This is a genomic window from Sorangium sp. So ce385 (assembly GCF_051474135.1).
Classification (GTDB): domain Bacteria; phylum Myxococcota_A; class Polyangia; order Polyangiales; family Polyangiaceae; genus Sorangium; species Sorangium cellulosum_D.
Map to the genome: position 1 here is coordinate 8,018,733 of NZ_CP150337.1, position 230,686 is coordinate 8,249,418.

Genomic DNA, 230,686 nt, shown 5'->3' on the forward strand with positions numbered 1-230,686 from the left:
GGGGCCGGCCCGGGCCGCTCGGCCCAGAGAGAGTTCGACGCAGCGGTCATTGATAGAAGAGCAGGAAAGTCGGACTCTCGCTGAGCGCCCGGGGCGGCACCGCGCTTGCCTCCTGCCATGGCGGCGCGCGCGGTCTCGCGCGATTCCCGCATCATTCTCGCAGGATTCCCGCACCACCCCGCACGATTCCCGCAGGAGAGGAGCATTCGATGGGCAGCAAGGCGAAGAAGACGACCGCGGTCGCTCGGTCGATCGATGATGTCTCCGAGCAGATCTTCCGGCAGGTCGAGCAGAGCGGCGCGCTGCCGCCGCACCTGGGGGCGCCCGAGGCCGTCGGCGCGGCGCTGTGCACGCTGTCGCGCCGGCTGAGCGGTGGAGAGGCGCGGGACCTCGCCTCGGCCCTGCCCTCGACGATCCAGGCGATCGTCCAGCCATGCGCCACCCACCGCGACGACGATCCGGAGGTCTTCGGTCGTCGAGAGTTCCTCGAGACGCTCGCGGAGCACCTGCACATCGATACCGACCAGGCGAGGGCGGTGTCCCATGCGGTCTTCGCCGCCGTGGAGCGCGAGATCCCCACGAAGGAGGTCACGGACATCGAGAGCCAGCTCCCGGCCGATCTGAAGGAGCTCTGGGGGCGCCACCGCGTCGCGGGCAGCTCCCACGCGGAGCGGCCGGCGGACACGTCGCTGGCGGAGCCTCCCGCGCGGGCGTCCGTGGACACGCCCGCGCCGGATCGACGCAGCGACGACGTGGGCGCGGACGGCACGGCGGCGACCTCGTCCGGCGACGCCCCCGCCGTCCGGCGCGCGAGCTGACGGCGGCGCGGGGCGGCGCTCCGGGGCGCTGGACGGCCTGGCGGGACGAGCCAGCCCCGGAGGGCCACCTTGACGCGCTCCGCCAGCGCCACCGGGGCGGGGCGCGCGAACGACGGGAGCACCTCGGCCAAGAGGAGCGGCGGTCGAGGTCCCGCAGGCGCTCGCGTCCATCCCGGCGTCCTGCTGCGCCCGGCGTCCTGCTGCGCCGCGCCACGCTGCCCGAGGTGACGCGCGGGAGGCCCCCGCGCAGCGCAGCCCGCGCGCGAAGCGACTGCCGTCGAGGTAGTCCGGCAGCCGCCAGGTACTGACACCCTCCCCACAATTCCAGCGTCTGTGCAGAATTACGCGAAGGCTCGGTGTTGATTGTTGATTCGGCGCGGGCGTAACCTGCCCTCACCGGAGGCCGACCGGCCGCCGCCGAACCATGGCCACCCAACCATGAGGCCGCCCAGCGGCCCGTGGAGAGCACAGCGAGGAGGAGCGAGGTAGATGACAATCTTCGCGTCAGCGCCTGAAGCAGACGAGCCCCGGCTCGCCGGCCTCGCCGCGGAGTGGCGCGCCATCGTGGCAAGGGAGCAGGAGAACCGCGTGGCGCAGATCGCCGCATGGGATGCGAGGCTCGCCGAGCTCCGCGCCGAGCAAGAGGCGCTCGTGAGGGGTGGCCGCTGGGTGGGCGGACCGGACGATCTCCTGAGCATCCTCGGGCAGGGCCGGCAGGAGCGGTATCACTCTGCGCTGCTGGCATGGCTGCTCGATCCCCAGGGTCGACATGGCCTCGGCTCCGGCTTCCTCGAGGCGCTGCTCCGCCGCTGCACCGCCGATCCGCCGACGGCCGAGCTGAACCGCGCCCGGCCCGCGCTCGAGGTGAGCCTGGGCGACGCCCGCGCCGATGTCGTCGTCGCTGGGCCTGGGCTCTACCTCGTGATCGAGAACAAGGTCGACGCCCGTGAACAGCCCCTGCAATGCGATCGCCTTTACGAGAGCTTCTGTCGCGAGCCAGGCGCGCTGTTCATCTTCCTGTCGCCCTCCGGACGAGCGCCCCTGACGGCCACGGGCGCCGCGCGGGAGGCGTTCACGCCGATGGGCTACGCCGACATCGCGGCGATGCTCCGCGAGGCGCTCGCCGCGGCGCCGGGCAAGGGCGCGACGGCGCATGGGCGCGAGGCCGCCTCCAACTATCTCGTCACCCTGGAGAGGGAGTTCCGATGAACCGCATCGACGATCCGCGTGCCGTATTCTACCTCCGGAACCAGCCGCTCATCGAGGAGTGGGCCGCCCTCGGCGAGTCCGTCGCCGACCTCGCGCACGCGTTTCTATGCTCGTGCGCAGATGGGATCGCCGATCTCGCCTCCGAGCTCTCTCCAGAGGTCGACGTTTACAAATTCCTGGAGCAAGACGAAGACTGGCCGAAGATCCTGCTGGTCTTGCCAGGATGGTTCCCGTCGAGCCAAGCCGGGCTCGTCCCCGGCGTCGACGTCGCCCCCAGGGTCGGGGTCGGCCTGGAATGGAACAAGTCGAGACGCCTGAACTTCACCACCTCTCCTGCTTGCGCGTTCACGGGCGTATGGGTGGATATCGACATCGCCGGCGGCAAGGAGCTGTCGAGGAAGCTCCGCGCGGCCTTCGGAGAGGCGGGCGTCCTCAAGCAGCACAAGCTCACCTCCAGCGCCTGGTGGCCCGCATACCGCTACGAGACCGCGACAGGCGACTACTGGAACGATCTCACCCCCTACCGCGAACAGCTCATCCAGTCGGTGCGGTCCCACTGGATGGAGTTCGCGCCGCGGATCCGGGACGTGCTGGCGGGCTGAGCGCCTGGCGCCGTGCTGGCGCGCGGCTCCTTCCGCCCGAGCGACGAGCCTCGCGACGGGGCCACGCTTGCCCGGGGTGACATCGCCGGCACGCCGAACCGTTCCGGTGGACCCGCCACCCGGCGTGGTGGTCGGACACCCCTGGCAAGACTTCCGACGGGCGCGTCGGCCTGCCCCGAGCCACCGTCGGTGCTTTCTTTCATGACGGACGAACCGTCCGTTATAGTAGACAGAACCTCCCGAGCCGTGGTAGTGGACGGCTGGCTTCCGAGCTCCGCACGCGACGGCGCGAAGGTCGACGATGCGCGGCGCTGCCTGCGGCGCTGGTCGCGACATTCGGACCGCGCCGCCGCCGCGCACCCCGGAATCTCGAAGCATCTCTTCACGTGAAAGGATGATCATGAAGCTCTACTACACCCCTGGCGCCTGCTCCCTCTCGCCGCACATCGCGCTGCGCGAGTCCGGCCTCTCCTTCGAGCTGGAGCAGGTGGATCTCAAGGCGAAGAAGCTCAAGGACGGCGGCGACTACCTCGCCGTCAACCCGAAGGGGTATGTCCCTGCCCTCGCGCTCGACGGCGGCGAGGTGCTCACCGAGGGGGCGATCATCGTCCAGTACATCGCGGACAAGGTCCCTTCCTCGAAGCTCGCGCCGGCGGCGGGGACGACGGCGCGGCTGCGGCTGCAGGAGTGGCTGCACTTCATCGCCACCGAGCTGCACAAGGGGTTCGGGCCCATCAACCACCCCAAGTCGAACGACGAGCTGAAGCAGGCGTTCCGGGAGCGGCTCGAGGCGCGCTTCGCGATCCTCGCGAAGGGCGTCGAAGGGAAGAGCTTCCTCCTCGGCGACACGTTCACGGTGGCCGACGGGTACGCGTTCTACACGCTCCGCAACCTCCGCCGCCTCGACGAGCAGGCGCTCGATCGCTCGCCCGCGCTCAAGGCGTATTTCGAGCGCGTGGGCGCGCGCCCGGCGGTGAAGGCGGCGCTCGCCGCCGAGGGGCTCTCGTAGCGGAGGGATGTCGAAGCCGAGGGGCGCTCGTCGCCGAGAGGGGCGCTCGTCGCCTCGTCCGCGGCGGCCGCGCGCGGCGGCCGCGCGCCCTGTCCCGGGGGGCCCGGCGGGGTGACCGCCCGACCATCGGCCGGCCGAGTGGATCGGGGTCGAATCGAGCCGTTCAACGGGGAGCCGTACGCGCGCCACGAGCTGGCCACTCCGCGCACGTGACGATTTCCGCGCCCCTGCCGCGAAAGACGGTGTTGACGAGGAGCTCGTGCACCGCCGGGTCCGGGTCGGCGCACCCGTCGCGGAGCACGGTCAGCCCGTAGCCCCGGTCCGACGCGTCGTAGAACGTGGCCGCGACCATGGCGCTCGTCGCGACGCCGGTGAGCGCGATCGAGTCCACGCCGCGGGCGCGGAGCACCAGATCGAGATCCGTTCCCGCGAACGCGCTCGTGCGCCGCTTGAGCACGACGACATCGTCCGCGGTGACCTCCAGCGCGACCTCCGTACCCGGCGACCCCTCGTGGAACAGGTCACCGGCCCGGTGGAAGGCCGCGAAGACCTCACCCGCCAGGTCCGCGCCGTTGGCCCGAAACGCGGTACGCACGAACACCACCAGCACCCCGGCTGCGCGGGCTCGCGGCAGCAGCTCGGTCACCGGCGGCACCACGGCCTTCGCGAACGGGTAGTTGTTGAGGATCCCGACCTGGAGGTCACCCACGATCAGAGCGCTACGCATGGTGCGAGCTTCCCCATCCAGCGGTTCACCGTCAACAGCATCCCGACGGACGAGCACCGCGCACGCCGTCGCGATGCCCATTCTTCTCTCCCCTCGGTGCTCTCTGTGCCTCTGTGGTTCGAATCTCTTCATTCTCGGGTGTTTCAAGCTGATCGGTGCTCAAGGTTGCCGATGGAAGCCTCTGGTGAATGCAAGAGGCACCGCGGGTACGCTCGGTGCTACCAGGCCAGGGGGCGCTCGGGGGCTCAGGGAGCCTGGTGCAGAGGGGACCGGCCGCCAGGAGGCGTTCCCGAGGGCCGGACGGCGTTCCGCAGTACGGCCGGGAGGCGGGTCGACCCTCGTCGAGCGCTGGTCTCTGCGGCCCCGGCATGCCGCTCGCAACCCAACTCCGCGCGCGACGTACCGCGTCGCGGGGAGGTGGACTGTGCACACCAGAATCGGCGTCGCCCTGGCCGCGCTCATGGGAGCGCCGGCTTGCGGAGCGGCAGACGAACCGAGCGCGGCGGGAGACGAGGGCGGAGCGGACGAGGCCGGCCTTCCGCCGCGTCAGTTCGAGCTGAGCCTCGACCCGGAGGAGCCCGCAATCCCGCAGATCGTGGCGGCCGGGCGGCATGAGCTCGCCGCGGCGTGCGCCGACGACCCCGAGGTGTCGATCCCCATCTGACGGGGACCTATGCAGGGCCAGTTCCGAGCTCTCGGCATGCTCGTCTCTGGGGGCGTCATCGTCGCCTCGAACGTGCTCGCCTACACGAGCGTCCCCCGGGGCGGCCGCTTCGGGTTGGTCGATCTGCTGCACTTCGCGCTCCCCGTGGCCATCTACTGCCTGGTGAATTTCGCGAGGGACGAAGGCCGAGCCCGCGAGCGCCGGGCCCGCGGGCTCAGGGACGAGGAGTAGCCGCGCCCGCGCGGATCGCCGGACGACTCGCCGCGCCAGGCGCACGACCAGCGACCGGAGATCCGCCCCTCGGCCAGGAAGCCCCAGGCGAGCCCCCGGCGGCGCTGCGCCTCGACCAGGCCCGGCGGGCACCCCGTCACCCGCACCTGACGCGCACGTCCTGCCGGACAGCGCATCGAGCAGGCAAAGTTGAGCACTCAGGGCCACGTTGAGCATTCCCCTCCGCGGTGCGCTCCGGAGGGGTTCCGACGTTGCTGGTGCGCTTCTGCTTTGGTGGTGGCTGGTTTTGCCTGAGTTGAGAGCGCCACGCCGACCGCTTCGACGGTGTCCCTACCAGTTGTCCGAAAACAGACAATCGTAAAGCGTGGCCTCTCCCAAGGAGCGGCTGTCGGTTGCCACGTCAGGTACGATGAGCTCTCCGACGAGTGGCGGCATACGTTCGTATCCCCAGGTTAGCTCGATGTCTCGTGCGATCCAAGTCGCGTACGACTGTTCATCGGGCGACAGATCGAAACTGAGAACTCGACGTGTTGCTTCCAGCGGCAGCGGCGGCTCGAGAAGTTTGGGTTTGACCAACCTGACCAGCTTGCCCACCCAGGCAGGTAGGACGTAATGAGTGTCATGAACGAAGATGCTTACGTAACAAGACGGCGCTGCGTTCAGCATCTTTATCCTCTCAATTTCTTCGAAATCATCAACAGTGCGCAAGCCGTAAACAATGTAATATGGAACCAAAAGACTCACCATGAACCCTATCACACGATCACACTCACCCGGAAAACCTGCTCCGACCGAGAGGTAACCGGCGTAGCAGGCATCGTAGTTCCCCGTGGGAAGATGAATAGAACGGTCAATTGAGACACGGCCCAAAAACTTACTATCGATCCGACGCAACATACCTTGCCAACGGTCACGATCGGCTCCGGCTCGACGACGGGCGTCCACCAGCCGACCATATTCCTCTGTTCGCTTGTAGCGCGGGTCCTCACGCGAGACCCCACGCGGATAGTAGCGATACACCACATCGATCAATTCTTCATTTGAATGCCTCATGGCTTCGTAACCCTGGCACCGCCAATGGCCTCGGGCATCCTTACCGTCATTTCATCCTTAAATTTGATACAGTAGATCCCCTGTGGCATACGCAGGTTGGATTTCATTATCTTGCGAGAGGCCGCAGACGCCACTTTTGCGCTTACAGCAGCAGCCAACTCTGCCGAGATCTTCCCCTGCTGCTCATTTCGCAATGGCACACCAATCGTCATATAACACGACCAGAATTCAGGATATGTATCAACCCACCGCTTGATCTTGAATTCCACCGAGGCTTCCTGCCAGCCTCCGGGAGTTCGAGTTCCATCATCTTCGACTGTCGTAACGAACTTGAATATCGTTGACGAGAAGCCGTTTACTCCTGACGTTGGACATTTCGAGCTGCACGCATCGCTACAGATCACATAAGTCTGTCCGTCTCCTGCGGTATCACCGGGCCCTGAGCATGCGCTTCCTGTCGGGCTCTCCGGGTTGCCCCTGGGGCCCTCTTCTGAGCCCTCCGTTCTGTTACACTGGATCTCACGCTCGTTCGCGTCTTGCGGCTCTCTTGGCGGCGCAGCCCAGGAGTCACCCGATGCGCTAGAACTGAAGACGGGGACGGGCCCCCAATGTGGACTTCCACCTGTGCCCTCACCCCACTCCTCGCGCGGATAGCATTCTCCCACTGTCCAGTTGCACGCCGTCAGCGCCACCATGGCAATGGTCACAATGAACATCAGACTCATACCATGTCTCATTTGGCACTCCATCGAAGCACGGGACCAACGACAATAGTCACTGACGCGTAGCCTGGAAGCACAAGACTGCTCCCGCCAACCCAATCGACGTTGGCGCCCACCGACACGCCCAGCGGTCCAGCAACATACGTGTTAGCTTGCGCGTGCGCTCCTATCCCCATTCCGGCGACATGTCCGCACAAGGTGTTGCCGCACGCCGGCACGAAGTAGATCGCAACCGATGGGCCCGCGCTGATATCGCCATTCCTCCACGCATATCCGACGGCAAGCGAGACATGGTTGTAAACGCCGGCCCCACCTATCTGGATTGGGGGCACAACACTGCATAAGTCGTGAAATTTGAATATAAGATCGTCATTGATGTGCCACGACATCCCCACTTGCGGGCCAACAGCGACGCGCGGAGCGGTGCCAGCCCGGAGCCACCCGAGGCTTACACCGGCGCTCAGTTCGGATGCCGCAGCCTGCGTCGGAACAACAAGGATCGAGAGGACCAATCTTGCCGCGCATAGGGCCCATCGCGCTGTTGTTCTCACCGCCTTCTCCCCCCATGATTCGCTTTGGTCAGACTTTCATCGATGCTCCCAGTCCAATCATGTGCAAGACGGAAGCTTGACAAATTCGAGCTGAGCGCGCGAGAAGGCGAACCATTCTTCTGACCATGGGATTCATCGTCAAACAGAAATATGAGGGAAACGCCACGGTTGACCTGGGTCAAACGTCCAGGGCAGGCAGTGTAGCGGCGATGATGTCACGTAACCGCCCGACGGGCGCCATCTTGCGCCGTCGGGTTCCCGCGGACATGTTCGGCCGTTCGCCGCGGGCCGAGCGTGCGCGCTTACTGGCGGTGAGCTCGCCGCGGAGGGACCCCGGGGCGCAGCCGCGGCCGTCCGCGGACAGACGCGACCGTTTCGCCGAGCGCAGCGGACGCCGGCTCTCGCGCTCCGCCGTTCCGTTCGACACGTTGTCTAGACGGGTGATCGCGTGGCGCGTCGGGCGTCGCGGCCAGGAGACGACAGACGCCTTCATGGCCGATGTCCGCGCCAGGCTGCTCGTGATGCCGCAGATCACGAATGAAGGTTCGCGCCGCACATCTCTACCGTGGGCGCGCACTTCGGCCCGAGCGTCGACTTCATGCAAACGGCTGTGCTGGGCGGTCAATACGCTCCGCGTGACCCCGGCGATGCAGGCCGGCATCACCGACCACGTGTGGACCGTGGACGAGCTCGCGGAGGCGCAGCTGACCGAGCCGGCCAGCGAGGCCCCGAAGGCACAGCCGCTCCGTCATCGCGAGCCCTGGGCGCCAGCGCGCAAGCTTCCGAGCGGCAGGGGCTTCCTGCGCCTCGTGACGGAGCCGACGCCCGCGCAGCGGCGTCCGCAGCGCGCTCCGGAACGCCCGCCGTCGGCGCCTCCGGTCCCGGCTGTCAGAGCCCGGCCTCATGGACCACGACCCGATCGGCAGAACGGATCACGACTGGAGCGGTCAAGAATTCCCGCCCGGACCTCGTGCCTGCCCTTCCACCGCGCGGCGCGCAGCTCACGTTAAGGGCCCGAATCTGTTAGGATTTCCGCGGAGCGGACCCTTGACGTGAGCGAGCACCGCGTCCCGCTCCTCGCGGGGTCCGAGCGGGGCTTGCCTGCGATCCACTTGGCCGGTCCGGGCGCGATCCGATGGGGCGGTCCGTGACACCCGGCTGCTCCGCCGCCTCCTCCGGTGGCGCCGGCCGGTCCGGTCCAGCTCAACCTGTTCTCCTGGAAGCCCGGCCCGACGGACACGCCGGGGGGTAGGAGAGCGCTCTGCTTTGCGCTGCCGAGGGCTTCCGACCCCGCCGGTGCGCTCTGCTTTGCGCTTCGGAGGGGTCTGGACCCCCCTTCTGGCACAAGGTCACGCGGTTTTACTGGGATCCTGGCACACAATTTCGGTGTGCGATGCGTTTTCTGGCACAATTCTGCCCAGAAAGACGCTCCGCGCAGCGATCTCGAGGGGTCCGGACCCCGGTGTGTCGCAATGCATTGCGTTTGTGCCGGTGCCGGACCCCCCTCCCCTGGCACATGCCAAGGCGGCTTGGCACAGATCGTACGGCGCGCGTGGGCTCGCTCTGCCACGAGCGCGGCTCGCCCCGTCACGAGGCGCTGCGCGCTCGCGACGGGCAGAGGAAAACGAGACCGGACGCCGGGATGCCCGCCGCGCGGCGCCGGAGGACGCCATCGGCAGATGCCGGGGGCATGATCTCCGGGCGGGCGGTGATGGGTGGAGGACGAATCGGCGGGAGGTCGGAGCGCCGCCAGCGGGCGCGCGCGGCGCGAGCGCGCCTCAGAGGTCGGCGGCCACCGGCTCGGCGCTCGGCGGGTCGGCCGGAGGTGGCGCTGCCGCCTCGTCCTCGGGCTTGCCGCTCTTCCGCGCCGCGCCCCGGCCGCTCGGCCCGACGCTCCAGCCCGCGAGCGGCGCGAGCAGCTTGTCGGCGAGCTCCTGCGTCTCCGGCTCGTCCGGCTCGACAGCGCCCATCACCTTGATCACGTACGCGCGGAGCGCCTCGGTGAACGCGTCGAGCGCCTCGCGCACGCTCGGCGGCGCCGTCGCGGCCGCGGCCGCGGGCGCCGTGACGCCGAGCGCCTTGCCGTACGCGGCGTGCGCGGCCTCGAGGGCGGCGAGGAAGCGCTTGCCGCCGAGCGCCTCGATGCGCGCGTCGAGGCCGTTCTTGCGGATCCGCTGCAACCGGAGCTCGCTCTCGGACCATTCCAGGAGGTACGTGAGCTGAAGGAACTTGAGGCCTCCGGTGAAGATCGCCGCCTTGAGCGAGCTCGCCTCCGCGGCCTCGGGCGCGCCCGGGGGCAGCTTGGTGAACGCGGTCAGGAAGTCGTGGAGACCGCTCCAGCACCCGTCGAGGACACGGTCGCACTGGACCGTATCCTCGCTCGCCTCCCCTCCCTCGGAGAGCGACACCTGATCGCGCAGCGCCGACGCGAGCTCGGCGTGGCTCGACGAGAGCGCGACGAGCGCCCGCGCGATACCCTTCGCGAGCTGCCTCTTCACGGGCTTCGCCACCGTGACGAGCTGCTCGCCGAGCGCCATGGCCCCCACCGCGGTGAGCCGGGGGAGCTGGACAACTTCAGAAGCGGTGTATTTGCTCATGAGATCACCCTCGTCCGTGCAGGAGCGCGGGATTGCGCTGCTATGCCGGACGGGCCGGCTTCCTCTATTCATGATGCGAAGAGAGGTGTCCAGAGCGAAGTGGACGGGAAGATGGGTTATAGAAGAAGCTCGGGTGTCGAATTCCTGCCGTGCGCGGGGGCGCGCGGGGAACGCGCGGGGAAAGAGATGGGTGAGAAGAATGAGGGATGTTGAGGAGATAGCGGGGTTGGCACCGATCTGGCCACGAGGGGAGCTGGAGGCGCGCTGTCCGGCGTGGGGAGGGCCCGTCGGAAGATTGCTTTCGTCGGGGGCGACGTTCTCGTGATGTTGATGGCGCCATTCTCGACGTACAGATCCGGCGGCGGTGAATCTGCGGCTGCCGAGATCCGGACGGGTTAGCGGGAGGACCCAGCCCGGAAGACGGAGGCGAAGCGGCCGGCGGGCGTCACGATGACGTGGTCCTGGAGGGGAACGCCGATCAGGTGGGCGGCGTGCTCGATGGCATGGGTCAGCTCGACGTCGTCCTCGGACGGCGCGGGGTCGCCGCTCGGGTGGTTGTGGGCCATCACGAACGCGACGGCGCCCAGCTCGAGGGCGGCGCGCAGGACATCGGCGGCGCGCATAGATCCGCTCAGGAGGCCGCCGCGGCAGACCATGCGCGCGCCGCGGACGCGATCGTGGGCGTCGAGCGCCGCGATCCAGACCTCCTCGTGGACGAGCGGCGCGAGCGTCGCGTGGAAGAAGCGGGCGACGTCGCGCGGGCGCCGCAGGCGCTTGGGCCGGCGCATGCGCGCGGCGTGCAGCCGCCGGCCGAGCTCGAAGGCGGCCGCGAGGCGGGTCGCCGCCTGGAGGGCCACCTCGGCGCGCTCCGCAAGCACCGCCGGGGAGAGGCGCGCGAGCGATGGGAGATCGTCGGCCAGGAAGAGGGGGCGGCCGAGGGCGGGGAGGCCGAGCACCAGCTCCAGGAGGGCCGCGTCGGGCATCGCGGGACGTCGGTGGGGGCGGGGTTCATCGGGCGCCTCCGCGTGGAGGAAGGCCTCCAGCCGGCGCGAGGGCGTCGGGGGCGCGGCGGTGACGGGGCCGGGGTGGACGGGGACTTTGCCCGGGATCGGGGAGTATGCGAACGATCTGCACGTCGGACCTCGCTTTGCTCGGGGTTCGGCCACGCAGCCCGGGGCGTTGGCGCGCCCGCGGGCTGCACTTCTTTGTGCGGCCCAGAGCTTACCCGGCGCGATCCGGTGCAGTCAATGGAACGTGACTTATAAGCTGTGTTTCCGCGGAGCGCCCGAAGGTAGGCCCCGCGCATGGAGCGCGATCATGTGGATGTGGTGCTCGAATCCATCGGAGCCAACGTGCACCGCCTCCGCGTGCGGCTCGGCCTGACCCAGGAAGCGCTCGCCGAGGCGGCCAACATCAGCACGGGCTTCCTGCAACGCCTCGAGAGGGGGAAGACGAACGTCGGCGTCGTGGTGCTGGTCCGGCTTGCCGATGCGCTCGCTGTCGAGCCCGGCGCTCTGCTGCGCCGCGCCGAGCTGCCAGAGGCGACGCCCGGGAGACCGCGGAAGGCGCGGACGAAGCGACAGCCGCAGGGGTAGGCCGACAGCGGCCATGCGCTGACACCCTCGCCAGGACCCCGGCGCCCTCGCGCGTTACCTGGAGCGCTCGGCGTTGATTGTTGATTCGGCGCGGGCGTAATCTTGTCGACCTCCTCGACCTCGTGCGCCACTTCGTCGTGTTCGAGGAAGACCGCGACGAGGTCGTGAAGAAGATCGCCGGCTACCACCAGTTCCACGCCGTGCGCACGGCCGTGGAGGAGACGGTCCGCGCCACCCGCCCCGGCGGCGACCGCAAGGTCGGCGTCGTCTGGCACACGCAGGGCTCGGGCAAGTCGCTGACCATGACCTTCTACGCGGGCAAGGTCGTGCTCGAGCCGGCCATGGGAAACACCACGATCGTGGTCATCACGGACCGCAACGACCTCGACGACCAGCTCTTCGGGACCTTCGGGCGCTGCCACGAGCTGCTCCGACAGAAGCCGGTCCAGGCGCGCGACCGGAGCCACCTGCGCGAGCTGCTCCAGGTCGCGGCCGGCGGCGTCGTCTTCACCACGGTCCAGAAGTTCCTGCCCGAGGAGAAGGGCGACAAATTCCCCCAGCTCTCCGAGCGACGGAACGTGGTCGTCATCGCCGACGAGGCGCACCGCAGCCAGTACGGCTTCAGAGCAAGCTCGTCAAGACGAAGGACGGTGGCTACCTCGTGCCCGGATTCGCGCAGCACATGCGCGACGCCCTGCCGAACGCATCGTTCATCGGCTTTACCGGCACCCCCATCGAAGCGGTCGACAAGGACACGCGCGCCGTCTTCGGCGACTACATCTCGGTCTACGACATCCAGCGCGCCGTGGAGGACGGGGCGACCGTCCCCATCTACTACGAGAGCCGCGTCGCGAAGCTCGACCTGAACGACAACCTCAAGAAGGTCATCGACGACGAGTTCGAGGAGGTCACCGAACAAGAAGAGGAGTCGAGGAAGGAAAAGCTCAAGTCGAAGTGGACCGCGCTGGAGGCCGTCGTCGGCGCGGAGCAGCGCGTGAACATGATCGCCGAGGACCTGATCCGGCACTTCGAGGCTCGTGTCGAGGCGATGGAGGGCAAGGCGATGGTCGTCTGCATGTCGCGCCGCATCTGCGTGGACCTGTACGCCCAGGAGCACATCTTCGGGCTCGAGGACGGGCGCGACCGGCTCGTGCAGGCCGTGACGGAGCTGAGCAGGAGCTTCGCGCTCGCGGTGCCGCACGACGACGCGCTGGCCGTCCGCGACGAGGTCGCGTTCTATCAGGCGGTGAAGGCCGCCGTCGTGAAGACGTCGCTGTCGGCGTCGGGCAAGTCGGAGGCCGAGGTCGAGCTGGCGATCCGTCAGATCGTGTCCAAGGCCATCTCGACCGACGGCGTGATGGACGTGTTCGCGGCCGCCGGGCTGAAGCGGCCGGACCTCTCCATCCTGTCGGAGGAGTTCCTCGCCGACGTGAAGGCGATGCAGCACAAGAACGTCGCCGTGGAGTTGCTGCGGAAGCTCCTGCACGACGAGCTGAAGGTCCGGAGGCGCACGAACCTCGTCCAGTCGGAGGCGTTCTCCGACAAGCTGGAGAAGACCATCGCGCGGTACCGCAACCGCGGTGTCGAGACGGCGCAGGTCATCGAGGAGCTGATCCGGATGGCCAGGGATGTGAAGGTCGCGCAGAAGCGCGGCGAGGACCTGAAGCTCAACGACGCGGAGCTGGCCTTCTACGACGCCCTCGGGGCGAACGACTCGGCCGTGCAGGTGCTCGGCGACGCGGTGCTCGCGCAGATCGCCCGCGAGCTGACCGAGACCATCCGCAGCTCGGTGACGATCGACTGGGCCGTGAAGGAGACGGTGCGGGCGAAGCTCCGCACCCTCGTGCGCCGCAGGCTGAAGAAGCACGGGTATCCGCCGGACAAGACGGACGATGCGGTCAAGAAGGTGCTGGATCAGGCCGAGCTGCTCGCGCTGGAGTGGGCGGCGCCGCCCGGGTGACGGGACAGCTACCCGACGGGGTGGAGCTCCGCCTCGACGGGACACGCGTGCTCCTCTGGGGTGTCGTAAGGCTGCCCCGGGATCGCGTCGTTCGACGACAGGTCGGGCGCCGGGCGCGGCGGGGGTCGTGCGCCAGCGCGGACGCGGCTAGTTGGCGGGCGATGGTGTGGATGTACCGTCCGATCGAGCTTGGCTTGCTGCGCCTCCAGCGCGGACGGCCGAAGGCGTTTTCGACACAGCGCCATCCCTGTTGCTGCATGGACGCCAGCCGGGCACAGACACCCTGATGAATGCCTTGAGCTCAGCATCGGGAAGGGTATCGACTCCAGAACAACCCTTGACTCGGGCCGCCGCGCCGTGGCCTCCTCGGTGCGAGGGAGGCTGCGATGGCGCTCGCTCTTCGACGCGTTCTCCGGGCGTTTATCCCGCTCGTGATGTTTCTCGCATGCGTGCTCGCGCAGGCGGGATGCCAGTGCATCTCCGGCGACCCGCCCATGGATCCGCGTCAGGGCGTCGTCGCCTGCCGGACCCAGAGCGCACGCAGCCCTGCCACCTCCCTTCCCGCGCCACAGGTCGAGACCGTCGCCGCCGGCACCATCCCGGGGACGTTCTCCATCACGAGCACCGGAGAGGCCGTGTACACCTTGGAGCTGGCCTCCCCGCCCTCGCGCGCGGGCATGGGGCCTCGGATCGAGCTCGTCTATCGCAGCGACGGCGGCGACGGCGTGCTCGGCGCCGGATTCGCCATCGCCGGGCTGTCCGCGATCACGCGATGTCCGAAGAGCCTCGCGCAAGACGGCGAGGTCCGCGGCGTGCGGTACGACGGCGACGACGCGCTCTGCCTCGACGGCCAGCGCCTCGTCCGCGTGGGAGAGGGGCCGGGAACCATCGGGTACCGGACGTTCCCGGATACCTTCGTCAAGGTGGTCGGGCACTACGATCCGGAAGGTGGTGCGCCCGCCGAGGCGCTCTTCTTCGAGGCCACCCTGCCCACCGGCCGCGTCGTCGAGTACGGGCGCACCGACGGCAGCAAGCCCCTCGCGCGCGGCGGCGTCCCGCGCGCGTGGCTCGCGAGCAAGGCCCGCGACGGCCGCGGCAACGCCATGACGTATGCGTATTGCATCGCCGAGGCGGAGGACGGCCATGCCGCCGAGTACGCCGTGGACGAGATCCGCTACACGGCTTTCGAGGGAACGCCTTCGCTCGAGCCTTCGCGTGCGGTGCGCTTCGTGTATGGGACCAAGGATCCGGCCGCCATTCGCACCGGGTACTCGGGCGGCATGGCGCTCCAGCGCTCGCTTCGCTTGGAAGAGATCCAGATGCTCGGTCCGGGCGACGCGCTGGTCCGGAGCTACGGGTTCCGCTATGAGCTCAGCCCGACGACGAGCCGCACGCTCCTGACCCAGGTCGAGGAGTGCGCGAGCGACCGGGTCTGCAAGCCTCCCACACGCTTTCAGTACAGCCACGCGAAGCCCGGATTCGAGCGGGTGACGACGGAGATCGACGAGCCGGTCTCCGAGAGGGCGAGCCCGATGGTGTTCGACCTCGACGCCGACGGGCTCGACGACCTCGTGATCCCGGACATGGCCGCGGGGCTCAGCACGCCGGGGAATCCGATCACCGCGTGGCGGGTGGCGCGCAACGTCGGGCCGCGCGCCTCGCCGTCCTTTCTCGCACCGGCGGAGCTCGCCTTCCTCGAAGAGTGGCCCACGGTCGCCGATCCGATGGGGTCCTCCGATCCGGCCCTTCTTCAGCCCGAGCTCGGCACGGTGCTGGACTACGACGACGATGGGCGGGCGGACGTGCTGCTCCATGACGTCTACGATGCCAAGACGACGTGGCATGTGCTCCTGTCCCGGCCGGACTGGACCTTCGCGCTCCATGACACGGGGATCCGCCGGCCCTTCCCGCTCGGAGTCACGCCCGCGCCGCCGAGCCTGAGCAGCCCCGGCGCGTCGATGCACCTCGCCGACCTGGACGGCGACGGCGTGCCGGATCTCCTCCAGTGCGAGGACCATGACCGCCTGGGACAGTCGCTGATCCCGGCGTCTTCCGTGTGGACCGTCCACGTCTGGAGGCCTGCAAGCGGCGCGACGCCCGCGGGCTTCGAGCCCGTAGGCGAATCGATCGAGCTGCTCATCGGCTATCCCTGCGATACGGAGCTCCACACGCTCGATGTCGACACCGACGGCAAGATCGATCTCGTCGTGCCGGCGCTGCGGCGGTTCGGTGACGGGACGGTCCTCCTCGGATCGAGCTACGATGCGATCATGCGCCGGGGCGATGGGCGCTGGGAGGTGCTCGACACCGAGCTGCCCGTCGTGTGGCCCGGGGGCCGCGTCGTCTTCCTCGACGCGAACGGAGACGGCCTGCCCGATGCCGTCGAGTCCGGCCCGGGTGACCACCAGCTTTATACCTACTTCAACACGGGGCCGACCTTCGTGGCCTCGCCGTTCCGGACCGTCGATGCGTTCAGCTTCGGCGATCTGTTCGGTCTTCCCGATCAGGACGTGTTCTTCCGGTTCGCCGTGCCGCTCGACGTCAACGGCGACGGGCGGCAGGATCTCCTCATGCCGGTTCCACCAGGCATGCTGCTGGGCGGCTCCGACGCGCTCCCTTCGTGGGCCGTCCTGCTCGCGACGGGCGACCGCGCCGGGCCGCCCTTCAGGCTCGTCGACCCGGGGCTGCCGTTCGAGGCCAGCCTCGGCGACGCGGTCACCCTGGCGGATCCGCGCGGGCCGCGCGCCGGCGATGTCGACGGGGACGGCGCGCAGGACGTGATCCTGTCGCTCGGCGGCGTGTTCAACGTGTTCCGGAACCTCTCGGCCGATCAGGATCTCCTGGTCGCGGTCTCCGACGGGATGAACGCACACGACCCGACCGAGCCGGGCTTCGTGCCCAATGTGAGCATCTCGTACGGGCATCTGACCGACGCGTCGGCGGCGACGGGCGACGGAGCGGAGGATCCGGCGCGGGAGAGCCCGCTGTACCTCGCGCGTTCCGGCGCGGCGGACGACTGCGGCTATCCGCGCCGTTGCGTGGTCGGGCCGCGGCGGGTGGTCAGCGCGTACGCCCTCAACAACGGTGCCGATCGACCGCGGCGCTTCGAGGTCAGCTACCGCGACGGGCGCTATCACCGGCTGGGCCGCGGATTTCTCGGGTTCGGCGAGCGGACCGTCACCGACCTGGATACGGGCGCCGCGACGCTCGACGCGTACGATCACGTCTCCTTTGACGACGAGCTCCAGGTCTTCCCCTTCGCGGGGAGCGTCCAGCGGAGTTGGCGCTGGGCTCCTGGGCTGCCGAGCCAGCCCAGGCCGGAGCAGATCGAGCTCTCGTTCGTCGACGTGAAGCGGACGCTCGTACCCACGAACGACGGCGCGACGTACTTCACGCTGCCGATCGAGCGCCGGGTGAGGCGAGCGCAAGGGGTCTATCCGCCTCCGAACGGCGCGACGCCGACCATCGAGGCGTACGTGCGGGAGGTCGAGGCAGGAGGCGACGGCGCGATGCTGCTGCGCGACTCCGTGTCGACGGTGACGGACTTCGACACGTTCGGCAATGTGCGCGCCGAGGAGAGCTCGACGAGCGGCGTCGACCTGACGTTCAAGGTCACGCGGACGTTCAAGAACGACACCGAGCGCTGGGTCCTCGGCCAGCTCCAGACGCAGAAGGAGTGCAGCGCGGCGGCGGGGATGTCGCAGTGCCGGACCCTCACGCGAACGAACACCATCCACGGCGAGGTGGAGACCGAGTCCACCGAGAGCGACGACGGCCTGCCGGACACGAAGCTGACGATCGCCTGCGAGCGCGACGACTTCGGGAACATCACCGGCGTCACGGCGGAGGACGCCTTCGGGCACCAGCGGACCTCCAGCACGGACTTCGACGAAGAGGGCATGTTCCCCGAGAAGTACGTGAACGCGGCCGGGCATACCACGCTCGTGGAGTTCGACGACGCGCTCGGCGTGCTCCTCAAGCGGGTCGATCCGAATCAGCTCGTGACGACGTGGGCGTACGACGGCTTCGGGCGCCTCGGCGTCGAGGCGCGCCCGGATGGCACGACGACGACGGTCACGCTCTCCCGCACCAGGGACGGCGGCCCGGCGCAGGACGCGTGGCGGGTGAGGCAGCGGAGCACCACGACCGGCGGGGCCGACGACACGGTCGAGCTCGATGGCCTCGGCCGGCCGATCCGGTGGTGGTGGCACGGGCCCGAGCCGGAGCCGGCGCAGGGATCGGGCGATGCGAAGCGCATCCTGCAAGAGATCGGCTACGACGCGCTGGGCGAGCACATCGCTCGGCGCTCGGTGCCGGTCCGCGAAGATACCCCTGACAGCGAGAGGCTGTACGATCGCTTCGAGTACGACGCGGTAGGCCGCGAGGTGCGGCATACGGCGCCGTGGAATGCGGTCACGACGACCGAGTACGACGGCTGGCGCGTGCGCGTCGTCGACCCGCTCGATCACGTGACGGTGACCGAGCAGGATCCGCTGGGGCGAACCGAGTCGATCACCGACGCCGCCGGCGGGATCACCCGCTACAGTTATGGCCCGTTCGGCATGCTGCACACGGTCACGGATCCAGGCGGGGCGGTGACGCGCACGGCGCGCGACGCGTTCGGCCGCGTCCGACAGCTCGACGACCCCGATCGGGGCACGACGGTCTCGATCCATGACGGCTTCGGCGACCTGATCTCGTCGGCCGATGCGCTCGGGCGAGAAAGCACGTGGACCTACGACGCGCTCGGGCGACCGCGCTCGCGCGTGGACCGGGACGGCGCCCAGCGCGTGACGACCACGTGGACCTGGGACACCGCGGCGCACGGGATCGGAAAGCTCCACGCGCTCGCGAGCCCTGACGCGGAGAAGACGTACGGGTACACCGACCGCGGCCAGCTCGACACGATCGCGCTCCGCATCGACGGCGAGCGCGCTCCCCTGGAGGCGAGGCTCGGCTACGACGAGCTCGGTCGCGTCGAGGCGGTCACGTATCCGGCGCCGGCCGGCGCGGCGCCGTTCGTCGTGGACCACGACCACGACGCGCATGGCCACGTGATCGCCGTGCGCGACCGCGGAACGGGCTCCGCCTACTGGCGCTTGACGGACGTGGACGACGCGGGGCGCTTCCGGGAGGAGGTGTTCGGCAACGGCGTCATCACGGAGCAGAGCTATTTCGCCGACAAGCAGCGCCTGAGGCACGTGGCGACGCGGAGCGGCGCGGGTGAGGTGCAGGACCTCGACTATGGCTTCGACGATCTCCTCAATCTCACGCGCCGTACGGACGCGCTCCAGCCCGAGAACACGACGGAGCGCTTCCGCTTAGATCCGCTCCAGCGGCTGACCTGCGCGTACTTCGGCGACGTCGAGAGCGCGTCGGCGCCCTGCGCGCTCCGCTACGATTACCACCCGAACGGCAATCTCACCTTCAAGTCGGACATCGGAACGCTCTCCTACGACGACCCGCTGCACCCGCACGCGGTCACCGGCGCGGGCGCGGACACGGGCAGCTTCGCCTACGACGCCTTCGGCAATCAGATCGCGCGGCCCGGCGGCACGACCGTGCGTTACACGCCGTTCGACCTGCCGGAGCGCATCACGCAGGGCGCGACCACCATCACGTTCGGCTACGACGGCGACCAGCAGCGGATCCGCAAGACCACGCCGGAAAAAGAGACGCTCTACTTCGGCGATCTGTACGAGCGGGTCACCGAGGCGGCATCGGGCACCGTGCAGCATCGGTACCACGTCCACTCGCCGGAGCGCGTTGTGGCGATCGTGACCCGCGGAGGCTCGGACGGCGGCACGCGGTACGTGCATGTCGATCACCTCGGCTCGGTCGATGCGCTCACCGACGAGGACGGCGACGTGATCGAGCGGCGGAGCTACGACCCGTTCGGGCAGCGCAGGAGCCCCGTGTGGGGAGAGCGCGCGCCAGCGTCCTTCTCCAGCGAGACGACGCAGGGGTTCACCGGCCACGAGAGCGACGACGAGCTCGGGCTCGTGAATATGAAGGGGAGGATGTTCGATCCCAGGATCGGGCGGTTCTTGACCACGGACCCGGTCGTTTCAATTCCATCCTTCGGCCAGAGCTGGAATCCGTATAGCTACGCGCTCAATAGTCCGCTCAACCTCGTGGACCCGAGCGGGTTCGAGCCGGGGTACCCGCTTCCGGTCGACGAGAATTACACAGGCTACCTCAATGATCCCGAGGTGCAGCGTATCCTGACTTGCAGCGGGCTCGAATGCCTCAAGACGGTGCCCAAAGAGGTAGGAGGTTCGCGCGAAGTGGCTGAGGTCGGCGCGGCGGCGCCGCCGGTCGATGTCAGCACGACCGGGAGCGCCTCGGGGCATGTGCCGCAGCCGGTGACCACGGCGCCGATTGACTGGTCGCAGAACCCCTATGTTCAGATCGAGGGAGGGTTCGTCGCCGGGTTGCTGCTCGGGGCGGTTCCTTTCGCCGGCGTGGGTCACGGGCTGCTGGACGCCGCGGGCGTGCTGGCCCATGGGACGCCGCAAGCCAGAATGGGCCTGGCAATCGGGCAGATCGTCGGCGGGATTGCCCTCACGGTTGGCGGCTTCACGGGGGAGGTCTTCGGGGGCATCACGAGCGCCACAGGCATCGGCGCGGCGATCGGTGTGCCTGCGATCGCCGTGTCGACCGGGCTCGTCGTTGGTGGAGTCGGCAACATCGCGGCGGGGATCCAAGGGCTGACGCAGGCGCTCATGTCGAGCGGGCCGGGGGCAGCAGGCCCGAAGGGCACGGCGCCAGTTGCGGGAAGCGTTCCTGCTGCGGGCAGAAATGTAGGTGCCGCGGCGGCGCAAGGACATACGAGCTTTGACTCGTTCAAACGGGCAATGGGATCGGCTGGGGCGGGTAAGGAATGGCACCACGTCGTTGAGCAAACCCCCGGCAACATATCGCGGTTCGGAGCCCATGCCATTCATACCCCTGATAATTTGCTGCGAATACCTGAAGCTGCTCATCGCCAGATCAGCGGCTTCTACTCGTCCGCCCAGCCGTTCACAAATGGCCTGACCGTGCGGCAGTGGCTAAGCACCCAGAGTTTTCAATTTCAGCACCACTTCGGAATGCAGTTGATTACTCGGTTTGGTGGACCTTGGCCGGGGATGTAGCTGCTATGAAAATCGACAAGTATATCGCTGGGTACGCCGCTGCGGCCAGCAGACACGGGAAAGCGACAACGGCCGGAGACTCAGACTCTGCCAATGCGGCTTACCGTGAAATCGATTGGTATTGGAAAAGGATTCAGCTGAGCGACAATAATTGGCAACCCGTGTTCTTTGGACTCCTCGCAGACAAAGACCCCTGGGTGCGACTTTGGGCTGCGAGCCACAGTGTCAACGTAGACCCAGGTCGCGCCGTTCCGGTTCTAAAGGCTCTATCTGGAGAGCCGGGTTTCTTGGGGTTCAGTGCTCAGATGACGCTTGAGACCTGGCAAAGTGGCCAACTCGGTGGACGCAACTGAGAATCACCGCTCCGTGCGGTCCCGCTCCAACAAAGGACAGGCTATGAGGTGACAGAGTGCTCAGAATCCTCGGAACAGGAAGGCCTGCTCGGGACAGATCCTATTCCGGGAAGCGAAGCGTCTCGACGGCGATGCCGCTCTCCCCTGTGATCTCCTCGCCATACCCATCCCAACTCACGCCACCCTTTCCCGGGGATCCCAGCTCGTACGTCACGCCGTCGAGCGTGAGCTGGTCCTCGTCGAGGTAGGCGATGCCGATCGAGTCGCCGCCGCGCCCCGGGCCGCCGTAGCCTCCGTCGCCCCCTAGTACTACAGCCGCGGTTAGGGAGCCCGGGCGCTCGGCCGGTTGCGGCGGCGCCGGTAGCAGCAAGCGCGAGCCTGAGCACGCTTTCGGCGTAAGCAGCGCACCGATCAGGCAACGTTCAGCGCTCGAGGCCAAAGTCGAGCAACTCCCCTCTGTGATGCGCCCCGGAGCGGTTCCGACCCCGCCGATGCACTCTGCCTTGCGCTGCGGAGGGCTTCCGACCCCGGCCGAGCGCTCTGCTTTGCGCTTCGGAGGGGTCCGGACCCCCCGTCTGGCACAAGATCACGCGGTTTTGCGGGGATTTTGGCACAGAATTTCGGTTTAAAGTGCGTTTTCTGGCACAATCCTGCCCAGAAAGACGCTCCGTGCAGCGATCTCGAGGGGTCCGGACCCCGGTGTGTCGCAATGCATTGCGTTTGTGCCGGTGCCGGACCCCCCTCCCCTGGCACATGCCATGGCGGCTTGGCACAGATCGCACGAGGCGTGGGGAGCTCGCTCTGCCACGAGCGCGGCTCGCCCCGTCACGAGGCGCTGCGCGCTCGCGACGGGCAGAGGAGCACGGGACCGGGCGCCGGGATGCTCGCCGCGCCGCGCCGGAGGCCGCCATCGGCGGATGCCGGGGGCATGATCTCCGGGCGGGCGGTGATGGGTGGAGGACGAATCGGCGGGAGATCGGAGCGCCGCCAGCGGGCGCGCGCGGCGCAAGCGCGCCTCAGAGGTCGGCGGGCACCGGCGCGGCGGTCGGCGCGTCGGCCGGAGGCGGCGCTGTCGCCTCGTCCTCGGGCTTGCCGCTCTTCCGCGCCGCGCCCCGGCCGCTCGGCCCGACGCTCCAGCCCGCGAGCGGCGCGAGCAGCTTGTCGGCGAGCTCCTGCGTCTCCGGCTCGTCCGGCTCGACAGCGCCCATCACCTTGATCACGTACGCGCGCAGCGCCTCGGTGAAGGCGTCGAGCGCCTCGCGCACGCTCGGCGGCGCCGCCGCGGCCGCGGCCGCGGCCGCGGGCGCCGTGACGCCGAGCGCCTTGCCGTACGCGGCGTGCGCGGCCTCGAGGGCGGCGAGGAAGCGCTTGCCGCCGAGCGCCTCGATGCGCGCGTCGAGGCCGTTCTTGCGGATCCGCTGCAACCGGAGCTCGCTCTCGGACCATTCCAGGAGGTACGTGAGCTGAAGGAACTTGAGGCCTCCGGTGAAGATCGCCGCCTTGAGCGAGCTCGCCTCCGCGGCCTCGGGCGCGCCCGGGGGCAGCTTGGTGAACGCGGTCAGGAAGTCGTGGAGACCGCTCCAGCACCCGTCGAGGACACGGTCGCACTGGACCGTATCCTCGCTCGCCTCCCCTCCCTCGGAGAGCGACACCTGATCGCGCAGCGCCGACGCGAGCTCGGCGTGGCTCGACGAGAGCGCGACGAGCGCCCGCGCGATACCCTTCGCGAGCTGCCTCTTCACGGGCTTCGCCACCGTGACGAGCTGCTCGCCGAGCGCCATGGCCCCGACCGCGGTGAACCGGGGGACCTGGACAACTTCAGAAGCGGTGTATTTGCTCATGAGATCACCCTCGTCCGTGCAGGAGCGCGGGATTGCGCTGCAATGCCGGACGGGCCGGCTTCCTCTATTCATGATGCGAAGAGAGGTGTCCAGAGCGAAGTGGAGGAGAAGATGGGTTATAGAAGAAGCTCAGGTGTCGAATTCCTGCCGTGCGCGGGGGCGCGCGGGGAACGCGCGGGGAAAGAGATGGGTTAGAAGGATGAGGGATGTTGAGGAGATAGCTGGGCTGGCACCGAGCTGGCCAGGAGGGGAGCAGGAGGCGCGCTGTCCGGCCTGGAGAGGGCCCGTCGGAAGATTGCTTTCGTCGGGGGCGACGTTCTGGGGAGGGTGCTCGCGCCTGCTCGACGCGCGGACCGACCGGGCGGCGGTGAGGTCTGCGGCTGCCGAGCAGCTTATCCATCCATCGACAGAGCGTCACCCCAGCCAGGCCTGGGCGAGCTCTAGAAGTCGCACGTGGGCGGGCACGGCCTCGAGGAAGCCGCGCCGGAGATCAGGATCCGGGATCTCGTCCGCCTGTTCGAGCAGCCTGTCGCGCGTCGGCGCCAGGATCGCCCGCGCTTCGTCCTTGGCCCCCGCGGCGTGGAGCGCTTCGACGTGGACGAGCGCCGCGTCCAGGTTCACGTGCTGCCTCCCGTAGGTGCGAGCGCACGTCGAGGCAGCGTCCCGCGCGATCGCGGCCGCCTCGGCGGCCCGGCCCTGCGCGAGCCGGATCCGGGCGAGCTCCGAGAGGGCCCACGTACCGTCCATCGCGCTCGTCTTGGCCCGCTCGACCCCCTCGATGGCCTCGCGCTCTGCCGCGGCGATATCGCCGAGACCGCAGAGGACCCTCGCGAGCAGCACGTGGACCTCCGCTCCGAGGCCCGGCCCGGCCAGCGTCTTCAGCTCGCGGAGATCCGCGAGCGCCTCGCGGTGCGCGCCGCGCGAAGCGCGCATCGACGCGCGCAGCAGGAGGGCGAACTGGCCGCCGATGCTCCCCGGGGGGACGCCTTCGCGCAAGAGGGAGCGAAACATCTCCTCGGCGCCGTCATAGGCGCCGAGGCTGCCGTAGGACGCGGCCCTGTACGTGCGCATGATCTCCGCGTGCGGGCGGTCTCCCGCCGCCTCGAACGCAGCGAAGGCTTTCCCCTGAAGCGTGTACGTCTCCCAAGGGGCCAGGCGCCGCAGGCCAGCCTCCCACGCCATGGCGAAGAAGCGCCAGCCGGACACCGCCGGATCTCGGCCGCCGAGCGCGTCGTCGAGCTGCCCGAGACGCCTGAGATACGCGTCGGATCGGTCGAGCTGCGCCATGCGCATCAGCAGGATCGAGTATCCATAGAAGAGCATGCAGGCAAACGAGGCGGCCGCCTCCGGATCGGGCTCGACGGCGAGGAGCTCGTCGCCATGCAGCAGGTCGAACGCCTCGACCGGACGGTCCAGCATCCGCGAGGTCATGAGGTATCCAGCGGTCGCGTGGCAGAAGACCCGGCTACCCGGCCGGGAGAGGCGCCGCGCCTCGTCGATGAGGGCGACCGAGCCCTCGAGGTCGCCCGACCAGACCGTCGCCTCGCCTTGCGTCGTGCGCAGGGCCGCGAGGAGCTCGCCCTCGGCGCCGCAGCGCACGCCGCGCTCGGCGAGGCGGATGGCTCCGGGGGGATCGCCGCCGCGCAGCAGGCGCTCGGCCGCCTGCGCATAGCAAGCGGCGGCGCGGGCGCGCTCACCGCCGCGCTCCAGGTGCTCGGCGAGCACCGCCGGATCGGTCTCGCCGGCCTCCTCCAGCCACGCCGCCGCAAGCCTGTGCCCGCGCCCGCGGTCCGCGTCGGTCAGGGTCGCATACGCGCCCTCGCGCAGCAGCGCGTGGCGGAACGCGAGCTCCTCCTCGCCCGGGAAGCGGCTCTGATCGCGGCGCACGAGCAGCTCCTGATCCACGAGCAGCGCCAGCGCCGAGGCCGAATGCCCGCCGGCCGGATCGCCGCCGAGCACCCTGCGCACCCCGCCCCACCAGAACACTTCTCCGAACAGGCTGGCGGCGCGCAGCACCCGCCGCGCCGTCGGGTCGAGCGCCGCGAGCCGGGCCTGCACCATGGCCAGCACCGTCTCGGGGAGCACCTCGCCCCGCCCCTCGGCCACGGCCCGGATCAGCTCCTCCAGATAGAACGCATTGCCGGCGGCGCGCTCGACGAGCGCGGCGACCTGCGCCGCGCTCGCGGCGCCGCCCAGCGCATGCCGGACGAGGCGCTCGGCGGCGCGAGGCGTCAGCGTGCCGAGCCGCATCTCTTGCGCGCCGCGCTCGGCCCAGAGCCGAGGGAAGCGCTCGTGCACATCGGGGCGCGCCAGCGCGAACACGAAGAGCGGCCGGTCCGCGAGCCGTCCGAGCGCCTGGTCGACGAGGCGCACCGAGGGGGCGTCGCCCCAGTGCAGGTCCTCCATCACCAGGCAGAGCGGCCGGGTCTCGACCTCGGCGGCCACGAAGTCCACGAACGCCCGCCCGATCTGCTCGCCCATGAGGAGCGCGCTCTGGCGGGCGGCGCGGAGCGGCGGGCTCTCGTCGTCCGGAAAGGGAGCGCCCGCGATCTCGCCGAGGAACGCCGCGACGCGGCGCTGCTCCGGCCCGGCCACGCGCCGCGCGACCCGCGCCGCGAGCAGCGCCCTCCGCTCGGGCAGCGGCGCTCCCGCCGGCGCGCCGGCCGCGCCACGAACGGCCGAGCCGAGCACGCCGAAGGGGGCTCCGTCGCCGACCACGTCGCCGCGGCCGATCCAGATCTCCATGTCCGGCCTGAGCGCGCGGAGGCGCTGGAGCGCCTCGTGGCGCAGCCGCGATTTGCCGATGCCCGGGGGGCCGGTGACGACCACCGCGCGGGCGAGGCCCTCTGCAGCGCACTCCTCGAAGAGGTCGAGGATCGTCCGGAGCTCGCGGTCGCGGCCGACGCATGGGCTCGGGTGGCCGAGCAGGGGGCGCGCGCCCTCGCCGATCTCGCGCTCTCCCAGGAGCTCCCAGCCGGCGGGGCCGCGCGCCACCTCGAAGCGCGGGTCGAGCAGCGACCGGGTGGCATCGTCGAGGTGGGCGGCGCCCGCCGCGGGCGGCCCGCCGGCGAGCAGGGTGGCGGCGCCATCGAGCAGCGTGCCCACCGGCAGCCGGCCGCTGATCTCGAGGGGGCCCGTGGCGACCGCGATGCTGCCGGCCCTGGCCTCCTGCCGCTCCTGCGTCCCGGCGAGCAGCGGGCCGAGCAGGAGGGCGCAGCGCGCCGCGCGCGCCGCCTGGTCGGTCGCGCTCCCGGCCCCCTGCAGGGTCAGGAGCATCGCCCCGTTCGCCAGCGGATCGAGGCGGGCCCCGAGGTGAAGGAGCGCGGCCTGGATCCGCGCGCGCAGATCGGCGGAGCGGCGCGCGGGCGGGGTGTCGTCGAGCGTCAGGTCCGAGCTTGCCCCGGGCATGGCGACGACGACCGAGAGCACGCGCTGCTCGCCGCCGGTGATGGGCCCGTCGGCGGCGCGCCGGGTGATCGCCTCGCTGAGGGCCGGCGGCGCTGCTGGGCCTGTCCCGAGCTCCCCGAGGGCCCGGAGGGCGGCCGCCGCTTCGGCCGCGCCTCCGGGCCGCGTCGCTGGATCCTTGGCGAGCATGCGCGCGATCAGGGCATCGAGCGCGGGCGGCACGTCGCCCCGGAGCTCGCGGACGCGCGGCACCTCGGCGAGCAGCAGCTGTGCGAGCACCGCCATCGGGTGCCGGCCCATGAACGCGGGCCGCCCCGTGAGGCACTCGAAGAGCACGGCGCCGAGCGCGAAGACGTCGGAGCGCGCGTCCGCCTGCTCCCCCGTGGCCTGCTCCGGGGCCATGTACCCCGGCGTCCCGAGGATCGCGCCCGACTGGGTGAACACGCGCGTCGCGCCGCTGAGGCGCGCGATGCCGAAGTCGAGCAGCTTGATCGTTCGCGGGTCGCCGCCGACGAGGAAGAGGTTGGCCGGCTTGATGTCGCGGTGGACGACGCCGCGCGCGTGCGCGGCGGCGAGCGCCTCGGCCGCCGCGATCACGGCCGCGACGCTCTCGCCGACGCTGAGGCCGGCGCGGCCGAGCCGCTCCCCGAGGTCCTCGCCCTCGAGCCACTCCATGGCGAGCCAGCGCTGCCCGACAGCGGTCACGCCGTGCGCGATGAAGCGGACAATCCCGGGGTGCTCGAGCTCGGCGAGGATCCGGGCCTCGTGGGCGAAGCGAGCGTCGCCGCGGGGGTGGGGCTCGGTGAGGAGCTTGAGCGCGACCGGAGCGTCCTGCGCGCGGTCGAGGGCCCTGTACACGGTCCCCATGCCGCCGGCCCCAGCCAATCGCTCGATAACGAAGCGGTTCGCGAGCACTTCGCCGGGTTTCACGGCGGCAGTATGCCCGAACGTCGCGACGAGCGGGAGAGAGTCGCCCCGGGGCCGGGGCGGCGTACGCAACGGATTGCCGGAGCGCGCCGGTGGCTTTCGAGGAGTCGGGAACAGCGCGCAAGCGCCTACCGGATGACTTCAGAAACGATATATCGATGCGTGAGATCACGCTCGCCTGTGGCAGGAGCGCGGGGTTGAGCTGGAACTCCAGAAGGGTCAGCGTCCGCGCTCCATGAAGTGAAGATGGACGCCCAGAGCGGAACGGGGCGGAGATGATCAAACCTTGCTGTGTCGCAGAGAGCGCAGGCCCCCTCCGCGAAGCTCCCGACAGATTCGACCCCCCTCGCGCCCCCTCTCCTACGGCGCGGCGAGCGCCGCGATCTCCTCGGCCGAGAGCGCGCCGTCGTAGATCCGGAAGTCGTCGATATACGCCTTGAGCAAGGCGTCCGGGAACTGCGACTTGCCGATGTAGTTGCTCGCCGTGGGCGCGATCCGCGACGGCGTGACGTCGTGCGGAGGCGCCGGCGTGGTCGATGCGACGGAGACACCGTCGACCCACAGCTGGTACGTGCCGCTCGAGATCGTGACCGCCACGTGCTTCCAGACATCGACGGTCAGCGGGTTCGCGACCCGGACGATCGCCTCGTTACCCACCGTGTCGACCTGCGTGTAGACCGAGAGGCGCAAGGCCCCGGTGTCGTCGAGCGGGGTGAGGAACATGAACCCGTTGCCGCCGAAATCGAAGATGCGAGACCAGATGTCGATCCTCTTCAGCTGGACCCAGGTCGCGATGGTGACATCGTCGAGCTCGTCGGTGAGCCCGTCGGGGAGATCGACGTGGGGGTCGGCGCCCTGCAGGTTGAGCGCGCCGCCGATGCGCCCCTCCGCGAGCCATCCGGCGCTCCCGACGAGCGTGGCGTCATTCCCGTTGCCCGACGCGTCGTGGGCCACGAGGCCGCTCTCCTCGTCGAACGTGTAGTGCACGACGAGCCTCGGCCCCGGCCCGGCGCCGCCGCTGCCGCCCGCGCCACCGTCGCCGCCAGCTCCGCCGTCTCCACCCGCACCGCCGGTGCCGATCGCACCGCCGTCCCCACCCGTGCCGCCGGTGCCGGTCGCGCCGCCGTCCCCACCCGCGCCGCCGGTGCCGGTCGCTCCGCCGTCTCCACCCGCGCCGCCGGTGCCGGTCGCTCCGCCGTCTCCACCCGCGCCGCCGGTGCCGGTCGCGCCGCCGTCCCCACCCGCGCCGCCGCTGCCGGTCGCGCCGCCGTCTCCACCCGCGCCGCCGCCGCCCGCGGCGCCGCTGCCGCCATCGCCGCCCGCGCCCCCCGTGCCCGTCGCGCCCCCACCCTCGCCCCCGGAGCCGCTCGTCGTCGAGCCTCCACCCGACGTCGTCGTCGTCGTCGACGTCGTCCCGCTGCCGCCGCCCCCCGCGTTGTCATCGCTGCTCGAGCCGCATCCGCCAGCCGCCGTTCCCAGCATCGCGGCCGTGAGCAACGCAGCCCTGAGACCACCCGACAAGATCGATGTCTCTCTCATCGCATCCTCCAATAAGGCCAATACCCCGAGCATCCGGGAACGCTCCGGCGGTGCTCGACGGGGTTGTTGGGGTTCTGCACATCGCGACGGCGATGACGGCCGTCGTCAAGAATCAAGCATCCGGTCGAGAGATGAAATCACCTCACATACCGCGGAGCAACACCGAACCCACCACGCCGGTCCGGCTCGGCTCCACCGACACGGCGATCGGCCGCTCCTTCGTGGGGCGCAGCAGATACGTCAACGCCGCGCCCGCGAGCGCCGCTGCGCCTACACCGAGAGAGATGTCGGCGATCAGGTACCGCGTGCGCACGGCGTCCAGATCGCTGTCGGCGCAGCTCGGACTGCACGTCTTCTCCAGGTGGTCCCGCTCGGACCGACCCATGAGCCCCCACACCGCAAAGCTCGCCCCGCCCGCGACCCCCAGGCCCGCCAGCACGTAGGTGAGCGCCGGCACCGGACGGTAGGTCTCCGTGACGCTGGCCTGCGCCGGCGGGACCCGCGCCTCCGCGACGGGCTCGAGCGCGACGTTCAGCTGCTGGAAGCGCTGCCCCTCGAAGAGGATGAGCTCCTTGGACACCGGCTTGTGCCCGGCGAGCTCGACACGGTAGGTGTGCTTCCCGGGATCGAGCTTGAGCGGCGCGCCGCTCGACGACAGCTCGACCGGCTGGCCGTCGACCAGGATCGTCGAGCCGGTGACCTGCTCGCCGCCGCTCGTCACGTTGAACACGACCGACGGCGTCGCCCGCTCGATCTCGTCGACCCACGCCCCGCAATCGCGGAGGACCGGAGCCGGGCAGTCCGACCGCGCGCAGCCCTTCAGCGCGCGCCCCGCCTCGAGCAGCTGGTGCTCCTTCCGGAGCCGCTGCACCTCGGCGTGCGCGGCGACACATTGCGTGACCCCGGAGGCCGCTCCCGCCGCCGGCGCGGCAGGCGCGTCCGCCGGCGCCGCAGGCTCGTCCGCCGAGGCCGAGAGCGGCCAGAGCGCGGTCGCCGCCAGCGCGAGCGCCGCCCACCCGCCGCGCCCCGTTCCGAAAGGCTTCCCCCGTCGCAGCATCCCTGTCTCTCCAGCCATCACGCCGAGCTCCTCGTGTCCAGCAGACTCGCACCCGACTGCCTGTCGAGCAAACTTCCGACCGCCCGCCGAGCGGGCCGACCGTGGCCGGGTCACCCGCTCATTGCGCCGCGAGGGCCGCCACCTCGGCCGCCGAGAGCGCGCGATCGTAGATCCTGAAATCGTCCACGCTCCCGATGAGGTAGGGATCGACCGCGAACTGAGAGCGGCCGATGAAATTCTGCGTCGTGTTCCCCAGATCCGAGGGCCGGGTGACGATCTTATCGCTGCTCGTCACCTCGACCCCGTCGATGTACATCGACGAGCGGCTCGGGTTGTAGCTCAGCGTCACCGCGAGGTGCGTCCACGTGTTGAGCGGCAAGCTTCCATTCATGGTGTATTCCTCGACGCCCGCAGGGGAGTTCAACGAGAGGCGGACGCCGGTCGGATTCGCCGCCTTCGGGCACACGTAGAGCCACGCCGCCTCTCCGGATCCGAAGTCGAAGATCCGCTGCCACCACTGCTGCTCGCCGAGCGAGATCCAGAAGGACACCGTGAGCTCGTTGAGCGTCTGCAAGACGCCGGGCGGGAGCTCCACGTATTCTTCCTCCCCCGAGAGGGACAGCGCATTGCCGATGTGCCCCTCCACCGACGTCCCCCCCAGGAGGGTCCCGTCGCGCATGCCGCCGGTGGCGTCCACCGCGATGCCCTCGTCGAGCGCGTCGAACGTGTAATGCAAGAAGAGCCCCGTCTCGAGGTCGATGAGCGGACCGCCCCCGTCGCCGCCCGCGCCCCCGCGGCCCCCGGCGCCGCCGTCGCCCCCCTCACCTCCGGCGCCCCCGACGCTGGCGGCGCCGCCGTCGCCGCCGATCCCCCCGGCGCCCCCGTCGCCGCCACCGCCGCCGGTGGCACCGGTGCCGTCGCGGCCTCCAGAACCGGCGCTGCTCTGGCTGGAGCTCTGCGTCGCCGAGCCGCCTCCGGCGCCCGTCGCGCCCCCTTGGAGGTAGGACAGGTCCTCGAGCGAACAAGCCCCGAGGCACAAGGGAGCGAGCGCCAGGAGCGCACGCGCCGCCGGACGAAGCGCCGCAGGGCCGGCCAGCACCCTTCCACGAGCTGCCATGTTCATGTCACCTCCCAACCACGATGGACGCCCCGCGGACGCCTGCGATGCCGCTGCCGTGGCCCGAGGACCACGACCCCCACGGGAACAGAGAAGAAAGGGCCGACTCCCCGCCTCGAACCGACGCATCGGCCACCCTTGCATGCCGGCTCACGGCCCGCCGGACTCCGGCCAGCCGTCGGCGCTCCAGCTCAGCTCGGCGACGCGAAGGGCGAACATGCCGTCCGCGTCGGCGTCGTACGAATGGTAGATATGATACCAGGACTCACCGGCCTGGAGCAAGCCGTTGCTGCCAGGCCCTCGCCACCTCGAGCTGCTCGTCAGCACGCGCGAGCCGCCGCCGCTCAGCATGCGATTCCCGAGCCTGTCCACGTAAGGACCGGCGAGCGCCCGCGACCGGCCGACCATGATCTTGTACGTGCTGCTCGCGCCGACGCAGCAGGTGTCGAACGAGGCGAACAGGTAATAATAATCGCCTCGCCGCACGACGAACGGCGCCTCGATCGCGGTGCTCGGCCGCGCGGCGATCGACGTGAGCGTCCCGTCGACGGGAGCGCCGGCGAGGTCGAGCTGCATCAGCTTGAGCCCCGACCAGAAGCTCCCGAACACGAGCCACGGCGTGCCCCGCTCGTCGATCACGACGCTCGGGTCGATGGCGTTGTAATCGGTGCCCTCGCTGCAGACGACGGCGCCGTGATCCAGCCAGCGGGTCTCCGGGGCGTCGAGCGAGCCCCTCGTCGCGTGGCCGATGCAGGAGCGGTTCGTCCCGAAGAACGACGCCGCGTAATACAGATGATAGAGCCCGCCCCAATGGGAGATGTCCGGGGCCCAGAGCGCGTCGACGTCACCCACCGCGCTCGCGACCCAGTCGGGATTGTCGCTGAACACCGAGCCGGCGGCGTCCCAGCGCACGAGGTCGGCCGAGGTCCGGATCGCGATCCCGGGGCCCGTGGAGAAGACGTAATAGCGATCCCCCGCCCGGATGATCGACGGGTCGTGCACTCCCTGGACGTCGCCGCTGAGGTCGAGCGCGACCGGACGCTCCGGCTCCCCGGGGCCACCGCCACTGCCTGCTCCGCCGGTGCCCGCGCCCGTGCTCGCTCCCCCGGAGCCGACTCCCGCGCTCGCCACCCCGGAGCCTCCGCCACGGCCTGTGTCCCCGGCGCCCGCTCCGCCATTGCCCGCGCCCCCGGAGCCCGCTCCGCCGGCGCCCGCCCCTCCGGTGCCTGCGGCGGTGCTCGTTCCGCCGGCGCCCGCCCCTCCGGCGCCCACGCCAGGTTCGGCGCCTCCGGTGCCCGCCGCGGCGCCGGACGCCACGCTCGCCGTCGCCGGCCCGCCGGCCCCGCCCTGGGCTCCGGTGTCGCCGCAGGCCCCACAGCCACCCATCACGGCCAGGGCCAGCGCGGAGAGCGCTCCCGTACCCGACGTGGTGTCGACACGCGATCTCACATGCACTCGACCTTGAATCGCTTGATCCCCTCGGCATCGATGGTGTACGGCGGGTCGCAATTCGCGCTGGGCGTGCTCGCCGGCGCAGCGGGCGTGGGCTTGTCCGCCGGCGCCGCGGCTGAATCCCCGCGCTCGGCCGGCTCCTTCGCCGGCGGCTCGGGCTGCTTCGCCGACGGCCTTGGCTGCTTCGCGAACCCCCTGGGCTGCTTCGCGGACCGGTCGGCCGGCTTCGCGGACGCCTCGGCCAGCGTCTCGGACAGCTCGGCCGGCGCGATGGTCGGCTCTGCCGACCCCGCCGACGGCTCGCCCGATCTCGCGGCCGCGGGCGCGGCGGCCGCCGCGACGACGCCGGAGCCCGACGGCGCCCCGGACGCCGGGACGACGGCGGGCGCGAGCGACGGCTGCGGCGACGCCGACAACGAAGCGGCGTCCAGGGACACAGGCGAGGAGCGCGGGGACCGGGTGGTGGCGGCCGCCAGGACGATGCCGCAGCCGATCCCCAGCACGGCCGTGGCGAGGAGCGAGCGGGACGCCCGCTTCAGCCACGGGCGCGGCGCCGGCTCCTGCCCGTCCGTGAGCTTCGTGTCCGAGCCCGTCATCGTGCCGTAGCCGGCGCGCGCGAGCGATTGATCGAGCGGCGGCGGCGACAGGGTGTCGACCGGCATGGACGCGCGCGCCGTCGCGCCCCGGCGCATCATCTCACGGCCGATGATGCGCTTCGTCTCCGCGCGCACGTCCTCGAACTCGCGCGAGACGAACCTGCCGATGTCGCGGTTCGTCACGGGGGCCATGCCCGCGACGAACGCCTCGAGATCGGCCTCGAGCTCCGCCGCGGTGGCATAACGCTGCTCCGGCGCGACCGAGAGGGCCTTGAGGATGATGCGCTCGAGCTCCTCGGGCACGTCGGGCTTGACGTCGCGCGGCCTCGGGAGCTCCCCGTTCAGCACGCGATGCATGATCGCGATGTCGGTCATGCCCTTCCACATCCGCTCGCCCGTCGCGGCCTCCCAGAGCATCACCCCCACCGCGTACAGATCCGCGCGCCGATCGATGGGGCCCCCCTCGATCTGCTCGGCCGGCATGTACCCGATCTTGCCCTTGATCACCCCCGTCGCCGTCTCGACGCTCCCGCCCGTGAGCTTGGCGATGCCGAAATCGATGAGCTTGACCTGGCCATCGTAGGTCACGAAGACGTTGTGCGGCGAGACGTCGCGGTGGACCACGTTGAGCGGCTCGCCGTCGAAGCCGGTGAGCTCGTGGGCGTAATGAAGGCCGCGGAGCGCGTCGATGATGATCCGGAGGTGCATCTCCAGCGGGAGCTTGGTGCGCGCCCGCGACCGGACGATCGAGAGCGACTGGCCCTCGAGGTACTCCATCACGATGGCGGCCCCCCGCGTCGTCTGGACGATCGCGCTCGTCTGGACGATGTTCGCGTGGTTCAAGCGCGCGGAGAACCGCGCCTCGTTGATGAACATCTCCCGCATCTCGAGGTTGTCCAGGAGGTCGGGCCTGAGAAACTTCAGGACGACGAGCTTGTCCACGCCCTCCGCGCCGCTCTGCACGGCAAGGAAGACCTGCGCAGTTCCCCCACGCCCGAGCTCGAGCAGGAGGTGATGCCCCGGGTCGGGCGGTGTGCTGGACGGCCCCACGTTCACTGGGCGATGATGGCACGAAAAAAACGAGCGCGACCAGAAGCTTTCAGGGGGATCCCGAGCCTTCTTCCGCAATGCACTGCATTGTGCCGCCTCCCGTGAGAAGACGCGGGTGCGATAGTGTCGCAGTGTTGTCGGGCCAGGAAGGCGCACACCCGAGCTCCGGCGTCCGCGCGGCGCGCGGGATCGGGCGCCGGGCCACGCATGCGCCGCACGGCGGCCCGAGCCCTCAGAGGCGCGCCTCGAGGGAGAGCGAGACGGCGAGGAGCAGGCGGCCATAGCGGGTGCCGTCGCCAGCGGGGATCGAGCTGCCGACATTGCGCTCGGGGTACGCGATATCGATGCTGGGAAGCGCGGCGCCGGCGAGGCCGCCGAGGCGAAAGCCCGCGTGATCATGGATGAACCAGCGCGCGGCCGCCTCGAGGTGCGGGACGGCCGCCCACGAGGTGCCGGAGGCGCCGACGAACACCGGCGACGCGACGGGCGTCTCGTAATGGAGGCGCAGCGCGGACACGCCAGCCCCGAGCGTCGCGAGGCCGTGCCCGCTCGCGAAGGAGAGCGCTCCGCCCGCCGTGACGCCGACGAGGGAGACGCCGTGCTCGATCCGCCCGCCGGGGACGTCCCAGGAGGTACCGCCGAGCGTCGTGGTCCCGCCCGCCGCGACGTACCAGCCGCGGAAGAGCGCGGTGCCGCCGATCGAGAGCGCCGGCGTCTCGGGGACGTCGCCGAAGGCGAAGAGCAGCGTCGGGCCGACCGAGGCGACAAGGCGCGCGCTCGGCCTCGCGCCGTCGGCTTGCCGGGAGAGCGCGGGGGAGCGCGACGCGGGCGCGCGGACCTCGGAGGGCGCGGGGGAGGTCGCCGTCGTGGTCGTCGCGGAGGCCGCCGGGCTGGCGGAGGCGCCGCTCGTGGGGCCGGCCTTCGAGGGCGGAGGGGCCTGGCTGGCGGCGGCGGCGCCGGTCGGAGGAGGAGCGGCGGGGGCGTCGCGGTGCAGGAGGCGGGCGCGGAGCAGCTCGACGGCGGCCAGGGCGAGGACCTCGGGGCCATCGCCGCGGCGCACGGAGACCTCGAGCTCGCCGCCGCCGTGCCGCGCGGCGAGGGCGATCGTCGCGCGCCTGCGGGCGACGACGACGCGCGCGTCGGCGCCCTCGCGCGCGTCGGCGCCCTCGCGCGCGTCGGCCTCCCCGGGGCCGGCGGTGGTGATGCGCACGCCGAGCGCGCGGAGCTCGTCGCGAACCCGCTGGAACGTCGCGTCCGCCGGGTCGCCGGAGAGGGCCACCGTGGCCCGCGCGGGCGCGCTGGCGCTGGCGAGGGCTCCCTCCGCGGCCGGCGGGGGCGCCGCGCGCGCGACGCCGAGGACGGCCGGCAGCGCGCCGAGCATCGCCGCGAGGCGGAGGCCGGCGCGGGCGGCGGCGCGGCGCGCGGGGTGGAGCTCAGGGCGCATCCGCGATCGAGCGCGCGAGGGGCGCGTAGGCGCCGCGGGGGTACTCGGCGAGGTAGCGGAGCGCCGCGCGGCGCGCGGCCTCCCGATCGCGCCGCTGCTGGAGCTCGAGGCTGCGCCCGAGCGCCTGCTCGCGCAGGGCGCCGCCCGGCGCCTCGCGGAGGTAAGTGTCGAACCAGGACAGCGCGTCGCCGGGATCGCCGAGCTGATCGGCGGTGAGCTTGCCGAGGAGGAACGCCGAGTCGCCGCGCGCGCCGTGCCGCTGGCGCAGCGCGAGGAGCGCGGCGCGCGCGGCGTGCGGGCGGCCCGCGTAGCGGGCGGCGTCGGCGAGCAGCCGGAGCTCGTCGGGCGCGGCCCGCGCGAGCACGGCGTCGAGCCCCAGCCGCTCGACGGCCGCGAGCGCCTCCTCGTGGCGCCGCGCGCTCGCCAGCGCCTGCCAGCGCGGCGCGGCGTCCGTCGCGCCGGCCGCCGGCGCGGTGTCCGCCGCGCCGGGCGCCGGCGCGCGCGCGTCGCGATCCCCGGGCGGCGCCGCGACCGCCGCGGGCGCGCCGGACGCGGGGGCCGCGGCGGCGCCGCTCGGCGCGGGCTCGCTCGGCGCGGTGAGGTCGAGCCGATCGCCCGCCGAGAGCCGCGCCGTCCCGAGCTCCGGGCCCGTCACCTCGACGCTCCCCTCGGCGAGCGCGAGCGTGAAGCGCCGCGCCTCGGGGGCCCAGCGCGCCTCGAAGCGCGTCCCGGTCACGCGCACCGCGTAGGGCCCGGCGTGGACGACCCAGCGCGTGTCGCTGCGGTGGACGACGTGGAAGTCCGCGCCGCCCCGCTCCACGCGCAGCTCCGCGCCGCGCGCGTCGGTCGCGAGGACCTCCAGCGCGGACGCCGCGTCGAGCCGCACGGAGGTCCCCTCGGCGAAGGTGAAGGCGAGGGGCGCGTCGCGCGCCTCGACCCGCGCGCCCGCGCCCGGCGCAGACGCGGGCGCGGTGGCCGCGGCGGGGCCGCCCTCGGGCGCCCAGGCCGTGCGGAAGAGCGCGGCGCCGCCCGCCGCGAGCAGCACCGCGGCGGCCGCGGCGGCCCAGACGGCGGGGCGCGCCCGGCGCGGCCGGGCCTCGGCCTCGGCGGCGAAGAGCCGCGCGCGCGCCGCGGCGAGCGTCTCGCCCGGCCTGGCGCGCTGGTCGGACGTGCGGGCCACCTCGGCCCCGAGGGTCTCGATGCGTCGTGTCACGGGTTCCATCGGGTGCCCTCCTCGATCCAGGTCGCGAGCACGGGGTCTCGCCGGGCGGCGCTCACGAAGCGCGCCTCGGCCCGGGCGATCCGCCGCTTGATCGTCGCCAGCGACACGCCGCAGGCGGCCGCCGCCTCGGTGAGCTCCATGCCCTCGATGTAGCGCAGCGCGAAGGCGACGCGCTCGTCGAGCGGGAAGGACTCGAGCAGCCGGTAGGTCCGATCGTGGGCCTCCCGGAGCTCCGCGTCGGCGCCGCGCGCCGGGGGCTCGGGGATGTCCTCGGGCGAGAAGAAGCGCAGCCAGCTCCGGGCCTTGTGGTGGCGGATGCTCTTGCACGCGGTGTGGACCGCGACCGACCTCATCCACGACGTCAGCGCCGCCGCGTCGCTCAGCTGGTGAACGCTCGCGTAGGCGGACACGAAGGCGTCGTGGACGACGTCCGCGAAGGTCGTGTGCCGCTCGGTCCCGAGGACGCGGCGCGCGATGCGCTCGACGAGGGCGCCGTAGCGCTCGAAGAGGACCGCCTTGGCCCAGGGATCGCCGCGCTGGAGGCGGCGGAGCAGCTCGGCGTCGTCGCGCTCCACCGGCAGCGCGACGAGCTGCCCGCCGCCCGGCGAGGGGCCGGCGCGGCTCACGGCGTGCGGGAGCGGCGAGCGGGATCCGCTAGGCATGGCGGTCTCCGCGGCGGGAGGCGGCGAGGTCGCCGAGCCGAGGCTCGGCGCTGCGGGACGGGGCGGCTTGGATGCGGTCGGGCACAGCGCTGCACCAAAGGACCGGCAGGGGCCCGAGACGGCTCACGATCCTTTTCGTGCGCTCCGGTGAGCCGTCCGGCGGCGGAGGCGGCCCCTTGGGGGCGACCGGGACGCGATGTCCCGCTTCCTTGCCATGCGCCTCTCGTCCTTCGTTCCCTGCTTCCTTGTCGCCGCCGCCCTCGCGGGCGCGGGCGCCGCCGGCGCCACGCCGCGCCCGCTGCCCGGCGACTGGCGTTACGTCGCCGAGGCGCAGGAGCGGCTTGCCATCGCCGATTACGCGGCGGCGGAGGCCCTCCTCGCGCGGGTCCCCGCGCAGAGCGAGGCGGCGCGCGACGCCGGCATCCTGCGCGCCCAGCTCGACGCGGCGCTCGCCCCGCGCCTCGAGCTCGAGACCCGCGCCTTCTTCGACACGCAGCCGCTCGATCGCTGGTCGCAGAGCGCCGGGGTGTCGCTCTGGCCGGCGGCGAGCCTCCAGCTGCGGCTCCGCGCCATCGGCCTCTGGTACCCGCGCGCCCCGCGCGAGACGACGGAGCTCGGCAGCAGCGCGACACCGGCCTACGCGGTGGGCGGGCTCGTGGGGCTCCTCTTCCGCCCGGCCCGGGCCGACCTCGACGTCATCGCGACGGGCCTCGGGCGGATCTGGGCGGACGGCAGCGCGCAGCTGTCGGGGAGCGCCGAGATCGAGGGGCGGTGGCTGTCGCCCGTGCGGCTCCGCGCCTCGGCGCGCCGCGACGAGCTCCTCGACACCCACGCGGCGATCCGCGAGCACGTCTTCGTCACCGCGGCGGGCGGCGCGCTCGCCGTCGACGACTGGAACGGCTGGAGCGGAGAGCTCCGCGGCGAGGGGCGCTGGTACTCCGACAGCAACCGCGGCCTCACGGCCTACGGCTGGGCCGTGGCGCCGCTGCTGCGCGGCGCGCTGAGCCTCAAGGCCGGGTGGGGGGCGGCCTGGGCCGACACCTCGCGCTCGCGCTGGTCGCTCGCGGCGCAGGCCTACACGCCGTACTTCACCCCCCTCGGCGCGCGCCGCCACGGGCCCATCGTCGTCGCGGCGCTCTCGCTCGGCAAGCTCCGCGTCGACGCGAGCGGCGACGTCGCCGTGCAGGGGAGCGAGCTCGACCCGACCGCGCTCGCCTGGGGCGTCACCTCGCGCGTCGACGGCGCCTACGTCGACCTCCGCGCGGGGGCCTCGCTCGACCTCGGGGGCGCCCGCGTGGGCGTCACCTACCACCACAACCACCAACTCTATTACCGGTTCCATGACGCGGCGTTTCGTCTCGAGCTCCCGCTTTGATCCGGAGCTCTTCCGGTGGTCGTCGGCCGCGCCCGTGCGGCTCGTCGATCGCATGATCGTCTGGGCGATCGCGGCCTTCGGGCTCGCGGGGGTCGCCGGCTTCGCGAGCTTCTGGTTCCAGGAGCGCCACGTCGCCCACCTCCCGGCCTTCGTCGCGCTGTCGATCGCGGTCTGGTACGGCATCGGCCGCATCGTCCTCGCCTGGATCGGCTACCTCGCGGTGGACCGCGTCGAGCACCGCCCGGCGCCCGAAGGGCTCTCCGTCGCGGTCTTCACCACGGCCGCGCCGGGCGAGCCCATCGCGATGTTCGAGGCGACCCTCGCGGCGCTCGCCCGCGTCCGCTACCCGCACCGCACGTACCTCCTCGACGGCACGGGCGACCCGCGCTTCCGCGCGCTCGCCGAGCGGCACGGCGCGGTGTGGCTCGACTCGAGCGGCGTCCCGGGCGCCAAGGCCGGCAAGATCAACGCGGCCCTCGCGCGGACCACCGAGGACTTCGTCCTGGTCCTCGACCCGGACCACCTGCCGTTCCCGGAGTTCCTCGACCGCGTCCTCGGGCACTTCGACGACCCGCGCGTGGGCTTCGTGCAGGTCTCGCAGGGCTACTACAACCAGGCCGACTCCCCGATCGCCCGCGGCGCGGCCGAGCAGACCTACGGGTTCTACGGGCCGATGCAGCTCGGGCTCCACGGGCTCGGCTGCGCGGTCGCCATCGGCGCCAACTGCACCTTCCGCCGCGCCGCGCTCGCGTCCATCCGCGGGCACGCCGTGGGGCTCGCGGAGGACCTCATGACCTCCATCCGGCTGCACGCGGCGGGGTGGACGTCGGTCTACGTCCCGGAGATCGTCAGCCGCGGGCTCGTCCCCGACGACCTCGGCGGGTACTTCGGCCAGCAGCTCAAGTGGGCGACCGGCGCGGTCGACGCGCTCTTCGCCGAGGTCGTGCCGCGCTTCTTCCTGCTCAGCGCGCGCCAGCGGCTCTCCTACGTGGCCATCGGCACGTACTACCTCACGGGCCCCGCCACGCTGACCTACCTCGTCCTGACGCTCGTCGCGCTCTGGGGCGATCGCTGGCCCATGCACGCGGATCCGGCGGGGTTCGTCGCCGCGGGCGCCCCCATCGTCGCGGCCGCGGTCGCGCTCCACGTCTACGGGCAGCGGTGGTTCTGCGACCGCGCCACGGAGCGCGGCCTCCACTGGCGCGCCCTCCTCCTCAAGCTCGCCGCCTTTCCCATCTACACGCTCGGGGTGGTCCTGGCGGTCGTGAAGCGCCTCGTCCGCTACGTGCCCACGCCCAAGCGCGGGCTCGGCGGCCGGCTCCTGCCGCTCGCGTGGCCGCACCTCCTCGTCGTCGTTTCGTTCCTCGTCACGATCGGCGCGAGCCTCTGGCTCCGCACCTCCGCGCACGGGCTCGCCGAGCGCTGGAGCGACGCGGAGGCCTACTGGGCGATGGTCCTCTTCGGCGCGCTCGGGGCCGCGTCGATGAGCGGGGCGATCGCCTGGGCCGCGCGCCCGCCGCGCCGCGCGCCGGGCGTCGATCCCTGGGACCGGCTCCCCGCGCTCGAAGCCACGACCACCACGACCCCCACGACCCCCTTCGGAGGATCACGATGAAGCGCTCCCACCGCGTCGCCTTGACAGCCGCCGCCACGACCGGCGCCGCCCTCGCGGTGCTCTTCTCGACCTACGGGCGCGCGCCCGCCGAGACCTACCTCTCGTCGCTCTTCGGCACGGCGAGCGCCGCCGTGGCCACGGCGGATCTCTCCTGGACCGCCGGCCCCGAGCGCGACGCGCGGCTCGCCCGCCTCTCCGCGGAGCTCGCGTCGCGGAAGCTGGACGACCTCCGCGCCCCGGCGCGCCTGCTCTACGGCGCGCACGACGGCGGGCTGCCGCGCGACGTCGGCGGGTACCTCGCGCTCGAGGAGGCGGTGGGCCAGACGCTCCTCCTCACGCAGATCTACGCGGCCTGGGGGGACGGCGCGGACCAGGCTTTCCCGAGCCGGGCGGCGCGGGCCATCTGGGCCGTGGGCTCGGTGCCGGTGATCACGTGGGAGCCCTGGCTCAGCGCGTTCCAGCACCTGGACGCGTCGCTCCGCCCGGCGGCGACGCGGGACCACGGCGGCCTCACCGACGTCGCCGACGGCAAGTACGACGCCTACGTCGACCGCTGGGCGCATGCGGCGGCGGAGCACGGGCACCCGATCCTCCTCCGCTTCGCGCACGAGATGAACGACGGCTACCGCTACCCGTGGGGGCCGGTGAACAACCCGAACCCGCAGGAGTTCATCCGCGCGTGGCGGCACGTCGTCGAGCGCTTCCGCGCCGCGGGGGCGGCGAACGTCCTCTGGGTGTGGTCGCCGAGCGTCTCGTACGAGAACTACTGGGAGTACTACCCGGGCAATGAGTGGACCGACTGGGTCGCGACGGGCGTCCTCAACTACGGGACCGCCGTCCGCTGGTCCAAGTGGGCCTCCTTCCAGGAGCTCTTCGCGCGCCACTACGAGCGCCTCGCGCCGCTCGGCAAGCCGCTGATGATCGCCGAGCTCGGCTCGCTCGCCGCCGGCGGGGACCGCGCCCGCTGGTACGAGGAGGCGCTGACGGGCTTCGCCGAGCGCCACCCCGCGGTGAAGGCGCTCTTGTTCTTCCACGTCGCGAGCGACGCGACCGTGACCCACGAGCCGCTCTCGTGGGCCTTTGCCGACGACCCCGCGGTCGCCGGCGCCGTGCGCCGCGCGCTCGCGGCACAGACCAGCCATGCACAGGAGGTTCAGCGATGAAGACCGTATTGCTCGCCGGCGGCCTCGGCACCCGGCTCAGCGAAGAGACCGCCGACAGGCCGAAGCCGATGGTCGAGATCGGGGGCCAGCCCATCCTCTGGCACATCATGCAGATGTACGCCGCGCACGGCTTCGACGACTTCGTCGTGGCCTGCGGCTACAAGGGCGACGTCATCAAGGACTGGTTCGCGGGGCTCCGGACGCGCCGCGCGGACTTCACGGTGGACCTGCGGAGCGGCGAGGTCGACGCGCTCGGCGTCCACTGCCCGAGCTGGCGGGTGACGCTCATCGACACGGGGCTCCACACCCAGACGGGCGGGCGCATCCGCCGGCTCGACCGCGTGCTCGGGCGGGAGCCGTTCATGGTCACCTACGGCGACGGGGTCGGGGACATCGACATCGCGAAGCTCGTCGCCTTCCACCGGTCCCACGGCAAGCTCGCGACGATCACCGCGGTCCGCCCGCCGGCGCGGTTCGGCGTCCTCGATCTCCGGGGCAGCGAGGTCGCGGCGTTCGCCGAGAAGCCGCAGGCCGAGGCGGGGTGGATCAACGGGGGCTTCTTCGTCTTCGAGCCCGGCGCCCTCGAGTACCTCGACTGCGACGACGCGACGCCCCTCGAGCGCGAGCCGCTCGAGCGGCTCGCCGCCCATGGGCAGCTCATGGCCTACCAGCACGAGGGCTTCTGGCAGCCGATGGATACCCTGCGCGACAAGCGCCTCCTCGAGCGGCTCTGGGACGAGGGGCGCGCGCCCTGGAGGACGTGGTCATGAGCGAGCACCTCGACTTCTACGCGGGCCGCCGCGTGTTCGTCACCGGGCACACGGGGTTCAAGGGCTCCTGGCTCACCGCGTGGCTGCGCCTGCTCGGCGCGCAGGTCACCGGGTACGCGCTCCCGCCGGAGGGCGCGCCGAGCCTCTTCGCCGACGCGCGGATCGGCGACGGGGTCACCTCGATCCTCGGCGACATCTGCGACGAGGAGCACCTCGCGCGGGCGATGGCCGAGGCCCGGCCGGAGATCGTGCTGCACCTCGCGGCGCAGGCGCTCGTCCGGCGATCGTACGCGCGGCCGCTGGAGACCTTCGCGACGAACGTCCTCGGGACGGCGCGCGTGCTCGAGGCGGCGCGGCGCCTGCCGTCGGTGCGGGTCGTCGTCGTGGTGACGACGGACAAGTGCTACGAGAACCACGAGTGGGTCTGGGGCTACCGCGAGACCGACGCCCTCGGCGGCCACGACACGTACAGCGCGAGCAAGGCCTGCGCCGAGCTCGTCGCCGCGGCCTACCGGCGGTCGTTCTACGGGCGCGAGGTGGCGCTCGCGACCGCGCGCGCCGGGAACGTCATCGGCGGCGGCGACTGGGCCGAGGACCGCATCGTGCCGGACATCGTCCGGAGCGTCGCCGCGGGCGAGCCCGCGCGCATCCGGCACCCGCGCGCCGTGCGCCCCTGGCAGCACGTCCTCGATCCGCTCTCGGGGTACCTCCTCCTCGCGCGCCGGCTCTGGGACGATCCGGCGGGGTACGGCGGCGCCTGGAACTTCGGCCCGGACGACGCCGAGCCGACGACGGTGCACCGGCTCGCGGAGGCCATCGTCCGCGAGCTCGGGCGGGGCTCGCTCGATCTGGCCGAGCCCTCGGACGGCGAGCGGCTCCACGAGGCGGGCGCGCTGCGCCTCGACTGCAGCAAGGCGCGGTCCCGGCTCGGCTGGCGTCCGCTCCTCGACACCGATCGCGCCATCCAGCTCACGAGCGCGTGGTACGCGCGCTACCTCGAGGATCGCGGGCGCGCGCGCTCCCTCGTCGAGGAGCAGCTCCGCTTCGCCACGGGGCTCGCGTGAGGCTCGGCAGGGCGGTGGTCACGGGCGCGACCGGCTTCATCGGCTCCGCGCTGGTCCGGCGGCTCCTCGCGGGCGGGTGCGAGGTCGTCGCGGCGGCGCCCGCGCGGCCTTCGGGGTGGGCGCGCCTCTCGCGCCCCTCGCCGGGCCCGCGTCTCCGGCAGCTCCCGCTCGAGCGCCTGACGCGGGACGCGCTCCTCGATGCGGTCGGCGACGCGCCGCCGGATGCGGTCTTCCACCTGGCGTCGGCCGGGGTGAACCCGAGGGAGCGCGCGCCGGACGCGCTCCTTGAGGGCAACGTGGGGGCGCTCGTCGCGACGCTGGAGGCCGCCGCCCGCTGGGGCGGGGCGCGCGTGGTCTTCACGGGCTCGTGCTCGGAGTACAGCGCGGTCGTCGAGGGGCAGCTCGTCGGCGAGGGCGCGCCGCGGGCGCCCGCCGACCTCTACGGCGTCGCCAAGGCCGCCGCTCACGACTACGGGCGCGCCGTGGCGCGGGCGCTCTCGGTGCCGCTCGTGACGCTCCGCCTCTTCGGCGTCTACGGCCCTGGCGAGGCGCCCCATCGCCTGATCCCGTACCTCGCGGCCCGGCTCCGCGCGCGGGAGCGCGTCGACCTCACCCCCGGCACGCAGCTCCGCGATCTCACCTTCGTGGACGACGTCGTGGAGGCGCTGCTGCTCGGCGCGACGACGGCGGGGCTCGAGCTCGGCGCGGCCTACAACGTCTGCTCGGGGCGCCCCACGAGCGTGCGCGAGGTCTGCCTCGAGGTCGCGCGGCAGCTCGGCGCGCCGGAGTCCCTCCTCGACTTCGGCGCCCGTCCGCCGCGCGCCGACGAGCTCCCGTGGCTCGTCGGCGATCCCGGCCGCTTCTGCGCCGCGACGAGCTGGCGACCGCGCATGCCGCTCTCCTCCGGCGTCGCCGCCGCGCTCGCCGCCTCGTGAGGGCGGTGGTCCGAACGGTCCCTGAAGGCGGGAAGGCGGGATCAACCGCCTTCCTGCGTTCCCGCCCTGATGCCACAGCGCCAGAGAGGCGCCTCACTGTCGGGCGCACTCCACCTACAGCGCCACCCTTGCTTGGAGTGCGGTGTCGGGATTGACAAGTCACGGTGGCTCTTCCCAGCGTCGTGTTTCGATGGGCGGTGCCTGAAGAGCAGCGTGCTCCTCACTCCTGCCACCCAACGCCCTGGCGATCATCAGCGGGCGAAGCCTGTCTGATTCATCGACCTGTTGGGCCGCATCCGTCAACCGTCAGGAGAGCACTTCGGCGGCCGTCTTCGCCCCGAGGACGTTATCGATCCAGCGGCGCCAGCACCGTCTTGGTCTTGGCCGGCATTGTCGGGGATGGCGGCCGAGGTGGCACAGGACCGGAACAGGCGAGAACCAGCGCCAGCAGGCCGAAAGCGAGCCAGAAGATGAGAGGATAGTCCGCGCAAAGCCATTTCGATTTGTCAAGAACTTTCTGCCACCGACCGGCCGCTGGCTTCGGGGAACGGTGAAGACGGTGGACCAGGGCGTCGGCGTTCAGACTGCGGTAGAGTCGGGCCATGTACATCGAGCTACCGTTCCTCGCATCGATCCCGGTCGGAAACGAAGTCGTCGTTCAGCTGCTCGAGCGACCGACGTTCTTCGGCGGCTGGGAAGAGTCGGACTGGATCGTGCTCGATCGGACGACCGGCATCGTCTGGTCGCCGTGGGGGGTTCCGATGGGACTGACGCGGGAGAACTTTCACAGCCATCACCTCGGTGAGCATCGACGACGCAGGCCGAACGTCGCGCCCACGCTCGGACGCGTGGTGGCTTGCCAGGTGTCGACCAAGGGGATCGGTGAATCCAATCACGTGATCACCGGGCTGACGCTCGCGCCGCTCGAAGCCACCGCCTACCGCTGAGCCCGGGCGCTCTCCAGAATCGAAACGCGGTCTCGCGCGAGACGCAAGGGGCGCTTGCCACCAGATGCGGTCAGTGACTGTCGACCGCGCCAGGCTAAGCGAGGAATTCAGCTACTACCTCAGCGACGAGAAGCTCCGCGGCGCAGCCGCGCGAATCAAGGCGCTCGGCGAGCCCGAGGACGTGGTCGTCGAGAGCGTCACCGAGCGCGGGGGAATGGATCACGCGGTGATCACCTTCGTGTTCGAGGGTGTCACGGCCCGGGGCGTCCTCTACCGGACGCCCGACGGAAAGATCCAGCAGTTCCTGCTCGGTCGAGGTGAGCCGATGAGGCCCCCCCGAAAGCCAGAGCATCTTGATAATTCATGAACTCCATACTTCGCTTTCGGCCATAGTGACCCATGCAGGTGGTTTCAGAACCTGTATTGGTTGAATTTTCCGCTGCCCTCGCGCTGTTATGGCCGCTACGCTGGGCCGGTTCGCGGTACCCTCGTTTCACTCATTCATGCGCAGGGAGTCCGATTCATGAAGAAGCTCATCGCGGGCGCGGTTTGCGTCCTCGCGCTCGTCGGCTGCGACAGCACGCAGGCCGAGCCGCCCGAGCCGCTGGTTTCGGGCATTATCAAGGAGAACTTCGACCCGGCGGTGCGCCCGCAGGACGACCTGTTCCGGCACGTCAACGGCGGCTGGCTGGCCAGGACCGAGATCCCGGCCGACAAGTCGAGCTACGGCGCCTTCACCAAGCTCGACGACGACGCTGAAGCGGAGCTCAAGGCGATCATCGAGGAATCGGCCGCCCAGAAGAACAAGGCGGACGGCTCGGACGAGCAGAAGATCGGCGATTTCTACACGGCCTTCATGGATGAGGCCAAGGCCGAGGAGCTGGGCTTGAAGCCGCTGGAGGCGGAGCTCGCCCGCATCGATGCCGTCAAGGACACGGCCGAGTTGCCGGCGCTTCTCGCGCACCTGGGCAAGATCGGCGCGCGCCACCCGTTCTCCGGCTACATCGCCCAAGACGCCAAGGACTCGACGCAGTACACGGTGTACTTCTTTCAGTCCGCGCAGCTCGGCTTGCCGGACCGCGATTACTACCTGTCCCAGGATGAGAATTTCTCCAAGCTGCGCGCCGCCTACCGCGCGCACGTCGAGAAGATGCTGGGTATGATCGGCGACGAGAGGGCCGCCGCCAACGCCGAGGCGATCCTGGCGATGGAGACCCAGCTGGCGCAGAAGCACTGGACGAGAGTCGAGTCGCGCGACGACGACAAGACCTACAACAAGTACGAAGTGGCGAGGCTCAACGAGCTGACCCCCGGCTTCGACTTCGCCGCCTTCGCCAGGGAGGCCGGCGTCACCACGAGGGCCGTGATCGTGATGCAGCCCAGCGCCTTCACCGCGATGGCGGAGCAGCTGAACGGCCATAGCCTGGACACGATCAAGGCTTACCTGAAGTTCGGCCTGGTATCGTCGTTTGCGCCGTACCTGTCCAAAGCCTACGTCAACGAGAACTTCGCCTTCTATTCCAAGACCCTTCGCGGAATCCCGGAAGACCGTCCGCGCTGGAAGCGCGCGGTCGAGAGCACGGAAGGCGCGCTCGGCGAGGTGGTGGGGAAGATCTATGTCGCCAAGCACTTCCCGCCGGAAGCCAAGGCGCGCATGGAGGTGCTGGTCAAGAACCTGCTGAAGGCCTACGAGGCGAGCATCAAGAGCCTCGACTGGATGAGCGAGGACACCAAGGCCAGGGCGCTGGAGAAGCTGTCCAAGTTCACGGCCAAGATCGGCTATCCGAGAAAGTGGAAGGACTACTCGAAGCTTACCGTCAAGGGCGACGACCTGGTCGGCAATGTCATGCGCTCCAACGAGGTCGAGTACGAGCGCCAAGCCGAGAAGCTCGGCAAGCCGGTGGACCGCGAGGAGTGGATGATGACGCCGCAGACGGTCAACGCCTACTACAACGCGAGCCTGAACGAGATCGTGTTCCCCGCCGCGATCCTGCGGCCGCCGTTCTTCAACATGGCGGCGGACGATGCGGTGAACTACGGCGGCATCGGCGGCGTGATCGGCCACGAGATCGGCCACGGCTTCGACGATCAGGGCTCCAAGTACAACGGCGACGGGAACCTGCTGTCATGGTGGACGGACGCCGATCGCAAGGCCTTCGAGGACCGCACCCAGGCGCTGATCGCGCAGTACGACAAGTTCTGCCCCCTGCCCGACCAGTGCGTGCAGGGTGCGCTGACCATCGGCGAGAACATCGGCGACCTCGGCGGCCTGTCGATCGCATACAAGGCCTGGCAGCTCGCGCAGGGCGGCGAGCCGGCCGTGGAAATCGACGGCCTGACCGGCGACCAGCGCTTCTTCATGGGCTGGGCGCAGGTGTGGGCGCGCAAGTACCGCGACGAGGAGCTGCTGAACCGTCTGAAGACGGATCCGCACTCGCCCAGCGAGTACCGCTGCAATGGTATCGTCTCCAACGTGCCGGAGTTCTACACCGCATTCGGCGTCAAGGAGGGCGACAAGCTGTACCTGGCGCCGGAGAGCCGCGTGAAGATCTGGTGAGGCGCCGGAGCTAGGTACCCAAGACGCAGCGTTGCCTGGTAGCGGCTCTCGCATCGGCTCGCCGTCGCTACGGCCATGGCCGGCAGGAGGTCCTCCTGCCGGATGTCCGGCTCGTGGATCGAGCTCGGCACGTCGTCCTCGGCGGGGACGCCGTGGATGAGGCGCTCGAGCTCCCACTCGTTGATATCGAGGGCCTCCGAGGCGAATGGGAGGCACGCCGTTCATGCTCACGCAACGACCATAGCGGACAAAGAAAGCGGTCTCCGCGACGCGGTAGACCCTTCGCCGACACGATCCTCGTCCGAGCTCACAGCGCGCGGAAGCGCTGCCACGGCTGCGAAGCATTGAACGTCGCGTTGCGCAGGCGCGGGCGTACGGTCCGGCTCCATCCGTAGCGCTCACTGAATCCGTTCGGGGCCGGGTCGAACGTGATGAAGGGGACCGCGCCCGCCGCCGACGAGCGCACCGAGCCGCCCCAGCTGGATCCAGTGGTACCCTTCACGCAGTAGAGATCGCTTCGGCCGTCCGCGTCAGCGTCCATGATGAAGAGCTTGTCGCCGGCCTGGCATGCGTCGGAGGGAATGCCCGGACTCTCACCAACATAGATGTGAGAGTTGATGTTGGTGAACGGAAATCCGCTCGTCGCGGCGAAGTCGACCTGGAGATCTCCATTGCTTCGCGTCACACAGAGCAGGTCGGTGCGGCGGTCGCCGTTGAAATCGCCGACATAGAGCTTCGCGCCCGTGTGCGTGCAGTACACGGTGTCGTAATATTCGTTCGAGTACGTGACGAAATCGAACGTTCCGTCGGCTGCCGCGTAATCGATCCAGATCCGGCCCGGATCTTTGCACAGCAGGTCGGTGCGCCCGTCGCCGTTGAAGTCGCCGGTGTAGAGCTGCGCGTTCGCATGCGTGCAAAAGACGGCGTCGTTTCGCAGCCACCCGCCGGAGTAGGTGCCATCCGTCTGCCCGAACAGGACCTGGAAACCTGTCACCGACGGACGGCGGCACGCGATGTCGGAACGATCATCGTTGTTGAAGTCTCCGACGTAGAGCTCGCTGTCCGAGGAGGCGCAATACGTCTGAGAGACGGTTCCCATCGCGACGACTCGCCGGTTCGTGTTCCGCGCGATGCGCACCACGCCGGCGGACTGATCGGCGCAGATGGCGTCAAGATCGCCATCACCGTCCGGGTCCGCCCAGTACAGCTGGGTCGCGATCGGGCACCACGAGTTCGAGAAGGAGATGTCGCTCGTCGACGTGCCCCACGTCGTCATGATGTTCTGGATCTGCGCGCGGACCTGCACGACGTTGCCGAAGACGTCACCGAGGCCGCTATTGACGCCCCAGATCGCGCCTCCCGCGCTCGCAGTCCCGAGGCGGGCTGGTCCGCCCGAGTCGCCCCGACAGAGCGCCTGCGTGCTGCCGAACGAGCCCTGGAAGAAGCGCATCGTGCCGCCCCCGGCGCCCGTATTCCAATTGGTGCATCCCTTCCCCCAGAGCGTCACGGTCGTGCCTGTCGTCGGCATCGCGGTCGCGATCGTCGGGAACGTGCTTATGAAGCTCGAAGGGACCGACGTCTCCAGTCGCGCGAGCGCCACGTCGGGAGCACCGAGATCCGTATCGGAGCTGAAGTTAAAGATGCGATCCACGACGAAGGTGCCGCCACCGTTGGTGCCCCAACTGACGCCGTCGGTCGAAGTCCTCACCAAAAATCCGGTGTCCCGGTTCAACGGGTCGTTGACCGCTTCCTGGTGATTCCAGCAGTGCGCCGCGGCGAGCACCCAATTGGGCCCGATGAGGGTCCCGGTGCAGCCACCGAGAAAATCGACCAGCTCGGGCCGGTGGTCCACGGTCCCGCCGATGATCGCCTCGGAAGCCAGGCCGATACTTTCATCGTCGTCGTCGAACGGCGCAGTATCATCGGGCTCGGCATCGCCTTGTATGCACCCGCATAGCCCGATTGCAACGGCACACGCCAGCATCCTCTGTCGGCTTCGATCTGTTGCAATCATGTAAAACCACCTTTGGGCTACATTGAACAATGAGCTCATTGCCAGTGTATCGTGCTCCCTCCGGTGCTCTCGTCGGGGGCCAACTCGCGTTTGCCGTTAGGATAGCGATCCCCCGAGCGCTGTCACTTCCCTAAGATTAGGGTATCTTATAGCGTGCGCTGGAGGTTGCCGGTCGAACCGCGGCCGAGCAGACGGGCGAGCAGCATGGACCGCGAACCGACGCCGAAACGGCGATAAATCGACTTGGTGTACTGATTCACGGTATATCGGCTGATCCCGAGGCGCTCGGCGATCTCCTTGTCCGTGCGCCCGCCGAGCAGCAGATCCAGGGTCTGGCGCTCGCGCCGCGGGAGCTGGGCGCGCAGCACGTCGTCAATCATGGGCGTGGGCGCGCGGAGCATCGACTCGCACTCGAGGTGAAAGAGGTGCAGGAGGCTGCGGTCCTCCTCGTCGAAGGGGCGCTCGTTCTTCGCCCGATACATTCCGAGCCCGTGGACCACCGATGGCGTTGCTCCGCGCCTGGTCGAATACAGGGCGTGATCGAGGTGCGCCGGCCCGAGGTGGTGTTCGACGTACGGCGATCCATACCACAGCCGATCATCGATCAGCTCCTGGCGCATCGCTGTGGTGGTGGCCGAGATACGCGCTGGAGACACGCGCATCAGCTCGCGGAGGCCGGGATTGAACGCGCTTCCACTCTGCGCAAGGACCTCGAGGGCCGGCAGCGTCGTGCTGTCCCACCCCTCGAGGACGATGGCCGTGAAGGCTCCGCGCCCCCCGGGGCGGAAGTCGCAATCGACGACGCTACCGCCTACGACGGCGCCGAGGATGCGCAAAAGACCCGAGATTAGGTGCTTCTGTCGCTCGGGATGGTTCGCCGGGATCTCCTGTGCTTCGGCGATGAGGCGGATCAACTGGCGCACCTGGCCAGTACGCAGCCTCCCCGCCATCGTCAGACCCGGCAAGTCTTCCGTGTGAGCCACCATGGCTCCGCAATAACGTGGGCCGGGATTCGTGTCTAGCTTCGCCGATTGCAGCTCTTGCGAGAGCGCGGGGCAGGCCACAGGGTCGATCTCCGATGGGGGAAGGCTCGACCGGTTGCTCGGTCAAGGCGCCCGACGTGGGCAGGGTTGTCACGGACGCAAGCTCGCGGGACGCGACGACATCCCGCGGTCCGCGCGATCCGTGCCGCCCTCGAGCGCCGCCCGCCGCAGGTAGGCGGTAGCATCCCCGAGCTCTTCGCGGCGCGACGCCCGCCCACCGCCGCTGTTGCCGCTGTTGTCGGGTAGCCCGCCGCCACGAGGTGCCGCCCCATCGCCGGTTCCAGTCCGCGGAGCACTGGCGCTCGCCCAACTCGGCAAGCCGGTGACGTGACTTGCATTTGCGGGTCCGCGGCAGGTAGCTTCGTGGAGCCGCACGCCCCGACCAGGGCAGGGCGCCAACCCGGGTTGGTCGCCCGCGGCGCCAACCTGGGTCGGTCGCCCCCGGCTCGTACCCAGGAATCGCCTTTCTCAAGCGTGGCACCGGGTTTGCTCCGGGGGGGACGGTCGCCCGGCCGGGCGGGCGAGGAGGTCTTGGACGATGCGCAAGCTGTGGGCGGCTACGGTAATGGCGACGGCGGCGCTGACGACAGCGCCGCGACCCGTCGAGGCGTGCGGCGGATTCTTTTGCGGACGACAGCCGGTGGACCAGACCGCGGAGCGGATCTTGTTCGCGACGAACCAGGACGGCTCCGTCACGATGGTGACGCAGATCCAGTACGCGGGCGCGGCGCCGGACTTCGCCTGGGTGATTCCGCTCGCCGAGGTGCCGGCGGTGGACAGCCTTGCCGTGTTCCCGCAGCTCGCGCTCACCGCCCTCGATGCAGCGACGGGCCCGCAGTTTCAGTGGCCCGACGACCCGTCCTGCTATCCCCCCGTGTTCGAGGCCGGTGGGGGCGTGGACTCGCCCACCGCGGGCGGGTCCGACGACGGCGACGTCACGGTGCACATCCGGGAAGAGGTCGGGCCGTACGACGTGGCCGTGATCGAGTCGACCGATCCCGCGGCGCTCATCGACTGGCTTCGCCGTAACAACTTCCGCGTCAACGACGCGATGGCGCCGTACATCCGCATCTATACGAGCGAGGGGATGAAGTTCCTCGCGCTGCGGCTCCAGCCGGACGCCGAGGTCAGCGACATCCAGCCGTTCCGCTTCACGCTTCCGTCGGGGTCGCCGTCGATTCCGATCCGGCTGACGGCGATCGCGGCCGAGCCGGAGATGGGCATCACCGTGCTGGTCCTCGGCGACCGGCGCTATGGGCCGGCGAACTGGCCAGACGTCGAGATCGACGACAACCAGATCGTCTGGAGCCCGTACGCGTGGCCAATGCAGACGAACTGGACGGCGCTCGTCGCGCGCGGCGTCGACGAGGTCGGCGGTCGCGGCTTCGTCACGGAGATGAGCGGACCGACGGCCGACATCGCCGAGCAGGTCCGCAACACGATGAGCTCGGACGAGGCGCAGGTGGCCGCGCGCGACGCGCTGCTGCCGCTGCTGGAGAGCAACGCGACCATCACCCGGCTCTACACCCGCCTGTCGCCCGAGGAGATGACCGTCGATCCGATCTTCCGGCGCACCGACGGTCCCGAGGTATCAAACGTCCGCGTGCTCCCGCGCTACGTCGACGGCCGCGACCTGTGCGGGGACGCTCCGGGCGCCGAGCCTGCCGCCGCGTCGCCGTGCGACTTCGCGGCGTGCGGCGCAGGCGGCCTGTGCCGCGTGGTCGAGGTCGCAGGCGGCGCCCAGCCGGTGGCCGGCTGCGCGTGCGTGCCCGGGACGACCGCGCGCACCACGTTCGATCCGTCGGGTCGGCCGACGGTGACCTGCCAGGACCTCCGCATGTCGTTCCTCAACCCGGGTGACCGGGCGCTTCCCGACGCGCCGCCGCTCGCGGACCCTTGTGCGACGTTCGATTGCGGCCCGCACGGCGAGTGCGTGCCCATGAACATGACGCCGACCTGCCGCTGCTCGACGGGTTATGTGGCGGTAGGCGCCATCGCCGCCGACGGCAGCCGGGAGACGACCTGCGTGCTTCCCGACGAGCCCGTCCCCGCGTCCTTCTATGACCGGCGCGTGCCGAACCTGCCCGATTCGCTGCCGGGTGGGCGACCGGTCGACGTGCCGCCGCCCGCCGTCGAGGCCACGTCTGGAGGCTGCAACGCCGGCAGTCATGCAGGCAGCGCCGGCGGCCTCGGCGGCGCGCTGATCGGGCTGCTGCTGGCCGTGCGCCGTCGCCGGCGCTCCTAGGAGCCCACGCCGTGACCTGCTCGACCTCCGCCGCCGGTTTCGTCGTGCTCCTCGCGCTCGCCCCTGGCTGCGTCGGTGGGGACGAGCCGCCGGCGCAGGGCATCGCCGAGCTCGGCACCGGCGAGTGGCAGTTCGAGCCGCTGGCCGACGGCCAGGAGGTCGAGCTCGCCCACGGCGCGCAGGGCGGCTGGCACCTGTGGACCAGCGTCCGGACGCTCGGCCTGGAGCCCGAGGGCGTCCTGCTCGAGGTCACGACGACGGTGATCGGCGACCCCTCCTCGGCGACGACCAGCCGGGGGAGGATCGAGCTCACGGAGCGCGAGGACGGCCGGTGCGAGTTCATCGGATGGCCGGCCGTGCTCGGCGAGCCCGCTTGTGCCATCGGCCGTACGCTCCAGGTCAGGGGGATGGTGACCGACGCGCGAGGCACGGTTGCGAGCGGCGAGCGGCTGGTGCGCCCCCGATGGAACAGCGACGAAGCATGTGCCGGACAGCCATAGCGCCCGCAGGCTGTGGCGGGAAACGCGCAATCGAAGACGACGGCGAAGGCGAAGGCGGCGGCGGCGACGGTCGTCCAGGGATCCTGCGTCAGCTCAATCTTGATGGGCACGACGCGGGGCGCGCTCGCCGTGAGGTCGACCCGCCACGCGTACGCCGTGAGGGCGGGGTTCTCCTTTTGATCTAGGTGTACTCCATCGCGTCAACCGCCCACGTCCAGGGACGGAAACCGCTTGCCGCGCGCCCATGAACTGTGTATGTGCACAGATCGGGTCCTTAGGGGGACTTTGGGGGGGTAACAGCGACCGCTGGACGGCGGTGCGCCGGGTCACCATCCCTGGGGTTTGGCGGCATCCGACGACGCTCCGTCGCAGCGTCACGCGCTGAAGAGACACCATGCGGAACCTGATGATCCTCGTGTTCGCTGCCGCCCTGGCAGGATGCTCGGGCGAGGAGCCCGGGGCGAAGAACGTCCTCCAGCTCGGAGGGATCGTCGACCGGACCGGCGACATCGCCAACCCGAACTGGTACTCGGCGATCGCGATGGCGCAGGACCAGATGAACGTCGCGCTGGAGCGCGCGGGCTACAAGGACCTGGCCTTCGACTTCGCGCTGCGGGACTCCAAGAACACGAGATCGCTGGCCATCTCGCTGGCGCAGGAGCTCGTTGCGGGCGGGGCGAAGGCGCTCGTGCTCGACTCCAGCCCGAACACCGAGGGCGTGGCGAGCCTGATCTACGACCCCGATCCCGCGAAGCGGATCGGCGTCCCCACCGTGTCGATGGCGGCCTCGTCGCCCTTCCTGAACAACCCGGACGACCAGAGCGACGACCCGCTCGTGCGGGCAGCGCGCCGCGACGAGGAGGGGTGGGTGTTCCGCACCTCCATGAGCGCCTTGCCCCAGACGCGGGTGGTCATGAACATCCTCCTGAGGAAGGGCATCGCCGACAAGGACCACCTCAAGATCTCCGTCCTCGGAACGAAGAACGCCTTCGGCGTCGGCTACGTGTCTGCCCTCGCCACCGCCGCCGAGGCCGTGCGCCCCCGCGGCGCGCCCGCGCCGGTCATCGAGGGCATCTTCTACGTGCCGAGCGGCCCCGGGGGCGTGCCCACCGACTACAACTTCGCGGACGAGCTCAATCGCCTCGTCGATGACGTCACCGAGCTGACCGACGAGGAAGGCAACACGATCGGCGAGGCCGCGCGCCGGAGCCCACCGGACGTCATCGTCGACGCGTCCAACTCCGGTCACAACATCAACGTGACGAAGAACTACAGCGCCCCCATTCCGCTGCTGCACCACGACACGTTCCGGCGCGCGCAGGTCATCGAGGGGCTCGGGGGAGCCGCCGACGGGCAGGAGGGGACGTCGCCGGTCCTGTTCGAGCCGGGGCCGTCGGGCGAGGCGTTCGCCCACGCGCTGGGGGTGGCCGGCGCGGTCGAGATCGGGGCCTTCGACGCGGTCGCTTACGACGCTGCGGCCGTGCTCATGCTGGCGTCGCTGGTCGCGTCCGCGAAGCTCGATGACCCGACCGGCGTGGCGCCGGCGCAGATCCGCGATGCGCTGAGGGAGATCAACGAGCCCGCCGGGGCCGTCGTCCGCCCCGGCGAGGCCGGGTTCGCGGAGGCGATCGCGCGGGTCGCGCGGGGCGAGCCCATCAACTACGAGGGCGCCTCCGGCAGCTGTGATTTCAATCCCCAGGGCGATGTGCTCATGAAGGTCGCGTACTGGACGATCGAGCAGCGGTCGTTCCGGGATATCGCCATCTTCGATTGCGTGCAGCCCAGGTGTCCGCTCCTCCGGAACCGGTGACCCGAGCTCGTGGGGTGGGATCATGACGCGTCGCGCGGTTCCGGTTCGAGTCGCGGTGGGGGTGGCGGCGCTCGTGGGCGGCGCGGCGAGCGGCGCGGGCGCGCAGCCGGCCGGCGGTCCGCCTTCGCGGGCGGCGGCGACCTCAATCCAGGGGACGGACGCCCTGGCGCAGATGTCGCTGGAGGAGCTGCTCAACGTCCAGGTGGTCACCGCGAGCGGCGGTGAGGCGGAGGATCGCTCGATCGCCGCCGCCAACCTGGTGGTCATCGGCAAGGAAGAGATCAGGACGCGCGGGTGGCGCTCGCTCGCCGAGGTGCTCGCGAACACCCCGGGGCTGTACGTGATCGAGGACCTGGTGCTCCCCTCGGTCGGCGTGCGGGGCGTGACCGGCGGGCTCCGCGCGGGCTCGCGGATCGTCAAGGTGATGATCAACGGCCACTCCGTGATCTTCCAGCCCGATCTGACGGCGCTCCTCGGGCCGGAGTACATTCCGATCGAGTGCGTCGAGCGCGTCGAGATCGCCAAGGGGCCGTTATCGGCGCTGTACGGGGCCAACGCCTTCCTCGCCACGGTGAACGTCATCACGCGAGACGCCCGCGGCGGCGCCTCGGGGGCGGAGCTGTCGGCGCGAGGCAACTGGATCTCGGAGCAGCCTGGTTACGGCGGGACCCTCCTGGCGCAGCAGGCGACGGACTGGATCGGCGTCCTCGCCGCGTACAGCTTCGACCGCACGGATCGCTCGGGGCTCCGGATCGAGCGTACGTTCCCCGGGCAGCGCCCGGAGCTCCCGGCGTACGCGCCGCTGTTCGCCGGCGAGAGCCGGGACGACATCGCGGCGCCCTCGAGCTTTTACGCCCAGCTGAGCGTCGAGGCCGGCGCCCTGGGCAGCGTGAAGGTCCAGGGGGGCGTCCAGCGGCTCGATTCCATGGGGGAGTTCCAGCTCAACTCCGCGCTCACCCACGCCTCTCGGCATTCGCTCCAGAACGCGTGGGCGAGCGTCCATCACGACAAGGCGTGGACGCCGCGCCTCGCGACGCAGCTCTCGGCCGGCGTCTCGCGCGGCGCGCCGACCCGGGAGGATGAGCTGTTCCTCACGGGCGTCCGCGCGACCTCGTTCCGCCGCAACTTCGCGTCGACAACGTTCCAGATGGGGGCGCGCGTCGACGCGTCGCTGTCCGAGGCGATCACCGTGAGCGGCGGGGCGGACTCCATCGTCGATGTCGCCGACGTGCTGTATTACACGGAGATCTACCGGGCCGAGGTCGGCGGCCACGCGAGCGGCGACGAGGTCGACCTGGTCTCCGGCGCGGATCTGCGCGCCGCGATGCTCTCGACGAGCGGCGCCTTCGCGCAGCTCCAGGTGAGCCGGCCTCCGTGGCTGGAGGGGCTCCACCTCTCGGCGAACGTCCGGCTCGACAAGCCCAACCACTGGGATGCGCAGGCGTCGTGGCGGGCCTCCGCGGCGTACCGCTGGCACGACAACCTGGTGACCAAGCTCATCGTGGGGCGCTCGTATCAGGCGCCGTCGGCCGTCCTCCTCTACGGCTTGACGGGCTTCGGGCGGAGCAACAACGTGATCGGCAGCGAGACGCTGCCGTCCGCGCCGCCGCTACAGCCGCAGAAGGTTCGATCCGCCGAGGTCGTGGTGAGCGGCGGGCTCTCGATCGTCCTGTTCGAGGCCGCCGCCTACGTGCAGGAGATCAAGGATCGTATCGAGTTCACGTCGCACGGCGCGAACTTCGTGGGGCGCAACCAGGGCGACGAGGTGCACGCGGGCGCCGAGCTGAGCCTGCGGCTGGCGCACGAGCGGATCGCCCCTTACGTGAGCGTCGCGGCGAACGGCCGCGTCGCCCACGCCGAGCAGGATGGGGAGCTGGTCTACGAGATGGACACGGAGCTCCCGCTGGTTCCGTTCGTCTTCGCGCTGGGCGGCCTGGACGTCCGGATCCCCGAGGCCCGCGTCAACATCAATGTTCACGCGAAGCTCGTGAGCGCGCGGGGCGCCGCCCAGGGCAATGTTTTGCTCAACGACAGCGAGCCGTACGCGTTGCCGAGCTATGCCACGTTCGACGCCACGATCTCGAGCGTGCGCGCGGACCTGCTCGGCGATGGTTCGGAGACGGGTGCGAGCGTGTCGGTCAAGAACCTCCTCGACCAGCGGCGGTCGGAGCCGGGCTTCGGGGGCTTCGACGTTCCCGTCGTGGGGCGGAGCGTGGCCGTGAACGTGACGCACGCGTTTTAGGTGACGGATCGGGATCCGGAGCCGACGGCTGTTCAGCGCGCGAGAACGCTGAGCAAGAAATCCGCGCCGATCTCCGCCGGCGCGCGGCGCGATTCACGTTAGCCTCGTCTCCGTCGCACCCTAGACTTCATCGCTCGTTGCTGGAGTTGATGAACCATGAACGATCGACGACCGCGATGGCCGCTCTTGCTGAGCGCGCTCTTGATCTTCGAGCGCCGGGCGCGGCTCCTCTGGCTGAGCACCCTGGTGCTGGCCTTCTTCGCCGGAAGGGCGTCGTCGACGTGCGGCGGCGCGGAGCATGCCCCCGTGGCCCCGACCCGGCCCCTGCCGGACGGCGGGGTCGCGAGCGACTCCCCGGATGCGGGGCGGCCAGCGGTGGCCGACGGCGGGTCCCGCGCCGAGGCGATCCCGCTCGACGCGGGCTGGCCGGGCCATGACGGCAGCCTCCGCGCTGTCTATCGCATCGTAGCGCGCCGGAACGTCGCCCCCGCGATGGGCAACTCGGCGGGCGTCACGCACGACGGGCGCAGGCTCTGGCTCCTCTCGAGCAACGACGTCCAGCACGTGCTCTACGAGCTCGACGAGGCGACGAGCACGCCGCTCCGCTCCCACCCGCTGCCGGCGCTGATCGGCACGCGGGGCACGTCCGCGCACGGCATCGCCTGGGTCGACGGCGCGATCTGGATCGCGGTCGCCGGCAACACGAACGAGCTCGTGCAGGTCGACCCGGACACCGGCCGCATCCTCCGCAGGCGCGCGGCGCCCACCGAGCTCGGCCCCACCGGGCTGTCCTTCGATGGCCAGCACCTGTGGCTGTCGAGCACCAGCGGGCACGTCTATCGCATGTCGACGCAGAACGGCGGCATCGAGGAGCGGTTCGTCGCCGGGAGCGCCGAGGTGCGCAGCCAGGGCGTCGCGCACCGCGCCGGGGAGATCTGGGTCGCCGGGCTCTTCGAGCAGATGGTCGTCTACTCGTCGCGCGACGGCGCGCTGCTCGGCGCCGTGACGACCGAAGACGGCGCGCACCTCCCCCGGGAAGACCTCGGGCAGCTGTGCTTCGTGGGGGACGAGCTCGTGGTCCTGAGTCAGCGCGGGCTGACGTACTACCGTCCTGAGCGCGTGGCGCAGTAGCCGCCTCGGCCGTATGGCGGCGCATCATCGCTTTGGCGAGATGAGCGCCATTCCATGCCGACCGAAGCTCACATCGTGAGCCGCTGCCATGGCCTCATGCGCAGCGTCAATCGCCTATCGAGGCACAAGCAAATCTCGCCGTCAAGGTGCCGTTGCTCGCTGTCGTCCGCCAGTGCGCGCGGCCCAGGCGCAACTTCCGAAGAACCTCTCGCGCTTTGTGCATGCCCGGTCACACGAAGGTGTAGTTGGTGATGTGGAGCTCCAGGGTGGCGGACGTCAGGCCGCTCAGGTCGAGCCCTACGTTGTTCTCCTCGGGGATTTCAATCTGCCACCACGTGAAGGGCCCCAGCAGCGCATAGCTCTGCTGGGTGCCGGCGGGCTGGTAGTTGAAGTCCCCATCCTCGATGGGTGTCTTGTCCGCGAGCCCGTAGATGAAGAGCAGCGTCACCGGGTCATGGCTGAACCGGTAGCCCTGGTTGTGCTGGCTCACCACCGTCTCGTTGCCGGTGTGGGTGATGCGAATGTGGAGCTGGCCGTCCGACGTGGTGACGCCATCGGCCCACAGGCGCACCTTGGTGACGCGCACGTTGGCGAAGTCGGCGAAGGGGTTATCTTGCTTCAGACTGTTCTTGTATGCGGCGGGTATGGAGAGGAGCAGCCGCCCGGAGCGCCGGAGCTGGTCGAGCTGGAGGCCCGTGAGCTGCACCTGCACGCCCGGCTGGGACGGCTGCCGCGGGTCTGGGTAGGGCTGCGCGCCGTGCCCGAAGGACTCCACGGCCGTCTGGTATCGCCGCAGGATGGCGATTCGTGCCGCCTGCAGCACGCCCGCGTCGATGGCGGGCACCGCGTTGCCGTCCAGCGCCTCCGTGAGGAGGTTGTCATCCGTCACCGCCCAGAACTGGAAGGCACGGGTCGTCAGGTACAGCGTCTCCAAGATCTGCTCGCGGGACTGCTGGTACAGCCGGGACATGAAGGACGTCATCAGCGGCAGGTTGGGCTGGTAGCCCTGGAGGAGCTGCTGGCCGATCGTGTCGATGCGCCCCTCAAGCTCCTCGACGACCTGCTGCTTGCGCGCCAGCAACAGCACGATGGCGTTGTAGTCGAGGATCTGGTTGTTACGCGCCACCACGGAGTCCACGTAGGTCTGGAAGGCCGTCTTCAGCGCGTCCGCTTCGTCGGGAAACTTCGAGTAGACCGAGTCGAGCGTCTTGGACAGCGCCTGCTGGTTGGCGATGAGGAGGGCGGCACCATCGTCGTCCTCGGACAGGGTGCCATCGGGCAGCGCCTTGTAGCCCTCGACGATGGACTGGAGCGAGCCGTCTACGCTGGCAACGTGGCTGACCAGGTAGTCCTTGGGGATCGACTGCCCGTCGTCGGTGACAATCTCCGTGTCGAACTTGTATAGGGTGGAGGCGCCCTGGGTGGCCCACATCCAGGGGGACTCGGGGGCGAAGGCCACCGTGGCGATGGCGGAGAACAGGTCCTTGAGCTCCAGGTCGAAATGCTTCTCCAGCTTCTCCTTGAAGCGCTCCAGCTTGCGGACCACCTCGTCGCGCTGGGCCTGGAGGGTGGGCTCGTAGGAGCGGATGACGGTGAGGACCCTGGTCGCCTGGCCGAAGAGCTGGTCGATGTCGTTCCGGGCGCTCTCCCGGGCCTGCTTCGCCGAGGTGAGCGACTGCTGGAGCGCGGCCTCACGCTCCTTCGTCTCCTCCTCAGCGGTGAAGTAGGCCTGGTAGCTCGATTCCACGGACTGGAAGGCATCCATCATCTGCTCGAGCTGGCTGCTGTAGAAGTCATACGAGGCCAGCGGCGCGAAGTCGTACGGGTGACCGAAGGAGTCCAGGCCCTGGCGGAGCTGCTGCCGGAGCACCGAGGCGCTCCTGAACACATTGATCAGCGTGCCCACGCAGTCCCCGGAGCCGAGCGCCCGCTGGTTGTCGAGGTCGTTGTAGGCCTGGAGCAGGGGTGCGTCGCCGGTGAGCGAGGGAAAGTCCCCGGTCCGCTCGATGAGCCGGTCCAGCATCGCGGCCGTGTCGCGGATAGCGTCCGGGTTCTGCACCGGGTGCGCCGTGAAGTACCGCAGTTGCGCCTTTTGCAGGAGCATCGTGCACTGCTCGGGGTGGGCGAACAGCAGGTCGTCGAGCCCCAGCGAGGGGAGCTGCCCGGCGTCGCTGAAGGTGGTGACGGTACGCACGCCTGGGCTCCCGGCGAGGCCGTTATCGCCGTTCGCCAGGCCGGCGCCGTACGGCCCGTAGTCTCCCGCCGACACGTCCACCTTCCCGATGATGCCCGTCTGCCACGCCAGCACCCGCGACTGCAGGAGCAGAGCGACGGGTTCCGCCAGCAGGCGGGCCTCGGCCATCGAGCTGTCGTCCCAGGTCGCGACGAGCGCCCCCAACTGGCCGGCGACGTCCTTCAGCGTCGCCCCGTTCGCGACGGGGATGGCCTGCGCCGCGTCGGGCCGGGCGTTGACGAGGTCGGCGAAGGTGGCGACCGCGGACCGGGCATCCGTCGACGCCCTGGCGCGGAAGATCTGCCGCAGCCCATCCAGCCAGACGCGGAAGATCTGGCGGGCGGCGACGAAGACGGTGCCGCCATTCCCCGCGTCGCCGCCCCGGCCGCCCGCCGAGCCCGCCGTGGAGGAGAGGTTGTCCTGGCCCTTGCCCCCATCGCCGCCCGTTGCCGTCAACATCAAGGGCGGGGGCGCCGCGTCGGCCGAGCCCAGGAGCACGACGAGCGCGTTCCCGTGCAGCCCGGGCTGGCCCTCCGCGGCGGGCTTCCCGGGCACTTCCGTCGCGGGGCCGCCCGGCTTGCCCTCCGCGCCCGAGACGTCGATGCCCGCGCCCGCCACGGCGGTGAGCGCGTGGAGCGACAGATAGCAGTCCTGGGCCTTGAGCGTCGTGGCCAGCACGGTGTCCTCGGCGTAGACGCGGGCCTCGGTGTACCTCGTCAGGTCGGCCGGGACGGGCCCCTCGTCGCGAATCGTGAGGCTGTCCTCGACGGTCAGCACCACGAGCCGCCCGTCCTGCTCGACGGATTGGAAGGATTCGTCCGGGAACCGGAACAGGCCCTGCCCGGAGCTGCCACCGCGTGTAGACGTGCTCATGGGAGCCTCCCTATTTTCCGCCGCGCTGGGCGACCTTGCCGACGATGAGGAAGTCACAAGGCGTCTTCACGCCTGCCTTCGTCGCGATGTCGATGACGTGCTGGCCGGGGGACAGCAGGTTGGTGGTGGCGAAGAAGTCCAGGCCGGGCAGGGCGAGGTTGATGGATGGAATCCGCAGCTTCATGTCCCGCTCGTAGAACTCCGGGACGGACTCGGAGCAGCCACCGAGGCGCTCCCAGAAGCTGCAGCTGTGAGAATCGGTCTTGACGGTGAAGTCCGAGGCGCCCAGCGTGATGCTGGCCAGGGTGAGGTCCGAGTCCGACAGGGTGCCCAGGGCCACCGCCGGCTCGTTGAGGGTGATCGTGATGTCAATCTTCCCGTACCGGGGCGACGTGTGCCCCATTCCGGCCGTCACCTCGCTCCATTCCGAGGTCGCCCGTCCCTCCCACTGGAGCTGCAGCTTGGAGTCCTGGAGCAGCATCGTCAGCGGGAAGTCATTGAGGCTGATGTTCAGGCCGCCGTAGTCCCAATTGCTGAAGATGACGTGCCCCTCGTTCGAGTCGGCCACCACGGACTGGTCGGACTTCAGCTGGACCCGGATGCCGTTGGTGGTGGTGACGAAAGAGACCTTGAACCCGTTCTTCTCGAGCTGTGGCTTCAAGTAGCTGCGGGTGAGCAGGTCGTAGGACAGGATGATGGAGGCGGAGTAGCCGTCCGGCACCGGCACGGTCTCCTGGCCGCCCGGCTTGAACGACGGGTCGGGGTTGCCGGGGAGGCTGCCTTCGCGGTCCGTCTGGATGTAGAGGCTCAGCACGCCGGTGGTGGCGTCCCCGGAGGACGTGAAGACGAAGGCCTTCGGCGTCAGCACGATGGATCCGTCCTTAGGCTTGCTGTTGTTGAGGCCGGTGAGGGCGTAGTCGATTTCGCTCACCTGCGTCTGGAAGTAGTTGAGCAGCACCGGCATCAGCCAGATGTTGAGCGGCAGGTTGTCCGTGCCGGTGGCCTGCGGCACGAGCTGGAAGGTGGCGCCCTTCTCGTTCTTGAAGTGGACGATGACGTGGGCGCTCTCGTTGCTGCCGTCGGAGAAGGTGACGACGTTGCCCGCCGGGGACACCGTGCCGGTGTCGCCCTTGATGGCGGCCAGCGGCACAGTGGCCTCGATGCTGTACTTGTCCCCGGGAATGGGCGTGACCTTGGGGGGCCGGCCCGGAACGTTGATGGTGTAGGAGCCGCCGTCCTTCAGCCGCATCGTCAGCGTGGCGTAGCCGGAGCGCCCGGCGACGAAGGCCAGGGTCGGCGAGGCGAACTTCAGGTCGAACTCGATGTCCAATGGGTCGCCTGTCACCGGATCCTCCACCTGGGTGGTGATTCTCACCTCCCGGGCCAGCTTGCCGGCGTCGTACTGCGCGCCCAGGAACCGGTTGAGCTGGTCGACCGAGTACGAGCAGACGACGTCCCACTGGTCCGTGGACTGGGAGCCCTTCATCCAGTTGACAAGGGAGTCCAGGGCGGGAGGTGCGTAGGGATTGGCGGAGAATGCGGTGGTGGTGCTCACGTCAAGCATCGGTGTCTCCTCGATGGAAGGGGATGGAAGGGGACGGGCTCACGCCCTGAAGCGGAAGACGTCGGCGGAGCGCTCGGAGGTGCGCCGCTGGGCGTCCTCGCGCCTGCGCTCCGTGGCGTCCTGCTCCGCTTCATTGCTCGTCACGTCCCGCTGACGGTCCGCGTTCTCCTTCTCCTTCTGGCGCAGCGTCTCCCGCAGCGTGCCCAGTTCCTGCTCCAGGCTGCGCTTCTGTTCGAGGAGGTCCGTGTTGGTGGGGTCGCTCTCGAGCCGCTCCTCCACCGCGCTCAGGCTGGCGGCGCGCGCGGCGACCTCGCCGGAGGTGGCCTCCACGGCCCGGGAGGCGCTGGCGAGCTCCGCCTGGAGCCGGCTCGCGTCCTGCTTGAGGGCGTGCAGCCGCCTGTCCGTCAGCGTGAGCTCGATGGTCGCGCGCAGGAAGCTGGTCCCGTCCGAGGCCGCGTCCATGTTGCGCACCAGGCGGTCGCCGAAAGCCGATGTGACGAGGCCCGTGGCGACGTCCTGCCCCAACGGGGTGACAAGCTCCTTGACGAAGTCCGCGTTGCCGCCGACGCTCGACATGACCAGCTCCGTCGTCGTTTCGCGGACGACCTGCCGGATGGCGTCCAGGTCGAGCTTGCCGAAGAGGTCGTCCGTGTTGGAGGTCGGGTCCAGGCCGCCTTCCTTGAGCTGGCGCTCGACCTCCTCGGAGATGGCGTCGTTGATCTGCCCCTTGAAGAAGTCCCACGGCAGGTCGCGCGTCATCTCCGTGAGGGTCTGGACGTAGCGGGCGACCTCCGTCTCGCCGATGCCGCCCGTGACGAGGCTCCCCTGGTCATGGGCCACCGCGTCGGCGACCTGGGTGAGCCGCTCTTCCGAGATTTCCTCGACCAGGGCGCGCTCGCCGGTGTCCACCGCCTTCTCCAGGCCGAAATCCACGACGGAGTAGGGCTGCAAGCTCATGACCTTGTAGGGCTTCACGTACTCGGCCCACCGGGGCGACTCGAGCAGGGTCATCTGCAAGCCCGTCAGGAACGGCGTGGCCACGGGGAAGGCGTCCTTCAGCCGGGCAAGGGCCTTGCTGAGGACGGGGTCCCTCTCCACCGGCTTCCACTCTCCCGTCTGGCTGAAGTACTTCGTGTCCGAGAAGGGGTTGAATTTGGCGTCATTGACGATGACGGCGACGTCATCCGGCGAGTTGCGCTTGGGCCAGCCGGCGGAGGGCGACAGGATGATGTCGGGCCGGATGGGGAAGCGCACCCGCCCGCTCGTCAGCTCCTGCGTGTAGTCGAAGCAGACGGCGACCGCGATCCACGCGTCCTGGCCGCCGAGCACGTCCTTGGCGCGGTAAAGAACAGGACCGTCTCCACCGACGTGGAAGCACTCCTCCCAACCATCAATCGGGTGCTGATTGGCCTTGGTGAACTCGACGATGTCGGACTCCTTGCCCGACGAGATGAGGAAGCCGCGGTTCTCGCCCACCTGCTTGCCGTTGAGCGTGGTCTCGACATCGAGCGCCAGGGTGCCGGGGCAGTAGACGATTCCTTCGGGCAGCTTGCTCAGGCGGTCTTGGACCGCGATGACCATGTCGATGTACCAGCTCTTCGGGATGGGGTGGCGTGCGGAGAACTCGAAGTCGCCGGTCTCCGGGTCCTGCGCGCCGTTGAAGCCGAACTCGAAGCCCGAGACGATGTTGAGCACGCCCGGCTTGGGATCGAAGTACCCTGACGTCTTCACCAGGTCGAGCTGCCGGACGATGGAGTCGACCGCTTCGGAGCGAGACTTGGGCAGCCGCTTTCCTGGCAACAGCAGCGACCTGTAGCTGTGGTACTGCCGGTTCAATGAGCGGAACCCTGTGAAGCCTTTGTTGGATACGGACCTGGCACTCGACAACAGAAATCTCATTGATGCTCTCCTTGCGCGGGTCGTCCAGTTGAAGCGGAACGGCGTCTCCGCCGGGTTCGTCCCGGAACGCGGAACGTTCACCTGGGCGGGGATCCGTGAGTTGATCCAGGCCACGCTCAACGGGGTACTCCGTGCTGGTTCCCCACGGTTGACCTCCCGTTGCAATCTCTTGCAATCTCTTGCAATCTCTTGCAATCCCTTGCAATCCCTTGCAATGCATGTTCCATGCAGGCCGAAGGAGCGATGAAAGCGCAGATCCCGTCGAAAGGAGGTGAGAACAGGCTCCGCCCGCCACGCGCTCAGCGAAGCCACGGAGCCCGGCAAGTTCTTGCCGACGGCAAAGCAAATCTTTGCCGCCGTGGGGGCGTCGGGTCGTGAGCGCCCGACCCCTGCTTTGCTGGCGCTCCCGAATCAGGATCGGCGATGTAGGAGCGAGCTGTGCTCCAGCAGTGTGGCTGCACCTGCCGGGCGGCAAGCGACGGTGCGCACGGTAGGGGGCGAGCTCTACTGCCTCACCGGCAGCTCCACCACGAACGTCGCCCCCTCCCCCGGCGCGCTCTCCACGCTCACCGCCCCGCCGTGCGCCTCGACAACGCTCTTCACGATGGCGAGCCCGAGCCCCGTCCCGTTCCGGCTCTCGTCGGTCGTGAAGAACCGATCGAAGATCCGCGCCCGATGCTGCGCCGGCACCCCGGGCCCCCGGTCGCGCACCGAGATCCTCGCGGTCCTCCCGCCCTCCCCGCCCTCCACGGTCACCACCACCGCCTCCCCCGGCGGCGAGAACCTCACCGCGTTGTCCAGGAGGTTCAGCAGCGCCGTCTCCAGGTCCGTCTGCCGCGCCCGCAGCAGCCGCCTCGACATCTCGTACCGCAGCACCACCGGCCTCTCGCGGGCCCTGCACCGCTCCACCACCCGCGCCACCAGCGCCTCCAGGTCGAGCACCGTCATCGCCTCGCTCGAGGCCTCGATGCGGCTCAGCTCCAGGAGCCGCGACACGAGCCGATCGAGCCGCGCCACGTCGAGCTCGATGTTCCGCAGGAAGCGCCGCCGCGCCTCGGGATCGTCCGCCGCCCCCTCGTCGAGCAGCTCGGCCGCCCCACGGATCGACGTCAGCGGCGACTTGAACTCGTGCGCCACGTCGGCCGCGAAATCCGAGATGTACCGCAGGCGCGCCCCCAGCCGCTCGTTCATCGCCGCGAACGACGCGCCGAGCTCGCGGATCTCGCCGCTCCCCGAGACCGGCACCTCGATGTCGCGCTCGCCGGCCGCGATGCGCTTGGCCGCGCGCGAGAGCTTGCCCAGAGGCCTCGAGATCGACCACGCGAGCGCCAGCGTGACGAGGCCCGTGAACAGGCTCGCGCTCAAGAGGACCTGGATCAGGCCCGATCGGATCCGGTGCAGCTCCACGAGCACCGGCTGCGTCGATCGCACCACGTAGACGGCGCCCAGCACCTCGCCGCCCCACCGGATCGGCTCGGCCAGGAACAGGAAGACCGCCGGCTGCCGCTCCCGGACGCGCGTCCTCGCGCCGCGGCGCCCCGAGAGCGCGTCGCGCACCTCCGGGCGGTCCGCGACCTCGGGCCAGCGCTCGCGCGCGTCCCTGCCGAAGGGCCGCACCCCGCCTTCGAGATCGCCGAGCCCGACGCCAGAACCGCCCCGGGCGCGCGCCGGGAGCAGCGCGGGCGCCGCCGGCTCCGGCCCCTCGGGCGGGCCGTTCTCGTGCGAGTCGACGACCACCGCGCCCGCCCGGTCGAGGATCCGCACGCGCGTGCGCGTGCGCCGCGCGGCCTGGGTCAGCACGTCGCCGTGCTCGGGCGCGTCGAGCTCAAGCCCCCGGTCGAGATCCGACGCGAGCATCGCCGCCACCAGCGCCGCCTGGTTCGCCATGTCGCGCTCCAGCGAGCCGAGCAGCTGCCGCTCGTAGATCCGCGCGAACTCGAGCCCCGCCGCCGGCACGAGCAGCACCACCAGGTTGACGACGAGCAGCCGGACGCGGATCCGGCCGAGCTCCCGGCGCAGGCGCTCGATCATCGCGCGCATCGGTCGACCCGGCTACGCGCCCTGCACCTTGTAGCCGACGCCGTGGACGGTCGCGATCGGATCGCCGCCAACCGCGCGGAACTTCGCGCGAATTCGGCGAACGTGGGTGTCGATGGTGCGCTCGGTGATGAGGTTGTCGTACCGGTAGGCGCGCTGCATGAGCTGGCCGCGCGAGAGCACGACGCCCGGCCGCTCGAGCAGCGCGCCGAGCACGCCGAGCTCGGTCGCGGTGAGCGACACGGGCTGCCCGAGGTAGCGGGCCTCGTGGCGGTCGGTGTCGACCTCGATCGGGCCGTGGCGGAGGACCGCGGCGCGCGCTTCGGAGAGCGCCGGCGCGGGCGGCGGCGCCTCGGCCCGCCGGAGCAGCGCGCGCACCCGCGCCACGAGCTCGCGCGGCGAGAACGGCTTGGTGAGGTAATCGTCGCCGCCGAGCTCGAGGCCGACGATCCGGTCGACCTCGTCGCCGCGCGCCGACAGGAAGAGGATCGGCGTCCTGCTCGCGGCGCGCAGGCGCCGGCACACCTCCAGGCCGTCGAGCTCGGGGAGCATCACGTCGAGCACCACGAGGTCCACGTTCCCCGCCCCCGCCGCCTCGATCGCGGCGCGCCCGTCGGCGACCGCCGTGACGGTATAGCCCTCCTTCTGCAGGGCGTAGAGCAGGACCTCGCGGATGCGCGCCTCATCGTCGACGACCAGGATGTGCTTGCTCACGTCGCGATCGGTCCCTCTGATCCGGCGCCGCCGTGCGCGTCGATCGCCGCGCCGAGGCCCTCCACGCGCGCCCAGACCTCGGTCACGATACCACCGACGCCCTCGACCGAGGATCCGGCGAAGCGCGCCAGGACGAGCTGCGTGCGCAGCGCCTGGACGAGATCTGCGAGCTCCTCGAGGGCGCGGGCGTCGCGGTCGCGCATCGCCCGGAGGCGCCGGATGTTCTCGAGGTGGAGGTGCGCCGTCGCCAGCGCGCGCCCCCCCGCGCCGCCGCGCTCGATCTCGGCGACGCGCGCCGCGGCGGCGGCCTCGTCGAAGCCGCTCTGGCGGAGCAGCGCGTCGAGCTCGGCGTGGCGGGCGGCGGCGCGCGCCACCTCGGCCTCGATGCGCGCGGCGGCCTCGCGCGACAGGAGCGCCTCGAACGACGTGCCGGCGCAGGCGCTGACCCCCTCGCGCAGCGCGCCCTGGACGCGCGCGGCGGCGGTGCCGGCACCGCCGTCCGGCCGCTCGCCGGCCGCCCCGCGGCCCGCGGTGAGCGCGACCGGGGCCCAGATGGGCCAGAGCGGCACGCAGAGCGCCGCGGAGAGGGCGGCGCGGCGGCGCGCGTCCCCGCGATCGCGCGAGGCGCGGTACACCGCGACGGCGCACGCGAGGCCCGCGAGCAAGTACAGGACCGAGAGGTCGCGGAGGCTCATCGCGCCGCCTCCGTCGGGCCGACGCTCGCGGCGTCGTCGTCCACCGGGATGGAGCCGTCCAGCGGCGCGGGGGTGCGCTCGCGGAGCCGCTCGAGCGCGCGCGGATCCTCGTCGTAGATCCCGAGCGCGGAGCGGCAGCTCCTGACGAGCGCGTCGGAGAAGCTCCCCTCGCGGGCGCGCACGAACGGGATCTCCTTCTGGCTCGGCCGGCCGAGGTACGGCCGGAGCATCCACGCGGCCTGCCCGCCGACCGCGAAGAACACGGCCATGAAGGCGACCGCGGTGAGGCCGCGGCCCTGGCCCGCGCCGATGCCGCGCACGAGCACGCCGAGCGCGGCGAGGCCCGCGACGGCGTAGGCGAGCCAGGCGGCGACCGAGGAGGCGTGGTAGCCGAGCCCCAGGTCGATGAGCAGCCAGAGCACGGGCGCGAACGCGAGCAGCACGAGCGAGGAGCGGCCCGCCGACGCGAGGACGAGGGCGATGATCGACCGCATCGGCCAGGGGCGGCCGAGGACCGCCGCGAGCGCGTGGAACGCCGGGGCGCAGAGCGCGAGCGTGATCAGCATGGCGAGCGGCACCTTGGCGGCCGCGTAGAGGATCTGCTCCTTGCCGCGGAAGCTCCCGATCACGCCGCCGAACACGGCGGAGCCGAGGGCGATGGCGCCGAGCGACGCGAGCGCGATGGCGCGGATGTCCCTGTCTTCACGGCAGCTGGCGGCGACCTCGGCGGGCGCCCGGAGCAGGCGGCTCACGACGGCGGCGCTCACAGGGCACCCCCTTTCAGGATCGGGAGCGTCCCCCACCAGACGCGCAGGGCGAGCGCGACCGCGAACCCGGCGAACCCGAGGAGCGCCGCGGTGGTGCCGGACCAGGTGAGCGGGCCCCGATCGGGCCGAAGCACGGCGCCGAGATCGTGCAGCAGGACGCGCACGCCGATGACGCCACCGACCGCGAGGCCGATCAGCCCCATGATCGCCGCCGTCTCGTGCGCCCCGCTCGTGACGACGAAGAGCGCGGCGGCGGGCGCGAGGCCGCCGAGCACGAGGCCGGTCGCCGCGGCGGCGCGCGCCGTGGCCGACAGGGCGCGCGAGGGGTCGAGCGGCGCGTCGAAGAGGGTCAGGACGATCGTCAGCGCGGGGACGCCGAGGCAAGCGACGGCGACCATGGCCGCGGGGACGCCGGCGGCGTGCTGGACGAGCGACACGCCGCCCTGCCGCGCGCCGAGCGCGAGCCCGTACAGCGCGGCGAGGCCGACGCCGACGCCGAACCTGGCCAGGTCCTGGCGGAGATCCGCGGCCTGCCGCTCGGCGAGGAGAGAGGCCGTCCAGCCGGGGTGTGCGGCGCGCGCCACCGGCTCGGCGATCGGGCTGGTCGCACGCTCGGCGGCTGCGCTGACCGCGGGCTCGGCGGCCGCGCCGGCCGCGGGCGGCGCTGGCGTGTCGACCCGGAACGCCGCTGGCTCGGGAGCGCCGGCGTCCGAGCCGGGCTCCGTCGAGGATGAGGGGATGAGGAGACAGGGAGCTTGCGCCTGCACAGGACCTCCGTGGGGGTGAGCGCTGCGCGGCACGCGCGACCGAGGCTCCGCTGGCGATCGCGCTCGGACGATCGCCAGCGGAGCCTCGGTCTGCTGGGCGCCGCCGCACGCCTCGCTGGGAGTACCCCCCGCGCGAGGCGCGGCCGCGCCCGCGACGAGGAACGAACGCGGAGAGGTTGTGGCGAAGTTGTGGCAGCCCGCCCGCTGCGGCCAGAGCCCCCCGCGCGCGCAGGGGCCTCGCTGGTGCCATGCCAGGCGCCTGCCGCAGCCGGCCTGCAAGCCGGCGGCGTCGCGCGGTATGCTGGCGGGATGTCGGTCGCCGTCCAGCTCGGGCCCCGGGCCAGCCTCGCCGATCTGCTGGCCATCCCGGAGGAGCAGCGCTTTCACGAGATCGTCGACGGCGAGCTCGTGCGCAAGGCCATGCCCAGCGGCCCGCACGGGAGGGCGCAGCGCGTCCTCGGAGGCCGCATCGGCGATCCGTACGACCGGCGGCCGGGCGGGCGGCTCCCGGGCGGGTGGTGGATAACGACCGAGACCGAGGTGCAGTTCGCCGAGGATCAGGTCTACCGCCCCGACGTGGTCGGATGGCTGCGCGAGAGATTGCCCGAGCTGCCCAGGACGACGCCTATCCCCGTACGGCCCGATTGGGTGTGCGAGGTGCAGTCGCCCTCCACCGCGCGCCTCGATCGGGTGAAGAAGATGCGCGTCTACCAGCGATGCGGGGTACCGCACTACTGGATGGTGGATCCGGAGGACCAGACGTTGACCGTCTACCGGTGGACGCCCGAAGGCTACTTGCTGATCCTCACCGCCGAGCGCGGAGAGCGGGTCAGGGCAGAGCCGTTCGGGGAAGTGGAGCTGGAGATGGACGCGCTCTTCGGGGACGAGGCAACCTGATCTCCCGTCCCTGAAGGGCGCGAGCGACGTCCTCTCGCCGAGGACACCGAGCGTGCGCTGCGCGAGCCGGGCGATGTTGACGAGGATGTCGTCCGCCGTCTCGGTCCCCAGGAGCGGCTTCGGGTCCTCGCCGTGTGCGTCGAGGAGCTCTTCTTCACAGCGCGCTCCGACGCCGTGCCAAGCGCGCGTCGAGGGACCAGCGCCCCGCGCCGACGAGGACGAGGAAGAGCGCGCCCAGCAGCATCGCCCAGTCCGTCCTCGCCTCGTGGGCCATGCTCCAGAAGCCGTATTGCGGCAGCTTGCGCACGTGGAAGCCGAGGATGTCTCGGCCGAGCAGGATCGGGAGCTTCGTCGAGACCAGCGCCACGACCATGTCGATGACGAGCAGAGCGGCGGCGAACCGGGTCAGGAGCCCCGCGAGCACGAGCGCCCCGCAGACGATCTCGACCACCCCGACGAAAGGTCCCATGACTTCCGGCCAGGGAATGCCGATCTTGGCGAACCGTCCGGCGCCGATCTCCGCTGGATAGATGAACTTCTGGATCCCTTCGGACAAGAAGACGGCCCCGACCGAGAGGCGGACGAGGAGCGTTGCCGCGGGCGCCTCGGAATCGAGCATCTTGCGCAGGTGTTTCATCATTTCCTCCGCCCTTCGTCGAGAGCCTATCGAAGCGCGTAGACGGTCCTCGCAATCTCGTCAAGCGCGACCCCTGCCGTGGAACACGGCCGGCGAGCCGACAATCCTGAAGCGCGCCCTGACGGTCCCCCGGCCGCCGATGCCCCAGCCGCCGACGAGCGACCCGACGTGTGCGCCGAAGCCGAGCGACAGACCGACGCAGGCGATCGCCGCGCAGCGATGTGGCCGGCGACGTGATTGTCGGCCAGAATGTCCTCGTGTTGTATGTCCGCCACGTGCCGGGTCCGCCGCTCTCGGCGCACGTCGCCGAGCTCTGGTACCTTTCGGCTGCGCCGCCCCACGCGGCCGAGCGCATCCTGCCCTCCGGTACCCTCCAGCTGGTCGTCAACCTCGACGAGGACGAGCTTCGCGTCTACGACGGCCCCACCCTTCGCCGCCACTCCGGTGCCGCCGTGTCGGGCGCGTACCAGGCCTCCTTCGGCGTCGACACACGCGAGCACGCGTCGATGGTCGGGGTCCAGTTCCGCCCCGGCGGCGCGTGGCCGTTCCTCGGCGCGCCGCCCGGCGTGCTGACCGACATGCACGCCGACCTCGCGGACCTGTGGGGGCGACGAGCGGCGGAGCTCCGCGAGCGCCTGTGCGCGGCCCCGGATCCGCGCGCTCGCTTCGCGCTGCTCGAGCGCGCGTTGCTCGACCGCCTTTCGGGTGCGCGCCCCGGTCATCCCCTGGTGCCGCACGCGATCGCGGCGCTCGAGGGAGGCGAAAGGCGCGTCGCCGACGTCGCGGCCACGCTCGGCATCAGCCACCGCCGCCTCATCGACGTGTTCACCGCCGAGACCGGCCTCGCCCCGAAGGCCTTCGCTCGGATCACACGCTTTCGGCGTGCGCTTTCGCGGGCCGAGAGGGAGCGCGATCCGGACTGGGCCCGGCTCGCCGCCGAGTCAGGGTTCTGCGATCAGTCGCACCTGATCCGCGAGTTCGTGGCCCTCTCCGGCAATTCGCCGACCGCGCTCATCGCCCAGTCCTCCGGCGAGCACGTCAAGCTGCACCACATCGCCATCGCCGCGTTGGCCGCGCCGGATGGGGCGCGCGGAAGGGACCGGCAACGCGCGCGACCTCGAGGTGCCCTGACCCGGTGACTGTGAAGGATCGGCGCGACGCCGGGACGCACCGCAGCGCGACCGGCGACGAGCCCGGCCACTTCCAATTCGTCCAAGACCGGGTTGCCCGCCGGCGGTAGACGTGGGTCATGACGCAACGCTTGGTCCAAGTTGACACAGAGGTCGGCGATCCTGGGAATCCGCAGGCGGACGCACGGCCGCGCGAGACCGTTAGGGTGATCGGGGCCCGATCGCGGAGCCGAGTCGCCGCCGCAGCAGCCGCCCTGCTCGGCGGGGTCGGGCTTGCCGCACCGGCGGCCGCGCAAGGTGTTATCGGCCCCGGCTCCGGGCGAGCCGGGGCCACCGTGGCCGCGGTGGTGGGGCTGATCGGCGTGGTCATCGGCGGGCTGGCGCTGGCCCGCTCCGTCGGTCGTACCGGCACCGGCAACGGGCGAGACGGGGCCATCGTGGCCCTGGTGCTGGGGCTGATGGGCATCGTCCTCGCTGGGCTGCACCTGGCCACCTCCACCGGTGGCATCGGCACCGGCAACGGGCGAGCCGGGGCCATCGTGGCCCTGGCGCTGGGGCTGATCGGCGCGGTCCTCGGTCGGCTGACGCTGGCCCGCTCCAACCGCAGCCGCTGACCGGCTGACCCGGCCGTGATGCCGGGTCAGCGCCCGTGTTGTGGAGCGGCTAGCCCGCCGACGCCTCGTGAAGCTCGACCGCGTTGCCGTCCGGATCTTCGATCTGAATCTGCGCGCCCCCCACGCCGCGCTCGATGTCGTTCCGGAAGGGTGTCTCGGCCGCGCGGAGTCGTTCGATGAGCGCGGCGAAGTCGTCGACGTAGAGGACGACGCGGTTCCAGCCGCCGGCGACCTGAGCGCGGCCGTCGGGCATCGGGCGCGCGCCGGAGCTGCCGGGTCCGCTCAGGAGCAAGCGCAGGTCACCGCGCGAGACCGCCGCGAACTCCGTGCCGGACTGCATGTCGAGCGCGAAGCCGAGCCGCTCGGTGTAGAAGAGAACGGCGCGATCGACGTCCGTGACCTGGTAGCGGACGACAGCCGAGGTGGCATTGGGACCTCCCGCGGTCGAGGCCGATTCCGCCGATGCCTCGTGGAGCTCGACCGGGTTGCCGTCCGGATCTTCGATCTGAATCTGCGCGCCCCCCACGCCGCGCTCGATGTCGTTCCGGAAGGGTGTCTCGGCAGCGCGGAGTCGTTCGATGAGCGCGGCGAAGTCGTCGACGTAGAGGACGACGCGGTTCCAGCCGCCGGCGACCTGAGCGCGGCCGTCGGGCATCGGGCGCGCGCCGGAGCTGCCGGGTCCGCTCAGGAGCAAACGGAGGTCGCCGCGCGAGACCGCCGCGAACTCCGTGCCGGACTGCATGTCGAGCGCGAAGCCGAGCCGCTCGGTGTAGAAGAGAACGGCGCGATCGACGTCCGTGACCTGGTAGCGGACGACGGCCAAGGTGGCGCTGGGGACTCCCGTGTCCGGGGTCGATTCCGTGGTTTGGGACATACAACCTCCGAGGGAGAGGATGAACAGGATGAGGATGATCTTGCGGATGATCTTCATGCGCCGATCCTGTCGTCCGCGCGCGCCGCCGTATTGGACAAATTGGAAGGTCGGGTGGTCCTCGGCGACCCTCGCGAGAACAGCCATGGAAGCGTGAGCGGCGGCGGCACCGGGGTCCTCAACGACCGACGCGCGGCGAGCCCCCCCGCCGCGCGCCTCAGGCGTGGCTGGCCACGGTGAGCCGCTCGCGCTCCGCCCACATGCCGATGATCCGCCGTGGATGCCCGTCGGCGCGGCAGTTCGCGAACCCCCGTATCTGAACGATGGCCCGCGCGCGCGGATCGACCTCGATCGTGAAGCGCCGCACCGGTGCCCCCTCCCCGGCCTGACGGCGCAACGACCAGATGCTCGACACGCCGCGCACGCAGCGATCCTCGTAGCTCGCGACGCAGTGCCTGAGCGCGCGCCCCTCGGCCAGGAGCTCACCGCTGCTCAGGAGCTCCGCGATCGACCACTCGGTCGGCCCCTCCTCCGCCTCCGGCCTCGGCGGCTCGGCGTAGCGGAAGCCGTGTAGCCTGGACGCCGGCCAGGTCCGGCCGGTGCCGCGGCGAACCGCGAGCTCGGCGTGCCAGGCGTCGACGATGCGCAGGAGCGACGGAGGCGTCCGCCCGGCCAGCGAGAAATCGGGCTCCGGAGGCCCCTTGATCAAGAGCCCCGCGTCGGTGGCGATCTCGGTCGGGCGGACGCACCGCGCGTAGAGGAAATCGATGATGGTCGTGACGCGGATCGGGCCGAGCGCGTCCCAGTAGCGAGCAAAGAAGCGCAAGGCCTCGCGCCACAGGCCCCCGTGGCCGAGATCGGCGGCGAGGTCCGTCGTCAGAATGGTGTCGACGAGCTCCGGCGGGCCGTCGAGGGCGAGGATCTCCGCGCGCCGCATCGCCGCCTGCAGCGGGAGGTGCGGCGGCGAGGTCAAGAGGATGTGCTCCATGCGCCGGGTCATCCGCACCGGCAGCCCGGCGATCTCGCGGAACGGCCGGCCATTCGCGTGCTCGATGAACCAGCGCTGCGGCTCCGGGTCGTCGGCGAGCCACACGGAGACGAAGCCGCGCGGGACGGCGTAGCGGCCGACGACGTGCTGCGCGAGCGCGTGAATCAGATCGTTCACGCCGGCATCGCCGCCCGCCCAGGTGGCCGCCGAGGCGACGTGCGCCGCGTGGTGGCGCGCGAGGTTCTTGAGCGCCCGGACGGCCGCGGCGCGCGAGGCATGATCGCGGCCGGCGCTCAGCAGCTTCGAGCGCTCGCGGGCGTGACCGAGCAAAGAGGCGAAGGCGGAGCGCGCCGCGAGGTCGCCCGCGAGCTCCGAAAAGGCGCCACGGACGGCCCGATCGACCTCGCGCCGGGCATGGCGATGGAAGCTGATGGTGTTCGACACGAGCCGTTCTCCTCGCGTGGACCGGGACGTCGGCCACGCCGTGCGGATGGGGAGGCGCCGAACGCCGAGGGCCCTGCAGTGGGCCGCTCGCCGCACACCGGCGCCCGTTCAGCACGCACACGCACGCCGCGCGAGGCCTCGCTCGCCCGGGGGCGAGGGGCAGCTCACACGGCGAGTCGCTCAGGAGAAACGGAAGAAACGCACGTGGGCACTATGCCGGCCCCCGGCGCGAGGGTCAAGCTGGCTCCGCCGCCAAGGCGACTCCACGCATTCGAGCGCCGTTCACAAGAACGCTTCGAAAGCCGTTCACAAGAACGCTTCGAAACATGCTCTACGGAGGGCCGACGTGCGGCGTGCGCGCGTCGTTTCCTCGTGACGCGTCGCCTCGGGCTGCCGTTGTTGCCGTGCTCGCCAGCGCCCCGAGGTCGACACGCCGCTAACCGCCCCGATGCCGGTGGTAGTGAGCGGCCACCTTCATCCGGTTGCCGCACAGCTCCATGCTGCACCAGCGCCGGGCGTGGTTCCTCGACGTGTCGTGGAAGTAGAGGACGCAATCCGGGTTCCCGCAGCGCTTCACGAGCTCGGGATCGACATCGCAAAGGAGCCCCGCAGCCGCCTCGGCGATGGGGCCGAGGAGCTGCGCCGGCTCGTCGATCCGCGCATGGCCCCGGCGCGCGAACCCGGCGCGCGCCCGCACAACCTCGGTGTACCCCGCGTCGAGGCGCAGGGCCCGGTTGAGCACGTCGAGCGCGTCCTCTGCCGCCGCTCCGCGCTCGCGCGGCCGCTCGATCAGCGCGCGCAGCGCCGCCCGGAGCCGATGCGCCTGCCCGACGGCGCTCGCCCCTTCGCTCGACCCCTCCCAGCGATCGAGGACGCCCGCCGCGGTCGCGCCATCGAGGAAGCCCGCCTCCCTGGACCAGTCGACAAGGCCGCGCAGATCGGGGAGCAGCTCCACCCGGCCCCCGCGCTGCACCGGCTCGGTGTTGAGGAAATCGAGCGCCCGATGATGGCCGACCCAGAGGAAACGCGACGCGCCGCTAACCATCGATCACCCACTTGACTGGTTAGCATACCGGCCACATAACCGTCAAAACATAAAAACGGAGGTTAGTATGAGCGGCGAGGAGAACGTGGACGTGGGGCCGGGGCGATCGGCGGTGCGAGCTCGGGAGGTCGAGCCGGCGAGATCCGTGGGCACGCCCGCCGCGAAGGGCGCGGCCGGTCCCACGGAGGCCGCGGCCGGGCGGCGCTCCGGGCTCGCGCGGCTCGGCCGGGCCGCGGGCGGGCTGGCCTCCGCCGCGCTCGTCGCCGCGCTCGTGGGCTGCGCCGGTCCGTCGCTCGCGCCGAGCCGCCACGCCGGCGCCCCGGCCGACGCGCCGGCAGGCGACCGGACCCCAGCGGCAGCGCCCGAGGCGGTCTGGCCGGAGAAGACGTTGTATCGCACCGTCGAGGTGCGAGGCCGCAGGCTCTTCTACCGCGAAGCCGGACGCCGCGACCGCCCCGCGCTGCTCCTGCTCCACGGCTTCCCGTCGTCGTCCCACGAATACCGAGAGCTGCTCTCCCTCCTCTCGGGCCGATACCGCGTCGTGGCGCCGGACTACCTGGGATCGGGTTATAGCGATCGCCCTTCACCCTCCGAGATCACCTACACGTTCGACCTCCTCGCGGAGCACATCACCGGCTTCACCGAGGCGCTCGGGCTCACGCGGTACGTGATCTACATGCACGACTTCGGCGGGCCGGTCGGGTTCCGTGTCGCGCTCGCCCACCCCGAGCGGCTGCGCGGGCTCATCGTGCAGAACGCCAACGCGTACGTCGAAGGCCTTTCCGATGCGCTGCGGGTGGGCATTCGCCACGCCCACGACGACCGATCCCCGGCGAGCACCGCCGCGGTCGCCCAGCTCGTCAGCGCCGAGGGGGTCAAGCAGGAGCAATATCTCCGGCATGTGCCGGTGGCGCACCGCGAGCGCGTGAGCCCCGATGCCTGGACCCACGACCTCGCGTTCCTGGCCACCCCGGAGGAGCGCGCGATCCAGGTCCAGCTCATCCAGGACTACCAGACGAACGTCGATCGCTATCCGTCGTGGCAGGCGTTCCTGCGCGCCCGGAAGCCGCCGACCCTCATCGTGTGGGGGCGCAACGACGCGGACTTCATCAGCGCCGGCGCGAAGGCGTATCTCCGCGATCTCCCCGACGCGGAGCTCCACTGGCTCGACGCGGGGCACTTCGCCGTGGAGGAGCGGCCGGTCGAGATCGCCCAGCACATCACGCGCTTCATGGAGCGGCTCCCCCGCTGAGCCCGAGCGACACCGCGCCGCCCGCTCCGGGGACGAGCTGAGGCGACGCGGAGCTACCGCGGGACCGGCGGGGCCACGACGTCGTTGATGCTCTCGACGTTGCCGCCGGCGGGGTAGCCGTACGAAGCGTAGAAGTCCGTCCCCCAGACGGTGACGCCGAAGGCGCCCGCGCTGCGCGCCTCGTGAAGGCTCGTCTCGCACGCGGCGCTCGCCCCCACGAAGCCGCGGCTCAGATCGACGTGCGCCACCTCGAACACGCCCGCGGCCCCGACCCGGCGCCACCCGGTCACCGGACCGAGACAGCTCAGCTCCACGTCCGCGAAGCCGTTCGGGCCCTTGACGCGGGTGATCACCAGGCTCGTCGTGGCGTAGGTCGGATCGGTGAAGAACACGTACCGCTCGAGGAACTGCGCGGGCGGCAGCTGGATGACCCACTCCTCGTCCCCGAGCATGCACGGGGAGCCGGCGACCGGGATCTCCGCCACGCAGCCGGGGCGCGTCCAGGCGGGGGCGCCGGGCATGTATTGCGTGAGCATGAAGGGGTGATCGCCGTCCTGGGACCGCACCGAGAACAGCGAGGTCGCCTCGAACTCGGCGACCTCGCCCGCCTTCAAGGCGGCCGGCGCGCCCGGAGGCGGCGCCGGATCCCACGAGAGCGCCGTGCCGTCGGCCACGCCGAGCAGGCGGTAGGCGACGCTCTCCGGCTCCTGCGAGGCCAGCCGTGAGACCACGCCGGCGCCGACATACTCGCTGCCGAGGGCGCTGATCGGCGCGATCTGCTGGTGGGCGGCGTCCTGACCGCCGCCGGCCGGAGAGGTGTCGGTGGCCACCTGCAGGTAGGTGTTGCCGGTCCACACGCCGATGGGCTTGCTCGACTGGAGCACGGCGCCGCTCGGGTCGGCGCCCATCCATTGCATCACGTCGCCGGCGCCGAGCGTCACCTGCGTGGCGGCGTTGGCCGGCGCGCCCGGGGCCCCGCCGCCGCCGGGGAGCCTCGACGGGGGCACGAGGGCCACCGTGGTGTCGTCCTCGGCGGCGACGATCATCATCCACGGGTTGCCGAGGCCGCGAGCGTGCGGCGCCAGGGCGACGTAGTTCTTGCCCCACGTGCTGCGCGGGAACAGGAGCGAGGCGCTGGGGAGGAAGCTGAGCGCCCCGCCGTACGGCAGGATGTCGTACGCCGACACGGGCATGTCCGACGCGACCTCGAACGCGGCGCCGATGCCGCTGTCGTGCACCGCGACGTCGGCGAGGACGGCGGGAGCCCGCGGGCACTCGAGCGATCCAAAGGAGCTCGCCGCACCCGGCCGGTGAGAGAGGAACAGCACCGCCACCTCGCCCGGCGGGATGCCGCTTTCGGGCAAGCGCGTGTACGTGGTGCTCGGTCCGATGCCGCGCGGGAGGTAGGTGAACGCGCGCGCGTCGAGCGGCTCGCCGCCGTAGGCAACGCGGAGCCCGGCGTGGCGAGGCCAGGTGTTCGCGAGGAAGACCGCATGGCACGCGCCGCTGTAAACGGAGGCGTCGAGCTCGTTCTGGAAGAACGGCGGCGACGGCGCGAGGTAATCGCACCCGATGGATCCGCCCGCCTTCTCCGCGGCCTCGCACGCGGGGACGCACTGCCCCTGGAAACACCCCAGCTCGGGCGGGCACACCGCGACGACGTTCCCCTCGGCGTCCACGACGTCTCTCATGTCCGCGGAGCATCCGCTGCCCGTGCCGCCGCCGGTGACGTCGCCGAAACTCAGGTCGCCCCCGGCCCCCGAGCCGGCGTCGCCCGCCCCGGACGACCCGCCCGCGTCCGACCCTCTCGGCGGGCCGAGGGGTGGGTCCGCCGTCGGGGTGCAGGCAGCGGCGACAAGGGACGAGGCCAATCCCGCGCACAGAAGATAAGTGGAGAAGAACCTCACCTCCCGAAGTCATCGTGTCGACGGAGACCTGTCAAGCGCGGTCCGGCCGAGGGCGCGTGGAGCGCCCCGCAGCGACGCGAACTCCCTCGGCAAATCCCCGTCGCGCGCCCCGGCGGAGCAACAAACCGACGCCTCGACGAGGCGGCGAACGGCAGGGAGGCGCGCCGTGCCCGCGCGGCGCCGGGGCGGGCGACGCGCGGGCGCGCGAGGCTCACCTCAGTTCGATCGGGTCGGCGGGTACTTGTAGAACTTCTGCGCCCACTCGATGGTCCAGATCGCGGGCTCGACGTACACGTTCTTGTCGACGCCCACGATCATCTCCCGCTTGATCTTCGACATCGCCGCCAGGAAGACGCGGCGATCGTCCTCCATCCGCGGCCGCATCACGGTCGAGGGCGGGTACAGCTCCTTGACCTGCGCCACGACCTGCTCGTCGTCGATCCACCCGTCGACCCCGCGCTCGCCCTTCGGGAGGCGCGCGCCGCCCTCGTCGAGCCAGTCGCGCAGGTCGTTGTCGCCGCGGTTCATGCCGTCCGCGTGGCAGCCGATGCACGCGCTGCCGGTGTTCAGGCGGCGATCCGTGCTGGCGAAGCCGACCCGGCTCGTGATCACGGCGTCCGCGTCCTCGCGGGTGATGCGCGGATCACGCACGATGTTGACGAAGGCGTCGACGCGGCGCTGGTTGAAGCCGCCCCACAGCGAGTACCCCTGCAGGCCGTTCGGCAGATCCCAGATGACCTCCTCCGCCGACTGCTGGAGGCCCTCGGTCCCGGTGTAATAGCGGCAGTTCAGGAACTGCGCGCCGCCGTAGTTCGGCTGCCCGTCGCACCCCGGCGGCTCCGTGCCGTACGGCTGCGCCAGCGTCGCGACGAAGCTGAGGGTGGCCGCCGTCACGCCGCCGCCGGTCCCGGCGATGAACTTCGGGATCGGGTGCGCCCAGAACGGGAACCGGATCTGCCCCTGATCGTAGGCCTGCTCGATCGTCTGCACGTTGCCCTCGAGCTGCCCGGTGAAGACGTCCCACGTCTTCCAGTAGTACCCGCCCTTCGTCGTCCTCGCCCGCCAGTACATGCGGGAGTCGATGGTGATGGCCTGCTTGGTGACCATGTACTCGTAGGACTTCATCCCCTGGTCCTTGATGACGCCGAGCTCGCTCTCGAGGTCCTGGGCGTACCAGGGGATCGCCATGATCGCGTTGTACACGTCGGGGCGGGTGAGCGTGTAGACGAGCTGGCTCGCCTCGATGTAGTCCGTCTTGAACCCGTCGACGTAGGGCGGCAGCACCTTGTCGTCCGTCGCGCCCTCGACGTTGCCGGCGAGGACGCGCCCCCAGACGAGCTTCGCGAAGCTCGGGTCCTCCTGGACCTCCGCCGTGTAACGGTACTTCTCCTTGGTGGTGACGTCGCTGCCGACCGGCTCGCCGAGGTAGTTGACGCTGGTCCGGCCGAAGAACACGTCGTCGTCCGATCCGCCGAAGTGGAGCTTCGTGACGCCCTTGTTGTAGCCCCAGTAATTGCGGGTATCGAAGCGGTAGACGATGCCCTTGCCGTTGATGTCGACCGGGTTCACGATCTCGGGCGCCCACCGGGCGGTCGAGTTCAGGGCCTTCGAGATCCCCACGCGGGCCACGTTGAGCTCGTCCGCGGTGACGCCCGCGTTGTGGACCTCGTGCAGCGAGGTGTACTTGACGAACTCCGCGTCGCCCGCGGCGACGGTCGCCTTGTCCGCCGCGATCCACGCCTTGACCTGCGCCTCGGTGACCTTCTCGCCCGCCGGGACGGTGCGCGGCGTCTCCGGCAGGGTCGGCACGACCGCGGCCGCCCACGCCTCGACGGCGGCGAGCATCTGCGCGTTCGCGTCCTTGCAGCTCGAGCCGAAGCAGTTGTGCCGGTCGATGCCCATCCGGACCACGAGCTTCGAGTCCGCCGGCTTCTTGAAGTTCACGCGGGTGAGCGCGTACTCGTGCGCCAGCGCCGGGTCGACGTCCGCGTGGATGGGCGCCTGCGCCCGGCTCGTCGTGCTGTGACAGCCGGAGCAGTTCTGGGTCAGCAGCGGGTAGACGGTCGTCTTGAAGGCCTCCAGCGACTTGGCCTCGTCGAAGCCGATCTCGTCGTCGAGACAGACGGCCTCGACGTTCACGCCGCCCTTGCCGTTCGGGAGCTCGCTGTATCCCAGCGCGCATCCCGCCACGGGCTCCTGGCCGGAGCCGGTGGACGGCGCGCCGGAGCCGCTGGAGCTGCCGGAGCCGCCAGAGCCGCTGGCGGTGTCGTTTCCACCGGAAGAGCCGGCGCCCGGCCCCGCTCCTGGGGTGGAGTCGTCGTCGGCGCCTGCCCCCTCTCCGATCATCGCGGTGCAGCCGGTGGCGAGCGCGCCCGCGACCACAGCTGCCGAACTCAATGCGAGCCAATCAGCGATCTTGCGCATCGGCGGACCTCTCGAGCGACTGTCGTCGCGGTTCTCGATTCGCGGGTGAGGTCGTCATCCCCGAGGACGACCTGGATTTTCTTTGAAAGGAAATTTATTCAGTTCCAGCGACGGCCTGCCTGGCCGTCGCGGTACGGGTAAGTAATTCCCGCCGGCCTGGTCAATGATCATGCGTGTGGCGAGAACTCGACCATCCCATCGCAAAAAGCGACCGACCTCGCCAAGGCGCGCTGCGGCGTGCGCGTCAATCCACAGGGTCACCGAAGTTACAGGAGGTTCGAGACTGGGCGCGATGCCCCCGCACGACCGGACGAACAGCGGGTCGGCCGCGAGGGCTTCAAGCTCGCAATTGTGAAGCTCGCCCACGACGAACAGATTCGATCGGAGGCGGAGCTGGATGCCCATGACGTAGACCGTCCCGTTGTCGGCCTTGAGATGGTTGAAGAGCTCGTGGAGCACGCGGTCGATGCCCAGCCTGTACAACTTTCACGCTTTGGTCACCTCTGTGTCGCCGGGAGGCGACCGATACCTACTTGCCGCGCCAAACGTCGTGCACAAGAGGCTCGATGATGGGTTCGCGAATACGGAAATCGTTGGGCCTCGGGCTCCTCGCGGCGCTCCTCGCCCTGGGCACACACCTCGTCGGGCGGCGCGTAGGCGCCGGAGCCAGTTCCGTAGTCACGGTGACGTATGCCTGGGTGCAGTGGCTGGGGCCTCAGGGGCCGAACGTCAGCGTCGACCTCTACGCGCCGCCGGTGGCGGGCAAGCGCGGCCCGCTGGTCGTCTTCTTGCAGGGGAACGAGCCCTCGCAGCCCGACGAGCGACTCGCCTTCGCCGCGAATGTCGGCGACGCCCTGCAGCGAAAGGGGGTCGCCGTCGCCGCCGTCTCGTTCAACATCCACACGGGCTACACGCTGCGCGCGTGCGCGGCGGATGTCGCCCGGGTCTTGCAAGAGGTGACCGGCGCGCGCAACCCGACGCGCCTGATCCTCGTCGGTCGCGGCCTCGGCGCGTGGATGGCGTCCATCCTCGCGCTCGATCGGCGGCTCCTCGAGGGGGCCGGCATGGCTCCCGAACGCGTCGATGGTGTCATCGTCTTGCGTGGCACCTACGACCTCGGCCGGGCGGTGCTCGAGGGGGACCCCGACGCGGCGTTCTTCGCGGGCTCGGTCGAAGATCTCAGGGAGTCCTCGCCCATCACGTACGCGCGGTCCGATGCGCCACCGTTCTTGATGCTGTTCGGCGAGGAGGACGACGTCGGCTGGGCGCGTAAGGCTCGCCCCTTCGCGCGCGCGCTCCTGAATGCGGGCGCGCGCGACATCGACTACTTCATCGTGCCCATGCGCGACGCGCACAGCATCTTGGACTGGGGCGGGAGGGGAAACCCGGTTGGCGATCTGGTGCTCACCTTCATCACCTCGAGCCTCGACGTGCTCTCCATCGACGACCCCTTCGGCGTGCTCCACCGCTGGGGTGCACGGCCGCCGCTCGACGCGTCGGAGTTCCGCAAGGATCCTCGGGCCATCACCACCTACCCGGTCGACGACGCGCTGCGCGAGACGATGATGGTTCTCCTCGGCGAGGGGGGTCTCGAGCGCTCCCCCTTGCCCGGCAAGACCTATCAGGCCATCGATCTGCTCGGCTACCTGGCCCAGCGGCCGAGGTCCGAGGTCGGCGAAGGGGACTGGCTGGTGGTCTCGAACCTCCGGGGCGAGCAGCTGTACTTCCCGCGCGAGGTGCTGGAGAGGACTCAGCCGGTTATCGTGGTCGGGCTCGACGACGAGGACAATCTCTACCGCTTCGTCGACTTCTACCGGATGAAGCGCGCCTACTCGTGGATCAAGAGCGACGAGCGATTGCCGATGATGATCCGGCCGCTCGGCGCGTTCCTGCACTTCCGGAGGCCGCTGCCGGCGGACCTGCGGAGCGGGACGCTCGCGGCATTCGGGCTCGACGCGGAGAGCTTTCACTGGGTAAGAGGCGATCCGCTCGCGCCGTTGCGCTCGCTCACCGGCGGACTGCGCGAGGCGTTGATCGGCGAACAAGGGTGCATCACGTGCCACGAATTCCGTGGCGTCGGCGCACGGTCGCACCACGCGCTGGCGCTCGACGGCAGTCCGTACGGAGCGTTTGCGCTGCCGTTCGAGGACTATCCGATCGACGTGCTGCGGCGCTTCTTGTTCGAGCAGGACGCGGTGGCAGAGAGCTTCGGGGTCATGCCGCTCCGGGTGGACAAGGCCGTCGCCGTGCAGCTCCTCGACCTGGTGAACCGCGAGAAGAACGGGAAGCGGTAGCGGCCCGCGACCTCAGGGCTCCACTTGTTCGTAGAGCGCCGCCGCCCACTCGGCGTGCGCACGCGCCGAGGGGTGCAGGCCGTCGCTGGCGAGCATGTTCGCCTCCGCCTGCTTGTGCATGAGCGGATACAGGTCGACGTAACGCGCGCCGGCGGCTCGCGCCTCGTCGCGCAGGATGGTGTTGAAGGCGACGATGTCCGCGCCGATCTGCCGCGGATCTCCGAACGAAGCGGCGACCGGAGAGAGCGACCAATCCGGCTGCGGGAGCGCCACGATCCGACTCGGCGCGACGCCGGCATCCATGATCGCCCGGAAGAGCACCCGCAACTGCGATCGGTAGACGTCCGCGCTCCAGCCGCGCAGGTAGTCGTTGGCGCCCACCGCGAGCGTCACCAACGTGGGGCGAAATGGCGCCACCTCCGGGAGCTCCTGCTCTTTCACGTCTTCGGTGGTGTAGCCGTTGACCGCCACGTTCTTGAGCGTCACCCGGCGGCCGTCCGCGCGCCAAAGCGAGGCGAGACGCGAGGGGAACGCGTCGTCCGGCTGGTTCCCGGTCCCTGCCGTGAACGAGTCGCCGAGCGCCAGATAGCGGATCTCCTCGCCCCCGCGCGTCTGTGCGGCATCCTCGCTGGCACCGTCGGGCGCGCTCCGTTGACAGCCACCGAGCAGAGGCAAGACGAGCAGGAGAAGCCCGCCGAGCAGGAGCGAGACGAGCAGGAGAAATGAGCGGATCGAGCGCATCACGAAGGATAGCACTCGATCGCCGAGTCGGATCTCCTTCGAGTCGCTCCTCGCGGGCTGACCCTGGGCTCCGCCGAGAGTCATGATGACGTGGACGACTCGTCGATTCACGACGCGCCATCGATCCGAACCTGGCTGCGACGTCACCCGCGGTTTCACGCACGCTTCGCCCCGACTTACTCGTCCTGGCCAAACCGGGTCGCGCGATGGCTCGCGAACCGGCGGCGATGGCGGCAGCGGACTTCTTGCAGCATGCACGTGATGCCGACGCGGCGCCGCTCCCGAAGTACGGGCTCGGACCTGTACGGCGCGCAATACGTCGAGCGACCCCTGGAGCCTTGCCCGGCGGGTCGTCGACCTGCTCAGGGAGACCTCCCGGCCTGCCGGACGGGTCGCCGACGCGCCGAGGGATACCTCCCGGCCTGCCGGACCGGGCGGCTCAGAAGCGACCGACGAGCCCGAGGCCGGCGCTGCTCGGACCGAACGCCATGGGCGCCGGGAGCACGATGGGCTTGCTGACGTCGTCGCGGACCAGCACCGTTTTCGGCACGAAGAGGCCGGGCAGGAGCAAGGCGGCGCCCGTGATCTGGACGAGCCCGTCGAGGACGAGGCCCATGGTCTCGAGATCGTCCTGGTTGGTCGTGGCCAGGGTGAGGAACGGGCCCGCGCACGGCACGAACAGCGCCGCATAGCCCGGGGAGCCGCGGTAAACGGCGTCGCCGCCGCCGATCGCGGTGAACAGGTAGACGGTCCCGAAGACGATCGCGCCGCTGATCACGAGCCCCTTGCGGACGCGCGTCTCCGGGTGATAGCCGGGCGGCACCGGCTCCCCCTCCCTCCAGGGGAGCACCTTCGGGCCCGCTGCCGGAGCGGCGGGGCCGCCGTAGAAGCCGGGCGGCGGAAGCGCCTGCGGCGCAGGCGGGGCCTGCTCCTGCGCGAGCGGCGGAGCGGGCGGCGAGGCGTCGTCGGCCCATGCCTGGCCAGAGCCGGAGACGGCCATGGTCGTCCCGGCCGCGACAGCCAGCGACCATCGTTCAAGCGACCGCCGATTCGAACCTTCCGCCCGTCCTCGCGCGCGCTCTCGCATGCTCCATCCCCTCGTGCCTGGAGTGCCCGACTGGCGATCGTACACGAGGAGCTTGGTTCGCAGCGCCCGACGTGCGCAACGGCACCCGCATCGCGCGCACGGCGTGTTGCAGCGCACATGTGCGCGTCCACGTACACGCGCTGTCCATGTCCGTCGCGCGGGCGCGCACCGACGTCCCCGTGGGCGCTCCGGGAGCGCGCGGGCTCAGGCCCACCGGAGCTTCACAGATCACCTAACCTCACCGCCGATCGCTCGAGTCCGAAGGAAGCGTCACGCTCTCGTAGCCCAGGGTGGTGCTATCCTCGTCGAACAAGGGGGGCCTTCTGACCGGCTCATAGAACGGCTCGCCCTCGCCGAGGCGGACCAAGGAGCGCAGGTAAGGATCGAGCTCGCCGGGCTCGAAGCGGCAGAGCCCGATCGCGTACCAGAACGCGCGCCCCGTGTCGCCTCCGAGCTTGTAGCGACCGTCGCCTGTGAACGCGACCCAGCCCTCCGGCATGCACAGGAGGACAACGAGGCACGCCCCCGTCGCCACGTCCCAGAGCCGCACCGTGGAGTCGGCCGATCCGGAGACGAGAATGCGCCCATCCGCGCTGAAGGCGACGCTGGTGACGCCGCTCTGATGTCCTTTGAGGACACGGCGGCAGGCGCCCGTCGCCGGATCCCATAGCCGCACCGTGCAGTCGCCCGAGCCGGAGGCGAGCAGCGCGCCGTCGGGGCTGAAGGCCACGCTCATGACCCAGCCATGATGCTGCGTGATGACGAGCAAACAAGCCCCGCTCGACGCATCCCACAGCCGGACGGTCGAGTCGAAAGAGCCGGACGCGAGCGTCGCTCCGTCAGGGCTCCATGCGACGCTGCGGACGAGGTTGGTGTGCTCCGCGAGCACGTGCCGTACAGCGGCGGTCGCGGCGTCCCATAACCGAATGGTCGCGTCGCTCGAGCCGGAGGCGAGCGTCGCGCCGTCGCGGCTGAAGGCCACGCTCCAGATCTCGGCCTTGTGGCCCTTGAAGGTCAGCCGGCGCTCCCCGGTGACTGTGTCCCACAGCCAGAGGTCCGATCCCTGCCAGCCGGTGGCGAGCGTCGCTCCATCGGGGCTGAAGGCCATGCTCAAGGCGATGCTGCCGCCGCCTTGGAGGGTAAGCCGCGTGGCGCCAGTAGCGACGTCCCACAGCCGGACCGTGGCGGCCTCGGAGCGCGAGGCGAGCGTCGCGCCGTCCGGGCTGAAGGCGAGGCTCCAGAGGCGCGTGGGCACCTCGATCCGGCGACGGACCGTGCCGGCCACCGGGTCGAACAGCCAGATACCCGACGCCTGCGAGCCCGCAGCGAGCGTCGCCCCCGCCGGGTCGAGCGCGACACACCAGACGACGTCCGAGAGGCTCTTCAGCGTGAGCCGGCTCGCGCCGGTCGAGGCATCCCACAGCCGAATCGTCCCGTCGCGTGACGTGGAGGCGAGCGTCGCGCCGTCGACGCTCCACGTCACTCCCGCGACGAGCCCCCCGTGGCCCCGCAGCACGAGCCGAGCAGCGCCGGTGGATACATCCCACAACCGGACCGTCGAGTCGTACGAGCCCGAGGCGAGCGTCGCCCCGTCCGGACGCCATGCGAGCGTCACTACCCAGCTCCGGTGGTCCCTAAGGACGAGCCGGACAGCGCCGGTCGCGACATCCCAAAGCCGGATCGTCGAGTCGTACGAGCCCGAGGCGAGCGTCGCGCCGTCGGGGCTCCACGCGACGCTCTGCGCGCGACGCTGGTGGCCGGCGAGCATTCCCCGAGCGGCGCCGCTCACCGCGTCCCAGAGCCGGACCGAGCCGTCCTCGTGCGCCGACGCGAGGGTCGTTCCGTCAGGGCTCCATGCGACGCCCGGCACGATGCCCGGTTGGCACTCGATGACGTGACGGACGCCGCCGCTGGCCGCATCCCAGAGCCGGAGGGTCGCATCTTCCGAGCCCGAGGCGAGCATCGACCCATCCGGGCTGAACGCGACGCTGGTCACCGTGTTCCCGTGACCCCGGAGCACGCGCCGAACGGCGCCGCGCGCGATGTCCCACAGGCGCACCGTGGCGTCGCCGGAGCCCGAGGCGAGCGTCCCGCTGTCCGCGCTCCATGCCAGGCTGTGAACGTTCCCCTCGTGGCCGACCAGGACCACCCGCACGACGCCGGTCGCGAGGTCCCAGATCCGGACCGAGCCGTTGGCGTGACCCGAGGCCAGGAACTCGCCGTCCGGGCTGAAGGCCACGGCGTGGCCGTCGGAGGCCGGCGCGATCACCGGCTCGACGTGCTCCGGCTCCGGCATGGCAGCGCCGGTCGTGAGGCAGCCGTCCAGCGCGCCCGGGCTGATCTCGGCGCCGACGAGCTCCGCGGCGCGCAGGCGCGCGCCCGCCAGCGAGGCGTCGCGGAGATCGGCGCCGAGCAGGCGAGCGAACGACAGCTCGGCGCCGCGGAGGTTCGCGCCCCCGAGGCGCGCCCGCGAGAGGTCCGCCCTGAGGAGCACCGCGCGCTCGAGCGATGCGCCCCGCAGATCGGCCTCGACCAGCCGCGCGCCCGTCAGGTCGGCGCCCGTCAGGTCGGCGCCCCGCAGGTCCTGCCGCGATAGATCGCGCCCCCTGAGGTCGTGACCCGCCAGGTTCACCCCCACGCGCGCCTCGACCCCGAGCCGCTTGAGCACGAGCAGCGCGTTCTTCTTCGCGGCCTCGTTCGAGCCCGAGGCGAGCGCCGCCCGGGCCCACCTCACCGCCGCGTCCGCGCCGGCCAGCGCCGCGAAGAAGTCGGCCATCAGCTCCGACATTTCTCGCGCGCCGAGCGGCGTGGGCTCACCCTCGGCCGCGACCTCGTCCGCCGCGCGCCGCGCGACGAGCCACTCCGGCACCGATTGATGGATGAACGAGAAGCTCCCCTCCTCGTCCCGAACGAGCAGCGTCCCCGCGCCGACCTCGTGCGCGACAACGCCCGGCTCGAGCTTGCTCTTCGCGAGCTCCTGCGCGGCCGCCAGGATCTCGGAGGGCAGCGCGCTCACGTCCGCCGCGCGCTCGCCCCGCTGCCAGAGCTGCACGGCGAGCTCGGTGACGGCCCTCCACCGCTGCTCCAGCGTGAGGCCGACCTGCGCGCCCCTCGGATGCGCCCGCTCGTCCTCCTTGCGCAGCCACTGATCGAGCAGCAGCCGGTAGAGCTCCGCCGACGTGACCTCCCCCTCGCTGGCCCCGGCCTCCTTCAGCTTGCCCTCATCGATGCCCGCGATGAAGCCCAGCATGCGCGGGTTCCGCGAGAGCCCGAGCAGGTCCTTCACCCCGCCGAGCAGCGAGAAGCGCCGCTCCGCGACGGCCTCGCCGCCGAGCCGGTTCAGGAGGAAGCGGCGGATCTGGTCCTCGGTGAACGGCGAGAGCTTCGCGATCCGGTAGCCGGGGATCGAGCCCGCGCGCCGGGCGAGCGCCGTCTCGACGCGCCGGTCCGACAGGAAGTGCTGGGTGCGGCTCGTGACGACGACCTTCGCGTTCCCGCTCGCCGCCTGGAGGAGCGTGTCGAAGTGCTCCTCGGCCCGGTCGAAGCTCACGCGCAGCGCGAGCTCGTCGAAGCCGTCGAACAGGAGCGCGATCCGCCCCTCGGACAGCATGTAGAGGAACGACTCCATCTGGAACCGCTCGAAACGCGCCCTCGCGAAATGCTGCGCCAGGAGCTCCTCGAGCGTGCGGCCCTTCTCGAGGGAGCGCATCTCGACGAGCACCGGCACGACCGGTCCGCCCGCGCCCCCCATGCGCCGCGCGAGCTCGTGGAGCAGGAACGTCTTGCCGGTGCCGAAGTCGCCCAGGATGACGATGAAGCGACCGCGCGGCGAATCCAGCCACTCCGAGACCGTCGAGAGCGCGTCGCCCTCCTCGGCCTCGTCGATCCCCACCTTGAAGGTGAGGCGCTGATCGACGTAGAGCGAGGGCGGATAGACCGGATCGCTCGCGAGCCGCTGCGTCTGCCGCTCGAGGTAGTGCGTGAAGTCGAGCAGCCCCTGATACTCGATGAAGCTCTCCACGCTGACCCGGGCCCGCTCCGCCGCGCGGACGAGCGCCTCCGGCGCGCTGCTGCCGCGGTAGACGAGCGTGGAGATCAGCCCCGGGTCGTCCCGCCGGTACGGCGCGTCGACGCGCTCCAGAAAGGCCTTCAGGATGTCGTCGGTCACCCGCTGCTCGATGGCGGCGACAGGGTAGGTCCGCACGATGCGCCCGCGGCGCGCCGACACGCGCAGGAGCGCGCCGAAGGGCGAGGGCGCAGGCAGCCGCTCGATCGTCGCGTCCTCCGGCTCCTTCAGACGACAGACGCGCTCCACGCGCGCGAGGAAGTCGCTCTGCTCGATGCCGCGGGCGCCGATCGCCACGGCCGCGCTGTCGCCTTCGCCCCGGGCGACCCAGCGCAAGATCGCGGGCACGCGGGCGTGCGCGCCGTCCGGGTTCTCGTAGGGAATGACCCTGATCCCCGCGGCCTCGAGCTTGCGCAGCCTGAACGGCGTCAGGGCGTCGTCCACGAGGAGCGCGAAGTGCGGCGGAGGCTGCTCGCCGGCCAGGGCGCGGACCTCGCCGAGCGCCCGATCGAGGTCGTCGTCGTCGAAGCCGAAGCCGACGAACAGGATCGGGCACGCGTGAAAGAGCGCCTTCACGGCGGACCGGAGGCCCGGCGAGGCGAAGATCGCGCGGTCGTACTGCTCGCGGGTGAACACCCACGTGTCGCGCTCGCGGAGCGCGCCGTGGAGCTTGAGGATGTACCTGCGGCGCGAGGCGATGTCGGCCGGCGCCCGCGCGAGGACGTCCCACTCCCCTTCGAACGCCCGGTCGAGGAGGCGATCGAGGTTCGTCGTGAGCACGGCCCGCAGCCTGGGCCTCATCGAGGCGATGACGCGCGCGACCTCGGGCACGTCGCGGCCGCCGTCGTCGAGGGCCTGCTCGACGGCGGCGCAGAACTCCGGCGCTCCGAGCGCGAGCTTCACCGCCGAGAGCGCCTCGATGTACTGGCCTTTTTGCGCGAGCTCTTTGATCTCGGCGAGGGTGCCCGCCCCTGCCCCTCGCGCCCTGAGGTGCGCCGTCATCTGCTCGGTGAGGCTCCGCCAGTCGGGGAGCCCGGCCGCGGCCGAGACGCCGGCTCCCACGAACACGACGAGCTGCCCGCTCTCGTAGGCCTTGCGAAGGTCGTGGAGCGCCGGATCGTCCGGCGCGTCGAGCTCACGATTCCCTGGCTCCGGAAGCATCGTCATCGATGCCACCACCATCGCTCGCGCCGCCCCGCTGGACAAGCAGGAGAACGTTCGCTAGATTGCTCCGCGATGTCTGTCCTGCCCGCGCGCGCCCTTCGCCCCTGCCTAGGCCTACGGCCTCGGGGGCTCTGCGCGCGCTGCTGACGACGTCCATCTTCGCAGCTTGGCCCCCGTCGGTTCCTTGTCCCGGTGGGGGTCCTCGCATCGTCGTCGCGACGACTCCCATCTTCAGCTTTCAGGGAGTCCTGTCATGTCCACGATGCCCGTCCACAAGTACAAGCCGTTTCAGCCCATCCACCTGCCCGATCGGCGCTGGCCCAGCCGCGTGATCGAGAGCGCGCCGCGCTGGTGCAGCGTGGACCTGCGCGACGGCAACCAGGCCCTCGTCGAGCCCATGGGCCCCGAGCGCAAGCTCCGCATGTGGCACGAGCTCCTGCGGATGGGGTTCAAGGAGATCGAGGTCGGCTTCCCCAGCGCGTCGCAGCCCGACTTCGACTTCGTGCGCCGCATCATCGACGAGCGGCTCATCCCGGACGACGTGACCATCCAGGTGCTGACGCAGGCGCGCACCGAGCTGATCGAGCGGACCTTCGAGGCCATCCGCGGGGCCCGGCGCGCCGTCGTGCACCTCTACAACTCCACGTCGACGCTCCAGCGACGCGTGGTGTTCGGCCTGGACCGCGCGGGCATCGTCGACATCGCCGTGCGCGGGGCGAGGCTCGTGAAGGAGCTCGCGGCGCGCATGCCCGAGACCGAGGTCGTGCTCGAGTACTCGCCCGAGAGCTTCACGGGGACAGAGCTCGACTTCGCCAAGGAGATCTGCGAGGCCGTGATGGACGTGTGGCAGCCCAGCCCGTCACGGAAGATCATCCTGAACCTGCCGGCCACCGTGGAGATGGCCACGCCCAACGTCTACGCAGATCAGATCGAGTGGATGCACCGGAACCTGAAGCAGCGCGACTGCATCGTGCTGAGCGTTCACCCGCACAACGACCGCGGGACGGCGGTGGCCGCGGCGGAGCTCGCCGTCATGGCGGGCGCCGACCGCGTCGAGGGCACGCTGTTCGGGAACGGCGAGCGCACCGGGAACGTGGATCTCATCACGCTGGCGCTCAACCTGTTCTCCCAGGGGGTCGATCCGGAGCTCGAGATCCACGACGTCCAGGCGATCAAGGAGACGGCAGAGCACTGCAACCGGCTGCCAGTCCACCCGCGCCACCCCTACGTCGGAGAGCTCGTGTACACCGCCTTCTCGGGCTCGCACCAGGACGCGATCAAGAAGGGGTTCAAGGCGCTGCGCGAGGGCGGGGGCGCGACGTGGGAGGTGCCGTATCTCCCCATCGATCCGCAAGACGTGGGGCGCAGCTACGAGGCGGTGATCCGCGTGAACAGCCAGTCGGGCAAGAGCGGCGTGGCCTACCTGCTCGAGCGCGAGTACGGCTATGCGGTGCCGAAGGATCTCGCGATCGAGCTGAGCCAGGCGGTGCAGCGGAGGGCGGAGCGGACCGAGGGCGAGGTGCAAAAGGCCGAGATCCTCGGGATCTTCGAGCGCGAGTACGTGAACCGCGGCGGGCCGCTCCGGGTCGTCGGGCACAGGACGAGCGGCCAGGGCGCGGGGGAACGACACGAGTTCCAGGTGCAGATACGCGGGGTCCCCCACGCGATGAGCGCCGCCGGCCAGAGCCCCGCCCACGCCTTCGCGAGCGCGCTCTCGCGCCACGCGGGGATCGCGATCGCGGTGGAGGAGCACGCGGCGCACGCGATCGACCGGAGCGCAGGCGCCGAGTCCGCGGCGTACGTGGCCCTCTCGATCGGGCGCAAGCGCAGCTTCGGGGCGGGGACGCACCCGGACGCCGTCATGGCGTCGCTCGCGGCGGTCGCCTCCGCGTGGAACCGCGCGCGGCCGGCGGAGCCGGCGCGGCTCGCGCTCTCGGCCGAGTGAGCGGGCGCGGCCTGCGCCCCTTCGTGAGGCGGAGCGCGCCGGGCCTTCGCGCTCCGCCGATCGAGCGGGCGAGGTCCCCCGCCGGACACGAGGCGAGCCGCCCGATCGCCGGTCACGGCGCCGGGCGGTCGTCGCTGTGGAGCAGCGCGGCGGCGTGGCGCTCGATCTCCGCCGCCGTGAGCGCCCTCGCGTAGAGCGCCGCGTAATACAGGGCGCCCGAGAAGGTGCGCCCGCCGAGCTCGCGGTTGCCGAGGACGAGGTGGCGCCCGTCGGGGAAATCGAGCGTCGCGCCCAGCGGGGGCACGCTCACGTGCATCCCGCAATAGCCGCCGACCGAATTGCGCCGTCGGGCCGGTACCCCGTTGATGTAGAGCCGGACCCGATCCGCCGCGGGCTCCTGGACGGTCGAATCGAACACGCCGTGCATCACCGCGCGCTCCGGGAGCTCTGCATCCCAGGCGCCGCCGCAAAAGTCGCCGTTCCACCAGAGCACGATCTGGCCGGGCGCCTCCGATCGGAGCGTGAGGCGGCCGCCCTCCGCGTCCATGCCGATATGCACGATGCGCGAGCCCCCCTCGACCACCTCCGCGATGCGGAGCACGGCCTCGATCGTGCCGGCGGTGGTCCCTTGCAGCGCGCTCTGGATCTTGGTGCCGTCGATCAGGGCGGAGGCCCGGCCGTCGCCGCCGGCCGCCGTCCAGGAGAGCCCGCGGTGCGCCGCGCCGTCGGCGGCGAAGCTCATCTCCGGCCCGTACGTCACCGCGAGCGGCATCGGCGCCGCTGCGGCGTCCTCGACCTGCGCGGGCGCGGTCCCGGTCGCCGCCTCGTCGAGGAAATACCGCACGACCAGGCCGTCGTCGGCGAGGCAGGACGCGTCGAGCGCGCAATCGAGCCCTCCGGCACCTCCGCCGGCCGAGCCGCCCTCCCCGCCGCCAGCCGCCGGGCCGGCGCCGGCGGTCCCTCCGCCCGCCGCGCCCTCCCCGCCCGAGCCGGAGCGAGCGCCGCCGCCCGCTGCGCTGCTCCCGCCGCCGGCGCCCGTGGCCGAGCCGGGGAGCTCGCCGAGCCGCAGCTCGGGGGCGCACGCCACGACGAGCGAGAGCAAGACAATCCGAAGGCGCGCCCTCATGTGCGCCGCATCCTATCGCCACGCGCGCACCTGGAGGAAGGCGCGCCGGCACGCCGGGAGGGCGGCAGATCACCGTCGTCCGAGCCTGAGCCAGCGCACGCGCGCGCGCCGCCGCCCCGGGCCGCCGCGCCTCGCCGGCAGCGCGCCCGCGCGGACGCTCACGCCGTCTCGGGCAAAGGCGCGAGCTCGGCGAGGAGCCGCTCCAGCATGGCCTGGGCCACCGGCTTCGTCAGGTGCGCGTCGAACCCCGCCGCGCGGGCGAGCTTCCGATCGTCGTCCTGGCCATAGCCGGTGAGCGCGACCAGGAGCGTCTTTCTCATGGCGCTCTCGGCGCGCAGGAGCCGCGCCACGCCATAGCCGTTCATCGCCCCCGGGAGGCCGATATCGCAGAGGATCACGTCCGGCGGCGCCATGCGCGCGGCCGCCACGCCGTCGTCGCCGCTGTGCGCCACGGCGACGGTGTGGCCGCGGCGCTCGAGCAGCATGCGCAGGCTGTCGGCCGCGTCGACGTTGTCCTCGATGATCAGGATGCGCCGCGAGCTCGCGCTCGCCGCCGCGCGCCGCGCGTCCGCTGCGCGCCGCGCGTCCGCCGCGCGCGAGGCCGCCGCGCCCAGCGGCAGCGTGATCGTGATCGCCGCGCCCCGGCCGAGGCCAGCGCTCGCGGCGCGCACGCTGCCGCCGTGGAGCTCGACCACCCCCTTGACCAGCGCGAGCCCGAGCCCGAGGCCCCCGCGGCTGCGGGCGAGGCTCTGGTCGGCCTGGGCGAACGGCTCGAAGATCCGCTCCAGGACCGCCGATTCCATGCCGATGCCGGTGTCCGCGACCTCGACGGACACGACCCCGCACGCGGGATGGTGCGGCGCGATCGAGAGTCGGACCGAGCCGCCGTCGTCCGTGAACTTGTTCGCGTTCTGGAGCAGGTTCCCGATCGCCTGGGCGAGCCGCGTCGGGTCGGCGTGCAGCCATACCGGCGCGGACGGCAGCGCGAGCTCGAAGCGCACGCCGCGCGCGTCGAGCAGCGATCGGTAATCGAGCGCCGTGGCGCGGGCGAGCTCGACCAGATCGACGCGCTCGATGGACAGCGTGATCTTGCCCCGGGAGATGCGCGAGATGTCGAGCAGATCGTCGACCATCCGGGACATGTGCCCGATCTGGCGATCCATGATGGTGCGCGCGCGCTCGACGATCGGCGTCGGCGGGCCCGCCGCCTTGATCAGCTCGACGGCGTTCAGGAGGGGCGCGAGCGGGTTGCGCAGCTCGTGGGCGAGCATCGCCAGGAAATCGTCCTTGCGCCGATCCGCCTCCCGGAGCGCCTCCTGGGTCTGCCGGAGCTCGGCCACGAGGGCCGTGAGCTCCCGCTCGCGCGCGCGCAGCGCCTCCTCGGACGCCCGGCGGTGCGCGATCTCCTGCTCGGCGACCTCGTGCCAGCGCACCCGCTCGACCGCGAGCGCGCATTGCTGGGCAATGGAGAGGATAAATGCGTAATCGTCGTCGTCGAACGCGCGCGAGGCGGGAAAGCAGAACCCGAGCGAGCCGACCGTCCTCGACTCGAGGACGAGCGGGAACGCGGCCACGGCGCCCCCGTGCTCCACGCCGTGGACGCGGGCGAGGACCGGATAGCGCGCGTTCCGCTCCTCGCGCGTGGGCACGATGATGGGCGCGCCCGTGCGCGCCGCCTCGGCGACCGGCACGGGCGAATCGACCGGAACCTCGGCCCAGGCCTCCTCGGTGTCGACAGGGACCCCCTTGAAGCCGAGATTGCGGAGCGAGGCGCCGTCCGCGGACAGGATCGCGACGACGCCCACCTCGGCGTCGAGCGCGGGCATGCCTTGATCGATGATGGTGCTCGCGATCTCGGTCAGGGTGCGGGACCCCGCGAGCGCCGCGGTGATGCGCTGCAAGCGCAGGAGCCGCTCGACCACCCGCTCGTGGCGGTGCGCGGCCGACTCGGAGACGGACCCTGCGGAGGTGGGCTGCCCATCGAAGAATTGCATGGAGGCTCCGGGCGCCGACGAGCGTAGCGCAGGCCGGACCGCAAGCACGCCGCTCCGGTCGGCGCCGCGCATGAAAAAGGATCTGCGGCGCGCTGCCCCCCGGCGACGCAGGCGGCGCGGTCCGCCCGGCACGCCGGCGTTGCCCGGCAGCGCGCGATTCGGCGCTGCGAAATCCGCGCGCGAGGATTTCTGGATTTCTCCACGGCACGAACCGCAAGGCGGACGCCAGACCGCACGAACGGCAAGGCGGACGCCAGCGCCGCGCCGGGGCTCGCTAGAGCGTGAGCAAATAGGACGCCACCACCGCCGCCCGCTCGCTCTTTCGCTCGTCGAGGAACGCGCCGACCTCCTCGGCGAGGCCGGCGCGCTGCCCGTGCTCGCCGAGCGCCCGGAGGCGGGCCTTCACCACCTCGCCCGCGAGAGCGTCGGTCACGCGCCGCTGGGCCTCCGCCCCGCGGACCGATTCCATCCACGCGCGCAAAATCGCGCGCGCGATCTCCGGCCGCGCCTCCGGGCCGCCGGATGCGTGCAGGGCGACCACGCGCTCGAAGGCGGGCTGGAGGAGGGGCCACCGCGCGGCGGCCGACCCGCCGGGCGGGACCGGCGCGAGGGCCTCCGCCTCGAGCCATGCGCGCAGGTCCGCGTGGCGGTCGATCCAGCCGAGGTTCCGCGCGAGCGCGCGCGCGGCCTCCGCGGCGACGGACGCCGCGTCGAGGGGCGTCGCGAGCGCGGGGTGCGGATCGTCGCCGCGCGCGTTGGGCGGGCCGACCTGCGCGGGCGTCGCGGAGAGCAGCCGGAGCAGGAGCTTCACCCGCCGCGCCTCGTCCACGCCGTCGAGGCGGAGCGCCACGCGCAGCCGGCAGAGGGCCTCGGTGCTCAGGCGGACGCGCTCGCCGTCGAAGGCGGGGGCGACGAGCGCGTCGAAGCGCCGGGACGCCTCGTTCGGCGGGAGCCACAGCCCGAGCTCCTCGAGCACGCGGCACCGCGACGGGTCGAAGCGCAGGGTCGCGAGCTCGCCGTCGAGGTCGCGCACGCGCGCGAGCGCGTCGGCGGCCGCGACCTTCCCGCCCGCGGGCTCGGCGTCGAGCCAGTCCCCGAAGACCCGGAAGCGGTCGCGCCGGGGCGGCGGGAGGTCGGTGGGCGCGGCGGATCCCCGCGGGATCTCGAGGTCGTGGAGCGCCCCGCGCGCCACCTCGGCGAGGTCGCGGGCCGCCCCGGCGATCCCGCGCGCGATCGGGAGCTCGCCGCGCGCTGCGAGGACCCGGTCCACGAGCGCCCTGGCCTCGGGCCCGACGCCGAAGCGCGATCCGTAGGCCCCCACGTCGGCGAGCCGGCGGATCGCGAGCTCCAGGGAGGCCGGCTCCGCCGGGCCCTCCAGGCGCCGCGCGAGGTCGGGCAGCCAGGCGCGCAGCAGCGACGGCCCCGCGCCGCCCTGCGCGCGCGCCGGATCGCCCCGCGCCGCCTCCTGGAACAGCGCCGCCGCGGCGCCGTGGAGGAGGAGCTGCTCGCGGGCGTCGCCGCCGTCGCGGAGCCGGTCGAGCAGGAGCTGGCAGCCCTCCGGGTGGTGGCGCATGAGCCACGGCGCGGGGAGGCTCGCCAGGGCGAGCGACCTGACGAGCGATCGCGGCGGCGCCGGCCCCGGCTCCTCCGGGCCGAGCTGGTACGCGGTGATGCTCTCCTCGCGGCGCGTGACGAGCGGCAGGAGGGCGCCGGGGTCGCGCGCGGTGCGGATGCGGGCGACGAGGAGGCGCGAGAACACGAGGGGATCGCCGCGGAGCGCGGCCGCGCTCTCGTCCGCGAGCTCGTCGCTGCAGCGGGGCGCGTGGGCGAGGCCGCTCATGTCCGGGAAGAGCCCGGGGATGGCCTCGAGGATGCGGGCGCGGACGAGCGGAGAGGGGGCCCGCTCGGCCCGCTCCCGCTCGCGCCGCATCAGCGCGAGCATCTCATCCGCCGCCGGCCGCCCCACCCTCGGCGCGGGGCCGGTGAGGCAGCGGGGCGCGCCGGCGGTCGAGCTCGCCGCGCACGAGCACAGCGAGAGGGCGAGGGCGGCGAGCGGGGCGAGGCGTCTCACGACGACCGTTGTACCAGCGGCGAGGTCGTCCTGCGCCCTGCGGCGCAACCCGGGTCGGGTCGCGCAGCGTCACGGCGGCGCGACGAGCCGCGGTCCGCCGCGGCCCGACCCAGGTCGTTCGCCGCGCCTCGAACCGACGGCCCGCGTGGACCCGACCTACGACGGCTGGCCGGTCGGCATGATCGTGACCTGCTGGAGGTTGACGCGCTTCGGCAGGCTCACGGTGAACGCGATGGCCTCGGCCACGTCCTCGGGGGTGAGCCACTCCATCTGCGACTTCGACCCCTCGAGCCAATCGCGCGCGCCATGGAAGTCGACGTGGCTCTGCAGCTCCGTGCCGACGATGCCTGGCTCGATGGATGTCACGCGCACCCCCTTGGAGCCCAGCTCGGCGCGGAGGTGGATCGACAGGTGGGTCACGAACGCCTTCGTCCCGCTGTACACCGCGAAGGCCGGGAAGATGTTCTTGGCGGCGATCGACGAGATGTTCACGAGATCCGCCGGCCCCGGGCCGGAGCCAGCCTGCACGAGCGCCGACGTGAACGCGCCGATGACGTTCATGAGGCCCGTGACGTTGAGATCGATCTGCTGCTGCCACTGCTCGACGCGCCTGGCCTCGATCGGGTTCGGCAGCATGACGCCGGCGTTGTTCACGACGATGTCCACGCGCCCGTGCCTCTCGATGACCTCGGAGGCCACGCGCTCGACGGCGCTCCGATCGGTGACGTCGACCTGCCATTCGGCGGACTGACCACCGCCCTTCCGGATGGCGTCGCCGAGCGCGTCGAGCCGCTCCTTCCGGCGGGCGAGCAACGCCACGCGCGCGCCGCGGGCGGCGAGCGCCTTCGCCGTCGCTTCGCCGATCCCGCTCGATGCTCCTGTGATGACGGCGACGCGCCCCGCGAGCGCGCCCTGGGCCTGCTGAACCATGTCTCACTCCTCTCGCTGGGGCCGGCTCACCTGCGCGGCCCGTCGATGCGACAATAGATAGCCGTGACGGCCGGAAACGGAAGACACGGAACTATCAAAGGCATGCTCGATCCTATGAGCGAGGCGACGAAGCGCCTGGCGCCGTCTCGGCCGAGTGGGTAGGATGACGGGGATGTCGAGAGCCGCTCGATCGGGCAACTCGTTGGCTGCTGGGATCGCCGCGCTGGCGCGCCACGAGGGCTGCAACAGCACGCGCCATCCAGGCGTCGTCGTCTACCGCATCACCGCCGCGGAGCCGCCCACGCCCACCCTCTACCCGTCCAGCTTGATCCTCGTGGGCGCGGGAGAGAAACAGGCAATTCTGGGCGACAAGACGTTCGCGTACAACGCCGGCCACTACCTCGTGGTCACCTCACCGCTGCCGATGCTCTGCAGGACCATCGCGTCGGCCGCCGCGCCCGTGCTCACCGTGGTCGTCGAGATCGAGCTCGCCCTCCTGCGCGAGCTGCTCCTCGAGGAGGACGCGCCGCCCGCGCCCCAGCCGGCGCGCCCCTCCCGCAGCGTGTTCCGCGCGCCGCTCCGGCGCGACCTCGAGGACGCCGGCGCCCGCTTGCTGGCTTGCTTGACCGATGAACGGCGCACGCGAGCGCTCGCGCGGCAGACCATCCGCGAGATGCTCTTTCTCGTGCTCGACGGGCCCTATGGCGATTCGCTCCGGGCGCTCGCGGAGGGCCCGGTGAGCCAGCTCGCCCACGTCCTCCGCCATATGAATGCGCGATTCGCAGAGCGAATGAGCATCGGCGATCTCGCGCAGCTGGCGCACATGAGCGTCCCGACGTTCCATCAACGCTTCAAGGCGATGACCGGATCCTCGCCGCTGCAGTACATGAAGGCGCTCCGGTTGACGCGCGCACGCCAGATGCTCCATGCAGGGGGCATGGTGAAGACGGTCGCGCACGACGTGGGTTACGAGAGCGAGTCACAGTTCAGCCGGGAGTACCGTCGGTTCTTCGGCTGGCCGCCGTCTGCGGACTCGCACGTCGCGCCGCGCGCGCGTCGCGCCCTGCGAGAGGCGGACGGGGCGGGAGGACAGCTCGTCCTGGATCCGTCGTGAGCGCTGCGCTGGTCCGGCGCCAGGACCGGAGCGGCGCGCGGGCGCCCGGCGTGGCACACCCGCGACCGTGGTGTCGCGACGCGCCGGCCGCCGCAGCGCGAAATCGCTGCTGCGCTCGCTGGTACGCGCGTTGCGTCGATCGCTCGCCGGAGGGACGAGATGCGGAACATGATGATGGGAGCCGGCATGCTCCTGGCGGTCGGATGCGGGGCGGACCTGCCCGAGGGCTGGGAGGACGCGGAGGCGATCGAGGGGCTCACCCAGAGCGAGTGCACGGCGAGCGCGTACGACACGACGGTGAAGGAGACGCTCGCGGCGACGCCCGAGCGCGGAGCCGTTCACATCGATTACGGCGCCGCCCATTTCCGCTGCGCGCAGGAGGTCGAGGGGTTCGTCCGGATCGCTGGAGGCAAGGTCGACGTGCTCGTGCAGCCGGCCGACATGGACCCGAGCGGCGTCGCCGGATGCGACTGTCGGTATGACATCGGCATGACGGTCAAGGGCCTGGGCAAGGGAGCCGTCGCGGTCGATCTCTACCGCCGCTGGGACAACATCAACGAACCGAACGATCCCGTGAAGATCGGCTCCGCAGAGGTCGAGATCCCCTGAGGGGCGCGCGGAACGCTCCGTGGCGTACGGTCCCCCCGCCCTGAGAAGGCTCCCCGACCGATAAGCGTCTCTTCCGGCCGCAGCGCGACGAGCCGGACCAGCGAGGGCGACGCGCTTCGCTACCAGTAGCGCGGCTCCTGCTTCTTGCCACGGACATGGATCTGGAGCGTGAGCATCCATGCCGTCGGCGCGGCGACGAGCACGTGCGGCGACGGCGGCGGGGGCGGGAGGCCTCTCTCGAAATTGGAGACGTAGACGTACTGCGCGTCGTAGTAGCGCAGGCCCAGGAGGTTCGTGCCGTTCAGCGCGAGCTCCATGCCGCGCCAGCCGACCGCCGCGACGGCATCGAGGCTGACCGAGTCCTTGCCGTCTCGCCCGCCCGGGAGGGAGCGCCCCGCCACGCCCTCGACGCCGGCGCCCACGCGGACCGTCAGCTCCTTGCCGAAGAGCCGGCCGACGGCCCCCGAGGCGAACACGTCGTCGCGCAGGACGAACGCCGGCGCATAAGGCACCGGATCACCCTTCGCGAAGCGCGCGTCGGACCCGGTGAAGCGGGCGTGGGTGTATGTTCCGCTCAGGTGCGCGCCGAACGGGCCCGAGCGCGCGCTCATCACGAGCTGCGCGCCGGCGCGCACGGACGAGGGGGCCTCGACGTTCTGCCGCGAGGTCGCGTCGAACACCCGGTCGTTCCCGAGCCACGAGCCGAACGCCACGGCCGACCCCTGAAACGACCTCCCCTCCTTGAGGCGGACCCCCGCCTCGACGCTGCGGACCTTGGTGAACGGCACGCGCTCCCCCTCGGCGAGGTCGCGCGCCTGCGGGGAGCGGAACCCCTCGCCGTAGCTCGCCACGACGTGCACGCCGCCCCGGACCGCCACATCCGCCATCACCTTGCTGGACACGACGAACCCCTGCGCCGTCCGCTCGAGCCCGGCATTGCTCGTGCGATCCCGAACGCCGTACGAGAGCGAGTCGAGGCGCGTGCCGCCGCGGACGACCACGCGGCGGATCGGATACAGCGAGAGATCGGCGTAGGCGGCGACGTTCGTCGCGTCGATCGTCGCGTCGACGAGCGCGGCGTTCTTCGAGCCGTCCTCGAACAGGCGCGTGTCGGTCTGGTCGACCGCGTCGACGCGCGAGGTGACGCCCATCTCGATGGAGTCGCGCTTCGAGGTGATGTCGACGGCGTGGCGATAATGCACCGTGAGGCCGACGGTCCATGCGTCGTTCACCATCTCGCTGTCGTCGCTCTCGACGATCGGCGCGCCGGCGAGCTGGTCGAGCGCGTACCCGGTGAGGTTCTGGTGAAACGTCGTCTTGGTCTTGCCCGCGAACGCGCCGATGCCGAGGATGCCTTCGCCGGGGCTCCACACGACCTCGGAGCCGATGAGCGCCTGCGAGGTCCGGTCGCGGCCGAGCGGGCGCTGCGCGGCGTACGGGTAGCCGCCACGCTCCACGGAGGCCTGCGGCAGGTAGCCGGGGAAGTCGAAGCGCGCCGAGCCGATCGCCACGGTCGCGCGGAAGTCGACTTCCTCGTTGCCTCCGCCGAGCTGCCCCACGAACGAGCTGCGCTCGCCCGCGCGCGCGCCGCCCGGCCCGTCGGTCGCGTCGGTCTCGAAGGCCGCGAACGTGTCCATCAGCTCGTTTTGCTCGGGCGCGAACGCGATGAGCACGCGCCTCGTCCCGAACGAGCCGACTCCCCCCTTGAGCCAGAAGCCCGGCGCCGCGAGGCCGAGGTCCATGCGGAGCGAGCCGGCGACGCCGAAGTCGCCTTGCCGCGGATCGTAGGGGCCGCTGGCGATCCGGACCGACCGGACCACCTCCGGCATGATGAGGCGCATGTCGGCATAACCGGGAGCACGGATGTGCGAGACCTGGTTCATGGGGATGTTGCTCGCGAAGATCTCGACGTCCTGGCCCGACGTGCCGTCGAAGCCGCGCAGCGACAGGTGCGGCGCGCGCCCGGGCAGGCCGCGGTCGCTCACGAAGACGCCCGGGGCGACGTTCAGGACGTCGGCGCCCGAGCCGTGCGGCGCCGCCTCGAGGATCTGCGCGTCCACCTCCACGTCCGAGGCGCTCCGGGCCGGCGGCTTCGCCCGCACCCGCACCTCGATGGGCTTGTTCGGTGGAGCGCACGCGTCGATCTCGGCCTGGGTCTTCGCGTCGCGGACGCAGCGCTCGTACTGGTCGGCGCGGGAGAGGCCCGGCCACAGCGACGTGGCGAGCACCGAGGTGGCGACGGCCAGCGGCCCCCTCGACCACCACCGCCGCGATGGATATCGGCTCGATTCCGGTCCCGGGCGACGCCTCATGGGACGATGATACAGACAACCAGACCGAAGCTTGGGCCGGGCGCTCCCGTCGTCACCATGCGCTTCACCCAAGACCAGCGCCACGGCGCCGGAAGAGCAAGAGGAAGCGTCCGCGGCGCCGTCTCTGGCGCTACGCTTCCCCCGTGACACCCCGGCCAGTCTTCGTCGATCGCGCCCTGTCCGCCCGCATCGAGGCCGCCGAGGCCGCGAAGGTCGAGGCCGCCGCGCGCGAGGTCGCCGCGCGGATCCCGGCGCGGCGCGCCGCCGTCGCCGTCATCGCGGGCGGCCGCGCCGCGTTCGTCGCCCCGCACATCCGGCTCTCGCGCGCGGCCGGCCTCGGCATGAGCGGCCCGGTCGAGGCGCGCGACATCGAGGCCCTCGAGGGCTTCTACGCCTCGCGCGGCACGGCGGCGCGCATCCTGGTCTCGCCGTTTGCCCACCCTTCGCTGCTCGCGCGGCTCGGGGAGCGCGGCTTCCGCCTGGACTCGCTCGACGCGGTGCTCGTGCGCACCCTCGCCCCGGACGCCGAGATCCACGGGCCGGAGCCGGCCGCGCGCGGCGGCGTGGTCGTGCGGCGCGCGGCGCGCGACGAAGGCTCGGCGTGGGTCGCGGCCTCGCTCGCCGCGTTCGCCACGGCGGGCGGGCCGCAGCCCGATCGAGGCGACATCTTCGACGCGTGCTTCCACGACCCCGGGTCGACGTACTTCTTCGCGTCGTCGACCGACGGCGCCGTCGCCGGCGTCGGCGCGGTCTACGTGCACGAGCGCGTCGCGCTCCTGTACGCGGGCGGCACGCTCGAGGCCCACCGCGGCCGGGGTGTGCAGCGCGCCCTCATCGACGCCCGTCTCGCGTACGCCCGCGACGCCGGGTGCGACCTCGCCTACTCGGTGGCGCAGGCGGGGAGCACCTCGCAGCGCAACCTGGAGCGCGCGGGCCTCGTGGCCGTGTACTCGCAGGCGGAGCTCAGCAAGCCCTTCGCGTGAGCGCTGGCCTCGGGGGAAGAGGAGGCTCAGGAGCACATCGTCGATGCGCGCCGTCAGGCCCGGGCGGCGAAGGGGCAGCCGCCGGCCCGCATCGCGGCCGCGAGGGGCTCGGCCGCCGCCGGCTCCGCCGCTTCCGCCCGCCCCGCCGGCGCCGGGCGCGCCGTCCTCACCGGCTCACGGCGCTTCAGGATCATGCGCATCCCGTTCACCGGCTGCAGCGAGATGAAGCCGCGGCAACGCGGGTCGAAGCCCGGCACCAGGCGGAGCCGATACCGCTGGAGCGCCATCGCCACCATGATCTTGCCCTCGAGCTGCCCCATGAACTCGCCCAGGCAGATCCGCTGTCCGGCGCCGAACGGGATGTAGGCGAGCTTGTCGTCCGCGCTCCGCCGGTGGTTCGCGAAGCGCTCGGGCTTGAACTCCAGCGGATCGCGCCAGAACTCCGGGTGCCGGTGCGTGACCCACGGGACGATGGCCACCGTCGACCCCGCGGCGACGTGATAGCCGCCGAGGACGTCGTCCTCCAGCGGGCTGCGGAGGATGAACGGCACGGACGGCAGGAGCCGGAGGCACTCGTTGAAGACCATGGCGAGGTACGGCATCGCCTCGAAGTCCTTGGCCGTCGGGGCCCTGCCGCCGAGGACGCGGTCGATCTCGTCGGTGAGCCGGGCGGACACCTCCGGGCGCTGCGCGATCTGGTAGAGCGCCCAGGAGGCGGTGACGCTCGAGGTCTCGTGCCCGACCATCAGGATGGTCTTGATCTCGTCCCGCAGCTGCGCGCGGTCCATCTTGGCGCCGGTCTCGGGATCGACCGAGTTCATGAGGCGCACGAGCACGTTGTCCGCGTCGCCCGCGCCGCGCTGGTAGCCGTCGATGATGTCGTCGATCACGGTGTGCACGCGGTGCATGGCCCGCTGAAAGCGGACGTGGCTGGGCAGCGGCCACGACAGGGGCGGGTTGACCAGCGAGTACATCCGCTTGAGCGCGATCGACAGCGCGTACTTGAAGGCCTCGCGGACGGTGTCGGTGTGGGCCTGCAGCGCGGCGCCGAAGAACGCCTCGCCCGCGATACCGAACGTCACGTCCATCATGTCGTCGTTGATGTCGCGCTCGAACTCCCCCGGATGGGCGTCCCAGCGCCGCAGCACCGCCTCCATGTGGTCGACGATGATGGGCACGAACTTGAGCGTGTTCGCGTGGTTGAACTGGGGCTGCACGTGCCGGCGCTGGCGCCGCCAGAGCTCGCCCTCGCTGTTCACGAGGCCCCAGCCGAGCACGTGGGCGAGCTCGTGATACCGCTTGCCCTTGGGGTAGTTCCGGATGTTCGCGCGGAGGACATGCGCGATGTCGTTCGGGTGAAACGCCATGATGAAGTCCTCGGCTCCGGGCGCCCGCAGGCGCACGACGTCGCCGTACCTCGCGAAGAGGTCCTCGTAATGGCGCATGTCGCCGGTCCTGAAATTCGCCAGGTACCGCAGGCTGGCGAGCGGGCCGGGGCCCGGGGGCTGCCGATCGAGATTGGCACTCATGACTCCTCCTTCTCCACGAGCTGAAAGCAAGCCGGCGCGAGCCGGCGTGAGCCGCCGCGCGCCGAGCGCAGGCCGGCGCCGGCCATCGCGGCCGTCAGATGCACAGCGAGCCCCCGCCGTCGACCGTGAGGGTCGCGCCGTTGATCATCCGCGCCCCGTCCGACAGGAGCAGCAGGACGGCGTCGGCGACGTCCTCCTCGGTGCAGAGCCGTCCGCCCGGCGTGCGCGACTCCCAATACGGGAGGATCCGATCGTGATCCGGGTAGTTGCTCGTCACGTGGCCGTAGATCGGCCCGGCGGAGACGCAGTTGACCTGCACGTTGCGCGGGGCGAGCTCGACGGCGAGCGCGCGCGTGAGCGACTCCACCGCGGCCTTCACCGCGCCCATGGCGCCGAAGTGCTCGAGGTACCGCGACGAGCCGTTCGACGACAGCGCGACGATGCGCCCGCCGCCGTGGCGCTCCATCAGGCGCGCCGCGCGCAAGGCGCACTGGTGGTAGCCGATGACGTTCGTGCGGAACGCGAGCTCCCAGTGCTCCGGGGTCGTCTGCTCGAGGGGGCCGAACCGGCCGTTCGACGCGTTGCTGACGAAGTGGTGCAGCTCGCCGACGTCGCGCGCGATCGCCTCGAAGAGCTTGTCGACGTGCGCGGGGTTGGCGACCGAGCCCCAGACGTGCACCGCGTCGCCGCCGGCGCCGCGGATCTCGTCGGCGACCGCGTCGCCGTCGTCGCGCGAGTGGAAGCTGTTGACGACGACCCGCGCGCCGGCGCGCCCGAGCTTCGTCGCGATGGCGCGGCCGAGCCCGCGGCTCGATCCGGTCACGAGGATCGTCTTGCCCGCGAGCGCGGCCCCGGGCGCCGGGGTCGCGCGCCGCGCGGCGGGGGCCGCCGGCGCGCGCGCCGCGGCGGCCTGCGCGGGCGGCGGCGCGCCGAGGAGGCGCGCGAGGTCGCCGACCGTGCGGGCCTCGTCGATCGCCCCCGCGAGGCCGTCGGGCAGGGCGCCGCGCTGCCGGAGGAGCGCGCGGACCTCGTCGCGCCGGCGGCGGCCGATCCCGAGGTCCTCCTCGAGCCGCGCGTCGGGGACGAGCAGCTCGGCCGGGTGGCGCGTCGCGTCCGCGATCGCCTGGACCACGGCGCGGAGCGCCTCGCCCGCTGCGGCGGCGCTCGTCGCGCCGTTGCTCGCGGTGGGGCCGCTGGCCGGCGCCGCGTGGCCGTTGGCCCGCCCAGCGGGCTCGGCGTGGCCGCCGATCTGTCCGGCCGGCTCGGCGTGGCCGCCGATCTGTCCGGCCGGCTCCGTGTGACCGCCGACCTGTCCGGCCGGCTCGGCGTGGCCGCCGATCTGTCCGGCCAACTCCGCGTGGCCGTTCGCGTGCCATCCGCCCCCCGCGACGTCGGCCCACGGCGCGACGTCGGAGCGCGCCGTGAGCGTGCGCGAGAGGAAGTCGCTCACGCGGGCCACCGTGCGCAGCTCGTCGGGCGTGGCCTTGAGCGCGTCCGAGAGGCCGAAATCCGCGCGCAGCGTCGCGAGGATCTCTCCGCGCTTCACGGAGTCGATGCCGAGGTCCTGCTCCAGGTCGGCGTCGGGGACGACGACCTCGTCGGGGTAGCGCGTCATGCGCACGAAGACGGAGCGAACGTGTTCGAGGAGATCTTGAGCTTGCATCGTCGAAACCTCGTGTTTTTGAGAGCCATTCATCCAAGAGCGATGGCCGGAGGGACCGGCACGGTCGCGAAGAGCGCGAACGCGCCGGTCAGCACGGCCCGGCCGAAGAACTGCCCGCCGCGCGCGGTCAGCGCGAAGGCGCGGACGGAGGGCGGCGCGAGGCGCGCGCCTCCCGGCGGGAACGCGACGTCGATGTCCCGGAAGGAGAACCGGGCGGGCAAATCGAGCGCGCCCGTCTTGTAGAGCGCCTCCTTCGCGCTCCAGAGCAGCGTCTCGAGCGCGGCGCGCGGGGCGCCCGCCGCGGCGCCGCGCGCGAGCCCCTCGCGCTCGCGCGGCGTGAAGTGCTCGTCGGCGAAGGCGGCCGCGCGCGCCTCGACCCGCTCGACGTCCACGCCGACGGCGCGCGCCGTGGTGACCGCCGCCGCCGCGAGGTCGCCCGCGTGGGAGAGCGACAGCGCGAGCGCGCCGTCCTCGAAGCGCGGGGGGCCGCCGCCGGGCCCCGTGACGGCGCAGGCGAGGTAGTCCGCCCGCGGGTGCGCCTCGAGCGCGGCCGCGTCGAGCGAGACGAGCGGGGCGCCGCGGCCGGCGGCGAGCTCCAGCCGGAGCCACTTCGCCGCGACGCGCGCGCACGCGGACTGCGCCCGGCGGGCGGCGGCGCGCTGGCCCGCGCACGCGCGGCGCTCGCCGGCCGTCAGGTAGGGCTCGAGGCGCGCCGCCGCGGCCTCGTCGGCCCGGACGACCGCGATCGCGAGCGGCGGCGTCACGGCGCCCCCAGCGGCAGCGACGCCGGCGCGGCCGGGCGCGCCTCGGCGGCCACGCGGCCCACCGCGAGCCCCACGAGGCCCTCGAGGTCGAGGAGCACGCCGCCCGCCGGATCGAGCGCCTGCGCCCACGCGCCGAGGACGCGGTCGCCCGCGGCGGTCGGGGCCGCGGCGACGAGCCGGACCGGGCCGCCCGCGTCGCGGATCGCGAGGTCGTTCGCGGCCGCGCCGAAGCGGATCCGGTCGACGCCGCCAGCGGCGCACACCGGGAACGCGCCCGCGTCGTCGCGGCGCAGGACGCCGAGCGTCAGGAGGGCGTCGAGCAGGAGGAACGGCGTGGCGGCCACGCGCAGGCGCGAAAGGGCGCGATCCTTCGGGGGGCGGAACCGGGCCGACGAGTGCGCGGCCCCGAGCACGACGGTGCCGAGGTGGTCGAACCAGCCCGCGTGCCGGAGGGGCGCGCCGGGGCTCGCGTAGGGGTCGCGGAACGCCGGCCCGTCGACGCGCCCGGCGTGGCGCGGGGCGAGGGGGTCGCGGCCTGTGTCGATCGCGCCGAGCTCGACGACGCAGGTCGCGAAGGGCACGCCGGCGCGGAGGACCAGGCCCGACCGGTGGACGAAGTCGCCGCGCACCTCGACGGCGCACGCGACGCGGCCGCCGTCGAGCCGCTCGCGCCGGGTCGTCACCGTGCGCACCTCGCGGGCCGCGTCGTCGGGCAGGCGCAGGAGCTCGAGGAAGCGCACGTCGCGCACCTCGCGGACCACCGCGCCGGCGTCCGCCGCCGCGAGCGCGTGCCGGACGGCCAGCTCGACGAGGAAGGCGCCGGCCGCGACGGCGGAAGAGCGCGCGCGGTGGTCGGAGAGCCACGGATCGACGCGCGGATCGAGCGTCCACGCGCGCTCCTCCGGGCCCTCGGGCGCGCCCGTCGCCGCGGCGCGCGGGCCGGACGCAGCGATGCGCGGGCCGGACGCAGCGATGCGCGGGGCGAAGCGCTCGATCTCGCTGTCCGTGAGCAGCACCTGGGCCGCGCCGACGGGGCGCTCGGCCGCGAGGTCGAGGAAGATCTGCCGCCCCTCCTCCGGCTCGATGCCCCGGAGCGCGCGCGCCGCGCCGAGCGCGCTGTACTCGGACCCGGCGGTCATGCCGACGCCGTTCCAGCCGAGCCACGCGATGCTGGACCACGGGCCGGCGTCCGCCTCGGCCGCGAAGCACGCGGCGGCGCGGTTCATCGCCTCGTTGGCCGCGCCGTAGTCGGGCTGCCCGTCGTTGCCGAGCACGCTGAACGCCGACGTGACGAGGTGGACGTGCGGCCGGGCGGCGGGCAGGTGGCGCGCGAGCGCGCGGCGGAGGTGGCCGAGGCCCGCGAGCTTCGTGTCCACGATCCGCTCGAAGAGCTCCAGCGACTTCGACGTGAGCCGGCTCGACACCTGGATGCCCGCGCCGTGCACGATCAGGTCGACCCGGCCGTAGGCCGCCGCGACGGCGGCCACGGCGCGCTCGACGTCCGCGGCGCTCGTGACGTCGGCGGCGTGGTAATCGACGCTCCCGCCGCGCGCGCGCAGGTGGGTCAGGACGCGGTGCGCCTCGCGCGCCGCCCGGATGCGGCCGTAGCGCTCGCGCAGCGCGGCCATCCGCACGCCGCGTTCCTCGCGCAGCGCCTCGGCGTAGAAGTCCCGCTCGTACGCGTCGAGCTCCGCGTCGGTCATCGCGAGCGTGTGCGGGGGGGCGTCCTCCAGCCGCGATCGGCCGAGGAGCACGGCGCGGCAGCCGAAGCGCTCGAGCAGGGCCTCGACGAACTGCGCCGTGATGCCGCGCGCGCCGCCCGTCACGAGCGCGACCGCGTCCGGGCCGAGCGGCGAGGCCGCGCGCGCGGGCGGCCCCGAGGGGCGGGCGAGCTGCACCACGTGCCGCACGCCGCCGAGATCGACCACCTCCTCGGGGGTGGCCGGCCGGGCGCGCCGCCACTCCTCGAAGAGCGCGCCGAGCGCCGCCGCGGCGTCCTGCGCGTCCGTGTGGACGACGCGCACGTCGCCGCCCGGCAGCTCGCGCGCCAGCGACTTCACGAAGCCGCCGACGGCGCCGCTCGCCGGCGCGAGCCGCCCGGCTGGGTCCACCGCGCCGACGACGACCGCGGCGAAGGCCACGTCGCCGCGCGCCACGGCGTCGTAGTAGCGGCGCGCCGCGCCGAACAGCGCGCGCAGCGCCGGCCGGTACGAGCCCGGCGCGCCGTCGACGAAGGCGCGCGCGTCCTCGGCGCGGGTGAGCACGACGACCGCGTCGACGTCATCGGGCGCGAGGGCCCGGAAGGACGCGCTCAGCCGCTGCTCGTCGCCGGCGTCGATCGACGGCCCCCCGCCGCCGGCCTCGGGCCCCGGCGCCGCGAGCGCGCGCGCGGGGTCGAGCGCCGCGTCGCCGGCGAGCTCGAGGACGCGCGCGCGCTCCTCGACGGAGCGGGCGGCGCGCCGCACGTCCGCGGCCAGCGCCGCGTCGGCGCAGACGTAGAGGACGCGGGACGGGGCGCGCGCCGCGGGCCCGGCGGCCGGCACGCGCGCGATCTCGGGGACGTAGCAGTGGATCGGCGTGCCCGTCGCGAACCCCGAGGGCGCTGGCGCCGGCGCGACGCTGGGCGCCGGCGCGACGCTGGGCGCCGGCGCGACGCGAGACGGCGGCGCCGCGCGCACGCCCTCGGGGGGCGCGACCTCGACCGCGCGGGCGTCCGAGGGCCAGCGCACGGCGGCGGCGGTGCCGTGCTCGCGCGCGCCGCGGATCGCCTCGAGGAGCTCCACCGCGCCCTCGGCCCCGCGCAGCCGCGCCCGCGGGCGGCCCGGCCCGCTGACCACGAGCTCGCGGCCGGCGAGGGCCCCCTCCGCCGCCCCCGCCGCGTCGGCGGGCGCGACGCGGAGTCGCGCGAGCACCGGAAAGGCGTGGCGCGCCGCGGTCTCCTCGGTGCACAGCGCGACGAGCAGCGCCCCCTCGCCCACCGGCCGCGGATCGCGGGTCGCCGACGCGCCGCGCGCGACGTCGTCGCTGAACGCGTTGACGGCGCCCGCCAGCACGACCTCGCACTCCTCGTCGAGCACGAGATCGGCGGCCGCGAGCGCGTCGAGCAGCGAGGCCTCGGAGGTGTCGACGACGAAGTTCGGCCCGCGCAGGCCGAAGACGTTGGCGACGCGCCCGGAGATGACGTTGGGCATGTTGCCCGGCTGCGTGTACGGCCCCGTCGCGGGCGAGCCCGCGCGGAGCGCGTCGACCGTCGCGGAGACCAGCGCCGGGCTCACGCCGCGCGCGCGGAGCGCCCGCGCCACGCGATCGGCGAAGATCCGCTCGTTCGCGCGCGCGCCGCGGCGCGTCTTGCCCTCGTGGCCGACGACGACGCCGATGCGCTCGCCGAGCTCGCGCGCGGGCAGCGCCTCGAGCGCCCTCTCCGCGGCCATCGCCGCGAGCAGCTGCGTCGGGTCCATCGCCTCGAGCGCGTCCGGGAGGACCGGCGCGCGGGCCGGCAGCCGCAGCGCGCGCTCGTCGAACGCGAGCGCGTCCGAGGGCGCGTCCGCGGGCGCGCCGCCCTCGCCGGGGAACACGGCCCCCAGCCCGACGACGCACAGCGCGCGGGCCTCGCCGCGCGGGCGCGGGCGCGGGCGCGGCGCGTGGCGGCCCGGCCGGTGCTCCTCGACGACGAGGTGGGCGTTGGTGCCGCCGAAGCCGAAGCTGTCGAGCCCGGCGCGCAGCGGCGCGCCGCCGTCCGCGGTCCACGGGGCGGCCGCCGTCGGGATGGCGAACGGCGAGCGCGCGAGGTCGATGCGCCCGCTCGGCGCCCGGAACCCGTGCTGCGCGAAGATCGTGCGCTCGCGGATCGCGAGCACGACCTTGATGAGCGACGCGACCCCCGCGGTCCAGCCGGTGTGCCCGAGCAGCGACTTGACGCTGCCCAGGGCGATGCGCGGCGCGCCCTCCTCGCCGGCGAACACCTCGGCGAGCGCCTTGTGCTCGGTCGCGTCGCCGACGGGCGTCGCGGTGGCGTGCGCCTCGACGACCTGCACGGACCGCGGCGCCACGCCGGCGGCCGCGTAGGCGCGCCGCATGGCCAGGCTCTGCCCGCGGCTCTGCGGCACGGTGACCGACGGGCTCGGGCCGTCGCTCGACACGCCGCTGCCGAGCAGCACCGCGTCGACGCGATCGCCCCGCGCGCGGGCGTCGTCGAGCCGCTCGAGCACGACCACGGCGGCGCCCTCGCCGAACACCACCCCGTCGGCCGACGCGTCGAACGGGCGGCTGCCGGTCGCGGAGAGCCCGCCGAACTGCGAGAACTGGCAGGCGTTGGTCGGGCCGGGCTGGTAGGCGCCGCCGGCGATCACGACGTCGGCGAGGCCGCGGCGCAGCATCGCGGCGCCGAGGTGCACCGCGTGCATCGACGACGCGCAGGCCGCGTCGACCACCACGGTGCGCACGCCCTCGCGCACGACGTCGCGCACGACGCGCGCGAGCGGCTCGACGTGGCCCCGGCACGCCGCGCGCCGCTCCGCGTCGAGCCCGAGCTCGCCCGCCAGGGCCTCCGCGACGGCGGCGCGGTCCGCCGGGTCCGCGGCGACGCCGGCGAGCGCGCGCTCGACGCCGAGCAGCAGCGTCGCCTCGTCGTGCTCGATCGAGCCGTCCGCCGTCGACCCGAGGAGGCACGCGATCCGGAGCGGCGCGCCGTCGCGGAGCACGGCCGCCTGCGCTTTGGCCTCGGCGAGCGCGCACGCCAGCATGCGGGCCGTCTTGGGCAGCCGCTCGAGGGTGCGCGCGTCGTACCCGGTGCGCTCGGCGTACGGCCCGAGCGCGTCGACCGTGCCGGCCAGCAGGCTGTACGTCTTGTCGGCGGCGCGGCCGGGGCTCAGGAAGTCGGTCGCGAGGTCCGGATGTCGCGCGCCGGTGTCGGCGATGCCGCACGTCCCCGACCGCAGCTGCGCGAGGTAGGCGTCGACGCCGCCGGAGCCCGGCAGCACCGCGCCCATGCCGACGATGGCGATCGGCGCGGCGCCCGCCGGCGCGGCGGGGTCGCCGTGCGGGCTCGCCTCGGGCGCGACGGCGCTCGCCGGCGCCGCGGCGCTTGCGGCGCTCGCCGACGCCGCGCCCTCGCGCGGGCGGCGGTCGTCCCGCTCTCCCTCGGGGAGCGCCGCGACCGCCGTCAGCGCGTGGCCGGCGGCGCGCAGCGCCTCGACCGCGCGCCGGTGCTCGTCCACCACGTCCTCTCCGGCGCGGAACGTCGCGATCACGCGCAGATCGGGCCCCGGCGGCGCGCTCCGTCGCACGAGGGCGGTCAGGGCGCTGCCGCCGCCGCACTCGACGAAGGTGCGGCAGCCCGCCGCGTGCAGGTCGCGCACCGCCGCGCCAAAGTCGAGCGGCGTCACGAGGTGCATGGGGAGCAGGCGCGCGGGCGCGAGCGCGCCCTCGCCGTAGTGGACGCGATCGATCGGCGAGTACGTGGCCAGCGCCGGCCGCGCTGCGCCCGCGCGCAGGGCGGCGCTGGCGAACGGGCCGACCGCCGGCGCGAGCAGGGGCGAGTGGAAGGCGTAGCGGCTCGCGAGCACGGTCGCCCGGACGCCGGCGCCCTCGAGCCGCCGCTCGAGCGCCGCGATGCCGTCCGCCGTGCCCGAGGCGACCGCCTGGTCGGCCGCGTTGATCACCGAGACGAACACGTCGTCCCGGCCGAGCGCCCGCACCTCGTCGCGCAGCCGCTCGGCGCCGGTGTGCGCCGCGAGCATGCGGCCGGGCGGCGCGCCGCGCAGGGCGAGCACCCGCCGGCCCACGAGCTCCGCGGCCGTCACGAGCGAGAAGGCCCCCGCGGCGGCCAGCGCGGCGATCTCCCCGAGGCTGTGCCCCGCCACGACGTCCGGCTCGAGCCCGGCGGACCGGAGCAGCGCGACGGCGACGTAGTCCTGGACGAGGATGCCGAGCTGATCGAGGTCGGCGCACGCGTCGAGGGCGGCCCGCGCCCCCGCCTCGTCGGCGGCGACGAGCGCCGCGAGCGACGCGCCGAGCAGCGCCCGCGCCGCGGGCTCGGCCTCGGCGACGGCCGCGCGCGCGATGTCGAAGCGCGCGTGGAGCGCGCGCAGGAGCCGGAGGTCGAACGAGCCCTGGCCGGGCAGGAGCAGGGCGACCTTCTCGGCGCCTCCGCGGCCCGCCCGCGCGGGCGCCCCCCCTTGCGCGGGCTCGCCCGCCGCGCCCGCCGCGCCCCACTGCGTATGGTGCGGGCCCGACGCGTGCATCGGAGCGCGCGCGACCTCGACGGCGTGCCGGAGGAGGCGCTCGGGGAAGAGCTCGCGCAGCGCGGAGCCGCCGCGCAGGGCGAGCTCGACGAAGCGCTGGTGCGGCACCTGCTCGTCGAGCGCGCCGACGTGCATCGTCACGGATCTGGGCAGCGGCGCGAGCTCGTCGCTCGTCGCCCCGACGGCGACGATCCGCTGGTAACCGCACGCCACGGGCTCGCCGTCGAAGCGGACCGTGCGGAAGTACCCGTAGGCGCTCGAGCGCGTCACGGCGCCGAGGGTCATGAAGATCGCGACGCGCTCGCCCACGCGGACCGGCGAGAGGTTCCGGCTGTAGCCCTCGGTGGTGAGCAGCCGGATCGCGGCGCGATCGTCCTCGTGCGGGAGCGAGCCGTCCGCGGCCTCGGCGAAGTAGAGCGTCTCGCGCGCGATGCACTGGAAGCGGAAGTTGGTGAGGTAGTGATGGCTCCCGTAGGCCATGCTGTCCTCGAACTTCACGCAGTACGGAACGACGAAGAACTCGCCCATGGAACCTCTCCACGCAGCCCGCTCGCGCGCGGCGTCGACGCACGCCTGGCACCGCGTGCCAGCCGATGCTTCGTGCGTCCCTCACCGCCCCGCGGTCGGGCTGTCGAAATAAGTGTACCTACACCTAAATGCGCGGCGCGGGCCCACGGCCGCCGGCCGCGCGCCCGAGCCGCGGGCGCGCGCCTCGGCGCCGTCGCGGCCCGGGCAGCGGATATCGAGCGATCGACCGACGGATCGGTCAGCGCGCGCCGGGGCCTGGACGCCCCGGCGACGAGCCAGCGATGGAGCGGGGAATGCCGCCCCGCATCGTGGGGATAGGTGTACCTGCACCTGTACAGATGTCAAGCAGTTCGGGACGTCCCAGATGGCGGGTCGTCCCGAAACGGTGTAGATACACTTGTGGTTGATTTTGCCCGCGCCTCCGAGATCATCGCGAGCCAGTGCGCCCTCGTGCGCGTGCGCCGCGCGTCGCGCGCGCTGACGCGGCTCTACGACGAGGCGCTGCGGCCCTCGGGGCTCCAGGCGACGCAGCTCACGATGCTGGTCGCGGTCGCGACGTGCGGCGACGGGGGCGTGAAGCTCGGCGCGCTCGCCGACGGCCTCGTCATGGATCGCACGACGCTCACGAGGAACCTCGCGCCGCTGGAGAGGGCGGGCCTGCTCCGCGTCGCGCGCGCGCCCGACGACGCGCGCGTCCGCCTCATCTTCCTGACGCGCCAGGGAGAGCGCGCCATCGAGGCGGCGTTCCCGCTGTGGGAGCGGACCCAGAAGCACGTCCGCGAGCAGCTCGGCCCCAGCGAGGCCGACGCGCTCCGCGAGGAGCTCGGCCGCGTCGTGGCCCTGGCCGCGCGGCCCGAGAAGGCGCCGGAGCGGCCAGCGCGGCCGGCGAAGGCGCCGGCGCGGGAACGGCCTGCGCGGCCGGCCAAGCCGGCCAAGCGCACGGCGAAGCGACGATCGCCGCAGGCGCGATGACCACGGCGCGGCGCCGCCACAGCGCCGTGAGAGGAGCGCTCAGCGCCCCCTGAAGTCCCCGCAGAAGACGTCGACCTGCGAGCGTCTCCGATCCGAGATTGGACTCTCGGGGTGGCGCGGCGTCCTGATGAGATTGCGCAGGTCTGGCGCGGCAGATGTTGCAGATGTTATCGAGCGGTCGGGCGCCTGTATCGCCGCCCCGGGCGCATCGGCGCCGGCGCGGATTGACGGGCAGCGCCGCGGGTTCGAGAGTCGAAGGGCGCAAACCTCGCCGGAGCGCGCACGAACGAGACAAGGAGGACACCATGGACTTCGAGGTGGCACCGCTGCCCTACCCCAAGGACGCGCTGGAGCCCGCCATGAGCCGGGAGACGCTCGAGTTTCATTACGAGAAGCACCACAAGGGCTACATGTCGAAGCTCAAGAGCCTGATCGACGGCAAGCCCGAGGCGAACGCGAGCCTCGTCGATCTCGTGCGCACGAGCTCTGGCGCGGTGTTCAACAACGCAGCTCAGGTCTGGAATCACACCTTCTTCTGGGAGGGCATGAGGCCGGAAGGCGGCGGCCCACCGCCCTCGGGGGACGTGGGCGATCTCATCGCGGGCCTCGGCGGCTGGGAGAAGTTCCGCGGCGACTTCATCGCCGCCGGCGTCGCGCGCTTCGGCTCGGGGTATGCGTGGCTCGTGCTCGACGGCGGCAAGGGCAGGATCCTCGACACGCCGAACGCAGAGACCCCGCTCACGACCGGCGCGGCGCCGCTCCTCACGTGCGATGTCTGGGAGCATGCTTATTACCTCGATCACCGCAATAACCGACAGCGCTTCCTGGAGGTGTTCCTCGACAGGCTCGTGAGCTGGGACGCCGTCGCCAGGAACCTCCGCGCCGCGCCGTAGCGGGGCCCGAGCAGGCCGAGCGGCCGCTGGCGACGATGAAGAGCGATCAGGCTACCGCGCGGGGCCGCCCGTCGGCGTCACCCCCGCGAGCAGCGCCATGAGCGCCGATGCCTCGACCGGCTTCAGCAGGTGGTGATCGAACCCGGCGTCGACGGCGCGCTTCCGGTGGGCGTCCTGGCCGTAGCCGGACACCGCGATGAGCGTGCACCGATCGAGCGCCGGCTCGCGCCGCAGCCACCGCGCGAGCTCGAATCCATCCATCCCGGGCAGGCCGATGTCCAGCACCGCGACGTCCGGTCTGTGCGCCCGCAGGAGCTCCAGCGCCTCGAGCCCGTCGTGCGCGACCACGACGTCGTGTCCCCACCGCTTCAGGGAGACCGCGAGAAGGTTGGCCGCATCGTGGTTGTCGTCCACCACGGCGATGCGCAGCCGCGCACCACCAGCCGCCGGCTCGCGCTCGCGGGCGCCCGCCGCCACGACCTCGCCACGCACCGCCGGGAGGCGCACGATGAACTCGGCCCCCTGCCCCACCCCCGCGCTCACGCACGAGCACGACCCGCCATGCAGTTCGACCAGGCGCCTGACCAGCGCGAGGCCGACGCCGAGCCCGCCCCGGGAGCGGTGCAGGGACCGATCGCCTTGCACGAAGACGTCAAAGATATACGGTAGGAGCTCAGGGGCGATGCCGACCCCGTCATCGCGCACCGAGGCGACCACCTCGCCGTGATCGGCGCGCGCCGACAGCCAGACGTGGCCGCCCGGCGGCGTGTACTTGGCAGCGTTGTTCAGCAGGTTGCAGAAGATCTGCTCGAGGCGCGTCGCGTCCCCCTGCACGGGCGGCAGGTCCCCCGCGACGGAGAGGTGGAGCTCGTGCCGGCCAACCTCGATCAGCTTGCGGCTGGTCTCGACGGATCGCTGGAGCACGCGCGAGACGTCGACGATCTCGGTGCGGAGCGAAATCTTTCCCTGGCTGATCCGCGCCACGTCCAAGAGGTCGTCGACGAGCCGCGCCATGTGGCGGACCTGGCGCTCCACCACCTGAGCGGCGTACCCGGCCTCCGGGTCGTCTTCGGGCGTGCGCAGGAGGGTCGTGGCCGTGAGGATCGCGGCCATCGGATTGCGCAGCTCGTGCGCGAGCATGGCGAGGAACTCGTTCTTCCGGCGATCGGCCAGCACGAGCTCCGCGAGGCGCTGCTCCGCGAGCCGCTCGAGCGCCCGGCGCTCGGCGATCCCACGGAAGACCAGCACGGCGCCGATGACCTCGCCGCTCGCGTCCCGGATGGGCGCCGCGCTGTCGTCGATGGGCGTCTCGCCGCCGCCCCGCGTCACGAGCAAGGTGTGGTTGGCGAGCCCCACGATGTGCCCTTCCCGCAGCACCCGCCCGGCGGGGTTCTCGATCGGCTCGCGCGTCGCCTCGTGGCGAACACCTCGGTCACCGGCCGACCGGTCGCCTCGCCCTCGGTCCAGCCGGTGAGCTGCTCCGCCACGGGGTTCATGAAGACGACGCGCCCGTCGACGTCGGTCGCGATCACCGCATCTCCGATGCTGACGAGGGTCACCCGCAGCCACTCGCGCTGCCGGTCGAGCTCCCGGCTGGCGCGCCGCTGGGCCGTGATCTCCCGCCGCAGGTGCTCGAGCGTGCGGTTGAGCTCCACGAACGCCGAGAGCGCGGCCTGCTCGTGCACGAAGCGGAGCATGACGATCCCCGGCTGCCCCTCCGACGAAGGGCGCACGACCGCGCCCTCGACGCGATAGCGACGGCCCTGGTGGAGCGTGAGCGTGCCGATCGTCGGCTGGCGCACGCGCGCGCTGCGCCTCAGCAATCCCTCCACGTGCTCCCGCGCGTCGGAGCAGAGCGCGGCGAGGGCCTGACCCTCGCTCGCGCCGCCGAGCGCCTTGCGGGCGCTCTGGTTCGCGGCGACCACGAGCCCGTCGGTCGACACGAGCAGCACAGGCTCGGGCAGCACGTCGGCGAGCTGGCCGAAGCTGAGCGTCCACATGCCGCGCGCTTAACCCTTGAAATACTCCTGACCTGCAGGCGCGTCGTCGTCAAGCGGCGGCTTCAGGTGCACGACGACGCGGCAGCCGGCGTGCCCCTGCGCGATCGACTCCTCGATGACGACACGCGCATAGCCCAGGTTCTCCGCGGTGATGACGCCGAAGACGTTGGACGTCATCATGCACAGCGCCTGCCGGTCCTTCACCAGTTCGCCGAAAGGACACGCGCGGTTGCCGAGCACGAGCTTGTCGTCGCTCTCCTCGATAACATAGAAATCTCCCTGGATCCGTCGCTTGAGGTCCACGAGCACCTGGGCGACCTGCGCGCGTGTGAGCGCCTCGGCCCGGAGCCCCGACCGGTACTCCTCATTGAGCCTGTCGCCGATCTTCTGGCCCACGATGCTCACGAACCCCGACGCTTGATCGAGGCCGACGACCTCCTGCAACGTGCCGGCGAGCTCGCGCAGGAGCTGCCGCAGAAAGCGATCTCTATCGAGCTCTACAGGTAACCGCCGTACGGCCTCTGCTGCGCTGCTCATCGGGAAGCCCTCCTCATTACCGGGTGCGCGTCTGTGTCTACCATGCGCTGCCCAGGCCAACCGAGGCGATGACCAGCGCCGAGACCCGCCCGACCATGACACAGTAATTTTGTTGCTGCACAAAGAAAAATTCAGCCCACGTCGCGTGATGCGGAGATCCGGAGCCCGGCGACCTCGCGCTGCGGGCGCCGCCGAGACAGCGGCGCGACACCTCGCCGGCGCACGAGGCGGCGACGCGCGGGCGCGCATTCGTTTCCAGCGAGGCGCTCGAAGCGCAGATGCCCGGGGGCCGAGAGCAGGAATCGAGATCGGCGCAGGAGCGCTCGCGCGGTCCGGTGCGCACACCGCAGCTCGGGCCCGACGACGGCGAGCGCGCCCGCGCGTTACGTCAGGAACTGATCGGCGATGACGGCGAGAACGTATCTTCCCACGTGCTCCATGGCTCTATCGAAACAGGGCCAGCTGGTATAAACAGAGACAGGCGCGTCGAGCCCAGGGGGGCCTGCGGAGATCGATGCGCCGCTCTACAGCACAGCCCTGTGGGTGAGTCTCCCCAGCGAGCGAGGTCTATGAACACGCAACCGACCGCGCAGCCTTCTTTCGAGTTGTTCTTCGAGGCTTGCCAGCACCCCTTCTGCGTCGTGACGGCCGAGGGCCGCCTGGTGAAGTGGAACGCGGCGTGCGCGCGGGCGCTCGGCCGGTCCGCCCCTGATCTCACCGGCAAGCCGCTCGACGAGATCGTGGTCGAGACCGATCGCGCGCAGGTGCGCTCGACGCTCGGCGGCCTCTTCCCCGGCCCCTCGACGGCCGATCTCGAGTGTCGCGTGCTCGGCAGCGACGGCTCGACGCGCCTGCTCTCCCTCCGCGCCTCGACGTACGATCGAGGCGACCTTGCGTACGGTGTCTTCGAAGACATCACCGATAGATCGCGCCGCGCGGCCAGGCCGCTCCTCGCGGAGGAGCTGTATCAACAGATCCTCGACGCCATCGAGGACATGGTCCTCGTCAAGGGCCCGAGGTCGAGGGTGCTCTGGGCCAACAAGGCGTTCCGCGAGCTCTACGGCATGACCAACGCCGAGCTCCACGGCCTCATCGACTCTCCGCGCAGCGAGCCGGACTTCACGCAGCAGTACGTGAGAGACGACCTGTACGTGTTCGAGACCGAGAGCCGGCTGGTCATCGACGAGGAGCCGGCCGCGCGCCACGACGGCGCGATCCGGACGCTGACCACGGTCAAATCGGCCCTGCGGGGCGAGGGTGGCCAGGTCATCGGCACCGTCGGCGTCTCGCGGGACATCACGGACAGCCGGCGCGTCGAGCGGGACCGAGAGCTCCTGGCGCAGGCGATCGGCGCGGCCTCCCAGGGCATCCTCGTCGCGGCGAGCGCCGCCGAGGAGCTGCCCGTCACGTACGTGAACGCCGCCTTCGCGCGCCTGTCCGGCCGGCCGGTGGGCGAGCTCCTCGGCGCCTCGTTCCTGCGGCTCGTGGGCGGCATCGCCGACGCGGCCGCGGCCGAGCAGATCGCGCGCGCGATCGCCGAGCGGCGGGAGGTCTCGGTCGAGTTCCCGGCGGAGCGCGACGGCGGCGCGCGCGCCTGGATGCGCATGGCGCTCACCCCGGTGCGCGACGCGTCGGGCCAGGTGACGAGCTTCGTGGCCATCCAGGCCGACATCACGGCCGAGCGGGAGCGGCAGCGGCACGAGCTGGCGCTGAAGGAGCAGCGGCACCTCATCGAGCGCCAGCGGCGGACCATCCAGGCCCTGGTGACGCCGATCATCGAGATCTGGGACGGGGTGCTCACGATGCCGATCATCGGCGTGGTCGACAGCGTCCGCGCGGCCGAGATGATGACCGCGCTCCTCGAGGCCGTCAGCGCGAACCGGGCGCGGTTCGCCATCGTGGATCTCACCGGGGTCGACGTCGTGGACACGGCGACCGCGAACCACCTGCTCAAGCTGGTGCGGGCCGCGCGCCTGCTCGGGACCACGTGCGCGCTCTCCGGCATCTCGCCGGCGGTGAGCAGCACGCTGGTGGGCCTCGGCGTCGAGCTCGGCGAGCTGCGCACGTTCAGCACGCTGCGCGCCGCGCTCCGCCACGTGCTCGGCCAGCTCGGCGTCTCGGTCGTCCGGGCGCGCGCGTGAGCCGTGGCGCGCCCGGCGCGAGGCCCGGGCGACCCAGATCGGCGGCGCGTCATGCCTCCTGAAGCGCACATCGGTCGAGCTGAAGCGCACATCGGTCGAGCTCGCCGGTCGCGGGCCCGTGGGTGCGGCCTCCGGCGTTCGGTTGCGGTAAGCTCCGCGCGAGGCGCGGCTGCTTCCTGGCGGCGCTTAAGCCAGAATCTGCCCTCTCGCCCCGGCAAGAGCACCTCTTCATGGCCGATTTGAACGATCCCGCGCGCCTCGCCGAGCTGCACCAGGTGCTGCTGCGCGACGACGCGGACGCCATCCTCGACACCTGCGTCGAGCGGGCGACCGAGCTCGCGCAGACGCCGATGGCGCTGGTGAGCTTGATCGTCCGCCACATCCAGCTGTTCCGCGCGCACCGCGGCCTGCCGCCGGAGCTGTGCGTGAGCTGCGCCACCTCGCGGAGCAACTCGTTCTGTCAGCTCGTGGTCCGCCACGAGGCGCCGCTCATCGTCGAGGACGCGCTGGTGGACGAGCGCGTGCCCAAGGAGCTCGTCGAGCGGTATGGCATCCGCGCCTATGCCGGGGTGCCCATCCGGGTGCGCGAGCACGTGGTCGGCTCGTTCTGCGTGCTCGACGTCGTGCCCCGCGGGTTCGGTCCGCGCGTGGTCGAGGGCCTGAAGCAGCTCGCCGCCGAGGTCGGCGCGCGGATCGAGGCCATGGAGAGCGACGCGTCGCCGCCGAGCCGTACGATGAAGGAGCGGCTCGCGCGGTTCGAGCAGAGCGCGCGCCTGCTGGAGCACGCGCTCGGGGCGATCGCTCCGGTGCTCGCCGAGGCGCAGAGCGCCGCGGCGACGCTGGCGGAGGCGCCGCCGGCGGCGCTGAGCCTGGACGACCTGCGCGCGGCGGTCGACTGCTACCGGGACATGTTCGCGATCGCGACGGAGCTGGCCGAGGACGCGATGCTGATTTCGCGCTCGTTCCCGGCCGAGACGGCCTCGGAGATCGCCCTGGCGACGCGCTCGCTGGCGCGGGACATGGTCGAGATCGGCCCGCTCGTCCGGCTGGCCGAGGGCGTGCTGCAGGGCACGCTCGGCGAGGGGGTCGCCGCCAAGGCGGCGCACGTCGTGCGGGACGCGTTCGCGGCGCACGAGACCGCGACCGCCGCGGTTCGCCGGATCATCGCCACGGTCGAGCGCGCCCGCGCGACGGAGGTGTGGTGAAGGGCAGAGCGTACCAGCTGCTCCGTTCGTGCCTCGGCGACAAGGACCCTCCGAGCGCGCGCAATGCGTTCATCTATGCGCGGATCATCATGCGCGCGCGCGTGGTGCCCGAGGAGATCACGCCCGCGCTCGACGACCCGGAGATCGAGCGGCGGCTGGAGCACGCGCTGGAGGAGATCCTCCGCCGCGCGTAGGCCGCGGGCGCTGGCGCCGCGAGGGGCCGGGCAGGGCGCGGGGGCCGAGCGTGGGAGGCCTGTGCGGCCCGTGTCTGCGAGTCGACGAATCTCCTGCTTTCGCCTTCACCCTTCGGGGCGGTCCTGCTATGCAGCGAAGCCGTTCTTCGTCGCTGATGCGCCTGCTTGATACCCCTTGCTCGATGCCGGGCGCGTCGGTCGAGATGCCTTCCTTGGAGAGGACCATGAGCCACGACGTGACGACTGGGTTGTTTGCTGGGCCGAGGTGGACGCGCGGTTTTCTGCATCTTGCGTTGCCGGCGATGGTGCTGCTCGGCTGTGATGGCTCGTTGGGGGACTCGACCTCAGGGGGCGGCAACTCGACGGCATCGACGTCCTCGGGGACCGGCGGCGACGCGCCGACGTCGACCTCGGCGTCCACGTCGGCCTCCTCGGGGAACGGCACGGGCGGCGCTGGCGGCACGGGCGGCGCTGGCGGCACGGGCGGCGCTGGCGGCATGGGCGGCGCTGGCGGCATGGGCGGCGCTGGCGGCACGGGCGGCGACGCGTCCGCATCGGCCTCCTCGGGCGGCGGCTCCGGCGGCGCCGGCGGCGACGCTTCCACCGCCGCGTCCACGTCGGCCTCCTCGGGGGGCGGCGCCGGCGGCGCTGGCGGCGGCGACGCTTCCACCGCCGCGTCCGCGTCGGCCTCCTCGGGCGGCGGCGCCGGCGGCGGCGACGCGACGACGTCGGCCTCCTCGGGCAGCGGAGATTCGTCGACGTCGGCCGTGACCTCCGCATCGGCCTCCTCGGGCGGCGGCGCCGGCGGCATGGGCGGCGCCGGCGGCATGGGCGGCGGCGATTCGTCGACGTCCGCCGTGACCTCCGCATCGGCCTCCTCGGGCGGCGGCGCCGGCGGCATGGGCGGCGGCGACGCGTCCACATCGAGCGTGACGTCCACCTCGAGCGCCGTGACCTCGACGACGTCGACCGGGACGGGACCCGCCACGGGAACGCTGGTCGAGCGGCACGGCCGCTTGAAGGTGATGGGCAACCGCGTCGTCGACGCGTACGGGGAAGTGCTCCAGCTCAAGGGCATGAGCATGTTCTGGAGCATCTGGGAGGGAGAGAAGTTCTACAATGCTTCCGCCGTCAACACGCTCGTGGACGACTGGGATGTGACCATCATCCGCGCCGCGATGGCCGTCAGCGCGGAGGGGCTCGGCTACGTCCACAAGCCCGAGGCGGAGAAGAACAAGGTCCGAGCGATCGTCAACGCCGCGATCGCCCGAGGCATCTACGTGATCATCGACTGGCACGATCACGAAGCGATCCGGAACAAGGACGCAGCGAAGCGCTTCTTCGGCGAGATGGCCGCGGAGTACGGCGACGAGCCCGCGGTGATCTTCGAGATCTTCAACGAGCCGGACTACGAGAGCTGGGCAGAGGTGAAGTCGTATGCGGAGGAGGTGATCGGCGTGATCCGCACGGCCGGCTCCGACAACCTCGTGATCGTGGGGACGCCGACCTGGTCGCAGGACGTGGACGTGGCCGCCAGGAACCGGATCACGAGCGACGACAACGTCGCTTACACGCTGCACTTCTATGCCACGTCGCACCGAGGTGAGCTGCGCACCAAGGCGTCGAACGCGCTGGCCGCGGGCCTGCCGCTGTTCGTGACCGAGTGGGGCACCTGCCAAAACACCGGCAGCGGCTCGCTGGATCTCGGCGAGGCGCAGCGGTGGCTCGACTTCCTGAACAGCAACCAGATCAGCTGGCTCAACTGGTCCATCGTCGACAAGAACGAGTCCTGCGCCGCGCTGAGGCCCGGGGCGAGCGCGGGCGGCCCGTGGTCGGATGGGCAGCTGACCGAGTCGGGGCGCTGGGTCAAGGAGAAGCTCCGGGCGCCTTGACCCGGGTGGCGGAGCGCAGCGTCTCTCCGGGGATCGAGCTCCGCCGATGGCCGTGCCGATGCTGCTCGCCCGGCGGCCGATGGTCGGTGTCTGCTGGAGCTCACGGGGCGCGCTCGCGGCGGCGCCCGCGTGAGCGAGGGGGGCGGCCGCTGGGCCTACCGCGCCCTCGAGAACGATGCGCTCCAGGTCGGCGCCACATCGGCGATGATCTCCCTGAACCGCGGGGGGATGTCCGAGAGCTCGGTCATTTGCTGGATCGTGAGCACCTCGGCGCTCCCGAACCCGACAGGGCAGCGCAAGGCCCATTCGATCGCCTCCTCCTTGGAGCTCACCTCGATCAGGTAGAAGCCGCCGACCAGCTCCTTCGTCTCGACGAAGGGCCCGTCGAGGACGGTGCGCTTCCCCCCGGAGATCCCGACGCGGGCGCGGGCGCCACCGGGATTGAGCCCCTCGGAGGCGATCAGCACGCCGGCCGTCATCATCTCCTCGTTGTATTTCATGTACGCGGCGAAGAGCTCCTCGTCCGGGGGCCCACCCGCCTCCGCCTTGGGTTCGTTGGTACCCGGTGCTGCGGTGATGATGAATCGCATCGTCGTGTCTCCTTCCGATGGGGCGCGGGCGCCCGGGCGCTCTCGACCGGCTGAGCCCTGCCACTGCCGTCACGACGAACCAGAGGACGCGCGATCGACAGGGCGGGCGAGGTTTTGTTCGGCGCCGACAGAATGGCGCGCCACCAGAATTTTGCGACGATACTGTAAGCAGCTGAAGTCACCCCAACCCGGCCACCTCAACCCGGGTCGGGCTCGGCCACCTCAACCCGGGTCGGGCTCGGCCACCTCAACCCGGGTCGGGCTCGGCCACCTCAACCCGGGTCGGGCCCGGCCACCTCAACCCCGGTCGGGCTCAGCCACCTCAACCCGGGTCCGGCCCGGCCACCTCAACCCGGGTCGGGCTCGGCCACCTCAACCCGGGTCGGGACCGGCCACCTCCGCCCACCTCAACCCGGGCCGGTCCAGGCCGTCGGCCCGCTACAACCCATCCACGAGCGTCTCGCCCCCGGTGATGTCCAACACCGAGCCGGTCACCTGCGGGTTGGTCATCAAGAACACCGCCGCGTGCCCGATGTCCTCCACCGTCCCCATGCGCCGGACCGGCATGGCCGCCCGCACCTTCTCCCGGAGCTGCTCGCGCGCCGCTTCGTCGAGAAAGCTCCACATCTCGCTGTCGGTGTACCCCGGACGGATCACGTTGACGCGCAGCGGGCCAAGCTCGATCGCCAGCCCGCGCGCGAGCGTCTCGAGCGCCGCAAACGTCGCCGACACCATCGACGCCCCCGCGCGGGGTCGGACCGCGGCGCCGCCCGTCAGGAACGTGATCGAACCGCCGGCGCGCATCCTCGGCGCCGCGTAACGGGCGCAGGCCCAGCTCCCGAAGAACTTCGCGTTCATGTACCGCTGCGCGCCCGCGACGTCCTGCTCCAGGAACGCCCCCCACGAGCCAGGCTCCGGCGCGGCGCTGATCAACAGATGATCGAGCGCTCCAATCCGCTCGAACATCGCCTTCACCGAGCCCTCGTCCGTGACATCCACCGTCTCGTGCGCGACGCGCGCGTCCCCCGCCGCCCCGGCCGCGCGCTCCCCCCTCGGCCGCCGCCCCGCCGCGATCACCTCCGCGCCCGCCCGCGCCGAAGCCCTCGCCGCGCCGAGCCCCATCCCGCTCGTGCCGCCGACGATGACGACACGCCGGCCCTCGAGCGACCCCTCATGTCCTTTCGCTTCCATGATTCTCCTCAGATCGCCACGAACCCACCGTCGACGGTGAGCGTGTGGCCCGTCATGTACGGGTTGGTCATCAAGAACTCGATGGCATGCGCGATGTCCTCCGGCTGGCCGAAGCGCCGGACCAAGAGGTCCTTCTCGGCCCACGCCTTCATCTGCTCGCGCCGCCCCGCGTGGATCGCCGTGTCGACCACCCCCGACATCAGCACGTTGACGCGGATCGGCGCGAGCTCCAGCGAAAGCGCCTTTCCGAAGCTCAGGATCGCCCCGCTCGCCGCCGCCAGCACCGAGAACCCCTCGCGCGGCGGCTTCACCGCCGACGCCCCGGCCACGAGCGTGACCGAGCCGCCCTCGCGGAGGCGCGGCGCCGCAGCCCGCAGGACGTTCACGAACCCGCGCAGCTTGTCGAAGCTGCGCTCGACCTGCTCGCCGGTCATCGCGCCTATCGGCGCGCGGCTCGCGAGCTCGTCCGCAACCGCCGTGAGCACGAGGTGATCCACGGCCCCGATCGATCCGATCACCCGATCGACCGCGCCGGCATCCAGCATGTCCATAGCGATGGCGCGCCTCGTCCCGACGACGCTCTCCGCCGCCTCGTCGAGCCTCGACTGCGATCGGCTGAGCATGACCACGCTCGCGCCCCGGGCCGCCGCCGCGCGCGCCGCCGCGAGCCCGATCCCCGAGCTCGCGCCGACGACCACCACCGTCCGATTCGACAGCTCGCTCATCGCCCTTCCCTCCGGATCTCCAGCACCGCCTTGCCCGCGACCCGCCGATCGAGCAGCGCCGCTGCCGCCTCCGGCGCGCGCTCCCAGCCGCCGCGAAACCCGATCTGCGGGTCCAGCGCTCCTCGCTCGAGCAGCGAGGCCAGGTACGCGATGTCGGGCCCGAAGCCGGCGCCCACGACGAAGACCTCGACGCGCCTGTTCCCCGCGCGCCGCCGCTCCTGCTCGAAATCGATGGTGCTCGGCTCGCGCGACGCCATGCCGATGCTCTGCACCGAGCCGCCGCGCTCGACGAGGCTCAGCGCCCTGGCGAGCTGCGCGCCGCCGACGTTCTCGAGCACGCCGAAGACAGGCTCCCTCACCTCCGCCAGGTCGACGACGATCTCGTCGGCGCCGAGCGCGCGCAGCCCCTCGGCGCGCGCGGCGCTCCCCACCGCCGCAACGACGTGCGCGCCGGCCCGGCGCGCGAGCTGGACGGCGTAGCGGCCCACGCCCCCCGACGCGCCCGTGACGAGCACGCGGCGCCCCACGACCGGCCCGAGGGCGCGCAGCGCGCGCAGCGCCGTGACGCCCGCCACCGGCACCGTGCTGGCCGAGCCGAGGTCGACCGCGTCCGGCACCACGCCGAGCTCGGACGTGTCGACCGCGCGGAGCTCGGCCCACGCCCCGCTCCCACCGAACGACGCGACGCGCGTCCCCTCCTTCGGCCCCGAGCCGTCCGCCGCGGCCCGGACGACCACGCCCGCGGCGTCCCACCCCGGCACGTCGCCCGGATTGCGCATCTCGCCGAGGAACGCCACCTCTCCGAAGTTCAGCGATACCGCGTGGACCTCGACGAGCGCCTGCGAGGGCGCCGGCTCCGGCGGCGGCACGTCCGCGAAGCGAAGGCCACGTGGCTGGGTAGGGTCATAGACAAGTGCACGCATGGTGTCTTCATGCCTCCTGCCCCGCATCGTGGAGCCGCCGTCGCGGCCGTTCCATGCTACTTTGTCGCCGATGCATGACCGATCGTCCGGCGAAGAGGCGCTCTCCCCCGACGCGCTGAGCGAGGTCCTCCAGGACCTCCGGCTCTCGGACGGCACCTACGGCCGCTGCGAGCTGACGCGCCCCTGGGGCATCGATCTCCCGCCGGTGGCGCAGGCGCGGTTCCACTTCGTGGTCTCCGGCGACTGCTGGCTGCGCGCGCCGAAGCGCGGCTGGATCCTGCTCCACGCCGGCGACGTCGCCCTCCTGCCGCACGGGACCGGCCACGCGCTCGCGGACAGGGCGCGCGGGCGCGTGACGCCGCTCGACGAGATGCCGCTCGAGGAGATCGGCGACCGGGCCTACGAGATGCGCGCGGGCGGCCCCGGCGCGCGGACGATCCTCGTGTGCTGCAGCGTGACGTTCGCCCAGCCCGCCGTGCACCCGCTCCTCCAGCTGATGCCCCCGATGCTCCTCGTGCGGGGCGGCGGCGCGGAAGACAGGGTGTTGCCCGTGCTCCTCGACGCCATGGCCGACGAGGTGCTCAAGCGCCGCGTCGGCGCCGCCACGGTGATGACGCGCCTCGCCGACGTGGTGATCACGAGGGTCGTCCGCGCGTGGGTCGAGTCCCGCAAAGAGGACGCGGACGGCTGGCTCGCCGCGATACGAGATCCCCAGATCGGCCGCGCGCTCGCCGCCATCCACCAGCGCCCCGGCGACCCGTGGTCGGTCGAGTCGCTCGCGGACGTCGCGAAGATGTCGCGCTCCATCTTCTCGGAGCGGTTCGCGGCGCTGGTCGGCGCGCCGCCGGCGCGCTACCTCGCGCGCTTTCGCATGCACGTCGCGAGCGGCTGGCTGCGCGACGACCGCGTGACCGTCGCCGAGGCGGCCGTGCGGCTCGGCTACGACTCCGAGGCGGCCTTCAGCCGCGCCTTCAAGCGATTCTCGGGCGTGCCGCCGAGCTCGCTGCGCCGGCAGGGCCGCGACGAGGGCTCCCGGGCGTCGCGCGCCAGGGCTCCCTGATGAACCAGGCACGAACGACACGACGGCCCGCGCTGCAGCGGGCGTGAGGAGAGATTCAGGATGTCTCTTGAAAGATGGTTGATCGCGCTGTTCCTCGTGCTCCTCCCCTCGTGCGCCACGGGCGCCAAGGCGCCCCCGCCACAGCCGGGGCCGGAGCCCCCCGAGGACGTGCGGCTCTACGCGCTCGACTGCGGTCGCGCCGAGATCGCGGACATGAGCGCCTTCGGGGACGAGCCCCGGGCCAGGGAGCTCGTCGCGTCGTGCTACGTCATCCGGCACCCGCGCGGCACCTTGGTGTGGGACACCGGGATCGACGACACGATCGCCCAGACGAAGGGCGGCGTCGTGCACGAGCGCACGGGGATCCGGTTCCGCGTCGACACGCCGCTGCGCGAGCACCTGAGAGCGCTGAACCTCTCGCCCGCCGACGTAGACTACGTGGCCTTCTCGCACCTGCACGTCGATCACGCGGGCAACGCCAACCTGTTCCCCTCGTCGACGTGGATCCTGAACCGCCGAGAGCTCGAGTGGGCGACGGCGACCCCGCCGCCGCCGACCATCGAGCCGGAGCTCTTCTCGGCCTACCGCACCGCGAAGCTGAAGCTCCTCGACGGCGAGGCGGACATCTTCGGCGACGGCGCCGTGAGGATCGTGCCGACGCCCGGGCACACGCCGGGCCACCAGAGCCTCGTGCTCCGGCTCAAGCGCGCGGGGACGCTCGTCATCTCGGGGGATGTCTGCCATACCCACGCCAACTGGCAGCATCGCCGGGTGCCCCCCTTCAACACCGATCGCGAGGAGTCCCTGCGCTCGATGGAGCGCCTCGACGCGCTGATTGGCGCCGCCGGCGCCCGTTTCGTGGTGCAGCACGAGCCCGACGACCTCGCGGCGCTCCCCCGATTCCCCGCCTTCCTCGATTGACCACCGCGCGTCCGCCGGAGCGCGGCGCGCCGGCAGAGGCGCCCCTCCAGAGCGCCCGCCTGTCCGCACCGGGGTAGAGAAGACCTCGGGGTCCCTCTCAGATCAGCGTCGTCAACGCGCCTCGCAGGAAGTCGCGCGCGACGACGACATCGTGGACCTCGTCCGGGCCGTCGGCGATGCGCGCGGACCGGGCGAATCGGTACCAGAGCGAGAACGGCATATCCTCGCTGTACCCGAGCGAGCCGTGCATCTGGATCGCGTCGTCGAGCACCTGGCAGAGGAGGCGCGCGACGTGGTTCTTCGCCATCGAGGCGTAGGGGCGCGCCTCCTTCTCCTTGCCTTGCTCGAGCAGCGCCGCGCAGTGCAGCGTCATCAGGTTGCCGGCGTGGATGCCGGACGCCGCGTCGGCGAACTTCTTCTGGATCATCTGGTGGTGAGCGAGCGTCTTGCCGAAGCTCTCCCGCGTGAGGACGTAGTCGCGGCACATCGCGAGCGCGCGGTCGGCCCAGCCGAGCCAGCGCATGCAGTGCGTGAGGCGCGCCGGCACGAGGCGCCGCTGCGCGAGGAGGAAGCCCTCGCCGACGCCGCCGAGGACCGCGTCGTCGCCGACGCGCACGGCGTGGAAGCGGAGCTCGGCCTCGCGGTGCGCGAGCATCGGCGGGCTCATCACGGGGATGTCGCGCACGTGCTCGACGCCCTCGGCGTGGCGATCGACGACGAACATCGTCGCGCCCGTGCGCGGATCGTCCGACGTCCGCGCCATCACGATGAGGAACGCCGCGTCGCCGCCGCCGGTCGTGTACCACTTGTGGCCGTCGATCTTCCACCCGCCGTCGATCCGCGTCGCCGTCGTGCGCAGGTTCGACGGATCGGCGCCGGCGCCGGGGGCGGGCTCGGTCATCGAGAACGCGCTCGTGATCTCGGCCCGCGCGAGCGGCGCGAGGTACTTCGCGCGGATCGCGGGCGAGGCCGCCTTGAGCAGGAGATCCATGTTGCCCTGATCCGGCGCGTCGCAGTTGAAGCAGGCCGCGCCGAGCGGAGAGCGGCCCATCTCGCGAAAGAGCGCGCACATGCCCATGACGCCGAGCCCGAGCCCGCCGTGCTCCACGGGCAGGTGCGGCACGAAGAGCCCCTCGGCGCGCGCGCGCCCGCGGAGCGCCGTCAGCGTGTCCTTCCGCCCAGCGCGATCCTCCTCCAGGATCGCGCGCTCGTTCGGGAGGACGTGCGCGTCGACGAACGCGCGCACGCGGCCGCGGAGCTCGGCCAGCTCGGGGGGCAGATCGAAGGAGATCGTCACGGCGGCAGTATAGGAAGCCGGAGGGCCGCGTGATAGGGTCGGACGCGCGATGGCCCTCACGCCGCCGACCAACACCCGCGCGCCCCGCGAGGCGCACCGGCTCGACGAAGCGGCCCTCGGTCGCTGGCTCGCCGAGCACGTCGAAGGCTGCGCGGGAGGCGCGGTGACGGTCGCCCAGTTCAAAGGCGGCCAGTCGAACCCGACGTACTGGGTGGGCGTCGCCGGCGGTGAGGGCGGAGATCTCGAGCTCGTCGTGCGAAAGAAGCCGCCGGGCCAGCTCCTTCCCTCGGCGCACGCCGTCGAGCGCGAGTACCGGGTCATGCGCGCGCTCCGCGACACGGAGGTGCCCGTTCCGGACGCGCTCGCCCTCTGCGAGGACGCCTCGGTGATCGGCACGCCGTTCTTCGTCATGCGGTACGCCGCCGGTCGGATCTTCTGGGATCCGACGTTGCCCGAGGTCGCGACCGCCGGGGAGCGCCGCGCGATCTATGCAGACTACATCCGTGTCCTCGCGGCCCTCCACCGCGTCGACCACGCCGCCGTGGGGCTCGCGGACTACGGCAAGGTGGGCGGCTTCGTCGCGCGGCAGGTCGACCGCTGGTCGAAGCAGTACCAGGCCTCGCGCACGGGCGAGGTCCCGGCGATGGAGGCGCTCATGCGCTGGCTGGCCGCCAACGTCCCGGCGAACGACGAGACGACGCTCGTCCATGGCGACTACCGGATCGACAACATGGTCTTTTCCTCCGGTCCTCCGCACAAGGCGATCGCGACGCTCGACTGGGAGCTCTCGACGCTCGGACATCCGGTGAGCGACCTCGCGTATGCCTGCATGGGTTACCGTATCAACCTCCCTGGCCGAGGCGGCCTCGCCGGGGTCGACGTCGCCTCGCTCGGGATCCCGACCGAGGACGAGATGGTCGCGTCCTACTGCGAGCTCTCGGGTCGAGACGGCATCGCGTCGTGGCCGTACTTCATGGCGTTCGGCGTCTTCCGCCTCGCCGCGATCGCCCAGGGGGTCTACAAGCGGAGCCTCCAGGGCAACGCCAGCTCCGAGGACGCCGGCCGGTACGGCGCGGCCGTGACGGTGCTCTCCGAGCTCGCGTGCGGGATCGCGGGGATCTCGCCGCGGTAGAGCGGGCTGCCCTGGTCGCGAGCGCCCCTGGGACGCCCGACCTCAGCGCGGCGCGTAGCGAAGGACGAATGCGCTGATGCTCGGCGACTCGACGGGACCCGAGCCGACGTCGAGCGACCCGTACATGACGCCCGCGACCCATACCGTGCCGTCGGGGGCGCGCGCGATATCCTCGGCGGAGCTCTCGGTCGCTGCGTAGCGCCGGGTCACCGTCGCCCCGGAGGGCCCGCGCGTGTACGCGACGAAAGGCGCGCTCTCGAGGGTCACCCTGTCATCCGAGCGACCCGCTGCATAGACGCCTCCCGTCAGGTCGGGCGCGACGCCGTACGTCCACCCGCTCCGATCCGGCGTGGTCACCCACTCGGCGGTCCCGTCCTCCGAGAGCTTCGCGACGAACGCCGTCCCGTGCGGCGCTCCCACGTCCGCGCTCACCGTGGTCCCGAGCACGTCGCTCTCGCCGTTCACCATGCCCGAGAGGAAGATGCCGCCGCCGACGGCGATGTCCATGCCCCTGTCGCGTTCCGGCCCGCCGAAGCGCCGCGCGAGCTGGGTCGCTCCGTCGCTCGAGAAGCGAGCGACGAAGCCCATCCCCGTCGAGCGGGCGGGCAGCGCCAATGGGATGCCGTCGATCGTCAAGGTCCCGTCGGCGTACCCCGTGACCCACACGTCGCCGCTCTCGTGCACGGCGACGCCAGCGACGGTGTTGCCGGAGGAGCCATCGCCGCTGCCGCCGTCGCGATGGAACACCTTGGCCCAGACGAAGTCACCGTTCGGCGTGAGCTTGAGGAGGAACGGGGATTCGCCGTCCACCTCGACGAGGCCACCGCCGAAGTCGATGTCGCCGTCGACATAGCCCCCCACGTACACGTGGCCCGTCATGTCGGTGGTGATCGCGAGGGCGCGATCCGTGGCGCCCGAGTCGAAGCTCTTCGCCCAGAGCACGGCGCCCTCGGCGTCGAGCTTCGCCACGAGCGCGTCGGGATCGGCCAGCGGGGCCGTCAGCGTCGTGCCTCCGATCGTGATCTTGCCGTTGAACTCGCCCGCGAAGAGCACGTCGCCGGACGCGTCCGTCGTCACGGCGTTGGCCGCGGACAGGTCCTCCGTGATGATGGGCGCCGACCAGAGGAGATGGCCGTTGGGATCGAGGCGCGCGAGGAATGCGCCCTGATCGGTGATCAGCTGGTCGCCCAGCGCGAGCTCTCCGTACGAATCGCCGCCGACGTACGCGCCGCCGTCGTGAGCCGCGGCGATGGCGACACTCCACACCACGCTGCCGAAATCGTCCGTTGGGTGAAGATAGATGGCGTCCGGAGCGGCGAGGTCGGCGCCCGCGCCCGTGGATCCGCCGCCGGTGGCGCTGGTGCCCCCAGCACCGCCGTCGCCGCCAGCGCTTCCAGCGCCGCCACCGCTCCCAGCGCCGCCGGTGTCCCCAGCGCCGCCGGTGCCCCCAACCCCGCCTTCGCCGCCACCGCTGCCAGCGCCGCCGGTGGCCCCAACGCCGCCAGCGCCGCCGTCGCCGCCAGCACCGCCGTCGCCGCCAGCGCCGCCAGCACCGCCGTCGCCCCCGTCGCCGCCGATGCCCCCAGCGCCGCCGTCGCCGCCGCTGCCCCCAGTGCCGCCTGTATCGCGGGTGCCGCCGTCGCCGCCGCTGCCGCCGTCGCCGCCGGTGCTGCTGTTGCCATTGCCGCCACCACCTTCCGCGGCAGACCGCTTGCCGTCGTCCCCACACGCCGCGCACAGGATTCCTAGAACTGCCCAGAGCAGGATTCTCATGCAGATAGCGTAAACGAGCCCGGCCCCCGCCCGCGGGCGAATCGAGCACCCGAACCCGCAGCTCGGAGCCCTGCTGATCGGCTCGGTGCCGGCCGCGGCCGAGCCAGAGACGCGCACCGCCGCGCCGAACCTGGCGCCGCTCCAGGCCGCGGCACGGCGACGCCCCGGTGCCCCCGCGGCGGTGTGTGAATTCACAGCCCACGTGAAAACCCGTTGACATCGAAGGCGCTCTTTCGTCTTTTGCCGCCGCTCGACGCGCGAAGCGTTCGTGCCTGTCCGGGTCACGCCGTCCCGGTGTCCCGATGTCCAACGTCCGTGGGGAGATCTGGAGTTCTGTTCGATGCGTCGTATTCATTACCCCCTTGTCTGGATTGCTTGTTCGGTCTTCCCGTCGCTCGCTGGTTGTGCATCCAACCCCGCCCACGTCACGGAGGTCCCCGCCGACGGTGACGGGGATCACGGCGGTGGCGCCGGAGGCTCACCGGGCTCGGGGAGCGGCGCCGGCGCGGTGGGCTGCGATGCGCTCGCCGTCGAGCTCCAGGCCGCTCTCGACGCGGCGATCGACGCGCAGGGGCTCCCCGGCGCCGCCGCGGCCGTGGATGTCGGAGGCTGCTCCTTCCGCGGCGCGGCGGGCCTGGCGGACATCGAGGCGAAGACGCCCGTGCACCCGGGGGATCTCTTTCGCGCCGGGAGCATCACCAAGACGTTCATCTCGACGCTGGTCCTGATGCTCCGCGCCGAAGGCGAGCTATCGCTCGAGGATCACGTATCGAGGTACGTGGAGGGTGTCCCCGGCGGCGATCGGATCACGATACGCCAGATCCTGAACCATACGAGCGGTCTGTTCAATTACACGGAAACGCACGGCTTCCTGAGCGCCGTCGACGCCGACCCGACCCGCGTGTGGACCCCCGAGGAGCTCATCGCCTTCTCCGCCAGGGAGCCGCCGTGCTTCGAGCCGGGGCGGCGTTTCGAGTACTCCAACACGAACTACATCGTCGCTGGCCTCATCGTCGAGGCGGCGTCCGGGGCGCCCGTCGTCGAGCTGCTGCGCGCCCGCATCCTCGAGCCCGCGGGCCTCGCCGACACCTACCTCGACGGCGCGGAGCCCGCCGTGCCGGGGCTCGTGCACGGCTACGGCTCGTACGACGGCGAGCTCGTCGATACGACTTCCGCCGTGGATCCGTCGTCCGCATGGACGTCCGGTGGCCTGGTGTCGAACGCGGATGACCTCACCACGTTCTTTGTCCGGCTCCTCGACGGCGGGCTGCTCGGCCCAGCCGAGCTCGCGGACATGACCGCCGGGGTCGGCGCAGAGGAGGCCGACCTGCTGGACTACGGCCTCGGGCTGGCCCAGCGCTCATCGCCGGTCGGTATCACCTACGGACATGGCGGCAGCATGTGGGGCTTCGTGGCTGCGGCGTACTACGCGGTCGAGCGCGGTGTCGCCATCACCGTGCTGGTCAACCACGAGGACGGCGACGCCGAGCGGATCGTCGACGATCTATGGCGAACGCTGGAGATGCCCTGATTCCATCGATCGCGCCCTGCGACGATGCCATGGATCACCAGAGGTTCCGCACGAGCCTTTCCCGCCAGGCTCCCCTCGCTGTCCACGCCGGTGGCGGTCGCTGGTCGAACAGGACGCCTTGTCGCACGGTCAGCGGCTTCGGGGTCAGCCTGATGGTGACAGCGCCGCTGTCACCCAATGTTCCGACCGAACCGGCGTACCGCTTGCATCGCCAGCTCCGTGGCACCCCCGCTCGGGCGCGCCATGTAGAAGGAGTCGACGATGAAGCACGTAGAACTGATCGCCATCCTCGCGGCAGCCGCGGCGGTGCTCGGCAGCGCGCAGCTCGCCGCGGCGGATACCACCACGCCTGTCGAGGACCTCGCGCTGGTCGAGGAGGTGCCCGTCCCGGCGCCCGCCGAGGCGATGAACGGACGCCAATGGCACCACGGCCACCATCACCATGGCCACCATCATCACGGCCACCATCATCACGGCCACCATCATCACGGCCACCATCACCATGGCCACCATCATTACGGCCATCATCATCACGGCCACCACCATCACGGCCACCATCATCACGGCCACCATCACTGGCGTTCGCTGTCCGGAGCGGCTCCGTACGGTGCAGCGCAGGCGCCCGTCGTGATCCTCGCGGACGATCGCTGACCGTTCTCCCACGGGCCGGCGGCTCGGGACGCGGGCCCTGGGCTCCTCGTCTTCCTCCGGCGCCACGCCCGAGCTCACCGGAGGGCGTGTGCGGCGACCGGAATCGGGCGTGAGGGACAAGCCATGGGAGCAGAGACGATCGGCCGGGGGCGCGCTCTCGTCCTCCTGGCCGCAGCCGCGGGGCACCTCGGCCTCGTGATCCTCGTTGGAGCGTTTCAGGTCGACCTCCGGGACCGAGGCCCTCTGGCGGACGCCGTCGCCGCCTACGGGATGCTCTCCGGCGCCGACAGCGGGTATGCCTTCTTCGCGCCCGGCGTCGGCTCGCCCCCCACGGCCACGTTCGAGGTCATGGACGCGACGGGGACGGTGACCATCGACCGCCTCCTGTCTGGGGCAAACGCAGAAGCGAGGCTACGAGCCGGGAACATCGTCGATAGATTCTGGCTGGAGGAGGATCAGGCGTTGAAGCGCATCATGGCCGCGTCCTGGGCGGGCAAGATGTTCGCCAGGCACCCTGCGGCCGCCAGCGTCGTCGTGCGCGTGGAGGAGTGCGAGGTCGCTCCGCTGCGAGAGTATCGCCAGCAGGACGAGCTCACGTGTGATCATCACTATCAAGCGAAGCTCGTCCCCCAGGCGAAGCTCCGCGCCGCCCAGGCGGCGGACCAGGAGGCGCCGTGAACGGCCACGCAGGTCCTCGGCTCGCCGCCCGCGCGGCGCTCGCGCGCGCGTGGCTTTCGCTCGATCGCTTCGCCCTGGCCCCGGCGTCCGCGATGCCCCTCGCGGCGCTGCGGATCGGGCTCGCGTCGGTGCTCCTCGTCCAGGCCGCGATGGTCGGCCCCGCGCTCCTCGAGCTGTACGGGCGGTCTGGCATCCTCCAGGGGCCGCTCAACGACCTCCTCGCCAGGACCGACCTCGTCCGCATCGGCTCGCTCATCGACCGCCTCGCCCCGCTGGGCGTCGGCGAGGCGTCCATCGTCACGGGCACCGGCGCGCTCTACACGCTCGCCCTCGTCGCGCTCCTCCTCGGGTGGCGGGCGAGGGCGGCGGCGGCGCTGGCCTGGCTCACCCATCGGATGCTGATGATGACGGCGGACAGCACGAACTACGGGGCGGACAACTACGCCAACATCTTTCTCTTCTACCTCGTCTGGATGCCCTCGAGCGCGGCGCTCTCGCTGGACCGCCGGCTCGCCCGCGTGCCCATAGGCCCGCCGGCGACCACGCGGCTCTCGCTGCGCGTCGTCCAGCTGCACCTCTGTATCTCCTATCTCGCGAGCGGGCTCTGGAAGGCCTCCGGCGAGCAATGGTGGAACGGCGAGGCGATCTGGCGGTCGGTCATGCTGCCCGCGTATCGCCAGGTCGATTTCTCCTGGCTCGCAGACCATCCCTGGATCGCGGTGATCGCCGGCTGGCTCGTCGTCCTTGTCGAGGCCGGCTACGCGTTCATGATCTGGCCGCGGCGCAGCCGCCGGATCTGGGTGGCGGCCACGCTGGCGCTCCACCTCGGCATCGCCGTCTTCATGGGGCTCGTCGTGTTCGGCGCCCTCATGGCGGTGCTCACGTTCGCGGCGTTCGGGGTGAGGGCGGACCGCGCAGCCCCGGAGAGGTGCCCCCGCGCGCATCCCGCGCTGGAGAGCCCGTGGGCTCCTCCGAACGCGGGATGAACGCGGTCGTCACCGGCCGAGATCGATGGCGTACACCGACAGCATCTTGCCGCTGCCGTCGTCCTGCTCCACGAGCGAGATGTTGTCCAGCCCGGCGGCCTCCGCCTTCGGCAGCGCGTTCTGCGCCGAGGTGAAGGTCACGAGGCCCATGGTCGAGACCTTGGCGAAGCGCCAGCTCCGGTCCGAGCCGTGCTCTTCGCGCGTGAGATCCTCGATCTCCTTGATGTAGGCGATGAGCACGTCGCGGTTCGTGTCGGGCGCGGCGTAGATCGTCTTCGAGCCGTCGAGGCCGGGGAACCCGCCGCCGCCGCTCGCGCGGTAGTTGTTCGTCGCCACGATGAACTCCGCGGCCGGATCCATCGGCTCCCCGTTCCACGTCAGGTTCTTGATGCGGCCGCTGGCCTTCATCCCCGCCGGCGGGAGCGGCTGCGTGACGTCGATCTCGTACGAGATCCGCTCGTCCGTGAACATATCGAAGTTGTACCCGGGCATCGACGTGTTGATGAGCGGCTGCGGGGCCGTCTCGCTCGGGTCGATCTGGTTGAAGCGCGTCGCCGCCCGCTCCAGCCAGTCGAGGATGTCCGCGCCGGTCACCTTCACCGCCTGGATCGTGTTCGCGTAGAGGTAGAGATCGGCCGCGTTGTTGATCGCGATGCCCCCCGCCGGCACATCGGTGTAATCGTTGCCTCCCTGGAAGCCGGACTTGAACGGCGCGCTCACCGAGAGCACCGGGAGCGACGCGAGCTCCGGCAGGTTCTCCTCGATGTAATGGGCGATGTAGTCCGCCTGGGCCTGGTTGACGATCTGGATGGCGCTGACATCCCCCACGTCGGCGAACATCGACGACATCTCGAAATCGGTGGTCCCGATGGGCGTCTGGACATAGGCGATCGTCGCCTGGTGCTCGGCCTCGAGGAGCGCTGCGATGGATGGGTCGGCCTCGACGACGATCTTCGTCGCGTCCGGCTGCGCGTCGCAGCGGGTCGCGAACGCGCAGGGCGCCCCCGTGCGCCAGCGCTCCATCGCGTCGCACGCGGCGGGGAGGCCGCCCTGGCAGGTCGTGGAGATCGGCCGAGCCTCGACGACCGTCTTCGCCGTGTCGACCGTCCAGCGCGCGCCGTCGTGGGTGAGCCCCATCTTGATGACGCCGAGGTGCTGGCCCCAGAAGCCCGGCATGACCGCGGGGACGCCCGCGACCGTGCCTGCGGCCTTGTCGACCTCCGGCAGGTCGAACTGGGGCACGGTGCTGCTCGCGTTCGGGAAGATCTGGTGCGAGTGGCCCATGAGCAGGGCGTCGATGCCGGGCACATGGGCGACGTGCCACGCCTGGTTCTCGAGGGTGGACGCATAGGGCGCGTCGTCGAGGCCGCCGTGGACGATGGCGACGACAATCTCGGCCCCCCGCGCGCGGAGATCGTCGATCAGCGGGGCCGCGACCTCCTGCACGCCCTTGGCGAAGACCTTGCCGTCGAGCCATTTCTTGTCCCAGCTCATGATCGTCGGCGGCGTGATGTCGATGAAGCCGACGTGGAGCGTGCTCTCGATGGTGCCGCCGTCCGGCGCCGTCGCCGTGATGGTCTTCGCGATGAGGACGGACGGCGGGAAGATCGTCTCGTTCGTCTCGAGGCTGAAGACGTTGGAGTTCACCTGCGGGAAGTCGGGGCCCTCGCAGCCCGCCGAGCCGGCGAGATCGAGCCCCTCGACGTCGAACGGGGTGTGGGTCACCTGCGAGAGGAAGGGGAGGCCGTAGTTGAACTCGTGATTGCCGATCCCGGCGACGTCGAACCGCAGGTGGTTCATGGCCTTGTAGATGGCCAGCGTCTCGCCGCACGCGATCGGATCGACCAGCGCCTGGTAGTCGGCGAGCACGGTGCCCTGGATGGTGTCGCCGTTGTCGATCAGGAGGTTGTTCGGGTGCTCGGCCCGTGCCTGGTGGATGAGCGTCGCGGTGCGTTCGAAGCCGATGGATGGCTCCGCGACCAGCTTGAAGTAATCGAAGCTGAGGACGTTGCTGTGGAGATCGGTGGTCTCCAGCAATGCGAGCTCGGCCGTGGCCCCGCTCGGGGTCTCGGGCGCTCCCCCGGCGCCGCCCGAACCGCCGGCGCTGGTCGCGGGCGCTCCCCCCGCGCCGCCCGAACCGGCGGCGCTGGAGGAGGGCGAGCTCGGGCCGCCCTCGTCGTCGCCGCACGCGAAGGGCGCGCTCATGGCCAGGATCATCGAGGAAATCGCCGCATGCCGTCCGAATCGACCTTTCATCGTGAGCTCCTCGTCGAGCGCTGCTGCGGCGAATGCCCCTTCGCGCGGTTACAGTTGCATTAGATCTATGTGGCGACGTTGTCGCACCGCTGCGCGCTCGGATCAAGGGCTCGATGCGCCCCACGATCTCGGCCAGCTCGCCTGGACCCGCGCGGCGCGCCCGTGATAGCACCTCTGGGATGACCCCGTCGCCGCATCCCCGCTCGGCCCTTGCGGCATGGGACGGAATCGCGGGCGTGGGTGCGGCCGAGATCGTTGCATGAGCGAACATCAGGTCTTGAAGACACACCCGGACACCCTCGTCACCGTTCCATCGCTGGTCGCGGAGCTCACGGCCCTCGGCGTCCAGCCCGGCATGACCTTGCTTGTCCACGCGTCGCTGAGCAAGCTCGGCTGGGTCTGCGGCGGCCCTGTCGCGGTGATCCTGGCGCTGGAAGAGGTCCTGACGCCGGAGGGCACGCTGGTGATGCCGACGCAGTCGGCCGGCCTGTCCGATCCGGCGCTCTGGCAGGATCCGCCCGTGCCCGAGGCGTGGTGGGAGACGATCCGGGAGACCATGCCGGCCTACGATCCGGATCTGACGCCGACGCGGCAGATGGGCGCCATCCCCGAGACGTTCCGCAAGCAGCGCGGCGTCCGGCGGAGCGCTCACCCGCTCGCGTCGTTCGCCGCCTGGGGCCGGCACGCCGAGGCGGTCACGGCGAACCACAGCCTCTCGTACGACCTCGGCGAGGGCTCGCCGCTGGCCCGCATCTACGATCTCGACGGCTGGGTGCTGCTCCTCGGCGTCGGCCACGGCAACAACACCTCGATCCACCTGGCCGAGTACCGCACCGACTTCCCGGGCAAGCGGGCCGAGGTGCGCCACGCGCCCATCCTCGTCAACGGCGCGCGAAGGCGGGTCAGCTTCGACGACGTCGCGACCGACAGCGGCGATTTCGAGCGCCTCGGCGCCGATTTCGAGCGGGATACCGGCCTCGTGCGCCGCGGCCGCGCGGGCGCCGCCACCGCCCTGCTGATGCCGCAGCGGCCGCTCGTGGACTACGCGGTCGGGTGGCTGCCGCGGAATCGCAAGTAGACGAGCTCATGCATGTGCCGGCGCGGTGCCGCGGCCCCGGGGACGGAGGCCGCTGGCGCTGGACAGGGTGGTACGCTATGGCCGGAGCGATGGGCGAGCAAGGGGAGCAGACGGCGGGCATGGAGGGGAGCGCCGCGCGCGGACCAGCGGACGAGAAGGGAGCCTCGGCGTTCCGCGATTACCGCGCCGAGGTGCGGCCGAGCGTGAAGGAGCTCTACCGGCTGAACCACGAGGGGCAGACCCTCGCCTTCGTGCAGGAGAAAGAGCGGCAGTACCTCGGCCTGGACCGGCGACGGATGGGCATGTGGGAGGCGCTCGAGCTGCTCGATCAGCTGGTCGACGACAGCGATCCGGACACGGAGCTGTCGCAGATCGCGCATGCGCTCCAGTCCGCGGAGGCGGCGCGGCGGGACGGGCAGCCGCGGTGGTTCGTGCTGACGGCGCTGATCCACGACGCCGGGAAGATCCTGTGCACGTGGGGCGAGCCTCAGTGGGCGGTGGTGGGCGACACCTTCCCGGTGGGCTGCGCGTACTCCGACCGGATCGTCTTCCCCGAGCTGTTCGCGCGGAACCCGGACATGGCGAACCCGGCGTACCAGACGCCGTGCGGGATCTACGAGGAGGGCGCGGGGCTCTCCCGGGTGCACATGTCGTGGGGACACGACGAGTATCTGTATCATGTGGTGAAGGACCACCTGCCGCTCGAGGCGCTTTATATGATCCGCTATCACTCGTTCTACGCGGCGCACCGCGAGGGCGCGTACGGGCACCTGATGAACGAGCAGGACCGGCGGATGATGGAGTGGGTGCGGCGGTTCAACCCGTACGATCTCTACTCGAAGGCCGACGCCCCGCCGGACGTGGAGCGGCTGAAGCCGTTCTACAAGGACCTGATCGCGGAGTTTCTGCCGGCCGAGCTCCGCTGGTGAGGTGCGGCGGAGGGCGCGGCCTCGGATGCGCGGCTCCGAGCCCGATCACCTCGGGCAGTCGAGGTCGATCACCGCGAGGTCGTAGTTCATCACGGTCTGCTCGGGATCGATGAGGAACTCGGCGTCGCGCGGGAGGTGGCGCGTCTTGCGGATGTCATCGCCGGCATAGGCGCGGATGTCGTCGCGCGACCTCCAGTAGCTGATCACCATGAAGTGCGTCTCCGGGCCCACGGCCTCGCGCATCAGCTGATAGCCGAGGTTCCCGGGGATGGCGCGGAACTTGGGGAGAGCGCTGGAGATATAGGCCGTATACGCCTCGGCCTTGTCGCTCGGCGTGCGACCGTGCCACACGCGGGCGACGCGCGCCGCGCACGACGCCGGCGCGGCGGCGGGCGCCGCGGGGGCCGCGGGCGGCGCCGCGGGGGCCGCGGCGGGCTGCACCGGCGCGGCCGCGGCGGGCTGCGCCGGCGCGGCCGCGGCCCGGGTGGAGGGATCCGGGGAGGCTGGCGGCGTCTGCTCCATGCTGGATGTGCAGCCAAGCAGCGCACATGCCGCGAGCATCGAGGCCAGCGCGAGAGGGGCGCGGCGCGTGGGGCGGTTCGAGGCGCACTGCCGTCGAGCGGGGAGGATCATGGGCCGAGGTTGCACGAGACCCTGGCGGCTGGACAACCCCATGGACACGCAGAGCCCGGCGCGGCGGCCGTGTTCGAGCAGGAGGGTGGGGCGGCGGGCGATCCCGCTACCCCTCCCCGTCCGCCGCGGCCGCCATCCGCCGCAGCGCCGCGAGCCGCGACGGCCGCGCCAGGAGCCCTCCGACCGTCTGGTCCGCGACCAGCTCCGCGATCTGCTCCGGTCGATAGGCGAGCGCCGCAGGGTCGCCGGCGGCGAGCGGATGGATCCGCCCTGCCCCCCCGGGGCGGTACCAGTTCTGCACGCTCTCGTCCTGCGCCAGCACCGTCAGCGCGCACAGGTAGGCGTCCACCTCGCGGAACGTCCCCTCCCCCACCCCGCGCCCGATCATCGCCGCCACGGCCTCGGTCAGCGCGCGCCGCTCGGCCCAGTAGGTCGCGAACGCCTCCGGATCCCGCTCGCTGAAGCGGTGGATCTCCGTGATCTCCAGCGGGAAGCCGCACACCGTCTCCACGTCGAACCGCACGAAGCGCCAGAGCTGCACGTCGGCGGCGCCGCCGCTCGCCTCGAGCTTGCGCGCGTACGAGAGCGGCAGGCGGTTCACCTGCTGCAGTATCTCCGCGACGATCAGCTCCTTGCGCCGGAACCAGTAGTACAGCGACGACTGCCGGAGCCCCGCCGCCTGCGCGATCTCGAGCATCGACACGTCGACGACCCCGCGCTCGGCGAACAGCCGGCCCGCCACCTCCAGGATCTGCTCGCGCGGCGCGAGCTCGCTGCGCTGCGGCGCCTTGCGGGGCCGGCCCATGCGGCGCGGGGTCGCCTCCGCCTTCTGACTGCCTTCGGCGCTCTGGCTGCCTTCGGCGCTTTGAGCAGGGGGAATCTCCGTCTTCATCATCTCCCGGGGTGGCCGTCGCGCTGATCTATCCGCGCTCGCGTCCCTGCGCCAGCCGCTCTCCCGCCGCGCACCCGGGTTGGGCCGCGCACCCGGGTTGGAACCTCGCACCCAGGTCGGAGCCGCAGCGTCCCCGCGCCGCCTCCGGGAAAAATCGCCCGCGCCCTGCATTTTACCCCCGCGAAACAGGCCGGAAACCCCGCCCCCGGATAGTCGACCCGTAGTTTCGATTCTCTATCGAAAGTGAGGCGGGCGATGTCTGAAACGGCCACAACGTACGCCGCGCGCGCGCACGCGCGCGCCCAGGAAGGCAGCGTCGTCGAGACGCAACCCACCGTGCCGAGCACGTCGATCGGCGACCCGCCCCCGGGCGTGGAAGCGCGCGACGTCCTCTGGGACGAGACCCTCGGCGCCGGCGGCTACGCGGCGCGCACCCTCCCCGTCGGCAGCCGGCTCCGGATCGTCGACGTCGAGGGCGACACCTGCGTCGCCCTCATGCTCCACCGCGCGGACCGCCCCATCGAGCGGCTCTGCCTCGCCGACACCGTGAAGCTCCAGTGGCAGGCCTATCCCGGCCCCGGCTACCTGCTCCTCTCCGACATGGGGCGCGTCCTCGCCTCCCTCCTCGAGGACACCGGCGGCCGCCACGACACCTTCTGCGGCACCTCGCTCCCGGGCGAGATCGCCTCCCGCCACGGCAACGACGCCCACGGCGGCACCCTCCGCTCCGGCCGCGAGCGGCTCCTCCTCGCCCTCGCCAAGCACGGCCTCACCGAGCGCGACCTCCCCACGCCCATCAACCTCTTCAAGGGCGTCCGCGTCGAGGCCGACGGCGCCATCACCCTCCTCCCCGACGCGTCCCGGCCCGGCGCCCACGTGCTCCTCCGCGCCGAGCAAGACGTCCTCGTCAGCGTCGCCGCCGTCCCGCACCGGCTCGACCCGCGCCCGGCGTACCGCGCCGGCAAGGTCCGCCTCACCGCCTGGCGCGGCCGCCCCGCCCCGGACGACGACCCCGTGCGCAACGCCACGCCCGAGGCGCGCCGCGCCTTCGAGAACACCGCCGAGGAGCTCGCGGTCGCCCTCCGGGCAGGAGGCGCGCGATGATCCCCGCCGCCCCCGGAAAGCCGGTCGCCGCCCTGCGCGACCCCGCCCTCGCCGGCCTGCCCGGCGCCCTCGTCTCCGACGAGATCGTCCCCGCCCGCGCGCCGTGGGCGAAGATCGTCCGCGCCGGCGAGATCCTCCGCGTCATCGACCTCGAGGGCAACCAGGCCGTCGACTTCCTCGCCTACGTCCTCGCCGACACCGCCGAGCGCTACAGCGCCGCCGACACCATCGTCGCCCAGCGCAACATCTTCCTCACCACCGGCGCGAAGCTCCGCTCGAACCGCGGCCGCGTGATGATGACCATCACCGACGACAGCTGCGGCCGGCACGACACCTCCGGCGGCGCCTGCTCGTGCGAGTCGAACACCGTCCGCTACGGCCACCACACGAAGCACCAGCACGCCTGCGTCGAGAACTTCCTCATGGCCGCCGCGCCGTACGGCCTCGGCAAGCGCGACCTCGTCGGCAACATCAACTGGTTCATGAACGTGCCCGTCGAGGCCGACGGCACCCTCGGCATCGTCGACGGCCTGTCCGCGCCCGGCAAGCACGTCGACCTCCGCGCCGAGCTCGATCTGCTGCTCCTCGTCTCGAACTGCCCGCAGATCAACAACCCCTGCAACGCCTTCAACCCGACCCCGATCCGCATGGCGGTGGTGCGGCCATGAGCGCCCCCCCGCCCTTCCGCCGCGTCCTCGTCGCCAACCGCGGCGAGATCGCGTGCCGCATCCTCCGCACCCTCCGGCGCCTCGGGATCGCCTCGGTCGCCGTCTTCTCCGACGCCGACCGCGCCGCGCTCCACGTGCGCCTCGCCGACCACGCCGTCCGCCTCGGCGGCCAGACGCCCGCCGAGAGCTACCTGCGCATCGACGCCGTCGTCGACGCCGCCCGCCGCGCGGGCGCCGACGCGATCCACCCGGGTTACGGATTCCTCAGCGAATCCGAGGACTTCGTCCGCGCGGTGGAGGCCGCGGGCCTCGTCTTCATCGGGCCGACGCCGGCCCAGATGGAGGCGTTCGGGAGCAAGCACCGGGCGCGGCAGATCGCGATCGAGGCGGGCGTGCCGCTCTTGCCGGGCACCGGCGTGCTCCGGGACGCGGACCACGCCGCCGCCGAGGCCGCGGCCATCGGCTACCCCGTGCTGCTCAAGGCGAGCGCGGGCGGCGGCGGCATCGGGATGGCCCGGTGCGACGCGCCGGCGGAGCTCCCCGCGGCGTTCGAGCGGGTCCAGCGCCTCGCCCGCGCGAACTTCGGCTCGGGCGACGTGTTCCTCGAGCGCTTCCTCACGGCGCCCCGGCACGTGGAGGTCCAGATCGCCGGCGACGGCCGCGGCAACGTCCTCGTCCTCGGCGACCGCGACTGCTCGGTGCAGCGCCGCAACCAGAAGGTCCTCGAGGAGGCGCCCGCGCCCGACCTGCCGCCCCGGCTGCGCTCGGCGCTCGCGGAGTCGGCCCGCGCGCTCGCCGCGAAGGTCGCCTACCGGAACGTGGGCACCGTCGAGTTCCTCGTCGATCCCGCGCGCGCGGAGCACTACTTCCTCGAGGTCAACACGCGCCTCCAGGTCGAGCACGGCGTGACCGAGCTCTGCACCGGCATCGACCTCGTCGCGTGGATGCTGCGCATCGCCGCCGGCGACACGGCGTTCTTCGCGGGCGGCGATCCGCCGCTCTCCGGCCACGCGATCGAGGCGCGGCTCTACGCCGAGGACCCGGCGCGGGGGTTCTTGCCGAGCGCGGGGCTGCTCACCGAGGTGCGCTACCCCGAGGGCGCGGGCGTGCGGGTCGACGGGTGGGTCGAGACGGGCACCGAGGTCTCGGCGCTCTACGATCCGCTCCTGGCCAAGCTCCTCGTGCGCGGCGCGGACCGGGCCGCGGCGGTCGCGGCGCTGCGCGCCGCCGTCGGGGAGACCCGGCTCGGCGGGATCGAGACGAACCGCGAGTGGGTCGCGGCGGCGCTCGATCACCCCGACTTCCGCGGGGTCCGGCACCACACCGGCACGTTCGCGTCGCTGCCGTTCCGCCCGGAGGCGGTCGAGGTGACGGCGGCGCCGGGCGCGGTGACCGTGCAGGACTGGCCCGGGCGGCTCGGCCTGTGGTCGGTCGGCGTGCCGCCGAGCGGGCCGATGGACGACCTGTCGTTCCGCCTCGGCAACCGCGTCGTGGGCAACCCGGCCGGGGCCGCGGGGCTCGAGTGCGAGGTGCACGGGCCGACGCTGGTGTTCCACCGGCGCGCGGTCGTGTGCGTCGCGGGCGCCGCCATGCGCGTGCTTGTCGACGGGGCCGAGGTGGCGCCGTGGACGCCGGTCGAGGTCGCGCCGGGCGCCACCGTGGCGTGCGGGCCGGTGCGGGGGCCGGGCGCGCGCGCCTACCTGCTCGTCCGCGGCGGCATCGACGTGCCGGCGCACCTCGGCAGCCGCGCCACGTTCACCCTCGGCGGCTTCGGCGGCCACGCGGGCAGGCCGCTCCGCCCCGGCGACGTGCTGCGCCTCGGCGAGGAGGTCGACCCGGCCCTCGCCCCCGGCGCGCTGCCGGCCGAGGCCCGGCCGGAGATCGGCAGGTCCTGGGAGCTCGCCGTGCTCGACGGGCCGCACGGGGCGCCGGACTTCCTCACGGACGAGGGGATCGAGCAGTTCTACGCGGCCGAGTGGGAGGTGCACTACCACTCGGCCCGCACCGGCGTCCGCCTCGTCGGGCCCGCGCCCGCGTGGGCGCGGACCGACGGCGGCGAGGCGGGGCTGCACCCGTCGAACCTGCACGACAACGCGTACGCGATCGGCGCGGTCGACCTCACCGGCGACATGCCCGTCATCCTCGGCCCCGACGGCCCGAGCCTGGGCGGGTTCGTGTGTCCGCTCACCGTCGCTGCGGCCGAGCGGTGGAAGCTCGGCCAGCTGAGCGCCGGGGACAAGGTGCGGTTCCGGTCGATCCTGCCCGCGGAGGCCGACGCGCTGGCGCGGCGGAGCGACGCGCTCGTGACGCGGCGCGGGCTCGCGGCGAACGGCGCGGCGGCGCATGCGGCCGACGGCGCGGCGAACGGCGCGGCGGCGCACGCGGCCAATGGCGCCGCGGCGCACGCGGCCAATGGCGCCGCCGCCGCGGGATCGAGCGGCCCGCGGCACCGGCGCGGCGAGCCGGTGCTGGGCCGCGTGGCGGCGCGCGACGGCCGGCCCGCGGTGGTCTTCCGCCAGAGCGGCGACCGGTACGTGCTCGTCGAGTTCGGGCCGCCGGTGCTCGACATCGACCTGCGCGTGCGCGCGCACCTGCTCATGACGCGGCTCGAGGAGATGCGCGTGCCCGGCGTGGTCGACCTGACGCCCGGGATCCGCTCGCTCCAGGTGCACGTCGACGGCGCGCGGCTCACCGTGGCCAAGGCCCTCGACCTGCTCCGCGAGGCCGAGGCCGACCTGCCCGCCCCGGAGGAGGTCCGGATCCCGAGCCGCGTCGTCCACATGCCGCTCAGCTGGGACGACCCGGCGACGCGCGAGGCGATCGAGCGCTACATGCGCACGGTCCGCGACGACGCGCCGTGGTGCCCGAGCAACCTGGAGTTCATCCGCCGGGTCAACGGGCTGCCGGACATCGCGGCGGTCCAGGAGCTCTTCCTCGCGGCGAGCTACCTCGTGCTCGGCCTCGGCGACGTGTACCTCGGCGCGCCGGTCGCGACGCCGATCGACCCGCGGCACCGGATGGTCACGACCAAGTACAACCCGGCGCGCACGTGGACGCCCGAGAACGCGGTCGGCATCGGCGGCGCGTACCTGTGCATCTACGGCATGGAGGGGCCGGGCGGGTACCAGTTCCTCGGCCGCACGGTGCCGGTCTGGAGCCGCCACCGGCCGTTCCGGCAGACCACGCGCGAGCGGCCGTGGCTCCTGCGGTTCTTCGACCAGCTCCGCTTCCACCTCGTGTCGCCGGAGGAGCTGCTCGAGCTGCGCGCCGACATGGTGGCCGGGCGCGGCGAGGTGCGCATCGAGGAGACGACGTTCGACCTGGGCGAGCACCACCGCTTCCTCGACGACAACGCCGAGAGCATCCGCGCGGCCCGGGCGCGGCAGCGTGCGGCGTTCGACGCCGAGCGCGGCCGCTGGGAGGCGGACGGCGAGTTCGACCGCGTGCGCCGCGCGGGCGCCCGGCTCGAGGGCGCCTCGTCCGCCGCCGAGGACGCGCTGCCGGCCGGGATGCTGCCGGTGACGGCGCCGCTCACCGCGTGCGTGTGGAAGGTGGACGTGGCGCCGGGGCAGCGCGTCGAGGCGGGCCAGCGCGTGGCCGTGCTCGAGGCGATGAAGATGGAGTTCGCCGTGGTGGCCGACGTGGCCGGCGCGGTCGACTGGATCGGCTGCCGCCCGGGCCAGATGGTCAGCGCGGGCCAGCCGCTCGTGGGGGTGTCGGCCCATGCGTGATCCGATCTCGACAGGGGCGCCGGATCGCCGCGGCGCGGCCGGCGCGGGCACCGCGGCGCAAGGCGCGCTCGGCGAGGGCAACCCGGCGCAAGGCGCGCTCGGCGAGGGCAACCCGGCGCAAGGCGCGCTCGGCGCGGGCAACCCGGCGCAAGGCAGCAGCGACGCCGACGACCTCGCGCGCCTGGGCTACCGCCAGGAGCTGCGGCGCGACCTGGGGAGCCTGTCGGCCTTCGCGGCGGGCTTCTCGTACGTCTCGATCCTCACGACCGTCTTCCAGCTCTTCGTGATCGGCTACGCCTTCGGCGGGACGCGGTTCTTCTGGACGTGGCCGGTGGTCTTCCTCGGCCAGCTCGCGGTCGCGCTCAACCTCGCCGAGGTCGGCTCGCACTACCCGGTGGCCGGCTCGGTCTACCAGTGGGGGCGCCGCGTGTCGCCCGGCGCTCCGGGGTGGCTCGCGGGCTGGCTGAAGCTCGTCGGCGACGTCGTGAGCGTCGCGGCGGCGGCCATCGCGCTGCAGGCGATCTTGCCGAGCGTCTGGGGCGGGTTCCAGCTCCTCGGCGGCGACCCGTCGCTCACGTCGCGCGACGGCGCGGCGAACGCCGTGCTGCTCGGCGCGGGGCTCGTCGCGCTGACGACGGCGATCAACATGGCCGGGGTGCGGGCGATGGCCTGGGTCAACGACGTCGGCGTGATGGCGGAGCTCGGCGGCGTCGTGCTGCTGATCGGGGCGCTGTTCCTGCACGCGGTGCGGGGTCCGGCCGTGGTGCTCGAGCCGATCTACGGGCCGTCGCCGCCGCTGGGCACGGGGGCGGCGGGCCTGCTCGCGGCGGCGCTCATGCCGGCGTACGTGCTCTACGGCTTCGACTCGGCCGGGTCGCTGGCCGAGGAGACGCAGAGCCCGCGGCGGATCATCCCGCGGGCGATCCTGAAGGCCATCGTGGCCTCCGGGGTGGGCGGCGCGCTGCTCCTGCTCGCGGCGCTGATGACGGCGCCGAGCCTGACCGACGGCCGCCTCGCGACCGAGGGCCTGGCCTACGTGGTCGTGAGCGCCCTCGGCCCGACGCTGGGCAAGGTGTTCCTCGTCGACGTGGCGCTGGCGGTGTGCGTCTGCACGCTGGCCATCCAGACCGGCGCCTCGCGCCTCGCGTTCTCGATGGCGCGGGACGGGGCGCTGCCGTGCGCGCCGGCGCTCGCGCGCGTGTCGCCGCGCACGAAGACGCCCGTCGCTCCGGCGATCGCGGTCGGCGCGCTCGCGTGCGGCATGCTCGTCGTGAACTACGGCGAGGCGCAGCTGTTCGTGCTCATCACGGAGACGGCCGTGCTGCTCGTGAACCTCTCGTACCTGCTCGTGACGGCGGGGATGCTCCTCCGCCGGCTGCGCGGGTGGCCGGGCAGGTCCGGGGCGCCGGCCGGGGTGTTCTCCCTCGGGCGCGCCGGGCTCGCGCTGAACGTCGCGGCCGTCGCGTGGGGGGTCGCGCTCATCGCGAACATCGCGTGGCCGCGGCGGGACGGCGAGTCGACGTGGATGGAGTACTTCCCGGTGATCGGGGTCGCCGGCACGATCGCGGTGGGGCTCGCGGTGTTCGCGGCGACGCAGAGGCCGAGCGGAGAGCGGGTCGCCGTCAGCCCGCCGCGGGAGAGCTCGGCGTCGCTGATCTCCTGAGGCGGGCTGTTCCGGCGGCGAGCTCGCGCGGTCCTGGACGGGGGCCGGCCGAGGGGCCGAGGCTCAAGCAAGTTCGTTAGCCTTACTAAATGAGCCTGCGTCTCGTACGACGCACGGAGGGCGGGAGCGGAGGGTACGGGCGACGGGCGTCGGCAGGGTCTCCGGCTGGCTCGCCCGGGCTTGTACGTCGCCCCCGCCCTCGCTCGGCGCGCGCCGTGGGCCGGCGGCCCTGGAGCGCCGTGCGTCTCGGGAAAATTCGGACCGTCCCCTCAGGGTTGCGGCGAGGCCGTGCTAGGGTCGGACGCCGTGGTCACCGACACCGACGCGGCCCCCTCCGGCCCCCCACGAGCCGCCCCGAAGGCTCGAGCGACGGGAGGACCGGCCACCCCCGATCTTGATGGAGACAGCGGCATGACGAAGCTCGGCGTCTTCGTGGTCGACGATCACCCGATCGTGCGCGACGGGCTGAAGGCGTTGATCAACGCACAACCTGACATGACGGTCGTCGGCGAGGCGGCGGACGGGCTCAGCGCCGTCGAGGCCGTCACGGAGCTCGGGCCGGACATCGTCCTGATGGACGTCACCATGCCCAAGCTCGGCGGCGCGCAGGCGACCGAGCGCATCAAGCAGGCGCGCCCCGAGGTCCAGGTGGTGGCCCTGACGGGCTACGAGGACAAGGCCAACGTCCAGCCGCTCCTGAAGGCGGGGGCGTCGGGGTACGTGCTCAAGGGCGCGCGGGGCGCGGAGCTGGTCCGGGCCATCCACGCCGTCGCCGCCGGGGGCGTGTACCTCGACCCGTCCATGACGGCCCACGTCGTGTCGAGCGTCGTGGGCCGCACCTTCGGCGACCACGGCTCGGCCTCGGAGCTGAGCGAGCGCGAGGCCGAGGTGATCCGGCTCATCGCCGAGGGGCACGCCATCAAGGAGATCGCGGCCCGCCTCGACTTGAGCGCGCGCACGGTCGAGACCTACAAGGTCCGGGCGATGGAAAAGCTCGGCCTCACGAGCCGCGCGGACACGGTGCGCTACGCCCTCCAGCAGGGCTGGCTCAAGAGCGAGTAGCGCCCGCGGGCCGCCCCCGGCGGGGGCTCACGACGGGCGCATGGGCTCCGCGAGCCAGCGAACCAGCGCCTCGCCCTCGAGATCGAGCAAGGCATCCTCGACCTCGCCCGGACCGATCGCGCGGGCGCGCTCGACGATCGAGCGCTCTTCCTCGGCCGTGGGTCGTCGCCCGATCCGCCGCGCGAAGAGACGACCGAGCAGCGCAACGATCGCCTTCTCCTCGCCTCGTTGCTCTCCTCGTTGCTCGGCTCGTCGCTCGGCCTCGATGATCATCTCCCCGATGATCGGCGTGCGCCGGAGCAGCCCCTCTTCCTTGTCCTCCACCATGGCGATGAGCTCCTTCAGCAGATTATGCCCCCAGGGATCGATGGTCGCCATCACCAGGAGCGCCGTGTACAGCTCGGCCCGCTCCTCGGCGCCCTTCGCCCCCGCGTGGATCTCCGCGACCACCTCCCGCAGCGCCGCCGCGGTCGCGTTACGTGCAAGCGGCGCAAATACCAGCCAGAGCACGCTGCCGCGCGCTCGCAGCTCGGAGACCGTGCGCTGGTAGACGGCGTCGATGCGGAAGCGCGCGCCGCTGAACGGCCGCCCGGGCCAGGCGATGCGGCGCTTCCCGGCGTCCGGCAAGCGCCGCCTGCGCCCCGAGAGGACCACGGCGACGCTCTCGATCGGCGGCACCGGCTCGCCGGGGGCGTCGAGGCGGAGCGCGGCGAAGAGAAAGCCGAGGTATTCGAAGATGCGATCCGGAACGTCGTCGCGGAGCGAGAAGCAGAACTCGACGTGCAGCACCCGCGGCTCACCGCCGATCCGAAGGCGCAAAGCCTTGTCGAGGCGGCGCTCGATGTTCGTGACCTGGCTGTCGACCCAACCGAGGACCTCGACGGGACGGCTCTCGGCGACGAACGGGCGCACCAGGTCCTCGGGGCGCCGTCGGGCGAGGTGGCGCAACGTGATGTCGGCATCTCCCATGCGCGGCGCCCATGGCAGATCGCGTACCAGGCATTCAGGCGGCTGAATGCGAGGGATTCCAGGGGGAGGTGTGCCGTCGGGCGGGTGGCGGCGCCATGGCGGGTGACCGCTTCGCGCCTCACAGGCAGCGCGTCGAGGAGCCAGGCAGCTGGCGGCGGCGTCCCCTTCATCCCTGCGCGCTGCGCCTCAAGGTTGTCACGTCGGCGCCCCGCCTGGCGAGCCGGCCGGAAGGCCTGATAGACGTGGAGCAGGAGGCTCTCCCTGCATGGTCGCTCCGCGGCTCTCGCCCCTCACGCTCGCGCTGCTCGCGGTCTCGTGCGGTCCCGCCGCCGGACCGGCCCCCGCGGCGCTCGCGCCGGCGGTGGTCGCCATCCCCCCCGCTCCGCCGGCCGAGGCGCCGGCGCGCGCCGCGGGCGAGCCATCCGTCGATCCCTCGTCCCCGCTCTCGCTGCCGGCCGCCGCGAGCCCGCCGCCAACGTGGGTCGAGCCGCCCCTCGCGGAGCAGGACCGCGCGCGGGCCCACCAGAACCTCTTCCGCGAGCACCGGGAGGTCGCCGTCGGCGAGCACGTCTCGATCGCCGCCGCGAACGGAGACATCGCGAGCGCCGCGGGCGGTCCCGGCGTCTTCGCCATCCATGAGAAGCTCGGCGTCGTCGGCCCCCTGAAGCTGCCCGCGCGCTCAACCTGGGTCGGCCTCGCCGCCGGCGCCGCCGGACCGACGAACGACGCCCTCTACGCGGCCACGCCGGAGGGCGCGCTCCACCGCGCCGCCGGGGTCCACGACGCGCTGCGGCCCGACGGCTTCGCGCCGCGGGGCAGCGTCGCCGGGGCGACCGCGTGGGACGCCGCCGGCGGCCTCGTCGCCGCCGCGGCGGGCGAGCGCGTCAGCGTCTCCGCCGACGAGGGCCAGACCTTCACCGAGGCCGTCGTCGCGCCCGGCAAGCGGGTGCGCGCGGTGCTCGTGCGCCCGGACGGGGTGCTCGCGGCCGTGGTCGAGGCGCCGTCGCGCTGGCAGCGCCCGGGGGCGCCGGAGACGTTCCTCTCGGCGGATCGCGGGCAGACCTGGAAGAGATCGGCGTTCCAGCCGCGCGCGATCGAGCGCGCCGGCTCCTGGATCTGGAACGGCGACGCGACCTGCCCCGCCGTGCTGAGCCGCGACGGCCAGCAGTGGACCCGGGCCGCCTTGCCCGAGGCGCTGTACGACCGGCCCCGCCTCGACGGCGCGCTGTACCTCTCCACCGCGATCCGCGCAGGCGCGGCGGGCTCGTTCCGCTCGGCCGTCGCCCCGCCGGCGCCCGAGCCGCCTGCGCGCGGCGCCGCTGCGATCGGGCGGGACCCGCCGTGCAAGCGCGACGTCGCGTCGGGCGTGGGCGGTGTCGTGGGCGGCGTCTGGGGCGCGTACGGTCCCGCTTGCGAAGGCGCGCTCTGCCTGCTCCACGCCGATCCGCCGGAGCCGCCGCCGACGCGCACCTGGATCGCGGCGTTCGGCGACGGCCTCTGCGATCCGGCGCGCGTGCCGCCGGGCGGCGCCTGCGCCGCGCACCTCGCGCGGCCGCCCACGTTCGCGGTCGTCGACCAGCTCGCGGGCGCCGTGACGCCCGTCGCGGCGCCGGAGGGGTGCCCGCAGCCGGTCGCGCTGCACGGCGCGGCCGGCGTCGGCGTGCTGGTGTGCCGCGGGGCGAGCGGGGGCGCGGCGATCTTCGTGCGGGGCGCGACGGGCCCGTGGCACGCCGAGGGGAGCCAGGCGATCCCGGCCGAGGCGCTCGGCCCGATGGCGGCGGCGCCGGACGGCACGCTGCTCCTGCGCGGGCCGACGCCGGCGGCGAGCGCGCAGGGACGCGAGCCGCTGCAGGCGCTCGTGCGCAGCCCGCTGCCGCTCGGCGCGGCGCAGGCATGGCGGCGCATCGCGGCGCCGGACGGGGTCGCGGCGCTGCCGGCGCCCGGCGGGGCGGCGCTGCTCGCGATCTCGCCGGCGGCCTCGGGGGGCGGGCGCCTGGAGCTGGCGCTGGATCGGCCGGGTCGGCCGGTGCTCTCGCTGGTGCGCGACGTGAAGGTCTACCAGAACCTGACGCGGATGGAGGTGCGGGGCGACGGGCGCGTGCGGTTCCGCGTGCTGCCGAAGCCCGCGCCGGAGGTCCCGGGGAGGCCGAGGCTCCCGCCGCCCGGGCCGCGGGACGCGCGCTGGCATGCGCTGACCCGCCGCGGCGAGCTCGTGGTGGAGGCGACCGAGACGCCGACAGGGGCGGCCGAGGAGCGGCGGGTCGGCCCGGCGGGGCGCTGAGCCGGCGGGCGGCCGGTCGACGGGCCGGCGGGTGGCGGGCCGGTGCGCCGGCGCGGCGGGCGGATCCGGTGCGCCCGAGAGAGCCCCGTGTGCGGCGGGCGGAGGACCGCGCTCGGGGAGGTCGCTCCGGGGCCCGGGGGAAAAGCGCCGGCCGTCGCGGCAAGGAGACCCCGGCACGGGCGGCGGGTCGCCGGGGGGCGGTGGCGGGATCCCCCGGGGCGGCGGGGAACGCCCCCGGCTCGGAAGGCGAGCGCCCCGCGGGGGATGAGCTGGTCGAGGCGGGGAGTGACTCGGACGAGCCGGGGGGATGAGTCCGGCGAGGTGGGGAACGAGGTGGAACGAGGCGGGGACGACGTGGAGCGAGGCGGGGGACGAGTGCGGCGAAGCGGGGGCGGCAGCGCAGGAGGCGGGAGCGCGAGCGGGGGAGGTGGGGCAGAGAGCGGCAAAGCGGCCGGGGAGAACGGAAGGGCTGGGCGAGGCGAGGAGAGGGCGTGGTAGAAGAGGGCGGGAGCATCGGCTGCGAGCGGTGGACTGGCGCGGAAAAGCCGGGGGGCGCTCGCAAGGCCGGCAGGTGTTTGAAAAGACGATGGATTTTGGGATGGCCGGGGCGCGCGGGGCGTCCCCGGACGGCCGGAGCGAGGGGGGCGGCGGGGACCTCTCGCAAACCGGGGTGTAAGTACGCGAAATGTCAGGTAAGGCCTGGGAGGCCTCTCTCCGCCGCTGAAAGGCGGCGGCCCCATTGAAGCGCGTTGAACCACCGAATCACGTACGTGTAGCTCTCCGGCCTCTCCGCCGCTGAAAGGCGGCGGCCCCATTGAAGCTCGAGTACGCGGAGCATACGGTTGTCGAGCTGTTTCGCTCTCCGTCGCTGAAAGGCGGCGGCCCCATTGAAGCACTTGGCAGACGCGAAGGCACATGCGGCCAGCCGTGACTCTCCGCCGATGAAAGGCGGCGGCCCCATTGAAGCAAGAGCACCTGGAACTTCTTGCCGCGCTGGTCCGTGGCTCTCCGCCGATGAAAGGCGGCGGCCTCGCACCACGAGCGCGTCCTCCTGGAGCGCAGGGACCAGGCTCTCAGCCGCTGAACGGCGGCACCATTGAAGCACAGCACCAGCTCCTCGACGGCCACGACGCTGCGACGCCTCTCCGCCGCTGAAGGGCGGCGGCACCATTGAAGCAGGCTCGGCTCTGCGCCCTTCTGCCGCGCCAGCTCCGCCTCTCCGCCGCTGAAAGACGGCGGCACCATTGAAGCCGCAAGCGCGACCACTGGGACCCGGGGCCGAGCTTCCTCTCCGCCGCTGAAAGGCGGCGGCCCCATTGAAGCGGCAAGCCGAGCTCGCCGCCGTCGACCCCCTCGCCGCTCTCCGCCGCTGAAAGGCGGTGGCCCCATTGAAGCGCGCGCAAGGAACCGTTGGTGCAGAGACCTGCGGCCCTCTCTCCGCCACTGAAAAGGCGGCGGCCCCATTGAAGCCAGCGCTCGACACTGTACAAACGCCCAGCATCATCGTTCTCTCCGGCGCTGAAAGGCGGCGGCCCCATTGAAGCACGTAGATAACAGGCATGCCTTTCTCGCCCTTGCGCACTCTCCGCCGCTGAAAGGCGGCGGCCCCATTGAAGCCCCGCGCCCGTCGGCAGCGCGACCAGGGGGACCGGTTGCCTCTTCGCCGCTAAAAGTCGGCTTCGCCGCTAGAAGTCGGCGACCCCATTGAAGCCGGGTACTCCGACACCAGCGCCCCTGCCACGTAGTTCTCTCCGCCGCTGAAAGGCGGCGGCCCCATTGAAGCCAGGTGTACTCGTTGCCCTTGTCGTCCCGCATGATAACCAGGCTCTCCGCCGCTGAAGGCGGCGGCCCCATTGAAGCACCGGAGTACCGGCGGGAACCTCGACGGGCGGCAGACTCTCCGCCGCTGAAAGGCGGCGGCCCCATTGAAGCAGCACAAGGGAACGGAACATCAGACACCTACCTTTCCCGCTCTCCGCCGCTAAAAGGCGGCGGCCCCATTGAAGCCCTTGAACGGCGAGTTCCCGAGACTCCAAGCGTCGGCCTCTCCGCCGCTGAAAGGCGGCGGCCCCATTGAAGCCTGAGCTCCACAACGCCTTCGTCGATCACGTCGTGCCTCTCCGCCGCTGAAAGGCGGCGGCCCCATTGAAGCAGCATGAGCAGGTGGCCCGGCTGGGCGTTCGGCGCGCTCTCCGCCGCTGAAAGGCGGCGGCCCCATTGAAGCCCATCCCACCCGCCTGGCCGCCAGATCGCCTCCTCCTCTCCGCCGTGAAAAGCGGGGGCCCCATTGAAGCGGGGACCTGTCGTCCCTGTTCAACGCGCTACAGACCTCTCCGCCGCTGAAAGGCGGCGGCCCCATTGAAGCTGTGCCCACGGTTCGCGCGATCTGCGCCTGCCCGGTCCTCTCTCCGACGCTGAAAGGCGGCGGCCCCATTAAAGCATGAACCGGCTCGATCCTTGGATGTCGAACGTCGTGGAGCTCTCCGCCGCTTAAATGCGGCGGCCCCATTGAAGCTACAGGTCACCGAGCATCTTCTGCACCGCGGCGTCACCCTCTCCGCCGCTGAAAGGTGGCGGCCCCATTGAAGCGCCATCGCCCCCTCGACGGCGAGGTAGTCGACGAGCCAACGCCTCTCCGCCGCTGAAAGGCGGCGGCCACATTGAAGCAGCACGTCGGCCAGGTGCCGGATCGGCACTTCGTCTCGACCTCTCCGCCGCTGAAAGGCGGCGGCCCCATTGAAGCGTACGATAGGGCTCCTTCAGGTTCGTCTCCGCCGCCTCTCCGCCGCTGAAAGACGCGGCCCCATTGAAGCGGGCGGCGCCACGGGTGAGGCGCGACCGGGAGACGCACTCTCCGCCGCTGAAAGGCGGCGGCCATATCGAAGCGTCAGCTCGATCGACACGCGCTTCACCGGCGCTCCGAACTCTCCGCCGCCTTTCAGCGGCGGTGAAGCCCCGCGAACGGGACCGCCCGGAAGCCCCGCGAGGGCAGCTCTCCGCCGCTGAAAGGCGGCGGCCACTTGTATTATCACATCTTCGTCATTGTCGGACAGCACATCAAAGGTCTTGTTCTGAATGGTAATATTGAATCTTCAGATCACTGATTTGTGGCCGATGTCACGTGGTAGCCTGTTGTTGATCCGATGAACCCCAAGAAGGTCATAGAGGCGCATGGTAGGCCTGCAGTCCACCGAAGTAGGCTCCCCCCAGACGGCCCCCATAGCCCCCGCGCCGGTGCCGCGGATGACGAGATAGCTTCCTAGCGCGACTGGACTCTCATAGATCGCCGCGTCGAGGCGGACCGCCAGCGCGTGGACGGTGTCGTCGCTTGCGACCACCATCGTCCACGATGGGCTGAGCGCCGTTCACACGCTCGGGCCGATCGACAAGGATGGTAGATCTCAGCTGGTCATGCAGCGGCATGAACGACCTCCGTGCGAATCCCTCGGTATGGTACAGCAGCTGCGAATTGCGTGGAAGCGTCAACGCGACGCCATAGGGTTCCTCTCGACGCGATCGGCGTGTGCGCGAACGAAGTTCGACATTGCCCATCGCTGGTCCGGGTAGCTCAAGCAGGCGCAGCGCGTAGCCTGCCTCGTCGCCGCCGCTCGCAGCAGCATGCGGCTCGGCGATGCGATTGGACGTTGACGGAACGATGGCGATTCAGCGCCGACGGCGGGTTGGATGGACGAGCTGGTGCTCCGCCATGGACTCCTCGTGCGTCCAAAACGGAAGAACCGCTTAGGGCACAGCGTCGCAGCTCCTTGCTCCCCGTCTGCTCCGTACACGTCCGCCGTCAGACGGGGAGCGTGCGCCTGTAGAGCTCGGTGCCGTCGGGCGCGTAGAGTATCTCCTGCAACTGCGTATCCGCAAGCTCGAGCGCGGCGTACCCATGAGGCCCGAAACGCTTGCCGCTCTCGTAAACGTATGGATTCGACCCGTCGAGCACGCGTCCACCCGGGGTGCTCGCGCTGCCCGCTTTGACGCGAAAGACGTGCTGCCCGTCCTTGAGCGGCTCGATGGACTCGTCGGAGAACTCGTCCCGGAAGTATGGGAAACCGCCATGCCCAAGGCACCGCCCGAAGAAGCCCCAGGTCTGGTGCTGATCGTAGAAGATGGCACGATGCTCGTGACCCCAGTACCACGCCGAGATCTTTCTCGCGGTGAGCAGTGGCTGGAGCTGCTGCTGGAGCTTCGACCCCGGCTTCTCGAAGAGCGAGAAGGGTTGATGGTGCGAGAACAGCACCACCTTGCGGGATCCCGCAGCGGTGATCATCTGAGCGAGCCAGATCTCCTGATCGTGCGTCAGGCCGGGATCGAACCTGTCGATGTGGGCACCCTTGTCCCAGAGAAAATCCCAGGCCGCGAAGTGCCCATAGCCGGTATCAAGGCCGACGAGGAGAAAATGATCGTTCTGAAGTGCGAAGACGCTCGAGGATTGCTCGAACTGCTTCAGGATGAGGTCGAAATAGCCGCCTCCGCCCGCATAAGCCTCGTGATTCCCCATAAGAGCACGGCTTATTGGCTTCGTCCCCTGGATCTTCGGCCAGAACCCGAGAAAGTGTTCCTGCACTTCGTCCGCGTCGCCGACGTAGTAGACGTCACCTAGGTGAAGGAGGAGATCATAACCGCTCTTCGCGATGCTCGCGCTGCAGGGCGGCGCGCCATAGAGACCGCTCCCCCAGTCCCCGAGCATCGCGACGCGCAGATCGTTGGGCACGCTCTCCGGCGCGGCGGGCGGTGGCAGGAACGGGCGGGGACGGATGCTCTTCGGCATGAACTTCACGAATGCCAAGATCCATCTCATCCAGTCGTCCTGATCCATGGGTACCTTGAGATTCCCATGCCTGAGCGTTGTGAGCTGCTTCTTCTCGGCAATCTTCTTGGCAATGAAGGACTGCAAAAGCGCGCCGACAGGGTGTTCAGGCGACGAGAGCACGCCGGGATCGAGCTCACAGTCCTTCAGCGCGTCGATGCCGCTCTTCAAGAGGGCGAGCCTCGTCATCTGGTCCTGGTCGTTGGACGCCTTCGCGAGCTTGCGGGAGATGGTCATCATGGGCTGGCTGCCGAGCGCATTCGCGATATCCGTATAATTCACGATAATCCTTCTGGTCTCGTTCATGCCGGACTCCTCTCGGTTCGTGCTTTCAGGGTGCGATTACTGGACCAAGGACGGAAAGCTGCCCGGTTCGGTCTTCTGCAGCGTGGTTGTGACGTTGACGTGGACGCGGCTCGCGAAGCCGCTCATAGTGGTGGATCCCGAGATGGCCGGATAGATGTTGATCGCCCTGATCCTGTCTCCTGTTCTGGAGTAGGTTCGACGCCCTTAATTCGGTGTCTTGGAAAAGACGCTCATCAAGGGCCATGCCAAGAGCGGGCCAGGGCCTGCTTACTGTGCCCCTGCGCGCGGCGGGACCGGCATCACCCCGTCGGGACGGCGGGCAGGCTGAAGATCGAGTGTCCGATATGCAGGGGCCGCCGCGAAACGGTGCTGCCAGCCATGCGACGTGGTCGCGCGGTGACCGGAGCGCGGCGGCCATCGACGTGGCCGGACCACGTGGCCGGACCACGATGGCGGCCCTGCCGACACGACGCCGGACACAGCGGTGCGGAGGGCCGCCGTGTGTGGCGGGCGAGCGTGAACACGGCCGACATGTCGGCCGACACAGGCGGCCGTGCCGGAGCTTGCGGCCGCCTCGCCACCGGCGCTATCCTCCCTCTTTGTGCCCAGCCAAGATCCGGGGATCTCGACCCTGCACGAGCTGACCACCGAGAGTTCGGAGGCCGGCCCGCGGCCCGCGCGCGCCGGAGAGCTCATCCCCACGCTTACGATACTCTATCATCCTGTGCACGAGCGCATCGGCCAGAGCGCATCGCTCGCGGCGCTCGCCCGCGGCGAGGGCGTGCGTCTATCGCGCCTCGAACCCCTCTTCAGCTCCTCGCGAGAGGCGCCCAGTAGCCCGCTCTCGGACACGCGCCTGAGCCGCCAGCCGCTCCGGTTGATCGGCTTGAGCGGCGGCCGCATTCGGCTCGAGATCATGGGTAGTCCGACCGCCGTCACCGTCCGGGAGCAAGCCGTGGTGGGGTCGCGCGTGTTCTCGCCTGAGGAGATCCGGCGGGGGGTCGTCCTCGAGCTGTCGGGCCGGGTAGTCCTCCTGCTCCGCCTCGCCCGGGCCACCGAGGGCGGGCGGGGAGATCAGCTCGGCCTCGTGGGCGAGAGCGACGCCTTGCAGCAGGTCCGCGACGAGATCCGCAAGGTCGCGGAGCGCGATATCCCGGTGCTGATCCGCGGCGAGACCGGCACGGGTAAGGAGCTCGTGGCCCGCGCCCTCCACGAGGCGAGCGCTCGCCGGGGGCGCCCGTTCGTGGCGGTCAACATGGCGGCGCTGCCCGCATCGCTCGCAGGCGCCGAGCTCTTCGGGGCCGAGCGGGGCGCCTTCACGGGCGCCGTCAAGGACCGCGCCGGCTACTTCGCGCAGGCCGAGGACGGTACGCTGTTCCTTGACGAGATCGGCGACGCGCCGCTCGACGTCCAGATCATGCTCCTCCGGGCCCTGGAGACCGGCGAGATCATGCCTGTCGGTGGCCAGCGCCCGCGCCGCGTCCGCGCCCGCCTCGTGGCCGCCACCGACGCGAACCTGGAGGCGCGGATCGCCGCGGGCAACTTCAGCGCTGCCCTGCTCTACCGCCTCTCGAGCTTCGAGATCGCGCTCCCGCCGCTGCGCGAGCGGCGCGACGACATCGGACGACTCGTGCTCCACTTTCTCCGGCAGGAGCTCGCGAGCGCAGAGCGAGCCGGCGAGCCGCGGTTGGAGGCCTCGTGCATGGGTCGCCTCGCCGAGTACGATTGGCCGGGGAACGTGCGGCAGCTCCGCAACGTCGTGCGGCAGCTCGTGATCGGGAGCATGGGCGAGCCAACGCTCGAATGGAGCCCCGCGCTGGACCGGCTGCTGGCCGCGCCCGAGGAGCCGCGCCCGGAGCGCGCGCCGCGGCGCAAGCCGACGACGGTCACGGAGGACGAGTTGCTCTCGGCGCTTCGCGACGTGCGCTGGGATCTGAAGGCCGCCGCCGCACGGCTCCGGATCTCGCGGACCTCGCTCTACGCGCTGGTGGACAGCTCACCCCGCGTGCGCAGGGTGAACGATCTGAGTAAGGAAGAGGTCGCCCGGTGCTATAAGATGTGCGGCGGGAATCTCGACGCCATGGTCGAGCGCCTCGAGGTCTCGCGGCGCGCGCTCGCGCGGCGCGTACGCGAGCTCGGGGTGAGGTGAGCGCCGCCTAGGGCCGCGTCAGCGCGCCTGCACGACCGGTGAGAAGAGATCGAACAGCGAGCTTGTGGACCGCTCTACGCCTCTACGGCGAACCGTGGGCTGTCCACCTTGGGCACGCCGTCGGTAGACTCGGCGCCGATACGGCCTAGAGGAGGCGGTGGCTGCCGACTTCTTAACACCCTGCCGCGGGAACGGTCCCGAACGCGCGCGCAGAGCGCGCGTCCGGTGTGTTCGGCGAGAGGTAATGCCACCCCAGCTTATCGCCTGGATGCGACACCTGAGCTGCTTCAGTACGCCAGATGAGAAAAAGTCTTTGGCCCGTCGAATCGTAGCGTCACCGGCATAGATCGGTCCCATAACGGGGAGATTGGCTCGGCGCAGTGACCCGTGAGCCCAGTGCGTTAGCAGCGCACGCTGGGATCTGCGCGGGGGCGGCCCAAGTCGGCAGCATGGCGAAAAGGGCCGTCCCTAACGCGACCGCATCAGCAGCCCCGGGACGAGGCGTGAAATAGCTCTAAGACTGGTAGAGCGAGACTTCGCAGCCGCTTGAGATCATCTGGATCTGCATCTCCTCGGCCGCGCCGCTCAAGAAGAAGTAGATGGTATGACCGCCATCCTCGGATTCGAGGCTGCAGTAGAAGTTTTGCTTGCAGGACCAGATCTTCCCTCGCGCATCCTCGAACTGGATCCACCAGTAGTCGAACCCGGTGCCAATGCCCGTCCAGTACTGCACTCGGAGTGCTGTGCTGATCGCCCCTGTGGAAAGAGACGGCCATGTCATTTCCTGCTGGTGTTCCGGGTTGTTGCGGTAGCGGTGTCGCAGCGTCACGTTGGTGAGCTGCTCGCCCCAGTTGTTGACGACCACGCAGCTGGCAGTCCGCTCGGTGGCAGCCACTTCCGCCTGGTCCGCGGAAGCGGAGCGTGTCGGATCCGGGCGCAGCTTCGTGTCAAATCCGGATTTGGCATAACCACCCTTACTGTGAGATATGAGATTCGAGCGCGTGCACATGGCAAAGCCTCCGTATCCACCGTGATCACCGTTGCACGGGTGGACTTTGCTCTCTCTAGCATGGCTCATGCCTGCCTCGGGCTGCTCGGCGAGTATGACCCGCAAGCATCGTTGACCGGAGCGCAGGCGGATGAGCTTGCGGGGGATGCCAGCGAAAGGAGCTGCCGCTCTGAAGCGGCGGACCGTCCTCCGCGCTGGCTGGAAGCTCCGACGTCGCTGCGGACCCGTGGGGTACGGGCGAGCCGGTTGCCCGGGTGGAGGCTACGCCCGCCGAACCGGCAAAGCTTGCTGGCAAGCGATTGCCCGGGACGAACCGGCAAAGAGTCGCCGGCGAGATGTTGCCTGCATCGAGCCGGCAAAGACTTATCGGCAAGATGTATCGGGAAAGTCCCACCCCGGCGGCCGTGCCCTCGGATGCTCCTGGCCGGGTGGATACGCCGAACCCACGATGGCGGCCCTGCCGACACGACGCCGACACAGCGGTCCAGGGGGCCGCCGTGCGTGGCGACCGGGGTGAACACGGCCGACATGTCGGCCGACACAGGAGGCCCTGACGGAGCTCCAGCCGCATCGCCGCCATCGCCGTCTCCTCCTTGTGCCCTCGTGGTCGGGAGGATGGGCGAGCCAACACTCGAGTGGAGCCCCGCGCTCGACCGGCTGCTGGCCGCGCCCAAGGAGCCACGCTCGGAGCGCGCGCCGCGGCGCAGGCCGAGGACGGTCATGGAGGAGGAGTTGCTATCGGGCTCCGCGACGCGCGCTGGGATCTCAAGGCCGCCGCCGCTCGGCTCCGGATCTCGCAAACCTCGCTCGCGCCGCGCTTGCGCTCTCTCTGTCGGCCGTTGTGTCGGCTGACATGGCGGTGGCGCCGACCCTGCGTGGCGGCGGGCACGCCCCTTTCACGCAGCGCACGGGCGCCCGCTGCGTGCCCGCGCAGAGAGCGGTGGAGCACCCACGAGCTCAAACCTGGCCGGGCACGGGAGCGCGATGTACGTTGGGGAGGAGGAGGCGATGAACAGCCCACCGGAGGGATCGCTTGCTGGTGCATGCAGTCGCCGGCGTGCCTTCCATGGAGGAGGGCATCCTGTCGGCCGACGTGTCGGTCAATTCGACGGGGGCAGGTGCGTAGCCGAGGAGCGACAGAGCGCTCAGCCCTTCGGGGGGGCCTCTTCGCGCGCGATCTCGGCCATGACCGCGTCGGCAGCGCGGATCCCCGATTGAATGGCGCCGTTCATGTACCCGCCTACCCAGTCCGTCGCTGCCTCCGAGCCGGCCCAGTGGATACGCCCGCACGGCTCTCGCAGCGCCGGGCCATACTTGATGAACTTTCCGGGGCCGAAAACCGCCGCCGGGCACCCGCGGCTCCACGGATCCGTGGGCCACACTCGCTCGTAGTAGGCCTGGTATTCTTTGGCCTCCTCGGCGCCTCCGAACAGCTCCACGAGGTGCTTCAGGATCGCGGATTTGCGGTCGTCAGGGTCCGAGCCGGAGAGCCTCCTCGCCTGGTCGCCGACAATGAACGCCATGAGGCAATGGACTTCTTTCTCTGTGTTGTCCTCCCAGGAGTTGTCCATCGTCCAGCTGATGGGACCCCTGGCGCTGAGCGTGTAGCCGGAATAGCCGCCTACATGGTTCTTCGGCGAACGCTGCTTCCACCATGGCTTCGAGTACACGGCGAACGCCTTGATGGTCGCCCCCATCGTCATGTTCTCGGCGAGCCCCACGCGCTGCTCTGGCAGGCTCGGCTGATATTGAATGTTGGCACTGAGCGGCGGGGACATCGCGACGATCACATGGCGCGCCGTGAACCGCACCTTGCTGTTTTCCGAGCTCGCCTCGACGGTGGCCTTGTCCGTTGTACTGGAAGGCTGCTCGATCCGGACGACCCTCTGCATCTGCCGCAGGACGCAGGAGACGCCATCGGGGCGCGACGAATCGCGGATCGCCTCCTCGAGACAGCGAGCCAGCTTGCTCGCACCACCCTTGACACGGAAGGAGTCTGCACCGCCTCCGACCGCCATGAGGTTAACGAAGCCCCCCGCGGTCGCGCAGTAGTACAGCAGGTACAGCATGGAGAGCTCGCGGGGTTCGACCGAGAGCGCGCTTCGCACGCCGACCCGGAAGAGCTCCCGGGCGTAGAGCGCATGTTCCGGGATGCGGGCCTGGATCCAGTCCTCGACGCTCATGGCGTCCAGTTCGCGGAAAGGCCCATTCCAGGGCGTCTCTACATGGCACCGAACGGACGCGATCATGAACTCGAGCTCGGCGATGGTTTCCGTGATGCGCTTGTAATCGGGACCAGCGGCGAGGGCCAATGCGCCGGGCCGCGGTAGCTCGTGATCGGGCCCAGGGGCGACGGCCAATGCGCTGGGCCGCGGTGCGAAGCTCTTTTTTGCGAAATAATAAGGTTCCTCGTTCTTCTCGGCGTACTGGAACACGTGCCAGCCATGGCGGGGAAGATTGCTGTTGATGGTCCCGATGCCGAATCGCTTCATGTAGAGCTGCGTGTAATTCTGCTGCGTGCCGACGTAGGCGGCACCGAGATCGACGCCGTCGGCTCGCTCCTCGGTCATCACGCGGCCTCCCACGCGGTCTTGCCCCTCGATAATCAGGATCCTCCTCGCGGGACTCGATGGCCACCTCTGTATCAGCCAATCGGCCGCTGTGAGGCCTGCGAGCCCAGCGCCAACCACGATCACGTCGAAATCGCCGCCGTTCATATCAGCCATGGCGAACCTCTTCTCCTCTTCCCCCGACGAGCGTTCGTTGATGCAGGATTGATGCCACGGCTCAGTCGAAGCCGGGCGCGCACATGGCTGCCCAGCGTTCGGGTCGCGCGATCCCCGCCTCGGTCAGGTCGGCGACAGCGGCGGCAACGAGCGCTCGGCCCTCGTCACCGCCGACCAGCCGACCCTTCTGGCGCCGCACAACGGCCGCGAGCAAGGCCATTTCCGCGGCCTCGTAGCGCTCCAGCGCGGCGTTGAGGCAGGCGAGCGCCTCTCCCCGACGCCGGCTCGAAGCGGCCAGGGCTGCACGCACGAGCGCCGCCGAGGCCTGCGCGTCGGGCCGCGGCTCCTGCTCGAGCCGGCTGGCCTCCGCCTCCGCGAGCGCGAGTGCTCGCTCCCGCCGCGCGGCGCCGAGGGAGGCGACCGCGAGCGCCGCGTCGGCACGCAGCTTGAAAGCGGCGACCCGGACGAACTGGATGTTCAGCAAGCCGGATCTGTCAAGCGCTCGGAAGCCATCTCGGCCGAGGCGCCAGACCTCGCGCGCTTCGCCTCGGTACAGCTCGACGAGGAGCCGGTACTTGAGCGCCAGCCAGTGCTGGAAGAGGAACGTCCGCTGCGGCCAGACGGCGATGGCCTCATCGATAGCGCGGCGGGCGCCCTCCACATCGTCACACGCGAGGCGCGGGAGCGTCATGTAGAGCGACGCCGACATCCAGTGATAGAGGTTCCCAGTGGTCAAGCCGACGCGGACGCCCGCCTGGGTGCGGCTCGCGATCTCGCCGATGCGGCCAAGGTTCTCGAGCGACATGATGGCGGCCAGCTTCGCCCGGGTGAGCTCCTGGACGTGGCCGCGGTGCCTGCTCTCCAGCGCTCCGACCCCTTCATCGAGGCGCGCCAGGGATTCGCGGAAGTTGCCCATGCTGCTCTTCATCGATCCTTCGGTGAGAACGAGTAGCGCGTCGATAGCGGCATCGCCCAGCCCGGCGGCGAGCCGCCGGGCCGCCTCAAAGAGCGCGAACGCCTGAGCCCGCGCCGGCGCCGACGCGCTGGCAGCCGACATCAGCGCCATCTGGCAGAGGCCGCGTACAATCCGGCGCCTTTCCCCGGCGCGGAGCGCGAGCAGCAGGAATCGGACGCCGTAGAAGCCGCTGCGGACCATATCGCTCGCGCCCAACCCGCGCGCCACCGCCCAGCAGATGTCGAGTCGTTGCCGCACCTTCTCCGGTAGTTGCTCCTCCTTGCGCTCGCGAAAGGCGAGCCCGCGCGCCGCGAGCCGGGCGAGATCCCGCGACCTGAGCAGCACCGCACGATTCGGGGTCGCGGGGTATTCAAGCCGCACCTCGTGCAGCACAGGGCGGATGATCGCGACGCCACGATCGAGCTGGCCGCTGACGAGGAACTGCTCCGCGCCGCACTGCCGGAGCCACAGCGACTCCGCCATCGGCGCGCCCTCGGCGCACGCGAGGTAGTGCCCCGCCGCATCTGCGCACTGGCCGGCGTTGACCAGCGCATCGGCGAGGCGGAGCTCGATGCGGCGCCGCTCGGGAGCGCTGATGCTGGGGTTTCCCAGCACCAGCCGGTACAGATCGGCGGCGCGATCAAAGGCGAGGATCGCCGCGGCGTGCTCCGCGGCGGTGAGGGCGTGCGCCGCGGCCCGATCGTGATCGCCGCCGGCAAGGAGGTGCCGGGCGATCTCTTCCGGCTCGGCGCCGCCGTCCGCCTCGAGCGCGCGCCCGAGCGAGAGGTGGAGCCCGGCCCGGACCGCGGGGGCGAGCTGCTCGAGGAGGTACTCGCGGATGCGGTCGTGGTAGATTTCCAGGCTGTCGTCATCGCGTATCCCCGCGGCGCGGAGCAGCCTGCCGCCGCGTAGCCGGTGCAGGGCCCGGCGCGCCTCGACCGCCACGCCGCACGCGGCTAACGCCACCTCCTGCTTCAGAGAGCGCCCGGCGATCGCCACGATCGCGAGCAGCATCTGGGCATCCTGCGGGAGCTCGCCGAGCCGGGCCGCGAGGACGCCGTCGAGCGACGGAACACGCTCGATCGCGGCACGCATCTCCGCGGTGCTCTCCGAGAACTGCCGTGCTAGGGCTTCGATGAAGAACGGGTTGCCGGAGGCCTCCTCGACGATCGCATCCGCGACGGCCTCCGCGTCCGGGCAGCTCCGCCCGAGCAGATCGAGCGCCAGCTCTCTGGCAGCCGGCCGAGGGAGCTGCTCTAGCGGAATCACGCGGCGCTCCGCGGAGATCAGCCGCGCCATCTCCTGGAGAAAGGGCGAGTGCTCCTCGTCATCGCGGTACGCGCCAACGAAGAGCAGCGCAGGCGCCTCCGGTGCCGAGAGGATCTCGCCGAGCAGGTGCGCGCTGTCGAGATCGCCCCACTGCAGATCGTCCACGACGAACACCAGCTCCCGCCGCGCGCCGACGCGACGCAGGAGCTCCTTGAGGGCCCGGAACGCCTGCGCGCGGAGCTCGCTAGACGTGACGTCGAGCGTGGCGTGCTGCTGCCCTTTGGCGCGCGGGAGCACGCGAGCGAGCGAAGGGAAGACCCGGGCGAGCGCCGCCACGTCGGCCGGTTCCGCCGCCGCGCGCTCGTCCTCCGAGAGCAGCGCGAGGTAGCGCGCGAGCGCGTCGATGATGCTGTCGAAGGCCTTGTAGGGCACGGCCTCGCACACGAAGCACCGCCCCGCGAGCACCAGCGCATCCCCGCTCCCGCGCAGCTCGGCGACGAAGCGGCGCAGGAGCGCGCTCTTCCCCGCGCCCGACCGGCCGCGGACGTGCACGAGCACGGGCCGCCCAGGTTCGACGCCGGCACGGGCCGCGCGTAACGCCGCGAGTTCCTGATCCCGTCCGATGAGGCACAGCAGCGAGCGCGCCTCGTCGCGGTGTGCCGGCGGCGCGATCCCTAGGCGCTGGAGGATCTCATCGCCGGAAGGCCGATCCGCGGGCAATCTCCGGAGCAGCGCCGTGCACAGCGCGTCGAGATCGGCGGGGATGTCGGCGGCAATTGTGGAGGGTGGGGGCGGCTCTCCGCGCTGCTTCGCCGCCAGGATCTGCGCAGCGCTGCCGTGGAACGGGCGGCGGCCGGTCAGCGCCTCGTAGAGTAAGCCCCCGACGGCGTACCAGTCGCTCGCCGCCGACGCGGGCTCGCCGGCGGCCTGCTCCGGCGCCATGTACGCGGGCGTCCCGCGCACTGCGGCCCGCTCGAAGACGGCGTCCGCGTCGCTCACGAGGCCGTAGTCGAGCAGCACCACGCGCCCGCCGCCGTCAACGAGGATGTTGGCCGGCTTGATGTCCCGGTGCAGCTTGCCGGCCTCGTGAAGGCGCCGCACCCCCAGCACGAGCTGCTTCAGCGCACCGCGCAGCCGCACTGCGGCGAAGCGCGCCTCCTCCGCGGCGGAGTCGGGCGCAGCGTTGGCAGCCGGAGGTGCGGCGTCGCGCTCGAAGGTGCCGCTCTCGTCCGCTACGGTCGCGATGATCTCCTCGGAACGTTGACCCGCGCGATCGGTCACGTGCTCGACGAACGGCACACCCTCGATGAACTCCATCGCGATGTACGCGTCGTCGCCCTCCGAGACGAACTCGTACAGAGCGGCGAGGTTATCATGTGCGAGCTCAGCGACCGAGCGAAACTCGTTCTTAAGGCAGTGGAGCCACGCGGGATCGGCGCTCCGCATGGTCTTGATCGCGATCCGCTGTCCGTAACGGCGATCGCGCGCTTCGTAGACCACGCCCATGCCGCCGGCGCCGATGCGCCGGATCACGAGGTAGCGCCCCATCGCGACGGGATGCTCGACCGTCGCTTCGTCGAGCCGGCGCTCCAGCGCGGTGCAGTCGTCCCGATCCGCCGCGCGGCCGGCCGCGCCCGCCGCAACGACCTGCTCCGAGCGCTCCGGTTGCTGTCCGTTCGTTGCTACTCGCTCTGCTGCTCCCCGGCGCATGCCACCTTCCCTGGAACGGCTCCCGGCCTTCTCGCGGTAACCTGTGCCCTCACGACGCGTCGGCAGCGCGGGCGCATCTCGACGCGGCAGATGAGCGTAAGTTTGAGCGGCCCCGTCTGTCTACGCCTGCCTTCGTGCCCGACTCGCCCGCGGGACTCGCGGCGGAGGTGCGATAGATGCGGACGTACTCGGATGTACGAACACGCAGAGCGCATTTCGGCCAGCCCGCAGAGCAAGCTCCACTTCGAACCGGGTTGCGCGGCTTGATAAACCCATGGATGAGTCCGCATAGCGAACGGACTGGTCCGTGTACCGCGGTGTCGTAAACCGGAGGATACGCATGCGTTGAGGACCAACGAATCGACCGAGGATAGTCCGATCAAGGGCGTGCTCTTCACCCCAGCGAAATGATGGGGGATGCGTTCCGTTGCCGGGGCCTTCATCGGCCCGGACATCCGCCTTCTCGTCGTGCCGATGGCGGACAGGTGATCCGTTCTTGCAACGTGGCCATGACGTCGTCACTCGATCTTGCCGAGTCGATGGCGGCAATTTCATTCGAGATTTTTTTATTCTTCCCCAGCTACGCTATTGCCACCGCAGCTCGACGTCGGCTCGACACGAACGACGAGGGCGTCTCTAGTCTAGGCCGTTTCAGCGTCACGGCGGTGGAGCGCGGATCTACACGGCCATACTACCGGACAGGCGGGGACCTCGGCAGGAGCAGGCGCCTGGGTAGCGCGACGGCGAGCTCGGCCTCGTTGGCGTGCCGGAGCTCGGGCAGCGCGCGCAGGCCTGTCCGCGTCTCCGCTTCCGATCGGAGCGACGGCCGCGTGCAGCAGACCGGCGCCACTCTTCAGCTTACGAGCGGGATCGATCACGAACGCTTTCTCTCGAATCGGCCGCTACCCGCTCCCTCGGCCCGGGGAGGTCGACGTCGTCATGACGATGCGAGGTGACCCGCGTCCGCCGCATCGAAGAGTGAAAGGCTCTTTTCCGGAAGGCTCCGCCGTGCTCAGGCGGTGCCGCCGGCGACGAGGGCGATCTTTGTCTCAAGCTTACCCGTGAACTTTTCCTGCGTTCTGAGGGCATTCGGGTGGACACCCCGCGGGCTGCTCTCCGCTGACGCTGAGAACCACGATTTCCCGTCCCAGCTTGCCCGTCAGCAGCGCCAGCGAGCGGGGCGCGTTCCGGAGCGTTCCCACTGCTGGACACGGGTCCCGCGGTGGAGGGGTAAGCAGATGCTCGATCGCGTACGGTTTCCCTTCAAGCCAACAGACCGATCCGCAAATGCGAAGGAATTCAACACCTTGACATGCGTTGCGTGCCTCGCCGCAGAAGAGCAGAATGGCGTCCGACCGGGGCTCCTTGACCGCTCGGGTCGCGATCTACTTTGCCGATCAGATCGCGGTCGCAAGACAGGTCTCCGACAGGCCTCGCAAATTTGCCGATCGCTCCCGCGCCTGATCGGCCCTCAACATCTCCGTACGCCGCGGAGCGGTAGATCACCTCGCTCGGACCATCTGCCTGCGCTCGGGCGCACCGCCCGAGATCGAATGGCGGACAGCCGACGAACTTGCGGAGCACGCCGAGCAGGGCTATACGAAAGAAACCGTCGGCCCGCACTTCTCGACCGAAGCCTTTACGGCGCCGAGGTCTGTTGAGAGTCAAACTGGTTGATGCTCTCTCGCTCGGGCTGGCTGATGGCCATCGCGACGGTGACCGGGCGTCGGTCACGGGCGTGATGGTCGGCCCATCCCGTCCTGAGCGTGCCGGGGTGCTCGGACGCGTCAAGGGTTGCCTCGCAGGGCTCGGCGGCTGCGCCGCCCTTGACGCGCCCTGCGCGCCCCGGCGGCCGCGTCGCGCGGGCGATGGGCGGACGGGCCGGCGATGGCCATCGCGCGCGTGAGCGAGCCATCATCCTGCGTGAGCGAGAAGCGGCCCTCACCCATCATCTACCGCGAGCGTCAACACGGGCCTGACGAGCGGCCTGGAGGCGGCGAGCGCGAGGCCGGGTCCGGTAGGGTACGCGTTCGGTGACCCACATGCTGTTTTGGAGCCTCGGTGCTGCGTAGAAACCGGCGCCGGAGGTGTGGATGGACGAGAGCAGACGCATCTGGCGCGACCGGGTGGCGCGCTGGCACAAGAGCGGGCACTCCGCCCGCGTGTTCGCGGAGCAGGAGGGGGTCAGCGCCGGCACGCTGTACTCCTGGAGCCGCCGGCTGGGCATGAAGCGGAGCGAGTACCGGCAGCGCTCGGATAAGGCGACGCTGCCTGCGTTGCTCCCTGTGGTGGTCGCCGCATCGGGCGCGACGGCGCCCTCGCCGGGCGCGGCGCTGGAGATCGTCCTGCCAGACGGCGCGGTCGTGCGCGTGCCGCCGACGTTCGACGAGGACACGCTGGCGCGCGTCGTTCGTGCGCTCGGGGGCTCGCGATGATCCCGGGCCGCGTCTCGATCTACGTCGCCACCGAGCCGCTGGACCTACGGCGGTCGTTTGATGGCCTCGCCGCCGTCGTGCGCGAGGTGCTGCGACAGGATCCGCTCTCCGGAGCGCTGTTTCTGTTCTTCAACCGGGCAGCCGACCGTTGCAAGGCTCTGTGGTGGGACCGCAGCGGGTACTGCCTGCTTTACAAACGTCTAGAGCGCGGGACCTTCCGAGCCCCGCGTGCGGTCACGCCGGGAGCCACGAGCGTCGTCATCGACGCGGCCGAGCTCGGGAAGATCCTCGAGGGCATCGCGCTTGCGCCGACGAAGCTGCGGCGCGAGGTCCGCCTCGCCGAGGCTGCACCGGCTCCAGCCCCCTGAGCTCACCTGAGCTTCGCGCACTGCCGGGCAGCGCACGCGCTGCATTCCGGCGAGAGCCACTTCTTTTCCTACGACAACCCCCTTCAAAAAGCAAGAAGTCACGAGTACTTAGCGCCTCGTGGGCAAGTCGCTCGAAGAGCAGATTCATGACCTGAAGGACAGGCTGGCGCGCGCCGCGCACGAGCGCGACGAGTACCGCAAGCTCTACGAGCTCGCCAGCATCGAGCTGGAGCGGCTTCGCCGGCACATCTTCGGCCAGAAGGCCGAGCACGTCGACCCCGGGCAGATGCAGCTGGCCTTCGACGCCATCGTGCAGATGCTCGCGGGCGCAGGGGCGCCGACGGGCGCAGCGGCGCCAGCCGACGCGGACGCGCCAAGCTCGCCTGAAGGCGGCGGTGCGGCGCCAGCAGGCGCATCCGGTGGCGGCGGCAAGGGGCGCAGGACTACCCCGCACGGACGGCAGAAGCTGCCCGAGCACCTGCCCATCGAGCGGATCGAGCTTCTCCCGCCCGAGATGCGCGACGAGCGCGCCGCCGCGATGGTCCGCATCGGCGAAGAGGTGTCCGAGACGCTGGAGTGGCGGCCCGCGAGCTTCGTGCGGCTGCAGATCGTGCGGCCCAAGTTTGCCAAACAGGGCGAGCCGGAAGCGGGCGTGGTCATCGCGGAGGTGGCCGACAGTCCCGTCCCCCGGTCGCTCGCCGGACCAGGGCTGCTCGCGCACGTGCTGGTGAGCAAATACGGCGACCACCTGCCGCTGCATCGGCAGGAGAAGATCTTCGAGCGCCAAGGGGTGCACCTGGCGCGCTCGACGCTCTGCGGCTGGGTCAGCTCGTGCGCCGAGGTGCTGGGCCATCTGGTCGCCGCCATGGCGAAAGACGCGCTCTCCGCGCATTGCATCGCCATCGACGCCACCGGGGTGCTCGTGCAGGCGAAGGACAAGTGCCGGCGCGGTCACTTCTGGGTGCTCGTCGCAGACCGCGACCACGTGCTGTTTCGCTTCACGCCGCGTCACAACCAGGATGGTCCCAAGGAGTTTCTCCGCGGGTACAAGGGTTACGTCCAGGCCGACGCATCGAGCGTCTACGAGGAGCTGTTTCGGACCGAGCAGGTCACAGAGGTGGGCTGCTGGGCGCATTGCCGGCGGCGCTTCTTTGAAGCGATGTCGTCGGACCGGGAGCGCGCGATGGCGGCTCTCGGCTTCATTCACCAGCTCTTCGCCATCGACAAGGCCACCAAGGACCTGGCTCCCAGCCGCCGCACCGAGCAGCGCCGCAGCAGCGCCCAGCCCGTGCTCGATGCCTTCCGCGCCTGGCTCGACAAGGAGGAGCTGCTCGTGCTGCCCAGGAGCCCCATCGCCGGAGCCATCGGGTATGCGCGCAACCAGTGGACTGCGCTCACCCGTTTCCTCGAGGACGGGCGGCTTCGCTTGGATAACAACCGCAGCGAGCTCGAGCTCCGCAGGGAGGCCCTCGGTCGGAAGAACTGGATTTTCGTGGGCAGTGACGACGGAGCGGAGTGGAACGCCACCATCGTGTCCTTGATCGCCTCCTGCGCGTTGCACCAGCTCGACCCCTGGGCCTACCTGCGCGACGTGCTGATCCTGCTGCCGGGCTGGCCGCGCGATCGGGTCATCGAGCTCGCTCCCAAGTCCTGGAAGCAGACCCTCGAGAACACCGACGCTCGGCAGCGGCTCGCTGCCAGCCCGTGGACGTGGGCGCCAGCCACGCTGGCCGCGTGAGCGCTGCGGCGCCTGCTCTGCGCTACGGGTGACCTCCGGCGGCGTCGCGCTGGCCGTGGGCGGCGCTCGCCGGCGTTGCCGCGGGGGTGAGGCATCTCCGCCGTCCGCCGCGGTGCGTGGCGTGCAGCCGACCTTTTGCTGCTCAGGCTCCGCAGCAGGGGCGTTCGGTCTGCCGGCGCGCCGCCTCCGCATGCCGACGTCGCCAGCCGCGCGCTCCTCGGCCTCCGCCTCGAGTCCCTTCCGTCTGGTCTCGCCGCTGGTCACGCCGCCCTGCCGTCGCTCTCGCATCGCACGGCAAGCCTATGTCCCCGGTCTGCTCGGCGTCAGGATGGGCTCTACCGAACGCATACCCGGTAGGCGGCGCCGGCGCGACGAGCGACTCACGGCGCCGGAGCGGGCGGCTGTCGAGGCAGAGGCGCTGGCCGCGATCGCAGCGACGGCAGAGGCGAAGCTGGACGCGGCAGCCGGAGCAGAGGGCGAGGCGATAGACGGACGAAGGCAACAGGCTCCATGCCGCCGTTTTCTGGACCTGGAGCCCGGCTTGTGATGAAGGTGGGGGACTCCGAAGGCGGAGTTCCAGAAGGTTCGAGGGTGGCAGCCCTCGGGCCTTCGACTTTCCGGCGGGCGCAACGTCTACGCCGCGGAGGCGAGCGCGGTCCAGATCGGCGCGGGGGCCGGCGGTGAACGGTGAACGCCGGCGATCACGTCGCCGCGGTCTTCACCGATCGGACGCGGGACGTGACGATCGCCGACAGATGGAGACCCGCGAGCGCATCGCGGCCCTGCTGGTCGAGGAGACGGGCTCTTATAAGTAGTGTCGTCGTAACCGGCATGCCGTCGCCGTTACAGTATAGACGCAATCAGCATCCCGATGCGGCGATGCGGCTACCTTCCGACCTCCCAGCCTGGGGGGCCAGCCAGCTCTGCTTCGTTTTTGTTGTCGGATTCTCACCGCGAGGATCGTAAGCCGGAGTGACTCCAAGGCAGCCGGCGTCATCACCGGCTTGTGGTGACGCTCGTCGTTGGTCTCGTCACGGCGCCGACCACTATTTGCCGCGATCCGCCGGGGATACCTAGCCCGGCCGTTACCGCTTGGAGAAGGCATTTGTCGGTTCCGACAACGGACGCTGATGTTCTCGTCATCGCGCAACCGAACGACGGCAGCGACAGCAGTTAATCAACAACGCATATCACAAGGAGTTAATTTATGCCCATTTGCAAAATGGCTCGAGTAACCATCTTGAGCATCAGCGTAGGCAAATCGGAACAATACGGAGGCTTCTGGGGCATAGGAGGAGAGCCGGGAAACTCCGCGGAGTGGAACCTGGCCTTCACTGTGGCCGACCAACAGAAAGTCAAGCGCTTCGACGGCATCGTCGACGATAGCATCATCGCCATCAGCATACCTTTCGTGGTTGACCTTAACAGCATCGGAGAAGATCAGTTGAGAGTGTCGGTATCCGGCGAAGAGATAGATGGCAGCTCCGCAAACGATGTCATTCCAATGGCCGAATACATCATTACGCCAAAGGACAACTGGGTCGAGGGAAAGACTTACACCGCTAACGCGTACTCGGAAAATTTCTCGTACTCGTTCGACTTTCGCGTAGAATGCGCGGACCTCAGGGAGTCCGAGCAGCCGCTTGCAGACAACAAGCCGATGCTGTTGCGCTATGACGGGATATGGACGCCAGGTAATGATGGCAGACCGATCGTCTGGGGATGGACCTTCGAGGACCTGAAGAAGCGAAATGAGCATCTATTTGCTAAAGGATACCGCTTGGCGCACCAGGAAAGCTACAAGGTCAATTCCGGCGGACGTCTGTACAATGCCATCTGGACCCCTGGGAATGATGGTAGGCCAATTGTCTGGGGATGGGCGCTCGAGGACCTCAAGAAGAAGAATGGCGAGTGCTTCAATAGCGGATTTCGCATGAGTCACATGCACAGTTACGAGATCGCGCCTGGCGAGCGACGGTACGATGCTATCTGGACCCCTGGGAATGATGGTAGACCCATCGTATGGGGATGGACGCTCGAGGATCTACGAAAGAAGAACGACCAGCTGTATACCCAAGGGATGCGAATGTTTCTGCAGCAATCATACGAGGTGGCACGCGGTCAGCGGCGATACGATGCAATCTGGGTGCCTGGAAATGACGGTAGGCCGATCGTCTGGGGATGGACGCTCGAGGATCTCAAGAAGAAGAACGCTGAGCTTTTTGGCAGTGGTTTCCGCATGAGCCACATGCATAGCTATGACGTGGCACCCGGTCAACGGCGATATGATGCAATCTGGACACCCGGAAACGATGAAAGGCCCATCGTATGGGGCGATACTTTCGGCGACTTCCAAAAGAAGAATGGGGAGCTGTACGCAGCGGGCATGCGGCTCTCATTTCAGCACATGTATGACATTGCATGATGAGGTGTTGCGAATTAACGTGAGCGCGGTACCGAGCTCACGCGCTCACGATGGTGGTGGGATCCATGCGCGCAGCGTGGTGGTTTTGACGACGCGCAAACCCAGGCTTACGAGCAGCGCGAGCCTGGTCGGCGCGCCTGCTGCACGCCTCAGCTTGCCCCAATAGTTCGTCACCTCGTTCGACGCCACGACCTGGTGCCAGGGGGCTGACCCGCTGAGCGCCCGTCTTCCCACCCGCCAAGCATCGACGCTCGTCCACGGGGCACCGGAGCAATGCCGCCCCGCGCCCGGAGTCGTCTGCGGCGCGAGTCGCAAGTGCCCAGCCAGTGATGGTGGTCGCAGGATTTCGTCAAGCCGTTTGGCACGTACGGGTCGCCAACGCGTGGGTTCGCTGGGGTCCTCTTCGAGGAAGACCGGCCCGAGCCGCACGGCCAGCCCACGTGGATCGTTTCTATAGACGCCGTTGGTCGAAAGGTGTATGCTAGGCTACCTCCAAGGGTTGGCTTGTGATCGAGCTCTCTCGCGCTCTAATAGAGAAGGCGGTTGCGAAGGACCGGCACGCCGTTCGCGTTCTGATCGACGAGCTCTCGCCGGTCATCCAGCGCCGCGTCGCGCGTGCCTTACTCCGACGCGGGTGCGCGCAGTCGCGCGACGTGCGGGAGGAGGTCAAGGACCTGACCCAGCACGTATTTGTCGTGCTTTTTGCAGAGGAGGGGCGCGTATTGCGCCAGTGGGACCCGGAGCGCGGGCTGTCGCTCAGGAACTTCATCGGGCTGATCGCGGAACGCGAGGTCGGCACCGTCCTGCGCAGCCGCCGAAAGAGCCCCTGGACCGAGGAGGCCGTAGCCCCGGAAGACCTCGAGGAGAGTGCCGACCATGCCGTCGGCCCCGAGCACCTGATCGCTTCGAAAGAGATGGCTACGCGCATCCTGGAGACGGTCCGGAGGCAACTCACCGACCACGGGCTCGAACTGTTTCACTTGCTCATCGTCGAGGAGCGGTCGATTGAGGAGGTGTGCGCTGTGACTGGGAAGAGCGCCGATGCCATCTACGCGTGGCGGGGCCGCCTCGGACGGCTCGTCATGAAAGTGGCGCAGGAAGTCTTGTCGCAAACGCCGTTCAGGCCTCCTACCCTCGAGGAACGAACGTGAAGGACGGGGAAGCCTGGCTCGCAGCCCTCGCGCGGACCGCACGCGAGCAGGATTTGACTGCGGATCCGCGGTGGGATGCGCTCGCCGAGCGAGAGCTGTCCGCCGACGACGAGGTGGAGCTGAGGGCTCAGGCCGGGCGATCCACCGCTGCCCGGGCCGCGCTCGAGGCGTTCCGGCCGTTCGATGAGTCTGAACGCGACGCCTTCGAGGCGCAGGTCATGACGGCCATGGAGGCAACGCCGGCGGCGACTAGCGGCGCAGCGCCCACAGCGGCGGTGCCCTCTCTCTCGCCGGCCGCCGCCCAGGTTGCGACGTCCGCTGCCTCAACTGCACCGCAGCCCAAGACGGTCATCGCGCCCCTGCGCGCGCGGAGGCGCGCGCTCGTCGCCATGGCATCCACGGGATTGCTCGCCACTGCGGCGGCCGCGCTTCTCCTGTTCCGGCCAGCAGCGGGGCCGCCTTTCCCTGGGTACACGCTGTCGATCGCAGGCGGGGAGCGGAATGCGCGCGGTGCGCCGGGCGCACCTGCCGCCCCCCGTATCGGCCCGGGCTCCCTGGTCGAGCTGGTCCTGCGGCCAGCAACGCCGGTCCGCGGCCCAGTCGCAGTCCGGGGAGTCCTCGTGCAGGGTGGGCGACGGGAGACGTGGCGCCCGCCCGTCGAGATCACGGCCGACGGGGTGGTGCGCATCGCAGGGACGCGCGAGGCGCTCTTCCCGGGGCTGCCTGACGGGCCGTGGGAGGTCGTCCTCGCGGTTGGGCGGCCGGACGCGCTGCCCGCCGATCCTGCCGCAGCGCAGGGCGCGCCGGAGGACTTGCAGGTCCTGAGGGCGACGGTCGTCCTGAAGGAGGAGCCGGCGCGAGCTCCATGACGAGGGCGCACTGCTTCATCGCGCTGGCGCTCTTGTCGCTCGGTTGCAGTCGGGCGCGAGAGGGATCCGCCGCCGCGCCGCCGCCACCGCTCTACGTCGAGTTCGCCGGGTGCGCGGCGGTGCGCGCCGGGCCGATCTGCGACCTTCCGAAGGACCGCGTCCTGCGCTTCTGGATTCAAGCCCCGATGGACGCCGCGCTCGAGGTGGCCGCCGGAGGGCCAGCGCGCGCCCTGGGGGGAACCGCAGTCAATGGGGGCGTGCTGGCTCGCGTCGAGGTCGCCGGTGCGGCCGACGCGGTGACGGTGACGGCCACGCTGGGCGCCGCCGCGGCGTCGTTCCGCCTCGCGGTGGCCACCTCGACAGCTGTGCCTGCGTTAGAGGAAGCCGAGGAGCTGCGCCAGGCAGGGCGGTTCGACGAGGCCACGGCGCGGCTCGCGGCGCTACTCGAGGACGAGCGCCCCGACGTGCGCGCGCAGGCGGAGCGCAAGCTCGCGCGGGTCGTGCGGGTCAGAGGGGAGCCGGCCCGCGCGGCGGAGCTCCTCGCGGCAGCGATCGTGCGCGACCGCGCCGAGGGACGCGTGTCCGACGAGTTCCAGGACCGGTTCCTGCTGACATTCATCCGCCTGTACGTGGATCGGCAGCTCGGGGAAGCGAGGCAGGGACTCGACGCGCTTGCGCCGCTCGCGGTCGGGTACCCGGAGGGAGCCGCTGTCGCGCCTTATTTCCGCGGGCTGGTCGCAGTTGAAGGCGGCGACCTGCGGGCCGCCCTTGGGCTCTTCCGCGAGGCGGCGGAGCGCACAGTGCAGCTCGGGGTGGAGGACTTCCAACAGCAAGCGCTCCAGCAGTGGTCCGTCGCGCTCGGGATCCTCGGCCGGCACGCCGAGGCGGTGGCGCTGATGCGTGAGGCCGAAGCAAGGCTCCCGGTAGGCGCCAATCCGTGCCAGCGGGCGCGCCTTCTGAATAACGCCGGCTGGCTCGCCCTGCGCGCGGCGGACGTGCGCGCGCACATGGACAACGACGGCGGCGAAGCCGCGCTCCCCGATCCCACGCCCATGCTCGAGGAGGCGCTCCATCTTTCGCGCGTCCCGTGCTCCGAGCCGGTCGATCGCGCGAACCTGCTCGTCAACCTCGCCTACGCGGCGCTCGACCGCGGGCACGCCGAGGAGGCACGCCGCCGCCTCGACGATGCCCGCCGTGAGAACCCGTCGCCCAGCCCGCTCGTTGAGGTGTGGCGGCTGCTGCTCGAAGGGCGCATCGCGATCGCCGAGCACCGGCCGGCGCAAGCGCTCGCCTGGTTCGATCAGGTCGAAGACCGCGGGGAGCGCGGTGCGTTCCTGGAAGCCCGCTTCGAGGGGGCGCTCCGGCGCGCAGAGGCGCTGGACATGCTCGGCCGCGCCGCCGCGGCCCGCGCGGCCTTCGCGGAGGTCGAGGTGCTGCTCGAAGCGTGGAGCCGGGCCGTACCCCTAGGTGAAGGGCGGGACACATTCCTCGGCCGGCACGAACAGGCCGCTCGGCTGCACGTGGACTTCTTGGTGCGCCAGGCACGCCGCGATCCGACCGCGGCGGAGGAGGCGGCCCGGGTCGCACGGAAGAGCCGCGCACGTCTGCTCGCCGACCTCGACTGGACCAATCGCATCGGCGCGCTCTCCCCAGAGGCGCGTGCGCGCTGGGAGGCGGCGGTTGCCGAATACCGACGCGCGCGCGCGGCGCTCGACGAGGCCATGGCGAGCGACTGGCGCCTCACCCAGGATCGCCGCGAGGCGACCGCGGCCGAGCGCACCGCGGAGCACGCGCGGCTGCGCGTGGCGCTCGACGCGGCGCTGGCGCTCGCAGGGCAGAGCATGGCCCCGGCGATCGCCGCTGCGGATCTGCCTCGGCCGGGCGATGGGGAGCTGCAGCTTGTCTATCACCCGGTCCGCCATGGCTGGGTCGGCTTCGCCGTTACCGCCAGCGGCGTGGCCGCGCGTCCGCTCGGCGAGGTGGACCCGGGCGCCGCGCCGGACCGCCTCGCCGACCAGATGTTCGGGCCGTTCCATGCCGACATTGTCCGCGCCGGCCGGCTGCGTATCGCGGCGTACGGCGCACTGGACCGCCTGGATTTGCATGCGCTGCCGTGGGAGGGGCGGCCGCTCGTGGCGCACGCGCCCGTAGTGTATGGGCTCGACCTGCCCGCGCGTACCGCGGCGCCCGCCTCGGCCGAGTGCGCCGTCGTGGTCGGGGACCCCGGGGGCGATCTCCCGGCAGCGCGCGCCGAGGCGCGCGCTGTGGCGTTCCTGCTGGAGCGGCGCGGGTTGCGCGTCGCGCTTCTGGAGGGCCCGGCTGCGACGCACGATGCGGTCCGCGGCGCGATCGAGCAGCCGGAGGTCGCGATCCTCCACTACGCGGGCCACGGCGTGTTCGAGGGGCGGGACGGCTGGGAGAGCGCGCTCCCGCTCGCGGCCGGTGGGCGGCTGACGGTGGGCGACATCCTGGCGCTCGCGCACGCGCCAGCGCGGGTCGTGCTGTCGGGCTGCGAGACGGCGCGCACGGCCGACGCCGCCCGGGCGGGCGGGCTCGGCCTGGCACAGGCGTTCGCGGCGGCTGGTGCCGGCGTGGTGGTGGCCACGGCCAGACCGGTCGACGACGCGCTCGCCGCGCGGGTGATCGGGGCGCTCTATGCTGGGGACGCGGCGGACACGCAACCCCGCTCGTCGGAGGGGTTCCTCGACGACATCCCCGCCTCGCTGCGCGCCGTCCAGCTCGCCCTGCACGACACAAGGCCCGGCGTGGACTGGGCGAGCTTCCGCACGCTCGTACGTTGAGCCCGACGAGCGCCAGGCCGGCGTGCCCGCCGGCGCGGAGCGATTTTCGTCATCGCATGTCCGATCGAGCGCGCTCGCCTCGTATACCCGAACGCTCCGATCCTCCTGCCCCTTAATTCTCCCGAGGCGAACCATGGCTCTCTCCAGCTCACAGCACCTCGCTGATCCGATATTTTCTTCCATACGTCTATACGCTGTTCTCGGCATCACCGTCCTGATCCTGTCGGCGTGCCAGCCTCGCGGGCTTCCCCCTCCCCCACCGGGACCGAGCGCCAGCGAGCCATACACGGTAAAGAGCGCCCCGGGCTGCACCGGGAGGCGCTGGGTCGCCGACGTGACCAGCTCATCCCGCCTCGCCTTACCTGGTGGCGGGCATTGGACACAACGTCCGGTGTTTGATGTTATCCTCGGCATTAGCGCCGTGCCTTCGATCCTCTCGCCCTTCGTGCTGGTCACCTGGGCGGGGCCGGCTGCGGGCCCGACTGTGGCCGAGGTCAATGCGCTCCGCGCCTCAACGCCACGGCTGTCTGAGGACTGCGTCACCGTGGGTCCGCTCGCCGACTGGGAGGCGACCAACCAGGCGTTCCGCACGTGGCAGCGGGACTTGTTTCTTGAACAGGTCGGCGCGCTGCGTCCGCTGCCGACCGGGAAGACGGCGGTCTACATAGCTGTCCCCGACACGTCTCCCGACGGCCACCGGTACAACGTCGAGCGCGGGACGAGCGAGCACGGATACACAATGGCAGAGATAGCGCGCAGCGTGTCCTGCCCAGGCAAGGCCGTCCCGGACAAGATACGGAACGAGTGCAGAACCAACGTCATCACGACGCTCGCGCTTCCGCACATCACGAACGAGGTCACCAAACCGAAGGGGGGGTATTTCGGGACTCCGGTCGAGCTCGCCGAGGCCATTTACCGGGCCGTCGCGAAGTGGCAGCAGAGAGCCGACGAGAAGTCTAACCTCGTCATCAACCTGAGCGTGGGGTGGCAGCCGCAGAGTACGGGAGCCGTCCTCGGTGCCGATCCCACAAAGCCAGTTCCAGCCCCGGAGAACGCGGTGCTGAGCGCACTCCGCTATGCATCCTGCCACAAGGCGTTGATCCTCGCCGCCGCCGGCAACCACCCTCGCGGCGGGTCCTTCCACTACGGGCCGACGTACCCCGCCGCCTGGCAGAGCCTGGCCGCCCCGACCACGAGAGAATGCAGGGATTTCCTCTCCGATCACGAGTCTCCCCCCACGGAGCCCGCCGGCAGCCATACCCCGCCTCCCATTTTTCCGCCGTCCGCGAACGGCGAGCTCGGCAATTCTCTCGTCTTCGCGATCGGCGGCACGAACCGCGCGCACATGCCCATTGACGCGACCCGGCCTGGGAGCCTGAGCCGCCTCGCAGCACCCGCGGTCCAGGGCGTCGCTGGCGCCCCGAACGAGCTCCCCGTGGCGCTAACAGGCACGTCCGTCGCCACCGCCGTCGTGAGCGGCACCGCCGCCGCCGTGTGGTCCCACCTGCCCCAGCACACACCCTTGCAGGTCATGCAAATGATCTACGAGAGCGGAATGAACATGAAGTTGACGGACACGGATCTGCTCGCGGCCCCCGCGTATACCGAGTGGCTGCGCGAGGTCAACTTGTGCAGGGCCGTCGGCAGGGCATTGTCGTTAGCCTCCGCCAAGGAAATGATGCTTGCATGTTCGCCGTCCACAGCGGACTTCCAGGTTCCGGCGCCGGGCCCAAATGTGCAGAATATGATAGATGATTTATTCCATAAATCAATCCATGTTAACGCGAGCGGCAGCCTAAAACCGCCGTTTCCGAATAAAAATCTTCCCAGCATCGCCGCCGCTCCGTGGGTCCACCCGCATCCGAACGACCCGGGTTGCGGGTTCGCGTGCTATCTCAAGATAATGTCGAAGAGCATCGTGGTGTCCATCAATCCGGCTTACCAGGGTGGAACGCTCTCGAATATGGTGCTGCTCGTCAGGTACAGCGATCAGTCCGTGGACACGCTGTATCCGGCCATCAATATAGAAATGTCTCGGACGCCCCCGAACAATAGATTTTCCTTCAACGGTCTCCCGCTGAGCTACACCCCGAACGGGCAAAAATACGTCGTAGAGGCCAAGCTCTCCTGGACGGTGACGAACAACAAGGGGCAGGCCGGCTCGACGGAGGAGTCGATTCCGTTCGTCTACCAGTGATCTCTACTACCTCTTCGACCAGGCTTCGCCCGGCCCGCGGAGCTCGGGCTGCGGTCTCCCGTGAAACGCCGCACCGTGACGCCGTCCCGTCAGACGAGTTCGCCCCACAGGCGCGGCGGTCCATTGTCACGCGAACGGCAGCGACGTGCAGGACCCGAACGAGGTGTCGCTCGCGACACTCGTCGGACGGCGCCTTACACATGAAGCTGCGGAGTTGTTCCTGAAGCCGAGGTCGAACAAGCGCAGCAGCACTTGCCAGTGCCGGGCTGCCTCGGCGGCAGGCTGCTCGCAGCTCGTCGCTGCCTTGCGCCGGCTCTGCTGCGTCGCCCGCCTCCGCGACTGCGCAGCGCGCAGGAACTCGATCTTATCGCGGAGCCCATAAGAGTTCGTCGCGCGTGAGCGGCGGCTCGGCGTTGACGAAGGAAGCGCATACGAGATCCGCCGCGTCGCGCTCCGCAGCGAGCAGGATCCCGCTCGACCACATGACCGGTCGCGCGAGCTTGCCGGGAAAGAACAGGAGCCTATCGCTGCCGAGGGACTCGGCCTCTCGTGTGAGCTCGGTCTCGCGATCGCGTGTGAGGTAGTACTAGGGTGGGGAGCGAGGAGCGCTGTGTGGGGCGCGTGTGGTCTTGCGCGGCGCTGTCGCCGTCGACCTCTAGACTGGCGCAACCCGGGCCCGCCACCGGCATGATACCAAGCAGCAGCAAGACAGCACCCCGCACCCCCACGCCTATCGCTTCCATGGTGATGCGGCGCACTATCTCAACAAACGCTCGCACACGCAACGAGCGCCTCACCCTGCACGACGAACCACCCTGGCGACGCGAGGAGCACTTCCGCACTCCCCGTCAACCGCTGCCCGCGTGGTGGCCTCAGCGCCGTGCCGACCTGTTCCGAGCTGACGCTAGGCCGTTAGCTCGATCTTCTTTCGAAGCACCTCCGGGTCCGGCCGCAGTTCCTCCGCCTTCGGAAGCCAGAGCGGCCGGCCATCGAAGTCGAGGAGCATCCGCCGGGTCGCGTCGCTGTCCCTATGCGCGAGCCGGTCACCGCGGACCTCGACCCGGTAGCCCTCAGTGACGAGCAGGATTGCCTGGTCGTACGCCCGATGGTGGGTCGGGCACCTGGCGAGGCCGTTCCGGATCGTCGGTACGCCCTCCGGGAGCCGGTCCGGGACGATGTGCGCCGCGTCGAGCAGAGGGCGCTCTCGCAGCTCGCAGATGCAGCATCGCTCCTGGTAGGCGGCGAGGGTCTGCCGGCGGAAATGGGCCTGGTGAAGCCGAGCCTTGACTATCGTCTCGGTGTACGCCTTCGAGAACGGTGCGGGAATCGGTGCCGGGATGCCGGCGGCCTCAGCCTGCGCACCGACCAAGCTCAGCCGCACCTTGCGGGTCGCGTCGTTGAACTCGAGCATCGCGACCGGCGCGACGATCATGTACTCGGGGCGCGGCTTCGCCTTCACCTGCTTCAGGAGGATGACGTTCCGTCCGGACGCGGCGATGCGCTTGAGCCCGTCGTTCTCGTACTCGCGGCTTCGCGGCGCGTAGTCGTAGAGCACCTCGTCTCCCTCCAGGTGCTCGTCCTCGTACGAAGACGCGAGCGTGGAGAGCAGCGTCAGCGGGCCGTCGGTCAGCTCCTTCGGCTTGAACACCCCCTGGGGCCCGACGAGCTTGATCCAGGCTCCTTTGTATGGAAACCCGCGCGCCAGCTCCGCTGAGGGCACCGCATCGCCCCACCGCAAGCTGAGCTGCCGGCAGTGTCGGATCGCCGCTTCGCGGATCTCTAGGCTCTCCTCCATGGTCGGACGCGATGAATAGCCTCGCCGATCGTGGTTCGAGTCGCAATCAGGTTCGTCTGGACCTCGGCTCAGGGTACGCTCGGCCCATGCGAGGTGAGCGGAAGTCCGGGGAGCCGTGGGATGAGCAGACCTTCTTCTCGGAGGCGGAAGCCCGGTCGGCAACCGGCGCTACAGGCCTCCGCCTCTTGTTCGACGAGGCGGTGTCGCTGGCTGGCGCTCTCGACATCGTGTGGGGGAAGGGCGATCCCGAACCGCGGTTCATTGTCCGCCAGGGTGGGAGCTCTGCTGGCGACCTCGTGAGCGGGTGGGCCAGTAGGCATGTTCAGGTTTACGTCGCAATCCTCCGCAACATCCTCGGCGGGGAGCAGAGCGTCCTTGATGAACTGGCCGCGGCGATCGGGCACCCCGACTGGGCGAAGGAGCCCATCTTTGACGCCGCTCTCCTTGAGCGGCACCAGGTGGCAGCGGCGATGTGCAGCTTGCTCGCCAGCATCGCCGGCCTCGACAGCTCAGCGGGCAACCGCTACTGGGCACTGTTCGCAAGCCCTGACACGTACCGCGTCGAGGCTGCCGTCCGGGAGCGCGAGATCGATACCTGGACGACGGCAGGCCGCCCGATGAAGGTCGGCGACCGCGTGCTGGTTTGGCGGGGGAGAGGTCGCAGTGGCCGGCGGGGCATCATTGGCTTCGGCCAGATCGTGGAGGGCCCGCGTGGCATGCCGGATCATGAGAACCCCTACTGGTTGACGCCCCCCGGATTCGGTGAAGTCGAGGAGCGTGTTCGCATTCGGTACGTCATCCCGCCGCGCCTTCCACTCTGGTTGGACGAGCATGAGAATCTGCTCTCGGACCTTTCGGTCGCCCGCGCACGCGGCGGCACGGTCTTCAACGTCACCCCCGAGCAGTGGGAGGCCGTGGTGGCGGCAGCCGGCGGATGGCCTCAGCAGGCTCCCCGTCCTGGCCACGCGCAGCTTGGCTCGACGTACCGCTCCGCCAATGAGACCGAGGTCCTCACCCTTCGCGCGCCCGCCGAGGAGGTGAACTTCGAGAAGATCGAACGTGGCAGCCATGGGCACGCGAAGACGCAGAACGCGCTCGCCGATTTCCTTCGAAAGCATGGAATCGAGCCTCGCTCGCCCTCCCTTGATGAGCCTGAGTATGACCTCGCCTGGGAGATGGGCTCAACGACCTTCGTCGCGGAGGTCAAGAGCATCACAGACGCGAACGAGGAAAGGCAGCTCAGGCTCGGGCTCGGGCAAGTGCTTTGGTACGCGCACCTGCTCAGGGCTAGAGGGAGGACGGTAGCGCCTGTCCTCGTGGCCGAGCGGATGCCACGGGATCCGAACTGGCTCGAGATGTGTCGGGTCCTCGGGGTCCAGCTCGTGTGGCCCGAAGAGTTCACCAACGCGATCCTTGAGCGGAGTGTCGCCAGCCGTTGACGATGTGACGCCTGAGCGAGGGATGCGCCGGCAGATCAGAGGTACATAGCCCGACTTTGAGGCTCGCAAAGCACGCGATCTCGACCTGGGGAGCGTCGAGCTTCGCGAACTCGATCGGGGGCGCCGGGTTCCTCATGAGCTACCACATGCTCCACCTGGGGGGGCCGCTCCGCCACCTCAACCAGAGGGGTGCTAAGGTCCGCATGCTCTACCTGGAAGCCTCGATCTCGGTGAGCTTCGACCCGGCGCCGAGTTCCGCATGCTCCACCTGGGGGCGCCGCGCTCCGCCAGTTCAACCGGCAGGTGCCGAGCTCACCGAATTCGATCTGCGGACGCCGAGCTCCGCGGCCACGATCGGGAGCATCAATTTTGTAAAAAACTTACAAAAGAAGACCGCGGAAGGCACCGGGCGTCGCTATGGTCCCCGTTCTTCGCGCCCTCGAGGCACGAGGGAGACCCATCGCACGAGCTGACTCGGCGGGCCGAGAAGTGGTAGCGTTGCCGTCCGAGGCCGCAGCGATGACACCAGGACCAACCTAAGCCATAATTAGCAATACGCTAGCTAACAGTCAACTGCCAGGTCGGAACATATGCCATTCGTGCCCACGGGGAAGAAAGCAAAAAGGCGTCAAGACCGCGCATGGAAGCTCGACCCGCCGAGCTCTGGAACGACTACGCCGGAATCACTCGCCCATGCGGCCGCCGAGACGATCGAGTGGGCGATGCAGGATCACCAGCACCGCAATGTGACGGCCAACGTCTTCCGCGAACTCTGCCGCTTTATGAGCATTTGGGAGGTGGACGGCGGCTGCCACCTGCTCTCGATGATGGCGTACGTCCTTCTTAAGGAGGTTGGAGTCGATGCCACCCTCAATGCGGGATGGGCGCGCAGTCCCCGGCTTGCGTTCACGCATTCGTGGATAGAAGTTGACGGTCGCCCTTTCGACATCGCAATCGCCCGCCCGAACCTTCACCGTCTCGAGTACAGGTGCCCAGCCGTCGTGTACGGCATCGAGATCGGATCCCGTAATCCCACTCGCATTGAGTACGGCGTATCCGGGCCGGCGCTAGATCGAGATACATCTATGATTGCAACGGGAACCGTAGGTTCGTGGGCCGATCGAGCCCCGATACCTGACTGGCCCTGGGACCGTATTGTAGAAGTAGGTTCCCAAATCGGGTTAACTCTCTCGCGGACAGGTCTCAGAACTGCACACGCGAACTCCCCGTGGACGCTTCGGCAGCCGTGATGATCGCGCCGTCCGCCGCATCCTGGCGCCGCGCCGGCCGGATCACGTAGCGGGCGTCTTCCGCTGCGACACCAAGGCGCGCCGCGCTGACGCACGTCTATAACCCGGGTAGCCTGGCGACCCCGAGCCCCGCGAACTCACCCCAGAGGCGCCGAACTCCGCCAGCTCGACCCGACGGCGCCGAGCTCCGCGGGCTCGACTGCGGTAGCTTGGTCCGGGCATGGAGGACCCGAGCACTGACTTCTTCTCGTTCACATGGTCGCTGCTGCCGGGCCTGGAGCTGACCGCGACCGACATCGCGGGCGTCGGCCGGATCCTCTACACCCTAGACGAGCTGGTCGAACTTGACCTCGACCGCTGCGTAGCGAGCACCGCGGACGCAGCAAAACTGGCGCGCTGGCGAGCTATGACACTCCCGCCAAGGCGGGAAAGGTCCGCCCGCGAGGCGAACTCGGGGCCCCCTCGACTGCGCAGGGTGCCTCCGAGATGGCATGCCGAACGGCCGACGAGCTTGCGGAAGGCCCGGAGGAGGGCTATACGGAAGAAACCGTCGGCCCGCACTTCTTCCGCGAGCTCTTCCGCTTGCACCCACCCTGACCCATTCGGCGGTAAGCCTCAGGTCCGGCGCGCCCAACGCAATGCACCACACAACTGCGTCATGGCGGAGGGGCTGGATGCGGGACGCAGGCGGGCGTATAGGCGGGGCATGGCTGAAGGAAAAAGAACCCGCCAAGCGATCCAGGCCGAGATTGGAGAAAATCTCAACGAGGGGTTCGCAGCGGACCATAAGCGAGAGGCGCTTTGCAACGAGGCCAAGCAACTCTCTGAGGACCTGAAGCACGGCCGCATCGACAAGGATGAATTGATGAGCAGGATGCGGGAAATAGATCAATAGTTGAAGCGGCTGAGCGACAAAGAGGACCTGCGCGATCTCGCTTTGCAGGATCTTCGCAAGGAACTCGCAGAGCTCGGCTGCGTATTCCGACGGACGTGACGGCTCGTTCCGGAGCAACGCGACGGCCCAGTCCGGCGTAACGTGGACCGGAGCGCAGCGACGAGCGCGGTCAGGTCTTCGTCTCGGTCACCTCGGGAGCCACCGCCTTCTTCTTCCGCATCGACCCGCCGCGGAGCGTCACCAGGTGCGCGTTGTGGACGACACGGTCACAGATCGCGTCGGCGATACTCGCCTCTCCGATGGCTTGATGCCAACTTTTCGTCGGGATCTGCGAAGTGATCACCGTTGACGACCTGTCATATCTATCCTCGAGACCTCGAGCAGATCGCGCCTCTCGACATCGGTCATGGGCGCGAGCAGGAAGTCGTCGAGGACCAGCACGGCGACCTTGGCGAGGCGCGCGAGGGCGTTCGCGTAGGTGCCGTCGGCACGCGCGACCGCGAGCTGCTGGAGCAGGCGCGGGGTGCGGATAACGAGGGCGCGGAAGCCCTGCCTGCAGGCGGCCTGCGCCAGCGCGCCGCCGAGAAAGCTCTTCCCGGCTCCGGTCGCTCCCAGCACGATCACGTTCTGCTTCGCGCGGACCCACTGGCAGGAGCCCAGCACCCGGGCGAAGGGCCTGTCCACGCCGCGCCCCGCCTCGCAGGAGAAGTCCTCCATGCACGCGCCCCCCGGCTGTCAGGGACCGGCCTATTGGATCGCGACCGGGATGGCGAAACGGATCGGCCTCGGGCCGGCCAAGTGGATCGGTGTCGGGTCGGCCAAGCGGATCGCGATAGGTAGGCGCCTGACCGCAGGGAGGGCCCTCGGAGGGAGAGAAATTGGGTCGAGTTTCCGGAATGCGTCACACGCACTGTCGGAGACGGCGATCGTAGGAGCGGGATCGGCGAAGTGGATCGTAGCCGGGTCGGCCAAGCGGATCGCGACCGGGTCGGCCAAGCGGATCGCGACCGGGTCGGCCAAGTGGATCACGGCTGAGACGGCGGAAGTGCCGGTTCTCGGGCGTCAGACAGCGATGAGGCATGTACACCCGAGCCTGATAGGGCCGGGCATGGCTCCCGGCTTCGAGGAGGCCGGGATGAGCGCGAGGAGGACGGAGATGCACAGGCTGCAGGAGCTCGTGCGCCTGCACCGCAGGGGCGAGGACTGCCGGGAAGTAGCGCGGCTGCTGGGGATGGGGCCCAACACCGAGAGGCGGTATCGCACGGCGCTGTCGCAGGCTGGCCTGCTCGAAGGCAGCGCGGAGGAGATCCCCGCGCTCGAGGAGCTGAAGGAAGCGGTAAAGAAGCACGTGCCGCCGAAGGTGGCGCCGCAGCAGCAGTCGAGCGTGGAGCGGTGGCGAGCGTACATCGCGGCGCGCGTCGAGGAAGGGCTCAAGCCGGCAGCGATCTACGACCGGCTGCGGCTCGAAGAGCGCGACTTCAGCGGCAGCCGCTCCGCGGTCAAGCGCATGGTCGCGACGCTCCAGAGGGAGCAAGGGATCAGGCCCCAGGACATCGCCATCGTTGTGGAGACCGATCCCGGGCACGTCGCGCAGGTCGACTTCGGGTACGCGGGGCGGCTGTGGGACCCTGAGACCAAGAGCCTGCGCAGGGCGTGGGTGTTCGTGATGGTGCTCGGCTACAGCCGGCATCTGTTCGCGCAGATCGTGTTCGACCAGAAGACCGAGACATGGCTGCGGCTGCACGAGGAAGCGTTCCGCGCCTTCGGCGGGGTGCCGTCGACGATGGTACCGGATAACCTCAAGGCGGCGGTGGTGCGGGCCGCGTTCGGCGTGGACGAGGACTCGGGGTTGAGCCGCAGCTACCGCGAGCTCGCGAGGCACTACGGCTTCACCGTGGACCCGACGCCGCCGCGAGCGCCGCAGAAGAAGGGCAAGGTCGAGGCGAGTGTGAAGTACGTCAAGCGCAACGCCCTGGCGGGTCGCGAGGGGCAGGACGTGGGCGAGGTACGCGCGGCGCTCGGTCGATGGATCGTCGAGATCGCGGGCACACGGCAGCACGGCACCACGAAGCGAAGGCCGCTCGAGGTGTTCGAGGCCGAGGAGAAGAGCCGGCTTCAGCCGCTGCCGCTGCGCCCGTACGAGCTGGTGACCTGGAAGCGGGCGCGGGTGCATCGCGACTGCCACGTCGAGCTCGGAGGAAGGCTGTACTCGGTGCCCTGGCGGCTGGTGGAACGCGAGGTGTGGCTGCGCGCGACGCCGTCGAGCGTGGTGGTGTATGCCGACGACGAGGCCGTGGCACGGCACGATCGGCGCGGCGCCGGCCTGCGCAGCACGCTCGATCGGCACCTGCCCGAGGAGCGCGCGGCGCTGCGGCACCGGAGCCGCGCCTACTGGGAGCAGCGCGCCGACCAGATGGGCCAGGACGTGGGCAGGTTCGTCCGCGAGGTGTTCGACGCCGACGACGTGCTCTCGCAGCTGCGCAAGGTGCAGGCGATCGTCACGCACCTGGAGAAGTTCCCCAAGGAGCGCGCGCAGGCCGCGTGTCGCCGAGCGAGCCATTACGGCAACCTCAGCTACCAGGGTGTTCGCGACATCCTCCGGCGCGGTCTCGACTTCGAGCCGAGCCCGCAGAGCGCTGCGCCGGCGGCGTGGGCGGAGGCGCCTCCGCGGTTCGCGCGCGACCTCCGGCTGCTCGCGGCCTCGCGGCTGTCGTCGACAGGAGGGGACCATGGGCCTCACTGACGAGCTCGTGCCGGTGCTCAAGAAGCTGCGGCTGTCGGGCGTACTGCAGTCGCTGGAGGTACGCGTGCGGCAAGCCGTCGACGAGCAGCTCTCGCACGAGGAGTTCCTCGTGCGGCTGCTGTGCGACGAGGTCGATCGCCGTGACGGGCGGCAGTTCGATCAGCGCATCCGCCGAGCGGGCTTCGACAGCCTCAAGACGCTGGAGGACTTCGACTTCCAGTTCAATCCGAGGGTGCCGAAGGCGAAGGTGATCGACCTGGCGACCTGCTCCTTCGTCGAACGCCGGCAGAACGTGCTGCTGGTCGGCCAGGCGGGGGTCGGCAAGTCGCACATCGCTCAGGCGCTCGGTCACCGCGCCTGTCGCGCGGGCTACCAGGTGCTGTACGCGGGCGCCGGCGACATGCTCAAGCAGCTGCGCGCCGGCCGCGCCGACGGCAGCCACGACCGCCGGCTAGCGCGACTCGTGGGGGTCGACCTGCTCATCGTCGACGACCTCGGTCTCCGCTCGCTGACGGTCGAAGAGGCGGCCGATGTCTACGAGGTCATCCGGCTGCGTTACCAGCGCGGGGCGATGATCCTGACGTCCAATCGCGCCGTGGAGGAGTTCGGTGGACTGTTCGGCGACCCGCTGCTCGCCAGCGCTGCCATGGACCGGCTGCTCCACGACGCCCACGTCCTCGTCCTCGAGGGCGATTCGTACCGCAACCCTCCCCCGGGCCGGCGACGCCGGGCGGCGGAGGCATCGAAGGAGAGCAAGACATGAGCACGTCGAGCGGGTGGCAGGATCCGCTTGGCCGACCCCAAGCGTCGATCGCCCGGGTCCTGATCGCGGTGCTGGCGGCGCTCGCGATCACAGGATCCGCTTGGCCGACCCAGGCGCGATCCATGAGGCCGAGCTATGACACCCGGCACCCGCGCATCCTTCAGCAGGCGATGGAGTCGCTTGTTCTCACGCTCCGTCCACTCGCGGTCGACGAGCAGCCCGATCACCTCCTCAGTGGAGAGCGGCTCCGTCGACGGCGCAGCCGCCCTCTCTCTCAACATCGCCGCCATCGCGTTCAGCTTCATCTCGACCAGCTTCTGAATCGTCTCTTCCAAGATCACTCCTCTCCTCCTTGTCGAAGTACTCAGCACCGCGGATGTTCTCGTGCGCCAGCGCCCCCCGGGGCGGCGGCTCGACCAGCGGCGCGCGGTCGAGGCCGTTCCTCAGGATCGCGGTCACGCTCTTGGCGGTGGGGCTGCCGATGCGGAGCGCACGCGCGCACGCAGCGTCGACGCGCTCGCGACCGTACTTGTCCGCGAGCCGGATCACACCCAGGCACGTCCGGTAGCCCGTCTCCGGGTGGGTGCGGTGGCGCATGACAGCACGCGCGAGCTCGCCAACGTTTGCGCCGATCGTCTCGGCCCACGCCACCACGCGCTCCGGCGGCCACTTGCCGTAGTCGCGATGGGCTCTGGGGCGATGCTCGTCGACGATCACGGCCGACCCCTTCCGGCCGTAGCTGCGCGCGTGCGACGCGACGCGCACGCCGTCGTGGAACAGCTCCACGACCGAGGCCGTCGCTCGGATCTCGACGCGCGCACCGACCAGCGTGTACGGCACGCTGTAGAGCCGGTCGTCGTAGCAGACGCAGTAGTCGATGTTGACCTTGGCGTGCTTCCAGTCGGCGAGCTCGTACCGCCGCGCCGGCAGCGGCCGCATCACGGGCTTGTCGATGGTCTCGAACGCCGTGCGCCGGCAGCCGTCGAGCCGCTGAAATGGCCGCGCGTTGAGCCGCTCCAGCAGCGACGCGATCGCGTCGTTGAGCTCGGCGAGGCTGAAGAAGGTCCGGTGCCGGAGCGAGGCGAGGATCCAGCGCTGCGCGATGAGCACGCCGCCCTCGACCTTCGCCTTGTCGCGCGGCTTCCGGGGCCGAGCCGGGATGACCGTCACGCCGTAGTGCCGCGCCATCTCAAGGTAGGTCGGGTTGATGTCCGGCTCGTACCGATCCGGCCCGGAGACCGCGCTGCGGAGCTGGTCCGGGACGAGCACCTCGGGCACGCCACCGAAGTACTCGAACATCCGCACCGTCGCCCCGACGAAGTCGGCGAGCTTCTGCGAGCGCGTCGCCTCGGCGTACGTGTAGTTGCTCGCGCCGAGCACCGCGACGAACAGCTCGACCTCGATCAGCTCGCCGGTTGTCCGATCAACGAGGTGCGGCTTCCTTCCCGAGTAGTCGATGAAGACCTTCTCGCCGGCGCGGTGAACCTGACGCATCACGACGCCGAGCTTCTTCTTCCAGCCTGCGTACAGGTCGCAGAACCGGCTGTACTCGTAGGGCTTCAGCGGAGCCTGTGCCGCGCTCGCTTCGCGGTACTCGAGCCAGAGCGTCTGCAGCGTGACGCACGGCTTCGACAGCTCGCGGTGCACCCAGGAGAAGTCGATCGGCACGCGCGCGGGCGGCTCGTTGCGGCCGACGTCGCGGAACAGCCGCGACTCGATCTCAGCCTCGGTCATCTCTCGGGCGACCTCCCACGTCAGCCCCGCCCTCTCCGCGCGCGCCAGGTAGCCGCTGACCGTGCTCTCGCCGACGCAGGCCGCCGCCGCAATCTCCGCTCGGCTGCGCTTGCACTCGAACTTGAGCCTCAAAATCTCTCGAACTTTCCGCATCGATAGCCGCTCCGACATCGCGCCCATGTACGCGATGAGGCTGCGACCGCGAGCGCCGCCTGTGGGCCGTCACCCCCGTCGGAACGGTCCGTCACGTCCCTCGGAACGGCCCGTCACGTGCGTCGGAACGAGCCGTCGGGTGTGTCGGAACCGCCCGTCGGGTGGCCCGGAACGCCCCGTCACGTCCCGTCGGAACGGGCCGTCACGTGCGGTCGGAATCGGCCGTCACGTCGGCCCGGAATACGCAATAAGCCCTTCCGGGGGGTCACGCCGTCCCGGACCCGCCATGACCCGGCATCAGCGGAGGGGACCCATCGTGTCCGTCTTGCCGAGGCCGCTCGCTGGAGAGCGCGACGAGCGCCTGGGGCCTGTCGCGTGGAAAGCATGCTGCGAGGCGGTGACGCCGCAAGGGCCCGGAGCGCCGGCGGCTCGCGCGTCCATCCCGAACAGCGTGGATACGCGGGACGAACCGACGGCTATCAGGCGTGTGACGGCGCGAGCGTCGCGCACCGGCGAGCCTGTTCCGCTGCTGCCGTCGAGAAACCCTGACGAGCGGGGCGGCGTCTGCCCGACGCCTCGAGCGCGATGTTCCACGCAGCGCGTAGGCAAATCAAGCCGGATCGCAGCGTTAGGAAGTGTAGCGCAGCAAACCGAAAGGGTGGGACCGCGAGCGTCGTGATGGCTCGGTCCTGGGTCGAAAGAGCGTGGTCCGGGCGGCGCCGAGCGCGCTACGGGGCGCATCGTCAACCGATCGGCTGACGAGCAGCCCCGCGGCCGCGATCAAGCCTTCAAGCGGCGTGTATATGGTACCGGCGCGCTCCGTCAGCGTTCACCCGACCTCGCGTCGCTCCGCTCTCGAGAGCCTCGAAGCCGCGACCGGCCTGTCTGCTCCGGGCGCCATGTCGCTCGACGCCATCGACGGTGACTGGTGCGTGGTAACGAAGGCGTTATCGCGCACCAGCCTCGTCGACCCGTCCGCCGAGCGACCTTCCACGCAGTCACGACTGAGCCGCCCTGCTCGATGCCTCGTCCATGCCCTGCTCGGCCAGCTCGGTCCCGACCACCAGGGCAGCCGGCGCGCTCCCGAACTCGACGCCGTCGCCCTGGACGCCAGCGGCTCCGAGCTCGGTAAGGCGACCGCCTGAGCCCGCCAGCGGCAGCGTGGATGCGCTCAGCGGCGCCGCGGAGAGTGGCTCGTCCTCGTCAGGCCGGCCTCAGCGCCGTCCACCCGGCGGCGTGGGCCGCGCGGTGGAGGGCACAGGCTGGGCTGCGCTGGACCTCACCGCGTCCAGCGGCGGCGTGGGCGCGCTGTGGGCACCATAGGCAAGCTCGGAAGTGTTATGTAGACCACACGGCCGAGTGGTGTGCTATAAGTGGGCATGGGTACAAAAACCAAACATCTGAAGGTATTTTTTGCCGCGCTTGTTGCGGGAATTACAGTCTCTGCATCGGCGCTGGCAGCCGTGGACCTCTTCGTCGCAGGTGGAGGCGGTTCAGCCCGATTTCTTCGAAAGGGAGAACACCTGTATGTGTTTGATCAAGCGTCTGACGGTCACTCTGCCGTAGCCGAATATTGGTGGGACGGCGATGCGTACATGTCTTATCTATGGGCTAGTGGCTACGGCGTAAATAGTCATAGGAATTTCAGCAAGCCCGAAAGCGCGCGCATCCACATCAGAGCTTGCCTTGGCGAGGCTGGCACAGGTCGCATTATCGAGCGCACATGCAGCGAGCGTAGACACATCAGAGCAGGCGACGTTAATTAGAAATTGAGTTGAGTCGCCGAGCGCCAAGGCGCTGTTCGGAATGGCTCATGCGCGAGCGGCACGGCTTTGCCGCGGTTCTCCATGCTCCACTTCGAAACAAGATGGCCCTGTGCAGGACTCTGCCCAGCGGGCGCATGCGCTACTTCATCGGCGCGAACTACCCCAACAGCAGCGCGCTCAGCCCGAACAACATGACCATGGAGATCACCAACCGCTCCACGGGCAGCAGCGTCTTCATGTAGTTCGCGAACACGGACGGAGGCGGCGCCAACGGGACGGTTGCGGTAGGGACGGCTCTTCGTCGCCATGCTGGCCGACTCGGGCCGCCCCCCGCACAGATCCCAGCGAGCGCTGCTAACGCACTGGGCTCTTACCTCGGGTACGGACGTCGAAGCGCTTCTCGGGCCAGGGATGCAGGACGCGGGCGCGGGGGATCCATCGGTCGGCAAGCTTGTGCATTCGCGCCCAGTCCGTCCGATCACGTTGACCTCGGCGCCGAAGTGCGCGGAGCCAGATGCGGGTGACCTCGGTGCGAAACGCGTCAAGCCGATCGACGTTGGTCGGCACGGCGTGGTACGCGAAATAGCCGCGTACCACCGCGCCGATCCATGCCCCCTGTTCTGGGACCGACTGATGCCGGCGGCGCTGCAACTCGACGCCAATGGCGTGCAGTTTCGCCCGCATCCGTTTCGACGCCGTTCGCCTCCTCAGCAGGAAGCCCCCGTTCCGTCGCTTCGCGCTGATGTGCGTGAATCCGAGGAAATCGAAGGTCTCCGGCTTCGCCTCGCCGTAACGCGCCCGGTTGTCGGCGGCGAACCGCCCGAACCGGAGCACGCGCGTCTTGTCGGGGTGCAGTTCCAACGCGAACTTCCGCAATCGCTCGCGGAGTTCGACGAGGAACCGAGTGGCGTCCGACTCCAACTGGAATCCCACGAGGAAGTCATCGGCGTAGCGCACGACGATCATCTCGCCTTTCGCATGCCGACACCTCCACTGCTGGACCCAGAGGTCGAAGACGTAGTGCAAGTAGACGTTTGCCAATAGGGGCGATACGGTTGCTCCCTGTGGCGTCCCCTCTTCGCTCGACGTCCACGTCCCATCCTGCAGAACCCCAGCGCTTAGCCACTTGCGAATGAGCCGCAGGATCCTGCGATCCGCGATTCGGTGCTCGATAAACTTTTCCAACCAACCGTGGTCGATGGTTCCAAAGAAATCACGGATGTCGGCATCGAGTACCCAGTTCACCTTCCTTCGCACGAGTCCCGTCGCGAACGCATCCAGGCCGTGATGCGGGCTGCGGCCGGGCCGGAAGCCGTACGAGAAGCCGAGGAAGTCCACCTCGTAGACAGAGTTCATGACCTCGACCACCGCGCGCTGGACGATTTTGTCCTCCAGCGACGCGATCCCGAGCGGCCGTTGCCGACCGTCCGGTTTCGGGATGAACACCCGGCGAGAGGGCTTCGCTCGGTACGCCCCCCGGTGCAGCCGCTCGTGCAAGTCCCGAAGGTTCTCTTCGAGCCTGGCCCGGTACTGCACCCATGTCACGCCGTCGACGCCGGCAGCCGCCCTCTTCTCCAGCGAGAGGAAGGCGTCGCAGAGCCGGTCTAGCGTGACGTGGTGGAAGAGCGCCGTGAACCTTGCATTTCTGTCCCTTGCTGCTGCTTGACGTACACGATCCAGCGCACGTGGCGGGCTTGTCCGGCACTGCGTCCGGGGCGCGTTTTGCTGGTCCGTGTTCCCCTCGGTCGGGCCCCTTCCCTCCACCACCTCCGCGGCCGGTCGCCCGGCGTTGTTCGGCGGCTTCGCAGGTACTACGGGCCCGTCCGACTTCCCCTGGCCGTCCATCATCGGCTTCTGGCCTCCGGCCTTCCCGATGCGGCCCGCCGCACCATCCGCGACGGGCAGCCAGAGGATCTCCCGGTTCTCGCGCAGGAAGATTCCGCACGTGCGAGGGGTCTCCGACCGCGCGGGACCGACCAGCGCCTCGCGATCACGGCGCCCGTCGTGTTGCCTTCCGCTTCGCTTAACAGCGTCGGCATCCCGAACTGCTTGATTTCGCGGCTCAATACCCTGCCCATGCGTACCCCTGTCAACGCTTCGCCGTCGCCCTCGCGGGCGCCGACGCATGACTCGGGGCCATCGTGGGTCGCTACTCCTTCGATGTAAGGCTTTTCCATCCTCTTCTTCCTGCCGGTTTATCCCGGCGCACTAAGCGCCCGGCCAAGGTCATCGTGACGGTCCGTGCGGCGCCGGTTACCCGTGCCCATCGCGACGTCGGAGGAAGCGATGGCGACGAGGGCGGAGTGGGCCGAGCGGGTGGAGCGATGGGAGAAGAGCGGGCTGAGTGCGGAGAAGTTCGCGCGGCGCGAGGGTTACAAGCCGAAGCAGCTGTACTGGTGGCGTTGGAAGCTGCGCGCTGACCGGCCCTTGCAGCCCTCGCCGTCGCCGTTGGCGGAGGCACCGCGCTTCCTGCCGGTGCACGTGGTGTAGATGATCGCGGCAACCCGCGGCATTTGGGTGAAGTTCACCGGTGAAATCCGCGCCCGATGCCGGTGAAGAGCACGCCGGGTGCCGGTGAAGTTCACCGGCGAGGTCCGCGCCCGATGCCGGTGAAGTTCACCGGTGAAGAGGCCGCTCAGTGCTTCTTGCTGCGGCGCTGCTTGCTGCGGGTGGCGCTCAGCTCCTTGGCTTCCTTGAGCCGTTAGCTCTCGGCCTCGATCTCGATCACCTCGGCGCGGTGCACGAGCCGGTCGACGAGCGTGACGACGCACGCGGCGTGCGGGAAGACCTGGCCCCAGTCAGCGAAGGCCTTGTTCGTGCTGAGCAAGAGCGGCTTCTGCGCGTCGTAGCGACGGGTGACGACCTCGCAGAGCAGGTCGGCGTAGCGGCTATCTTAGGAGAGGTAGCCGACTTCATCGATGCAGAGAAGCGCGGGGACCGTGTAGCGGCGGAGCCTTCGCGCGAGCGCGACCGAGGACTCTTGCGCCGCGAGGTCGGCGAGCATGTCGCTCGCGGTCGAGAAGCGGACCGTGTGGCCGCGGACGATGGCTTGGTGGGCGAGGTTCTTGAGGATCATGGTCTTGCCGACGCCGTTCGGGCCGACGAGCACAGCGTTATGGCCGGTGGGTATCTGTTCGGCAGAGCGCATCCTGACGGGCAGCGGGCCAGCGACATAGGCTTGCCGTGCGATGCGAGAGCGACGGCAGGGCGCCGGTAATAGCGGCGAGACCGGGGCGAGGGATCCCGAGGGGCTGCACGACGTCAAGCGGTAGGTCACCTCGCACGGACCGTCCGACTGCGCAGGGTGCCTCTGAGAGCGAATGCCGAACGCCCGACGAGCTTGCAGAGGGCGCGGAGGAGGGCTATACGAAAGAAACCGTCGGCCCGCACTTGAAGACCTCGACGGCCCCGAGCTCGCCCACATGGCCAGCGTTTCGTCCACGAGCCGCGCCGCTGCCCAGGACCTCGGACGTCGCCCCTGCTTGCCTGTCCAGCCCGCTCGCCGATCCTCTTCCGATCCTATTCAGGGAAACGCAGCGTCTCGACCTTGTCGCCGTCCTGCCCCGTGACCATCTCTTCCTCTTCAAACAACTCCCAGCTCGTGCCGCCCTTGCCTGGTGGTCCCAGTTCGTACGTGACCCCCTCGATCTCGATCTGGTCCTCGTCCAGGTAGGCGATCCCGATCGAGTCGCCGCCGCGCCCGGGACCGCCGTAGCCGCCGGGGCCACCGTTGCCGCCGTTGGCCCCGTGGCAGGACCACATGCTGCCGTCGCCGTAGGAGCCGCCCGGCGCGCCTCGGCCGCCGTCGCCGCCGTCCTCGGGGGGCCCGCCGTCGCCGCCTGGGCCCGCGTCGAGGGTGATGATATGGGTGTCGCGCACCGTCACCTTGGCGTGAAGCGCGACGATGCCGATGGTCGGGTGCCCGTTCCCACCCCCTCGGCCGCCCCTGCCGCCGCAGCCGCCAGCGCCTCCGGAGCCGCCGCCCGCGCCTCCCTTGGTGGTCACGCCGCACAGCGCGAATCCGCCTCGCTGACCGCCCGCTCCGCCGCCGCCCTGGCCCGGCGTGCCCCTCTCGCCGTCGCCGGCCTTGCCCCCTTCCCAGCCTGTCTCGGTGATTCGCCCGATGCCCTCGCCGATCGCGCCCACCTTCCCCGGGTTCCCATCGCTCCCGGGTTCCCCCCGCTCACAGCCGAAGTTTTCCCGCTCCCCACGTCCACCGCGCCCTGTGCTCGTGGGGTTCGACGCCGCGGGCGAGCCGGTGCCCCCGTCCTCCGCGCCGTCGGGCATCCCGTCGCCGCCTTTGCCGCCGAAGCTCGGTATTCCTCCGCACCGGTTCTCCGGCGCCGCTCCGCCAAGGACCCTGGCCGCCGAGCACGCATGTCCTCCGTACTGCCCGTCAGGCCCCGCCGCCGCCTGATTCGGCCAGGCCCATTTCTCGCCGTCGCGACCTCCCCCACCGTAGAAGGTGAGAATCTCGCTTCGGAGGATCTCCACCACGGTGTTGGACTGAACGAGCACGGAGATCGGCCCCTCCGACCGCGCAAGGATGTTGGCGATCGTCGATACCCCGTCGGCCGCGCCCGTGTCGCTCGCGCTCGACGGCTCGACGATCACGATGGGGTCGGAGCCCGTTGTCTCCTGAAGGGTGGACACCGGGTCAGCATCGGCGCGCCCCCAACGCCAACAGTTGAAGCCTCCGAGGAGGTCGACGCCGGAGGGGAGCCTCACGTTGCCTATGAACCCGTCGCTGCAGAGGAACACGCGGCCTCGCCCGCGACGCGCAAGATCGATGGCGTGTTGAACGGAGAAGACCGGCTTGGCCTTCGTGCCAGGATTGGCATCGTCGCCGCCCGCCGCAATGCCGGCGACGAACACACCGCAGCCATCGTCGAGGATATCGGCGGCCACGTGCTCGCGGCAGACCGACTCCGGCGGCGCCTCGTCCTGGCAGGATGAGGCGGAGCACGGTGTCCCGCCGTCCTCGGTTACGTCCGGCATCGTGCCGCAACCGACGGCCCATGGCGATAGCATGACGAAGAAGGCAGCGGCGGCCGTATTTCTCATGGAAGTCTCCTGCCGTGAATGGCCTGCACGAGAGCGGTTCATCGAGGCGGCGCCGGGGCGGGAGCATCGAACCGATACCAAAACAATGAGATTCCCGTAGCTCCCTTGCCCTCGTCCTGGTCCAGATCTGCGTTCCCTGCGGGACCACCGCTTCCGCCGTCTCCGTGGTGAACGCTCGCATCCTGGGCAAGGGTGACTGTCGCGCTCACCGAGGCAACGCCGAGCGAATGCCCACCGGAGCCGCCGCCGGCATCGCCCCCGCGGCCGCCGTCGCCGCCCCAGCCGCCATCACAGGCGGGCCACAGCGTGGTAAACGGATGGCTCCCACCACGGCCACCTTGAGCGCCTCGGCCTCCCGGTTGGCCGGTTCTGCCAACTCCACCGCGGCCGCCGTGGCCAGTGATCACGTCGCTGGCCTCGACCGTCAGCTCGGCGCCCTCCAGCGCGACGATGCCGATGCTCGCCCCGCCATAGCCGCCGCCCTTGCCTCCCAGGCCGCCGCAACCGCCGCTGCCTCCCGAGCCGCCCGCCGCACCCCCTTGGGGTCGATCTTGGCACGAGTTCATATCGCCCCGCCCCTTGCTGCCGCCGCCGCCGCCCCCGCCATGACCAACGCCGCCGTTCTTCCCGTCTTCACCTCGCACGCCGACCCATCCGTCGATGCCGAGGTAACCAGGACCCACCGCGCCGGCCGCACGACCGGCGGGAGCACCGTCGGCGCCTCTGCTCCCGCCCGTGCATTTCGTGATGTCCGCGCCGACGCCTCCAAGGCCGTCGCCGTTCGGATTATCCGCGGACATCGGCTGTCCCGGAACGCCATCGCCGCCGACGTCGAGCCCACCGTCGCCGCCGGATCCGCCGACCGACTCGGTGCCGTCGTCGCACCTCGTCACGACCGGGCGAGCGCCCGTCACGACGTCCGCTGTACACGCGTCCGCGCCGTGGTTCCCCAACACGCCGTACGTCGCCCGTTCGGTGGGCGCGTCCTCTCCCGGCTCCCCTTCCTTGCCGCTGCCCGCGACGATCACGCTGTCCCGCACGATCGCCCGCGCTCCCCGGCTCAAGATCATCGCGATCGACGACTTGCCATCGCGCGCCGAGGCGTCCGCCGCCACGGCGCGCACGCCGAAGATCACGGACGTCGCCTCGTTCCCCGCGACGACGGCATCGACCCCACCGAGGACCCGCACCGGGATCCCGTCGGGCGGCCCGATGACGGTCGACGCGTTCGGCCCGGCGAACGACCCCCCATACGACCAATCATCGCCGCCATCACAGCGACGGCTGCCCCAGAGGTCGACCCCGGAAGGCAGCGTGATCTCCTCGGCGAACGCCCCACCGCACGCATACACGCGCCGGGTCGGCGCCTCGCCGTCGCCTCGACCGCTCGCCGCGAGCCCGATGGCGTGTTGCATCGTCTTCACCGGCGCGCTCTTCGTGCCCGGGCTCTCGTCGTCGCCCTGCTCGCTGACGAACACCCCGCACTCGTCCAGCGCCGGCGCCGTCGCTGGGTCACCATCACAGGGAGACTTCGGAAGCGAGAGGCAGACGCGTTCGTCGTAGCAGCTATCGTCGTAACCGCACCCGGAGAGGCCCCCCGCGCCGCCCGTCGAGAGGATCCCCACGGCGAGCAGCAGCCGCATTCGTCGCAATTCGGGAAGAGGCATGTGCTTGCTCCCTGATCACCAAGCGCCGTATGCGACGAGGCCAAGCTGTGCCGGCGTCACCGTCGGCGTCAGCGCGAGCTGATGTTTCGTGGGCTCAGTCCGCAGAAAAGAGAAATCCGTGAAGAACGAAGCCAGCGTCGCGGCGCCGACGAGACCGCTCGTCACCACCATCGCCGTGCCGAGCCCGGCGAAGAGGTCGCGCTCTCGTCGGAGGCGCGTCAGCTCGGAGCACGTCGCGGGCTTGGGCGGTTCCCGGCACACCCCCGGCGAGACCCCCGCCGCGTCGAGCCTCTTGTTCCGCTCGTCGAGGTCTCCATCCGTCGTGCTCGCGCGGACCATGAAAGCTGCGCCGAGCGTTCCTGTCGCCACGGTCGAGCCGATGCCGGCGATGCGCAGCGTTCCCGGCCAAGATGCCCACGGGCTCGAGGCCTGCGGGCGCGCAGCGGGCGAAGCGCTCGCGGCCTCCGGCGCCGCCGGCGCTTCCTTGGCGCTGCTCACCGGAAGGCGCGGCAGCTGCATCGCGATCTCGATCTCCGAGCCCGCGCTGGCGCTGACGACATGCAGCGCGTCCTCACGGCCAGGCGCCCGGGCCCGCACCATGTGTCGCCCCGGATCGAGGAACAGCTTGTAAGTCCGTGCGGTCCGACCGATGGATTTGCCGTTGATGAACACCTCGGCGTCCGGCGGATCGACGGACAGCAGGACTCGAAGGAGGTAAAACGCTGCCTTCGCCTGTCCGACTTCGAATCGTATCCGGACCTCGTCCGTGAGCGCATGGCCCTGCTCAAGGCTCCAGGCCAGGTGCTCCGCCGCCTCACGGTACTTGCGGAGCGCGAACGCACAGAGGCCCAGCTCGCCGGCGAGCTCCGCGCGCTCTCCGATCGCGCTGGGCACCGCCTCCGCAGCGTCGAAGGCCGCTTTGTAGGCGTCGTAGGCCTCGTTCCACTTCCCTAGCTTCCGCGCCTTCCGAGCACGGCCAACAAGGTCTTTCACCGCCGAACCAGCGGCTGGTGCCGGGGTCGAATGCTGTCCCTCCGCGTCGGCCGCGCTGGCCAAGCCCGTTGAGGCGCCAAGCGCTAGAAGAATGAAGAGCATCGGCCTACCGCGACGCATCCAGGGACGCTAGTTGCGCCTGGCGCACGACGTCAACCGAGATCCAATCGCTGGAGAGCAGCGCCTTGTGCGAGAATTTCGTGGTGAGTGGCGGAAAGGAACGGTTCTCCCTGGTTGCCGGTCAGCTTGTAGCCGGCCGGGGTGGCTGGAGCCACATTCTACCACATCGTCACACCGAGGTATCGGCGCCGCCGATCCCGACCGCTCCCTGTTCCTCCGCCGCCGTTACCATGACCGAAGCATGCCGCAGCAGCCCCCCCCGCCCGAACCGCAGCAGCAGCCCCCGTCCCCGCCCAAGCCGCCTTTCTCCCTCGCGGACGGCGCCATCGCCGCCCTCGTGGCCACCGGCTACGGCGTGCCCCTGCTCGCGGCGCTGCTCTTCGGCGCGACCGTGCTGGCCCGACTCGGCGGCGCCCTCTTCCTCGCCGTGGCGCTCGGCATCGCAGGGTGGCTCGGCCTCACCGTGTGGACCTACCGCGCCATCCGCCGCCGCGGCCGCCGCCCCTTCCAGATCGCCTCCGAGGTGCTCGCGCTCGTCCTCCTGCCCGCCTGGGGCATGGCCTACAGCCACGACGCGAACCACGCGTGCGAAGTCCAGGCGTGCGACGCCGGCACCACCGCCTTCCGCCCGCTCGCCGAGCCCGAGGTCTACGGCCTCCTCGCCCTGCACGCCCTCACCGCCCTCGCTTACGCCACCTCACGGCGCCGGCCCGCAGCGCTCCCCGGCCCCGCGGAGCTCGCCATCCATGCTGCCCTCCTCCTCGGCCTCGCCCTCCACGCCCTCCTCGCCGTGCACTTCGGCCCCTGGGTCGTCGCCGGCCTGCTCGTGCCGCCGCTCTTCCTCCCCTGCATCGCGCCGGCCATCACCATCGTCCTCTACGCCGTCGAGCTCCGCGCCCGCCTCGTGCGGCGCGGCGTCGAGGCCAGCGCCCCCGCCCCGCTCGCCGCCGCGGACGCCGCCTACCGCGCCGGACCGCCCCAGGTCCCGCTCCCGCCGCCCCCCACCATCCACCGGCCGACCCTCTGGCGCGCCCTCGCCGCCTCCCCGGTCCTCCTCGGGGTCCACGCCGTCGTCCACGCCGCGTGGCTGGGACACCCCTCGGCCGCGCTCCAGGTCTTCACCCGCACCTGCGGATACACCCTCTCGCAGCTCCCCGTCGTCGAGCTCCCCGGCGACTGCCATTACCTGTGCACGGTCGCGGCGCGCGGCCACGCCTGGCTGGTGCGCCCGATCCGGCTCGGGCGGCGGGGCGGCACGCCGATCCTCGTCAATCGCCAGCTCGCGATCGCCAACGCCTTCGAGGACCTCCTGCACGAGCGCTGGCCGCGCTTCGGACGCGCGGCGCGCCGGCTCTACGACCGGCTGGGGCTGCCCGTGAGCCGGTACATCCGCGCCGCCTGGGCCGCCGATCTCGTCTACCTCGCGATGAAGCCCCTGGAATGGGCGTTCTACCTGGCGCTCCTGCTGCTCGACCCGCGCGCCCCCGAGGCGCGGATCGACCGCATGTACCGCTGATCGCCGGGCCGCCGCGACCGCCGCCGCCGGGCGGCGCTTCGTGCACGGGTCGAGCGGCGAGCTCTGACGACGTCGGCATCGTGCTCCCCTCGAGCATCGCCGGCACGCCGGGAGACGACTTCGGTTATTGCAACGTGAGCTCGGCGCTCGACGTGAGCCCAGCGCGGCAGAGCCGCCTCGACGACATGGACTCTCATCGATCCAGATTGAATCGCGCCGGAGCCTCCTCGGCGGACCGCTCGACGAAGATCCGGCGCAGCTTCTTGCACAGGGTCTGCGGCGCCGCCGCCTTGCTCGGCGGCGTGCTGCACGGCTGCGGCGGCGATGGGAGCGACCCCAGCGGGATCGGGCTCGAGGACTTCGTCCGCGTGGAGTCCGAGCTCCACTGCCGCCTCTCTTATGAATGCTGCTCTGCCGCTGCCCTCGACAACCCCTTCCTCGCGACGTCGAAGGAGACCTGCGTGCAGTTCAGGTACGGCATCCAGCAGGCGGGCCTGCTGCCGACCCTGCGCGCGTCCGTCGCGGCGGGGCGCCTCGTCTATTACCCCGACAGGATGCGCGCCTGCGTCGATCGGCTGAACGGCGCCGGGTGCGCCGCGACCGACGCCGACTGGCTCTGCCTCTTCGACGTGTTCGAGGGGCAGGTGCCGCTCGGGGGCGAGTGCACCGTCGAGCACGACTGCCAGAACTGGCATTGCGTCAAGCCGGACCCGGACGCCGAGGTGGGCACCTGCGCGCCGTGGTCGCCCGACGGCGCGGCGTGCGAGACGTTCGTCGAATGCGACAGCGGCCGGTGCGACATCTTCGGGACCGACACGTGCGGGCCGCGGCTCCCGGAAGGGAGCGACTGCGTCCTGGGCCCGGACTGCGAGACGTACAACTGCCTCGAGGACACGGGGACGTGCGGGCCGCCGCTCGACGACAACGGGTGTCCCGTCGACGGGCTGCTGCTCGACAACAAGACGCCGGCGGGCAGCTGGTACTGATCGCGTCGCGCGCGGCGCGCGGGTCATGACGCGGATAGCGGCGCTTCGCCGCGCGGCGCGCTGGCATCCGGCGTCGGCTCACCAGCCGGGGTCCAGCGGCGGCTCGACGGGAGCGAAGTCGCTCACGTTCTCGAGATCGAGATTGCCCGCCCCGCCGTGCCGAAAACAGGCGGTCGATCCGTCGGCGCGCACGGCGCACAGCAGGTTGTAACCGCCTTCTGCGAACACGTACCGCGCGGGAGGGACTGGCATGTCCCGACCGTCGTACCGCTTGCAGACGAGGGCATCCTGCTCGTCGATGGCACAGACGACGCCGACCGTCGCGGTGATCGATCGATAGCGCCCCGATGGAAACGCGGGCAGGTCCGGCCCCACGTCCAAGTTGCCGACTCTATCGGCGGGAGGCCTGTAACACGAGATGGTGCCGTCCGTCCGGAGGCCGCAGAAGATGCCAACGCTCAGCGCGAGCTCCGCGAAGTCGTTGCCGGGCGGCGGCGTGACGAAATTCGACAGGACGGTGCCGTCCGCTCGAACGGCGGCGTACATACCTTCCCACGCGCAGTACACGCGCGAAAATGGCCCGCCTTCGACGGAGCGGACGTGCGGGCCGTCCGGCTCACGCGGATGGTAGAGGAACATCTCGAACGCGCCGTCGGACCGGAGCGAGCAAACCCCGACGTCGCCCCACATGTTCGTCTGACGAAAGGTGACGGCCGGCGAAGGGCTCTCCGGAATCGTGAACTCGGCCGCACGCAGGCGGCCATCCTCGGTGAGCCCGATGAGCCCGTGCCGCGTGAGCTGGACGCGCCGGTAGATCTCGTCGGGCAGCGGCGGGGCACCGACCGCGTCGCTCGACGCCGGCGATCCCCAGCAGCGATACGCGCCGTCCGCCTTGGTGACGCAGTAGCTCCCGATGTCGTCATCCACGGCCACCGTCCGTGCGCACACGAAGTCCGTCTCGATCCAGGCGCCATCCTCCGCGCACGTCTCGCGGCGGAAGCTCCCGTTACAGCGCGCTTCACCGGCCGAGCACGCGCCGGAGGAGGCGTTCGGCCCGTCACCATGACCGGTCGAGCTCGACGGATCGTCAGGCCCGGTCTCCGCCGAGCCATCGTGCTCCAGGATCGTCGTTCCCCCGCATCCCCCGGTCACCAGGAGCAGTGCGCTCGCCCAGAACCCCGCCGTTCTCCGCAAGCTCGCCATGGCCGAAGAATAACCGAGGCGTATCCCGGCGGCGCCAGAAAAACGCGCTGTGCCAGGGGCACGGTCGCGCTGCTCGAATCCATGTCCAAGACATGATTCGCGCTCCATTTGATCATTTCGATGCAAGGGGATCGAGCGCCGAGGTCCAGGTGTCGCGGACCCGATCGGGCAACGATTTGCTGTGGCGCGCTCCGCCGAGCAACACCTTGCCGGCAAAGTGTTGCCGAGGTCGCGACGCTCGGGGCCGACGCGCTCCTTGGAGCTCGTCGCCGCCGCCCATCGCGGACGACGATCGCGCGCGCTTTCCGCAGGGCCCCGGGCGCGCCCCGATCGGCTCGCCATCGCCCCCGAGGTGCGGCCCCGCCGAGCGGCTCGCTCCGGAGCATGGCACACGGCCTGCTGAGCGTGCTGGAGCAGTCGCGGTCGCGCGAATCGCAGTCACCCCATCGAGCTCTCCAGGAGGTCCGCCATGACCAACGCTCCCTCACGCACAGGTCTGTTCCTCGTCAGCTATGACATCGCCACTCCCGCCATCGGGTCGCCGAACCTCACCCTCTCGCTCACCGTCAATACGGTCCACAAGCTCGTGAACGGCTTCGGGCAGATCACGCAGGCGGTGAGCCCGCCGCTCGACTTCCACACCCGGGTCGACGGGACCTTCACGTACATGACGGTGATGCCCGACGTCACGCACATCCTCGTCGTCGCGACGGGCTACCCGCCGGTCCAGTGGCCTCCGGGCGGCGGCGTCGGCCCGGTGCTGCAGTCGAATTTCGAGCTCCGCATGGTCCTCGACAAGGGCTGGCAGGGTGGGACCGCGAGCTACAGCTTCGTCGAGGCGTCGGGGCGCCGGGTCGAGATCGAGAAGGCGGTCGTGACCAGCTCCGGCCAGAAGGGCGGCCCGATCCACACGCTCTACGGTCCCGCGATGCAGGAGGCCGCCGCGAGCGGCGATCTCGCGCGCATGAAGCAGCTCGCCGCGCAGGCCGAGCAGCACCTCTCGCAGAGCGCCGAGATCCAGTCGGCGCTCGCCGCGCTCAAGGCGGAGATCGGCCGGAGCGAGCGCGCGCGCTGAGACGCGCGGAGGCGCGCCTCCGCCCGGTTCGCCGGGCGGAGGCGCGGTCCGCCCGCGCCCGGAGGAGACCATGAGCCGAGCCGTTCGCGATCGAGAGACAGACGACTTCCGGAGGAACGTCCCGGTCCACGCGGTCTGGGAGATCACCCTCGCCTGTGATCTCAAGTGCCGTCACTGCGGCTCCCGCGCGGGCGCGCGGCGAGACCGCGAGCTCGACACCGCGGAGTGCCTCGAGGTCGTCGCGGCGCTCGCCCGCCTCGGCACGCGCGAGCTCTCCCTGATCGGCGGCGAGGCGTACCTGCGCAGCGACTGGATCGAGATCATCCGCGCGGCGCGCGCCGCGGGGATGCGCTGCGCCGTACAGACCGGCGGCCGCAACCTCACCGAGGCGCGCCTCGCCGCGGCGGTGGGGGCGGGCCTCCAGGCGGTGGGCGTCTCCATCGACGGCCTCGCTCCGCTCCACGACGAGCTGCGGGGCGTGCCGGGCTCGTTCTCCCGCGCGATCGACGCCGTGCGGCGGGCGCGGGCGCACGGGATCGCCGCCAGCGTGAACACGCAGATCGGCGCCCGCACCATGGAGGATCTGCCGGCGCTCCTCGACGCGATCGCCGCCGCGGGCGCGACGCACTGGCAGATCCAGCTCACGGTCGCGATGGGCAACGCCGTCGACAACGACGCCGTCCTGCTCCAGCCCTACCAGCTCCTCGAGCTGATGCCGCTGCTCGACCGGCTCTACCGCGAGGGGCTCGATCGCGGCCTGCTCATGGTGGTCGGCAACAACATCGGTTACTTCGGCCCCTTCGAGCACCGCCTGCGCGGCGTCGGGGACGAGTCGGTGCACTGGACGGGCTGCGCGGCGGGGCAGAACGTGATCGGCCTCGAGGCCGACGGCACGGTGAAGGGGTGTCCGTCGCTCCGCACCTCCGGTTACGCCGGCGGCAACGTGCGCGATCTCCGGCTGGAGGACATCTGGAATCACGCCGAGGAGATCCACTTCGGCCGGCTGGCGACGGTGGACGCCCTCTGGGGCTTCTGCCGCACCTGCTATTACGCCGATGTCTGCCGGGGCGGCTGCACCTGGACCGCGGACTCGCTGTTCGGGCGCCCGGGGAACAACCCGTACTGTCACCACCGCGCCCTCGAGCTGGACCGGCGCGGCCTCCGCGAGCGGGTCGTCAAGAAGCGGGAGGCGCCCGGCGCGCCGTTCGCCATCGGCGAGTTCGCGCTGATCGTCGAGCCCGTGCCCGGCCGCGAGGGCGCGTCGCCCGCGCCGCCCGTGACCGCGGCCACGGGCGGCCTCGTCCAGCTCCGGCGCCGCCGCGACGGCGCCGCCGCGCCGCGCGACGGCCGCGTCCCGCCGCAGCTCGCCCCGTGCCGCGCCTGCGACCGGTACATCTACCCGCGCGAGGCGACGTGCCCGCATTGCGGGGCCGACGTCGCCCGCGCCGCGGCGGCGCACGCGGAGGTCGTGCAGCGCCGCCGCGCCCTGATCGAGCGGCTCGAGCGCGCGCTGTCCGGGGCCGCCGCGGCGGAGCTGCGCTGACGGGTCGCGAGGGTCGCGGCGGGGGTCAGCGGGAGCCGTGCATGGGCGCGCCGAACGGGGCGCCGGTCATGCCGCCGTCGACCACGATCTCGGCCCCGGTGATGTTGGAGGACTCGTCGCTGGCCAGGAACAGCGCCACCGCGGCGACCTCTCCCGCGTCGCCCATCCGGCGCAGCGGGATCGCGGTGGCGAGGCGCTCCTCGAGCGCGGCCGCCGCCGCGGCGTCGGGCGCGAGCTCCGACCAGATCGGCGTGCGGTGGGCGCCGGGCGTCACCTGATTGACGCGGATGCCGCGCGGCGCGAGCTCGGACGCCAGGACGCGCGTCATCGCGCGGACGGCGCCCTTCGTCGCCGCGTACGCCGACCGGCCCGGCATGCCCATCACGGCGTGCACCGAGCCGTTCAGGATGACCGACGCCCTGTCGTTCAGGTGCGGCGCGGCCGCCTGGACGGTGAAGAACGCGCCCGTGAGGTTCGTCCTGATGATGCTCTCGAACGCCTCGAGGCTCGTCCCGCCGAGCGGGGTCGCGCCGCTGATGCCGGCATTCGCGAACACGATATCGATCTTGCCGAACGCCTCCACCGCCCGGACGACCGCTCGCTCGATCGACGGGACGTCCTGCACGTCGGCCCGGATCGCCAGGAGGTGCTCGCCCAGCTCGGCCGCCGCAGCGTCGAGCGTCTTCTGGCTGCGGCCGGTGATCGCCACCTTCGCTCCCTCGGCGATGAACGCGCGCGCCGTCGCCAGCCCGATGCCGCTGTTGCCGCCGGTGATGAATGCCGTCTTTCCCTTCAGTCGCATGGTGGTCTCCAGGTCAACGAGGTCTCTTGCTCTCGGCCCCGCCGGCGGCGGCTCTCCGCGCCGTCACCGGGGAGGGGTCGCCGCTCTCACGCCGCCGCGCCGGCGCCGAAGCGCGCCGCCGGCTCGCGGTGATGCATGTCCGCCCTCCACGACGGCCGGCGGTGTTGCCGGCCCACGGAGGAGAACATAACCTGCGGCCTGCATGTCCGACATGTCGAAGATGCAACGTTTCAGGACATTCGCGTCGTCGCGGACGGGTGAGCCATGAGGACCATCGGACTGGTCGTTTACCCCGGCTTCTCCGCGATGAGCCTCGCGGTGACGACCGTGTTCGAGACGGCCAACCGTCACGTGGGGGCGCTGGAGTACAAGCTCACGCTGCTGTCGGAGCGGGGCGGGCCGGTGGCGACGTCGATCGGGGTCGAGATCCAGACGGCGCCCTTCGGGCGCCGCGCGTTCGACACGCTGCTCGTCGCCGGCAACGCCGAGGGCTCGCCGGGCCCGCCGGGCGTGGCGCGCTATCTTCGCGCCGCCGCCCGGCGGACGCGCAGGATCGCGGGCATGTGCACCGGCGCCTTCGCCCTGGCCGCGGCCGGGCTGCTGGACGGCCGGCGCGCGACAACGCACTGGTACTTCGCGCGCGGCTTGCAGCAGAAGCACCCGAGCGTCGCGGTCGACGACGATCGCATCTTCATCGCCGACGGCCCGATCTGGACCTCGGCCGGCATGAGCGCCGGGATCGACCTCGCGCTGGCGCTGGTGGAGGCGGACCTCGGCGTCGAGGTCGCCCGGATGGTGGCGAGGAAGCTCGTCGTCTATCACCGGCGCGCCGGCGGCCAGTCGCAGTTCTCGGCCTTGCTCGACCTCGACGCGAAATCGGACCGCGTCCAGACCGCGCTGGCCTACGCGCGGGAGCACCTGAGCGCGGACCTGTCCGTCGAGGAGCTGGCGCGCGCCGCGCACCTGAGCCCCCGCCAGTTCAGCCGCGTGTTCCGCGAAGAGACCGGGCAGTCGCCGGCCAAGGCCGTCGAGCGGCTGCGCGTCGAGGCCGCGCGGCTGATGATGGAGTCCGGCCGGTTCTCGGTCGACGAGGTCGCGCGCGAGAACGGCTTCGGCAACCGCGAGCGCATGCGGCGATCGTTCGTCCGGGCCTTCGGGCAGCCGCCGCAGGCGCTCCGCCGCGCGGCCGGGCAGCTCGACGGCTGATCCTGAGCGGCGGCGGGCGAGGCGGGCGCGATCGCGTCACGGCGCGCGCGGCGACGACTCCGGGGCCTCGGCCCTGCGGGCGAGGGTGACGTACCGGAGGAGCAGGCTGATCGCGGACCAGAGCGCGAGCACGGCGAGCGGCCAGGCGAGCAGGCGCGGAAAGTACAGGGCGACCGCCGCGCCGCCGAGCAGCAAGAGCGCCCCGCCGAGCAGGATCGCGCCCTCGGCCGCGCCGAGGACACGGCGGTTGGTCATCGCCGCGCCCACGGTGTTCGCGAGGCGCAACGCGCCCGCGGCGGAGCGCCCGGTCCCGGCCCCCTGCGGGCGGCGCCTCCTGTCGTGGACCGCGCGGCGCCGCGCGTGGAGCACGATCTCGGTCGCGCCGCGGAGATCTTCCTCGTACTGCGCCTGCATGCGCACGGCGAACTCCTCGTCCTCGATCGCCACGTCGATCTCGCAGTTTTCCAGCCAGCTCGCGATATTGAGGTTGCTCGACCCCACGCGCGCCCAGCGGCCGTCGGCCACCGCGGTCTTCGCGTGGAGCATCGAGCCGTTCCACTCGTAGACGCGCACGCCGGCCTCGAGCAGCGGGCGATAGCCGGCCCGCGACAGCCTGCCGATGGCCGGAACGTCGCTCGTGCCCGGGACGAGCAGGCGCACGTCCACGCCGTCGCGCGCCGCTGCGGTCAGCGCCTGGACGTACGGCGCGACGCCGACGAAGTACGCGTCCGTCAGCCAGAGCGTCCGCTGCGCCAGCGCGGCGACCATCTGATCGAGCCGGTAGAGCCCGGTGGTGCTCGGCAGCTTCGCCACCACGCGCAGGTCCACGGGGCCGACCGCCGGCGGAACCTCGGTGAGGACGGGCAGGTCGGGGGGCAGGCTTTCGCCGAGGGTCGCCCAGTTGTCGGCGAACGCCTCGGCGAGCGCGCGCACCGCCGGCCCCCGCACGGCGATGCCGGTGTCGCGCCACGGCGGCACGCGGCGCGCCGCATCGCCGAGCCATCTGCCGCTGACGCAGACGCCGGAGACGAAGCCGACCTCGGCGTCGACGACGAGCAGCTTGCGATGATCGCGCGCCACCCAGCCGAACGGGCTGGTGAAGCTGAAAGGGTTGTAGGTGCGGACCTCCCCGCCCGCCGCGCGCAGCGGGCTCCAGAAGTGGTCCGTCGACGCGCCAAGGCAGCCGAACCAGTCGCGGATCACGCCGACGCGGACGCCCGCCGCGGCGCGCTCGGCGAGCGCGTCGCGGAACTCGCGCGCCAGCGCGTCGCCGTCGAAGATGTAGTTCTCGAACAGGATCGAGGTGCGCGCGGCCCGTATCGCGGCGAGCCATGCGTCGAAGTTCGCTCGCCCGTCGATCAGCAGATCGACCCTGTTGCCGCCGATGAGCGGCGCGCCAGCGACCCGGCTGAAGGTCTGCCGTGCGACGGCGCGCAGCGGCGCGTTCGTCGGGGGGATGCGCGCAGGGGCGCGAGCGGCGGTCATGGCACACGTTCAATGCCAGAGTTTTCGTGCCCCGTCGCGCGCCGCGTCGACGGTGGCGGGGATTGCCCGACGAGCGCGGCCGAGGTGACGCGGTCGCGCCGCCGGCGCGGCGCGCTCAGCCCTTCCAGGCGACGCGCTTCCCCGCGGCGGAGGCCTCGGCGATGGTGTCGACAAGCCGGTGGAGCTTCAGCGCGTCGCGGAACGTCGGCGCGACCGAGGTGCCCTCCGCGAGATCCTTCGCGAAGGCCGCATACAGGTGCGCTATCTGGTGCGCGTCGTCCGACAGGCCGGCTCGGGGGATCCAGGACAGGCGCTCTGGCGTCGGGATCGGCTGGAGCGGCTGCCCGTCGCCGCGGGCGCCGGAGAGGCTCAGATCGTGGGACAGGACGAGATCGCCCTCGGTGCCCGTGAAGGTGCAATTGAGGATGGGACCATTGCGCTTCCCGGTCTCGAAGTGGGCCGACACGACCGCTCCGCCCACGAGCGTCCCTGAGAGGAGCGTCTGGTCCGGCGCCGTCACCGGCACGACCTCGCCCGTCTCGATCACCGTGGCCTCGTCGAACTGGCGGGCGACGACGCTGGACAGGCTCTCGAGCTCGCCGACCGCGGAGAGCACCGTGTCGAGGAAGTGCGCGGCGACGATCGTGAGCACGTGGGCGCCGTTCTTCGCGTCGGCCGCGTACGCGTCGGCGCGCGGCCGCCGCGCGGCGGCCATGGGCAGCGCGACGTGCATCGTCACCGAGCGCAGCCGGCCCACGTAGCCCTCGGCGATCAGCTCGCGCAGGTGGAGCACGCTCGGCGCGAGGCGCCGCTGGAGCCCGATCGCCGTGCGGATGCCGGCGGCCTCGGCGGCCTCGGCGAGCTCGGTGGCCTCGGCGAGCGAGACGCCGAGCGGCCACTCGCAAAAAATGTCCTTCTTCGCGGCGATGGCGGCGCGCACGGGCCGCGCGTGCTCGGGCGCGCGGACCGAGACGACGACGAGATCGACGTCGGGGTGCTCGATCAGCGGCTCGGCGCGGTCGAACGCGAGGCGCGCCCCGAAGCGGCGCGCGGCCTCGTCGGCGCTCGCCTGCCTCGTGGTGCTCACCGCCGTGAGCTCGTACGCGCCGCCGAGCGCCGCCAGCGCCGGCACGTGCGTCGCCACGGCCCAGCCCCGGTCCGGGCTCGCCCCGATGATCCCCACGCGAATCCTCTTCGGTCCCCTGATTCCGCTCATGGTCGCTCCTCGATGGGCCGCTCCGGTCGATGGGCCGCTCCGGCCCAACCGGAGGGCCGCTCCGGCCCAACCGGAGGGCCGCTCCGTTATAACCGGAGGGTTGCTCCGTTTAACATACGGAGGGATCCTCCGTTTTGCAATGCCCTCCGCGCGATCGACCTCGACCCCTCCGTCCGCCGGCGCGAGCGCGCCGTCTTCTGCCGGCGCGAGCGAGCCGCAACGCCCGCTCCGCGCGGACGCGCGGCGCAACCGCGAGCGGCTCCTCGTCGCCGCCGACGCGGTGTTCACGGAGCGCGGCGCCGACGCGTCGCTGGAGGACGTCGCCCGGCGCGCCGGCGTCGGGATCGGCACGCTCTACCGGCATTTTCCCACGCGCGAGGCGCTGCTCGTCGCGACCGTCGAGGATCAGCTGCATGCGCTCGCGCGGAAGACCCAGGCGCTCGCGGGGTCGGCGTCGCCGGGCGACGCGCTGGCGGAGTTCATCGCGGCGTTCGTCGCGCACGCGAGCACCTACCGCGGCCTGGCGACCTCGCTCGGCGTCGCGTTCCACGGCGGCTCGCCGGCGTGCTGCGCGGCCTCGGAGGCGGCCTCCCACCTGCTCTCGCTCGCCCAGGCAGCAGGAGAGATACGGCGCGACATCGACCTGGACGACATCGTGAGCCTCGTGACGGCGATCGCGCTCGCCGCGCAGCAGCCGCCCGAGGGCCCGGCGCGCGCGCAGCGCCTCCTGGCGACCTTCCTCGCGGGGCTCCGGACGCCCTCGTCTCCGCCGCAGGCGCCTGCCTCGCCCAAGCGGGCGCGCAAGGGCGCTCCAGCGCCTGCCGCCGGCCGAGGCGGCGCCGCGGCGTCGCCGGGCAGCAGCGGTGGGCGCCGGCGCGCCGTCAGGCAGCGCTAGAGCGACCCGCGGCAGTCATCGCGACGCAACGAAGGTCGCGAGCTTTTCGGGGTTCATCATCCAGTAGATGCGCTCGATGCCCTCGGCGGACGCGTCGATGGACGCGAGCGCCACCGCGACGCCGTCCCGGCGGACGAGGACGGACGGCTGGCCGTTCGTCTCCAGCCACGTGACGGTGGTGCCCGGCCAGAAACGGCTCGAGAAGCCCGCGACGAGCTTCGCGACGCGCTCGCGGCCGTGCACCGGGACGCGGACCGCCATCCGCACGCGTCCGTTGCTGTCCGTGGTCGACGCGACGTCGGCCGCGAAGAGGCGCTCGAGCGCGGAGAGGTCCCCCTTCTGCGCGGCGGCGATGAAGCTCTCGAGGAGGCGCCGCTGCTGCTCGACGCCGACCGGGGCGCGACGCTCGCCGGCGAGGTGCTTCCGCGCGCGGACGAGCAGCTGGCGCACGTTCGCCTCGCCGAGGTCGAGGATCCCGGCGATCTCCTCGTACGGGTAGTCGAACACCTCGCGGAGCACGTACACCGCGCGCTCCGTGGGCGAGAGCTTCTCGAGGAGCACGAGCACGGCCAGGGCGAGCCCCTCCTGCGTCTCGGCGCCGAGCTCCGCGCTGGGGCTCGTGTCGATCGGCTCGGGCAGCCAGGGCCCGACGTACGCCTCGCGGCGGACACGCGCGGACTGGGCCACGTTGATCGCCAGGCGCGTGGTGGCGGTCACCAGGAACCCCGTCGGCTCCTGCACGGTCGCCCGATCGGTCGCCTGCCAGCGGACCCAGGTGTCTTGCACGACGTCATCCGCCTCGGCCCGGCTGCCCAGGATCCGATACGCGATGCCGAGGAGCCGGGGCCGCAGCGCGAAGAACGGGTCGGCCGCAGGCTGCGGGCCTTCGGGGACGCGGGGCGCCGTCACTTTTCTTGCTCCGACCTGTCACAAGGCGGCGGGCTGTCCGGTCCTCCCCGCAACGGAGCATCCGGTCGGGATGCGCGAACCAGGAGAATCGTCATGAAGGTCGTCGTGTTCGGGGGTAGCGGGCTCATCGGGAAGAAGCTGGTCGGGATCCTTCGCGAGAAGGGCCACGAGGTTACACCGGCGTCGCCCTCCACGGGCGTCGACATCTTGACCGGCGCCGGCGTCGCCGAGGCGCTCCGCGGCGCCGAGGTCGTCGTGGACGTCGTCAACGCGCCCTCGTTCGAGGCCGATGCCGCGATGAGCTTCTTCCAGAGGGCGGCCGGCGTGATCCTGCCCGCCGAGGCCGCCGCAGGCGTCCGCCATCACGTCGCGCTCTCCATCGTGGGGGTCGACCGCCTGCCGACGAGCGACTACATGCGCGCGAAGGTGGCGCAGGAGGCGGCGATCCGCGCGGCAGGGGTGCCGTACACGATCGTGCGCGCGACGCAGTTCTTCGAGTTCGTCAACGCGATCGTCGACGCTGCGACGAAGGGCGATACGGCCACGCTGACGCCCGCCCTCCTCCAGCCGATCGCGGCCGACGACGTGGCGGCCGCGCTGGCCGCCATCGCGGAGGAGCCGCCCAGGAACGGCATGATCGAGCTCGCCGGCCCCGAGCCGCTCGGCCTCGACGAGCTCGGCCGTCGGTGGCTCGCGGCGAAGAAGGACCCGCGCAAGGTCGTCTCGGACGCCGCAGCCGAGTATTTCGGCGCGCAGCTCGACGACCGCTCGCTCACCCCCGGCCCGGCCCCGCGGCTCGGAGCCCTCCGCTTCGATGCGTGGCTCGCGCGCGCGTGAGGAACCGACCGCGGCGTCCGGCGTCACCGGCTCGCGTGTCAGAAATGCCGATCGTGGGGTTGAGCACGTGCCGCACGGTGATGTCGCCGCCGCCATGGCGCCGGCCCCGGCGATGTCGAGCACCGCCTCAATCGCCCCTCGCGGGGGTGTAGAGGTCGGCGGTCGCATGAGCGTGGAAACTCCTGCCCATGCCCCCGGAGATCAGCACCTGACCGCCCGGGAGCAGCGTGGCCGCGTGGCCGAAGTGGAGGGTGCTCATCGACGCGGCGGGCGTCCAGGCGTCCTTTGCCGGGTCGTAGAGCTCCGTGCTCGCGAGCGCGGTGTCGACGGCGAACACCCAGCGCCCGCTGCCGCCCGTGACCAGCACGCGGCCGCTCGGGAGCAGGGTGGCGGCGTGGCCGAAGCGCTTCCGGCTCATCGGAGCAGCCGCCGTCCAGCGGTCCGCCGCGGGGTCGTAGACTTCCGTGCTCGCGAACCCGGCGCCTTCGCGGAGCGCCCCGCCCGCCACCAGCACCTTGCCGTTCGGCAGCAGCGTGGCGCTGTGCGACCGGCGCCCGGTGGTCATGGGCGCCGCCGCCGTCCAGGCGCTCGTCGCAGGGTCGAAGAGCTCCGCGCTCGCCTCGGCACCGTTGCTGCTCCCGGCGCCGGCGACCAGCACCTTGCCGCTCGGCAACAGCGTGGCGGTATGCCCTGAGCGCTCCTCGCGCATGGGCGCCGCCGCCATCCAGGTATCCGCCGCCGGGTCGTAGACCTCCGCGGACGCGAGGCGGTCCCCACGGCCGTCGTTGCCGCCTGCCACGAGCACCTTGCCGCCCGGCAACAGCGTCGCCGTGTGGCGCCCGCGTACACCGCGCATCGACGCCACCGCGGTCCATGTGTTCGCCGCCGGGTCGTAGATCTCCGCGGTCGCGAGGGCGTCGAATCCATTCTTCTTGTAGCCGCCCGCCACGAGCACCTTGCCGCTCGGCAGCAGCGTCGCCGTGTGATTCTCGCGCGTCGTGCTCATCGGCGCGGCGGCCGTCCATCGGTTGGTCGCCGCATCGTACACCTCGGTCGTCGCGAGGACGTTGTTGCCGGATTCGCCGCCCGCGACCAGCACCTTGCCGTCTGGCAGCAGCGTCGCGGTGCTCGCCATCCGCCCGGCGCTCATCCGTCCTGCGGCCGTCCACGTGCCTTCGTCGCACCCCGGCGCGTCCAGCGCCTGGGCCGGTTCGGAGCGCCCTTCCCCGCCGGTGCACCCGGATGGGAGCAAGAAGAGGGCGAGGAGGAGGACGCGCGGCATCGTTGAATCAGGTCGCATGGCTCGGTTTCCAGGCAGGAGGTCGGGATCATTCAGGCTCGGCTGCTCCGGGCTCGGCGCCGGGTCACGGGGCAGGGCCTCCGGGCGGGTCGTAGCGCTCCGCGCTCTCCAGGCCTCCCCACCAGTCGCGGGTCCGGTTGTGGCCGCCCGCGATCAGCACCTCGCCGCCCGGCACGAGCACCGCGGTGTGCTGCTGGCGCGCCTCCTTCATCCGGCCCGCGGCGATCCAGAGGTCCGCCGCCGGGTCATAGATCTCCGCCGTCGCAAGCTCTTGCTCCCCGTCGATTCCGCCGACGATCAGCGCCTTGCCGTCCGGCAGCAGCGTCGCGGTATGCGCTGACCGCGCCTCGCGCATCCACGCCGTGGCGGACCAGGTATTGGCCGCCGGGTCGTACACCTCGGCCGTCGAGAGCTCGCCGCCTTCGCCTCTGCCGCCGACGACCAGCACCTTGCCGCTCGGCAGCAGCGTCGCCGTGTGCGCTGCCCGCGCCCACGACATCGGCGCAGCGGCGGTCCAGGCGTCGGCCGCCGGGTCGTACACCTCGGCCGTCGAGCGGCTGTCGATCCTGTTGTCCTCGCCGCCGACGACCAGCACCTTGCCGCCCGGCAGCAGCGTCGCGGTGTGCATGGAGCGCACGACGCTCATCACCCCGGCGGCCGTCCAGGCGTCCTTCTCCGGATCGTACACCTCCGCGCTCGCGAGGCGATCGCTGCCGCTGCGCCCGGAGTGTCCCCCCGTCACAAGCACCTTGCCGTCGGCGAGCAAGGTGGCGGCGTGCTCGGCGCGCGGCGCGCTCATCGTCCCAGCAGCCGTCCAGGTGTCCTTCTCCGGGTCGTACACCTCCGCGCTCGCGACGGGTTCGCCGTCGCGCTTCCCCCCCGCCAGCAGCAGCCTGCCGTCGGCGAGCAAGGTGGCCGTGTGCTCGGCGCGCGGCGCGCTCATCGGCCTTGCCGCTGCCCAGGTCTTGCGCTCCGGATCGTAGACCTCCACGCTCTCCATGCCCACCAGGTGCTTGACCTCGCCACCCACGACGAGCACCTTGCCGTTCCGCAGCAGCACTGCGGCGTGATAGACGCGCGCGGCGCTCATCTGCCCTGCGGTGGTCCACGTTCCCTGCGGCTCGGACCCGCAGGCGGGCGCGGGCGTCGCGTCGGCCGCGGCGGGCGCCTCGCCGGAGAGGCCTGGAGGGTCGAACCCGGCGGCGCCCGCGGCCAGCAGCAGGGTCACGGACAACGGGAGCAATGACTTCCTCCTCAGCTCGGGTCGCATGAGCGCAGCTCCAGATGGGCGGCGGCGTCGCGCCCACTCGATCACGGCGCCGCGCGAAGGCACAGCCGGTCGAGCGGACCCGAAGGTCCCCGCCCTCGCTGTATCTAGTGCACCCCTGCCGCGTTCAAAGCCGCGGGAGCGCGCCGGCGGCGCGAAATATTGCAGGTTCTCCGACGGCTGCCCGGTCTCTGTTCCGGCGGATAGGTAGGCGCGCATCTCTGTCCGCGCGGAACGGTTGACCGGCGAGGATGGCCTGCTGCGCGATCATGTGCGCGACCGATTGCGCGCTGGTCGCGCCCAGCGAGAGCGCATCGGTGAGGGTGCTGTCGCCGTCCACCTCCGGATGCAGGTTGGGCGGCCATGCTGAGTGCTACAGCTCGAGCTCCTGCGCCCATTGTGGTCTTCGACGACCACTTCTACGCGGTGCCGTATGCGCACGTGCACCAGGAGGTCTGGATCAGGGCGACGGTCGCGACGGTCGAGGTCCTGCTGTACACCCGCCGGATTGCGCCGCACCCTCGCTCGCGAGCGCGCGGCAAGCACTCGACCCTGCGTGAGCACATGCCGAGCGCCCACCGGGCGCATGCGGAGTGGACGCCCTCGCGCCTGCTCGCGTGGGCCGAGAAGATCGGCCCGGCAACCCGGCAGCTCTGCGCGGCGATCCTGGCCGAGCGGCCCCACCCCGAGCAGGGCTTCCGGTCCTGCCTGGGCCTGCTGCGCCTCGGCAAGCGCTACGGCCAGGAGCGGCTGGAGGCCGCCTGCGAGCGCGCCGGGCGCGTCCGCGCCCGCGCCTACCGGCACATCGCGTCCATCCTGAAGAACGGGCTCGATCGCTTGCCCATGATGACGGGGCCCCCGTCGCCCCCCAACCCATTGACCACGAGAACATCCGTGGCCTTGACTACTGCCTCAACTGATGGAGAACGACGTGTTGACCGAACCCACGCTCGAGAAGCTCAAGAGCCTTCACCTCTATGTCATGGCGAACACCTGGGTGGCGCAACGGACTGACGCCGCGATGGCCGAGCTCGACTTCGACGGCCGCTTTGCGCTGAATGCCTTCGGCATCCCCGATCAGACATTCGGCGATGAGAGCGCCAAGGGACCGCTCACGGAGCTGCTGCTCTGAACGCTGCTCGTCAGCGAAAGGTCGAAGCAGGAACGAGACGCGCGGGCGTACCGCCTGAGGCTCGTCGGCGCGCTCGAAGGGCTCCTCACGTCGGCGCGCGCCGCCCTCCCCCGCCCGCTCTCGTTCGGCGAGGCCGGCCTCAGCCGGCTGGATCGCACGAGGTGATCTCGAAGTGCCCGCACGTGGCGAGGTCCGTGCTGCCGGAGCCGACGGAGAGATCCCACGAGAGGCCCGAGGGGGTACCGACGAATGGCTCGACCGTGATCGTGCCCTCGACCTCGTCGGGCCCGATCCTCGCGCGCGCGGTGCCCCGAGGCGTCTCGACGTCGACGATGAAGGTGCCCGGCTCTCCGTCCCATCCCACGATCCCCGTGACGAGGACCTCCTCCAGGTTCACGTCGGGTGACGCCACGCAGGCCGAGGCGGCGCCCGGCCAGATCTCGACGAAGAGCACCAGCCCGCCCTCTCCGCAGCGCGTCAGCGAGAAGGTCTGGCCGGGTGGAACCATCCGGCTGGGCCCTGCGCCGCCGGGCCCAGCGTCTTCGGAAGCGCCCGCGCTGCTCGAGCTGCTGCCCGAGCCACCGCCGCCCCCGGAGCCCTCGGAGCTGCCAGCCTCCGGGGGCGTGGTCACGGATCCGCCGCACCCAGCAAGCGTGACAACGAGCAGACAAGCATGGAGACGCATCGCCACAGCGTACCGACCAGGACGCGCGAGCACAAGCGCGCGACGCGGCTGCGCGGCCACGCCCCAATGCCGGGCGAGGAGCCGCGTCGCGAAGCGGCCGCCGAGCAGGCCGTGATGCGGCGTGACGCGCACGCCGAACGCGTCGATTCACGTCGAGGCTGCCGCCGAGCCTCGGAAGGAAGGCGCGATAGGACTACATGTCCTGAACGACCGCGGACGCCTGCTTCAACGCGCGGCTATCGCGCAGCGGCGCGTTGCCGAACATGCGCGAATACTCGCGGCTGAACTGCGAGGCGCTCGTGTAGCCGACGCGGTACGCCGAGACCTCGGCGCCCATGCCCTCTTCGACCATCAGGCGGCGCGCCTCGAGCAGGCGCAGGCGCTTCTGGTACTGCAGCGGGCTCATCGCGGTGGCCTCCTTGAACCGCTTGAAGAACGCCGCCCGGCTCATCCCCGCGGCGCGCGCGAGCGCGGCGATATCGACGTCCTCGTCGAGCGACGACTGCAGGCGATGGACCGCCTCGGCGATGCGGTGCGCCTGGCTGCCCGCGCGCACGAGCTGGCGGATCGCGGGGCCGTCGGCGCCTTTCAGCAGGTGGAACATCAGCTCCTTCGTCACGAGCGGCGCGAGCACGGTCGCGTCGTCGGGCGTCGCGAGCAGCGCGCCCAGCCGGACCGCGGCGTCGAGCATACGGTCGCTCGCCTTGCCGATGAACATCGCGCGCCCCGGGCGCTCGAGATCGTCCGGCCGCGCGCGGTCGAGCTGCGCCGCGACCTCGCGCAGCGCGACCGCATCGAAGTCCAGCTTCAGGCACAAGAGCGGCTGCGCCGGCGACGCGCCCACGACCCGGCTCGTCACCGGCAGGTCGATCGGGCTGACGATGTAGTGCGGCTCGCGCTCGCGATACACCTGCCCCTCGAGCAGGATCTCCTTCGTGCCCTGCGGGACGATGCAGATCGACGCGCGCCAGTGCCGCTTCGCGCGCTGCTGGGGACGCGAGACTTTGATGCAAGTAATTCCGGGCACCGGCGAGGCGTGCACGCCGTCGCCGGGGCACCACCGTTCGACGAGGTCCTTCAGCCGATCGCGCGCGGGGCTCACGCTGGCAGCCTAGCCCCGCGTAGACGATCGGGCAAGAACTGGAGACGGCCGTGTATTTCGCGCGCGCCGCGCAGGTGCCATGGTGAGCCTCGAACCAAGGAGGTCTGTATGCGTATCTTCCTCACGGGAGCCAGCGGCTTCATCGGCTCTGCCATCATCCCCGAGCTCGTCCGCGCCGGCCACCGCGTGCTCGGCCTCGCGCGCTCGGGCGCGTCCGCCGAGAAGCTCGCCGCCGCCGGCGTCGACGTGCACCGCGGCGACCTCACGGATCTCGATAGCCTGCGCCGCGGCGCCGCGGCCTGCGACGGGGTGATCCACTGCGCGTTCCCCCACGACGACTTCAACGATTACGCCAACAACTGCGCGAAGGACCGCGGCGCGATCGAGGCGCTCGGCGGCGCGCTCGCGGGCTCCGGTCGCCCGCTCGTCATCGCCAGCGGCATTGCGCGCCTCACGCCGGGCCGCGTCGTCACCGAGGACGAGACGCCCGACGAGTCGACCGGCGGCCTGCGGGCCGCCTCCGAGCGGCTCGCCCTCTCGTTCGCGAGCCGCGGCGTACGGGTGTCCTCGCTGCGGCTGCCGCCATCGGTCCACGGGGATGGCGACCACGGGTTCGTCCCGATGCTGATCGAGATCGCGCGCAAGGCCGGGCGCTCCGGGTACGTCGGTGACGGCGAGAACCGGTGGCCCGCGGTGCATCGGCTCGACGCCGCGCGGCTGTTCGTCCTCGCGCTCGAGAAGGCGCCGGCCGGCGCGCGGCTCCACGCGGTCGGCGACGAGGGGATCCCGACCCGCGCCATCGCCGGCGTGATCGGCCGCAAGCTTGGCCTGCCGGTCGAGTCGGTCCCGAGGGAGGATCTCGGCTGGCTCGGCGGGTTCTTCGCGCTCGACACCCCCGCGACGAGCGCGCTCACGCAGGCGCGGTTCGGCTGGAAGCCCGAGCAGCCCGGATTGCTCGCCGACCTCGAGCACGGCGCCTACTTCGCGCGCGCCTAGGTGAGCTCATGGCGAGGGCCCGGTGCCGGGAGGGCCGGCGAGGCGGTCAGCCCCTGCTCAGCGGCCGCGCGATCTGGACGATCTTCTCCCGCGCGAACCTGCACGCATCGTCGTCGTCCGTGGCGGCGGGCCAGAGCAGCTCCATGTACCCGGGCGGGATCTCGAACGGCAGGGGCTTGGTCCGGAGGTGCGGCCTGACGGCGCGGATGTCGGCGGCGACGATCTCGGGCACGGTCGCCAGCATCGCGGTGCCGTCGATCAGCGCGCCCAGGTTGGAGAAGGTCGCGACGGAGCACCGGATCCTCCGCGTCTTGCCGAACGCGTCCTCCACGAAGCCGCGCAGGTCCCCGTTGTAGGAGACGATGACGTGTTCGTGCGCGAAGTACTCGGCCTCGGTCAGCTTGCGCAGGCGCGCGTGGCGCGGGTCGTAGAGGCAGGTGAAGCCGGTCTTCAAGAGCCGCTTCCGGCGGACGTTCGAGGGCAGATCGTCGGCGACCGTGATCGCCGCGTCGACGCCGCCCGCGAGCGCCGCGCCCACGGTGCGGAACTGCACGGGCACGGCGACGACGCGCATGCGCGGCGCCTCGCGCTCGAGCGCGCGCAAGAGCGGCGGGAGCAGCCACACCTCGGCCGTGTCGGAGAGCCCGAGGCGGAGGGTGCGCTCGCACGTCTTCGGGTCGAAGCTCGGCGGCGAGAGCGCGGCCTCGATCAGGGCGCCGAGGTGCGGCTTCAGCGCCGCGCGCAGCCGTTCGCCGCGGCCCGTCAGCGCGAGCCCGCGCCCGCTCCGCACGAAGAGCGGCGCGCCGACCGTCGCGGTCAGGCGCCGGAGCGCGGCGCTCACCGCCGGCTGCGTCAGGTACAGCCGGCTCGCCGCCTCCGTGACGCTGCCCGCCTCGGCGACGACGGCGAAGACGCGGAGCAGGTTCAGATCGAGGTTCTTTCCATAAACATCAGGCATGTCGGGAATACATACTATTCATTGGAGCAATGAAAGGCGAGCGCCTAGGGTAACTGCATGACGACGACGAACACCACCAAGCTCGGCAAAACTGGCCCCTCCGTCTTCCCCCTCGCCCTCGGCTGCATGAGCATGGCCGGCGGCAGCCCGTACGGCGCGAGCGACGAGGCGGAGAGCATCGCGACGATCCACGCGGCGCTCGATCGGGGCGTGAACCTCCTCGACACCGGCGACTTCTACGGCATGGGCAAGAACGAGATGCTCGTCGGCCGGGCGATCAAGGACCGGCGCGACAAGGTCGTGCTCAGCGTGAAGTACGGCGGCCTGCGCGGGCCCGACGGCGCCTTCCTCGGCTTCGACACCCGTCCCGTCGCGACGAAGAGCTTCCTCGCCCATAGCCTGTCGCGCCTCGGCGTCGACTACATCGACATCTACCGGCCCTCGCGCCTGGACCCGGCGGTGCCCATCGAGGACACGATCGGCGCCATCGCCGACATGGTGAAGGCGGGCTATGTCCGCCACATCGCCCTCTCCGAGGTGGGTGTGGAGACGATCCGCCGCGCCGCGAAGGTGCACCCGATCGTGGACCTCCAGATCGAGTATGCGATCGTGAGCCGCGGCCCCGAGGCGACGATCTTCCCCGCGCTCGCCGAGCTCGGCATCGCGGTCACCGCGTACGGCGTGCTCTCGCGCGGCCTGCTGACCGGGAGCAAGCCGGCCGGCGCGGGCGACATGCGGGCGCACTTGCCGCGCTTCTCGGGCGAGAACGGCCGGAAGAACCAGGCGCTCGTCGACGCCTTCGTCCGCCTCGCCGAGAGGCGCGGCGTCACCCCCGCGCAGCTCGCGGTCGCCTGGGTCCGCGCCAAGGGGGCCGCGCAGGGCGTCACGATCATCCCGACGATGGGCGCGCGCACGCGCAAGCAGCTCGAGGATGCCCTCGCCGGCCTCGAGATCGCGCTCTCGCCCTCCGACGTCGCCGAGATCGAGGCCGCCGTCCCCGCGGAGGAGATCGCCGGCACCCGCTATCCCACGCCCATGATGGCGATGCTCGACAGCGAGAAGTGATCGAGGGGCGCCCGCGGGCTGTGGCGTGAACACGGCCCCTCCGATGCATGGATGAGCTGTCGATACAGCGTCACTCTTGCAGGAGCGGCGGGTCGCGCGGCGCGGGGCGGCGCCCGGCGCCGCCCGGCGGGCTCATGGACGGCCGGGTGGAGGTTTTATCCGTTGAAGAGGCTCGCGGCGAGCTCTCCATCGAAACGCAGGCGCTGGGCGTCACCAAGCACGAGACGGCACGCGCCTCCGTCGCTGCGCGGGGAACCTCGATTGGATGGCTCCGAGCAGGATCTCCAGCCAGCTCGGCTCTGGCTCGCTGCACAGGACCGGCAGGTATGTGAGCGAAAACTGGTCCCTCACCGCTTCTCGCGCCCTGCGCACGCTGTCCCGATCTCGCGGATCGTACTCGACGAGCGGCGTCCAGCAGAGCTCACCCTCGGGCTGGTGCGTTTCGTCGCTCGTATACAGCGTCATCTTGCTCATACGGAACGAGCGCATCCTGCCCGTCGGCGATGACGTTCGCATGGCACGCCCGTGACACGTACGCGGTGCTCGTCATCGAGCCGGACGGGCTGGTCGACCTGACTTCGGGGCAGATCCGGAAGCCGCTGGTCGGTAGCGGCGCGTGCAGCCCCGTCGGCATCCCCGCCGGCTTCTCACGGGGCGCCCCCTGGTGGCGACCGCCGCCCGGCGCCGCCGGGCGGGCTCAGGGCGCGTCGAAGCGGTACGCGGTCGCCTGCGCCGACGCGCGCTGGCCGAAGTCGTCGCAGAAGGCCGACAGGGCGCGATAGCCGCTCGTGGGCAGCATCTTCCGGAACTCGAGGTGCGTGACGAGGCAGAACGCGCAGGCCTCCAGGTAGCTGAGGTCGCGATCCCGGGGCAGCCCGGCGCGCACCGCCTCGATGTTGTCGTCGAGCCAGGCGAGCATGTTGAGCAGGCTCTTCTGCAGCTTCACGAGCTGCGCGTCCTCCTTCGGCGTCCCCGCGAGCTGGCCCATGATCAGCGTGACCTCGGTCGCCATCGCCTGCACGACGAGCTCCTGCGCGTTCGCGGTCAGCGCCTCGGTGAGGTGCTCGGGCCAGACCACGCGCCGCTGCGCGGGCGCGCGGCGGGCGAGCTCGCGGCAGATGTTGAGCGAGCCGAGCCACGTGGTCGACCCCGTCCGCAGGATCGGCATGCGCAGCGCCGGGTTGCCCGCGTAGTCCGCGGCGTCCACGGAGCGCAGATCGGGGACGACCTCGAAGGCGTAGGCGACCCCGAGCTCCGCGGCGAAGAGGCGCGTGACGCGCGTGAAATGGGAGCTCGAACGGCCGACGAGCGTGGGGATGCTGCCAGGATCGGGTGTGGGCTCGGTCACCCGCACGACGTACCACGAGCGCCGCCGCGAGGGCCAGACCGCCGCGCGGTCGCTGCGGCGGCAGGGGCGGCAGGTCCATCCCGTCGTACAGCCACGCTGCACACGTCGGTCGGACAGAGGATCTCCACTCAATCCGATCTCGCGAGAAAGCAACGCTGTATCGAGAATCGCTCACGGTTCGGGATCGGTCGTTTTCGACCAGGGGCGAACGAGGCGCGTGCGACAGGGGCGGCCCTGAACATCGCCGGAGAGCGGCCCTCCGGAAAAAAACCGCCAAGGCGCCAAGAACGCCAGGGGAGCAGAAGATTTTTCCGGCGTCCCGGCCGGCTGTCCCATCCCCGCATGCGAGCTCCGCCCGTCGACAGCACATGAATCCGGGACGCGCAGCGCAACTCGATAGATATTTCCAACACCTCATCTTCCTGCGGAAAGCTCTCCAGATAAACGACAACACCCCCTGTGTGCGCACAACGACAGGAGCTCGCGACAACCATCGAGGTCCAGCGCCGCGATTGCATTGCAGTATTGTCGTCGGATAAACGATCCCCTCATCGAGCATCGCGCATTGCGTCGCGCGCGCTCGCGTGCTTTCTAATCTTTTCATGAATCGGTCGAGCGGCGAACGTCGCGCGACCATCGCCATGAAGAGGTTACCTTGCTTTACTATAACACTCCGCTTCGACTGGTCTTGTGCCTGGCCATCGGCCTCTCGGCGACGGCCTGCAACGGCATCAACATCGATCCAGAGGATTGGGGCATCGGCGGCGGCGGCGGCTCGGACGACGGCGACGACGCCAGCACGGCCGACAGCGCCAGCAGCTCGAGCCAGGGCGGCGGCAGCGCCACCGCGGGCTCCGGCGGCGCGGGCGGCGACGTCACCACCGCGGGCGTCGGCGGCGCGGGCGGTGGCTCCACCACCGGCGGCGCGGGCGGCGACGCCACCACCGCCGGCTCGGGCGGCGAGGGCGGCAGCACCACCACCACCGCGGGCTCCGGCGGCGAGGGCGGCAGCACCACCACCGCGGGCTCGGGCGGCGAGGGCGGCAGCAGCACCACCACCGCGGGCGTCGGCGGCGCGGGCGGCGGCGCCACCACCGCGGGCGCCGGCGGCGCGCCTCCGCTGGATCCCGCCTGCGGCCCGGATACCGCGGCCTTCGCCGATGTGGCGCCCATCCTGGAGCGGAGCTGCTCGAACCAGTACTGCCACGGCAACGCCAGCACACCGGCCGGCGGGCTCGATCTGCGCACGGCCACGGCGGTCTCCGCGACGGTCAATCGGGACGCCGGCTCGTGCTCCAGCGAAAAGGCGCTCGTCGTGCCGTTCATGCCGAGCAGCAGCTATCTCATGAACAAGCTGACAGGGGTCGGCCTGTGCAACCCTGACGAGTTCAGGATGCCCCTGGGCACGCCGCTGCCCGACGCCGAG

The 230,686-nt window shown here is 71.1% G+C and carries 158 protein-coding genes and 5 pseudogenes (1 of these 163 running past the window's edge); 81 read left to right on the forward strand and 82 right to left on the reverse strand.

The window, feature by feature from the left end; all coding sequences use genetic code 11:
• Positions 1-209 precede the first annotated feature (209 nt).
• The 4 genes from WME83_RS29220 (at position 210) to gstA (ending at position 3,638) form a co-directional block, all read left to right on the forward strand.
• Positions 210-818, forward strand: coding sequence for a DUF2267 domain-containing protein (locus WME83_RS29220; RefSeq protein ID WP_437312983.1), 609 nt, complete (start codon positions 210-212; stop codon positions 816-818).
• Between the two features lie 489 nt (positions 819-1,307).
• A complete protein-coding gene (locus WME83_RS29225) occupies positions 1,308-2,027 on the forward strand; it encodes a PD-(D/E)XK nuclease family protein (RefSeq protein ID WP_437312984.1) in 720 nt (239 codons plus the stop codon).
• The gene (locus WME83_RS29230) at positions 2,024-2,629 is read left to right on the forward strand and encodes a hypothetical protein (RefSeq protein WP_437312985.1); all 606 of its coding nucleotides are present in this window, start codon (positions 2,024-2,026) and stop codon (positions 2,627-2,629) included. The genes WME83_RS29225 and WME83_RS29230 overlap by 4 nt, the downstream gene beginning before the upstream one ends.
• A gap of 400 nt (positions 2,630-3,029) precedes the next feature.
• The gene (gene gstA / locus WME83_RS29235) at positions 3,030-3,638 is read left to right on the forward strand and encodes a glutathione transferase GstA (protein WP_437312986.1); all 609 of its coding nucleotides are present in this window, start codon (positions 3,030-3,032) and stop codon (positions 3,636-3,638) included.
• A 163-nt stretch (positions 3,639-3,801) separates the two neighbouring features.
• Here gstA and WME83_RS29240 read toward each other — a convergent pair whose 3' ends face one another.
• Positions 3,802-4,365 carry a cysteine hydrolase family protein gene (locus tag WME83_RS29240; protein WP_437322060.1) on the reverse strand — a complete coding sequence of 188 codons (564 nt, stop codon included), beginning with the start codon at positions 4,363-4,365 and terminating at the stop codon, positions 3,802-3,804.
• A gap of 424 nt (positions 4,366-4,789) precedes the next feature.
• Here WME83_RS29240 and WME83_RS29245 point away from each other — a divergent pair, with 424 nt between their 5' ends.
• A complete protein-coding gene (locus WME83_RS29245; RefSeq protein WP_437312987.1) occupies positions 4,790-5,029 on the forward strand; it encodes a hypothetical protein in 240 nt (79 codons plus the stop codon).
• 36 nt (positions 5,030-5,065) lie between these two features.
• Positions 5,066-5,260: a hypothetical protein gene (locus WME83_RS29250; RefSeq protein ID WP_437312988.1), complete on the forward strand. Its 195-nt coding sequence runs from the start codon at positions 5,066-5,068 to the stop codon at positions 5,258-5,260.
• 330 nt (positions 5,261-5,590) lie between these two features.
• Here WME83_RS29250 and WME83_RS29255 read toward each other — a convergent pair whose 3' ends face one another.
• The 4 genes from WME83_RS29255 to WME83_RS29270 form a co-directional block, all read right to left on the reverse strand.
• Positions 5,591-6,313, reverse strand: a complete 723-nt coding sequence (locus WME83_RS29255; protein ID WP_437312989.1) for a hypothetical protein — start codon at positions 6,311-6,313, stop codon at positions 5,591-5,593.
• Positions 6,310-6,582, reverse strand: a complete 273-nt coding sequence (locus tag WME83_RS29260) for a hypothetical protein (protein WP_437312990.1) — start codon at positions 6,580-6,582, stop codon at positions 6,310-6,312. The genes WME83_RS29255 and WME83_RS29260 overlap by 4 nt, the downstream gene beginning before the upstream one ends.
• 2,782 nt (positions 6,583-9,364) lie before the next feature.
• Positions 9,365-10,183, reverse strand: a complete 819-nt coding sequence (locus WME83_RS29265) for a hypothetical protein (protein ID WP_437312991.1) — start codon at positions 10,181-10,183, stop codon at positions 9,365-9,367.
• Between the two features lie 395 nt (positions 10,184-10,578).
• On the reverse strand, positions 10,579-11,166 hold the full coding sequence (locus WME83_RS29270; RefSeq protein WP_437312992.1) for a JAB domain-containing protein: 588 nt from the start codon (positions 11,164-11,166) through the stop codon (positions 10,579-10,581).
• Positions 11,167-11,502: 336 nt separating this feature from the next.
• Here WME83_RS29270 and WME83_RS29275 point away from each other — a divergent pair, with 336 nt between their 5' ends.
• The 3 genes and pseudogenes from WME83_RS29275 to WME83_RS29285 all read left to right on the forward strand — a co-directional run bounded on the left by WME83_RS29275 (position 11,503) and on the right by WME83_RS29285 (position 20,874).
• Entirely contained in the window at positions 11,503-11,778 is a 276-nt protein-coding gene (locus WME83_RS29275) for a helix-turn-helix domain-containing protein (RefSeq protein WP_437312993.1), read from the forward strand.
• Between the two features lie 110 nt (positions 11,779-11,888).
• A pseudogene (locus WME83_RS29280) lies at positions 11,889-13,738 on the forward strand (type I restriction endonuclease subunit R); the annotation flags it as partial.
• Positions 13,739-14,124: 386 nt separating this feature from the next.
• The gene (locus WME83_RS29285) at positions 14,125-20,874 is read left to right on the forward strand and encodes an RHS repeat-associated core domain-containing protein (RefSeq protein ID WP_437312994.1); all 6,750 of its coding nucleotides are present in this window, start codon (positions 14,125-14,127) and stop codon (positions 20,872-20,874) included.
• A 453-nt stretch (positions 20,875-21,327) separates the two neighbouring features.
• Here WME83_RS29285 and WME83_RS29290 read toward each other — a convergent pair.
• From WME83_RS29290 to WME83_RS29340, 11 genes and pseudogenes are all read right to left on the reverse strand, one after another.
• Positions 21,328-21,531, reverse strand: a pseudogene (locus WME83_RS29290) (hypothetical protein); the annotation flags it as partial.
• Between the two features lie 712 nt (positions 21,532-22,243).
• Positions 22,244-23,068, reverse strand: coding sequence for a hypothetical protein (locus tag WME83_RS29295; RefSeq protein WP_437312995.1), 825 nt, complete (start codon positions 23,066-23,068; stop codon positions 22,244-22,246).
• Between the two features lie 414 nt (positions 23,069-23,482).
• Entirely contained in the window at positions 23,483-27,403 is a 3,921-nt protein-coding gene (locus WME83_RS29300) for a serine/threonine-protein kinase (RefSeq protein WP_437312996.1), read from the reverse strand.
• Between the two features lie 357 nt (positions 27,404-27,760).
• Positions 27,761-28,939, reverse strand: a complete 1,179-nt coding sequence (locus WME83_RS29305) for a LamG domain-containing protein (protein ID WP_437312997.1) — start codon at positions 28,937-28,939, stop codon at positions 27,761-27,763.
• Between the two features lie 142 nt (positions 28,940-29,081).
• Positions 29,082-30,014 carry a hypothetical protein gene (locus WME83_RS29310; protein ID WP_437312998.1) on the reverse strand — a complete coding sequence of 311 codons (933 nt, stop codon included), beginning with the start codon at positions 30,012-30,014 and terminating at the stop codon, positions 29,082-29,084.
• Positions 30,015-30,114: 100 nt separating this feature from the next.
• Entirely contained in the window at positions 30,115-31,113 is a 999-nt protein-coding gene (locus tag WME83_RS29315; protein WP_437312999.1) for a LamG domain-containing protein, read from the reverse strand.
• A gap of 150 nt (positions 31,114-31,263) precedes the next feature.
• Positions 31,264-32,244: an arabinan endo-1,5-alpha-L-arabinosidase gene (locus WME83_RS29320; protein ID WP_437313000.1), complete on the reverse strand. Its 981-nt coding sequence runs from the start codon at positions 32,242-32,244 to the stop codon at positions 31,264-31,266.
• Between the two features lie 314 nt (positions 32,245-32,558).
• A complete protein-coding gene (locus WME83_RS29325; RefSeq protein ID WP_437313001.1) occupies positions 32,559-34,217 on the reverse strand; it encodes a protein kinase domain-containing protein in 1,659 nt (552 codons plus the stop codon).
• 226 nt (positions 34,218-34,443) lie between these two features.
• Positions 34,444-35,655, reverse strand: a complete 1,212-nt coding sequence (locus WME83_RS29330; protein ID WP_437313002.1) for a hypothetical protein — start codon at positions 35,653-35,655, stop codon at positions 34,444-34,446.
• Positions 35,645-36,877, reverse strand: coding sequence for a FecR domain-containing protein (locus WME83_RS29335; protein ID WP_437313003.1), 1,233 nt, complete (start codon positions 36,875-36,877; stop codon positions 35,645-35,647). The genes WME83_RS29330 and WME83_RS29335 overlap by 11 nt, the downstream gene beginning before the upstream one ends.
• Positions 36,865-37,539, reverse strand: a complete 675-nt coding sequence (locus WME83_RS29340; protein WP_437313004.1) for an RNA polymerase sigma factor — start codon at positions 37,537-37,539, stop codon at positions 36,865-36,867. Before WME83_RS29340 ends, WME83_RS29335 begins: the two co-directional genes overlap by 13 nt.
• Before the next feature lie 196 nt (positions 37,540-37,735).
• Here WME83_RS29340 and WME83_RS29345 point away from each other — a divergent pair, with 196 nt between their 5' ends.
• The 9 genes from WME83_RS29345 to WME83_RS29385 all read left to right on the forward strand — a co-directional run bounded on the left by WME83_RS29345 (position 37,736) and on the right by WME83_RS29385 (position 47,965).
• The gene (locus WME83_RS29345) at positions 37,736-38,914 is read left to right on the forward strand and encodes a hypothetical protein (protein WP_437313005.1); all 1,179 of its coding nucleotides are present in this window, start codon (positions 37,736-37,738) and stop codon (positions 38,912-38,914) included.
• Positions 38,880-40,529 carry a glycosyltransferase family 2 protein gene (locus WME83_RS29350; RefSeq protein ID WP_437313006.1) on the forward strand — a complete coding sequence of 550 codons (1,650 nt, stop codon included), beginning with the start codon at positions 38,880-38,882 and terminating at the stop codon, positions 40,527-40,529. Before WME83_RS29345 ends, WME83_RS29350 begins: the two co-directional genes overlap by 35 nt.
• Positions 40,526-41,692 carry a glycoside hydrolase family 26 protein gene (locus tag WME83_RS29355; protein ID WP_437313007.1) on the forward strand — a complete coding sequence of 389 codons (1,167 nt, stop codon included), beginning with the start codon at positions 40,526-40,528 and terminating at the stop codon, positions 41,690-41,692. Before WME83_RS29350 ends, WME83_RS29355 begins: the two co-directional genes overlap by 4 nt.
• Positions 41,689-42,462 carry a glucose-1-phosphate cytidylyltransferase gene (gene rfbF, locus WME83_RS29360; RefSeq protein WP_437313008.1) on the forward strand — a complete coding sequence of 258 codons (774 nt, stop codon included), beginning with the start codon at positions 41,689-41,691 and terminating at the stop codon, positions 42,460-42,462. The genes WME83_RS29355 and rfbF overlap by 4 nt, the downstream gene beginning before the upstream one ends.
• Positions 42,459-43,526, forward strand: a complete 1,068-nt coding sequence (gene rfbG, locus WME83_RS29365) for a CDP-glucose 4,6-dehydratase (protein ID WP_437313009.1) — start codon at positions 42,459-42,461, stop codon at positions 43,524-43,526. Before rfbF ends, rfbG begins: the two co-directional genes overlap by 4 nt.
• Positions 43,523-44,461, forward strand: a complete 939-nt coding sequence (locus tag WME83_RS29370) for an NAD-dependent epimerase/dehydratase family protein (protein WP_437313010.1) — start codon at positions 43,523-43,525, stop codon at positions 44,459-44,461. The genes rfbG and WME83_RS29370 overlap by 4 nt, the downstream gene beginning before the upstream one ends.
• A 602-nt stretch (positions 44,462-45,063) precedes the next feature.
• A complete protein-coding gene (locus WME83_RS29375; RefSeq protein ID WP_437313011.1) occupies positions 45,064-45,408 on the forward strand; it encodes a hypothetical protein in 345 nt (114 codons plus the stop codon).
• 73 nt (positions 45,409-45,481) lie between these two features.
• On the forward strand, positions 45,482-45,775 hold the full coding sequence (locus WME83_RS29380) for a hypothetical protein (protein ID WP_437313012.1): 294 nt from the start codon (positions 45,482-45,484) through the stop codon (positions 45,773-45,775).
• A 156-nt stretch (positions 45,776-45,931) separates the two neighbouring features.
• The gene (locus WME83_RS29385; protein WP_437313013.1) at positions 45,932-47,965 is read left to right on the forward strand and encodes a M13 family metallopeptidase; all 2,034 of its coding nucleotides are present in this window, start codon (positions 45,932-45,934) and stop codon (positions 47,963-47,965) included.
• Between the two features lie 307 nt (positions 47,966-48,272).
• On the opposite strand, the gene WME83_RS29390 is transcribed toward WME83_RS29385, so the two are convergent.
• Both WME83_RS29390 and WME83_RS29395 read right to left on the reverse strand, forming a co-directional pair.
• A complete protein-coding gene (locus WME83_RS29390; protein ID WP_437313014.1) occupies positions 48,273-49,979 on the reverse strand; it encodes an FG-GAP-like repeat-containing protein in 1,707 nt (568 codons plus the stop codon).
• 146 nt (positions 49,980-50,125) lie between these two features.
• Positions 50,126-50,902, reverse strand: a complete 777-nt coding sequence (locus WME83_RS29395; RefSeq protein WP_437313015.1) for a response regulator transcription factor — start codon at positions 50,900-50,902, stop codon at positions 50,126-50,128.
• A gap of 658 nt (positions 50,903-51,560) precedes the next feature.
• Here WME83_RS29395 and WME83_RS29400 point away from each other — a divergent pair.
• From WME83_RS29400 to WME83_RS29420, 5 genes are all read left to right on the forward strand, one after another.
• A complete protein-coding gene (locus tag WME83_RS29400; protein WP_437313016.1) occupies positions 51,561-53,267 on the forward strand; it encodes a DUF2330 domain-containing protein in 1,707 nt (568 codons plus the stop codon).
• Positions 53,268-53,278: 11 nt separating this feature from the next.
• Positions 53,279-53,767 (forward strand): hypothetical protein, encoded by a 489-nt coding sequence (locus tag WME83_RS29405; RefSeq protein ID WP_437313017.1) that lies wholly within the window; start codon positions 53,279-53,281, stop codon positions 53,765-53,767.
• Between the two features lie 394 nt (positions 53,768-54,161).
• Entirely contained in the window at positions 54,162-55,577 is a 1,416-nt protein-coding gene (locus tag WME83_RS29410; protein ID WP_437313018.1) for a hypothetical protein, read from the forward strand.
• Positions 55,578-55,599: 22 nt separating this feature from the next.
• A complete protein-coding gene (locus WME83_RS29415) occupies positions 55,600-57,819 on the forward strand; it encodes a TonB-dependent receptor plug domain-containing protein (protein ID WP_437313019.1) in 2,220 nt (739 codons plus the stop codon).
• A 156-nt stretch (positions 57,820-57,975) separates the two neighbouring features.
• A complete protein-coding gene (locus tag WME83_RS29420; protein WP_437313020.1) occupies positions 57,976-58,950 on the forward strand; it encodes a YncE family protein in 975 nt (324 codons plus the stop codon).
• 229 nt (positions 58,951-59,179) lie between these two features.
• Here WME83_RS29420 and WME83_RS29425 read toward each other — a convergent pair whose 3' ends face one another.
• The 8 genes from WME83_RS29425 to WME83_RS29460 form a co-directional block, all read right to left on the reverse strand.
• Positions 59,180-62,056 carry a hypothetical protein gene (locus WME83_RS29425; RefSeq protein WP_437313021.1) on the reverse strand — a complete coding sequence of 959 codons (2,877 nt, stop codon included), beginning with the start codon at positions 62,054-62,056 and terminating at the stop codon, positions 59,180-59,182.
• Positions 62,057-62,066: 10 nt separating this feature from the next.
• Positions 62,067-63,620: a hypothetical protein gene (locus WME83_RS29430; RefSeq protein ID WP_437313022.1), complete on the reverse strand. Its 1,554-nt coding sequence runs from the start codon at positions 63,618-63,620 to the stop codon at positions 62,067-62,069.
• Positions 63,621-63,659: 39 nt separating this feature from the next.
• Positions 63,660-65,456, reverse strand: a complete 1,797-nt coding sequence (locus tag WME83_RS29435; protein WP_437313023.1) for a hypothetical protein — start codon at positions 65,454-65,456, stop codon at positions 63,660-63,662.
• Positions 65,457-66,023: 567 nt separating this feature from the next.
• Positions 66,024-67,559: an ATP-binding protein gene (locus WME83_RS29440; protein WP_437313024.1), complete on the reverse strand. Its 1,536-nt coding sequence runs from the start codon at positions 67,557-67,559 to the stop codon at positions 66,024-66,026.
• Positions 67,560-67,571: 12 nt separating this feature from the next.
• The gene (locus WME83_RS29445) at positions 67,572-68,270 is read right to left on the reverse strand and encodes a response regulator (protein WP_437313025.1); all 699 of its coding nucleotides are present in this window, start codon (positions 68,268-68,270) and stop codon (positions 67,572-67,574) included.
• Entirely contained in the window at positions 68,267-68,965 is a 699-nt protein-coding gene (locus WME83_RS29450) for a hypothetical protein (RefSeq protein ID WP_437313026.1), read from the reverse strand. The genes WME83_RS29445 and WME83_RS29450 overlap by 4 nt, the downstream gene beginning before the upstream one ends.
• The gene (locus tag WME83_RS29455) at positions 68,962-69,732 is read right to left on the reverse strand and encodes a hypothetical protein (RefSeq protein ID WP_437313027.1); all 771 of its coding nucleotides are present in this window, start codon (positions 69,730-69,732) and stop codon (positions 68,962-68,964) included. Before WME83_RS29455 ends, WME83_RS29450 begins: the two co-directional genes overlap by 4 nt.
• Positions 69,729-70,499: a hypothetical protein gene (locus WME83_RS29460; RefSeq protein WP_437313028.1), complete on the reverse strand. Its 771-nt coding sequence runs from the start codon at positions 70,497-70,499 to the stop codon at positions 69,729-69,731. The genes WME83_RS29455 and WME83_RS29460 overlap by 4 nt, the downstream gene beginning before the upstream one ends.
• 309 nt (positions 70,500-70,808) lie before the next feature.
• Between WME83_RS29460 and WME83_RS29465 the strand changes: the two genes are divergently transcribed.
• Complete coding sequence (locus WME83_RS29465) at positions 70,809-71,396, forward strand: Uma2 family endonuclease (protein ID WP_437313029.1); 588 nt, start codon at positions 70,809-70,811, stop codon at positions 71,394-71,396.
• A 154-nt stretch (positions 71,397-71,550) separates the two neighbouring features.
• On the opposite strand, the gene WME83_RS29470 is transcribed toward WME83_RS29465, so the two are convergent.
• Positions 71,551-72,036, reverse strand: coding sequence for a DoxX family protein (locus WME83_RS29470; protein WP_437313030.1), 486 nt, complete (start codon positions 72,034-72,036; stop codon positions 71,551-71,553).
• Between the two features lie 254 nt (positions 72,037-72,290).
• Here WME83_RS29470 and WME83_RS29475 point away from each other — a divergent pair, with 254 nt between their 5' ends.
• Complete coding sequence (locus tag WME83_RS29475; protein ID WP_437313031.1) at positions 72,291-73,172, forward strand: AraC family transcriptional regulator; 882 nt, start codon at positions 72,291-72,293, stop codon at positions 73,170-73,172.
• Between the two features lie 110 nt (positions 73,173-73,282).
• Positions 73,283-73,777: a DUF6223 family protein gene (locus tag WME83_RS29480; protein ID WP_437313032.1), complete on the forward strand. Its 495-nt coding sequence runs from the start codon at positions 73,283-73,285 to the stop codon at positions 73,775-73,777.
• A 49-nt stretch (positions 73,778-73,826) separates the two neighbouring features.
• Here WME83_RS29480 and WME83_RS29485 read toward each other — a convergent pair whose 3' ends face one another.
• The 3 genes from WME83_RS29485 to WME83_RS29495 form a co-directional block, all read right to left on the reverse strand.
• Complete coding sequence (locus WME83_RS29485) at positions 73,827-74,708, reverse strand: VOC family protein (RefSeq protein ID WP_437313033.1); 882 nt, start codon at positions 74,706-74,708, stop codon at positions 73,827-73,829.
• A gap of 157 nt (positions 74,709-74,865) precedes the next feature.
• Positions 74,866-76,080, reverse strand: a complete 1,215-nt coding sequence (locus tag WME83_RS29490; RefSeq protein WP_437313034.1) for a PcfJ domain-containing protein — start codon at positions 76,078-76,080, stop codon at positions 74,866-74,868.
• A gap of 436 nt (positions 76,081-76,516) precedes the next feature.
• Positions 76,517-77,125, reverse strand: coding sequence for a CGNR zinc finger domain-containing protein (locus tag WME83_RS29495; RefSeq protein ID WP_437313035.1), 609 nt, complete (start codon positions 77,123-77,125; stop codon positions 76,517-76,519).
• 67 nt (positions 77,126-77,192) lie between these two features.
• On the opposite strand from WME83_RS29495, the gene WME83_RS29500 reads away from it, so the two are divergent.
• Positions 77,193-78,377 (forward strand): alpha/beta fold hydrolase, encoded by a 1,185-nt coding sequence (locus WME83_RS29500; RefSeq protein ID WP_437313036.1) that lies wholly within the window; start codon positions 77,193-77,195, stop codon positions 78,375-78,377.
• Between the two features lie 53 nt (positions 78,378-78,430).
• On the opposite strand, the gene WME83_RS29505 is transcribed toward WME83_RS29500, so the two are convergent.
• The 3 genes from WME83_RS29505 to WME83_RS29515 all read right to left on the reverse strand — a co-directional run bounded on the left by WME83_RS29505 (position 78,431) and on the right by WME83_RS29515 (position 83,191).
• On the reverse strand, positions 78,431-80,068 hold the full coding sequence (locus WME83_RS29505) for an IgGFc-binding protein (RefSeq protein WP_437313037.1): 1,638 nt from the start codon (positions 80,066-80,068) through the stop codon (positions 78,431-78,433).
• A 432-nt stretch (positions 80,069-80,500) separates the two neighbouring features.
• Positions 80,501-82,681, reverse strand: coding sequence for a hypothetical protein (locus tag WME83_RS29510; protein WP_437313038.1), 2,181 nt, complete (start codon positions 82,679-82,681; stop codon positions 80,501-80,503).
• A gap of 81 nt (positions 82,682-82,762) precedes the next feature.
• Positions 82,763-83,191 (reverse strand): hypothetical protein, encoded by a 429-nt coding sequence (locus WME83_RS29515; RefSeq protein ID WP_437313039.1) that lies wholly within the window; start codon positions 83,189-83,191, stop codon positions 82,763-82,765.
• 50 nt (positions 83,192-83,241) lie between these two features.
• Here WME83_RS29515 and WME83_RS29520 point away from each other — a divergent pair, with 50 nt between their 5' ends.
• Positions 83,242-85,002 (forward strand): alpha/beta hydrolase family protein, encoded by a 1,761-nt coding sequence (locus WME83_RS29520; protein ID WP_437313040.1) that lies wholly within the window; start codon positions 83,242-83,244, stop codon positions 85,000-85,002.
• 12 nt (positions 85,003-85,014) lie between these two features.
• On the opposite strand, the gene WME83_RS29525 is transcribed toward WME83_RS29520, so the two are convergent.
• The 3 genes from WME83_RS29525 to WME83_RS29535 all read right to left on the reverse strand — a co-directional run bounded on the left by WME83_RS29525 (position 85,015) and on the right by WME83_RS29535 (position 92,063).
• Complete coding sequence (locus WME83_RS29525) at positions 85,015-86,001, reverse strand: SGNH/GDSL hydrolase family protein (protein WP_437313041.1); 987 nt, start codon at positions 85,999-86,001, stop codon at positions 85,015-85,017.
• A gap of 181 nt (positions 86,002-86,182) precedes the next feature.
• On the reverse strand, positions 86,183-86,743 hold the full coding sequence (locus WME83_RS29530) for a hypothetical protein (RefSeq protein WP_437313042.1): 561 nt from the start codon (positions 86,741-86,743) through the stop codon (positions 86,183-86,185).
• 325 nt (positions 86,744-87,068) lie between these two features.
• Positions 87,069-92,063 carry an SIR2 family protein gene (locus tag WME83_RS29535; RefSeq protein ID WP_437313043.1) on the reverse strand — a complete coding sequence of 1,665 codons (4,995 nt, stop codon included), beginning with the start codon at positions 92,061-92,063 and terminating at the stop codon, positions 87,069-87,071.
• A 250-nt stretch (positions 92,064-92,313) separates the two neighbouring features.
• Between WME83_RS29535 and leuA the strand changes: the two genes are divergently transcribed.
• The gene (gene leuA / locus WME83_RS29540) at positions 92,314-94,005 is read left to right on the forward strand and encodes a 2-isopropylmalate synthase (RefSeq protein WP_437313044.1); all 1,692 of its coding nucleotides are present in this window, start codon (positions 92,314-92,316) and stop codon (positions 94,003-94,005) included.
• Between the two features lie 112 nt (positions 94,006-94,117).
• Here leuA and WME83_RS29545 read toward each other — a convergent pair whose 3' ends face one another.
• The 4 genes from WME83_RS29545 to WME83_RS29560 all read right to left on the reverse strand — a co-directional run bounded on the left by WME83_RS29545 (position 94,118) and on the right by WME83_RS29560 (position 100,126).
• Entirely contained in the window at positions 94,118-95,131 is a 1,014-nt protein-coding gene (locus tag WME83_RS29545; protein WP_437313045.1) for a LamG-like jellyroll fold domain-containing protein, read from the reverse strand.
• Positions 95,132-95,289: 158 nt separating this feature from the next.
• Entirely contained in the window at positions 95,290-97,125 is a 1,836-nt protein-coding gene (locus WME83_RS29550; protein WP_437313046.1) for an ATP-binding protein, read from the reverse strand.
• A gap of 274 nt (positions 97,126-97,399) precedes the next feature.
• A complete protein-coding gene (locus tag WME83_RS29555; RefSeq protein ID WP_437313047.1) occupies positions 97,400-99,196 on the reverse strand; it encodes a hypothetical protein in 1,797 nt (598 codons plus the stop codon).
• A 156-nt stretch (positions 99,197-99,352) separates the two neighbouring features.
• On the reverse strand, positions 99,353-100,126 hold the full coding sequence (locus tag WME83_RS29560; RefSeq protein WP_437313048.1) for an SDR family oxidoreductase: 774 nt from the start codon (positions 100,124-100,126) through the stop codon (positions 99,353-99,355).
• Positions 100,127-100,298: 172 nt separating this feature from the next.
• Between WME83_RS29560 and WME83_RS29565 the strand changes: the two genes are divergently transcribed.
• On the forward strand, positions 100,299-101,240 hold the full coding sequence (locus WME83_RS29565; RefSeq protein WP_437313049.1) for an AraC family transcriptional regulator N-terminal domain-containing protein: 942 nt from the start codon (positions 100,299-100,301) through the stop codon (positions 101,238-101,240).
• A 168-nt stretch (positions 101,241-101,408) separates the two neighbouring features.
• Complete coding sequence (locus WME83_RS29570) at positions 101,409-101,849, forward strand: hypothetical protein (protein ID WP_437313050.1); 441 nt, start codon at positions 101,409-101,411, stop codon at positions 101,847-101,849.
• A 119-nt stretch (positions 101,850-101,968) separates the two neighbouring features.
• Here WME83_RS29570 and WME83_RS29575 read toward each other — a convergent pair whose 3' ends face one another.
• On the reverse strand, positions 101,969-104,077 hold the full coding sequence (locus WME83_RS29575) for a TonB-dependent receptor (RefSeq protein ID WP_437313051.1): 2,109 nt from the start codon (positions 104,075-104,077) through the stop codon (positions 101,969-101,971).
• Between the two features lie 227 nt (positions 104,078-104,304).
• On the opposite strand from WME83_RS29575, the gene WME83_RS29580 reads away from it, so the two are divergent.
• On the forward strand, positions 104,305-105,144 hold the full coding sequence (locus WME83_RS29580; protein WP_437313052.1) for a GNAT family N-acetyltransferase: 840 nt from the start codon (positions 104,305-104,307) through the stop codon (positions 105,142-105,144).
• Positions 105,145-105,197: 53 nt separating this feature from the next.
• Here the strand turns inward: WME83_RS29580 and WME83_RS29585 are convergent, their stop codons facing one another.
• The 4 genes from WME83_RS29585 to WME83_RS29600 all read right to left on the reverse strand — a co-directional run bounded on the left by WME83_RS29585 (position 105,198) and on the right by WME83_RS29600 (position 115,870).
• Positions 105,198-106,673, reverse strand: coding sequence for a cytochrome P450 (locus WME83_RS29585; RefSeq protein ID WP_437313053.1), 1,476 nt, complete (start codon positions 106,671-106,673; stop codon positions 105,198-105,200).
• Positions 106,674-106,767: 94 nt separating this feature from the next.
• Complete coding sequence (locus tag WME83_RS29590; RefSeq protein ID WP_437313054.1) at positions 106,768-108,336, reverse strand: SDR family oxidoreductase; 1,569 nt, start codon at positions 108,334-108,336, stop codon at positions 106,768-106,770.
• A 29-nt stretch (positions 108,337-108,365) separates the two neighbouring features.
• A complete protein-coding gene (locus WME83_RS29595; protein WP_437313055.1) occupies positions 108,366-109,100 on the reverse strand; it encodes a 4'-phosphopantetheinyl transferase superfamily protein in 735 nt (244 codons plus the stop codon).
• Entirely contained in the window at positions 109,097-115,870 is a 6,774-nt protein-coding gene (locus tag WME83_RS29600; protein ID WP_437313056.1) for an SDR family NAD(P)-dependent oxidoreductase, read from the reverse strand. The genes WME83_RS29595 and WME83_RS29600 overlap by 4 nt, the downstream gene beginning before the upstream one ends.
• A gap of 399 nt (positions 115,871-116,269) precedes the next feature.
• Between WME83_RS29600 and WME83_RS29605 the strand changes: the two genes are divergently transcribed.
• Both WME83_RS29605 and WME83_RS29610 read left to right on the forward strand, forming a co-directional pair.
• On the forward strand, positions 116,270-116,842 hold the full coding sequence (locus tag WME83_RS29605) for a MarR family winged helix-turn-helix transcriptional regulator (RefSeq protein ID WP_437313057.1): 573 nt from the start codon (positions 116,270-116,272) through the stop codon (positions 116,840-116,842).
• 305 nt (positions 116,843-117,147) lie between these two features.
• Positions 117,148-117,735: a superoxide dismutase gene (locus tag WME83_RS29610; protein WP_437313058.1), complete on the forward strand. Its 588-nt coding sequence runs from the start codon at positions 117,148-117,150 to the stop codon at positions 117,733-117,735.
• Between the two features lie 51 nt (positions 117,736-117,786).
• Here WME83_RS29610 and WME83_RS29615 read toward each other — a convergent pair whose 3' ends face one another.
• The 3 genes from WME83_RS29615 to WME83_RS29625 are packed head-to-tail and all read right to left on the reverse strand — an operon-like array spanning position 117,787 to position 120,272.
• On the reverse strand, positions 117,787-119,091 hold the full coding sequence (locus WME83_RS29615) for an ATP-binding protein (RefSeq protein WP_437313059.1): 1,305 nt from the start codon (positions 119,089-119,091) through the stop codon (positions 117,787-117,789).
• Entirely contained in the window at positions 119,061-119,735 is a 675-nt protein-coding gene (locus WME83_RS29620) for a PAS domain-containing protein (RefSeq protein WP_437313060.1), read from the reverse strand. The genes WME83_RS29615 and WME83_RS29620 overlap by 31 nt, the downstream gene beginning before the upstream one ends.
• A 9-nt stretch (positions 119,736-119,744) precedes the next feature.
• Positions 119,745-120,272: a methanogen output domain 1-containing protein gene (locus WME83_RS29625; RefSeq protein WP_437313061.1), complete on the reverse strand. Its 528-nt coding sequence runs from the start codon at positions 120,270-120,272 to the stop codon at positions 119,745-119,747.
• A gap of 569 nt (positions 120,273-120,841) precedes the next feature.
• On the opposite strand from WME83_RS29625, the gene WME83_RS29630 reads away from it, so the two are divergent.
• From WME83_RS29630 to WME83_RS29645, 4 genes are all read left to right on the forward strand, one after another.
• Positions 120,842-122,413 (forward strand): PAS domain-containing protein, encoded by a 1,572-nt coding sequence (locus WME83_RS29630; protein ID WP_437313062.1) that lies wholly within the window; start codon positions 120,842-120,844, stop codon positions 122,411-122,413.
• A 230-nt stretch (positions 122,414-122,643) separates the two neighbouring features.
• Positions 122,644-123,618: a GAF domain-containing protein gene (locus tag WME83_RS29635; RefSeq protein WP_437313063.1), complete on the forward strand. Its 975-nt coding sequence runs from the start codon at positions 122,644-122,646 to the stop codon at positions 123,616-123,618.
• The gene (locus WME83_RS29640) at positions 123,615-123,812 is read left to right on the forward strand and encodes a hypothetical protein (protein WP_148313972.1); all 198 of its coding nucleotides are present in this window, start codon (positions 123,615-123,617) and stop codon (positions 123,810-123,812) included. Before WME83_RS29635 ends, WME83_RS29640 begins: the two co-directional genes overlap by 4 nt.
• 224 nt (positions 123,813-124,036) lie before the next feature.
• A complete protein-coding gene (locus tag WME83_RS29645; RefSeq protein WP_437313064.1) occupies positions 124,037-125,704 on the forward strand; it encodes a glycoside hydrolase family 5 protein in 1,668 nt (555 codons plus the stop codon).
• Between the two features lie 155 nt (positions 125,705-125,859).
• On the opposite strand, the gene WME83_RS29650 is transcribed toward WME83_RS29645, so the two are convergent.
• From WME83_RS29650 to WME83_RS29665, 4 genes are all read right to left on the reverse strand, one after another.
• Entirely contained in the window at positions 125,860-126,294 is a 435-nt protein-coding gene (locus tag WME83_RS29650) for a YciI family protein (protein ID WP_437313065.1), read from the reverse strand.
• Positions 126,295-126,732: 438 nt separating this feature from the next.
• Entirely contained in the window at positions 126,733-127,485 is a 753-nt protein-coding gene (locus tag WME83_RS29655; protein ID WP_437313066.1) for an SDR family oxidoreductase, read from the reverse strand.
• Positions 127,486-127,493: 8 nt separating this feature from the next.
• Positions 127,494-128,210 carry an SDR family oxidoreductase gene (locus WME83_RS29660; RefSeq protein WP_437313067.1) on the reverse strand — a complete coding sequence of 239 codons (717 nt, stop codon included), beginning with the start codon at positions 128,208-128,210 and terminating at the stop codon, positions 127,494-127,496.
• A complete protein-coding gene (locus tag WME83_RS29665; RefSeq protein ID WP_437313068.1) occupies positions 128,207-129,133 on the reverse strand; it encodes a zinc-binding dehydrogenase in 927 nt (308 codons plus the stop codon). Before WME83_RS29665 ends, WME83_RS29660 begins: the two co-directional genes overlap by 4 nt.
• A gap of 70 nt (positions 129,134-129,203) precedes the next feature.
• On the opposite strand from WME83_RS29665, the gene WME83_RS29670 reads away from it, so the two are divergent.
• Both WME83_RS29670 and WME83_RS29675 read left to right on the forward strand, forming a co-directional pair.
• Positions 129,204-130,193 carry an AraC family transcriptional regulator gene (locus tag WME83_RS29670; RefSeq protein ID WP_437313069.1) on the forward strand — a complete coding sequence of 330 codons (990 nt, stop codon included), beginning with the start codon at positions 129,204-129,206 and terminating at the stop codon, positions 130,191-130,193.
• Between the two features lie 60 nt (positions 130,194-130,253).
• Positions 130,254-131,114 carry an N-acyl homoserine lactonase family protein gene (locus tag WME83_RS29675; RefSeq protein WP_437313070.1) on the forward strand — a complete coding sequence of 287 codons (861 nt, stop codon included), beginning with the start codon at positions 130,254-130,256 and terminating at the stop codon, positions 131,112-131,114.
• A 97-nt stretch (positions 131,115-131,211) separates the two neighbouring features.
• Here the strand turns inward: WME83_RS29675 and WME83_RS29680 are convergent, their stop codons facing one another.
• Entirely contained in the window at positions 131,212-132,411 is a 1,200-nt protein-coding gene (locus WME83_RS29680) for an acyl-CoA dehydrogenase family protein (protein ID WP_437313071.1), read from the reverse strand.
• Positions 132,412-132,460: 49 nt separating this feature from the next.
• Between WME83_RS29680 and WME83_RS29685 the strand changes: the two genes are divergently transcribed.
• Positions 132,461-133,543, forward strand: a complete 1,083-nt coding sequence (locus tag WME83_RS29685) for a phosphotransferase (RefSeq protein ID WP_437313072.1) — start codon at positions 132,461-132,463, stop codon at positions 133,541-133,543.
• Between the two features lie 42 nt (positions 133,544-133,585).
• Here the strand turns inward: WME83_RS29685 and WME83_RS29690 are convergent, their stop codons facing one another.
• Positions 133,586-135,316 (reverse strand): hypothetical protein, encoded by a 1,731-nt coding sequence (locus tag WME83_RS29690; RefSeq protein WP_437313073.1) that lies wholly within the window; start codon positions 135,314-135,316, stop codon positions 133,586-133,588.
• Positions 135,317-135,656: 340 nt separating this feature from the next.
• On the opposite strand from WME83_RS29690, the gene WME83_RS29695 reads away from it, so the two are divergent.
• The gene (locus WME83_RS29695; protein WP_437313074.1) at positions 135,657-136,847 is read left to right on the forward strand and encodes a serine hydrolase domain-containing protein; all 1,191 of its coding nucleotides are present in this window, start codon (positions 135,657-135,659) and stop codon (positions 136,845-136,847) included.
• Between the two features lie 144 nt (positions 136,848-136,991).
• Here the strand turns inward: WME83_RS29695 and WME83_RS29700 are convergent, their stop codons facing one another.
• Positions 136,992-137,411 carry a hypothetical protein gene (locus WME83_RS29700; protein WP_437313075.1) on the reverse strand — a complete coding sequence of 140 codons (420 nt, stop codon included), beginning with the start codon at positions 137,409-137,411 and terminating at the stop codon, positions 136,992-136,994.
• Positions 137,412-137,621: 210 nt separating this feature from the next.
• Between WME83_RS29700 and WME83_RS29705 the strand changes: the two genes are divergently transcribed.
• Both WME83_RS29705 and WME83_RS29710 read left to right on the forward strand, forming a co-directional pair.
• A complete protein-coding gene (locus WME83_RS29705; RefSeq protein ID WP_437313076.1) occupies positions 137,622-138,176 on the forward strand; it encodes a hypothetical protein in 555 nt (184 codons plus the stop codon).
• Entirely contained in the window at positions 138,173-139,162 is a 990-nt protein-coding gene (locus WME83_RS29710; protein ID WP_437313077.1) for a hypothetical protein, read from the forward strand. The genes WME83_RS29705 and WME83_RS29710 overlap by 4 nt, the downstream gene beginning before the upstream one ends.
• A 9-nt stretch (positions 139,163-139,171) precedes the next feature.
• On the opposite strand, the gene WME83_RS29715 is transcribed toward WME83_RS29710, so the two are convergent.
• Positions 139,172-141,367, reverse strand: a complete 2,196-nt coding sequence (locus WME83_RS29715) for a 5'-nucleotidase C-terminal domain-containing protein (RefSeq protein ID WP_437313078.1) — start codon at positions 141,365-141,367, stop codon at positions 139,172-139,174.
• A gap of 310 nt (positions 141,368-141,677) precedes the next feature.
• Here WME83_RS29715 and WME83_RS29720 point away from each other — a divergent pair, with 310 nt between their 5' ends.
• Complete coding sequence (locus WME83_RS29720) at positions 141,678-142,496, forward strand: aminoglycoside N(3)-acetyltransferase (protein WP_437313079.1); 819 nt, start codon at positions 141,678-141,680, stop codon at positions 142,494-142,496.
• An 89-nt stretch (positions 142,497-142,585) separates the two neighbouring features.
• The gene (locus WME83_RS29725) at positions 142,586-143,425 is read left to right on the forward strand and encodes an inositol oxygenase family protein (protein ID WP_437313080.1); all 840 of its coding nucleotides are present in this window, start codon (positions 142,586-142,588) and stop codon (positions 143,423-143,425) included.
• 45 nt (positions 143,426-143,470) lie between these two features.
• On the opposite strand, the gene WME83_RS29730 is transcribed toward WME83_RS29725, so the two are convergent.
• Together WME83_RS29730 and WME83_RS29735 are read right to left on the reverse strand one after the other, a co-directional pair.
• Positions 143,471-143,947, reverse strand: a complete 477-nt coding sequence (locus WME83_RS29730; RefSeq protein ID WP_437313081.1) for an antibiotic biosynthesis monooxygenase family protein — start codon at positions 143,945-143,947, stop codon at positions 143,471-143,473.
• Between the two features lie 217 nt (positions 143,948-144,164).
• Positions 144,165-144,863: a TetR/AcrR family transcriptional regulator gene (locus WME83_RS29735; RefSeq protein WP_437313082.1), complete on the reverse strand. Its 699-nt coding sequence runs from the start codon at positions 144,861-144,863 to the stop codon at positions 144,165-144,167.
• A gap of 342 nt (positions 144,864-145,205) precedes the next feature.
• Here WME83_RS29735 and WME83_RS29740 point away from each other — a divergent pair, with 342 nt between their 5' ends.
• From WME83_RS29740 to WME83_RS29760, 5 genes are all read left to right on the forward strand, one after another.
• Positions 145,206-146,054, forward strand: a complete 849-nt coding sequence (locus tag WME83_RS29740; RefSeq protein WP_437313083.1) for an urea amidolyase associated protein UAAP1 — start codon at positions 145,206-145,208, stop codon at positions 146,052-146,054.
• Positions 146,051-146,722: an urea amidolyase associated protein UAAP2 gene (locus tag WME83_RS29745; RefSeq protein ID WP_437313084.1), complete on the forward strand. Its 672-nt coding sequence runs from the start codon at positions 146,051-146,053 to the stop codon at positions 146,720-146,722. Before WME83_RS29740 ends, WME83_RS29745 begins: the two co-directional genes overlap by 4 nt.
• The gene (gene uca, locus WME83_RS29750) at positions 146,719-150,453 is read left to right on the forward strand and encodes an urea carboxylase (protein ID WP_437313085.1); all 3,735 of its coding nucleotides are present in this window, start codon (positions 146,719-146,721) and stop codon (positions 150,451-150,453) included. The genes WME83_RS29745 and uca overlap by 4 nt, the downstream gene beginning before the upstream one ends.
• Positions 150,446-152,116, forward strand: a complete 1,671-nt coding sequence (locus WME83_RS29755) for an amino acid permease (RefSeq protein ID WP_437313086.1) — start codon at positions 150,446-150,448, stop codon at positions 152,114-152,116. The genes uca and WME83_RS29755 overlap by 8 nt, the downstream gene beginning before the upstream one ends.
• A gap of 411 nt (positions 152,117-152,527) precedes the next feature.
• On the forward strand, positions 152,528-153,178 hold the full coding sequence (locus WME83_RS29760; protein WP_020737829.1) for a response regulator transcription factor: 651 nt from the start codon (positions 152,528-152,530) through the stop codon (positions 153,176-153,178).
• A gap of 27 nt (positions 153,179-153,205) precedes the next feature.
• Here WME83_RS29760 and WME83_RS29765 read toward each other — a convergent pair whose 3' ends face one another.
• Positions 153,206-154,147 carry a hypothetical protein gene (locus WME83_RS29765; protein ID WP_437313087.1) on the reverse strand — a complete coding sequence of 314 codons (942 nt, stop codon included), beginning with the start codon at positions 154,145-154,147 and terminating at the stop codon, positions 153,206-153,208.
• Between the two features lie 265 nt (positions 154,148-154,412).
• Here WME83_RS29765 and WME83_RS29770 point away from each other — a divergent pair, with 265 nt between their 5' ends.
• Positions 154,413-156,428, forward strand: coding sequence for a hypothetical protein (locus tag WME83_RS29770; RefSeq protein ID WP_437313088.1), 2,016 nt, complete (start codon positions 154,413-154,415; stop codon positions 156,426-156,428).
• Positions 156,429-160,224: 3,796 nt separating this feature from the next.
• Here WME83_RS29770 and WME83_RS29775 read toward each other — a convergent pair.
• Complete coding sequence (locus tag WME83_RS29775) at positions 160,225-161,550, reverse strand: metallophosphoesterase family protein (RefSeq protein ID WP_437313089.1); 1,326 nt, start codon at positions 161,548-161,550, stop codon at positions 160,225-160,227.
• A gap of 916 nt (positions 161,551-162,466) precedes the next feature.
• On the opposite strand from WME83_RS29775, the gene WME83_RS29780 reads away from it, so the two are divergent.
• Positions 162,467-163,699: a sigma 54-interacting transcriptional regulator gene (locus WME83_RS29780; RefSeq protein ID WP_437313090.1), complete on the forward strand. Its 1,233-nt coding sequence runs from the start codon at positions 162,467-162,469 to the stop codon at positions 163,697-163,699.
• 514 nt (positions 163,700-164,213) lie between these two features.
• On the opposite strand, the gene WME83_RS29785 is transcribed toward WME83_RS29780, so the two are convergent.
• From WME83_RS29785 to WME83_RS29795, 3 genes are all read right to left on the reverse strand, one after another.
• The gene (locus tag WME83_RS29785) at positions 164,214-164,708 is read right to left on the reverse strand and encodes a hypothetical protein (protein WP_437313091.1); all 495 of its coding nucleotides are present in this window, start codon (positions 164,706-164,708) and stop codon (positions 164,214-164,216) included.
• 1,145 nt (positions 164,709-165,853) lie between these two features.
• Positions 165,854-167,434 carry a flavin monoamine oxidase family protein gene (locus WME83_RS29790; RefSeq protein ID WP_437313092.1) on the reverse strand — a complete coding sequence of 527 codons (1,581 nt, stop codon included), beginning with the start codon at positions 167,432-167,434 and terminating at the stop codon, positions 165,854-165,856.
• Positions 167,435-167,495: 61 nt separating this feature from the next.
• The gene (locus WME83_RS29795) at positions 167,496-171,368 is read right to left on the reverse strand and encodes a serine/threonine-protein kinase (protein ID WP_437313093.1); all 3,873 of its coding nucleotides are present in this window, start codon (positions 171,366-171,368) and stop codon (positions 167,496-167,498) included.
• A gap of 2,093 nt (positions 171,369-173,461) precedes the next feature.
• Between WME83_RS29795 and tnpA (WME83_RS29800) the strand changes: the two genes are divergently transcribed.
• The 8 genes from tnpA (WME83_RS29800) to WME83_RS29835 all read left to right on the forward strand — a co-directional run bounded on the left by tnpA (WME83_RS29800) (position 173,462) and on the right by WME83_RS29835 (position 185,352).
• Complete coding sequence (gene tnpA, locus WME83_RS29800; RefSeq protein WP_437313094.1) at positions 173,462-173,803, forward strand: IS66 family insertion sequence element accessory protein TnpA; 342 nt, start codon at positions 173,462-173,464, stop codon at positions 173,801-173,803.
• Positions 173,800-174,171, forward strand: a complete 372-nt coding sequence (gene tnpB, locus WME83_RS29805) for an IS66 family insertion sequence element accessory protein TnpB (RefSeq protein ID WP_437313095.1) — start codon at positions 173,800-173,802, stop codon at positions 174,169-174,171. The genes tnpA (WME83_RS29800) and tnpB overlap by 4 nt, the downstream gene beginning before the upstream one ends.
• Positions 174,172-174,289: 118 nt before the next feature.
• A complete protein-coding gene (gene tnpC, locus WME83_RS29810; protein ID WP_437313096.1) occupies positions 174,290-175,909 on the forward strand; it encodes an IS66 family transposase in 1,620 nt (539 codons plus the stop codon).
• Positions 175,910-177,116: 1,207 nt separating this feature from the next.
• Entirely contained in the window at positions 177,117-178,334 is a 1,218-nt protein-coding gene (locus WME83_RS29815; RefSeq protein WP_437313097.1) for a hypothetical protein, read from the forward strand.
• A gap of 506 nt (positions 178,335-178,840) precedes the next feature.
• On the forward strand, positions 178,841-179,485 hold the full coding sequence (locus WME83_RS29820; RefSeq protein WP_437313098.1) for an RNA polymerase sigma factor: 645 nt from the start codon (positions 178,841-178,843) through the stop codon (positions 179,483-179,485).
• Entirely contained in the window at positions 179,482-180,354 is an 873-nt protein-coding gene (locus tag WME83_RS29825) for a hypothetical protein (RefSeq protein ID WP_437313099.1), read from the forward strand. Before WME83_RS29820 ends, WME83_RS29825 begins: the two co-directional genes overlap by 4 nt.
• 185 nt (positions 180,355-180,539) lie before the next feature.
• Positions 180,540-183,155 (forward strand): CHAT domain-containing protein, encoded by a 2,616-nt coding sequence (locus tag WME83_RS29830; protein WP_437313100.1) that lies wholly within the window; start codon positions 180,540-180,542, stop codon positions 183,153-183,155.
• A gap of 391 nt (positions 183,156-183,546) precedes the next feature.
• A complete protein-coding gene (locus WME83_RS29835; protein ID WP_437313101.1) occupies positions 183,547-185,352 on the forward strand; it encodes a S8 family serine peptidase in 1,806 nt (601 codons plus the stop codon).
• 904 nt (positions 185,353-186,256) lie between these two features.
• Here WME83_RS29835 and WME83_RS29840 read toward each other — a convergent pair.
• Positions 186,257-187,072, reverse strand: a complete 816-nt coding sequence (locus WME83_RS29840) for an HNH endonuclease (protein ID WP_437313102.1) — start codon at positions 187,070-187,072, stop codon at positions 186,257-186,259.
• Positions 187,073-187,233: 161 nt separating this feature from the next.
• Here WME83_RS29840 and WME83_RS29845 point away from each other — a divergent pair, with 161 nt between their 5' ends.
• The 3 genes from WME83_RS29845 to WME83_RS29855 all read left to right on the forward strand — a co-directional run bounded on the left by WME83_RS29845 (position 187,234) and on the right by WME83_RS29855 (position 190,731).
• Positions 187,234-188,586 carry an EVE domain-containing protein gene (locus WME83_RS29845; RefSeq protein WP_437313103.1) on the forward strand — a complete coding sequence of 451 codons (1,353 nt, stop codon included), beginning with the start codon at positions 187,234-187,236 and terminating at the stop codon, positions 188,584-188,586.
• A gap of 722 nt (positions 188,587-189,308) precedes the next feature.
• Positions 189,309-189,836 carry a lasso peptide biosynthesis protein gene (locus WME83_RS29850; RefSeq protein WP_437322061.1) on the forward strand — a complete coding sequence of 176 codons (528 nt, stop codon included), beginning with the start codon at positions 189,309-189,311 and terminating at the stop codon, positions 189,834-189,836.
• A gap of 706 nt (positions 189,837-190,542) precedes the next feature.
• Positions 190,543-190,731: a hypothetical protein gene (locus WME83_RS29855; protein ID WP_437313104.1), complete on the forward strand. Its 189-nt coding sequence runs from the start codon at positions 190,543-190,545 to the stop codon at positions 190,729-190,731.
• 169 nt (positions 190,732-190,900) lie between these two features.
• Here WME83_RS29855 and WME83_RS29860 read toward each other — a convergent pair.
• Positions 190,901-191,448, reverse strand: a pseudogene (locus WME83_RS29860) (ATP-binding protein).
• Positions 191,449-191,866: 418 nt separating this feature from the next.
• Between WME83_RS29860 and istA (WME83_RS29865) the strand changes: the two are divergent.
• Complete coding sequence (istA, locus tag WME83_RS29865) at positions 191,867-193,474, forward strand: IS21 family transposase (RefSeq protein WP_437313105.1); 1,608 nt, start codon at positions 191,867-191,869, stop codon at positions 193,472-193,474.
• Positions 193,461-194,237 (forward strand): IS21-like element helper ATPase IstB, encoded by a 777-nt coding sequence (istB, locus tag WME83_RS29870; RefSeq protein ID WP_437313106.1) that lies wholly within the window; start codon positions 193,461-193,463, stop codon positions 194,235-194,237. The genes istA (WME83_RS29865) and istB overlap by 14 nt, the downstream gene beginning before the upstream one ends.
• Before the next feature lie 354 nt (positions 194,238-194,591).
• Here the strand turns inward: istB and istA (WME83_RS29875) are convergent.
• Positions 194,592-196,124 (reverse strand): annotated as a pseudogene (gene istA / locus WME83_RS29875) (IS21 family transposase); the annotation flags it as partial.
• A gap of 899 nt (positions 196,125-197,023) precedes the next feature.
• On the opposite strand from istA (WME83_RS29875), the gene WME83_RS29880 reads away from it, so the two are divergent.
• Both WME83_RS29880 and WME83_RS29885 read left to right on the forward strand, forming a co-directional pair.
• Positions 197,024-197,269 (forward strand): hypothetical protein, encoded by a 246-nt coding sequence (locus WME83_RS29880; protein WP_437313107.1) that lies wholly within the window; start codon positions 197,024-197,026, stop codon positions 197,267-197,269.
• Between the two features lie 234 nt (positions 197,270-197,503).
• Positions 197,504-197,890, forward strand: coding sequence for a hypothetical protein (locus WME83_RS29885; RefSeq protein WP_437313108.1), 387 nt, complete (start codon positions 197,504-197,506; stop codon positions 197,888-197,890).
• Positions 197,891-198,244: 354 nt separating this feature from the next.
• Here WME83_RS29885 and ltrA read toward each other — a convergent pair whose 3' ends face one another.
• Entirely contained in the window at positions 198,245-199,738 is a 1,494-nt protein-coding gene (gene ltrA / locus WME83_RS29890; RefSeq protein WP_437313109.1) for a group II intron reverse transcriptase/maturase, read from the reverse strand.
• Between the two features lie 411 nt (positions 199,739-200,149).
• Between ltrA and tnpA (WME83_RS29895) the strand changes: the two genes are divergently transcribed.
• Positions 200,150-200,380: an IS66 family insertion sequence element accessory protein TnpA gene (tnpA, locus tag WME83_RS29895; protein ID WP_437313110.1), complete on the forward strand. Its 231-nt coding sequence runs from the start codon at positions 200,150-200,152 to the stop codon at positions 200,378-200,380.
• 211 nt (positions 200,381-200,591) lie between these two features.
• On the opposite strand, the pseudogene WME83_RS29900 reads toward tnpA (WME83_RS29895), so the two are convergent.
• Both WME83_RS29900 and WME83_RS29905 read right to left on the reverse strand, forming a co-directional pair.
• Positions 200,592-201,314, reverse strand: a pseudogene (locus WME83_RS29900) (ATP-binding protein).
• A 95-nt stretch (positions 201,315-201,409) separates the two neighbouring features.
• Complete coding sequence (locus WME83_RS29905; protein WP_437313111.1) at positions 201,410-202,543, reverse strand: hypothetical protein; 1,134 nt, start codon at positions 202,541-202,543, stop codon at positions 201,410-201,412.
• Positions 202,544-202,684: 141 nt separating this feature from the next.
• Between WME83_RS29905 and WME83_RS29910 the strand changes: the two genes are divergently transcribed.
• A complete protein-coding gene (locus WME83_RS29910; RefSeq protein WP_437313112.1) occupies positions 202,685-202,846 on the forward strand; it encodes a hypothetical protein in 162 nt (53 codons plus the stop codon).
• 146 nt (positions 202,847-202,992) lie between these two features.
• Here WME83_RS29910 and WME83_RS29915 read toward each other — a convergent pair whose 3' ends face one another.
• Both WME83_RS29915 and WME83_RS29920 read right to left on the reverse strand, forming a co-directional pair.
• Entirely contained in the window at positions 202,993-204,621 is a 1,629-nt protein-coding gene (locus tag WME83_RS29915) for a hypothetical protein (protein WP_437313113.1), read from the reverse strand.
• 15 nt (positions 204,622-204,636) lie between these two features.
• Complete coding sequence (locus WME83_RS29920; protein ID WP_437313114.1) at positions 204,637-205,716, reverse strand: PEGA domain-containing protein; 1,080 nt, start codon at positions 205,714-205,716, stop codon at positions 204,637-204,639.
• A 259-nt stretch (positions 205,717-205,975) separates the two neighbouring features.
• Here WME83_RS29920 and WME83_RS29925 point away from each other — a divergent pair, with 259 nt between their 5' ends.
• Positions 205,976-207,250, forward strand: a complete 1,275-nt coding sequence (locus WME83_RS29925) for a DUF6688 family protein (RefSeq protein ID WP_437313115.1) — start codon at positions 205,976-205,978, stop codon at positions 207,248-207,250.
• Positions 207,251-207,330: 80 nt separating this feature from the next.
• Positions 207,331-208,236, forward strand: a complete 906-nt coding sequence (locus WME83_RS29930; protein WP_437313116.1) for a hypothetical protein — start codon at positions 207,331-207,333, stop codon at positions 208,234-208,236.
• 78 nt (positions 208,237-208,314) lie between these two features.
• Here WME83_RS29930 and WME83_RS29935 read toward each other — a convergent pair whose 3' ends face one another.
• Positions 208,315-209,439, reverse strand: coding sequence for a hypothetical protein (locus WME83_RS29935; RefSeq protein ID WP_437313117.1), 1,125 nt, complete (start codon positions 209,437-209,439; stop codon positions 208,315-208,317).
• A gap of 469 nt (positions 209,440-209,908) precedes the next feature.
• Here WME83_RS29935 and WME83_RS29940 point away from each other — a divergent pair, with 469 nt between their 5' ends.
• Positions 209,909-210,514 (forward strand): DUF1842 domain-containing protein, encoded by a 606-nt coding sequence (locus WME83_RS29940; RefSeq protein ID WP_437313118.1) that lies wholly within the window; start codon positions 209,909-209,911, stop codon positions 210,512-210,514.
• Between the two features lie 70 nt (positions 210,515-210,584).
• Positions 210,585-212,057 carry a GDL motif peptide-associated radical SAM/SPASM maturase gene (locus WME83_RS29945; RefSeq protein ID WP_437313119.1) on the forward strand — a complete coding sequence of 491 codons (1,473 nt, stop codon included), beginning with the start codon at positions 210,585-210,587 and terminating at the stop codon, positions 212,055-212,057.
• A 25-nt stretch (positions 212,058-212,082) separates the two neighbouring features.
• On the opposite strand, the gene WME83_RS29950 is transcribed toward WME83_RS29945, so the two are convergent.
• The gene (locus WME83_RS29950) at positions 212,083-212,859 is read right to left on the reverse strand and encodes a glucose 1-dehydrogenase (RefSeq protein WP_437313120.1); all 777 of its coding nucleotides are present in this window, start codon (positions 212,857-212,859) and stop codon (positions 212,083-212,085) included.
• Positions 212,860-213,123: 264 nt separating this feature from the next.
• On the opposite strand from WME83_RS29950, the gene WME83_RS29955 reads away from it, so the two are divergent.
• On the forward strand, positions 213,124-214,065 hold the full coding sequence (locus tag WME83_RS29955) for a GlxA family transcriptional regulator (protein ID WP_437313121.1): 942 nt from the start codon (positions 213,124-213,126) through the stop codon (positions 214,063-214,065).
• A gap of 36 nt (positions 214,066-214,101) precedes the next feature.
• Here WME83_RS29955 and WME83_RS29960 read toward each other — a convergent pair whose 3' ends face one another.
• Positions 214,102-215,550, reverse strand: coding sequence for a phospholipase D-like domain-containing protein (locus WME83_RS29960; RefSeq protein ID WP_437313122.1), 1,449 nt, complete (start codon positions 215,548-215,550; stop codon positions 214,102-214,104).
• 115 nt (positions 215,551-215,665) lie between these two features.
• Positions 215,666-216,766, reverse strand: coding sequence for a Gfo/Idh/MocA family protein (locus WME83_RS29965; RefSeq protein WP_437313123.1), 1,101 nt, complete (start codon positions 216,764-216,766; stop codon positions 215,666-215,668).
• A gap of 139 nt (positions 216,767-216,905) precedes the next feature.
• On the opposite strand from WME83_RS29965, the gene WME83_RS29970 reads away from it, so the two are divergent.
• Positions 216,906-217,661, forward strand: coding sequence for a TetR/AcrR family transcriptional regulator (locus WME83_RS29970; protein ID WP_437313124.1), 756 nt, complete (start codon positions 216,906-216,908; stop codon positions 217,659-217,661).
• Between the two features lie 15 nt (positions 217,662-217,676).
• Here the strand turns inward: WME83_RS29970 and sigJ are convergent, their stop codons facing one another.
• Complete coding sequence (gene sigJ / locus WME83_RS29975; RefSeq protein WP_437313125.1) at positions 217,677-218,570, reverse strand: RNA polymerase sigma factor SigJ; 894 nt, start codon at positions 218,568-218,570, stop codon at positions 217,677-217,679.
• Between the two features lie 93 nt (positions 218,571-218,663).
• On the opposite strand from sigJ, the gene WME83_RS29980 reads away from it, so the two are divergent.
• The gene (locus WME83_RS29980; protein ID WP_437313126.1) at positions 218,664-219,407 is read left to right on the forward strand and encodes an SDR family oxidoreductase; all 744 of its coding nucleotides are present in this window, start codon (positions 218,664-218,666) and stop codon (positions 219,405-219,407) included.
• A gap of 127 nt (positions 219,408-219,534) precedes the next feature.
• On the opposite strand, the gene WME83_RS29985 is transcribed toward WME83_RS29980, so the two are convergent.
• Together WME83_RS29985 and WME83_RS29990 are read right to left on the reverse strand one after the other, a co-directional pair.
• On the reverse strand, positions 219,535-220,707 hold the full coding sequence (locus tag WME83_RS29985; RefSeq protein ID WP_437313127.1) for a Kelch repeat-containing protein: 1,173 nt from the start codon (positions 220,705-220,707) through the stop codon (positions 219,535-219,537).
• 64 nt (positions 220,708-220,771) lie between these two features.
• On the reverse strand, positions 220,772-221,950 hold the full coding sequence (locus WME83_RS29990) for a Kelch repeat-containing protein (RefSeq protein ID WP_437313128.1): 1,179 nt from the start codon (positions 221,948-221,950) through the stop codon (positions 220,772-220,774).
• Positions 221,951-222,373: 423 nt separating this feature from the next.
• Between WME83_RS29990 and WME83_RS29995 the strand changes: the two genes are divergently transcribed.
• Positions 222,374-222,988 (forward strand): Mu transposase domain-containing protein, encoded by a 615-nt coding sequence (locus WME83_RS29995; RefSeq protein ID WP_437313129.1) that lies wholly within the window; start codon positions 222,374-222,376, stop codon positions 222,986-222,988.
• A gap of 257 nt (positions 222,989-223,245) precedes the next feature.
• Here WME83_RS29995 and WME83_RS30000 read toward each other — a convergent pair whose 3' ends face one another.
• Together WME83_RS30000 and WME83_RS30005 are read right to left on the reverse strand one after the other, a co-directional pair.
• A complete protein-coding gene (locus WME83_RS30000; protein WP_437313130.1) occupies positions 223,246-223,737 on the reverse strand; it encodes a hypothetical protein in 492 nt (163 codons plus the stop codon).
• A gap of 247 nt (positions 223,738-223,984) precedes the next feature.
• Positions 223,985-224,893 (reverse strand): AraC family transcriptional regulator, encoded by a 909-nt coding sequence (locus tag WME83_RS30005; protein ID WP_437313131.1) that lies wholly within the window; start codon positions 224,891-224,893, stop codon positions 223,985-223,987.
• A gap of 108 nt (positions 224,894-225,001) precedes the next feature.
• Between WME83_RS30005 and WME83_RS30010 the strand changes: the two genes are divergently transcribed.
• Positions 225,002-225,889, forward strand: coding sequence for an SDR family oxidoreductase (locus tag WME83_RS30010; protein ID WP_437313132.1), 888 nt, complete (start codon positions 225,002-225,004; stop codon positions 225,887-225,889).
• A 46-nt stretch (positions 225,890-225,935) separates the two neighbouring features.
• Here WME83_RS30010 and WME83_RS30015 read toward each other — a convergent pair whose 3' ends face one another.
• On the reverse strand, positions 225,936-226,847 hold the full coding sequence (locus WME83_RS30015; protein WP_437313133.1) for a LysR family transcriptional regulator: 912 nt from the start codon (positions 226,845-226,847) through the stop codon (positions 225,936-225,938).
• A gap of 57 nt (positions 226,848-226,904) precedes the next feature.
• On the opposite strand from WME83_RS30015, the gene WME83_RS30020 reads away from it, so the two are divergent.
• Positions 226,905-227,912, forward strand: coding sequence for an aldo/keto reductase (locus WME83_RS30020; protein WP_437313134.1), 1,008 nt, complete (start codon positions 226,905-226,907; stop codon positions 227,910-227,912).
• Between the two features lie 697 nt (positions 227,913-228,609).
• On the opposite strand, the gene WME83_RS30025 is transcribed toward WME83_RS30020, so the two are convergent.
• Positions 228,610-229,266: a glutathione S-transferase N-terminal domain-containing protein gene (locus WME83_RS30025; protein ID WP_437322062.1), complete on the reverse strand. Its 657-nt coding sequence runs from the start codon at positions 229,264-229,266 to the stop codon at positions 228,610-228,612.
• A 649-nt stretch (positions 229,267-229,915) separates the two neighbouring features.
• Between WME83_RS30025 and WME83_RS30030 the strand changes: the two genes are divergently transcribed.
• A protein-coding gene (locus WME83_RS30030; protein ID WP_437313135.1) for a hypothetical protein crosses the window boundary here: on the forward strand, positions 229,916-230,686 show its 5' portion. Its footprint extends 48 nt past the window's final position; the window shows 771 of its 819 coding nt (coding positions 1-771); its start codon is at positions 229,916-229,918; its stop codon lies off the right edge, out of view.

Excerpts from the sequence above, each read along its gene's own strand:
- ltrA (WP_437313109.1), bottom strand. The coding sequence starts at position 199,738 with ATGATGGACGGCCAGGGGAAGTCGGACGGGCCCGTAGTACCTGCGAAG.
- WME83_RS29735 (WP_437313082.1), bottom strand. The coding sequence starts at position 144,863 with ATGGGCCGGCCCCGCAAGGCGCCGCAGCGCAGCGAGCTCGCGCCGCGC.
- WME83_RS29985 (WP_437313127.1), bottom strand. The coding sequence starts at position 220,707 with ATGCGACCTGATTCAACGATGCCGCGCGTCCTCCTCCTCGCCCTCTTC.
- WME83_RS29645 (WP_437313064.1), top strand. The coding sequence starts at position 124,037 with ATGAGCCACGACGTGACGACTGGGTTGTTTGCTGGGCCGAGGTGGACG.
- istA (WP_437313105.1), top strand. The coding sequence starts at position 191,867 with ATGAGCGCGAGGAGGACGGAGATGCACAGGCTGCAGGAGCTCGTGCGC.
- WME83_RS29960 (WP_437313122.1), bottom strand. The coding sequence starts at position 215,550 with ATGACCGCCGCTCGCGCCCCTGCGCGCATCCCCCCGACGAACGCGCCG.
- WME83_RS29725 (WP_437313080.1), top strand. The coding sequence starts at position 142,586 with ATGGGCGAGCAAGGGGAGCAGACGGCGGGCATGGAGGGGAGCGCCGCG.
- WME83_RS29880 (WP_437313107.1), top strand. The coding sequence starts at position 197,024 with ATGTCGCTCGACGCCATCGACGGTGACTGGTGCGTGGTAACGAAGGCG.
- WME83_RS29675 (WP_437313070.1), top strand. The coding sequence starts at position 130,254 with ATGTCTCTTGAAAGATGGTTGATCGCGCTGTTCCTCGTGCTCCTCCCC.
- WME83_RS29620 (WP_437313060.1), bottom strand. The coding sequence starts at position 119,735 with ATGTGGACGCTCAGCTTCGGCCAGCTCGCCGACGTGCTGCCCGAGCCT.
- WME83_RS29375 (WP_437313011.1), top strand. The coding sequence starts at position 45,064 with ATGTACATCGAGCTACCGTTCCTCGCATCGATCCCGGTCGGAAACGAA.
- WME83_RS29315 (WP_437312999.1), bottom strand. The coding sequence starts at position 31,113 with ATGGCAGCTCGTGGAAGGGTGCTGGCCGGCCCTGCGGCGCTTCGTCCG.
- WME83_RS29425 (WP_437313021.1), bottom strand. The coding sequence starts at position 62,056 with ATGAGCACGTCTACACGCGGTGGCAGCTCCGGGCAGGGCCTGTTCCGG.
- WME83_RS29945 (WP_437313119.1), top strand. The coding sequence starts at position 210,585 with ATGAGCCGAGCCGTTCGCGATCGAGAGACAGACGACTTCCGGAGGAAC.
- WME83_RS29780 (WP_437313090.1), top strand. The coding sequence starts at position 162,467 with ATGGGTAGTCCGACCGCCGTCACCGTCCGGGAGCAAGCCGTGGTGGGG.
- WME83_RS29940 (WP_437313118.1), top strand. The coding sequence starts at position 209,909 with ATGACCAACGCTCCCTCACGCACAGGTCTGTTCCTCGTCAGCTATGAC.
- WME83_RS29535 (WP_437313043.1), bottom strand. The coding sequence starts at position 92,063 with ATGACGATGCTTCCGGAGCCAGGGAATCGTGAGCTCGACGCGCCGGAC.
- WME83_RS29450 (WP_437313026.1), bottom strand. The coding sequence starts at position 68,965 with ATGAGCCTCCGCGACCTCTCGGTCCTGTACTTGCTCGCGGGCCTCGCG.
- WME83_RS29545 (WP_437313045.1), bottom strand. The coding sequence starts at position 95,131 with ATGAGGGCGCGCCTTCGGATTGTCTTGCTCTCGCTCGTCGTGGCGTGC.
- WME83_RS29385 (WP_437313013.1), top strand. The coding sequence starts at position 45,932 with ATGAAGAAGCTCATCGCGGGCGCGGTTTGCGTCCTCGCGCTCGTCGGC.
- WME83_RS29530 (WP_437313042.1), bottom strand. The coding sequence starts at position 86,743 with ATGGCCGTCTCCGGCTCTGGCCAGGCATGGGCCGACGACGCCTCGCCG.
- istB (WP_437313106.1), top strand. The coding sequence starts at position 193,461 with ATGGGCCTCACTGACGAGCTCGTGCCGGTGCTCAAGAAGCTGCGGCTG.
- WME83_RS29335 (WP_437313003.1), bottom strand. The coding sequence starts at position 36,877 with ATGGAACCCGTGACACGACGCATCGAGACCCTCGGGGCCGAGGTGGCC.
- WME83_RS29920 (WP_437313114.1), bottom strand. The coding sequence starts at position 205,716 with ATGCTCTTCATTCTTCTAGCGCTTGGCGCCTCAACGGGCTTGGCCAGC.
- WME83_RS29585 (WP_437313053.1), bottom strand. The coding sequence starts at position 106,673 with ATGAGTGCCAATCTCGATCGGCAGCCCCCGGGCCCCGGCCCGCTCGCC.
- WME83_RS29255 (WP_437312989.1), bottom strand. The coding sequence starts at position 6,313 with ATGAGGCATTCAAATGAAGAATTGATCGATGTGGTGTATCGCTACTAT.
- WME83_RS29765 (WP_437313087.1), bottom strand. The coding sequence starts at position 154,147 with ATGGGAGATGCCGACATCACGTTGCGCCACCTCGCCCGACGGCGCCCC.
- WME83_RS29305 (WP_437312997.1), bottom strand. The coding sequence starts at position 28,939 with ATGAGAGAGACATCGATCTTGTCGGGTGGTCTCAGGGCTGCGTTGCTC.
- WME83_RS29830 (WP_437313100.1), top strand. The coding sequence starts at position 180,540 with ATGGACGCCGCGCTCGAGGTGGCCGCCGGAGGGCCAGCGCGCGCCCTG.
- WME83_RS29565 (WP_437313049.1), top strand. The coding sequence starts at position 100,299 with ATGTCGAGAGCCGCTCGATCGGGCAACTCGTTGGCTGCTGGGATCGCC.
- WME83_RS29740 (WP_437313083.1), top strand. The coding sequence starts at position 145,206 with ATGTCTGAAACGGCCACAACGTACGCCGCGCGCGCGCACGCGCGCGCC.
- gstA (WP_437312986.1), top strand. The coding sequence starts at position 3,030 with ATGAAGCTCTACTACACCCCTGGCGCCTGCTCCCTCTCGCCGCACATC.
- WME83_RS29670 (WP_437313069.1), top strand. The coding sequence starts at position 129,204 with ATGCATGACCGATCGTCCGGCGAAGAGGCGCTCTCCCCCGACGCGCTG.
- leuA (WP_437313044.1), top strand. The coding sequence starts at position 92,314 with ATGTCCACGATGCCCGTCCACAAGTACAAGCCGTTTCAGCCCATCCAC.
- WME83_RS29505 (WP_437313037.1), bottom strand. The coding sequence starts at position 80,068 with ATGAGAGACGTCGTGGACGCCGAGGGGAACGTCGTCGCGGTGTGCCCG.
- WME83_RS29650 (WP_437313065.1), bottom strand. The coding sequence starts at position 126,294 with ATGCGATTCATCATCACCGCAGCACCGGGTACCAACGAACCCAAGGCG.
- WME83_RS29340 (WP_437313004.1), bottom strand. The coding sequence starts at position 37,539 with ATGCCTAGCGGATCCCGCTCGCCGCTCCCGCACGCCGTGAGCCGCGCC.
- WME83_RS29465 (WP_437313029.1), top strand. The coding sequence starts at position 70,809 with ATGTCGGTCGCCGTCCAGCTCGGGCCCCGGGCCAGCCTCGCCGATCTG.
- WME83_RS29500 (WP_437313036.1), top strand. The coding sequence starts at position 77,193 with ATGAGCGGCGAGGAGAACGTGGACGTGGGGCCGGGGCGATCGGCGGTG.
- WME83_RS29470 (WP_437313030.1), bottom strand. The coding sequence starts at position 72,036 with ATGATGAAACACCTGCGCAAGATGCTCGATTCCGAGGCGCCCGCGGCA.
- WME83_RS29775 (WP_437313089.1), bottom strand. The coding sequence starts at position 161,550 with ATGAACGAGACCAGAAGGATTATCGTGAATTATACGGATATCGCGAAT.
- WME83_RS29590 (WP_437313054.1), bottom strand. The coding sequence starts at position 108,336 with ATGCAAGCTCAAGATCTCCTCGAACACGTTCGCTCCGTCTTCGTGCGC.
- WME83_RS29660 (WP_437313067.1), bottom strand. The coding sequence starts at position 128,210 with ATGAGCGAGCTGTCGAATCGGACGGTGGTGGTCGTCGGCGCGAGCTCG.
- WME83_RS29730 (WP_437313081.1), bottom strand. The coding sequence starts at position 143,947 with ATGGAGCAGACGCCGCCAGCCTCCCCGGATCCCTCCACCCGGGCCGCG.
- WME83_RS29850 (WP_437322061.1), top strand. The coding sequence starts at position 189,309 with ATGCAGGATCACCAGCACCGCAATGTGACGGCCAACGTCTTCCGCGAA.
- WME83_RS29495 (WP_437313035.1), bottom strand. The coding sequence starts at position 77,125 with ATGGTTAGCGGCGCGTCGCGTTTCCTCTGGGTCGGCCATCATCGGGCG.
- WME83_RS29310 (WP_437312998.1), bottom strand. The coding sequence starts at position 30,014 with ATGGCTGGAGAGACAGGGATGCTGCGACGGGGGAAGCCTTTCGGAACG.
- WME83_RS29980 (WP_437313126.1), top strand. The coding sequence starts at position 218,664 with ATGAAGGTCGTCGTGTTCGGGGGTAGCGGGCTCATCGGGAAGAAGCTG.
- WME83_RS29690 (WP_437313073.1), bottom strand. The coding sequence starts at position 135,316 with ATGAGAATCCTGCTCTGGGCAGTTCTAGGAATCCTGTGCGCGGCGTGT.
- WME83_RS29230 (WP_437312985.1), top strand. The coding sequence starts at position 2,024 with ATGAACCGCATCGACGATCCGCGTGCCGTATTCTACCTCCGGAACCAG.
- WME83_RS29420 (WP_437313020.1), top strand. The coding sequence starts at position 57,976 with ATGAACGATCGACGACCGCGATGGCCGCTCTTGCTGAGCGCGCTCTTG.
- tnpB (WP_437313095.1), top strand. The coding sequence starts at position 173,800 with ATGATCCCGGGCCGCGTCTCGATCTACGTCGCCACCGAGCCGCTGGAC.
- WME83_RS29485 (WP_437313033.1), bottom strand. The coding sequence starts at position 74,708 with ATGAAGATCATCCGCAAGATCATCCTCATCCTGTTCATCCTCTCCCTC.
- WME83_RS29240 (WP_437322060.1), bottom strand. The coding sequence starts at position 4,365 with ATGCGTAGCGCTCTGATCGTGGGTGACCTCCAGGTCGGGATCCTCAAC.
- WME83_RS29635 (WP_437313063.1), top strand. The coding sequence starts at position 122,644 with ATGGCCGATTTGAACGATCCCGCGCGCCTCGCCGAGCTGCACCAGGTG.
- WME83_RS29745 (WP_437313084.1), top strand. The coding sequence starts at position 146,051 with ATGATCCCCGCCGCCCCCGGAAAGCCGGTCGCCGCCCTGCGCGACCCC.
- WME83_RS29440 (WP_437313024.1), bottom strand. The coding sequence starts at position 67,559 with ATGCGCGCGATGATCGAGCGCCTGCGCCGGGAGCTCGGCCGGATCCGC.
- WME83_RS29560 (WP_437313048.1), bottom strand. The coding sequence starts at position 100,126 with ATGGTTCAGCAGGCCCAGGGCGCGCTCGCGGGGCGCGTCGCCGTCATC.
- WME83_RS30015 (WP_437313133.1), bottom strand. The coding sequence starts at position 226,847 with ATGCCTGATGTTTATGGAAAGAACCTCGATCTGAACCTGCTCCGCGTC.
- WME83_RS29630 (WP_437313062.1), top strand. The coding sequence starts at position 120,842 with ATGAACACGCAACCGACCGCGCAGCCTTCTTTCGAGTTGTTCTTCGAG.
- WME83_RS30020 (WP_437313134.1), top strand. The coding sequence starts at position 226,905 with ATGACGACGACGAACACCACCAAGCTCGGCAAAACTGGCCCCTCCGTC.
- WME83_RS29400 (WP_437313016.1), top strand. The coding sequence starts at position 51,561 with ATGCGCAAGCTGTGGGCGGCTACGGTAATGGCGACGGCGGCGCTGACG.
- WME83_RS29410 (WP_437313018.1), top strand. The coding sequence starts at position 54,162 with ATGCGGAACCTGATGATCCTCGTGTTCGCTGCCGCCCTGGCAGGATGC.
- WME83_RS29270 (WP_437312992.1), bottom strand. The coding sequence starts at position 11,166 with ATGCCCGACGCGGCCCTCCTGGAGCTGGTGCTCGGCCTCCCCGCCCTC.
- WME83_RS30010 (WP_437313132.1), top strand. The coding sequence starts at position 225,002 with ATGCGTATCTTCCTCACGGGAGCCAGCGGCTTCATCGGCTCTGCCATC.
- WME83_RS29550 (WP_437313046.1), bottom strand. The coding sequence starts at position 97,125 with ATGCAATTCTTCGATGGGCAGCCCACCTCCGCAGGGTCCGTCTCCGAG.
- WME83_RS29695 (WP_437313074.1), top strand. The coding sequence starts at position 135,657 with ATGCGTCGTATTCATTACCCCCTTGTCTGGATTGCTTGTTCGGTCTTC.
- WME83_RS29415 (WP_437313019.1), top strand. The coding sequence starts at position 55,600 with ATGACGCGTCGCGCGGTTCCGGTTCGAGTCGCGGTGGGGGTGGCGGCG.
- rfbG (WP_437313009.1), top strand. The coding sequence starts at position 42,459 with ATGAGCGAGCACCTCGACTTCTACGCGGGCCGCCGCGTGTTCGTCACC.
- WME83_RS29480 (WP_437313032.1), top strand. The coding sequence starts at position 73,283 with ATGACGCAACGCTTGGTCCAAGTTGACACAGAGGTCGGCGATCCTGGG.
- WME83_RS29845 (WP_437313103.1), top strand. The coding sequence starts at position 187,234 with ATGCGAGGTGAGCGGAAGTCCGGGGAGCCGTGGGATGAGCAGACCTTC.
- WME83_RS29720 (WP_437313079.1), top strand. The coding sequence starts at position 141,678 with ATGAGCGAACATCAGGTCTTGAAGACACACCCGGACACCCTCGTCACC.
- WME83_RS29770 (WP_437313088.1), top strand. The coding sequence starts at position 154,413 with ATGGTCGCTCCGCGGCTCTCGCCCCTCACGCTCGCGCTGCTCGCGGTC.
- WME83_RS29815 (WP_437313097.1), top strand. The coding sequence starts at position 177,117 with ATGCCCATTTGCAAAATGGCTCGAGTAACCATCTTGAGCATCAGCGTA.
- WME83_RS29430 (WP_437313022.1), bottom strand. The coding sequence starts at position 63,620 with ATGCTTGACGTGAGCACCACCACCGCATTCTCCGCCAATCCCTACGCA.
- WME83_RS29885 (WP_437313108.1), top strand. The coding sequence starts at position 197,504 with ATGGGTACAAAAACCAAACATCTGAAGGTATTTTTTGCCGCGCTTGTT.
- WME83_RS29715 (WP_437313078.1), bottom strand. The coding sequence starts at position 141,367 with ATGAGCGCGCCCTTCGCGTGCGGCGACGACGAGGGCGGCCCGAGCTCG.
- WME83_RS29785 (WP_437313091.1), bottom strand. The coding sequence starts at position 164,708 with ATGTGCACGCGCTCGAATCTCATATCTCACAGTAAGGGTGGTTATGCC.
- WME83_RS29705 (WP_437313076.1), top strand. The coding sequence starts at position 137,622 with ATGGGAGCAGAGACGATCGGCCGGGGGCGCGCTCTCGTCCTCCTGGCC.
- WME83_RS29950 (WP_437313120.1), bottom strand. The coding sequence starts at position 212,859 with ATGCGACTGAAGGGAAAGACGGCATTCATCACCGGCGGCAACAGCGGC.
- WME83_RS29855 (WP_437313104.1), top strand. The coding sequence starts at position 190,543 with ATGGCTGAAGGAAAAAGAACCCGCCAAGCGATCCAGGCCGAGATTGGA.
- WME83_RS29965 (WP_437313123.1), bottom strand. The coding sequence starts at position 216,766 with ATGAGCGGAATCAGGGGACCGAAGAGGATTCGCGTGGGGATCATCGGG.
- WME83_RS29795 (WP_437313093.1), bottom strand. The coding sequence starts at position 171,368 with ATGCGCCGGGGAGCAGCAGAGCGAGTAGCAACGAACGGACAGCAACCG.
- WME83_RS29355 (WP_437313007.1), top strand. The coding sequence starts at position 40,526 with ATGAAGCGCTCCCACCGCGTCGCCTTGACAGCCGCCGCCACGACCGGC.
- WME83_RS29600 (WP_437313056.1), bottom strand. The coding sequence starts at position 115,870 with ATGGGCGAGTTCTTCGTCGTTCCGTACTGCGTGAAGTTCGAGGACAGC.
- WME83_RS29760 (WP_020737829.1), top strand. The coding sequence starts at position 152,528 with ATGACGAAGCTCGGCGTCTTCGTGGTCGACGATCACCCGATCGTGCGC.
- WME83_RS29390 (WP_437313014.1), bottom strand. The coding sequence starts at position 49,979 with ATGATTGCAACAGATCGAAGCCGACAGAGGATGCTGGCGTGTGCCGTT.
- WME83_RS29925 (WP_437313115.1), top strand. The coding sequence starts at position 205,976 with ATGCCGCAGCAGCCCCCCCCGCCCGAACCGCAGCAGCAGCCCCCGTCC.
- WME83_RS29330 (WP_437313002.1), bottom strand. The coding sequence starts at position 35,655 with ATGCGCCCTGAGCTCCACCCCGCGCGCCGCGCCGCCGCCCGCGCCGGC.
- WME83_RS29295 (WP_437312995.1), bottom strand. The coding sequence starts at position 23,068 with ATGAGCAAATACACCGCTTCTGAAGTTGTCCAGGTCCCCCGGTTCACC.
- tnpA (WP_437313094.1), top strand. The coding sequence starts at position 173,462 with ATGGACGAGAGCAGACGCATCTGGCGCGACCGGGTGGCGCGCTGGCAC.
- WME83_RS29225 (WP_437312984.1), top strand. The coding sequence starts at position 1,308 with ATGACAATCTTCGCGTCAGCGCCTGAAGCAGACGAGCCCCGGCTCGCC.
- WME83_RS29265 (WP_437312991.1), bottom strand. The coding sequence starts at position 10,183 with ATGAGCAAATACACCGCTTCTGAAGTTGTCCAGCTCCCCCGGCTCACC.
- WME83_RS29955 (WP_437313121.1), top strand. The coding sequence starts at position 213,124 with ATGAGGACCATCGGACTGGTCGTTTACCCCGGCTTCTCCGCGATGAGC.
- uca (WP_437313085.1), top strand. The coding sequence starts at position 146,719 with ATGAGCGCCCCCCCGCCCTTCCGCCGCGTCCTCGTCGCCAACCGCGGC.
- WME83_RS29665 (WP_437313068.1), bottom strand. The coding sequence starts at position 129,133 with ATGCGTGCACTTGTCTATGACCCTACCCAGCCACGTGGCCTTCGCTTC.
- WME83_RS29350 (WP_437313006.1), top strand. The coding sequence starts at position 38,880 with ATGACGCGGCGTTTCGTCTCGAGCTCCCGCTTTGATCCGGAGCTCTTC.
- rfbF (WP_437313008.1), top strand. The coding sequence starts at position 41,689 with ATGAAGACCGTATTGCTCGCCGGCGGCCTCGGCACCCGGCTCAGCGAA.
- WME83_RS29935 (WP_437313117.1), bottom strand. The coding sequence starts at position 209,439 with ATGGCGAGCTTGCGGAGAACGGCGGGGTTCTGGGCGAGCGCACTGCTC.
- WME83_RS29570 (WP_437313050.1), top strand. The coding sequence starts at position 101,409 with ATGATGATGGGAGCCGGCATGCTCCTGGCGGTCGGATGCGGGGCGGAC.
- WME83_RS29610 (WP_437313058.1), top strand. The coding sequence starts at position 117,148 with ATGGACTTCGAGGTGGCACCGCTGCCCTACCCCAAGGACGCGCTGGAG.
- WME83_RS29625 (WP_437313061.1), bottom strand. The coding sequence starts at position 120,272 with ATGAGCAGCGCAGCAGAGGCCGTACGGCGGTTACCTGTAGAGCTCGAT.
- WME83_RS29915 (WP_437313113.1), bottom strand. The coding sequence starts at position 204,621 with ATGCCTCTTCCCGAATTGCGACGAATGCGGCTGCTGCTCGCCGTGGGG.
- WME83_RS29685 (WP_437313072.1), top strand. The coding sequence starts at position 132,461 with ATGGCCCTCACGCCGCCGACCAACACCCGCGCGCCCCGCGAGGCGCAC.
- WME83_RS29285 (WP_437312994.1), top strand. The coding sequence starts at position 14,125 with ATGGCGCTCGCTCTTCGACGCGTTCTCCGGGCGTTTATCCCGCTCGTG.
- WME83_RS29345 (WP_437313005.1), top strand. The coding sequence starts at position 37,736 with ATGTCCCGCTTCCTTGCCATGCGCCTCTCGTCCTTCGTTCCCTGCTTC.
- WME83_RS29755 (WP_437313086.1), top strand. The coding sequence starts at position 150,446 with ATGCGTGATCCGATCTCGACAGGGGCGCCGGATCGCCGCGGCGCGGCC.
- WME83_RS29655 (WP_437313066.1), bottom strand. The coding sequence starts at position 127,485 with ATGGAAGCGAAAGGACATGAGGGGTCGCTCGAGGGCCGGCGTGTCGTC.
- WME83_RS29790 (WP_437313092.1), bottom strand. The coding sequence starts at position 167,434 with ATGGCTGATATGAACGGCGGCGATTTCGACGTGATCGTGGTTGGCGCT.
- WME83_RS29250 (WP_437312988.1), top strand. The coding sequence starts at position 5,066 with ATGCTCGTCTCTGGGGGCGTCATCGTCGCCTCGAACGTGCTCGCCTAC.
- WME83_RS29220 (WP_437312983.1), top strand. The coding sequence starts at position 210 with ATGGGCAGCAAGGCGAAGAAGACGACCGCGGTCGCTCGGTCGATCGAT.
- WME83_RS29970 (WP_437313124.1), top strand. The coding sequence starts at position 216,906 with ATGCCCTCCGCGCGATCGACCTCGACCCCTCCGTCCGCCGGCGCGAGC.